The 207,265-nt window shown below is 72.3% G+C and carries 156 protein-coding genes and 10 pseudogenes; 96 read left to right on the top strand and 70 right to left on the bottom strand.

Annotated features, from left to right (window positions below; all coding sequences use genetic code 11):
* Positions 1-24 precede the first annotated feature (24 nt).
* Both ACH4EB_RS23635 and ACH4EB_RS23630 read left to right on the top strand, forming a co-directional pair.
* The gene (locus ACH4EB_RS23635) at positions 25-4,902 is read left to right on the top strand and encodes an amino acid adenylation domain-containing protein (protein WP_398349541.1); all 4,878 of its coding nucleotides are present in this window, start codon (positions 25-27) and stop codon (positions 4,900-4,902) included.
* Positions 4,899-5,129 (top strand): MbtH family protein, encoded by a 231-nt coding sequence (locus ACH4EB_RS23630; protein ID WP_398349540.1) that lies wholly within the window; start codon positions 4,899-4,901, stop codon positions 5,127-5,129. The genes ACH4EB_RS23635 and ACH4EB_RS23630 overlap by 4 nt, the downstream gene beginning before the upstream one ends.
* A gap of 23 nt (positions 5,130-5,152) precedes the next feature.
* Here ACH4EB_RS23630 and ACH4EB_RS23625 read toward each other — a convergent pair whose 3' ends face one another.
* Positions 5,153-5,341, bottom strand: a complete 189-nt coding sequence (locus ACH4EB_RS23625) for a hypothetical protein (protein ID WP_398349539.1) — start codon at positions 5,339-5,341, stop codon at positions 5,153-5,155.
* 194 nt (positions 5,342-5,535) lie between these two features.
* On the opposite strand from ACH4EB_RS23625, the gene ACH4EB_RS23620 reads away from it, so the two are divergent.
* On the top strand, positions 5,536-5,850 hold the full coding sequence (locus tag ACH4EB_RS23620) for a hypothetical protein (RefSeq protein WP_398349538.1): 315 nt from the start codon (positions 5,536-5,538) through the stop codon (positions 5,848-5,850).
* A 24-nt stretch (positions 5,851-5,874) separates the two neighbouring features.
* Here the strand turns inward: ACH4EB_RS23620 and ACH4EB_RS23615 are convergent, their stop codons facing one another.
* A complete protein-coding gene (locus ACH4EB_RS23615) occupies positions 5,875-6,075 on the bottom strand; it encodes a hypothetical protein (RefSeq protein WP_398349537.1) in 201 nt (66 codons plus the stop codon).
* Positions 6,076-6,427: 352 nt separating this feature from the next.
* Here ACH4EB_RS23615 and ACH4EB_RS23610 point away from each other — a divergent pair, with 352 nt between their 5' ends.
* The 3 genes from ACH4EB_RS23610 to ACH4EB_RS23600 all read left to right on the top strand — a co-directional run bounded on the left by ACH4EB_RS23610 (position 6,428) and on the right by ACH4EB_RS23600 (position 9,239).
* Positions 6,428-7,645 carry a serine hydrolase domain-containing protein gene (locus ACH4EB_RS23610; RefSeq protein ID WP_398349536.1) on the top strand — a complete coding sequence of 406 codons (1,218 nt, stop codon included), beginning with the start codon at positions 6,428-6,430 and terminating at the stop codon, positions 7,643-7,645.
* A gap of 105 nt (positions 7,646-7,750) precedes the next feature.
* On the top strand, positions 7,751-8,746 hold the full coding sequence (locus ACH4EB_RS23605; protein ID WP_398349535.1) for an SGNH/GDSL hydrolase family protein: 996 nt from the start codon (positions 7,751-7,753) through the stop codon (positions 8,744-8,746).
* A gap of 79 nt (positions 8,747-8,825) precedes the next feature.
* Positions 8,826-9,239 (top strand): YchJ family protein, encoded by a 414-nt coding sequence (locus ACH4EB_RS23600; RefSeq protein ID WP_398349534.1) that lies wholly within the window; start codon positions 8,826-8,828, stop codon positions 9,237-9,239.
* 74 nt (positions 9,240-9,313) lie between these two features.
* Here the strand turns inward: ACH4EB_RS23600 and ACH4EB_RS23595 are convergent, their stop codons facing one another.
* The gene (locus tag ACH4EB_RS23595) at positions 9,314-9,691 is read right to left on the bottom strand and encodes an RNA-binding S4 domain-containing protein (RefSeq protein WP_398349533.1); all 378 of its coding nucleotides are present in this window, start codon (positions 9,689-9,691) and stop codon (positions 9,314-9,316) included.
* A 57-nt stretch (positions 9,692-9,748) separates the two neighbouring features.
* Positions 9,749-10,849 carry a Ku protein gene (locus ACH4EB_RS23590; protein ID WP_398349532.1) on the bottom strand — a complete coding sequence of 367 codons (1,101 nt, stop codon included), beginning with the start codon at positions 10,847-10,849 and terminating at the stop codon, positions 9,749-9,751.
* A 41-nt stretch (positions 10,850-10,890) separates the two neighbouring features.
* Here ACH4EB_RS23590 and ligD point away from each other — a divergent pair, with 41 nt between their 5' ends.
* The 6 genes from ligD to ACH4EB_RS23560 all read left to right on the top strand — a co-directional run bounded on the left by ligD (position 10,891) and on the right by ACH4EB_RS23560 (position 17,831).
* The gene (ligD, locus tag ACH4EB_RS23585) at positions 10,891-11,778 is read left to right on the top strand and encodes a non-homologous end-joining DNA ligase (RefSeq protein ID WP_398349531.1); all 888 of its coding nucleotides are present in this window, start codon (positions 10,891-10,893) and stop codon (positions 11,776-11,778) included.
* Between the two features lie 286 nt (positions 11,779-12,064).
* Positions 12,065-12,730, top strand: a complete 666-nt coding sequence (gene snpA / locus ACH4EB_RS23580; RefSeq protein WP_398349530.1) for a snapalysin — start codon at positions 12,065-12,067, stop codon at positions 12,728-12,730.
* A gap of 299 nt (positions 12,731-13,029) precedes the next feature.
* Complete coding sequence (locus ACH4EB_RS23575) at positions 13,030-13,455, top strand: YjdF family protein (protein WP_398349529.1); 426 nt, start codon at positions 13,030-13,032, stop codon at positions 13,453-13,455.
* A 426-nt stretch (positions 13,456-13,881) separates the two neighbouring features.
* A complete protein-coding gene (locus tag ACH4EB_RS23570) occupies positions 13,882-15,162 on the top strand; it encodes a lycopene cyclase family protein (protein ID WP_398349528.1) in 1,281 nt (426 codons plus the stop codon).
* On the top strand, positions 15,143-16,759 hold the full coding sequence (locus tag ACH4EB_RS23565; protein ID WP_398349527.1) for an FAD-dependent oxidoreductase: 1,617 nt from the start codon (positions 15,143-15,145) through the stop codon (positions 16,757-16,759). Before ACH4EB_RS23570 ends, ACH4EB_RS23565 begins: the two co-directional genes overlap by 20 nt.
* Before the next feature lie 43 nt (positions 16,760-16,802).
* Complete coding sequence (locus ACH4EB_RS23560) at positions 16,803-17,831, top strand: S66 peptidase family protein (protein WP_398349526.1); 1,029 nt, start codon at positions 16,803-16,805, stop codon at positions 17,829-17,831.
* A gap of 192 nt (positions 17,832-18,023) precedes the next feature.
* Here ACH4EB_RS23560 and ACH4EB_RS23555 read toward each other — a convergent pair whose 3' ends face one another.
* The 5 genes and pseudogenes from ACH4EB_RS23555 to ACH4EB_RS23535 form a co-directional block, all read right to left on the bottom strand.
* Positions 18,024-19,031, bottom strand: a complete 1,008-nt coding sequence (locus ACH4EB_RS23555) for a DUF5914 domain-containing protein (protein ID WP_398349548.1) — start codon at positions 19,029-19,031, stop codon at positions 18,024-18,026.
* A gap of 39 nt (positions 19,032-19,070) precedes the next feature.
* Positions 19,071-20,075, bottom strand: a pseudogene (locus ACH4EB_RS23550) (phytoene/squalene synthase family protein); the annotation flags it as partial.
* Positions 20,072-21,622 (bottom strand): phytoene desaturase family protein, encoded by a 1,551-nt coding sequence (gene crtI / locus ACH4EB_RS23545; protein ID WP_398349525.1) that lies wholly within the window; start codon positions 21,620-21,622, stop codon positions 20,072-20,074. The pseudogene ACH4EB_RS23550 and the gene crtI, both read right to left, overlap by 4 nt.
* Positions 21,619-22,938, bottom strand: a complete 1,320-nt coding sequence (locus ACH4EB_RS23540; protein ID WP_398349524.1) for a polyprenyl synthetase family protein — start codon at positions 22,936-22,938, stop codon at positions 21,619-21,621. The genes crtI and ACH4EB_RS23540 overlap by 4 nt, the downstream gene beginning before the upstream one ends.
* Positions 22,939-23,453: 515 nt before the next feature.
* On the bottom strand, positions 23,454-23,675 hold the full coding sequence (locus ACH4EB_RS23535; RefSeq protein WP_398349523.1) for a helix-turn-helix transcriptional regulator: 222 nt from the start codon (positions 23,673-23,675) through the stop codon (positions 23,454-23,456).
* Positions 23,676-24,128: 453 nt separating this feature from the next.
* On the opposite strand from ACH4EB_RS23535, the gene ACH4EB_RS23530 reads away from it, so the two are divergent.
* The 4 genes from ACH4EB_RS23530 to ACH4EB_RS23515 all read left to right on the top strand — a co-directional run bounded on the left by ACH4EB_RS23530 (position 24,129) and on the right by ACH4EB_RS23515 (position 37,639).
* The gene (locus ACH4EB_RS23530; RefSeq protein ID WP_398349522.1) at positions 24,129-25,409 is read left to right on the top strand and encodes an MFS transporter; all 1,281 of its coding nucleotides are present in this window, start codon (positions 24,129-24,131) and stop codon (positions 25,407-25,409) included.
* Positions 25,406-28,816 (top strand): type I polyketide synthase, encoded by a 3,411-nt coding sequence (locus ACH4EB_RS23525; RefSeq protein WP_398349521.1) that lies wholly within the window; start codon positions 25,406-25,408, stop codon positions 28,814-28,816. Before ACH4EB_RS23530 ends, ACH4EB_RS23525 begins: the two co-directional genes overlap by 4 nt.
* Positions 28,813-36,852 (top strand): MupA/Atu3671 family FMN-dependent luciferase-like monooxygenase, encoded by an 8,040-nt coding sequence (locus ACH4EB_RS23520; RefSeq protein ID WP_398349520.1) that lies wholly within the window; start codon positions 28,813-28,815, stop codon positions 36,850-36,852. The genes ACH4EB_RS23525 and ACH4EB_RS23520 overlap by 4 nt, the downstream gene beginning before the upstream one ends.
* Before the next feature lie 361 nt (positions 36,853-37,213).
* Positions 37,214-37,639, top strand: coding sequence for a cold-shock protein (locus ACH4EB_RS23515; RefSeq protein ID WP_398349519.1), 426 nt, complete (start codon positions 37,214-37,216; stop codon positions 37,637-37,639).
* A gap of 383 nt (positions 37,640-38,022) precedes the next feature.
* Here the strand turns inward: ACH4EB_RS23515 and ACH4EB_RS23510 are convergent, their stop codons facing one another.
* Positions 38,023-38,994 (bottom strand): NADP-dependent oxidoreductase, encoded by a 972-nt coding sequence (locus ACH4EB_RS23510; protein WP_398349518.1) that lies wholly within the window; start codon positions 38,992-38,994, stop codon positions 38,023-38,025.
* Positions 38,995-39,448: 454 nt separating this feature from the next.
* Between ACH4EB_RS23510 and ACH4EB_RS23505 the strand changes: the two genes are divergently transcribed.
* The 5 genes and pseudogenes from ACH4EB_RS23505 (at position 39,449) to ACH4EB_RS23485 (ending at position 42,895) form a co-directional block, all read left to right on the top strand.
* Entirely contained in the window at positions 39,449-40,918 is a 1,470-nt protein-coding gene (locus tag ACH4EB_RS23505) for a PLP-dependent aminotransferase family protein (RefSeq protein WP_398349517.1), read from the top strand.
* A 171-nt stretch (positions 40,919-41,089) separates the two neighbouring features.
* Positions 41,090-41,487, top strand: a pseudogene (locus ACH4EB_RS23500) (RidA family protein).
* Between the two features lie 137 nt (positions 41,488-41,624).
* Positions 41,625-41,828 (top strand): annotated as a pseudogene (locus ACH4EB_RS23495) (ABC transporter ATP-binding protein); the annotation flags it as partial.
* Positions 41,825-42,328 (top strand): hypothetical protein, encoded by a 504-nt coding sequence (locus ACH4EB_RS23490; protein WP_398349516.1) that lies wholly within the window; start codon positions 41,825-41,827, stop codon positions 42,326-42,328. The pseudogene ACH4EB_RS23495 and the gene ACH4EB_RS23490, both read left to right, overlap by 4 nt.
* A 117-nt stretch (positions 42,329-42,445) precedes the next feature.
* Positions 42,446-42,895 carry a nitroreductase family deazaflavin-dependent oxidoreductase gene (locus ACH4EB_RS23485; protein WP_398349515.1) on the top strand — a complete coding sequence of 150 codons (450 nt, stop codon included), beginning with the start codon at positions 42,446-42,448 and terminating at the stop codon, positions 42,893-42,895.
* Positions 42,896-43,342: 447 nt separating this feature from the next.
* Here ACH4EB_RS23485 and ACH4EB_RS23480 read toward each other — a convergent pair whose 3' ends face one another.
* Complete coding sequence (locus tag ACH4EB_RS23480) at positions 43,343-43,612, bottom strand: hypothetical protein (RefSeq protein ID WP_398349514.1); 270 nt, start codon at positions 43,610-43,612, stop codon at positions 43,343-43,345.
* A 574-nt stretch (positions 43,613-44,186) separates the two neighbouring features.
* Between ACH4EB_RS23480 and hemC the strand changes: the two genes are divergently transcribed.
* Entirely contained in the window at positions 44,187-45,122 is a 936-nt protein-coding gene (gene hemC / locus ACH4EB_RS23475) for a hydroxymethylbilane synthase (RefSeq protein ID WP_398349513.1), read from the top strand.
* A 129-nt stretch (positions 45,123-45,251) separates the two neighbouring features.
* The gene (locus tag ACH4EB_RS23470) at positions 45,252-45,857 is read left to right on the top strand and encodes a hypothetical protein (protein WP_398349512.1); all 606 of its coding nucleotides are present in this window, start codon (positions 45,252-45,254) and stop codon (positions 45,855-45,857) included.
* A 79-nt stretch (positions 45,858-45,936) separates the two neighbouring features.
* Here ACH4EB_RS23470 and ACH4EB_RS23465 read toward each other — a convergent pair whose 3' ends face one another.
* The 8 genes from ACH4EB_RS23465 to ACH4EB_RS23430 form a co-directional block, all read right to left on the bottom strand.
* Positions 45,937-47,121 (bottom strand): acyl-CoA dehydrogenase family protein, encoded by a 1,185-nt coding sequence (locus ACH4EB_RS23465; RefSeq protein ID WP_398349511.1) that lies wholly within the window; start codon positions 47,119-47,121, stop codon positions 45,937-45,939.
* Positions 47,122-47,186: 65 nt separating this feature from the next.
* The gene (locus ACH4EB_RS23460) at positions 47,187-48,155 is read right to left on the bottom strand and encodes a 3-hydroxyacyl-CoA dehydrogenase family protein (RefSeq protein WP_398349510.1); all 969 of its coding nucleotides are present in this window, start codon (positions 48,153-48,155) and stop codon (positions 47,187-47,189) included.
* A gap of 11 nt (positions 48,156-48,166) precedes the next feature.
* Entirely contained in the window at positions 48,167-48,904 is a 738-nt protein-coding gene (locus tag ACH4EB_RS23455) for an acetoacetate decarboxylase (RefSeq protein ID WP_398349509.1), read from the bottom strand.
* Complete coding sequence (locus tag ACH4EB_RS23450) at positions 48,901-49,737, bottom strand: crotonase/enoyl-CoA hydratase family protein (protein WP_398349508.1); 837 nt, start codon at positions 49,735-49,737, stop codon at positions 48,901-48,903. The genes ACH4EB_RS23455 and ACH4EB_RS23450 overlap by 4 nt, the downstream gene beginning before the upstream one ends.
* On the bottom strand, positions 49,734-51,023 hold the full coding sequence (locus tag ACH4EB_RS23445; RefSeq protein WP_398349507.1) for a CaiB/BaiF CoA transferase family protein: 1,290 nt from the start codon (positions 51,021-51,023) through the stop codon (positions 49,734-49,736). Before ACH4EB_RS23445 ends, ACH4EB_RS23450 begins: the two co-directional genes overlap by 4 nt.
* Positions 51,024-51,271: 248 nt before the next feature.
* Entirely contained in the window at positions 51,272-52,186 is a 915-nt protein-coding gene (locus ACH4EB_RS23440; RefSeq protein WP_398349506.1) for a LysR family transcriptional regulator, read from the bottom strand.
* 92 nt (positions 52,187-52,278) lie between these two features.
* Positions 52,279-53,214 carry a type II CAAX prenyl endopeptidase Rce1 family protein gene (locus ACH4EB_RS23435; protein WP_398349505.1) on the bottom strand — a complete coding sequence of 312 codons (936 nt, stop codon included), beginning with the start codon at positions 53,212-53,214 and terminating at the stop codon, positions 52,279-52,281.
* Positions 53,215-53,379: 165 nt separating this feature from the next.
* Positions 53,380-54,318: a D-alanyl-D-alanine carboxypeptidase family protein gene (locus ACH4EB_RS23430; protein ID WP_398349504.1), complete on the bottom strand. Its 939-nt coding sequence runs from the start codon at positions 54,316-54,318 to the stop codon at positions 53,380-53,382.
* A gap of 349 nt (positions 54,319-54,667) precedes the next feature.
* Here ACH4EB_RS23430 and ACH4EB_RS23425 point away from each other — a divergent pair, with 349 nt between their 5' ends.
* The 8 genes from ACH4EB_RS23425 to ACH4EB_RS23390 all read left to right on the top strand — a co-directional run bounded on the left by ACH4EB_RS23425 (position 54,668) and on the right by ACH4EB_RS23390 (position 63,631).
* Positions 54,668-56,320 carry a sigma-70 family RNA polymerase sigma factor gene (locus ACH4EB_RS23425; protein WP_398349503.1) on the top strand — a complete coding sequence of 551 codons (1,653 nt, stop codon included), beginning with the start codon at positions 54,668-54,670 and terminating at the stop codon, positions 56,318-56,320.
* A gap of 667 nt (positions 56,321-56,987) precedes the next feature.
* A complete protein-coding gene (locus ACH4EB_RS23420; RefSeq protein ID WP_398349502.1) occupies positions 56,988-57,992 on the top strand; it encodes a ParB N-terminal domain-containing protein in 1,005 nt (334 codons plus the stop codon).
* A gap of 56 nt (positions 57,993-58,048) precedes the next feature.
* The gene (locus tag ACH4EB_RS23415) at positions 58,049-58,804 is read left to right on the top strand and encodes a TetR/AcrR family transcriptional regulator (protein ID WP_398349501.1); all 756 of its coding nucleotides are present in this window, start codon (positions 58,049-58,051) and stop codon (positions 58,802-58,804) included.
* Positions 58,805-58,836: 32 nt separating this feature from the next.
* Positions 58,837-59,241, top strand: coding sequence for an ester cyclase (locus ACH4EB_RS23410; RefSeq protein ID WP_398349500.1), 405 nt, complete (start codon positions 58,837-58,839; stop codon positions 59,239-59,241).
* Positions 59,242-59,394: 153 nt separating this feature from the next.
* Positions 59,395-60,297 carry an SGNH/GDSL hydrolase family protein gene (locus ACH4EB_RS23405; protein WP_398349499.1) on the top strand — a complete coding sequence of 301 codons (903 nt, stop codon included), beginning with the start codon at positions 59,395-59,397 and terminating at the stop codon, positions 60,295-60,297.
* 446 nt (positions 60,298-60,743) lie between these two features.
* The gene (locus ACH4EB_RS23400; RefSeq protein WP_398349498.1) at positions 60,744-62,006 is read left to right on the top strand and encodes an acyltransferase family protein; all 1,263 of its coding nucleotides are present in this window, start codon (positions 60,744-60,746) and stop codon (positions 62,004-62,006) included.
* 218 nt (positions 62,007-62,224) lie between these two features.
* Positions 62,225-62,809, top strand: a complete 585-nt coding sequence (locus ACH4EB_RS23395; protein ID WP_398349497.1) for a TetR/AcrR family transcriptional regulator — start codon at positions 62,225-62,227, stop codon at positions 62,807-62,809.
* Between the two features lie 129 nt (positions 62,810-62,938).
* Positions 62,939-63,631 (top strand): nitroreductase, encoded by a 693-nt coding sequence (locus tag ACH4EB_RS23390; RefSeq protein WP_398349496.1) that lies wholly within the window; start codon positions 62,939-62,941, stop codon positions 63,629-63,631.
* Between the two features lie 121 nt (positions 63,632-63,752).
* On the opposite strand, the gene ACH4EB_RS23385 is transcribed toward ACH4EB_RS23390, so the two are convergent.
* The gene (locus tag ACH4EB_RS23385; protein WP_398349495.1) at positions 63,753-64,295 is read right to left on the bottom strand and encodes a nitroreductase/quinone reductase family protein; all 543 of its coding nucleotides are present in this window, start codon (positions 64,293-64,295) and stop codon (positions 63,753-63,755) included.
* 88 nt (positions 64,296-64,383) lie between these two features.
* Here ACH4EB_RS23385 and ACH4EB_RS23380 point away from each other — a divergent pair, with 88 nt between their 5' ends.
* Positions 64,384-65,067, top strand: coding sequence for a TetR/AcrR family transcriptional regulator (locus tag ACH4EB_RS23380; RefSeq protein ID WP_398349494.1), 684 nt, complete (start codon positions 64,384-64,386; stop codon positions 65,065-65,067).
* 235 nt (positions 65,068-65,302) lie between these two features.
* Here the strand turns inward: ACH4EB_RS23380 and ACH4EB_RS23375 are convergent, their stop codons facing one another.
* Both ACH4EB_RS23375 and ACH4EB_RS23370 read right to left on the bottom strand, forming a co-directional pair.
* Positions 65,303-65,998 (bottom strand): DUF1345 domain-containing protein, encoded by a 696-nt coding sequence (locus ACH4EB_RS23375; protein ID WP_398349493.1) that lies wholly within the window; start codon positions 65,996-65,998, stop codon positions 65,303-65,305.
* Positions 65,999-66,258: 260 nt separating this feature from the next.
* On the bottom strand, positions 66,259-66,894 hold the full coding sequence (locus ACH4EB_RS23370; RefSeq protein WP_398349492.1) for a MerR family transcriptional regulator: 636 nt from the start codon (positions 66,892-66,894) through the stop codon (positions 66,259-66,261).
* 79 nt (positions 66,895-66,973) lie between these two features.
* On the opposite strand from ACH4EB_RS23370, the gene ACH4EB_RS23365 reads away from it, so the two are divergent.
* The gene (locus ACH4EB_RS23365) at positions 66,974-67,468 is read left to right on the top strand and encodes a DUF4188 domain-containing protein (RefSeq protein ID WP_398349491.1); all 495 of its coding nucleotides are present in this window, start codon (positions 66,974-66,976) and stop codon (positions 67,466-67,468) included.
* A 435-nt stretch (positions 67,469-67,903) separates the two neighbouring features.
* Here the strand turns inward: ACH4EB_RS23365 and ACH4EB_RS23360 are convergent, their stop codons facing one another.
* The gene (locus tag ACH4EB_RS23360; RefSeq protein WP_398349490.1) at positions 67,904-68,662 is read right to left on the bottom strand and encodes a hypothetical protein; all 759 of its coding nucleotides are present in this window, start codon (positions 68,660-68,662) and stop codon (positions 67,904-67,906) included.
* Positions 68,663-69,046: 384 nt separating this feature from the next.
* On the opposite strand from ACH4EB_RS23360, the gene ACH4EB_RS23355 reads away from it, so the two are divergent.
* From ACH4EB_RS23355 to ACH4EB_RS23335, 5 genes are all read left to right on the top strand, one after another.
* Positions 69,047-69,997, top strand: a complete 951-nt coding sequence (locus tag ACH4EB_RS23355; RefSeq protein WP_398349489.1) for a GNAT family N-acetyltransferase — start codon at positions 69,047-69,049, stop codon at positions 69,995-69,997.
* Positions 69,998-70,375: 378 nt separating this feature from the next.
* A complete protein-coding gene (locus ACH4EB_RS23350) occupies positions 70,376-71,392 on the top strand; it encodes a DUF4073 domain-containing protein (RefSeq protein ID WP_398349488.1) in 1,017 nt (338 codons plus the stop codon).
* Positions 71,393-71,588: 196 nt separating this feature from the next.
* Positions 71,589-72,359, top strand: coding sequence for a DJ-1/PfpI family protein (locus ACH4EB_RS23345; RefSeq protein WP_398349487.1), 771 nt, complete (start codon positions 71,589-71,591; stop codon positions 72,357-72,359).
* Positions 72,360-72,623: 264 nt separating this feature from the next.
* Positions 72,624-73,097: a MarR family winged helix-turn-helix transcriptional regulator gene (locus ACH4EB_RS23340; RefSeq protein WP_398349486.1), complete on the top strand. Its 474-nt coding sequence runs from the start codon at positions 72,624-72,626 to the stop codon at positions 73,095-73,097.
* Between the two features lie 93 nt (positions 73,098-73,190).
* On the top strand, positions 73,191-74,933 hold the full coding sequence (locus tag ACH4EB_RS23335; protein ID WP_398349547.1) for an MFS transporter: 1,743 nt from the start codon (positions 73,191-73,193) through the stop codon (positions 74,931-74,933).
* A 211-nt stretch (positions 74,934-75,144) separates the two neighbouring features.
* Here ACH4EB_RS23335 and ACH4EB_RS23330 read toward each other — a convergent pair whose 3' ends face one another.
* The gene (locus tag ACH4EB_RS23330) at positions 75,145-76,347 is read right to left on the bottom strand and encodes an erythromycin esterase family protein (RefSeq protein WP_398349485.1); all 1,203 of its coding nucleotides are present in this window, start codon (positions 76,345-76,347) and stop codon (positions 75,145-75,147) included.
* 68 nt (positions 76,348-76,415) lie between these two features.
* Here ACH4EB_RS23330 and ACH4EB_RS23325 point away from each other — a divergent pair, with 68 nt between their 5' ends.
* Both ACH4EB_RS23325 and ACH4EB_RS23320 read left to right on the top strand, forming a co-directional pair.
* Entirely contained in the window at positions 76,416-77,165 is a 750-nt protein-coding gene (locus ACH4EB_RS23325; protein WP_398349484.1) for a TioE family transcriptional regulator, read from the top strand.
* 200 nt (positions 77,166-77,365) lie between these two features.
* Positions 77,366-77,908, top strand: a complete 543-nt coding sequence (locus tag ACH4EB_RS23320; RefSeq protein WP_398349483.1) for a hypothetical protein — start codon at positions 77,366-77,368, stop codon at positions 77,906-77,908.
* Between the two features lie 24 nt (positions 77,909-77,932).
* On the opposite strand, the gene ACH4EB_RS23315 is transcribed toward ACH4EB_RS23320, so the two are convergent.
* Positions 77,933-79,141 carry an FAD-dependent oxidoreductase gene (locus ACH4EB_RS23315; RefSeq protein ID WP_398349482.1) on the bottom strand — a complete coding sequence of 403 codons (1,209 nt, stop codon included), beginning with the start codon at positions 79,139-79,141 and terminating at the stop codon, positions 77,933-77,935.
* Positions 79,142-79,377: 236 nt separating this feature from the next.
* The gene (locus ACH4EB_RS23310) at positions 79,378-80,307 is read right to left on the bottom strand and encodes an LPXTG cell wall anchor domain-containing protein (RefSeq protein WP_398349481.1); all 930 of its coding nucleotides are present in this window, start codon (positions 80,305-80,307) and stop codon (positions 79,378-79,380) included.
* A gap of 320 nt (positions 80,308-80,627) precedes the next feature.
* Here ACH4EB_RS23310 and ACH4EB_RS23305 point away from each other — a divergent pair, with 320 nt between their 5' ends.
* Genes ACH4EB_RS23305 through ACH4EB_RS23295 form a run of 3 tightly spaced genes read left to right on the top strand, consistent with a single transcriptional unit; the run spans position 80,628 to position 82,554 of the window.
* Positions 80,628-80,942 carry a DUF2563 family protein gene (locus ACH4EB_RS23305; RefSeq protein ID WP_398349480.1) on the top strand — a complete coding sequence of 105 codons (315 nt, stop codon included), beginning with the start codon at positions 80,628-80,630 and terminating at the stop codon, positions 80,940-80,942.
* The gene (locus ACH4EB_RS23300; protein WP_398349479.1) at positions 80,939-81,955 is read left to right on the top strand and encodes a WXG100 family type VII secretion target; all 1,017 of its coding nucleotides are present in this window, start codon (positions 80,939-80,941) and stop codon (positions 81,953-81,955) included. Before ACH4EB_RS23305 ends, ACH4EB_RS23300 begins: the two co-directional genes overlap by 4 nt.
* Positions 81,952-82,554, top strand: a complete 603-nt coding sequence (locus ACH4EB_RS23295; RefSeq protein WP_398349478.1) for a hypothetical protein — start codon at positions 81,952-81,954, stop codon at positions 82,552-82,554. The genes ACH4EB_RS23300 and ACH4EB_RS23295 overlap by 4 nt, the downstream gene beginning before the upstream one ends.
* A 212-nt stretch (positions 82,555-82,766) precedes the next feature.
* On the opposite strand, the gene ACH4EB_RS23290 is transcribed toward ACH4EB_RS23295, so the two are convergent.
* The 3 genes from ACH4EB_RS23290 to ACH4EB_RS23280 form a co-directional block, all read right to left on the bottom strand.
* Positions 82,767-84,383, bottom strand: a complete 1,617-nt coding sequence (locus tag ACH4EB_RS23290) for a GMC family oxidoreductase (protein ID WP_398349477.1) — start codon at positions 84,381-84,383, stop codon at positions 82,767-82,769.
* A gap of 88 nt (positions 84,384-84,471) precedes the next feature.
* Positions 84,472-84,630, bottom strand: coding sequence for a hypothetical protein (locus tag ACH4EB_RS23285; RefSeq protein WP_398349476.1), 159 nt, complete (start codon positions 84,628-84,630; stop codon positions 84,472-84,474).
* 246 nt (positions 84,631-84,876) lie between these two features.
* Positions 84,877-85,815, bottom strand: coding sequence for an RNA polymerase sigma-70 factor (locus ACH4EB_RS23280; protein ID WP_398349475.1), 939 nt, complete (start codon positions 85,813-85,815; stop codon positions 84,877-84,879).
* Positions 85,816-85,987: 172 nt separating this feature from the next.
* On the opposite strand from ACH4EB_RS23280, the gene ACH4EB_RS23275 reads away from it, so the two are divergent.
* Positions 85,988-86,473, top strand: coding sequence for a carboxymuconolactone decarboxylase family protein (locus ACH4EB_RS23275; protein ID WP_398349474.1), 486 nt, complete (start codon positions 85,988-85,990; stop codon positions 86,471-86,473).
* Positions 86,474-86,752: 279 nt separating this feature from the next.
* Here the strand turns inward: ACH4EB_RS23275 and ACH4EB_RS23270 are convergent, their stop codons facing one another.
* Both ACH4EB_RS23270 and ACH4EB_RS23265 read right to left on the bottom strand, forming a co-directional pair.
* Positions 86,753-87,352, bottom strand: coding sequence for an STAS domain-containing protein (locus tag ACH4EB_RS23270; RefSeq protein ID WP_398349473.1), 600 nt, complete (start codon positions 87,350-87,352; stop codon positions 86,753-86,755).
* Between the two features lie 282 nt (positions 87,353-87,634).
* Positions 87,635-88,366, bottom strand: a complete 732-nt coding sequence (locus tag ACH4EB_RS23265; protein ID WP_398349472.1) for an SDR family oxidoreductase — start codon at positions 88,364-88,366, stop codon at positions 87,635-87,637.
* 71 nt (positions 88,367-88,437) lie between these two features.
* Here ACH4EB_RS23265 and ACH4EB_RS23260 point away from each other — a divergent pair, with 71 nt between their 5' ends.
* Complete coding sequence (locus tag ACH4EB_RS23260; protein WP_398349471.1) at positions 88,438-89,364, top strand: LysR family transcriptional regulator; 927 nt, start codon at positions 88,438-88,440, stop codon at positions 89,362-89,364.
* 331 nt (positions 89,365-89,695) lie between these two features.
* Here ACH4EB_RS23260 and ACH4EB_RS23255 read toward each other — a convergent pair whose 3' ends face one another.
* The 4 genes and pseudogenes from ACH4EB_RS23255 to ACH4EB_RS23240 form a co-directional block, all read right to left on the bottom strand.
* The gene (locus ACH4EB_RS23255; protein ID WP_398349470.1) at positions 89,696-89,968 is read right to left on the bottom strand and encodes a hypothetical protein; all 273 of its coding nucleotides are present in this window, start codon (positions 89,966-89,968) and stop codon (positions 89,696-89,698) included.
* Complete coding sequence (locus ACH4EB_RS23250) at positions 89,890-90,141, bottom strand: hypothetical protein (protein WP_398349469.1); 252 nt, start codon at positions 90,139-90,141, stop codon at positions 89,890-89,892. Before ACH4EB_RS23250 ends, ACH4EB_RS23255 begins: the two co-directional genes overlap by 79 nt.
* Positions 90,142-90,209: 68 nt before the next feature.
* Positions 90,210-90,879 (bottom strand): annotated as a pseudogene (locus ACH4EB_RS23245) (hypothetical protein); the annotation flags it as partial.
* A gap of 11 nt (positions 90,880-90,890) precedes the next feature.
* Positions 90,891-91,691 carry an ANTAR domain-containing protein gene (locus ACH4EB_RS23240; RefSeq protein WP_398349468.1) on the bottom strand — a complete coding sequence of 267 codons (801 nt, stop codon included), beginning with the start codon at positions 91,689-91,691 and terminating at the stop codon, positions 90,891-90,893.
* A 388-nt stretch (positions 91,692-92,079) separates the two neighbouring features.
* On the opposite strand from ACH4EB_RS23240, the gene ACH4EB_RS23235 reads away from it, so the two are divergent.
* Both ACH4EB_RS23235 and ACH4EB_RS23230 read left to right on the top strand, forming a co-directional pair.
* A complete protein-coding gene (locus ACH4EB_RS23235; protein WP_398349467.1) occupies positions 92,080-92,274 on the top strand; it encodes a hypothetical protein in 195 nt (64 codons plus the stop codon).
* A 77-nt stretch (positions 92,275-92,351) separates the two neighbouring features.
* The gene (locus ACH4EB_RS23230; protein ID WP_398349466.1) at positions 92,352-93,875 is read left to right on the top strand and encodes a carboxylesterase/lipase family protein; all 1,524 of its coding nucleotides are present in this window, start codon (positions 92,352-92,354) and stop codon (positions 93,873-93,875) included.
* A gap of 96 nt (positions 93,876-93,971) precedes the next feature.
* Here ACH4EB_RS23230 and ACH4EB_RS23225 read toward each other — a convergent pair whose 3' ends face one another.
* The 4 genes from ACH4EB_RS23225 to ACH4EB_RS23210 form a co-directional block, all read right to left on the bottom strand.
* Complete coding sequence (locus ACH4EB_RS23225) at positions 93,972-95,231, bottom strand: mannosyltransferase family protein (RefSeq protein WP_398349465.1); 1,260 nt, start codon at positions 95,229-95,231, stop codon at positions 93,972-93,974.
* Between the two features lie 97 nt (positions 95,232-95,328).
* The gene (locus ACH4EB_RS23220; protein WP_398349464.1) at positions 95,329-95,733 is read right to left on the bottom strand and encodes a hypothetical protein; all 405 of its coding nucleotides are present in this window, start codon (positions 95,731-95,733) and stop codon (positions 95,329-95,331) included.
* Entirely contained in the window at positions 95,726-96,223 is a 498-nt protein-coding gene (locus ACH4EB_RS23215; RefSeq protein WP_398349546.1) for a SigE family RNA polymerase sigma factor, read from the bottom strand. The genes ACH4EB_RS23220 and ACH4EB_RS23215 overlap by 8 nt, the downstream gene beginning before the upstream one ends.
* A gap of 343 nt (positions 96,224-96,566) precedes the next feature.
* Positions 96,567-96,932, bottom strand: a complete 366-nt coding sequence (locus tag ACH4EB_RS23210; RefSeq protein WP_398349463.1) for a hypothetical protein — start codon at positions 96,930-96,932, stop codon at positions 96,567-96,569.
* A gap of 233 nt (positions 96,933-97,165) precedes the next feature.
* On the opposite strand from ACH4EB_RS23210, the gene ACH4EB_RS23205 reads away from it, so the two are divergent.
* From ACH4EB_RS23205 to ACH4EB_RS23195, 3 genes are all read left to right on the top strand, one after another.
* Entirely contained in the window at positions 97,166-97,291 is a 126-nt protein-coding gene (locus ACH4EB_RS23205) for a hypothetical protein (protein ID WP_398349462.1), read from the top strand.
* Positions 97,269-98,171, top strand: a complete 903-nt coding sequence (locus ACH4EB_RS23200) for a methyltransferase domain-containing protein (RefSeq protein ID WP_398349461.1) — start codon at positions 97,269-97,271, stop codon at positions 98,169-98,171. The genes ACH4EB_RS23205 and ACH4EB_RS23200 overlap by 23 nt, the downstream gene beginning before the upstream one ends.
* 494 nt (positions 98,172-98,665) lie before the next feature.
* Positions 98,666-99,892: a cytochrome P450 gene (locus tag ACH4EB_RS23195; protein ID WP_398349545.1), complete on the top strand. Its 1,227-nt coding sequence runs from the start codon at positions 98,666-98,668 to the stop codon at positions 99,890-99,892.
* A 198-nt stretch (positions 99,893-100,090) separates the two neighbouring features.
* Here ACH4EB_RS23195 and ACH4EB_RS23190 read toward each other — a convergent pair whose 3' ends face one another.
* Positions 100,091-100,495, bottom strand: a complete 405-nt coding sequence (locus ACH4EB_RS23190) for a MerR family transcriptional regulator (protein ID WP_398349460.1) — start codon at positions 100,493-100,495, stop codon at positions 100,091-100,093.
* Positions 100,496-100,922: 427 nt separating this feature from the next.
* Between ACH4EB_RS23190 and ACH4EB_RS23185 the strand changes: the two genes are divergently transcribed.
* The 8 genes and pseudogenes from ACH4EB_RS23185 to ACH4EB_RS23150 all read left to right on the top strand — a co-directional run.
* Entirely contained in the window at positions 100,923-102,431 is a 1,509-nt protein-coding gene (locus ACH4EB_RS23185) for a SulP family inorganic anion transporter (protein WP_398349544.1), read from the top strand.
* A gap of 349 nt (positions 102,432-102,780) precedes the next feature.
* On the top strand, positions 102,781-103,788 hold the full coding sequence (locus ACH4EB_RS23180; protein ID WP_398349459.1) for an acyl-CoA dehydrogenase: 1,008 nt from the start codon (positions 102,781-102,783) through the stop codon (positions 103,786-103,788).
* Complete coding sequence (locus ACH4EB_RS23175) at positions 103,785-104,735, top strand: PIG-L deacetylase family protein (RefSeq protein WP_398349458.1); 951 nt, start codon at positions 103,785-103,787, stop codon at positions 104,733-104,735. Before ACH4EB_RS23180 ends, ACH4EB_RS23175 begins: the two co-directional genes overlap by 4 nt.
* Positions 104,732-105,361 (top strand): class I SAM-dependent methyltransferase, encoded by a 630-nt coding sequence (locus tag ACH4EB_RS23170; protein ID WP_398349457.1) that lies wholly within the window; start codon positions 104,732-104,734, stop codon positions 105,359-105,361. The genes ACH4EB_RS23175 and ACH4EB_RS23170 overlap by 4 nt, the downstream gene beginning before the upstream one ends.
* Positions 105,358-106,116 carry a glycosyltransferase gene (locus ACH4EB_RS23165; RefSeq protein WP_398349456.1) on the top strand — a complete coding sequence of 253 codons (759 nt, stop codon included), beginning with the start codon at positions 105,358-105,360 and terminating at the stop codon, positions 106,114-106,116. The genes ACH4EB_RS23170 and ACH4EB_RS23165 overlap by 4 nt, the downstream gene beginning before the upstream one ends.
* Before the next feature lie 33 nt (positions 106,117-106,149).
* Positions 106,150-106,656, top strand: a complete 507-nt coding sequence (locus tag ACH4EB_RS23160; protein WP_398349455.1) for a hypothetical protein — start codon at positions 106,150-106,152, stop codon at positions 106,654-106,656.
* A gap of 275 nt (positions 106,657-106,931) precedes the next feature.
* Positions 106,932-107,573 carry a TetR family transcriptional regulator gene (locus ACH4EB_RS23155; RefSeq protein WP_398349454.1) on the top strand — a complete coding sequence of 214 codons (642 nt, stop codon included), beginning with the start codon at positions 106,932-106,934 and terminating at the stop codon, positions 107,571-107,573.
* A 78-nt stretch (positions 107,574-107,651) separates the two neighbouring features.
* A pseudogene (locus ACH4EB_RS23150) lies at positions 107,652-107,870 on the top strand (hypothetical protein); the annotation flags it as partial.
* Between the two features lie 129 nt (positions 107,871-107,999).
* On the opposite strand, the gene ACH4EB_RS23145 reads toward ACH4EB_RS23150, so the two are convergent.
* Both ACH4EB_RS23145 and ACH4EB_RS23140 read right to left on the bottom strand, forming a co-directional pair.
* Positions 108,000-108,419 carry a nuclear transport factor 2 family protein gene (locus ACH4EB_RS23145; RefSeq protein WP_398349453.1) on the bottom strand — a complete coding sequence of 140 codons (420 nt, stop codon included), beginning with the start codon at positions 108,417-108,419 and terminating at the stop codon, positions 108,000-108,002.
* 686 nt (positions 108,420-109,105) lie between these two features.
* The gene (locus ACH4EB_RS23140; protein WP_398349452.1) at positions 109,106-110,743 is read right to left on the bottom strand and encodes a DUF2079 domain-containing protein; all 1,638 of its coding nucleotides are present in this window, start codon (positions 110,741-110,743) and stop codon (positions 109,106-109,108) included.
* Positions 110,744-110,942: 199 nt separating this feature from the next.
* On the opposite strand from ACH4EB_RS23140, the gene ACH4EB_RS23135 reads away from it, so the two are divergent.
* From ACH4EB_RS23135 to ACH4EB_RS23125, 3 genes are all read left to right on the top strand, one after another.
* Positions 110,943-111,239: a hypothetical protein gene (locus ACH4EB_RS23135; RefSeq protein ID WP_398349451.1), complete on the top strand. Its 297-nt coding sequence runs from the start codon at positions 110,943-110,945 to the stop codon at positions 111,237-111,239.
* 474 nt (positions 111,240-111,713) lie between these two features.
* Positions 111,714-112,169: a hypothetical protein gene (locus tag ACH4EB_RS23130; RefSeq protein ID WP_398349450.1), complete on the top strand. Its 456-nt coding sequence runs from the start codon at positions 111,714-111,716 to the stop codon at positions 112,167-112,169.
* A gap of 352 nt (positions 112,170-112,521) precedes the next feature.
* A complete protein-coding gene (locus ACH4EB_RS23125) occupies positions 112,522-113,109 on the top strand; it encodes a pyridoxamine 5'-phosphate oxidase family protein (protein ID WP_398349449.1) in 588 nt (195 codons plus the stop codon).
* A 45-nt stretch (positions 113,110-113,154) separates the two neighbouring features.
* Here ACH4EB_RS23125 and ACH4EB_RS23120 read toward each other — a convergent pair whose 3' ends face one another.
* Positions 113,155-114,372 carry an epoxide hydrolase family protein gene (locus tag ACH4EB_RS23120; RefSeq protein ID WP_398349448.1) on the bottom strand — a complete coding sequence of 406 codons (1,218 nt, stop codon included), beginning with the start codon at positions 114,370-114,372 and terminating at the stop codon, positions 113,155-113,157.
* Positions 114,373-114,433: 61 nt separating this feature from the next.
* A complete protein-coding gene (locus tag ACH4EB_RS23115; RefSeq protein WP_398349447.1) occupies positions 114,434-115,324 on the bottom strand; it encodes a helix-turn-helix domain-containing protein in 891 nt (296 codons plus the stop codon).
* 158 nt (positions 115,325-115,482) lie between these two features.
* Between ACH4EB_RS23115 and ACH4EB_RS23110 the strand changes: the two genes are divergently transcribed.
* Positions 115,483-115,896, top strand: coding sequence for a DUF6415 family natural product biosynthesis protein (locus ACH4EB_RS23110; RefSeq protein WP_398349446.1), 414 nt, complete (start codon positions 115,483-115,485; stop codon positions 115,894-115,896).
* Positions 115,897-116,024: 128 nt separating this feature from the next.
* Positions 116,025-116,588, top strand: a complete 564-nt coding sequence (locus tag ACH4EB_RS23105; RefSeq protein ID WP_398349543.1) for a GNAT family N-acetyltransferase — start codon at positions 116,025-116,027, stop codon at positions 116,586-116,588.
* Between the two features lie 218 nt (positions 116,589-116,806).
* Here ACH4EB_RS23105 and ACH4EB_RS23100 read toward each other — a convergent pair whose 3' ends face one another.
* Complete coding sequence (locus ACH4EB_RS23100; protein WP_398349445.1) at positions 116,807-117,391, bottom strand: helix-turn-helix domain-containing protein; 585 nt, start codon at positions 117,389-117,391, stop codon at positions 116,807-116,809.
* Positions 117,392-117,512: 121 nt separating this feature from the next.
* Here ACH4EB_RS23100 and ACH4EB_RS23095 point away from each other — a divergent pair, with 121 nt between their 5' ends.
* The 5 genes and pseudogenes from ACH4EB_RS23095 (at position 117,513) to ACH4EB_RS23075 (ending at position 120,645) form a co-directional block, all read left to right on the top strand.
* Positions 117,513-118,349 carry an EamA family transporter gene (locus tag ACH4EB_RS23095; RefSeq protein ID WP_398349444.1) on the top strand — a complete coding sequence of 279 codons (837 nt, stop codon included), beginning with the start codon at positions 117,513-117,515 and terminating at the stop codon, positions 118,347-118,349.
* 311 nt (positions 118,350-118,660) lie between these two features.
* Positions 118,661-119,368, top strand: a complete 708-nt coding sequence (locus ACH4EB_RS23090) for a B3/4 domain-containing protein (RefSeq protein ID WP_398349443.1) — start codon at positions 118,661-118,663, stop codon at positions 119,366-119,368.
* Positions 119,365-119,607 (top strand): annotated as a pseudogene (locus ACH4EB_RS23085) (hypothetical protein); the annotation flags it as partial. The gene ACH4EB_RS23090 and the pseudogene ACH4EB_RS23085, both read left to right, overlap by 4 nt.
* A gap of 102 nt (positions 119,608-119,709) precedes the next feature.
* Positions 119,710-119,982, top strand: coding sequence for a Tn3 family transposase (locus ACH4EB_RS23080; RefSeq protein ID WP_398349442.1), 273 nt, complete (start codon positions 119,710-119,712; stop codon positions 119,980-119,982).
* 198 nt (positions 119,983-120,180) lie between these two features.
* Entirely contained in the window at positions 120,181-120,645 is a 465-nt protein-coding gene (locus tag ACH4EB_RS23075) for a nitroreductase family deazaflavin-dependent oxidoreductase (RefSeq protein ID WP_398349441.1), read from the top strand.
* A gap of 175 nt (positions 120,646-120,820) precedes the next feature.
* On the opposite strand, the gene ACH4EB_RS23070 is transcribed toward ACH4EB_RS23075, so the two are convergent.
* The 4 genes from ACH4EB_RS23070 to ACH4EB_RS23055 form a co-directional block, all read right to left on the bottom strand.
* Complete coding sequence (locus ACH4EB_RS23070; RefSeq protein WP_398349440.1) at positions 120,821-121,174, bottom strand: hypothetical protein; 354 nt, start codon at positions 121,172-121,174, stop codon at positions 120,821-120,823.
* A gap of 226 nt (positions 121,175-121,400) precedes the next feature.
* Entirely contained in the window at positions 121,401-121,910 is a 510-nt protein-coding gene (locus ACH4EB_RS23065; RefSeq protein ID WP_398349439.1) for a DUF4232 domain-containing protein, read from the bottom strand.
* Between the two features lie 191 nt (positions 121,911-122,101).
* On the bottom strand, positions 122,102-122,716 hold the full coding sequence (locus tag ACH4EB_RS23060) for a TetR/AcrR family transcriptional regulator (protein ID WP_398349438.1): 615 nt from the start codon (positions 122,714-122,716) through the stop codon (positions 122,102-122,104).
* An 83-nt stretch (positions 122,717-122,799) separates the two neighbouring features.
* The gene (locus tag ACH4EB_RS23055; RefSeq protein ID WP_398349437.1) at positions 122,800-123,672 is read right to left on the bottom strand and encodes a 3-hydroxyacyl-CoA dehydrogenase family protein; all 873 of its coding nucleotides are present in this window, start codon (positions 123,670-123,672) and stop codon (positions 122,800-122,802) included.
* A gap of 151 nt (positions 123,673-123,823) precedes the next feature.
* Between ACH4EB_RS23055 and ACH4EB_RS23050 the strand changes: the two genes are divergently transcribed.
* Positions 123,824-124,588, top strand: coding sequence for an acetoacetate decarboxylase (locus ACH4EB_RS23050; RefSeq protein WP_398349436.1), 765 nt, complete (start codon positions 123,824-123,826; stop codon positions 124,586-124,588).
* On the opposite strand, the gene ACH4EB_RS23045 is transcribed toward ACH4EB_RS23050, so the two are convergent.
* The 3 genes and pseudogenes from ACH4EB_RS23045 to ACH4EB_RS23035 all read right to left on the bottom strand — a co-directional run.
* Positions 124,582-125,031, bottom strand: a complete 450-nt coding sequence (locus tag ACH4EB_RS23045) for an SRPBCC family protein (protein ID WP_398349435.1) — start codon at positions 125,029-125,031, stop codon at positions 124,582-124,584. The genes ACH4EB_RS23050 and ACH4EB_RS23045 overlap by 7 nt on opposite strands.
* A gap of 143 nt (positions 125,032-125,174) precedes the next feature.
* On the bottom strand, positions 125,175-125,510 hold the full coding sequence (locus tag ACH4EB_RS23040) for a hypothetical protein (RefSeq protein ID WP_398349434.1): 336 nt from the start codon (positions 125,508-125,510) through the stop codon (positions 125,175-125,177).
* A 56-nt stretch (positions 125,511-125,566) separates the two neighbouring features.
* Positions 125,567-125,949: pseudogene (locus tag ACH4EB_RS23035) on the bottom strand (DinB family protein); the annotation flags it as partial.
* Here ACH4EB_RS23035 and ACH4EB_RS23030 point away from each other — a divergent pair.
* Positions 125,948-126,163, top strand: a pseudogene (locus ACH4EB_RS23030) (XRE family transcriptional regulator); the annotation flags it as partial. The pseudogenes ACH4EB_RS23035 and ACH4EB_RS23030 overlap by 2 nt on opposite strands.
* A gap of 42 nt (positions 126,164-126,205) precedes the next feature.
* Here ACH4EB_RS23030 and ACH4EB_RS23025 read toward each other — a convergent pair.
* Positions 126,206-126,781, bottom strand: a complete 576-nt coding sequence (locus ACH4EB_RS23025; protein WP_398349433.1) for a hypothetical protein — start codon at positions 126,779-126,781, stop codon at positions 126,206-126,208.
* A gap of 819 nt (positions 126,782-127,600) precedes the next feature.
* Between ACH4EB_RS23025 and ACH4EB_RS23020 the strand changes: the two genes are divergently transcribed.
* Positions 127,601-127,804, top strand: a complete 204-nt coding sequence (locus ACH4EB_RS23020; RefSeq protein ID WP_398349432.1) for a cold-shock protein — start codon at positions 127,601-127,603, stop codon at positions 127,802-127,804.
* A 294-nt stretch (positions 127,805-128,098) separates the two neighbouring features.
* On the opposite strand, the gene ACH4EB_RS23015 is transcribed toward ACH4EB_RS23020, so the two are convergent.
* Positions 128,099-128,428 (bottom strand): hypothetical protein, encoded by a 330-nt coding sequence (locus ACH4EB_RS23015; RefSeq protein WP_398349431.1) that lies wholly within the window; start codon positions 128,426-128,428, stop codon positions 128,099-128,101.
* A gap of 713 nt (positions 128,429-129,141) precedes the next feature.
* On the opposite strand from ACH4EB_RS23015, the gene ACH4EB_RS23010 reads away from it, so the two are divergent.
* The 7 genes from ACH4EB_RS23010 to ACH4EB_RS22980 all read left to right on the top strand — a co-directional run bounded on the left by ACH4EB_RS23010 (position 129,142) and on the right by ACH4EB_RS22980 (position 134,485).
* Positions 129,142-129,873: a hypothetical protein gene (locus ACH4EB_RS23010; protein ID WP_398349430.1), complete on the top strand. Its 732-nt coding sequence runs from the start codon at positions 129,142-129,144 to the stop codon at positions 129,871-129,873.
* 443 nt (positions 129,874-130,316) lie between these two features.
* Positions 130,317-130,556: a serine hydrolase gene (locus tag ACH4EB_RS23005; RefSeq protein WP_398349542.1), complete on the top strand. Its 240-nt coding sequence runs from the start codon at positions 130,317-130,319 to the stop codon at positions 130,554-130,556.
* A complete protein-coding gene (locus ACH4EB_RS23000) occupies positions 130,469-130,954 on the top strand; it encodes a serine hydrolase (protein WP_398349429.1) in 486 nt (161 codons plus the stop codon). Before ACH4EB_RS23005 ends, ACH4EB_RS23000 begins: the two co-directional genes overlap by 88 nt.
* Positions 130,872-131,051, top strand: a complete 180-nt coding sequence (locus ACH4EB_RS22995; protein WP_398349549.1) for a hypothetical protein — start codon at positions 130,872-130,874, stop codon at positions 131,049-131,051. Before ACH4EB_RS23000 ends, ACH4EB_RS22995 begins: the two co-directional genes overlap by 83 nt.
* A gap of 306 nt (positions 131,052-131,357) precedes the next feature.
* Entirely contained in the window at positions 131,358-132,347 is a 990-nt protein-coding gene (locus ACH4EB_RS22990) for a phospholipase (protein WP_398349428.1), read from the top strand.
* A gap of 502 nt (positions 132,348-132,849) precedes the next feature.
* Positions 132,850-133,725, top strand: coding sequence for a phenylalanine 4-monooxygenase (locus ACH4EB_RS22985; protein WP_398349427.1), 876 nt, complete (start codon positions 132,850-132,852; stop codon positions 133,723-133,725).
* Between the two features lie 274 nt (positions 133,726-133,999).
* Complete coding sequence (locus ACH4EB_RS22980; protein WP_398349426.1) at positions 134,000-134,485, top strand: hypothetical protein; 486 nt, start codon at positions 134,000-134,002, stop codon at positions 134,483-134,485.
* A 129-nt stretch (positions 134,486-134,614) separates the two neighbouring features.
* On the opposite strand, the gene ACH4EB_RS22975 is transcribed toward ACH4EB_RS22980, so the two are convergent.
* The 3 genes from ACH4EB_RS22975 to ACH4EB_RS22965 form a co-directional block, all read right to left on the bottom strand.
* Positions 134,615-135,487 (bottom strand): poly-gamma-glutamate hydrolase family protein, encoded by an 873-nt coding sequence (locus tag ACH4EB_RS22975; protein WP_398349425.1) that lies wholly within the window; start codon positions 135,485-135,487, stop codon positions 134,615-134,617.
* A gap of 319 nt (positions 135,488-135,806) precedes the next feature.
* The gene (locus tag ACH4EB_RS22970) at positions 135,807-136,352 is read right to left on the bottom strand and encodes a DUF1707 domain-containing protein (protein ID WP_398349424.1); all 546 of its coding nucleotides are present in this window, start codon (positions 136,350-136,352) and stop codon (positions 135,807-135,809) included.
* 170 nt (positions 136,353-136,522) lie between these two features.
* Entirely contained in the window at positions 136,523-137,611 is a 1,089-nt protein-coding gene (locus ACH4EB_RS22965) for a DUF4157 domain-containing protein (RefSeq protein ID WP_398349423.1), read from the bottom strand.
* A 1,036-nt stretch (positions 137,612-138,647) separates the two neighbouring features.
* Here ACH4EB_RS22965 and ACH4EB_RS22960 point away from each other — a divergent pair.
* Positions 138,648-139,328, top strand: coding sequence for a hypothetical protein (locus tag ACH4EB_RS22960; RefSeq protein ID WP_398349422.1), 681 nt, complete (start codon positions 138,648-138,650; stop codon positions 139,326-139,328).
* Between the two features lie 368 nt (positions 139,329-139,696).
* Here ACH4EB_RS22960 and ACH4EB_RS22955 read toward each other — a convergent pair whose 3' ends face one another.
* Both ACH4EB_RS22955 and ACH4EB_RS22950 read right to left on the bottom strand, forming a co-directional pair.
* On the bottom strand, positions 139,697-140,047 hold the full coding sequence (locus tag ACH4EB_RS22955; RefSeq protein ID WP_398349421.1) for a hypothetical protein: 351 nt from the start codon (positions 140,045-140,047) through the stop codon (positions 139,697-139,699).
* A gap of 457 nt (positions 140,048-140,504) precedes the next feature.
* Positions 140,505-141,470 carry an NAD(P)-dependent alcohol dehydrogenase gene (locus ACH4EB_RS22950; protein ID WP_398349420.1) on the bottom strand — a complete coding sequence of 322 codons (966 nt, stop codon included), beginning with the start codon at positions 141,468-141,470 and terminating at the stop codon, positions 140,505-140,507.
* Between the two features lie 100 nt (positions 141,471-141,570).
* On the opposite strand from ACH4EB_RS22950, the gene ACH4EB_RS22945 reads away from it, so the two are divergent.
* From ACH4EB_RS22945 to ACH4EB_RS22925, 5 genes are all read left to right on the top strand, one after another.
* Entirely contained in the window at positions 141,571-142,254 is a 684-nt protein-coding gene (locus ACH4EB_RS22945; protein WP_398349419.1) for a TetR/AcrR family transcriptional regulator, read from the top strand.
* A 307-nt stretch (positions 142,255-142,561) separates the two neighbouring features.
* Positions 142,562-143,242: an alpha/beta fold hydrolase gene (locus tag ACH4EB_RS22940; RefSeq protein WP_398349418.1), complete on the top strand. Its 681-nt coding sequence runs from the start codon at positions 142,562-142,564 to the stop codon at positions 143,240-143,242.
* On the top strand, positions 143,239-143,742 hold the full coding sequence (locus tag ACH4EB_RS22935) for a hypothetical protein (RefSeq protein WP_398349417.1): 504 nt from the start codon (positions 143,239-143,241) through the stop codon (positions 143,740-143,742). Before ACH4EB_RS22940 ends, ACH4EB_RS22935 begins: the two co-directional genes overlap by 4 nt.
* A 531-nt stretch (positions 143,743-144,273) precedes the next feature.
* A complete protein-coding gene (locus tag ACH4EB_RS22930) occupies positions 144,274-144,708 on the top strand; it encodes a hypothetical protein (protein ID WP_398349416.1) in 435 nt (144 codons plus the stop codon).
* A gap of 1,382 nt (positions 144,709-146,090) precedes the next feature.
* The gene (locus tag ACH4EB_RS22925; protein WP_398349415.1) at positions 146,091-146,561 is read left to right on the top strand and encodes an ArsI/CadI family heavy metal resistance metalloenzyme; all 471 of its coding nucleotides are present in this window, start codon (positions 146,091-146,093) and stop codon (positions 146,559-146,561) included.
* A gap of 195 nt (positions 146,562-146,756) precedes the next feature.
* On the opposite strand, the gene ACH4EB_RS22920 is transcribed toward ACH4EB_RS22925, so the two are convergent.
* From ACH4EB_RS22920 to ACH4EB_RS22885, 8 genes are all read right to left on the bottom strand, one after another.
* Entirely contained in the window at positions 146,757-147,272 is a 516-nt protein-coding gene (locus ACH4EB_RS22920) for a 2,4'-dihydroxyacetophenone dioxygenase family protein (protein ID WP_398349414.1), read from the bottom strand.
* A gap of 278 nt (positions 147,273-147,550) precedes the next feature.
* Positions 147,551-148,204: a fumarylacetoacetate hydrolase family protein gene (locus ACH4EB_RS22915; RefSeq protein WP_398349413.1), complete on the bottom strand. Its 654-nt coding sequence runs from the start codon at positions 148,202-148,204 to the stop codon at positions 147,551-147,553.
* 242 nt (positions 148,205-148,446) lie between these two features.
* Positions 148,447-149,640 carry an enolase C-terminal domain-like protein gene (locus tag ACH4EB_RS22910; RefSeq protein ID WP_398349412.1) on the bottom strand — a complete coding sequence of 398 codons (1,194 nt, stop codon included), beginning with the start codon at positions 149,638-149,640 and terminating at the stop codon, positions 148,447-148,449.
* A complete protein-coding gene (locus ACH4EB_RS22905; protein ID WP_398349411.1) occupies positions 149,637-150,584 on the bottom strand; it encodes an alpha/beta hydrolase in 948 nt (315 codons plus the stop codon). The genes ACH4EB_RS22910 and ACH4EB_RS22905 overlap by 4 nt, the downstream gene beginning before the upstream one ends.
* 37 nt (positions 150,585-150,621) lie before the next feature.
* A complete protein-coding gene (locus ACH4EB_RS22900; protein ID WP_398349410.1) occupies positions 150,622-152,322 on the bottom strand; it encodes a GH3 auxin-responsive promoter family protein in 1,701 nt (566 codons plus the stop codon).
* Positions 152,323-152,532: 210 nt separating this feature from the next.
* The gene (locus ACH4EB_RS22895; protein ID WP_398349409.1) at positions 152,533-153,477 is read right to left on the bottom strand and encodes an NAD(P)-dependent oxidoreductase; all 945 of its coding nucleotides are present in this window, start codon (positions 153,475-153,477) and stop codon (positions 152,533-152,535) included.
* A gap of 42 nt (positions 153,478-153,519) precedes the next feature.
* Positions 153,520-154,287 (bottom strand): class I SAM-dependent methyltransferase, encoded by a 768-nt coding sequence (locus tag ACH4EB_RS22890; RefSeq protein ID WP_398349408.1) that lies wholly within the window; start codon positions 154,285-154,287, stop codon positions 153,520-153,522.
* Between the two features lie 330 nt (positions 154,288-154,617).
* Positions 154,618-155,454, bottom strand: coding sequence for a helix-turn-helix transcriptional regulator (locus tag ACH4EB_RS22885; protein ID WP_398349407.1), 837 nt, complete (start codon positions 155,452-155,454; stop codon positions 154,618-154,620).
* A gap of 212 nt (positions 155,455-155,666) precedes the next feature.
* On the opposite strand from ACH4EB_RS22885, the gene ACH4EB_RS22880 reads away from it, so the two are divergent.
* Entirely contained in the window at positions 155,667-157,115 is a 1,449-nt protein-coding gene (locus ACH4EB_RS22880) for an MFS transporter (RefSeq protein WP_398349406.1), read from the top strand.
* 298 nt (positions 157,116-157,413) lie between these two features.
* Positions 157,414-158,178, top strand: a pseudogene (locus ACH4EB_RS22875) (catalase-related domain-containing protein); the annotation flags it as partial.
* A 130-nt stretch (positions 158,179-158,308) separates the two neighbouring features.
* Here the strand turns inward: ACH4EB_RS22875 and ACH4EB_RS22870 are convergent.
* Positions 158,309-159,049: a class I SAM-dependent methyltransferase gene (locus ACH4EB_RS22870; RefSeq protein ID WP_398349405.1), complete on the bottom strand. Its 741-nt coding sequence runs from the start codon at positions 159,047-159,049 to the stop codon at positions 158,309-158,311.
* A 421-nt stretch (positions 159,050-159,470) separates the two neighbouring features.
* Here ACH4EB_RS22870 and ACH4EB_RS22865 point away from each other — a divergent pair, with 421 nt between their 5' ends.
* Both ACH4EB_RS22865 and ACH4EB_RS22860 read left to right on the top strand, forming a co-directional pair.
* A complete protein-coding gene (locus ACH4EB_RS22865; RefSeq protein WP_398349404.1) occupies positions 159,471-160,262 on the top strand; it encodes an MBL fold metallo-hydrolase in 792 nt (263 codons plus the stop codon).
* 44 nt (positions 160,263-160,306) lie between these two features.
* On the top strand, positions 160,307-160,903 hold the full coding sequence (locus ACH4EB_RS22860; RefSeq protein WP_398349403.1) for a TetR/AcrR family transcriptional regulator: 597 nt from the start codon (positions 160,307-160,309) through the stop codon (positions 160,901-160,903).
* Positions 160,904-160,980: 77 nt separating this feature from the next.
* Here the strand turns inward: ACH4EB_RS22860 and ACH4EB_RS22855 are convergent, their stop codons facing one another.
* Entirely contained in the window at positions 160,981-162,831 is a 1,851-nt protein-coding gene (locus tag ACH4EB_RS22855) for an ABC transporter ATP-binding protein (RefSeq protein WP_398349402.1), read from the bottom strand.
* Positions 162,809-164,617, bottom strand: a complete 1,809-nt coding sequence (locus ACH4EB_RS22850; RefSeq protein ID WP_398349401.1) for an ABC transporter ATP-binding protein — start codon at positions 164,615-164,617, stop codon at positions 162,809-162,811. Before ACH4EB_RS22850 ends, ACH4EB_RS22855 begins: the two co-directional genes overlap by 23 nt.
* Before the next feature lie 393 nt (positions 164,618-165,010).
* On the opposite strand from ACH4EB_RS22850, the gene ACH4EB_RS22845 reads away from it, so the two are divergent.
* The 8 genes and pseudogenes from ACH4EB_RS22845 to ACH4EB_RS22810 all read left to right on the top strand — a co-directional run.
* Positions 165,011-166,042, top strand: a complete 1,032-nt coding sequence (locus tag ACH4EB_RS22845) for a GDP-mannose 4,6-dehydratase (protein WP_398349400.1) — start codon at positions 165,011-165,013, stop codon at positions 166,040-166,042.
* Positions 166,043-166,242: 200 nt separating this feature from the next.
* Entirely contained in the window at positions 166,243-167,010 is a 768-nt protein-coding gene (locus tag ACH4EB_RS22840; RefSeq protein WP_398349399.1) for a thioesterase II family protein, read from the top strand.
* Positions 167,011-167,147: 137 nt separating this feature from the next.
* A complete protein-coding gene (locus ACH4EB_RS22835) occupies positions 167,148-169,991 on the top strand; it encodes an AAA family ATPase (protein ID WP_398349398.1) in 2,844 nt (947 codons plus the stop codon).
* Positions 169,992-170,010: 19 nt separating this feature from the next.
* Positions 170,011-172,803: an AAA family ATPase gene (locus ACH4EB_RS22830; protein ID WP_398349397.1), complete on the top strand. Its 2,793-nt coding sequence runs from the start codon at positions 170,011-170,013 to the stop codon at positions 172,801-172,803.
* The gene (locus ACH4EB_RS22825) at positions 172,793-175,534 is read left to right on the top strand and encodes an ATP-binding protein (protein ID WP_398349396.1); all 2,742 of its coding nucleotides are present in this window, start codon (positions 172,793-172,795) and stop codon (positions 175,532-175,534) included. Before ACH4EB_RS22830 ends, ACH4EB_RS22825 begins: the two co-directional genes overlap by 11 nt.
* A 308-nt stretch (positions 175,535-175,842) precedes the next feature.
* Positions 175,843-176,601: a LuxR C-terminal-related transcriptional regulator gene (locus ACH4EB_RS22820; RefSeq protein WP_398349395.1), complete on the top strand. Its 759-nt coding sequence runs from the start codon at positions 175,843-175,845 to the stop codon at positions 176,599-176,601.
* Positions 176,602-176,985: 384 nt separating this feature from the next.
* On the top strand, positions 176,986-205,506 hold the full coding sequence (locus tag ACH4EB_RS22815; protein ID WP_398349394.1) for a type I polyketide synthase: 28,521 nt from the start codon (positions 176,986-176,988) through the stop codon (positions 205,504-205,506).
* Positions 205,507-205,547: 41 nt separating this feature from the next.
* Positions 205,548-207,265: pseudogene (locus tag ACH4EB_RS22810) on the top strand (type I polyketide synthase); the annotation flags it as partial.

Below are 207,265 nucleotides of genomic sequence, written 5' to 3'. Positions count from 1 at the left end.
CGGATGTACCGGACGGGTGATCTGGTGCGGTGGCGGGTTGACGGGCGGTTGGAGTTCGTCGGGCGGGCCGACGACCAGGTGAAGGTGCGCGGCTTCCGTATCGAGCCGGGCGAAGTGGAGGCGGCTCTCGTCGCCCACCCCCGGGTCGCCCGCGCGGCCGTCGCCGTTCGTACGGACGCGTCGGGCACCGCGCGCCTGGTCGGCTACGTGGTCGCCGCACCGGAGGAGCCGGCCCTCGGCCCGGGTGCGGGCTGTCCGGCTCTCGACCCGGGTGCGGTACGGGAGTTCTTGCGTGCCCGGTTGCCCGAGTACCTGGTTCCGGCCGCTGTCGTCGTGCTGGACGCGTTTCCGTTGACGGTGGGCGGCAAGCTCGACCGGCAGGCTCTGCCCGATCCCGGCTTCGGCCCGGCGCCGGCCGGTCGTGCACCGCGTACGCCGGAGGAAGAGGTGCTGTGCGGCCTGTTCGCCGAGGTGCTGCGGCTGCCCTCGGTCGGGCTCGACGACAACTTCTTCGACCTCGGCGGCGACTCCCTGCTCGCCACCCGGCTCGCCGGACGCGTCCGTTCCGTCCTCGGCACCGAACTGGACCTCCGGACCCTCTTCGCCGCCCCGACCGTCGCCGGAACGGCCGGACGGCTGCGTACCACCCGGCGGCCACGGCCCGCGCCGCGCCCCGTGGCCCGGCCGGACGTGGTGCCGCTGTCCCCCGCGCAGCGCCGCCTGTGGTTCCTGCACCGCATGGAGGGGCCGAGCGCCACGTACAACATTCCGCTGGCCATGCGGCTCACCGGCGCCTTGGACGCCGCCGCGCTGCGCACGGCACTGGTGGACGTGATGGCACGGCACGAGGTGCTGCGTACGGTACTGCCCGAGACCGACGGCGTGCCCCGGCAGACGGTGCTCGGCCGGGACGCCGCGTCCGGCGTCGTGACCGTCACGGACGCGACCGGCTGGGACGGGACCGAGGTGACCGGGCGGATCCGCGCGGCGGCCCGCCGCCCCGTCGACCTGACCCGCGAACTCCCGCTCCGCGCCGAACTGCTCGTTCTCGGCCCCGAAGAGCACGTCCTGGTCCTCGTCGTGCACCACATCGCGGCCGACGGCTGGTCCCTCGGCCCCCTGTGGCGCGACCTGGCCCACGCCTACGCCGCCCGCCGCGACGGCCGTCCGCCGGACCTGCCGTCACCACCCGTCCAGTACGCCGACTACACCCTCTGGCAGCACGACCTCCTCGGCGACCCCGACGACCCGGACAGCCTGCTCGCCGAACAGCTCGGGTACTGGACCGGGCACCTGCGCGACCTGCCCGGTGAACTGCCGCTGCCCACCGACCGGCCGCGCCCGGACGTGCCCGCGGGCCGTGGCGAAGTCCTCGCCTTCTCCTGGGACGCGGCCGCGCACCAGCGGCTCGCCGGGCTCGCCCGGGACTGCGGGGCAAGCGTGTTCATGGTCGTGCAGGCCGCGCTCGCCGCGCTGCTGACCCGGCTGGGCGCCGGTACCGACATTCCCGTCGGCACCCCGGCCGCCGGACGGACCGACGCGGCGCTCGACGACGTCGTGGGCTGCTTCGTCAACACCCTCGTGCTGCGCACCGACACCTCCGGCGACCCCACGTTCCGTGAACTGATCGCCCGGGTACGGGAGGTGAACCTCGCCGCGTACGCCCATCAGGACGTCCCCTTCGAACGTCTCGTGGAGGCCCTCAACCCGCCCCGCACGGCTGCCCGTCACCCGCTCTTCCAGACGCTGCTGACCTGGCAGTCCGCTGCCGGACGGGACCTGGAGCTGCCCGGTGTCACCAGTACACCGCTGCCCGCCGAGACCGGCACCGCCCGGCTCGACATGGAGATCAACGCCACCGAACACCGCACGGCGGACGGCACCCCCGCCGGGATCGAGGCGATGGTCGAATTCAGCACCGACCTCTTCGACCGTTGCACCGTCGAGGCCTTCGTGGGCAGGCTGCGCCGGATCACCGACGCCGCGACGGACGACCCCGGCCGGCGCATCAGCCGGGCCTGCCTCCTCACCGCCCGCGAACAGCACACCCTGCGCGACCTGAACGACACCGCGCACGGCGTCCCCGACCTGGTCCTGCCGCGCCTCTTCGAGGACCAGGTGGCCACCACGCCCGACGCGACCGCCCTGATCTTCGACGGCCGCACCCTCACCTACGCGGAACTCAACGCCTCGGCGAACCGCCTGGCCCGCCGGCTCGTCGACCGCGGAGCCGGACCCGAGAACGTCGTCGCCCTGGCGCTGCCCCGCACCCCCGCCATGGTCACCGCCGTCCTCGCCGTCCTCAAGGCGGGCGCCGCGTACCTGTTCCTGGACCCCGAATATCCCGCCGAACGCCTCGCCTTCATGCTCGGTGACACCCGGCCCGTCCTGCTGGTCACGGACCGTGCCACGGCGCCGACACTCCCGGCCGCGGATCTCCCGTGCTTCGTCCTGGACGAGACGGATGAGAGGGACGATACGGGTGTAGCGAGGGAGGCGAATGGTGCGAGCGCGGCGGATGAGAGGGACGATACGGACGCTGCGGGCACGTCGGATGAGAAGAGCGACACGGACGAGGCGACCGCGACGAGCAGCGACCGCGCCGGCGGACCGGCCGAGGACCGCGACCTCACCGACACCGACCGGCGCGCCCCCCTCACCCCGTCGCACCCCGCGTACGTCATCTACACCTCCGGCTCCACCGGCACCCCCAAGGGCGTCGTCGGCCCGCACCGGGGATGCGTCAACCGCCTGCTGTGGTGCGCCCGCACCTATCCCTGGCACGCCGGACAGCCGGTGCTCGCCAAGACCACCCTGAGCTTCATCGACGGCACCACCGAACTGCTCGGCGCCCTGCTGCACGGCGCGCCGGTCGTCCTCGCGGACTCCCTCACCGCCCGCAGCCCGGCGGAACTGGCCGCCCTCGTCGCCCGGCACCGGGCCACCCGCATCACCGTCGTCCCCAGCCTGCTGGCCGCCCTCCTGGACGGCGACACCGGGCTGCTGGCGACCTGCCGCCTGTGGGTGACCAGCGGTGAGGCCCTGCCGCCCGCCCTCTCGCAGCGGTTCGCCGAAGCCCTTCCGCACGCCCGCCTGGTCAACTTCTACGGCGCGTCCGAAGCCGGCGGCGACAGTCTGCACGCCGTCGCCGACGGCCCCGACGTGGCCGCCGGACGGCCCGTCTGGAACACCCACGTCCACATCCTGGACGCCACCCTGCGCCCGGTGCCGCCGGGCGTGCCGGGCGAGATCCACCTGACCGGCACCGGCCTGGCCCGCGGCTACCTGCACCGTCCCGCGCTCACCGCCGAACGCTTCGTCGCCGACCCTTACGGCGCCCCCGGCGAACGCATGTACCGCACCGGCGACCTGGGGCGGCACCGTCCCGACGGCGTCGTGGAGTACCTCGGCCGGGTGGACGACCAGGTGAAGATCAACGGCGTACGGATCGAACTGGGCGAGGTGCAGGCCGCGGTGCTCGCCCACCCGGACGTCGACCGGGCCGCCGTGGCGGTCCGCGAGGACACCCCCGGCCGCAGACAGCTCATCGCCTACGCCGTGCCCGTTCCCGGCACGGAGCCGGACCCCGGGCAGGTACGGCGGTTCCTGCGGGAACGGCTGCCCCGGTTCATGGTCCCGGCCGCCGTCGTCCTCCTGGACGTACTGCCGCTGACCGCCAACGGCAAGCTGGACCGGAGCGCCCTGCCCGCTCCTGTCTTCACCGCGCCGGAGGGCGGCCGGGCACCGGGCACCCCGCCCGAGGAGATGATGAGCGCGCTCTTCGCCGAAGTGCTCGGCCTGCCGTCCGTCGGACCCGACGACGGATTCTTCGACCTCGGCGGCGACTCGCTGCTGGCGGCCCGCCTCACCAGCCGCGTCCGCACGGTCTTCGGCGCCGACCCGGGCCTCCGCGCCCTGTTCGAGGCCCAGTCGCCCGCCGGACTGGTACGGGCCCTGGACACCGTGGCCGACGAGGCCACCGCGACCGCCGACGCCCTGCGCGTCCTGCTGCCGCTGCGCCCGCGCGGCAGCCGCCCGCCGCTGTTCTGCGTCCACCCCGCCTCGGGCATCTGCTGGCCCTACGCCGGGCTCATGCGCCACCTGGACGACCGCCCCGTGTACGGACTCCAGGCCCGTGGCCTGACCGAGCCCGGCGCGCGCCCGGCGACCATCGCGGACATGGCAGCCGACTACCTGGAGCAGCTCCGCACCGTCCAGCCCGGCGGTCCCTACCACCTGCTCGGCTGGTCCTTCGGCGGCGCCGTCGCCCACGCGATGGCGACGCGCCTCCAGGAGCAGGGCGAAGACGTCGCCTTTCTGGCCCTGCTGGACTCCGCGCCCCTCCAGATCGACCCGGACCGCGTGCTTCCCCAGCACACCGTGCGGGACGTGGCCGAACTGTTCGTCGACTCGATCGGCCACCCTGGCCCCACCTCCGGCCCCGCTTCCGGTCTCGACCCCGCCCGAGCGGCGGAGATCCTGCGCGACCAGGGCAGCGCGCTGGCCGCCCTGCTCGAAGAACCCCTCGTGACGGCCCTGGCCGAGACCCTGACCGACAACACCCGTCTGCGCTGGTACACCTTCCGGCCCGCCGTCTTCGAGGGCGACCTGCTGCTGTTCAAGGCGGAGCCCGAACGCGGCGAACCGCACTGGCCCGCGCGGGCGTGGCAGCCGTACGTCTCCGGCGCCGTGCTCACCCACGACGCGCGCTGCGAGCACGGCCACATGATGCGGCCGCACGCCCTCGACCGGATCGGACCCGTGATCGCCACCGCACTGGACGGGGCAGCCCGGCCGGACGGCCCGGACGGGACCGGCACCCCGGCCTCCGACGGGCCCGGCACACCGAAGAACCACGCATCCCGTACCCCGACGACCCCCACAAGGAGCCGAACGCCATGACCAACCCGTTCGAGAACCCGGACGCCGCCTACCTCGTCCTCGTCAACGACGAGAACCAGTTCTCCCTCTGGCCCGCCGCGGCCGAACTGCCCGGCGGCTGGACCGTCGTGCACGGCGAGGACACGCGGCAGGGCTGCCTGGACCATGTGACGGAACACTGGACGGACATGCGCCCGAAATCCCTCGCCGACGCGATGGACGCGCCCACCCCGGACCGAACAGCCTGATCACCGGTCCGCCGGGCCGCGGCTCACTCCCGCCGCTCCGACGGATCGTGGTCCTCCCGGGGGTCGAGCCCCAGGGCGTCGATCAGCATCGCCAGGTCCTCCGCGCTCTCGGCGCGCCCGGCGAGCACCAGGCGTGCCCGCCGGCGCTCCCGGTCGTGGGTGTGCCGTGCCGCGTCCGGGGCCGGCCCGGTGGTGTGGGTGTCCTCGTTCACGTGGGCCATGATCGGTGATCCGGCCCGTTCGGCGCGTGTCGGACGGGTCACTTTGGCCAGGTCTCTTCTGCGGCCCATGTCCGTCGGCCACCTCTCCTTCCACGGTCCTCGCCCCGCATTCCCCCCGGCCACTGTGAGACACGACTCGGCGCGTCCGCTGGCCCGCACCCGCACCCGGTTGTTAGGGAGGGAACATGAGTACGGAGAACGAGAACGCGACGGGAACCGACACACCGACGACCACCGACGTACCGCCCACCCTGACCGTGACGGCCGTGAGCACCATCGAGCCGACCGCCCCCGACGACCGTGGCTCCGACGCCTGGATGGTCATCGAGACCGCCGAACAGGGGCAGCTCCTCCTCAACCTGCCCGGTCCGCTGTCCCAGGCCGTCAAGCAGGCCACCTACCTTCCGTCGCACCTCGCGGGCGACGGGCGGCTGCCGCTGAGCCGGCAGGACAGCGCCGCGTACCGCGAGCGTGTCGCCGCCCTGGTGTCCTCGAACTGAGCGGTGACCCCGTGGGCGACGCCGCTACGGCAGATACCGTTCGATCGCCGCGGCCCCCTTCTCCTCGATGAGCCTGCGGGCCTCCTCGACCCGCTCCGGCGTCGGTTCCAGGCCCCTGGCCATGACCAGGTCCTCCGGATCGAACGGGCGCTCACCGCCCGTGTAGAGCTCCTGCAGCCGCGCGGCGCGGGCCTCGTCGGAACCCGGAGTGTTGTCCTTGCCCATGGCGCCTCCCGAAAGATCGCTCGGGTCCGGAGAGTCCCGCCGGGCCGGCAGTGCCTCCGCTGCTTCCATCATGGGGCCGGTCCGGCACCGCCGCACGGCGTGCGGGCGCCGGCCGGCCGGGGAGCGCCCACGCATGCCGGGCCCCGGTCGGCCGGGAACGGTCACCAGTGCGGGTCACGGCAGCCGCCCGGGGGCGCATATCGGCCGCTTCGGGCTTCTCCGGGACAGAGACCGCATGTTTCCGGACAAGCCGCCGGCCGCCGCTCCGGACGGTCAACCTCCGGTCTCCTCCCCGGCGTCCCAGACGCCACAGGGGACGAGCAGCCCCTCACCGGCTCCCGGAGGCTGACCGATGACACAGCGGACCGTACGTACCGTCCTGACCACCCTCGCCACCACCGTCGCGGTGGGGGCCGCGACGGTGGCGCCCGCGTACGCGGCGGTGCCCGACACGCCGGGGCGGGGGCACGCGGCGACCCAGGAGGCGCTGCGCCGACTGGTGGAGGTGGCCGGGCTGCCCGGGGTCGCGGCCGAGGTCCGCGAGGGCGGGAAGAGATGGTTCGGCACGGCGGGCGTCGCGGACACCGGCACGGGGCGCGCCCGCTCGGCCGACGACCACTTCCGTGCGGCGAGCATCACCAAACCGTTCATCGCCACCGTGCTGCTCCAACTGGAGGCGGAGCGGCGACTGAGCCTGGACGACACCGTGGAACGGTGGCTGCCGGGCCTGGTGCGGGGCCACGGGAACGACGGCCGCGCGATCACCCTGCGCCAGTTGCTGCACCACACCAGCGGCCTGCCCAACTACACCGAGGACCCGGACTTCCGGGCCAACTCCTCCGGTAGCCGCTTCCCCGAGCACCGCTACGACAACCACACGCCCCTGGAGCTGGTGTCCATAGCGATGAAGTATCCGCCGACGTCCGCGCCGGGGACGCAGGCCCGGTACTCCAACACCAACTTCGTTCTCGCGGGGCTGGTCATCGAGAAGGTGACGGGCCGCTCGTACGCCCGGGAGGTGACGCGCCGCGTCATCGAGCCGCTGAAGCTGGGCGAGACGTCGTTCCCCGGGAGCCGCGCGACCCTGCCGGACCCGCACCCCGTCGGGTACTCCCGGCTGCACGACCCGGCCCCCGACGCCCCGGTCCACGACGCCACGGAACAGAACATGACCTGGCTGGGCGCGGCGGGGGACATGATCTCCACCCTGGGCGACCTCAACCGTTTCCACCGGGCCCTGCTGCGTGGCGCACTGCTGCCCCGGGCGCAGATGGAGGAGCTGCTCACCGAGGTGCCGCTGGGGGAGGGGGTCGGGTTCGGGCTCGGCGTGGAGACCGCCGTCCTGTCCTGCGGGGTGCGGGTGGTCGGCAAGACCGGGCGGACCAACGGCTCGATGTCCGCCTCGTTCGGCACGAGGGACGGCGGCCATCAGCTCACGTTCAACATCAACGGCGACTGGCTGACGGACCAGGCGCTGTACGTGAACGTGATCGAGGCGGAGTTCTGCGGCAAGGCCGCGGCGCCGGCCGGACGGCCGAACCTGCGGCTGCCGGCCGAACCCGTCGGGTAGCGGTCTGGTCCCGCGGCCCGCGATGTGCTTGGCTGGGCCGCCCGTGCCGGTGTGAAGTGCACCTGACATGAGTCACCGGCCGTACGCGCGACCAGGGACGGCCCGATGACCCAGCGCTGGGTGGCACCCCTGCTCGGCGTGGTGGCCCTGGCCCTGGTCGGCGCCCTCGGCTGGAGCGTCGTCTTCGCCTCCGACCCCACGGACACGCCCGCCGGCCCACGCCCGGTCGCGACCGCTCCGGCATCCGGCGGCAGTGCCTCCGGCCCGGCGTCCGGCGGCAGAGCCTCCACCCCGCCGCCGGACACACCGGCGCACCCTGCGACGCCCGGGCCGCCCGCCCGTACCGTTCCCGCCCTCTACCTCGGCGACTCACTGGCCACGGAGAGCCGCACCGCGCTCGCCGAACGGCTCGCCGCGACCGGGCGGGTCGAGCTGCACAGCGCGCCGCACTCCGGCACGACCCTGTGCGACTACCTGGCGGCCTGGCGGGGAAAGTCGCTGGTCCCCGCCCGGGACAAGGCCGCCGCGCTGGTACGCACGGTGCGGCCGCGCGTCGTGATCCTCCAGTTCTGGGGGAACGCCTGGGGCTACACGCCGTGCATGGCGGGCGCCACGTACGGCACGGCGGGCTACTACGACCGGTACGCCGCCGACGCGCGGGCGCTGACCGAGGAGATCGCCGCGGCGGCACGGACCGCCGGCCTCGCCCGGCCGAAGATCGTCTGGGCCTCCCAGGCGCCCGACGCGTTCCACCCGGACCGGGTCCGCCGGGTGAACGCCATCTACGCGGCCCGGGCCGCCGCCTCAGGCGACCTGTACGCGGACGCCGGCCGGACACTCGGCCCCGTCGGCGACCGCTACCGGTGGACCCGCCAACTGCCCTGCGACGCCTACGAACGCGCGCACCCCGCGTACTGCACCCACCCGGCCCCCGGTGGCGGCACCACCGACCTGCACCGCACCGACGACGCCCTGCACTTCTGCCTGGCCCCGACGACCACCACGCCCCGCCCGTGCCCCGTACGGTCGCCGGGCATCCACCGCTTCGCCCGTGCCGTGACGGCGACGGTCGACGGCTGGCTGCGGAGCGCCACCGGCTGACGGGGAGATTCGGGCACGGCCCTTCCGGCGGCAGGGGGGCACCGGCCGTACGGCCTCCCGTAACGGTCACAATCTAGGGGTGTCCAGATTCCACGCACGCCGGCGAACGGCGATCGAACCCTCCGCCCCCTGCCCCTGCGGACTACAGGCGTCCTACGAAGAGTGCTGTGCCCGCTTCCACCTGGGGCAGGCGGCGGCACCCACGGCCGAGCGGCTGATGCGCTCGCGCTACAGCGCCTTCGCGGCCGGCGACGCACCGTACCTGCTGCGCACCTGGCACCCCGCGACCCGCCCGGCGAGCCTGGACTTCGAGCCGGAGCAGCGGTGGACGCGCCTGGAGATCGTCACGACGACGGGCGGCAGCGCCTTCCACAGTGAGGGCACCGTCCGGTTCCGGGCGCACTACACGCTGGACGGCGAGCCCGGTGTGCAGGAGGAGAACAGCCGCTTCGTGCGGGACGAGGGCGCCTGGGTGTACCTGAGCGAGCTGTGAGCGCGCCGGGCGGCGCTACGGGGAGCCGTCCGGCCCTCCCGTACCGCCGCCGGGCAGCACGCGTCCCGGCCGGCTCAGCGGACGCCGCGCAGGTGCTCCAGCTCGCGCCGGTCGCGCTTGGTGGGCCGCCCGGCGCCGCGGTCACGCTGCGCGACCGCGACGATCTCCTCGCGGGGCGGCGGCGGGGGACTGTTGTCGACGAAGCACTCCGCGGCGGCCGTCGCGCTCACCCGCTTGCGCACGAGACGCGAGACCACCACGACGCGCTCGCGCCCGGCGTGCCGCAGCCGGACCTCGTCGCCCGGGCGTACCCCGTGGGCGGCCTTGACCCGCTCTCCGTTGACCCGTACATGTCCGCCGCGGCAGGCCGTGGCGGCGATCGAACGCGTCTTGGTCAGCCGGACGGACCAGATCCAACTGTCGACACGCACGGTTCCCTCGTCTGAAGCCATGCACCGACTCTACGGCCGCCGGAGCCCGCCCGGGCCCGCCCGCGCGTCGTGGCGCTCTCAGGCCGACGCCTTCTTGCCGCTCTTCTTCGCGGTGGACTTGGCCGCCGGCTTCGCCGCCGATTTCTTCGCCGCGGCCTTCTTGCCGCCCGAGCCCCCGCCGGCCGCCGTCTTCTTCGCGCCGGATCCGCCCGACGCCTTACCGGATGCCGTCTTCTTGGCGGCGGACCCGGAGGTCTTGCGGGCCGCCGTCTTCTTGGTGCCGCCGCCGGACGCGGATTTCGCCGCGGTCTTCTTCGCCGCCTTGCGGCCCCTGATCGGGGTGACCGACGCCGACTCCTCGTCCTGCTCCGCCTCGGCCCCGTCCCCGCCGCCCGCACCGCGCGACTCGCGAGCCGCGCGGACGCTGCTTTCCAGCGCGGCCATGAGGTCGATGACCTTGCCGCCGGCGCCCGGCGCGGCCCGGGGCGCGGCCGGCTCGCCGCCCTCCAGCTTCGCGGCGACCAGCTCCTCGACGGCCTCCCGGTAGTCGTCGTGCAGCTCGGCCTCGTCCAGGTCGCCGAGCGAGTCCATCAGGGTCTCGGCGAGGGTCAGCTCGTTCTCCCGGATCTCGACGTCGTCGCTCGGGGCGACGGTGCGCGCCGAGCGGACCTGGTCCGGCCACAGCAGGGTGTGCATGGCGATCGCCCCGTCGTGCGACCGGAGCATGGCCAGCGTCTCCCGCCCGTGCATGGCCACCTTGCCGATCGCGACCTTCTCCTGATGCTCCAGGGCGTCCCGCAGCAGCGCGTACGGCTTGGCGGCGGCGACGCCGTTGGGCCCCAGGAAGTAGGACTTGTCGAGCTGGAGCGGGTCGATCTCGTCCGCGCCGACGAAGGCCAGGATGGTCAGGGTCTTGGTGGTCGGCAGCGGCAGCTTGGCCAGGTCCTCGTCGGTGATCGGCACGATCGTGTCGTCCGCGGCCTGGTAGCCCTTGCCGACCTCCTCGTTGGAGACCTCCTCGCCGTCCAGCTCGCAGACCTTGCGGTAGTGGATCCGGCCGCCGTCCTTCTCGTGGATGCGGACGAACGAGACCGAGGCGGTGCGCTCGGTCGCGCTGTAGGTCTTCACGGGGATGCTGACCAGCCCGAAGGAGATAGACCCGTTCCAAACAGATCGCATGTCTCATCCCTGGTGTGGCTTTTTTGTGGGATTGTCATCGTATGTCGCCAATCACCGTCGTGGAGGGGCGGCGGCTGTCGCTCACCAACCTGGACAAGGTCCTGTATCCGAGGACCGGCACCACCAAGGGCGAGCTGCTGCACTACTACGCCACCACCGCGGGCGCCCTCCTCGCCCACGTCCACGACCGGCCCGTCTCCTTCCTGCGCTATCCCGACGGGCCCGACGGCCAGCAGTTCTTCACCAAGAATGTGCCGCCCGGGACGCCCGCATGGGTGAAGACCACCGAGGTCCCCGGCAGCACGGCGAAGTCCCGGCAGCAGGTGCTGGTCCGCGACGTACCGACCCTGATGTGGGCCGCGAACCTCGTCGTCGAGCTGCACACCCCGCAGTGGACCGCCGCCACGCCACGCGTCGCCGACCGCCTCGTCTTCGACCTCGACCCGGGGGAGCCGGCCACCATCGTGGAGTGCTGCGGCGTGGCCCGGTGGCTGCGCGAGCGCCTGCTGGCCGACGGCCTCAACGTGTACGCGAAGACCAGCGGCTCGAAGGGCCTGCACATCCTCGTACCGATCGAACCGGCGCCCTCGGACGACGTCACGGCCTACGCCAAGGCCGTCGCCGTCGAGGCGGAGCGGTCGCTGCCCGGGCACGTCGTACACCGGATGACCAAGGCCCTGCGGCCGGGGAAGGTCTTCATCGACTTCTCGCAGAACTCGGCCTCGAAGACCACCGCCGCGCCCTATACGGTGCGCGCCCGCGAGCTGCCCACCGTCTCCGCCCCCGTGACCTGGGACGAGATCGAGGGCTGTACGGAACCGGAGCAGCTCACGTTCCTCTTCGACGCCGTCGCCGAGCGCCGTGCGCGCCACGGCGATCTGCTCGCGCCCCTGCTCAACCTCAACCGGGCACGCCCGCTGCCCGGCTGACGACCGGGCGCGTCCGCCGCCCGTACCCGCGTCGGTCGCGGACGGAATACGTCATTCGACGGAGACGGTGATGACGCGGGCAGGTGCCACGTTCCCGTGCCAACGGTGTGAACGGTACCTTCCACGCTCCATGAACCTTTGGTGACACGGGGGTTGCGGCTGCCCGGGGAGCCGGGCGGGCGGGGCGATGTCACGGCCCTATCGCCAAAAGCTGTCATCCGCCGGGGACCTTGATTCCTTCACAATCCCGGTACCGAATCCCTCCCACGGATGACGAGGTTCCCCCATGAGACCCACCCGTACGGTCCTCACCGCCGTGCTCGGCCTCGGTCTGGCCGCCTCCCTCGGTACCGTCCCCGCCACCGCCGCCTCCGCGCCGGCCGGCCCCGCCGCCGCGAGCACCTCCACCCCGGCCTCCATGGCCCGGTACACCGGCTCGGCCGAGGAGGCCGCGGCCAACAAGGCGTTCTTCCAGGCCGTCATGAAGTCGGCCGCCGCCAAGCGCGCCGCCACGCCCGGCGTCCAGGCGGTCACCGTCACGTACAACGCGAGCAGCGCGCCCACCTTCCGCAGCCAGATAGCGCGCAGCACGCAGATCTGGAACAGCTCCGTCACCAACGTGAAGCTCCAGGAAGGCTCCAGCGCCGACTTCCGGTACTACGAGGGCAACGACGCCCGCGGCTCCTACGCGAGCACCGACGGCCACGGGCGGGGCTACATCTTTCTCGACTACCGGCAGAACCAGCAGTACAACTCCACCCGCGTGACGGCCCACGAGACGGGCCACGTCCTCGGCCTGCCCGACCACTACTCGGGTCCGTGCAGCGAGCTGATGTCGGGTGGCGGCCCCGGCCCCTCCTGCCAGAACGCCAACCCGAACGCGCAGGAGCGCGCCCGGGTGGACGCCCTGTGGCGCAACGGCCTGGTGGCACAGCTCGCCCCGGTCTCCTGATCTTCCCCGCTCTTGCGACGACTGCCGCGCGGCGGGCCCGGAGCCCGTCCGCGCGGCAGTCGCGCGCCCATGGGTGACCGCGTCGCACACCTCACCCGCCCGCTCGCGTACAAAGCGATTGCGCGGCGCGCGGTGTCCGCCCCACCATGATCGGGTCAGATGTTCAGCCGTATCAGGACGGACGAAAACACGGCCCGGTAGGTAGTCCGGGCGCCCGGCCCTCTCCAAGGGGGCGCGGGTCAGTAACCTCCCTCCCAGGGTGTCCGGTTCGTCCTCTCGCACCACCATGGGAGGACTTCATGCCGAGCACGTTCACCGTGTTCTTCGAGGGCCCGTACTGGGTCGGCGTTCTGGAGATCGCCGGACCGGACGGCGTACGCGCCGCCCGGCACGTCTTCGGCGCCGAACCGACCGGCCCCGAACTGCTGGCCTTCGCGCTCCGCCGCTCGGACGGCCTGATCGCGCGAGCGCTCGCCGCGCCCGCCGTGGAAGCGGCGGCCGTGCCGCGCCCCTGCCGCGTGAACCCGAAGCGGCTGGCGCGCGCCGCCGCGCGGGAGCAGGCGGCCCGGCCGGTGAGCACCGCCGCGCAGGAGGCGCTCGCCCGCGGCTTCGCGCAGGCGAAGACGGAGAGCCGGGCCGCGGCCAAGCGCCGGCGGGCGGCGGAGGACGAGCGGCGCAGGTCGCGGGCGCGTGACAAGGCGAAGGCCCGCCACCGGGGCCGCTGACGCGCACGGGCCGGGGTCGACATGGGCCGACGGGAGTGGCGGATGGGAGTGGCGGATGGGAGCGATATGCGTCACATCGATCCGGTTTGGCAGATGGGGCCTCGGTGATTTATCGTTCAATCGATCACGGGTTGTGTGGACCCTCATCGGTAGATGACCGGCGTCCCCCCCCCGTTTCCGGACCGCCCCGGCCAGCTCCCCCCGTCTGGCCGGGGCATTCTCCGTTCCGGCCCGGACCGGCCGGTCACCCCTCCCCGTTCGTGACGCGTGTCACCCGCCGATCGCCGGGGGGCGGCGCTGTAATGACCGTGGCGAAGATCCCGGTACGGAGACGCCGGCCCCGAAGCCGGTGGAACCCGGCCGGGCGGGCACCCGCAGACGTGGCGGACCCGCCGGCGGTGTCCGGCGGTACGGGAGGGAGACGGCGTGTACGACACGGAAGTGGCCGTCGTGGGCGGCGGCGCCGCGGGACTCTCCCTCGCCCACCGGCTCTGCGCCCCGCCGCCCGGCGCCCGCTGCCCCGAAGTGACCGTCGTCGACGCCCCGCCGGGACCGCTGCGGCCCCCCGAACGCACCTGGTGCTACTGGGAGGGACCGGACGGCGAGTACGACGGCGTGCTGGCCGCCTCCTGGGACCGGCTGCGCGTCCACGGGGCCGACGGGTCCGCGCTGACCGGGCGCCCGGCGCCGCTGCGGTACAAGATGCTGCGCTCCGGCACGTTCGAGGCCCTGGTCGGTGCGCGGCTCGCGGCCACGCCGTCCGCGCGCCGCGTGACCGCCGCCGTCGACGACGTGCGCGCGCTGCCGGACGGCGCCGAGATCCGCGGAGTGACGGCGGAAGGCGACCCCGTACGGCTGCGGGCCCGCTGGGTCTTCGACTCCCGGCCGCTGCCCGCCCTGCCGCCCGCGCGCACCACCCTGCTCCAGCACTTCCACGGCTGGTTCGTGCGGACCGAGCGGCCCGAGTTCGACTCCGGGACCGCCGACCTGATGGACTTCCGCACCCCGCAGCCGGACCACGGCCTCTCCTTCGGCTACGTCCTCCCGCTCGGCCCGCACGAAGCGCTGGTCGAATACACCGAGTTCGCCGCGGCCCCGCTCGACGAGGCCGCCTACCACCGCGCGCTGCGCCACTACCTCACGGAGATCCGCCCGCTGGGCCCGTACCGGGTCACCGCCTCCGAGCAGGGCGTCATCCCGATGACCGACGCGCGTTTCCCCCGCGCCACCGGGCCCGGCGTCTTTCGCATCGGCGCGGCGGGCGGCGCCACCCGGCCCTCGACCGGCTACACCTTCGCCACCGTCCAGCGCCAGACCCGGGCCATCGCCGCCGCCTTCCACCAGGGCCGCACCCCGGCCCCGCCGCCCCCGCACTCCGCGCGCTCCCGGCTGATGGACGCCGTCCTGCTGCGCGCCCTGGACAGCGGACGCGTCGACGGTGCCGACTTCTTCACCGGGCTGTTCCGCGGCGTACCGATGGAACGGCTGCTGCGCTTCCTGGACGGCGGCACCCGACTGCGCGAGGACCTGTCGATCGGCCTGCACACCCCCGTACTGCCCATGCTGCGCACCGTGGCCGAACTGCCGAGGCTGCGCCGCCGGCCGGCCGTACCTCCGACGCGTCCGGCGCGTACGGGCAGCGCCGCGCCGACCGCCGCCCCGGCCCCGAACAGGAAGACACCGTCCGATGACGACCTCCCCGCGTGACGCCGCACCCCAGGCAGCCGGACCCGCCACCCGCTCCGCCCGCACCACCGCACCGCGCCGGGGCCGGGACCGGCGCGCCCGCTTCGTGCCACCACCGCCCGGGCGGGCGAGGATCACCGGTGCGGCACCGCACGTCGCGGTGATCGGCGGCGGCATCGCCGGGCTGGCCGCGGCCACCGGGCTCGCAGAACGGGGCGCGAAGGTCACGCTGTACGAGCGCGAGCCGGGGCTCGGCGGCCGGCTCGCCGGACGGCCGATCCAGCTCTCCGACGGCTCCCGGGCCACCATGACCCGCGGTTTCCACGCCTTCTTCCGCCAGTACTACAACCTGCGCGGACTGCTGCGGCGGGCCGACCCGGCACTGGCCGCGCTCACCGGGCTGCCCGACTACCCGCTGCGCCACAGCAACGGCCTCCAGGACAGCTTCGCCCACGTCCCGCGCACACCGCCGTGGAGCGCCCTCGGCTTCGCCCTGCTCAGCCCGACCTTCACCCTGCGTGAAATGGCCCGGATGAACCCGCGTGCCGCGCTGCCGCTGCTCGACGTACGGACACCGGACGTGTACGAACGCCTGGACGGCATCAGCGCGCGCCGGTTGCTGGACCGCATCCGCTTTCCCGAGGCCGCGCACCACCTGGCGTTCGAGGTGTTCTCCCGGAGCTTCTTCGCCGACCCGGAGGAACTGTCGGCCGCCGAAATGGCGTTGATGTTCCACATCTACTTCCTCGGGTCCAGCGAAGGGCTGCTGTTCGACGTCCCCGGCGAGCCGTTCCCGCAGGCCCTGTGGGAGCCGCTGGGCCGCTACCTGACCGGTCACGGCGTCACCCTGCGCACCGGCTGCGCGGTGGAGAGCGTGGCGTCCGCACCGGCCGGCGCGGGCGTGACCGTCCACAGCGGTGCCGGCAGGGCACGCCACGACGCGGTGGTGCTCGCCCTCGACGTGGCCGGACTGCGTCACCTCGTCGCCGCCTCACCCGGGCTGGGCGACCAGAACTGGCGCGAGCGGATGCTGCGACTGCGCACCGCACCGCCGTTCCTCGTCTCCCGACTGTGGCTCGACCGGCCGGTGAACCCGGACCGGCCCGGCTTCCTCGGCACCAGCGGCTACGGCCCGCTCGACAACGTCAGCGTGCTGGAGCGCTGGGAGGGGGAGGCGGCCCGGTGGGTGTCCCGCAACGGGGGCTCCGTGGTCGAACTGCACGCCTACGCGCTCGGCACGGACACCGCCCGGCAGGTACAACAGGACCGGCTGATCGACCAGTTGTCACGCGTCTACCCCGAGACGCGCGAGGCCAAAGTGGTCGACGCCCAGCACGAGTGGCGTGCGGACTGCCCCCTGTTCCCGGTGGGCGGCCACCACGACCGCCCCACCGTCCGGACCCCCGACCCCGCCGTGACGGTCGCCGGCGACCTCGTACGCACCGACCTGCCGGTGGCTCTGATGGAACGCGCGGCCACCACCGGTTTCCTCGCCGCGAACACCCTCCTGGAGAGGTGGGGCGTCCGCGGCCAGCCCCTGTGGACAGTCCCGGCCCGCGGCCGGTCGGCACCCTTGCGCGGGCTGGCACGACTGCTGGGTGTCCGAGGTGGTCGCTGAATCCGGTGTCGCCCGCGCCCGGCGCCGTGCCAGAATCCCACGCGTGTCCATACGATTCCCCCGCCCCCTGCGCCCCGGCGACCGTGTCGGTGTCACCTCCCCGTCCAGTGGAGTACCGAAGGCGCTGCGCGCGCGGCTCGACGTCGCCGTGGGCGACGTGCGGGACCGTGGGTACGAGGTCGTCGTCGGCCGGTGCATGGACGGCTCCGCACACATCAGCGCTCCGGCCGCCGAGCGCGCGGACGAGCTGATGTCGATGCTGACCGACCCCACCGTCAGGGCCGTCGTGCCCCCATGGGGCGGCGAGACCGCGATCGACCTGATACCGCTGCTGGACTGGGACCGGCTGCGGGAGGCGGAGCCGACCTGGCTCGTCGGATTCTCCGACCTCTCGACCCTGATGACACCGCTCACCCTGCTCACCGGCACGGCGACCGTCCACGGCAACAACCTCATGGACACCCCCTACCGCGTCCCCGAAGGACTGCTGACCTGGCTCGACATCGTCGCCGCGCCCTCGGGACACCGCTTCACCCAGATCCCGCCCGGCCGCCACCGGACAACCGGTTACCACGACTTCGCCGCATGCCCCGCGATACGCGACTACCCCCTGAACGCCACCGGCACCTGGACCCGGCTCGACGCGGACGGCGACGTGACCGCCGAGGGCAGACTGATCGGCGGCTGCGTCGATACGCTGGCCGTCCTCGCGGGGACGCGCTACCTGGACACGTCGGCCTTCGCCCGCGACGAGGCCCCCGACGGCCTTCTCGTCTACGTGGAGGTGGCCGACGACAGCGCCTTCACCGTGTGCCGGAACCTGCACGGCATGCGGCTCGCCGGATGCTTCGACCACGCGAACGCGGTGCTCGTCGGCCGGACCGGCGCCCCGAACGCCGGGACGCTGAGCCAGCACGAGGCGGTGCTCGACGCACTCGGCTCCCTCGGCGTCCCCATCATCGCCGACGTCGAGTGCGGCCACGTCCCGCCCTACATGCCGATCGTCAACGGAGCATTCGGCCGCATCGTCCACACCGGGGAGCACAGCGAGCTGACGCAGACCTTGGGCTGATGTCCGGCGCGGTGGGTGGCGGGCTCCGGGTGCGGTCGCAGGACGGAGCCGTCGGCGGCGGTGAGTTCGGGGACGGTGAGTCCGGGGAACGGTGAAAGAGCGCGGCATCCGCTCGGCCTGCTGTGAGCCGGTGCCGGCCGCGCTCGGGTTTCGTGTGGGGTCCGTCCACCCCGTATGCCACGGGCCGGTGTCTCAGCCGGGGAAGCGCCCCGTACTGCGCAGTTCCCACCGCCGCTCCGCGTACGCCATGTCGTCGCGCCACAGCCGTCCCGCCGTCGCCCGCATCAGGGGGCGCAGGAAGGGAGCGGCCGCGCGGGCCACCGCGAACCCGGGGCGGGCGGAGGCGGCGACGACCGCCTCCACGACGGCGGTGCGCGGGCGGCCGGAGGCGTCGGTGCCCAGTGGGGTGGCGTGGGTCTCCACCACGGATCCCACGCCCTCGCCCCCGGTGATGCGCATGACCACGGTGCGCGGACCCGGCGCGGTGAACTCCGCGCGGACCGGGACGACCAGACGCCCGGCGACCTTGAAGGAGACGTCCACCGTCAGCGCGTCCTCCGGGCCCGCCGGGCCGTGCGGCACGGTCAGGTCGACGAAGGAGTACGGGTGGAACCAGGCGCCGTGCCACGGGTCGAGCCGGTTGGCGACCACGTCGTCCGGCTCGCAGCGCCCGACGCCGGTGTACACGGCCGCGACGGCGACGGCCGCCTCCGGACGTTCGGGGACGCGGGGCCGGGCCAGCGGCTCCTCGCCGCCCGTCCGGTCCAGGCGTACCCAGACCAGCACTCCGTCGTCGTACGCCGGATAGGGCTCCCACCCGGCGAAGGGGCCGCCGTCCAGGGCGAGCCCGTGCCAGTGGCAGACCAGGGTGCCGCACCGCACGGGGCTGTCCTTCAGGGGCGCGCCCAGATGCGGGCAGGCTCCCGGCCCGCCGTGCAGTCGCCCGTCGGCGGCGCGCCACAGCACCACCTCCGTCCCGGCGACGGTCCGGCCCAGGGGCCGGTCCCGGCCGACGTCCCGCGAGGCGCCCACGGCGTACCAGTTGCCGGACGGCCGGGCCTTGGCGCGTTCCAGCGCCGCCGCGATCACGCCGGGCGCGGCGTCCCGCCAGGTGGGCCGCTGACGTTCCCACGCGACGGGCCGCCGGCGCAGGCGCAGCGGGTACCGGCCGCGTCCGTCGGGGCGGCATGGAGCGTCCACGGTGCTTCCTCCTGGGCCGTCCGCGGTGCGGTCCGCGGGGGGTTCTGTGGCGCGTACGGCCGCGGCGCGGCGTGCGGGTGCGGGCGCCGCCGGGACGCCTGCGCGGCTCGGTCCGGGTCGGGTGCGGGCCGCGGTGACCCGGACCAGTCCGTCCAGGGCCACGGTCGCGCGGACCGGGCGCGACACGACGGCCCGGCGGTGCAGGACCGCGTAGCCGTCGGCTTCCACGGCGTCCAGGATGCCGCGGTAGAGGATGAAGGCGGTACGGACGCACGGCCGGGACGCCGGGTCGAGCATGGCGACGCCGGGCGCGGCCCGCCGGTAGACGCCGCGGGTCAGGTCGGCGGCGGCCCGCAGCGCCGCGGTGATCCGGGCGTCCTGGCTGCCCGTCAGCCGGCTCCACCGCAGCAGGTCCCGATCCACGCCGTGCGCGGCCAGCAGATCGGCGGGCAGGTAGATCCGGCCCCGGTCCAGGTCCTCGCCCACGTCCCGCAGGAAGTTGGTGAGCTGGAAGGCGGCTCCGAGCGCGGCGGCGTGCGGCGCGGCCTCCTCGCGCGGTGTGACCGTGCCGAGGATCGGCAGCATCTGAAGGCCGATCACCTCGGCCGAGCCGTACATGTAGCGGCACAGGTCGTCGTAGGTCGGATAGTCGGTCACCTCCAGGTCGGCGCGCATGGAGGCCATGAAGGCGCTGAAGTACGCCGGGTCGATGCCGTAGACGGCGGTGGTGTGCGCCAGCGCCCGTACCACCGGCTCGTCGCCGCCGCCCCGGGCGAGGCCGGCGTGAAGCTGCGTCTCCAAGGTGCGCAGAGCCGTCGCCCGCTCCTGGGGCGTGGCGTCGTCGTCCAGGCTGTCGACGATGTCGTCCGCCCAGCGGGCGAACCCGTACAGGGCGTGCACGGCGGGCCGGCGGGCGACCGGCAGCAGCCGGGTGGCCAGGAAGTACGTCTTTCCGTGCCGGGCGTTGAGCCGGCGGCAGTGGCGGTAGGCGGCGCGCAGCGCGGGCTCGGTGATGCCCGCGGCGTCGAGTTCCCGGGCGGTCACGCGCTGCCCTCCCGACGGCGGGCGGGGCGGCGCGCGCCGAGGTCGGTGACCCCGGCGGACCTCGCGGGGCCGCCGCCCGTCACCCGTGCGGCGGCCAGCTTCCCCGAGACCAGTACGGTCGGCACCCCGACGCCCGGGGTGGTGCCGCACCCGGCCAGTACGGCGTTCTCGACACCCCGTACGAGGTTGCGCGGCCGGAACGGCCCGGTCTGCGCGAAGGTGTGCGCGGCGGAGAAAGGAGTCCCGGCGCCGTGCCCCTGACGGCTCCAGTCCGCCGGGGTGACCAGGCACTCCTCCTCGGCCGCCGTGGCCAGGCCGGTGAATCCGCGCCGTTCGAGTTCGGCGAGCAGCGCGGTGCGGTAGCGGGGGCCGAGGTCGCGCCAGGCGTGCACGCCGGGGCCGATGTCGGTGTTGGGGCAGGGCGCCAGGACGTAGTGCAGGTGGCGGCCCGGCGGCGCCAGCGACGGGTCGGTGGCGGTCGGCCGGGTGATCAGCAGCGAGGGGTCGCTCATCAGGCTGCCGGTACGGGTGAGTTCGTCGAACGTGCGGTGCCAGGCGGCGCCGAACGAGAGGGTGTGGTGGCCCGGTTCCGGCCAGGTCGCGGGCGTGCCCGCGTGCAGGACGACGGCCGAAGGGGAGCGGCGCAGCGGCAGCGGGCGGCGCGGGCCGCGGCCGAGCAGGCGGTACGCCTCGGGCAGGTCGGCGGTGAGCACCACCGCGTCGCACGGCAGGCGTCCGGCGTCGGTGACGACGGCGGTGACCCGGCCACCGGAACGTTCCAGCGTGCGTACCCCGTGTCCGTACCGGAACTCCGCGCCCGCCTCGGCCGCTGCCTCGGCCATGGCGCGGGGCAGCGCGTGCATCCCGCCGCGCGGGAAGTACACCCCGGCCACCGTGTCCATGTAGGCGATGACGGCGTACGCGGCGAGCGCGCGGGCCGGTGGCACGCCCGCGTACAGGGACTGGAACGAGAAGACCCGGCGCACCCGCTCGTCGGCCAGGAAGCGGCCGATGCGGGCGTCGAGCCGGCCGAAGCCGCCCAGTACCGCGAGACGCGCCAGGTCGGGGTGGAGCAGTTGGAGCGGGGAGTCGAAGTTGGCGTCGATGAAGCGCCGCATCTGGACCGCGTACAGGCGGCCCAGCCAGCAGCGCAGCCGCCGGTAGCCCGCGGCCTCCCGGGGGCCGGCGAACCGTTCGATCTCCGCCTCCATGGCCTCCGCCCCGGTGTGCACGTCGAGCGTGCTGCCGTCGGCGAACCGGGCGCGGTAGGCGGGGTGCAGGGGGACGAGGTCCAGCCGCCCGGCCATCGAGGCGCCGACCGCGGCGAACGCCTCCTCGGCGAGGTCCGGCATGGTCAGTACGGTCGGGCCGGTGTCGATCAGATAGCCGTTGCGTTCGAGACGGCCGCAGCGGCCACCGGGCCGGCGATCGCGCTCGACCACGGTCACCCGCCGCCCGGCACCGAGCAGGTGCAGCGCGGCGGACAGCCCGGACAGGCCGGCGCCGATGACGACGACGTGGTCGGTGCGGCCGGGTACGGACTTCACCGCTCACCCCCGCGCGCCGCCGCGGGAGGGCCGCCCGGCGGAGAGCACGGGCGGGCGCCGGCCGTCGCGCGCAGCAGTGCGCGCAGGTGGCGCAGGGCGGCCGGATCGGCGGTGCGCACATCGGCCAGGTGCGCCACGCTCCGGTCGGCGAGACTCTCGACCTTGTCCTCCAGCGCGGCGCGGGCCCCGGTCGACTCGAACACTTCCCGTACGCGGTCCACCGCGGCGGCGGAGAGGTACGGGTCGCCCAGCGCCGCGTCGAGGACGCCGAGGGCCCCGTCGTCGCCGGCGGCTCGCGCGCGGGCGCGGGCCACGGCCGTGAGGTAGGTCACCTTGCCCTCGCGGATGTCGTCACCGGACGGTTTGCCGGTCTCCTCCGGGTCACCGAACACCCCCAGCAGATCGTCGTGGAGCTGGAAGGCGAGCCCGGCGCAGCGGCCCGCCGAGCGCAGCGCGCCGGCCGCCCGGTCGTCGGCGCCGGCCAGCGCGGCGCCCAGCAGCAGCGGCCGTTCGACCGAATAGCGGGCGCTCTTGAGGCGGGCGGTGCGCACCGCGCGGGCGGGGGAGTGGGAAGCGGTGACCTGGCCGTGCAGGTCCAGGTACTGCCCGGCCACCATCTCGGTCCGCATGGTCCGCCACAGCGCGTGCACCGCGGACCGCGCGCGGTCGGGGAAGCGGGTGTCCAGGACGGTGTCGTCGGCCCAGGCGAGCGCGAGGTCGCCGGCCAGGATCGCCGCGGACCGGCCGAACGTTTCCGCCGAGCGGGCGGACCGGCCGGCCCCGGTGCGGTGGCCGTACTGCCCCCGCACCTCGGCGTGCAGGGCGGGCCTGCCCCGGCGCAGCTCGGCGCCGTCCATCACGTCGTCGTGCACCAGCGCACAGGTCTGGACGAGTTCGAGCGCGGCGGCCAGCCGCAGCGCGGCACCCGCCGCCTCACCGTCACCGCCGCAGACCCGCAGCCCCCACCACACGAATCGGCCGCGCAGCCGCTTGCCGCCGCCCAGCGTGAAGCGGGCGACGCGTTCGGCGATGTCGCGCGTGAACAGGGCGTCGGCCGCCGCGGCCGCGGCGAGCCGCGCGCCGAGCACCTCGTCCAGCACCCGCCCGATGGCACCCGCGACATCCGCGTCCACCGTCCGGATCCCGGCCGCGTCCCGGTCGTCCGCTGTCCGGGTCCCGGCTGCCTCCCGGTCATCCGCCGCCCGGGACCCGTAGGCAGTACGGCCGTTCGCCGCCCGGGACCCGTAGGCAGTACGGTCGTCCTCCACCCGGGCCCTGGCCGCGGCACGGTCGTCCTCCGTCCGGGTACGGCGCATCGCACGTCCTTCCCTCGAACCGGCCGGTGGGCGCTGACTCACGTGGAGCGCGGCCGCCCCTCGGACGCGCCGCCGGACGGGCCGGGCGCGTGTCCCGTGCCGCCGGCGCCCGCGTGCGCAGTTCACCACGGGACCCGTGTGTCGTCGGGACGCCACGTCCGGGCCTGGTCCCTTCGGGGGACGAGGGCGCCCGCCATGGAGCACGGCGGCGCGCGGCGGCAATCCGCGATCGCCGGCGCGTCCGCTCTCACCGCTCCGGCGGGCGGTGCCGATGCTGACGCTGGTGCCGGGCACCACATGGCAAACGGGCCCCTCGGGTCGGCTTCGACGTCCGGCAGCGGGTACCCATCGCCGTCCCGGGAAACCCGGTGGCGTCGATCGTTCGCACACCGGACCGCTCGACCGGCGGACGCCGAGGCAGGGGGCGCGAACCCGTGATGTTGTCCGGATACCGGCCATTGACGGGGCGGAAACCGGCCAACATGGGGGCGCCACCGCGGACGCGCCCCGGGCCGTCAGCCGCTGTTCTGCGCCAACTGGAGCCGTACGAGATGAGCGAGGGTGGGAGCCGGGTGCTTGGCCCTTATACGGCGCAGGTAGGTGCTGACCGTATGGACGCTGATGCCCAGCCGCCTGGCCGTCTGGTCGTACGTCAGGCCGTCGGCGATGTGCGACAGTACCTCCCGCTCCCGCGGGGACAGCATCGGCGCCATGGTGGACGCGCTGTGGTCCGACATCTCTTCTCCAAGGGGGTGACGAAGGAGCAGGGAAGATCCGGCGGCCCGCGGCGTCAGGACGGTCGGTCCGGCGGCGCGGGCGGAGCGGGGCGAAGCCCTTGTACGGCCGCCACGCTGCGAAGTGCTCGCGGGTTCATCGGCTCATCGCCGGGAAGACGGCCCGTGCGGGACCGGACATGGTGCGCCCTCCCGCGGGTACGGAGCGGAACTGCCGACGGTGTCGCGGGGGCAGCACATCCCCCGTGACATGCGGCTTGATCTAACCACGGACACGGCAAAACGCAAGGAGGCCGTGGCCGTCGCCGCCATGCCTCTACACGCGTGGCGAAGCGCGGGTCAAGTCACCGGATGATGCGTCTCCAGACGCCCCGCGAACCGGGTGACCGTAAGTACGTCCTCCGCCGTCCGCGTGGTGGACCAGGCCGGCACGGGGCGCTAAGGGGGAACAAGAGGGTGGGGCACTTCCGGCTGCTGGTGGTCGGCAACGCCGTTTCCGCGTACGGCAGTTACCTGAACATGGTGGCGCTGAACGTCTTCGTCTACCAGGTGACGGGCAGCGCGCTGACCGCGGGCCTGTTCATGGCCGTACGTCTGATCACCAGCGTACTGTCCGGCTTCGTCAGCGGCCGCCTGGTCTCGCGGCACGACCGCAAACGGCTGATGGTGTGCGCGGACCTGACCCAGGCGACCGCCCTGGTGGTGCTGCTCCTCGCACCCGACGGCGCCCGCGTCGCCCTGCTCTTCGCGCTCGCCGTGGGGACCGGCGCCTGCTCGACGCTCTCCCAGGTGGCGCTGCGCAGCAGCGTCCCGGAGATCGTCGGCGCCGACCTGCGCACCAAGGCCAACAGCCTGCTGGTCACCGGCCGTTCCCTCGCCATGATCGCCGGGTTCGCCTCGGCGGGCGTGATCGTCGCGCAGTTCGGCTACACTGCCGCCTTCGCGCTGGACGCCGCCACCTTCGTGATCTCCGCGACGGTCCTGTTCCTGCTGCCCATCCGCACCCGGGCCGCCGGGAAGAGCACGGCCGACGGCGCGCCGTCGGCCGCCACGGGCACCGGCCGCTGGGCCTCCCTCGCGCTCCTGAAGGCGGCGCCGCTGCTGGCGGTCATGGTCGCGGTCCGGGCGGCCGACGGCCTCGGCTCCTCGTCGCACAACGTCGCGCTGCCCATCTACTCCAGCGCCCTGGACCCGTCCCACCCGGCCACCTTCGTCAGCCAGTTCTGGGCGACCTGGGCGATCGGCAACATCGTGGCGCAGCAGGTCTGCTCCCGCCGTACCAGCAAGACCGGGTGGTCACCGGGGGAGCGCGCCTTCGCGATCGGCTCCTGCGTGATGTCGGCGGCGTTCATCGTGGTCTTCAGCGGCCTGCCGGCCGTTCCCGCCGCCGTCGCCGCGCTCGTCGCCGGCATGGCCGACGGGTTCACGGAGATCGCCTACGTCTCCCGGCTCCAGGCCGCCCCCGACGAGCAGCGCGGACGCCTCTTCGGCCTCTCCGCCTCGGCCGAGAACAGCGGCTTCGGCCTCGGGATGATCGTCAGCGCGGCGCTGCTGGAGCGCTTCTCGCCCCTCCAGGTGGTCGGCGCGTTCCAGGGGCTGGCCATCCTCCTGTGCGTGGCCCTGCTCGTCGTGCTGGCCAGGGGGCGCTCCCTGTTCCCGCCCGCACCACCGGTCCGGGAGAGCGGCGGCCCGGCGCCCGGCCGGGAGGTCTCCGCCGCGGAGGGCGGCACCTCATGAACCCACCGGCCGACTCGCGCGTCGCGGTCATCGGCATGGCCTTCCGCTTCCCCGGGGCGGACACCCCCGAGGAGTTCTGGCGGGTCATCCGGGACGGCCGGGACTGCGTACGGCGCTTCACCGACGAGGAACTGGCCGCGGCCGGGGTGCCCGCCGAGAAGTACCGGGCGGACGACTTCGTCGGCGCCAGCGGCATCCTGTCCGGCATCGACGGGTTCGACGCCGGGTTCTTCGGCATGAGCGTCCGGGAGGCACGGCTCACCGACCCGCAGCACCGGATGTTCCTGGAGTGCGCCTACCACGCCCTGGAGGACGCCGGCCACCCGCGGGAACGGGACGGACAGCGCACCGGCGTCTTCGCCAGCACCGGCTACCACCTGTACACCATGGAGAACTACCTGCTGAACAACGTCCTGAAGGGCCCCGTCGGCGACGACTGGCTCTCCAGGATGCAGGTCATGGTCGGCAACTACACCGACTTCACCGCCACCCGCGCGTCCTTCCGCCTCAACCTGACCGGCCCGGCCGTCGGCATCCAGACCGCCTGCTCCAGTTCCCTGGTCGCCCTGCAACTCGCCGCGCAGTCGGTACTGACCGGCGACAGCGACATCGCCCTGGCCGGCGCCACGGCCGTCCACGTGCCGCAGGTGCTGGGCTACCAGTACGTCAAGGGCTCCATCCTCTCCAAGAGCGGCTACCTGCGCGCCTTCGACGCCGGCGCGGACGGCACGGTGGGCGGCACCGGCGTCGCCGCCGTCGTCCTCAAGCGCCTGGACCGGGCCCTCGCCGACGGCGACACCGTCCACGGCGTCATACGGGGCTGGGGTGTCAACAACGACGGCGCGGACAAGCAGACGTACACCGCGCCGAGCGCGGCCGGCCAACGCGGCGCCATCCGCCGCGCGCTGGACCACGCGGGCATCGGCGCGGACACCGTCGGCTACCTGGAGACCCACGGCACGGGCACGCTGAAGGGCGACCCGATCGAGTTCGACGGCGCCGTCTCCGCGTACCGTGCCGACACCGACCGGACCGGCTACTGCGCCCTCGGCGCGACCAAGGCCAACATCGGCCACCTCGACGTGTGCTCGGGCCTGGCCGGCTTCATCAAGGCGCTGCTGGTGCTGAAACACGGCGTCATCCCGCCGATGGCCAACTTCCGCGAGCCGAACCCCGCCCTCGACCTCGACCGCAGCCCCTTCTACATCCCCGAGACCGCACGCCCGTGGCCGCCGGGGGACACACCGCGCCGCGCCGGCGTCTCGTCGCTGGGCGTCGGCGGCACCAACGCCCACATCATCGTGGAGCAGGCCCCCGAACCCGCTCCCCGCGCCGCCACCGTCGCCCCGCCGGACGTCCTGGTCCTGTCCGGCCGGTCCGAAGCCGCCCTCGCCGCCAACGCCCGCGCCGTACGCGACCACCTGACCCGCCACCCCGGGGCGGATCCCGCCGACCTGGTGACCACCGCGGCGGGCCGGGCCCACCACCGGCACCGCCTGGCGGCCCGCGGCACCAGCCCGGCGGACCTCGCCGCGGCCCTGGACGGCTGGCTCGGGGGAGCCGACGGCCCCGCAGCGGCCGCCACCGTGACGACCGGCGAGGCACCCCGCGAGGGACGCCCGCGCGTCGCCTTCCAGTTCACGGGGCAGGGCAGCCCGTACCCCGGCATGGCGCTGCCCCTGTACGAGCGCTTCCCCGTCGTACGCGACCTGCTGCACACCTGTGACCGCCACCACCGAAAGCTCTACGGCAGCTCCCTGCTCGACGCGCTGCTCGACCCCGGCGCGGACCGCGCCACCACGGAGAACACCCGAACCGCCCAACCGGCCCTCTTCGCCCTGCAATACGCCCTCACCGGGCTGTGGCGGCACGCCGGCATCACACCGGACATCGTCTCCGGGCACAGCGTCGGCGAGTACGCCGCCCTGTGCGCGGCGGGCGCGCTGTCGGTCGAGGACGGCCTGCGCGTCACCGCGGAGCGCGGCCGCCTGATGCGGGACCACTGCGCCCGGGGAGCCATGGCCGCCGTCTCGGCGGACCTGGACACCGTCCGCGACCTGACCGCCGAGATCACCGGCCTCGAACTCGCCGTCGTCAACGGAGCGCGGCGGCACGTCCTCGCCGGACCCGTCACCGCCGTGGACCGGCTGCTGACCGTCCTGGAGGAGCGCGGCATCCCCGCGGAACGGCTGCCGGTGACGCGCGCCTTCCACACCGTGCTGATGGACCCGGTCCTGGACAAGTTCCGGGAACTGCTCGACGGCGTCACCTTCCGCCCGGCCACGACCGCCTTCGTGAGCTGCCTCGACGGCCGGCTGCACGAGCCGGGCCGGGTGCCGGACGCCGACTACTTCGTACGGCAGACACGTGAGCCGGTCCGCTACGACGCCGTGCTGCGCACGCTCGGCGGGACGGACACCGCCGCGCTGGTCGAGATCGGCCCGCACACCACGCTCAGCGGACTCGCCCGCGCCGCCGTCCCCGGCGTACGGGCGGTACCGACGCTGCGCCGCGGCGCCGGGCCCGCCCCGTTCTGGGGCGCGGTGGCGCAGCTCCACTGCGCGGGCGCGGACCTCGACTGGCCGGCGCTGACGGCCGGCAGCGGAGGCCGCAGGATTTGGCTGCCCGGCTACCGCTTCCAGCACAAGACCTTCTGGACGGGGCCGGAGCCGACCGCCGTCCGGCCCGTCCGGACGGGCGAACCAGCGAGAGAAGAGGAAGACGTGGCACAGGACGAGGCAGTGTTCGAGAGGGTGCTCGGGCACGTCATCGAGTTGGTCGCCAAGCACCTCGGACACGACGCGGATGCGATCACCGGCGACACATCCTTCTTCGATCTCGGTGCGGACTCCCTCCAGATGATCAGCGTGCTGCGCGAGCTGGAACAGGACCACCAGGTCAAGGTGGCGATGCGCGAGCTGTTCGAGGAGGCGAGCACCTCACGGCAGCTCACGGAGCTGATCGTGGGGCGGATGGCGGGCACTTCAGGGGGCCCGGGGTCTTCGGAGGGCTCGGGGTCTTCGGGGGACTCGGCCACTCCGGGGGACTCGGTTGTACCGGGCGGCTCCGGCAGGCCGGGCGCCGCCGGCGGTGACACCGTACGGTACGAGCCGGTCGCCGAGGAGCCCCTACGGGACGAGCCGACCGCAGGCACCGCCCCCGCCGAGCCCGTCCGCGTCCCGGAGCCCGTCCGTGCCCCGGAGCCCGCGTCGGCCGAGCCGTCCGGCCCGTCGCACCCCGTGACACGCGCCGAACTGGCCGACCTCGTCCGCCAGGTGCAGCAGCTTTCGCAGATCCAGCTCCAGATGATGTCCCAGATACACCAGCTCTCCCAGCTTCTGACCGCGCAGGCGACGGCCGCCCTGTCCGGCGGCGCGGTGGCCAACGGGAAGGCGGGCGGGGAATGACCGGGCTGAGCGCCGCCGCCGCTGCGGTGGACCAGGACCTGGCCGCCATGGCCGACCTCTCCCGGCGCATCGCGCAGCGGATCGAGGATGCGGCCGGGCCCGGGACCGCGGCCGGAACCGGGGCTGCGGCCGGTTTTGCCGGGCAGCCCGCGGCGACCGAGGAGCCGGCCGCCGAACGGCGGCAGCGCGTGCACGGCCCCCGGGTGACCGTCTCGCGCGCCTCCGGCATGGTCGGCGGGTCCGCCTCGGCCGCCCAGCAGGCCCACCTCGACGACCTGGTGCGCCGTTACACGGCCAGGACCGCCACCTCGAAGGAGATCGCCCAGCGCTACCGCCGCGTGCTGGCCGACAGCCGGGCCGTCGTCGGGTTCCGGAGCAAGACGAAGGAGATGCTGTACCCGATCGCCGGGCGCCGGGCGCGCGGCTCCCGGCTGGAGGACATCGACGGCAACCGCTATGTCGACATCACCATGGGCTTCGGCGTGCTCCTCTTCGGTCACGAACCGGACTTCGTGAGCGAGGCCGTCCGCGAGCACCTCTCCCGGGGCATCCAGCTCGGCCCGCGCAACGTCGAGACCGGTGAGGCCGCCGAGCTGCTGGCGGAACTGACGGGCATGGAACGCGTGGCGTTCGCCAACTCCGGTACGGAGGCGAACTCCGCCGCGATCCGCCTCGCCCGCGCCGCCACCGGCCGCCGCCGCATCGTCACCTTCCACGGCGCCTACCACGGCCACGCCGACAACGTCCTGGGCCGCTCCACCGGCACCGGCACCGAGCGGGTCACCGTCCCCGTCTCCTCCGGCATCCCGTCCAGCAGCGTCGCCGACCTGCTCGTCCTCGACTACGGCAGCGACGCGAGCCTGGCGGCCATCGCCGAGCACGCGGACGACATCGCCGCGGTCATCATCGAGCCCGTGCAGAGCCGCCATCCGTCGCTGCGGCCCGTCGGCTTCGTCCGGCAGTTGCGCGAGCTGACCCGCCGCCACGGCATCGTGCTGATGTTCGACGAGATGCTGACGGGCTTCCGTCCGGCGCCGCGCGGCGCCCAGGAGCTGTACGGCGTCAGTCCCGACCTCGCGACGTACGGGAAGCTGCTCGGCGGCGGGTTCCCGATCGGCGCCATCGCGGGCCGCGCGGACATCATGGACGGGGTGGACGGCGGCTTCTGGCAGTACGGGGACGCCAGCTATCCGCCCGCCGACACCACCTTCTTCGGCGGTACGTACATCCAGCACCCGGTCTCGATGGTCGCCGCCCGTGCCGTCCTGACGCATCTGAAGGAGCACAGCCCGTGGCTCCAGGAGCGGCTGAACGCCCGTACCGGTGAACTGGCGGACTCGCTGAACCGTTTCCTGGAGGACGAGGAATTCCCGCTGCGGGTGAGCCACTTCGGCTCCCAGTTCCGCTTCGAGCACCGCGCCGACATGGAATTGCTGTACCACCACCTCATGCTGCGCGGGGTGCACGTCTGGGAATGGCGCAACTTCTTCCTGTCGACCGCCCACTCGGACGGGGACGTCGAGTTCATCGCCGACGCGGTCCGCGGGTCGATGCGGGAGCTGCGCGGGGCGGGGTTCTTCCCCGGCGGCCTGAAGCCGCTGCCGACGGCGGCGCCGACCCCGGCACAGGCCCCGGCCCGCACACCGTCCCCGGCCGTCGCACAGGCCTCGGCAGCCGCCCCAACTCCGCTCACCGCACAGGCTCCGGCCCCCTCGCAGGCTCCGGCCCGCACGGCCGCCGCGCCGGTGACCGCGAGCGCCGCGCCGAAGCCCGCCGCCCCGCCGCGTACGGCTTCCGCCTCCGCCGCCGTGCCAGCGCGCCGCGCCCCCGACTTCAGCATCTACTTCTTCGGCGACTACCCCCAGGACGAAGCCGGCGCCGGCTCCCCGGCCTCCGCAGCGGGCAAGTACGACCACATCCTGGAGACCGCCCGCTTCGCCGACCGGCACGGTTTTCACGCGCTCTGGATGCCCGAACGGCACTTCCACTCCTTCGGCGGGCTCTTTCCCAACCCCGTCGTGCTCGCCGCCGCCCTCGCCCGTGAGACCCGGCACGTCCGCCTCAACGCGGGCTCCGTCGTCCTTCCCCTGCACGACCCGGTCCGGGTCGCGGAGGAGTGGTCGATGGCCGACAACCTCTCCGGCGGCCGGGTCGGCATCGGCTGCGCCAGCGGCTGGCACGCCAACGACTTCGTCTTCTTCCCCGACCGCTTCGGCCGCCACAAGGAGATGATGTACGAGCAGGTGGAGCAGGTCCGCCGGCTCTGGCGCGGCGAGTCCGTACGGCGCGCCGGCGGTGACGGCGAGACCGAGGTCCGCCTCTTCCCGCGCCCCGTCCAGGACACGCCGCCCATGTACACCGCGGTGGTCGGCAACCCCGCCTCGTACGCGGCCGCCGCCCGGCACGACGTCGGCGTGGTCACCAACCTGATGACCCAGAGCGTCGAGCAGCTCGCCGAGAACGTCGCGCTGTACCGCCGCACCCGCGCCGAGCACGGCCTCGACCCGGCCGCCGGACGCGTGGCCGTACTGCTGCACACCTACCTCGCGGCCGACCACCGCACCGCACGCACCGAGGCGTACGAGCCCCTGGCGCGCTACATGCGCGCCTCTCTCTCCCTGTTCGGCAACGTCGCCAACAGCCTCGGCCACAACGTCGACCTGTCCACGCTCAGCGAGGACGACCTCGACGTGCTCTTCCGCCGCGCCTACGACCGTTACTGCGACCAGCGGGCGCTCATCGGCACGCCCGACACCGTCGCCTCCGTGGTGGACGCGGTGAGCGCGGCGGGCGCCGACGAGATCGTCTCGCTCGTCGACTTCGGCGTCGAGCCGGACGCGCTGCGCACCGGCCTCACGCACATCGACACGCTGCGCCGCCGCCACCAGGAGCCGCGCGCGGCCGCGCGGGTGCCCGCCTCGTCCGCCCCCGACCCGGCGGACCCCCTGGAGGCCGCACACGGGAGCACCGCTCCGCTGTCACCGGGACAGCAGCGCATCTGGTTCCTCGAACGCATGCTGCCGGGCCGCACCGCCTACAACGAGACCAAGGCGATCCGCCTCGACGGCCCGCTCGACGTACCCGCGCTGCGCACGGCGCTGCGTGAGCTGGTGGCACGGCACGAGGGGCTGCGGACCGTCTTCCGCGAAGTGGACGACGAACCCTGCCAGCTCGTCCGGCCCCCGTCCGCCCCGGACTTCGCGCTCCTCGACCGTACGGGCGCGGGCGCGGACGGCGAGGACGCCGCAATCCGCGCCGTCCTGGCGGAGGAGAGCGCGCGGCGCTTCGACCTCGTCAACGGGCCGCTGTTCGTCACCCGGCTGGTCAAACTGGGGGAGGAGCGCCACGTCCTGGTCTTCTCCCTGCACCACATCGTCGTGGACGCCGCCTCCGCCACCGTCCTGGCCCGCGACCTGTCCGCCCTCTACCGGGCCGCGCACGACGGCTCCGACCCGGGCCTTCCCGCTCTGACCAGCACATACGCCGATCACGCCCGTGTCCAGCTCGGTAGGCTGGACGACCCCGAGAGCGCCGCGGACCTGACGTACTGGCTCGACACGCTCGGCGGCGCACTCCCCGTACTGGAACTGCCCTGCGACCGACCCCGCCCCGCAACCATGACCTCCAACGGACGGGCCGTCTTCCACCGGCTCGACCCCGAACTGTCCGCCCAACTGCGTCACCTGAGCAGGCAGCGGCGCGGCACCCTCTTCATGACGCTGCTCGCCGGCTTCACCGCGATGCTCCACCGGGTCACGGGTCAGCGGGACATCGTCGTCGGCACCCCGATGTCGGACCGCCCCCAGGGCACCGAGGACCTGCTCGGCTTCTTCGTCAACACCCTCGCGCTCCGCTTCGATCTGTCCGGTGACCCGGAGTTCGCCGTGTTGCTCGACCGCGTACGGGGCGTCGCCCTGGACGCGTACGACCACGCGCATGTTCCCTTCGAGGCCGTGGTGCGGGAGCTGTCCCCGGCGCGCACGACCGACCGCACGCCGGTCTTCCAGGTGCTCGCGGAGTTCGAGAGCAGCGACCCGTTCGCCTTCGAGCTGCCCGGAGTCCGGGCCACCGTGATCGACGCGGGTCCCGACAAGGCCCTCACGGACCTCGCCGTGTACTTCACCGACCAGCCCGAAGGCATCCGCTGCCACCTGGAGTACAACACCGACCTGTTCGACGCGGGCACCGTGGACGGCTTCTTCCGTACCTTCCGGGACCTGCTCGAAGCAGCCGTACGGGAACCGGAGACACCGCTGTCCCGCCTCGGTACCGTGGCGGGGGCGCGGCAGGAGGCGGACCACGCCGGGCCGCCCGCACCCGGGCGGACCCCCGCGACGCGCCGGACGGCGCCCGCGACGAGGCGGCCGGGCATGGTCGCCGTCGCGCCGGTGGAGCCGGCCGCGGAGCCGGTGCCCGCCGCATGGCAGCAGGGCCCGGTCCGCCCGGTGGCGCGCACCACCGTCCACGAACTCGTCGCCCGGCGCGCGGCCGATGCCCCGTACCGTACCGCCGTCCACCACGGTGCCGACCGCCTCGGCTACCGCGAACTGGACGCCCGCGCCGACCGGCTGGCCGCCGTCATCCGCGAGCGGTCCGGGACCGCGACGGCAGCGGCCGCGGACGGCCCGGACGCCGTGGTGGCCCTGTGGCTGCCCCGCTCCACCGACCTCGTCGTCGCCATGCTCGCGGTCCTCAAGTCCGGCCGGGCGTACGTCCCGCTGGACCCGTCGCTGGGGCGGGCCCGGGCCGCCACGGTGATCGCGGAATGCGGCGCCCGCCTCCTGCTGAGCACCGGCTCCCGGGCAGCGGCGCTCGACCTGCCCGACGGCTTGGCCGTCATCGATGTCACCGCCGGTGAGAATCCCGTGGCCACCGAGAACGCCGGGCGCACGAAGAAGACGCCGTCGGACACCGCCGGGCCCGAGTCCCTGTGCTACGTCGTCTACACCTCCGGCAGCACGGGCGCACCCAAGGGCGTCGCGGTGCCCCACCGCGCGGTCGTCGACCTCTGCCAGTGGCACCACAAACGCTTCGCTTTCACCTCGGCCGACCGCAGCGCGCTGGTGTGCAGCCAGAGCTTCGACGCCTCGGTCCTGGAGATCTGGCCCGCGCTGACCGCGGGGGCAGCCGTCGTGATCGCCGACGACCCGGTCCGCGCGGACCCCACGGCACTGGCCCGTTGGTACGCGCAGCAGCACGTGACCTTCTCGATCCTGCCCACCGCCCTCGGCGAAGCGCTGCTCACCCTGCCGCCCGCCGAACAGCCGCCGCTGCGCCACCTGCTGCTGGGCGGTGACGTGATGCGTACGCGGCCGCACCCGGAGGTCTCGTACGAGACGGTCAACGTGTACGGGCCGACCGAGACGACCGTGCTGTGCACCACCGAGACCGTCGGCCCCCGCACACCCGGGACCGGCTCGGGACCGATCCCCATCGGCCGCCCCGCCGACAACGTCTGCCTGCGGGTCCTCGACGCGTCCGGCGCGCCGGTGCCGCTCGGCGCGGTGGGAGAGCTGTACGTCGGCGGACCGGGCGTGGCCCGGGGCTACCTGGGCGCACCCGCCTCGTCCGGGGAACGGTTCGGGCCGGACCCGCTCGATTCCGTGCCCGGTACGGGTACGGGCGCGGCTGAGGCGGCCGGGGCTTCCGGCGAGGGGGCGCGATCGGCCGGGCCCGACTTCTACCGCACCGGGGACCTGGTGCGGTGGACCGAGGGCGGCGCCCTGGAGTTCCGCGGGCGCGTCGACGACCAGGTCAAGGTGCGCGGTTACCGCGTCGAGCCGGAGGAGACCGCCCAGGCGCTCACCAGCCTGGACGGCGTGCGCGAGGGCGCCGTGGTGGCCCGTCGCGACAGCCGCGGCGAGGCCTACCTCGCCGCCTACGCCGTACCGGCGGACCAGGACGCGGACCTCACCACGACCGCGGCGGGCCGCAAGGCGTACGCCGAACGGCTCGCCCGCGAACTCGCGTCCCGGCTGCCGGAGTACCTCGTACCGCGGTCCTGGGCGGTCCTCGCCACACTGCCGCTCGCGGGCAACGGGAAACTGGACCGTGCCGCGCTGCCGGATCCGGAGATCGTCACGGCCGCGCCGGTGGCACCCGCTGCCGCCGCCGCTGCCGTGCCCGCTTCCGTGCCCGCTCCGGCTTCCGCTCCTGAGAAGCCGGGGCGGGGTGTCCGGCAGGCGGCACCCGGCTCCACTTCGGCGGACGAGCCCGGGCCCGGGCTCCGGAACCCCGGCCTTCGGGACCAGCTCGAACACCGCCTCCGGGCCCTCTGGGCCGACGCCTTCGACCTGACGGCTGACGCCATCGGCCCCGACACCTCCTTCTTCGACCTCGGCGGCCACTCGATCGCCGCGATCCGGCTGGTCAACCGCGCCCGGGAGGTGTTCGGTCAGGAGTACCCGATGGTGCGCTTCTACCAGGCGCCGACGGTACGGGCCATGGCGGCCTACCTCGCGGGCGACACCGGAGCCGCTGAGCACCGCGAGGCCGCTGAGCACCGCGAAGGCGTCGGGCACCGCGAAACCGCCGGGCGTTCCGTGGAGGCCGGGCATTCCGAGGGAGCTGGGCGGACCGCGGAGGCCGGTGCCGGGAGTGGGGGAGGTGCCGGGGCGGGTGCGGACGCGGCGGCGGACGCCGTCACGGACGTGGTCGACCGTGCCCCCGCCACCCGCCAGCAGCAGAACTTCATCGCCTGGCACCACCGCCACGCCCTGCCGCAGGTCTTCAACGTCGCCCTGCGCATCACGCTCACCGGCGACCTGGACCTGCCGGCGCTGCGCACCGCGCTGACCCAGCTCGCCGCCCGCCACGAGTCGCTGCGTACCCGGTTCGTCAAGGAGGGCGAGCAGTGGTGGCAGGAAATCCTCCGGCCGCGACCGGTCGACCTCCAGGTCGAGGACCTGATCTCCCGGAAGGACACCGCGGCCGGCCCCGCCGGAACGGCAGACACCCTCGGGGACGCGGACCACGCCGCGTCCGACGCCGCGATCGACAACGAGAACGCCGACGCGGTCACCGACGAGATCGAGCGGATCAGCGCACAGGTCGCCGCCACCCGGTTCGACCTGGCCGAAGGCGTGGCACCGAAACTCCGTCTGGTGCGCACCGGCCCGTCGGCCTGGGTGCTCTTCCTCCTGCTGCACCACTCCACCTGTGACGGCTGGGCGGTCAGCATCCTGCTGAGCGACTTCGCCGCCCTCTATGGCGCCGCGGTGACCGGGACGCCCCACACTCTGGACCACACGGTGCCGCAGCCGACCGAGTACGCGCGCTGGCAGCGGGAGACCGCCACGGGCCGGACCGATCAGCGCATCCTGAAGTACTGGGCCAGGGAACTGGAAGGGGCGCCCTTCCAGCACGCGCTGCCCCTGGACCGGCCGCGCCCGGAAACCCCGAGCGGACAGGGCCGCGTCGTGCTCTTCTCCGTGGACGCCGACCTGCGCGCCGACGTGGAACGGCTGGCCAGGAAGTGCGGCACGACGCCGTACGCGGTCACCGCCGCCGCACTGGGCCGACTGGCCGGCCGGCTCTCCGGGCGGACGGAAGTCGTCGTCAACGTCTCCTACGCCAATCGCGAGCGCCGTACCTTCGAGTCCCTGGTGGCCTGCACGGCCGTGGGCCTCCCGCTGCGCATCCGGCTCGACGGGGCGAGGAGCTTCGGCGATCTCGTCCGCCAGGTCGCGCACACCTCGACCGAGGGCATCGACCACATCATGCCGCTGCGCAGGCTCGTCGAACCGCTGCGTGAGGAGATGGGGATCGAGGTACCGGACCACGTGCCGTTCGGGTTCCAGTACCAGAACTCGTTGCGGACGGACATCGAGCTGCCCGGCGTGCACGCCGAGGTCGACGACCTGGCCGTGCCGGCTTCCCGTACGGATTTCAACTTCGGGCTGGTCCCGGCGGGCGACACGCTGACCGGCTATGTCGAGTACTCGACCGACCTGTGGGAACACACCACGATCGAGGGCTGGGCCGACGACTACGTGAAGCTGCTCGCGGAGGAGGTGCGGGCCGCGCTGGCCGACTGATCCGCTGCGTCGGCACGGCACCGTTGCGTCGGTACGGCCTCGTTCCGTCGTGGCGGTGTCGTACCGACGAGCCGGTGCTGTATCGACGAGCCAGTGCCGTACCGACGGGCCGGCACTGCGCCGACGGGGCGTTACCGTCCCGGCGGCCGCCCGCGTACGCCGGTGCCGCGCGGGGGCGGGCGCCGGGCTGGACGTTCCGCCGCCGCTCGGCAATAGTATGGGCGGGACATCCACCGAATCGTCTCCGCCTTCGGCGATAACCTCTGCCGGCGCAGCCGGTGGGAACGGCACGCCGCCGGGATGACGGCGACGGGGTGCGGAATTTGTGGGCAGTTGTGGAATTGGGGTCTGGGGCACAGTGATGGTTTCGGGCAAGGTCATTCGGTTCGACGAGGTACGGGGCTACGGATTCGTCGTCCCGGACGACGGCGGAGAAGACGTCTTCGTGCATGTGAACGACCTGGAATTCGACAAGGGGCTGATGGCCCCCGGCGTCAAGGTCGAATTCCTGGTGGAAGAGGGCGACCGCGGTCCCAAGGCGTCCGAAGTGCGTTTCCTGGAAGGCGCCCCCGGGCGTTCCGGCGGCTCGCACCGCGCCCAGAGCGCGGCGCACGACGGCAATTTCGAGGACGGTGTCCTGTGCGACACGCTCTCCGCCCAGGAGTTCCTCGACGAGGTGACGGAACTGCTGGTGACCGGCGTGCCGAGCATGACCGGCGAGCAGATCCTCCAGGCCCGCCAGCGTCTTCTGAAGCAGGCCCAGTCCCACGAATGGGTCGACGCGTAAGACTTTCCCGGCGCCGGGGCCGCACCGTCGAACTCCGCCTGCCGCAAGCCGTCGGCTCCATGCCTTCAGCCGCTCCACTCACCCGGCAGACTGCAAAGAGCCGATGCGGCGGGCGCCGCCGATCCGCCCTGCCTGGTGCGTCTGCCCAAGGCGGCGGGCGCCCACTCGGCCGGACGGGAATCGCTGAATCCGGTCGTCAGTACGCCTGCCGTCCGGCGAATGACCCGCCGCCCCCGGCGCCCCGACGCCCGCACCAACGATGAGGCGCGCTTCTCCGCTCCTCCAGCCGCCGTAATCTTTCGCACGGCCCCCGGAAGACTTTCCGGTCCCTACCTCTCTCGGAATTCCGGTCACCCGTCCGGAGGCCGCGGTATCGAGCGATCTCAGGGCGCCACGCGCAGCACCAGTTTTCCGCGCGTGCGGCCCTCCTCGCCCCGGCGGTGCGCCTCGGCGGCCTCGGCCAGCGGCAGTACGTCCTCGACCTCCACCGACACCACCCCCGCGTCGATGAGACCGCCGATCCGGGTGAGCGCCGCGCCGTCGGGCTCCACCAGGAAGCCACTGGCCCGCACCCCCTGGGCGCGGGCAGCCTCCGTCAGGTCGGGTGCGGCCCCGGAGGGAACGGCGAGGAGCGTGCCGCCGGACCGCAGCGTACGCAGCGAACGGGTGCTGGTCGCGTCGTGTCCGTCCCCCACGAGGTCGATGACGACGTCCACGTCGCGTACCACCTCCTCGAAGCGCTCCTGGGTGTAGTCGACCAGTTCGTCCGCCCCGAGCGAGCGCAGCCAGTCGTGCTTGGCCGCCCGGGCCGTACCGATGACGTGCGCGCCCAGGTGCTTGGCGAACTGCACCGCGAAGTGGCCGACGCCGCCCGCCGCCGCGTGGATCAGCACCCGGCTGCCCGCCTCGACGTGAGCCGCGTCCACCAGGCACTGCCACGCGGTGAGCGCGGCCAGCGGCACGGCGGCCGCGTGGTCGTGATCGAGCGTGGCCGGCTTGCGGGCGAAGTGCCGCGAGGGCGCGGTCACGTACTCGCCGTACGCGCCGGCCTGCCGCGGGAACCACGGCATCCCGTACACCTCGTCGCCCACCTGAAGCGTGTGCACGCCGAAGCCGACCTCCTCCACGACACCGCTGACGTCCCAGCCCACCGAGAACGGCGGGTCCCCGAGGACCCCGGCCATGCCGCCGCCCTGACGGGTCTTCCAGTCGATCGGGTTCACCCCGGCGGAGTGCACCCGTACGAGCACCTCCGTGGGCAGCGGCGCCGGCCGGGGCGCCTGGGTCAGGTGGAGCACCTCGGGGCCGCCGGTGGAGTCCTGAGTGATCGTGCGCATGGTCGGTTCGCTGCTCATGACGTGTCTCCTGAAGGGGCCGGGCCGCGCGGGCACGGCCGGGTCGGATGATCATTGCCGTACGGAACGTACCCGAGGGGCCGGTGCCCGGCCGTTCCCACACCTCCGCGGCCGTCGGCCGACCCGTCCGCCGCACTCCTGTAGGCGAACCGGGGCCGATCCGCGCGGTGAGCCCCGGGCCGCCCCCACCCTTCCTCGTGCGCTGTATCCGTGCCGTTCACGGCCAACGTTGAGCCCATGGCCGGCGGGTGTTCGCGGCTGGTGGCGCCCACGGCCACAGGGTGCCCACGGCCACTGGGGCGGTTCTGGCTCTGTACAGTGATTGGCTGATACACGTGATCAATGTCGGCAGATGGGTACGGCTGAGAAGCAGCCACGGCGGGGCCGTCGCGGGGCTGAGGGTCGCGGTGCAGCGAGGGGGAGCGGCATGGCGGACGCGAGGCCCTCCCCACCCGTGAACGGGACAGGGCGCACGGAACGTACGGACCGTACGCTGGGAAGCCGCCGGCTGGCCGCGCTGCTGCCCGACCCCTCGGCGTCCAGACCCGCCTACCGCCATCTGGCGCGGGCGATCAGCGAACTGATCCTGGACGGGCGCATCGCGCTGCATGTCAGACTCCCCGCTGAGCGCGAACTCGCCACGGCTCTCGACATCAGCCGGGCCACCGTCACCGCCGTCTACGACCTGCTGCGCGAGAGCGGTTACGCACACAGCCGCCAGGGCGCCGGCACCTGGACGGCCCTGCCCGAAGGCCGTACTCCTCGCGGCCTCACACGCCTCCTCGGCCCCAGGGACACCGCGATCGACCTGGCCAGGGCCGCCCCCACCCTGCCGCACGGGACGCTCGCCGACGCCCTCGCCAGGGTGTCACCGCACCTGGCCGAGCACGTCGGCACGCCCGGCTACCACCCGTACGGCCTGCCGGAACTGCGCGCCGCCATCGCCGAACGCTTCACGCGGCGGGGCCTGGCCACCGTGCCCGACCAGATCCTGGTCACCTCCGGAGCCCAGCACGCGCTCACGCTCGTCCTCGGCCTGCTCTGCCGCCCCGGCGACCGGGTCCTGGTCGAGAACCCGTCCTACCCGAACGCCCTGGAAGCGCTGCGGCGTGCCCGGCTGCGTACCGTGCCGGTCCCGGTGACCGACGGCGGCTGGGACACCGGGATCGTCGAATCGTCCCTGCGCCGGTCCGTGCCGCAACTGGCTTACCTGGTACCCGACTTCCACAACCCGACCGGCTGCCTCATGCCCGCGGAGCAGCGCGCCCGCACGCTGCGCGCCGCGCAGCGCTCCGGGACCTGGCTGGTCGTCGACGAGACCCTGACCGACCTCGCCCTGGACGTCCCCGCCCCGCCGCCCTTCGCCTCCCACGCCGCACCGGGTGGGACCGGCCAGGTCATCACCACCGGCTCGATGAGCAAGACCCACTGGGCGGGCCTGCGCATCGGCTGGCTGCGCGCGCCCGCCCGGCTCGTCACCGAACTCGCCGGCCAACGGGTCGCCACCGATATGGGCGGCTCGGTTGTGGACCAACTCCTGGCCCTGGACCTGCTGGACAGATCCGAAGACCTGCTGCCGACGCGCCTGGAACAGCTACGCGCGCAGCGCGCCGCCCTCACCGCCTCCTTGGCCGAGTGCCTTCCGCACTGGACCTGGCACCTGCCGCCCGGCGGCTTGTCCCTGTGGGCCGATCTGGGGGAGCCACTCGCGGTGGCGCTGGCCGAACGGGCACTGGACCACGGGGTACGGATCGAAGGCGGCCCCTACTTCGCCACCGACCCGGGCGTCTTCGAACACCGCCTCCGCATCCCCTACACCGCGCCTCCCGACACCCTCCGCGAGGCCGTGCACCGCCTGGCCACCGCCCTCGCGGACAGCCGTACTCCCTCACCCGCCACGCGCCGACCGCACTGGATCGCCTGAGCCGTTCTGCTGGGTCACCATCAGGTTCCTCCGTCACCGAAAAGTGCGTTCTTCCACGTCGGCGGAGACTCTCTTACGGTTCCTGAGCAACCACAAGAGGCCGGGGGCTCCTGGCCCGGTGGCAGTGAGGGCAGCGAGCCCACGGGCTCTCCTGCAGCGGAGGCAAGCAGCATGGCCATCACCCTGGTGAACCCCGACGGACTGCCGAAGGCCGACGTCTATCGGCAGATGTCGGTAGCGACCGGATCGAAGCCGGTCTTCGTCGCCGGCAGGTCGCCCGGGACGCGGAGGACACGACCGTCGGCGAAGGTGACCTCGCCGCCCAGGTCGAACAGTGCTACATCAACGTCGCCACCGCTCTCGCAGAGGCGGGAGGCACCTTCGACGACGTGGCGAAACTGACCGTCCACGTCGTCGACTGGCCCCCCGTCACGATGTCCCTGCTCGTGGAAGGGATCGCGCGGGCAGCCGAGAAGTCGGGGACCACCCCGGCCGCGCTGCCGGGTGTCGCGGCACTGGCCGAGCCCGAGTTCTTGGTCGAGGGTGAGGCCACCGCGGTCCTCGACTGACGGGACCCGTTCCCGTTCCGCACGGGGCCGGGCGCGGTGGACCTGGAAGTACGCCCGGCGCGTCTCGACTTCGGACCGCGGGGGCCCGAGAGGGCGCGAATGCTTCGCTGTCCGCGCCCTGTTGAGCGGGTGCGCCCTGGACGGACCAGGACGGGACCGCGCGCAAGGAACGGACCGAAGACCCCTCCCAGATGGTGTGGGAACTCCACTGCGACACCGGGGGACCGATAGCCGACCTGGAGGTGCGCCGCCCGACGCTGGAGGACACCTACCTGCACATGGAGAACACCCGGAACCGACACCCGGCCGACTCCGGGGGCCGAGAGGACAGTGCCGCATGAGGGGGACGGGACCGCAGCGCATCCTGCGGGCGGGGATCCGGCGCGGAGGCATCGAGCTGCGCCAGCTCCTGCGCACCAAGAAGGAGCTGGGCGGCCACCCGGCGAACGTCGTGGTGGCCGTCGCGCTCGTCGTGACCATCAGCGATTCCGTACCCGGCACGGAGCTGCCGATGGGCCATCTGATGATGGCCGGGTTCTCCGCCTACCTGCTCTTTCAGCTCGGCGTGAGGAGCCACCGGCGACGGCATGACCGGGCACGCGGCAGCCGCGATCGCTTGCCCGCCCCCGTCCCGGAGGCCCATTGTTCGACCCGCACACCCACCACCCGGTCCGTACACCCACCACCCGGTCCGTACACCCACCACCCGGCCCCTACGCCCGCCGCACTCTGCCCGTACCCCCGCCACCCGACCCGGCCCGTGCGCTCGCCGCGCTCTGTCCGTACACCCATCAGCGGCTACGACACCCAGCGGGAAGATTGCGCAGAGCCCCTGTGTTGAGGAAAGGTCAGGTCGGTTGCGGGCGGTCGGTGGGCCGCGGGCGGGGCCGTGCGACATGACGCCATACGACACGACGCCCGCATGGGCGAACGACGATGCGACGATGGGACGGATGCCATGCCACTTGAGGGCGAGTACGAGCCGAGCCCGGAGAAGTGGGTACGCGACCAGGTCGAGCTGTACGAGAGCAGCGGCGGCACCAAGGGGACGACGATCCGGGGCCTGCCCGTCGTCGTCCTGACGACCCGGGGTGCCAAGTCGGGCAAGATCCGCAAGTCCCCGCTGATGCGAGTGGAGCACGAGGGCACCTACGCCATCGTGGCCTCGCTGGGCGGTGCTCCCAAGCATCCGGTCTGGTACCACAACGTGGTGGCCGACCCCCGGGTGGAGCTGCAGGACGGGCCCGTACGCATGGACCTGGTAGCCCGTGAGGTGACGGGCGAGGAGAAGGCACTGTGGTGGGGGCGCGCGGTCGAGGCGTATCCCGACTACGCCGACTACCAGCAGAAGACGGACCGGGAGATTCCCTTGCTGGTCCTGGAGACCCCGGACCAGAGCCACGGCTGACGTCACGACGGCCGACGCACGGCATGAGCCCGGGCCTGCACCCGGCCCCGGCCGGAACCCTGGCCCGAGCCCGAGCAGGTGCCCGAGCCCCGACCGGCTCTCATGCCCCAGCCGGCGCCCAAGCCCGGAACCGTACGGCTGACTGACCCCGGTCCCGGCACCGGCGCACAGCAGACGCACCGTGGCCCCCGGCCGGAAGCTTCCGGCCGGGGGCCACGGTGTCTGCGTTCCGTCATCCGCCACGGCATGTCGGCGCCGTGGGGCAGGCTTGGTACGTGGCAGCGACCGTCGTCGTGCTGCCCGGTGACGGGCAGGCGAACGCGTGCGTGAAGGGGAGATGACGGCCGGTGCCACGGGGCTGTCGGCGTACGCCCGGACGGTTCCTACGCGCCCGCGCCGTGGAACGGACGCGGGGCGCGGCCGTAGGCGTGCCGACGCGAGTCCGGGTCAGCGCCAGACGGCCTTGAAGTAGCGGCCGTAGTCGAACTCGCCGCTCGCCTTGCTGTGGGCATAGGCGGCACCGGTGGAGGTGACGCCCGTCGGGCCGCCGACGTTGTAGTGGCGGTACCCGCCGAGCGTGTTCTCCGACGAGTAGCCGCCGGAGCCGTACGCGCCGCCCGCGACGGCGCCGCCGCCCGTGTCGGCGGCAGCGGGCCCGGCGGCCAGGAAACCGGCCGCCGTGACACCGGCGAGGGTGATCGCGACGTTACGAAGCATGTGATTCTCCTGAGGGTGAGGTGGGTGGACCTGACGAGATGACCTTGACCCAGCCTCCGCCGGTCCGCACGCCGGGATGGGCGAACGGGGTGACGACGCCCCCGCAGGCCCCTCGCCGCGGCCCTTTCTCATCGCCCGTCAGACGCCTCACCGGCCATCAGACGACTCAACAGCTATCAGGCATCTCACCGGCTGCCGCACGCCTCACCAACCGTCAGATGCCCGATAAGCCACCAGAACCATCCCCGCCGCCGGAAGCCCCCCCGGCCACCCAAAGCCCCCCGCCACCAGAAGCCCCGAGCCGTCAGATGCCGCCCCCGGCCCAAAACGCGACCGCGCACGGCCCCGTAACCATACGAATCAGCGCCGCATCCGCATGCGTCCCCACCGAAACTCCTGACGACTCACCAGCCGCACCAGCCCCCTACCCCCGCCCCACCTGCCCCAGCCCCGCCCCCGTCCGCATGCCCCGTTCCCCGCCCCCTGTCCCCGCGCCTCCTCCCCGCGCCCCACGCCCCCGTGTCCAAGTCCCCACAGACCCGGAGTCGAGGCCCGAAGCCCTATGGTGTACGCCATGTCCGCCCCTGAACTGATCCGTATCGTCTCGCGTTCCTCTCCCATGGCGCTCGCCCAGGTGGAACGCGTGCGCGCCGAGCTGGCCGCCCTGCATCCCGGGATCCGTACGGAGGTCGTGCCCGTCACGACATCCGGTGACCGCTGGATGGGCGACCTGTCCGCACTCGGCGGCAAGGGCGCCTTCACCAAGGAGGTGGACGCCACGCTGCTCGCGGGGGAGGCGGACCTCGCCGTGCACTGTGTCAAGGACATCCCGGCCGACCGCCCGCTGCCCGCCGGCACGACCTTCGCGGCCTTTCTCGAACGCGACGACATCCGTGACGCCCTCATCCACCCCGGTGGGCTCACCCTCGACGAGCTGCCCGACGGCACGCGCGTCGGCACGTCCTCCGTACGCCGTGTCGCTCAGCTCGCCGCCTCGTATCCGCACCTGGAATGCGTACCGATGCGCGGCAACGCCAATCGCCGGCTGGAGAAGCTCCACGCGGGGGACGCCGATGTGCTGCTGCTGGCCGTGTCCGGACTGGACCGCATCGGCCGCCGCGATGTCATCACCGAGATCCTGCCGGTCGAGACGATGTGCCCGCCCATCGGCGCCGGGATCCTGGCCCTCCAGTGCCGCGAGGACGACACCGCCACCATTGACGCGGTCAGCGCGCTCGGCGACCGCGACGCCTTCCGGGAGGCGACCGCCGAACGGATGTTCCTGCACGTCCTCCAGGGGCACTGCAACTCGCCGATCGCCGGGTACGCGAGGACCGAGCGCAACGGCGAACTGTCCCTGCGCGCCTGCGTCTTCACCCCGGACGGCAAGACCGTGCTGAACGCCCACGAGTGGGCCGGACCGCTCGACCCGGCCACCCTGGGCACGTCCGTCGCCGTCGCGCTGCTGCGCCAGGGGGCGCGGGACCTCATCGACTCCATCGCGCACTGACGGGCCGTCGCCGCACCGGAGGCGAGCCCGTCCGTAACTCCAATGGGTCTGCTTTTGGCGGATCGGGTCATGTATGGGACCGGCCGATCCTACGGTGCCGTTGTACGCACACGGCACGGGAGGATTGCCATGAACCACTCCATCGACCTGGAAGAGCTGGCCTTCGTCGCGACCGTCATGGAACGGGCGCACCGGCTGCTCGACGCCGAGGAGAAAAAGCTCCCGCCGCGCACGGCGGACGGGCTGGAAGGGCCCGGCAGTCCCCACCAGACCCTCCTCGGGGCCGGCGAGCTGACGCGCGGGGTCGACGACGCGGTGCGGCGGATCGCCCTGGCGATCGGTTACGCCTGTGCCGGTCTGCACAGCCACGCGCTGCGGGCGGCGCGCCACGCGCGGGCCGCCCCACGCAGCGTGCCGGGCGGTACGGACCGGATGGCCCGGCCCCTCAGCTCGGGCACCATCGAGGCACTGAAGCTCGTACGGCAGGTGTCCGACTTCTTCGGGGAGGGGCTGCGGGAGCACATCGACCGGTCGCTCGCGGCCCCCGAGGCGACCTGGCCGCCCGCCGACTGGAAGCAGTACGACGAGGAACGCATGAAATCCGCCGCTTCCGTCGCGTCCGGCAGGGCCACCGTCACCCACTCCGTGTCCTCCCTCTCGCCCCCGGTCACCGTCCCCCTCCCGCCCGCCGCCGACAGGCGGACCGTCTCCGGCTCGGCCGCCATCGAACAGTGACGGCCGCCGCCCCGACTTGGTGTCCGGGGCGGCGGCCGGCAGCGCTCCCGCACAGCGGGAGCGCTGCGGAGCCCGGCGTCTACGCGAAGGCGCTGTGGCCGGTGATGGACTTGCCGACGATGAGGGTGTTCATCTCCCGGGAGCCCTCGAAGGAGTAGACCGCCTCCGCGTCGGCGAAGAACTTCGCGATCTCGTAGTCGAGGACGATGCCGTTGCCGCCGAAGAGCTCGCGCGCCCAGGCGACGCACTCGCGCATCCGGGTCGTGGTGAACGCCTTGGCCAGCGCCGCCTGTTCCGCGCCGGCCCGCCCGGCGGCGGTGAGCTGGTTGAGGCGTACGACCATGCCGAACATGGCGGTGACATTGCCGAGTATCTTGACCAGCAGGTCCTGGATCATCTGGAAGGCACCGATGGGCTTGCCGAACTGCACGCGGTCGACGGCGTACTGGCGGGCGAGTTCGTAGGCGCGGACGGCCACGCCCAGTGCCTGCCAGGCCACGCCGCCGCGGGTGCGCGCCAGGACGGCGGCGGTGTCGCGGAAGCTGTTGATCCGCTGGAGGCGGTCGGCCTCGGGCACCCGTACCTCGTCGAGGGTGATGTCGGCGTTCTGCACGGTACGCAGCGCGATCTTGCCCTCGATCTTCGTGGCGGTGAAGCCGGGGGTGCCCTTGTGCACCACGAAGCCCTTGACGTTGCCGTCGGCGATGTCGCGCGCCCAGACGACGATCACATCGGCGAAAGTGCCGTTGCCGATCCACCGCTTGGCGCCGTTGAGGACCCAGGTGTCGCCGTCGCGCCGGGCCGTGGTGCGCATCCCGCCGGCGACGTCCGAGCCGCCTTCCGGCTCGGTCAGGGCGAAGGCGCCGATGGTCCGCATCGCGGCCATGTCCGGCAGCCAGCGGTCGCGCTGCCGCTGGTCGCCACCGCCGTGGATGCTGCCCATCGCCAGGCCGTTGTGCACACCGGCGAACACCGCCAGGGAGGGGTCGACGCGGTTGAGTTCCAGGTTGAGGAAGCCGGCGAACAGCTCGCTGCGCGGCCGGCCGTCACCGTATTCGGGGTAGTGGTAGCCGGCCAGCCCCAACTTGGCGATCTTGTCGACCGCCTCGAAGGGGAACTCGGCCCGGTCCCAGGCGTCGTTGGCCAGCGGCTTGATCTCGGCCTCCAGGTAGTCGCGTACGGCGGCGAGTTCGGCGCGCTCACCGTCGTCGAGGAGGTCGGCGAAGCCGAAGAAGTCGGGGGTGGGATTTGCGGGCTTGGGCATGACATGCTCCTGGTTGTGCTGGTTCTCGCTGTGGTTCGTGAGGGCCCGGGGCCGGGCCACGGGATTCAGTTCCGGTCGGCCCGGCGCAGTGCGTCGTTGAGGGCGAGCTGCTTGCGGTCGCGCAGCGCGGCGCGTTCGCGGTAGGCGCCGGGACCGTGCCCGTACGCGGCTTCGGTCTGGGAGACGACCGTGGCGGTGGCGGCGGAGTCCAGCTCCGGGTGGCCGAGGCGCTGCCATCCCTCGACGAGGCCCGGGCCGAGGTGGTCCATCATGTGCCGGATGCCGCCGGGGCCGCCGCCGAGGTGGAAGCTCTCGAACGGGCCGACGGTGGCGTACCGGCCGCCCAGCGACGCCTTCATCACGGTGTCCACCTCGCCGGCGTCGAGCACGCCGCTGAGCACGAGATGCATCGCCTCCTGAAGGACGGCGCCCTGCAGACGGTTGGCCGCGAACCCGGGCAGCTCCTTGCGCAGCCGTACCGGAGTCTTGCCGAGCGTCCGGTGGAAGGCGGTGACGCTCGCGACGGCCTCCTCGGAGGTGCGCTCACCGGGCACGATCTCCACCAGCGGGACGAGGTGCGGCGGGTTGAACGGGTGTGCGACCAGCAGGCGTGCGGCGGTCTCGTCCGGCAGCGGCGCGGCGATCGCGGTCGCCACGATGCCGGAGCTGGACGTGGCCAGCACGGCCCCGGCGGGGGCGTGCCCTGCGATGTCGGCGAACAGCCGCTGCTTGAACGCCAGGTCCTCCGGGCCGTTCTCCTGCACGAGATCCGCGTCGGCGACGGCTCCGGCCAGGTCGTGCGTGGTTCGGATCCGGCCGCGCAGCTTCTCGGCGTCGGTGCCGGGCAGCCCGTCGGCGAGCATCGGCAGCGCCTCGGCGACGGCCTCGTCCAGGTCCTCGCGCGGGTCGGTGACGGTCACACGCAGGCCGTGCGCGGCGAACAGGGCGGCCCAGGACAGTCCGATGGTGCCAGCTCCGACGACTGCCACGGTGGTGAAAGGGAGGGTGGGGCTGTGGTGGTGCGTGGGTGACATGTCGGTCCTCCTCAGTGGGCCAGGTAGTCGTGGACGGGTACGGCGCCGGCCAGCGTGAGGTCGGTGACGATGTGGCTGGCCGAGACGACCTCCCGTACCGGCAGGTCGGCGAGCGGGGCCAGCACGTGCTCGAAGAGCTGTAGCCGGGCGGGGCCGGTGTACGCCTCCTTGACCACCAGGTCGGTGATCTCGGTCCGTACCAGTTCGCAGACGCGCGGAGCACCGTCGTAGCCCGGCACGATCTTGAGCATGTAGGTGGGGACGGCGATCTGCTCGCGGGCCGCTTCGAGGGCCAGCGGGCGGTGCTTGTAGCCCATCGTCGCGGTGGCCACCCGTACGCTCCCGTGATCCAGCGTCCCCACCAGTGCCGCGTGGTCGGCGTACAGCGCGGGCGAGCCCATCACCTTCGGGTAGGCGCTCACCTCGCGGCCCGCCGCGGTGGCGGGAAAACTGTCGAGGTACATCGCGTGGAGGTATTCGCCGCGCTTGTCCCCGTACCGGACGGAAATGGCCTGACCTGCCTCGACGTACGGGCCGTAGGCGGTCACGTCACCCATCTTCATCACCTCGAACCGCACCAGCGGCTCGTCGACGCACAGCGGCTCCGGCACCACCGCGCGCAGCGCCTCGGCGTCGGTGCGGTAGACGATGTTGAGGTACTCGCGGTCGGTGAACCGGGCCGCGGCGGGCGCGTAGGCCGGGGCGGTGAGCGGCGTGTCCAGGCTGCCGAGGATCTGTTCGCGGTTCATCGCGCGCTCCAGCGGGGCGCCCGCTTCTCGCCGAAGGCCCGTGCCCCTTCGGCGAAGTCCGCCGAACGGACCAGCCTGCCGACCGCCTCGGCCTGTGCGGCGAAGGCGTCGGACTCCGGTACGCCGTCCGCCTGACGGACGACCTCCTTCACGGCGGCCAGCGCCAGCGGCGCGTTCCGTGCGATGTCCGCGGCGAGTTCCAGCGCGGTGGCGAGGGCGTGGCCGTCGTCGGTGACCTGGTTGACGACACCGAGCGCGTGGGCACGTTCGGCGGTGACGGTCCGGCCGGTCAGCAGCAGCTCCATCGCCAGGTGGTACGGGATGCGCCGGGGCAGTCGCAGGACGCCGCCGCCTCCGGCGATCAGGCCGCGCTTGACCTCGGGGAGCGCGAAACGCGCGCCGTCCGCCGCGACCACCAGGTCACAAGCGAGGGCCAGTTCGAAGCCGCCGCCCATGGCGAAGCCCTCGACCGCCGCGATCAGCGGCTTGGCGGTACGGGCCTCGGTGAGGCCGGCGAACCCCTTGCCGGGTACGTTCACGCGCTCACCGCGAGCCGCCGCCTTGAGGTCCATCCCGGCGCTGAACGTGCCGCCCGCACCGGTGAGGACGCCCACCCGCAGGGCGGGGTCGGACTCCAGCGTGTCCACGGCGGCGGCGATGCCCTCGGCGACCGCCGCGTCCACGGCGTTGCGGGCCCGGGGCCGGTTGATCGTGATCACCAGGGCGTGGCCGGCGCTCTCCTCGTCCGTCTTCTCGCCCGTGCCGAGCGGCTCGTACCGGACCTGCACCGGCCCGTCGTCTGCCGCGGCTTCCGGGGAAACCGGGGTGCTCATCGCTGCTCCTCCTTCTCGGCGTCGTCGGACCGCGCGGTCCGGGCCGCCGTCGTGGCGGTGGGGTCCGTGGTGCGGGAGGCCAGTTCGGCGAGGACCTCGTCGGTGTGCTGGCCGGGCAGCGGCGCGTGCCTGCGTACCGACGCGGGCGTGGCGGAGAAGACCAGGGGCACGCCGACCACGCGATAGGCGCCCTCGCTGGGGTGCTCGGCCACATCCAGCAGGTGGCCCTCGCGGACGTACGGGTCCTCGGGCGCCTCGTCGAGCCGCAGTACCGGCCCGACGGGGATGCTGTGCTTGGTGCACACCTCCATCCACTCGGCCGTGGTGAGCTGCGGCGTCACGGTCTCCAGCAGTTCGGCCAGCGCCTCCCCGTCGCGTACCGAGTCGATGAACTCGCCGTTGACGCGCGGGTCCTCGGCCAGGTCGGCCCGGCCGGCGGCCGCGAACAGGTCGCGGAAGTTCTGCGGACCGTACGGAATGATCATCGCCAGGCCATCCTTGGTGGGCCGCGCCCGGTGCCCCTTGTTCATGGACAGCGGGAAGCCGGTCGGCCCCATCGGCGGTTCGTAGATACGCCCTTGCAGGTGCTCGACCAGGTTGAACGCCAGCAGCGTGTCCACCATCGGCACCTCGACGTGCTGCCCCTGGCCGGTCGCCCGCTGGTGGACGAGGGCGGCCAGCGTCGCGTACACGATCGACAGCGCGGCGACCTTGTCGGCGAAGATGCTGGGCAGCACCACCGGCGCGCCCACGTCACCCGAGCGCTGCGCCAGGTCCAGCAGCCCGGAGGCCGCCTGGACCGTCTCGTCGTACGCGGCCAACTGCGCCCGGTCGGAGTCGGGCCGGAAGCCCTGGGCGTGGGCGTAGACCAGGTGGGGATGGGCGGCGGCGAGGCTGTCGTAGTCCATGCCCAGCCGGCGCAGCGCGCCGATGCGCATGTTGGTGATGAGGATGTCGGCCGTGCCGATCAGTTCCAGGGCGCGGTCCCGGTCGGTGCCGTCCTTGAGGTTGAGCGTGATGCTGCGCTTGTTGCGGTTGACGTTGAGGTTGAGCGGCGTCATACCGGGCGTGCGGTGCAGGGCCCCGACGCGCACGGTGTCGTTCGGGGACTCGATCTTGATGACGTCGGCGCCGAGGTCGCCGAGGATCTGGGCGGCGTACGGGCCCATCACGACCGTGGCCATGTCGATGACGCGGACCCCCGCGAGCGGACCGGACCGGCCGCCGCCGTCCTCACTCGCGTCGGGGCGCGCCGTGGTTTCTTCCGTGGGTGTTACGGGTGCCATCACCACTCCAGGTCGGAAAAGCTCCGGGTTCGGAAATACCTCGGGACGGGAAACGGGAAGAACGTGCGGTTGCGTTCCGCGTTCCTTCGCCCACCGGAAACGCTAGACCTGTACGGAGGGGGCATTCAATCCATGGGTGACACCAATACGCGAAGAACGGCGTGACCACAGTGGTCACGCCGTTCTTCGCGGCATTTCTTCAGGAGTGTCGAGCGCCCTTCAGCGGTGGTTCCGCCGCGGTCGCCCGGTCAGTCCGTACCGGCCGGCTCCGGCAGCGCACACTGCGCCTCCCGTACCAGGACGTGCAGGTCACCGTCCGGCTCGCCGCGGTCGCGGCGCCAGACCAGCCCGGTCGCCAGCGACGGGGAGAAATCCGCGAACGGCAACACCACATTCGCGTCGTTGCCGTAGGTATTCGCGTTGTTCTCCCGCTCCAGCAGGGTGATGCCGAACGTCGATCCGTTCGCCACCATTTCCGCGACGCTCGCATAGTCGCCGATATTCAGGGTGATTTCCTTGTGAATACCGGCGGCTTTCAGGCGTACCTTGAGCTGCTCGAAATAGGTTGGCAGGGTCCCGGGCGCGGAACACACATAGGTGTAGTCGGTGAGTTCGCTCAGGGACACCGAGGTACGCCCGCGGAAGTCGGCGGCCGGCAGTACCGCGCCCAGCGGCTCGTGCAGCAGCTCCACCACCTCGATGCCCTCGGCGTGTACGGGCAGGTGGACCAGGGCCATGGCCAGGTCGCCGCGCTGGACCGCGTTCAGGAGATTGCCGCTCTTGCCGGGCCAGCGCTTGACGTCGAACTCCTCGGCGCAGCGCTCCTCCAGCCGCGTCAGGCGCTCCCGTATCCGCGGGTGCAGCGCGGGCGGCACGCCCACGTAGACGGCACGCCGCTCGGGCCCTATCTCCCGGCGCAGCCGCCAGGGGATGTCGTCGAACCGGCCCAGCACGTCCTTCGCGATGGGCAGCAGCGTCCGGCCGGCGGGGGTGAGCGCCACGTGGTGGGAGTCCCGGTCGAAGAGTCTCTGGCCGAGTTCGCGTTCGAGATCCCGCACCCGCTGACTCAGGGGCGAGGTCGCCATATGGAGCCGGCGGGCGGCCTGGGAGAAGCTCAGGTGCTCGGCGACCGCCACGAAGTAGCGCAGGTGGAAGATCTCCATCACACGGAGCCTACTCGCCCGGGCGCGGCGGCCCCGGCACCCGGGCAGGGGCGGTGCCGCGGCGGCCGCCGGGCCCCGTCATGCCTGGCCTCCTAGCCTTCCCCGGGCCCCGCCTTCCGGTCGTACGTGGACGGACGGAGCCGCCCGGTCAGCGCGAGGAAGGCGACGAACGCGCCCGTGACGATCCAGCCGGGCCAGCCGGTCAGCCCCATGTGCAGGGGGTCCAGGGGAGCGTCCGGTGTGGCGAACACCTTGACCATGCCCACGCTCGCCGTGCTCACGAAGGTGTGGCCGAGCACCGCGGGCACCACCGATCCGGAGCGCAGCCGCAGCCAGGTGAAGACCGGCAGGATGAGCGTGCAACTGATCACCATGGCGGGTACGGACACGTACCAGGGCCGGCCGGGATACTGCCCGCCCATCAGCAGCGTGGGCAGATGCCACAGCGCGAAGGCGGCGCCGGTGCCCACGTACGCCCACACCAGGCGCGCGCCCTTGCCGTCCCCCGCCAGGCGCGGGAAGAGATAGCCCTGCCAGCCCAGTTCCTCGCCGAAGAACAGCGGCAGCGAGACCAGCATCTGGAGCAGCATGGCGGTCGCCCAGGGAGCGAGCCCGTCCCACCGCGCGCCGAGGGGGTAGTGGCCGGCCGCCGCGCCGGCGCCGAGCGCGAGGGCGGTCAGCGCCGCCGGGACCGCGAGGGCGAGCAGGCAGGAGCGTGCGGTGCGGCCGTGGGGCCGCGGCCGGCGCAGGGCGAGGACGTCCCGTATCCGCCCGGTGCGTTCCACGTACCGGACGACGATGAGCGCGGCGAGCGCCGGCGCGAACATCGCGGCCGAGATGCACACTTCTTCCAGCGCGCCCGTGCCCGACCGGGCGCTCTCCCGCTGGAAGCCCGTGACCAGAAGGGGTGTCATCGCCGCCCACATGCCCAGGTAGGCCACGGCGAGGAACACCGGCAGTCCGCGGCGGGGCGCGGTTGGAGGCGGCAGCGGCAAGGTCCGCGGGGAGTCGGTCAGCAAGTGAGTCATGGCGAGGACGCTAGAAGTGCCGTCCCGTACGGAGAATGCGGCCGTCCCCCGTCCGCGGCCTGGGGGCAGCCCCACCACGGGGCCTCGGACGCGGCCCGCCCGGCGGACGGCACGGGAAAGGGCCTGCCCCCGGCCGGGATGCCGCGGGCAGGCCCTCTCCGTGCGTCACACCTTGAAGCCGTGGTCCAGCAGCTTCTTCGCGTCGGCGGTGCGGTTGGCCACCGAGGAGGAGGCGAGGACCGTACCGATGACCGTCTTGCCCTTGCGGGTGGCGGCGAAGACCAGGCAGTACTTGGCCTCCGGGCCCGAGCCCGTCTTGACGCCGATGGTGCCGGCGTAGCTGCCGAGCAGGTTGTTGGTGTTGGTCCACGACATGTAGCGGTAGCCGCCGTTCTTCGTCGTGACCTTCTGCTTGGTGGACTTCGTGCCCACGACACTGCGGAACGTGGCGTTCTTCATCGCGCTGGAGGCCAGCTTCGTCAGATCACGCGGCGTCGAGTAGTTCGCACCGTTGCCGATGCCGTCGAACGAGTCGAAGTGCGTGTTCTTCAGACCGAGGTTCTTGGCCGCGGTGTTCATCTGGCCGATGAACGACTTCACCCGCGCCGCCCGCGTGGAGCCGCTGCCGAACTTGTCGGCCAGCGCGTACGCCGCGTCGCAGCCGGACGGGAGCATCAGCCCGTACAGGAGCTGGCGGACGGTGACCTTGTCCCCGACGATGAGCCGGGCCGACGAAGCGGTCTTGGCGACGATGTAGTCGCTGTACGCCTTGTCGACCGTGACCTTGGTGTCCAGGTTGAGCTTCTTCTGGGACAGCACCACCTGCGCCGTCATGATCTTGGTGGTGGAGCCCATGGAACGGCGGGTGTCCGCCGCCTTGCTGAAGGCGGCCTTGCCGGTGCCGTTGTTCATCGCGAAACCGCCTGCCGCGGTGATCGCGGGTGCCTTGGGCGCCGCGGCCTTCACTGCCGCGGCCTTCGCCGGGGCGGCCTGGGGCGCCGCGGCCTGGGCCGAGGCGGCGAACGTCCCGGTCAGCAGTACGGCCCCCGCGGCGGTGACGGCCGTCGCGGACAGGCGACGTACGCCCTTGATGCCAGTTTTCAACGTGTTTTCTCCAAATGCCGCTGTAGTACGGCCACATGAAAGGGTGGCTTTCTCGTGAGACGCACGAGTCACGCCGAAGGATGCACCCGTCGGGGAATTTCCGCCGATATTTCGGCCCCGCACGGGTGAGACCCTCCCGGGAGCCGTGCCTCCGCCCAGGCCATCGGCCCTCCGCGCGCACCGCCCGGCACCCCGCGCAGCCCGTACGGCATCACCGTCACCCACGCCGTATCGCCTCCCCGTCCGAATCCCGCGGACGATTGCTCGATTTCTGTTATCGGGCCCGCGCCCGCAGCATCTCCTGAGTGTGGGACGGAACAAGCCCGAGCCGAAAGAAAGTGGACAGAGCGTGAGCAGCGAACTCGACCCTGCGGTGATTGCGGCCGCGCAGGCGGGGGACGGGCAGGCCAGGGACCAGCTCGTCACCGCGTCCATGCCCCTGGTGTACAACATCGTGGGACGCGCGCTGCACGGCCACGCGGACGTGGACGACGTGGCGCAGGAGACGATGCTCCGGGCCCTCGGCAGCCTCGGCGACCTCCGCGACCCCGGCAGCTTCCGGTCCTGGCTGGTGGCCATCACGATGAACCAGATACGGGCGCACTGGCGGCAGGACCAGGCCGCGCCCGTCGACGGCGGCCTGGACGCCGCCTACGACGTCCCCGACCCCCGCGCCGACTTCGTCGGACTGACCATCGTCCGCCTCGGCCTGTCCGGACAGCGCCGGGAGGTCGCCGAAGCCACCCGCTGGCTCGACGAGGGCGACCGCGCCCTGCTGTCCCTGTGGTGGCTGGAGGCCGCCGGCGAGCTGACCCGGGCGGAGGTCGCCGCCGCGATGGAGCTGACGCCCCAGCACACGGCCGTACGGGTCCAGCGGATGAAGACCCAGCTCGAAGCCTCCCGCGTGGTCGTACGCGCCCTGTCCGCCACACCACGGTGCGTCCTGCTGGACACCGTGACCGAGCAGTGGGACGGGGAACCCTCCGCGCTGTGGCGCAAGCGCATCGCGCGGCACGCCCGTGAGTGCACCGTCTGCTCCTCCTTCTCGTCCGGGCTGGTGCCCGCCGACCGGCTGCTCGTCGGCCTGGCCCTGGTGCCGCCGGCCGCCGCGCTCGCGCCGGATGCCATGCGGACCCCGGCCCTCGCGGCCACCACCACCCAGCAGCCCGCCGGGCATACGGCGGTGGGCGGAGCGACAGCGCCCCCGGCCGCCGGCCCGGCCACGGGAGGCGGGCGCGCCCAGCTCCGCGACGCGCTGCGCGAGAACCGTCGCGTCCGCCGCCGTCGCGCCGTCACCGCGGCCGCCGTGGCCGCCGCCGCCCTCGCCACGGTGGGCGGCGCGCTCCCGCTGATCACCAGCGGGCCGGACGACGACCCCGGCGCCTCACGGGCCGCCACGGAACCCGAGTCGGCGCCCCTGGCCAGGCCCTCGGCGGCGCCTCCCACCCCTTCGCCGTCCAGGACGACCCGCAGCGCGAGCCCCACCCCGCCCTCCCCGCCCCCCTCCAAGGAGCCGCACACCCCGAGGAAGAAGCGGGCCCCCTCCGAACCGGCCGCGCCCGCGCCGCGCCCGACCTCCGCGGCCCCGGCTCCGGCCGCCGGTTCCGGAAGCGGCGGATCGGGCCTCGCCCGGCAAGTCACCGCACTGGTCAACACCGAACGCGCCAAACAGGGCTGCTCACCCGTCAGCGCCAATGACCAGCTCGTCACCGCGGCCCGGCGGCATTCCCAGGACATGGACGCCCGGAACTATTTCGACCACACCAGTCCGGACGGCACGGACCCGGGGGCTCGTATCGCGGCCGCCGGATACCGATGGAGCACCTACGGCGAGAACATCGCCAGGGGACAGCGGTCGGCCACCGAGGTGATGAAGAGCTGGATGAACAGCCCCGGCCACCGGGCGAACATCCTCAACTGCGACTTCAAGGAAATGGGCATAGGCACCCACGAAACGTCCGGCGGACCGACGTGGACGCAGGTGTTCGGCGCGCGCAACTGACCGGCCGACGCATCCGTACGGGTGAGGGGCCGACCGGCCGCCCCGCGCCCGTACGCCCGTCCCGTTCCGTCGACGTGTATGCGCCACGCGTACGGTGACTTCGCCCCGCCGCCCAGGGCGCGGACGGCCTCGGCGGAAGTCAACGGAATTCCCTTCGGACAAGCCCTGCGGAATTGTCCGGATGCGGCGCTGCCCCGCACGCTGAGCAGGCCGGACAAGTGCTGGACAAGTCCTGGTCAAAAGCCCCCTTCCGTGCCTCGGCGCACCGGCTCAGCATCAGCAGCACAACGGCACCTTCGAGCCATCGGCGTCCGGCGCGGGAAGCCGGGCGGTTCCGGCCGGAGACGCCGTACGACCACGGCCACCTGCAACGGCCCGGCTGTGGCGGCGCGGCGGCGGGACATCGGTTCGGGGACGGGCCGCCGGATTCCGGCCCGCCGCGCCGAACGGAGCCGGAGTGCGGGAGCGCATACGACGCGGACAGGCTCCGCCGCCCGGAACAGCTCTCGCTCTCCGGCTTTCCGTTTCCCGCGGCCGAAAGGCAGAAACGGTACGGCACTTACCGGTCGCACCGCCCCGCATTCCGGGGCGGGACCGGCCCACCCGTGAACCGTCCGGCGCTCCGGAATCGGAGAGCGAACGGGAAACGCGGACCGAGGAGGGGCAAGTGGAACCCGGGCAGTCGCAGGTCGACCCGCACACGGTCGTCGATGTCGAGATCAGTGCCTTGTCGGTGAGCGATTCGCCGAGGATTTCAGGGGAGGATCAGGAACACATCGAATTGCTGGCGGTCGCCGACGCGCCCCTTCCCCCCATCATCGTCCACCGCGGCACACTGCGGGTCATCGACGGCGCGCACCGGTTGCGCGCGGCCGAGCGGCGCGGCCGGACCACGATCCCCGTACGGTTCTTCGACGGCGACGACGCGGACGCCTTCGTCCTGGCCGTCGAGACCAACACCGTCCACGGACTGCCCCTGACCAAGGCGGACCGGAAGCGTGCGGCCGAGCGCATCATCGCCTCGCATCCCATCTGGTCGAACCGGATGATCGCCTCGATCGCCGGTGTGGCCCCGGCGACGGTGGCCAAGGTCCGCCGCCGGATGTCGGGCGGCGCGTCGGCCGAGCGCGGACGCGTCGGACAGGACGGCCGCTTCCGCCCGCTCGACGGCGCCGAAGGCCGCAGGCTGGCCGGCGAACTCATCGCCGAGAACCCGGACCTCTCGCTCCGGCAGATCGCGCAGCGGACCGGAATATCCCCGGAAACCGCGCGTGATGTACGCAACCGGATCCGCCGCGGCGAAGAGCCCCTGCTCACAGCGCGCGGCAAGCGTGGCGAGCAGCAGACACAAGGCCCCGGCAGGCATTCCGTACCCCGCCGGGCAGCCGGCGGTACGGTGCCCGGTATCCGGATGCCCGCGGCGGACCGGCGCCGCGTCGTGAACCGTCTCAAGGGCGATCCGGCCCTGCGCTACAGCGACACCGGCCGCACCCTGCTGCGCCTGCTCGGCATCCACACCGTCAGCCCGGAGGAGTGGGAGAAGATCACGTCCGACCTGCCCCGGGACCACCGCCGGACCATTGCCCGACTGGCTCGCGCGTACGCGGACAACTGGTCGGAGCTGGCGCAGCGCGCGGCTGAGCGCGATGCTGCCGAGTCAGTCAAGGTGTGAGGGGCCACGCCCTCCGCTCTCCGGCCCCGCTTTTCCCGCGATGCCAGACTGCTCCCGTGAGCGAGCACAGCACAGCAGGCGAGCGCCGCGGAGCAGGTACGGGACCGGGCGCGGACGGGGCGCGGGAAGCCGCTACCGGGCGGGGTACGGCGCGCCGCGGACGGCCGCCCCGGCTCTCCCGCGACCGCGTCATCGAGGCGGCCCTGGACATCGTCACCAGGGAAGGCAGCCGGGCGCTGACCATGCGCCGGGTCGCCGAGGCGTTGGGCAGCGCCCCGATGAGCATCTACCGGCACGTGCGGGACAAGGACGAACTCCTGGTCCTCCTCCTGGACCGCATCGTGACCGACCTGCCCCGGCCCGCGCTGCCCGACGAGCCCCGCGCCCGCCTTGTGGCCCTGCTGGCCTGGCAGCGCGACGAGCTGGCGGCCCGGCCCTGGATCGTGGACGTGCTGGGCCGGGGCGACCTGATGGCGCCCTCGGTCCTGTGGCTCCTGGAGGAGATCTACGCCTCATGGGCAGCCTGCGGTCTGATGCTGGCGGAGGCGGCCGTCGCCAACCGGATCGTCTGGAACTTCCTCCTCGGCGACCTCACCCAGCACGCCGACCGCCCCGGGGGCCGTTCCCCGTACCAGGTGAGCGTGCCCGCCGAGGCCGACCCCGCCCAGTACCCCACGGTGGCCGCGCTGCGCCCGTACTGGCTGTCCGCGGACCGCCGCGACCGCTTCGCCGACGACCTCGCCACGCTCGTGACCTCCCTGATCACGGCGGCGGCCGCCGGGCGGCGCCCGCAGCCGCGCGCCGGTGATTGACCCGCTGGCGTACGCGTACGCAAAATAGCTGCATGGACGCCACCGCTACGCTCTACCACCGCTGGCTCTTCGACCTGTGGCACGGCGACTTCTCCGTGGCCGAGGAGATCTTCGCCCCGGACGTCGTCGGCCACTGGCCCACGTTCGACGTCCACGGGCCGCAAGAGGTGGCCGGCCAGGTACGCCAGTCGCACGCCCACTTCAGCGACATCGAGAACACCCTGGACGTCGGCCCGATCGTCGGCGACGGCCTGGTGGCGGCGCACTGGACCTTCCACGGCACCTACCGCGGCGGCATCCCCGGCACCACCGCCCCGCCCGGCACCCGGATCTCCTTCGCCGGACAGGACATCTTCCGCGTCGCCGACGGCCGCTTCACCGAGTACTGGGTCGTCTCGGACGGCCTCGGCATGATGACGGCACTCGGCGCTCTCTGACGCCCCTCCGACAGCGGCCCCTCGTACGCCGGACACGTGCCGCGGCCCGGATTTCGGCCAGTACGTGAGAGCCGTGTGACGGGGACCCCCGCGCTCTGTGAGCGGACGATGACAGGCGCCGTCACCGCCCGGGCGCCGTGGTTGCCTCGAAGCATGCACAGCAAGCACATCGACCAGACCCCGTCCCCCGCGCGGCAGCAGACCGCCGCATCCGCCGTGTCCGCCGCCCCGGCGCGCCGCTCCAGGGGGCTCAAGAACCCGGCCGTGTCCGCCGGGGCCCTCCTCGTCGTGGGCGCGTCCCTTCTCGCCCTCACCGGCTGCGGCAACTCGGCGTCCGGCAGTGACAGCGACGACGGAGCGTCCGCCGCCGCGCCGCCCGCGGGAAACAAGGGCGGCAAGCACCTTTCGAAGCTGCTCTGGATGGGCGACTCGATCGCCGAGGCGGAGGCCCCCGCGCTCGGCGCCGCCATGAAGGCCGGCGGTGTGGAGTTCAAGTCCATCGCCTCCGCGGGCGGCGGCACGGTCGTCAAGGGAGAGGGCCCCACCGCCACCTTCGCCGACGACACCTTCAAGAGCCTCGCCAAGGCGGTCGGCTCCTTCCACCCGGACGTCATCGCCTACCAGGTCACCACCTACGACTGGGGAACGCCCGCCCAGCAGAGCAGTTCGTACGAGCACCTCGCGAAGGTCGCGAAGGACGCGGGCGCCGAACTCGTCCTCGTCTCCGCCCCGCCGTTCAAGATCGACGAGTTCTACAAGGACCACGAGTCCGCCATCAAGTCGGCGCCGAAGGCGGCCGAGGAGACGGCCGAGAAGAACGCGGATCAGGCCCGGTTCCTCGACGCCTCCGCACTGTGGGGCACCGACAGCGCCGCGGCCAAGGCACAGCGCAGCAAGGACGGCATCCACTCCTGCCAGCAGGGCTCGGCGGCGTTCGCCAACTGGCTCGGCCAGGAGCTGAGCAAGAACTACTCCTTCACACCCGCTGCTGCGGACCAGTGGGCTAAGGGTTCGTGGACCGGGGACAAGGTTTACGGGCAGCTCAAGTGCGGGTGAGTTGGTAGGTCTTCGGTTAGGGGCTCCGTCTCGGGGTGGTGGGGGCTGGGGCTGGGTGGCGTCGTGTGCGCGGTGGGTGAGGCTGTGCGGCCTCGTGTGCGTGGCTGCTGAGGCGCGTATGGGCTGTACGAGCCGTGCGGCGTCGCTCGCGTGACTGTTTTTGCTCGCGCTGTCGGCCGTACGGGGGGCTTGCGCGCGAGGCAGATGCGGACGCGGACGCGGACGCAGACGTTGGCGCCGGTGTGCCCCTGGTCCTTCGACGCCGTGCCGCCTGGCGTCGCCTCGGGCGGCAGCCCTGCGGCCACCACACCGCGCCCGGAAGGTAGCTGTTCCGTCGGCCAGCTTCCCCGCCCCGGAGCAGCCCCCAGCCGCCTCCCATTCCGGGGCGGCGCCTGCCTGCCCCTCACCCCCGCCCATCTCCCCGCTCCACCAACAAGGACCCCTACATGACGACGCCCGCGCCCGTGCCGCCCTCCCAAGTAGCCACCCGCCCCCACCGCCACCAACGCCCCCGCTCGCGCGCGACCGGCCGGCACATCGCGCCCCTGGACGGGCTGCGCGGTCTCGCGGTCCTGGGGGTGCTGCTCTTCCACGCAGGGCACTTCGGCGGCGGCTTCCTCGGTGTGGACCTCTTCTTCGTCCTGTCCGGCTTCCTCATCACCGGCCTGCTGCTCAAGGAAGCCACGCACCGGCACGGTCCGATCGACCTCGCCGCCTTCTGGGAACGCCGGGCGCGCCGCCTGCTGCCCGCGCTGACCGTGCTGATCGTCGTGGTGCTGCTCCTCGTCTGCGCGGCCGGTCCGCCGTACCTGCTGGGCTTCGCCCTGGAGGACGGGCCCTGGGCCGCTCTTCAGGCCACGAACTGGCACTACATCAGCGAGCAGGTCGGCTACTGGAACGACGGTGACACCCACGTCTTCAGCCACCTGTGGAGCATCGGGGTCGAGTGGCAGTTCTACGTTGTCTGGCCGGTGGCGGTCGCCGTCCTCGCCCGGAGACGCGCCACGCGCCGTCTCGTGCCGGTGATCGCCGCTGTCGGAGCCGTCGTCTCCGTCGTGGTCATGATCACCCTCGTGCACGGCCCCGACACCACGCGCGTGTACGAGGGCACCGACACCCGCGCCTTCTCGCTGCTGCTGGGTGCCCTGATGGCGACCGATCCGGCCCGCCGACTGCTGTCGAGGACGCCCGGCCGCCTGGCCAACCGGCTCTGCGCTGCCCTGGTATGCGGCCTTGGCGCGTACTGGTTCCTCACCGACGGGCCGAGCGCCCCCTTCCTCTTCCACGGTGGTCTCTTCCTCCACGCCCTGGCCGCGGCCCTGCTCATCGCCCTGCTCGCGCACGCCCCGGCCGGCCCCGTGGGCCGCCTCCTGGGGAGCAGGCCCCTGCGGTCGCTGGGCGCCGTCTCCTACAGCCTCTACCTCTGGCACTGGCCGCTCTACCTGCTCCTTTCCGAGGAAGTCCTCGGGTTCGGCGGCTGGGCCCGTACGGCGGTCCTCCTCGCGGCTTCGCTCGCCGCCGGGTGCCTGTCCAAGGTGCTGGTGGAGGACCCCGTACGGTTCAAGGCCCGCTGGGCCAGGGGCCGTAAGGGGGCGGCCTGCCTGGCCGCCGCGCTCGCAGCCGTAGCCGCTGTCTGCCTCCTCGTCCCCGCCCCGAACGTGGGCGCCGACGCGGTGGACCTCACCCAACTCACCACCGGCTCCAACTGACCGCAACACCGGCCGCGGCACCCACCCGCCCCTTCTCCCTTTCCGCCTGCCGGCCGCCCGCCACCGCGGCCCTCGAACCGTTCATCCGCTCAAGTCGCCCGGACGCCTCCGCATTTCGGTTTCTCATTCCCCGATTGACGTCCTGCGTACCGATCGGTACTGTCACCCAACGTACCGATCGGTACGCCTGGTGTCGTCCACCGTGAACCGGAGCCCCGATGGCAGATGAACAGCAACGTTGCTCGCCGGCCGGTCAGCGCGTATGGGAGACCGCGTGCGACCTCTTCTATCGGGAAGGAATCCGTTCGGCGGGGGTGGCCGAGATCGCGGAGCGATCGGGCGTCGGAAAACCCAGCATCTACCGCAACTTCGAGTCCAAGGACGGCCTCGCGCTGGCTTACGTGAAAGCGAAGGCCGTCCCCCCGCGCGTCTGGCTGGAATCGGCCCGCGCCGCCTGTCCGGACGACCCGCTGGCACAACTCCGGCACGTCATCGCCGACATCGCCGACCAGATCCGCGAGCCCGGCTATCGAGGCTGTGCCCTGGTGAACGCGTCCGTCGAATTCCCCGACCGCAGCCATCCGGTACGGAGCGCCGTCGACGAGCTGAAAGCCGAATACCTCGAACTGCTGACGGACCTCGTCTCACAGTTGCCCGTGCGTGACCACCGGACGCTGGGATACATGCTCCAGATGCTGGTGGAAGGCGCCAGCGTCACCACCCAGATCTACGCGGCCGAGAAATCCGCCACCGCGCTGAAAGAAGCGGCCGACCGCCTCATCGACTCCTTCCTGGAGCAGTAGTCGCCAACGGCTGCCTTTTCACGCCACCACCTGCCTACTTGCCGGCCTACCGGCCTACCGGCCGCGGACACCCACATACCCCACGCCCCCAGACACACTCGCACTCGCCCCCTTGCGAAACGAGAACTCATGACTACCCCCACCCTCCTGCCCGACCACGCCGAGAAACTGATACGCGCTCGCCGTGCGACCCGTGCGTTCACGCCTGACGCCGTACCCGAAGACACCATGCGTGCCGTCTTCACCCTGGCCGGCGCGGCTCCGTCCAACTCCAACACGCAGCCCTGGAACGTCGAAGTGGTCAGCGGTGCGGCCAGGGACCGGCTGAGCGCGGACCTGATCGCCGCGCACGGCGAGAAGCGCATGTCACTGGATTTCCCTTACCGCGACGACCTGTACACCGGCGCGTACGCGCAGCGGCGCCACGAAGCGGGCGCCGCGATGTACGGCGCCCTGGGCATCGGCCGCGACGACCACGAAGAGCGCGAGGCGTTCACCGCCGAGAGCCTTGATTTCTACGGCGCTCCGCATGTCGCGCTGCTGTTCCTGCCGCCCAACGCCGAAGAACGCATGGCCGCCGATCTCGGCATGTACGGGCAGACGCTGCTACTGGCCATGACGGCGTACGGTATCGCTAGCTGCCCGCAGGGCCTCCTGAGCTTCTACGCCGACACCATCCGCGATTCCTTGGGTATTCATCGGATCAGCAACAACAAGCTACTGTTCGGCATCTCCTTCGGTTACGCGGACACCTCCGCGCCGATCAACAACATCACCGTCCCCCGCGCCGCTCTGCACCAGACCACCCGCTTCCACTCCTGAAGCTTCCGCTCCTAAGGCAGTCCCGTTACGGCTGACCTTGTTGTCGTGATTCAGCCGTGCCTGGTCTGACGGAAGGAGGAGTGCGACACCTTCCGCCGTAAGTTCGCGGCCCGCATTGAGGTCATTTCTCGGGGAGGGGCGAGATGACGGTCCGTGCCTGGACACGTTCCAACACGACGACGGGGATCTGCCTGCCTGCGGCTGCCTCGAACTCGGCGAACTTCGGGACGAGCGCCACCTCTTTCGCCCAGAGCCGCGCACGCTCCGCGCCCTCAGCGAGCCGAGCCACGACCGCCACTCTCTCCGTACCCGCTTCGACTGTGGCCTGCGGATTGGCCATGAGATTCCGGTACCAGACCGGATGACGCGGGCTGCCGCCGTGGGTTCCGAAGACGGCCCAGGCATCGCCAACCGGCTGGTAGAACAACGGGTTGATCCGCTCGCGCCCGGACTCGGCCCCGATGTGGTGCACCAAGATCAGCGGCATGCCTCGCTCGTCGAACCCGGGGATCCGTGGCGGAACGGGGCGCCCCGCAGCGAACTCTTCTTCGCTGCTCCACGCCACGTACCCGGCGTTCGCCCGGAACTCGGCGATGATCCGGGCGTTCCAGTCGACGGCAGGGGTCCTGGCCCCGGTTGTGGTGATCATGGGCGGGTCGGGCATGGCATCTCCTCCACTGTCCGGAGCACTTGCTCCTGAAAGTAGCACGGAGCGGAGCGGGTGCTCCGTATAAGGCGTTAGGCTCGAACGCATGGCAGTGGAGGAACCGGAAGGCAGCGCCCGACGCCGCGCTCCGCGCGTGGACGCGATCCGCAACCGAGAAGCGATCGTCGAAGCCGCCTCGGCAGTGCTGGCCGAACAGGGCACCGCGGTGGACGTACGCGAGATCGCCCGCCGCAGTGGGGTGGGCATGGGCACCCTCTACCGGCACTTCCCGAAGAAGGAAGACCTCGTCCACACGGTCCTGCGCAAGGACTTCTCGCAATGGGCGGTGTCCGCGCGTCAGGCGGCCATCGATGCCGGGGACCCCTGGGCGGCACTGACCGGCTTCTACCAGCAGGCCCTGACCGGCTACGCACGCCACCGCGCGATCATGGAGAACTTCGCGCTGACCTGGACGGCCCCCGATCTGGAGGGCCTCCAGCAACTGCGCCTGGTCATCGAGCAACTGTGCGCCGGCGCCACGGGCCTGCTGCGCCCCGACGTGACCACCGACGACCTGCTGCTCCTGCTGGTCTCGCTGGGCCACGCCGTCCAGCTCACCGACAACTGCCGTCCGGAGATGTGGCACAGACTCCTGCGCATCTCCTTCGACGGCCTCCGCGCCGACCACCACGAACCCCTCCCCGCCGACACCGCGTCCATCACCCACCCGCCGGGCCCGGACCGGGAACTCCGATCAAGCAAGCCTTCTCAGCCTGCGGCGAGTTCCTGACACGTACACAGTCCGGATCGCGAAGACGCTGTGTTGTGCGGCCCTGTCTCTTCCCGGCACTCGCACACCGTGCACTCCCAGGGAGTTTCGTCCCGTAGTACTCGACGTACTCAGCCGCGTCCCGCCTCCAGAAGGAGCTGCCGTCACTGCGCATCGCGGGTCCCGCCGGGCCGGCGCATTGCCTCTCGGGAACGTCCGGTCGGGGGTCGACTGCCTCGCGGCTCGTACCAGGGTGCTATCTGCCGCTCAGCGCGGATACCAGGCTTGCCACCGTGACGGTGTTGAAGACGAAGGCGATGACGGTATTCGCCGCCACCGTCCGGCGCATTTCCCGTGAGGTCACGTTGACGTCGGTGGTGCCGAAGGTTGTCATCGCCGACAAGGCGAAGTAGACGTAATCGGCCCAGGCCGGGGGCTGTCCTCCGGGTCCGGGGAAGTCGAGAGCCTGCTCGTTTTCCACGAGGTTGTCGGCTTGGAAGGTGACGGCAAAGGCCACGACCACGCAGATCCAGGCGATGACGACGAGGGTGAGAGCCATCAGCGTGCGCGGCAGTGCGGAGAACGAGGTGCTGATGTGGCCGGGAAGCCATACCACCGCCACCACCAGCGCGGCCGCCGCGATGAAAAGCGACACGCCTGGTCCGGGGGCGGTCCCGAGAATGTAGCGCTGCATGAACGTGCCGCGGGCCTCGCGATGCGCCCAGGAGCGAATCCGTTCCGGAGGGGTGACCATGAAAGCGGTCAAGGTGATCGCGAGGTAGGGGAGCAGGTAGGCGAAAAGTACGAGCACGCCGACATCCATCGCCGAGATCCGCACCACGCTGTCGTGGGGAAGGATCACTGCCGCGCACACCGCGATGGCCAGGCCCACCGCCGTTCGGCGCCCTTCGGAAAGCCAACGATGCACAGACGGGCCTCTCTGGACGGTCATCGTGTGACGGGGCGGCGCTGAATGGAAAGGTCCCGACTGATGGTAGGAGGGCTTTGGTTCTTGGGAGGCGGCTTTCGGGGCGTGTCTACGGTTGTGTCGGAGTTGTTTTCGGGCCCGGGTGCCACCGGTCTGGTAAAGGCTTGAAGCGGCTGGTGTGCGGCCACCGATCACAGTGACATCAGATGAGTTGGTGAGATGCGGAACCGGCGAACAAGCGGCAAGGGGACGCCGGCGCGTTCTTCTCCTGGGGCGGAGATGTCTCAGAACCGCCGGGCCGATTCCTCCGCGTGGGCCATGCGCCGCAGGCTCAGTAGTACCGGTTCGTAGAGCACCGTGAGTGCGACGGCCGCCTCGATCTGCCCGGTCGGGGTCGGCTGTTCCTCGACCATGTCCAGGTCGGTGACTGCCAGTTGCGCTGCGAGCTGCCCGTACGGCAGCAATTGCTCGGTGTCGCAGGGGTAGCCGAGCCGGGCCAGCGCGGCGACCGAGTCGATGAGCCGCCGGTGGGCGGGGTTGAGCATGTCCAGGCCGGTGCTGGAGGACCAGCCCAGCCGTTCCAGCAGTGCCTCCACCGAGCTGCGGGCGGTCTCCACCGCCGGGTCGTCCTTGGCCGGCACCTCGGTGCAGGGCAGCGCCCGGGTCGCCGCGCCCAGCCGCAGGTGATGGTCCATCGACTCGTCCTCCGCGGCGGCGATCACCTCGCGCGCGGCGGCCACCGGAACCCCGCCGATCTGGATCAGCGCCCGCACCAGGCGCAGTCGCCGGAGGTGGTCCTCGCCGTACTCGGCCTGGGTGGCGGAGATCCGGCGTCCGGGCTGGAGGAGTCCTTCGCGCAGGTAGTACTTGATCGTGGCGGTGGACACACCACTGCGCTCGCTCAGTTCCGCCAGCCGCATGCTCTTGCACCTTCTTCTTGGATAGTGCCACCATGCAAGCATGGATAGCGCCGCTATCCAATAGGAGATGGGGAATCTCATGGGCTTTGCATCGATATCCCAACGACGGGTCACGGCCGCGGCGGAGGGCGACGTGGTCGTCTTCCTCATCGGCATGCGGATCAACCGTTGGCGGGCCGTACGCCACTGGCTGCCGGCCTTGGTCGCGATGCCGCGCATGCTCAAGGAACTCTCGCGGGACGGCGACAGCGGGCTGCTGGGGCACCGGGGGCTGGGCGGCGGTCCCCGCGTGTTCACCGTCGCGCAGTACTGGGAGTCGAGCGAGAAGCTGCTCGCCTACGCCTCCGACCGGGCCGGACAGCATCGGCCCGCGTGGGCGGCGTTCAACCGGCGGGTGCGGGGCAGCAAGGGCGGCGTGGGGATCTGGCACGAGACGTACATCGTCCCGGCGGGTTCGTACGAGTCGGTCTACATCGACATGCCGCCGACCGGCCTGGCTGCGGCATGGGGAGTCGAGCCCGTGGGCCGGCGCGGGGAGCGGGCGGCGCAGCGGCTGGCGAGCGGGACTGTTTAGGGGGCGGTGGGCGCAGGCGGGGTGACGAAGGTATGTGCGTCAGCCCCAGGAGGTGGCGGACACGGTGCGGCGGCTTCGGCGAGGTGCCGGAAGTGGTTGGGCTGCGACTTCCCGAGCAGGGCCGGGCCGGGGCTGGCCGCGGAGTGCGGGGTGGTCGGCGACGAGGTGACCGCTGTGAGCGGCGGACCGGGCTGGTGCCATCACCGGCACCCGTCCGTCGCCAGCCCGGACCAGCCGGACTCGTTCATCTTCCTCAAGGAACGAGCCCGGCCGATCCTGCCCCGCTGCCCCGCCGTCCAGGACGCCATGCGCGGTACCGCCTGCGCTCGGCCGGGTTGGCTCACCGCAGTCGTCGCCGGTCGTGGGCGTTGACCGCGGGCCACGGCCCGGGAACCGGAACTCGGGTCGAATGGTCCAGACGGAAGGCGAAACCGCTCAGGCCAGCGGGAAACTCTTGACGCTGGACAGCAGCGGGACGAGCACGTAGTCCCCGTTGCCGGAGCCGCACACCGGCCTGGTGTCGGCGGTGTTGGAGACCTTCGTCCCGGTCGTGTACCTGTTGTCGGGGGCCGGTACGACTGACGTCAGGTGGCTGGCGAGCCGTTGCGAGTAGTACACGCACTGGTGCACGTTCAGGTAGCGGCCCGCGCTCAGGTCCAGCGCCTTGACGCCCGAGAGCCCCGGATTGGGCACGTGGTTGCCGTTGCCGGGACCGCACGTCACGTTGGTGGCAGGGGTGTTGGAGACGTTCGTCCCTGTCGCGTACCGGCCGTCGCCGCTCGGCGTGACGAAGCTCGTGAAACGGTCGGTGCTCGCGCTGCGGTAGTAGTCGCACTGGTGCAGGTTGAGATAGCGGCCCGCGCTCAGATTCAGTGCCGTGGCGCCCGCCAGCAGCGGGATGGGTACGTGGTTGCCGTTTCCGGGGCCGCACCTGGGCTGGGTGTCCGGGGTGCTGGAGAGTTGGGTGCCGGTGGAGTACCGGCCGTCGCCGCTCGGCGTGAGCACCGTCGTGAAGTGGTCGTCGAGCGAACTCGCGTAGTACGCGCACTGCTGCAAGTTCAGATAGCCGGAGGCTGCCACCTCGGCCACCCGGTCCTGCGCCGGAGCCGGCGCGGCCGTGGCCGTTGCGGTCCACGCACCGGCGGCCATGGCGAGCACCAGCCGCCAGGGGCGACTGATCGTCCTTCGCGTCATCTCGAATGCCATCCATCCTGTGGAAGTCTTTGTTCCAGGCATGTCCCGCGGTCCGCCACGACGTTCCCAGAGTGATCTACACACTGGTATCCCTCGAATCAGCGATTGCGGACGCCCAGCGGACACGGCTACGGCGTCGGGGCCATCACACGCCCTCCAGCAGCCACGCGCCCCATCACAGCCACGCGCCCTGCTACACACGCCTCCCTCCAGCACCCACACGCCCCCCTCCAGCACCCACACGCCCCCCTCCAGCACCCACGCGCCTATCCGGCAGCCATGCGCCCTCCGGCGCGCTCACCCCCTCCGGCGCCCCCTCCGAACAGATCGGGCGCCGAAGAAAAGCCCGTGGCGGTCGCCTCCCCTTCGTCGGAGAATCGACGGATGACCTCGCCTCTCACCCCACCGCCCGGCCTGACCGTGCGCCCGGCCACGTTCGCCGACGCGGCGGCGGTGTGCGCGCTGCTCAATGAGATCGACGTGCTGGAGGTCGGCCGTGCCGACACCGACCTGAGCGAGGTACAGGCGGACCTCAAGCACCCCGAGGCGGACCTGGAACGCGACTCCTGGCTGATGTACGACGCCGGGCGGTTGATCGCGTACGGCCTGCTCTGGGACGAGTCCGGCGGCGAGCGCATCGACATGGACCACTACGTCCTGCCCGGCAGACTGCCGGGTGCCCTGCATCTGTACGACCTGATGGAGGCGCGGGCCGTGGAACGGGCAGCCGCCAACGGAGCGGCGCGAGCGGTGATCCATCTGCACCTCAACACCGCGCCCACCATGGACCTCGACGCGCTCCGGGGACGGGGCTGGCGCACGGTGCGTCGCCACAACGTACTGAAGCGGGCCCTTTCCGCCGCCGACCGGCTGCCGGTCCCGCCGCCCGGGGTGACTCTGCGGTCCTGCCGTACCGAGGCCGACCGCCGGTGCGCCCACGCGCTGCTCCAGGAGACGTTCGCCGGTCACTTCGACTTCCAGCCCCGGACGTACGGACAGTGGCTGGACGACATCGACGCCGAGCGCGCGGACTGGTCACTGATATGGATCGCGCAGGTGGACGGCATCGGCGACGCCGCCGTGCTGCGCACGCACGACGCCCGCGCCTCCATGGCCTGGATCGCCCACCTCGGTGTCCTGGCCGGGGCCCGCGGCCGTGGTCTCGGCAGCTACCTCCTGCGCCACGCCTTCGGCCACTACGCGGCGCGGGGCCGCGACCTCATAGGCCTCGGCGTCGACACCGACAACAGCAGCGGTGCGCTCGCTCTTTACGAGCGGCACGGCATGGCCTTGGATTTCGCCGTCGACACCTGGGAGCTGATCCGTCCCGTCTGAGCGGCCCCGTCCCGACGGGCGGCTGGGCCGCGACGCGCGCCAGGAACCGAGAGCAACCGTGCGGCGCCGCCCCCATCATGCGAAGACGTGTGGACGCGGCCGGCGCCGGTTGTCTGGTGGCCTTCGTGGCGGCCGGTGTGGGATGTGGGATTCGGGGGGTTGCACGACGCCCGCGCCGGCCTCGGGGCGGGCAGCACGTCGGTCTGATCAAGGCCGTGGCTCAGGGCGGGGGTGGCTCAGGGCGGGCGTGCCTCGCGCATGTTCACGCCCCGCACACGTACGCGCCCCCTCTCCGTAGGCCGGAGTGCACCGCGCACCGTGATCTTCACCAACAGTAGGAGGGCCCCCTCCGTACAGCGCACGTACCCGGAGCCGCACATGGACCGCAGATCCCTTCTCGCCGCGGGCGGAGGCGCCCTGGCAGCCGCCGTGAGCGCCCCGCAGGCCCACGCCGCCACGGCCGAAACCCCCGGCCGGGGGCGTGGCCGGGGCACCGTACGGTTCAACGTCATCAGCGACATCCAAGGGGACCTGCGCGACTTCGGCCGGGCCCTGGACGACATGGCGGCCGTCAACCCGCACAGCGCCGGCCTGGCCATCGCGGGCGACATCACGCCGCGCGGCTACGACGCCGAGTACGCGCAGGTCAGTGCCGAACTGACCCGCCACTCCCACCCGCGCGACGTGGCCTGGGCGATCGGCAACCACGAGTTCTACGTACCGAAGTGGCGCGACCCCGGCACTCTGTCCCAGGACACTTGGCCCAACCACACATCAGAGGACTCCCTCTTCCACAGCTTCTACCGCTTCGCCCGGCGCGGCACGGTCCACGCGGAGACCTCCTTCGCAGGCATCCCCGTCCTGACCCTCGGCACCGAACGGTACGCGCACTACCACGACCCCGAACTCTGGGACGAGGTCTGGCTCAGCGACGCGCAGTTCGCGTGGCTGGAAGACCGTCTGTGGTACTGGTCGCGCCACCGCGAGCCCGTCATGGTGATCACACATCACCCGCTGCCCAACACGGTCTCCGGCACCCGCAACAAGCTCTACGCGAGCGACTATCTCCAGGCCGACCGGCTCCTGGGCCTGCTCGGCCGGCACCCGGACGTCTTCCTCTTCAGCGGCCACACCCACTGGGACCTGGAGCTGCCCGACTGGGTGGTACGTCGTGTCGTGCCCGGCACCGCGAATCCGAGCGGCTTCACGGTGGTCAACACCGGCGCCATCCAGACGGGGTACCGGGATGACGGCAAGGGTGGCGAAGTCTCCGTCGGCGGAACCTTCAACCAGGGCCTCCAGGTCGAGGTACGCCGGGAAGCGGTCGTCATCAGGGCCCGCGACTTCGCCCGCCGGGCTTGGCTGAAGGAGATCACCGTACCGCTGGCGCGCTGAGGCCCCGTCAGGCCCGGCTCCGCGCCCTACACCCGGTGCCCGCCACGCTGCGGCGGGGGCAGCCGGGTAGCCGGACAGCCGGGCTGCCGGAGTGTCCGGACACACCTATGCGAGTGGCTGATTCCGCTCTCGCCTCACGCAAAGCTTACAGCCAGGCTGTTAGCCTGCCTGTAAGTTTCGTCGAGGAGGGTCAGCCGTGACATCGCAACGCCCGACACCTGAACGACCGACACGGGAACACCCGGCATCCGGGCACCCCGCATCCGAACGCCGCGAACTCGACATCGCCATCCTGGTGTGCCCCGGCTACATGCCGGTCGACATCATCGGCTTCCACACCGCCTTCGGCCTGCAACCGGGTGTGAACCTGCACCTCGTCTGGAAGAACCGCGACGAGATCGTCGGCATGCCGCACTTCCCCACCCGTGCGACGACCACCTTCGAGGACTGCCCCGCCGACCTCGACGTCCTGTACGCCGGGGCCGTGCCGGCGGAGATCCTTGAGGACGAGGAGGTGCTCGCCTTCCTCGCCGACCGGGGGAGCCGGGCGACCTGGGTGGCCGGAGTGTGTGCGGGGTCGCTGCTGCTGGGCGCGGCGGGCCTCCTGCTCGGATACCGCGCGACGACCAACTTCCAGCTCCACGGGCACCTCGCGCACTACGGGGCCGTACCGGCGCGAGGCAACGTGGTGGAGGACCGCAACCGGATCACCGCCGGCCCGGCGACCGGCAGTTTCGAGATCGCGCTACGGCTCCTCCAGGCGTTCTTCGGTGATGACGTCGCGCGGGATTCCGAACTCATGATGGAGTACGCGCCCCGGCCCCTGTTCGGCGTGGGCACCCCGGAACTCGCCGGCCCCGAACGCACCGAAAAGCTCCTCGCCACGACCGCCGGCATGAGCGCCGCCTTCGAACGGGTCGCGAAACGGGCGGCCGAGCGGCTCGGCGTCCGCGCCGAATCGGCCTGACCGTATGTGAGGGGGCGCGCCCTGTGATGCCGGGGAAGGGTGCGCCCTGCGGAGCCGGACGGAAGGCGCGCCCCGCGGAGCCGGGCCCGGAGGGCGAGGGCGTGCCCCTGCGAAGCCGGACGGAGGGCGCGCCCCGTTGCGGACGTGCGGAACCTGACCTCGTCGTGGGGGCGACCGGTCGCGGAGCGGCGGAAGGAACGCTCCCTCGGCCCCGTCCCGGGCACGTTTTGACATAGGTATGCCCTCATACCTAAACTCTCTCGTATGTCCGCCTCCCGTGCGTCCGACCAGGACACCCGCCGCATCGCCTCCGGGCTCGCGGCCGTCCTGCCCGCACTGCACCGGGCGCTGGACCGGCGGATCATCCAGGACCTCCCGTTCCCGCGGCTGCCCGAGAGCCAGCTCGCGCTGTTGCGGCACGTCGCCGAACACGACGGCGTCACCGTGCGCGCGGCAGCCGACGCGCTGCTCATCAAGCCCAACAACGTGAGCGCCCTGGTCACCCAGTTGGCCGCCCAAGGGCTCCTGGAGCGCAAGCAGGACGCGGCCGACAAGCGCGTGGCGCACCTGCACCTGACGGCGAAGGCCCGGCGCCAGGTCGCCGAGGTCGGCCATCTCGTGGACGGCTACCTCGTCGAGGCGCTGCACGCCCTCACCGACGGGGATCTCGACGCCATCGGGTCCGCTCTCGGCGCCCTCCAGGGACTGGCGCAGCGGATCCACGCCGCGACGGACTGAGGTCCGGCCGACGGCGGGCAGCAACGCCGTATGTCCAGCCGTACTCCCATCGGCACTCCGTACGTCCCACCCTCGAAGAAGCAAGGCATCTCCATGTCCTCCTCCGTCATGGGTCACTCACCCATGCCCACGCACGCTCCACCCGCGCCGGAACCGGCCCGTGGCCGGCGCGGCCACCCCTGGCTGACGCTCATCGCGGTCGCCTTCGGGCTGTTCATGGTCGGCCTGGACGGCTCGGTCGTCTCGATCGCGAACCCGGAGATCGGCCGGGACCTGAACGCCTCCACCGCCGACCTGCAGTGGGTCACCAACTCCTACCTGCTGGCCCTGGCCGCCACGCTGATCCTCGGCGGCAAGCTCGGTGACCGGTTCGGCCGGCGCACCTACTACCTGATCGGCGTCGCCGGCTTCGCGCTCGCCTCCGTCGCCATCGGTCTGTCCAGCTCGATCGAGGGCGTCATCGCCTTCCGCGCGGTGCAGGGCTTCTTCGGCGCGCTGCTCATGCCCAACACCCTGGGCCTGCTGCGCGCGGCGTTCCCGCCGAAGAAGTTCGGTATGGCGGTGGGCATCTGGGCGATGGTGTCGTCCGTGTCCACGGCGCTCGGGCCGATCGTCGGCGGCCTGCTGGTCGAGCACGTCACCTGGGAGTCCGTCTTCTACATCAACGCTCCCATCGGCGTCGTGGCCCTGGCGTTCAGCGCGTTCGTCCTGCCGCAGAGCAAGAGCCCGGCAGGCCGGCACCGCTTCGACATACCGGGCGTGATTCTCCTCGCACTCGGCCTGCTCCTCATCGTCTTCGGCGTCGTCAAGGGAGAGGCATGGGGGTGGAGTTCGGGTTCGACTCTCGGCGTGCTCGCGGCGGGCATCGTTGTTCTGCTGGGGTTCGGCTGGTACGAGGCGCGCCTGGAACGCCCTTCCCCGAAATCCACGAACTCCCCGGCCCTCCCGAACTCCCCAACCCCCTCGGACCTGCCGAACTCCCCGGACTCCCCGAACTCCCCGGACTCCTCGGGCGTTGCGAACTCCCGGGACGGCTCGGGCGCGGAGCACCGGGGGTACCCCATCCTGCCGATGCGGTTGTTCCGCAACCCCGCGCTGACCATCGGCACGGTCATCACCGCCGTCAACTTCTTCGTCCTGCTCGGCGTGATCTTCTTCGTCATGCTCTACCTGCAGAACGTCCGCGGCTTCACGCCCGTGGAGGCCGGTGTACGCACCCTGCCGCTGAGCCTGGCCTCCGTCGTCGCCTCGCCGCTGGGGGCGAAGCTCACCGAGCGGTTCGGTGCCCGGCTGACCATGCCGTTGGGCATGGCGCTACAGGCAGGAGCCTCCTTCGGCATGCTCGGCTGGGGTGTGCACTCCTCGTACGCCGCGATGTGGCCGCCGTTCATCGCGCTCGGCCTCGGTGTGGGCATGGTGATGGCCGCCTCCTCCGACGCGATCGTCGGCAACGCGCCGGTCAGCGACGCGGGGGTGGCCGGTGGTCTTCAGGCCACGGCGCTGCAGGTCGGTGGCGCGCTGGGCACCTCCGTCCTGATGTCCCTGATCAGCGGCAGGGTCGGCTCCACCCTGACGAACGAGCTGACCTCGACCGGGGTTCCCGCTCCCATGGCCGCGCGCCTGCACGAAGCCAAGGACGCGGTCGCCATGGGTGTGTCGCCGGTCGGTGACGGCATGCCGTACCAGCTCAAGTCCGCGGTCGTCGAGGGCAGCGGTCAGGCGTTCATCAACGGGGTGCATGCCGCGGCCCTCGTCACCGGGGTCCTGTGCGTGCTCGGCGCGGTGCTCGCCGCGACCGGTGTCCGACGCAACCCGCAGGCTTCCGCCGAACACTGAGAACGGAGGACCGGCCCGGCCGGGGCGCCCGTGCAGGACGGGCGCCCCGGCCGGGCCGTCGCAGCGCTGAGGGGCGGTTGCCCTGGCCGGGCCGTTGTGGCTCCGAGGGATGGCGGGGGCCGCGGTGGTGCGATGCCGGCGCCACCGCGCACGAAGCACGAAGGCGGACACCGGGGGACCGGCCCTGTCGACCGCAGGTTCGCTCGGCCGCCTAGCTCGGCGGAAGGTCCTTCACGAATACGATCCCGTCGCTCCCGGCCAGGTGCTCCGGATCGAGGGGGAAGTACCCGAAGTAGGGGGACACCCGGGGGGTGGGCCGCGTGTCGCCGAGGGCGGTGGCCAGCCGAGGAGCGCCGATGATGTGGTGGGCCTCCGGCAGCGTGTACAGGAGCCCCTCGATGGTTTCCGCCGGCGGAGTGTCCACGCCGTGGTGCCGGATCGTGCCGAGGGCCGTGGCCAGGAACGCGTACTTCTCACCAAGCCGCGCGCTGACGATCGCGCCCGCTCCCCACCACTCCAACACCTGGTCACCCATCGGCATCCGGCTCTTCTGCCGCTGGAGGTGGAGGTTGTGCGCGTAGGCCAGTGCCGGGCCGCGTTCGGTGACGGCGAGGAGGTTGTCGGCCATCATCTGATCCCGTATGCCCACCAGGTGCGTCATACGGGCCGGTGAGGGGTCGGCCATCCAGAAGTGGTACCGCAGCAGCCCGGTGGCGGTGCGCCCGTACAGGCACGCGCGGTCCCAGTCCTCCCGCGAGGTGGCCGCGATCAGGTGCGGCGTCTGTGCGTTCAGCAGCGCCACCAGATCGTCGGCGAGCAGCCGCAGCTCCTTGGCTTCGGCCGACCGCCCCACGGACCGGGACGGATCCATCATCACGGCGGTGTCGGTCCACCGGTCGTCGGTGCCGAGCAGGCGGTCGAGTGTTTCCGCGGTGCAGGGGAGCAGGCCCGCGTCCACCCGGGCCGCCAGGTAGTCGTGGAGCGCGGTGAGGGCCTGCCGGGGGCTCGCGGCAGCGGTGATCTCCAGCGGGCCGTCGAAACCGGCGAAGCGCAGGCGTTCGGAGGCCGGCCGGCCATCGTTGTACGCCCGCATCCACCGTACGAGTTCACGGTTGGCGGCGGACGCGCCGAATCCGTGGCTGAAGCCGCGCTCCATGACCTCGTCGAGCGTGCCCTGGCCCGAGGTGACGTAGTCGTCCACGACCAGGCCCATCATGCAGTCGCTCTCGATGGCGATCGTCCGGTAGCCCTCCTGCTCGAAGAGTTCCTGGAAGAGCTTGTTGCGCAGGTCGAGCGGAGTGTCCTCCCCGTGCGTGGGCTCGCCGAGAGCGAGCAGCCGCGGCCGCGTCGGGAGCAGCTCCATGACGGCGGCGGCCTCGACGGAATGAGCGAAGTTCCTGATGTCGGTTGCCATGGCTTCAACGGTATCGTTGAACCTTCGGTTGAAACTTTCCTGAGAGCCACCCCGATATCGTCGGAGTCATGGGACAAAACCTTCAAAGCGAGGAGCGACTCAGGCCGATCGACCTGGCGCGCGAACACGGTCTGTCCACGCAGGCCGTCAGGAACTACGAGGAGGCCGGCGTCCTTCCCGCCGCCGGTCGCACCCCCCACGGCTACCGCACCTACACCCCGTCGCACGCGCGAGCCCTGCGCGCGTTCCTCGCCCTGCTGCCCGGCCATGGCCACCGGACAGCGGCATCCATCCTGCGGGCGGTCAACCAGGGTGAGGCCGACGAAGCGTTCCGCCTCATCGACGAGAGCCACGCCCAGCTCCGCGAAGACCGCCGTACCCTCCAGGCCGTCGAAAGCGCCTTTCGCGATCTGGCGCTCACCGCGGCGTCCGAGGCTGACGCCGCGGCCGAACCCGATGTGACGTCGGCGGTCGGGGGCATGTTCATCGGGCCGCTGGCGGCGGCGCTGGGCATCCGGCCCGCAACGCTCCGCAAATGGGAGCACGCCGGACTGGTACGCCCGCGCCGCGACCAACTGACCGGATACCGCGTCTACGACGAGACCGACGTACGCGACGCCCGCCTGGTCCACCAGCTCAGACGGGGCGGCTACCTGCTGGACCAGATCGCTCCGCTGATCGCCCAGGTGCGGGCGGCAGGCGGGCTGGAACCACTCGAAGCCGCCCTGCGCGACTGGCGCGGCCGCCTGTCCGCCCGGGGACGCGCGATGCTGACCGGGGCCGCCGAGCTGGAGGCGTACCTCCGCGAGCGCGGGTGAGTCCCGGCATCGACCCCGTCCGCACCCGGCAGCGCGCACCAACACCGGGGCTCACGCAACCGGGCGGGGGCCGACGACCGTGCTGCGTGGTGACAGCCCGGACCGCTGATCTTGGCGGCAAGAAAGGCAAATAGTATGAGCTGATGGAAACAGAGCACCCCGCAACGAAGCGGACGAGCAGGCCCTCTTGGTACGTCCTCATGGCCGTCGGCTGTGCGGTGCTCGCCGCCGTGGCGAGTTGGAGCGATTTCCTGCTGGTCGTCGCACATCATGTGATCCCCGGTTGGCTGGTGGGCGCTGCGTTCCTCGCGATCTCCTCGGCTCTCGTCCTGATTCGGACCGTGCGACGCCGCTCAGCGCCTGACCGGGCAAGGGAGAAAGGCACCGTAACGGGGCGCTGGATCCTGGCGTTCTCGGTCGTCGCGGCCGGACTGGGAAGCGCACTCGGCGCGGTGGGTGACCTGGGCGCGGAATACCGAATGCTCGAACCGCGAGGTCCGGGCGGCTGCCAGGCCGTCACGCGGGAAACGGCGTTCCTGTACGCGGGCAGCGGCGACGTCTACTCGGTGGGAGCCGGCGGCATCGGCCGGCCCACGGGCCACTGGACCGCCGACGACGGCCTTCGCCCCATCGCCGCCGGATCGTACGGTCTGAGCTGGGGCGACGACAGCGGCTCCCTGATGATCCACGGCACCGCGACCGACCCGGTCCGGCCCGCGCTGCATGACGTCGACTGCGGGTGACCTGGCGCGCCCGTGAGCCGCGCCTCAGGGTTTGGCGTCGGGTGTGCCTTCCGGTGCCCCCGGGCCATCGGTACCGAGAACAGTGCGCAGGTCGATGCCCCATTCCAGTTGGGGAATCAGGGTGTCTTCGCCGGGGCGCTGCGGTGCCGGTGCCGTACCGGTGCGCGAGGGGGTGTGGGTGCCGCGTGAGATGCGCCCGCTGACGGTGATGTTGTGCTCCACGCGGGGGCGGCGGCACGCCTCGTAGAGGGACAGCGCGCTTTCCGTGTCGGGCGCGTCCCGTAGGGATTTGGCGAGGATGACGGCGTCTTCCAAGGCCATGGAAGCCCCCTGGCCGGTCGCTGGTGACGCGGCGTGCGCGGCATCGCCGATGAGCAGTGTCCGCCCCGAGCGCCAGGGGGCACCGGGCGGGATTTCGGTGGCGTTCGTGGCCATGATTTCGTCCGTGGAGGCCGCGACAATGCCCGCGGCGGGCGTGGCGTCCTCGCGCAGCAATTCGACGAGTTGCTCGCGCCGACGGAGGGCCTGAGGGGCTGTGATTTCCTCGGCGGGGATGGCTTCAGTGGTGACGCGGGCGAACCAGTACGTTTCCCCGCCGGGCGAAACCGCGTAGCCGAAGGAGGAGTTGCTGCCTCGCACCATGGTGATGTGGCCGGTGCCATCCGTGACCGGCGCGCTGGAGGCGTAACCGTAGAAGACGCGCTGACCCGCGTAAAGAGGCTCCACGCCAGGGGCGATCGACCGCCGAATGGTCGAATTCAGGCCGTCCGCGCCGATGAGCAGATCACCGGTGGCGACGCTGCCGTCCGTAAAACGCGCGATCACCTCGTTCGGGCCGTCCTCGAAGGACCGCAGGCGCTTTCCGTGCGAAATCCTGATGCCTCGACGGGTGGCCTCGGCCTGTAGCACGGCATTCAACTCGCCGCGGCGCAGGCACCGGTACCGCAGCAGCGCGTTGTCGGCCTCTCCCATCGGCGCGTGGGCCACCTCGGTGCCCTGGGCGTCGAGAAGACGCAGCGAGCGCAGTGGAAAGCCGATCGCGGTGACCGCGTCCGAAGCGTCGAGCTGCGCCAAGGCGCGCATACCGTTGCCGGCCAGGGTCAGGAAGGCCCCGATGTCCTCGGCCGTGTCGGTATGCGCCTCGTGCACGGTGACGTCGAACCCCGCCTTGTGCAGCGCCAGCGCGGTTGCCGTACCGGCGATCCCGCCACCGATGACCAGTATGCGTTTCACGTTCCACTCCGCTCTTCTGTGCGGGTTCCATTCTGCGCCCAGGCGATCCGGGTGATCCAGGCGATCCGGTTGGTCCAATTGGCCCGGTTGGCCCGGTCAAGGTGGCCCCTGGCTCCTGGTCGGTCAGCCTGCCGAGAACTCCCGGTCGAGGAAGTGGACCGCGGCGCGGCAGGGCGGCAGGGGCGGTCCACTACTGCTCCTGCCACCCGGACGGCGCGTCCCCGGGCTGTTGCCCGTCAGTTGGTGCGGCGTCGGCGCGCGATCAGTACGGCCGCGCCGCCTGTGACGACCGCCGCTCCGCCGATCAGGGCCACGGTGGGCAGGGCGTCGGAGGAACCGGTCTGCGCGAGATTGCCGCTCGCGCGGGAGGTGGTCTGGTCCGACACCCCTACGACGTTCGACGACGCGCCGGTACGAGGCGTGGACGGCGCGACCGGCGGGGTCGGGGAACCGGTGGGCCGGGGAGGGGTAGGCGCGGGACTCGTGGGGCCGGGCCTGGGCGTGGTGGCCCCGCCCGGAGTCGTCCCGGGCTTGGTCGCACCGGGGGTGGGCTTGGCCGCCGGGTCCACGATCGTGATCCCGTTCTGTCCCGTCGGGCCGGCCGTGCAGGGCACCACCCTGCCGTCGGGGAAGCGGTAGTGGTCCACGAAGGTCGTTTGGACGCTGACATCACCCCAGGTCATGTGCTTGGGCGTGTTCGCGGGGGCGCGCAGGCGCAGCTCGTAGGTCACCGACTTCCCGGCCTTCAGGACGCCGTTGGTCACGAAGCGTCCGGATGCGCCGCTGTCCACCGGAGTCCACTTGCCGGTCTGTCCGGCCTTGTACTGGAACTCGATGAATCGCCCCAGTACCGGGTCCTCGTCCTCCACCTGCCGCCAGGCGTAGACGGAGACGCTGAGAGGCGACACATCCTTGCTGCTGATGTTGGTCACTGTCGCGCGGAACGACCGCCAGCCGCCGCCTCGCACGACCGGGCCGTCGGTGTCGGTCTGCGTGAGCTTGATGGACTTCTGCTCGTAATCGCCGTATGCGGTGGAGACGTCGTAGCAGCTATACAGCTTCTCCCCGGCCCCTTCGGTGGCGTAGGCGGCGGGAGCGGCCAGCAGGGCGGCCGGCGCTACGGCGGCCACGGCGACGGCCGTGGCCGCGGTGCGGCGAAGCTTCATCAGGTTCCTCTTCCGTAAAGGCGTGCGATGCCGCCAATTGACGTTCATAGGACCCCTGAGCTGGGCAAAGGGTTGTGCTCGGGCCGACGGCCGGAGGGAAGGCGAGGCGGCCGGCGCCGGAGCGCCGCCGCCCGCCCCGCATTCCGCGTGTCGGCATACCTGTGCGACAGCGTTCAACGGCTGTGACTACAGTGCACCCGTGCGATCAACCACCCCTTTTCCGTAAAGACTTGGCATGGGGATGGGCAGAAAGCCGTATATGGAGCGTCAAGCAGTCGCAGCGCGCCCCTATACGGACAACGGGGTCACGGGAGGGCCAAATGGGTAACGGCTACGACGTGGAGAGCACCGCTCTGCGCCGATACGCGAACGCGGCGGACGAGGCGGCGGACCGGGTCGAGAGGATCCGTAATCGGACCCGCGGTCTGGAACTGTCCAGCGGGGTGTTCGGGATGCTCGCGGAGTCCGACAGCCTCAAGGCGGACTACGACAGACAGTCCGAGGAAGCCGTCAGCGATCTCCACGACGTCAAGGAGTCCCTGGGGGCCATCGCCGACGGGATGCGGCTGGCGGCCGACGGTTACGACACCAACGAGGACGACCAGGTCCGGCTCATGGGCGGTGGTCAGACGTGAGCCAGGCACTGGAACGCATCGGCTTCGACGTCGACTGGAGCAACCCGCTGGCGGGCGCGCTCGACTCCGTCATCCGTGGTGCCGTCAAGAGCCTCGGGCTCGACGAGTACCTGGAGAAGGTCAGCGGCGACAACGAGAAACTGATGGCCACCGCGCGCGAGTGGCGGACCGCCGCATCCGAGATGCGGGGTGTCGTCGACGATCTCCAGGCCGAGCGCCGGACTCTGCAGGCATCCTGGACCGGCGAGGCGTCCACCGCCTTCGGCACGACCATGACCGAGTTCGAGAAGGCCCTGCAGGGCGAGGCCGAGGACATGATCACGGTCGCCGAACTCTTGGAGATGGCCGCGGAGTCCTGCACCGAGGCCGAGGAGACGATGATCGAACTGATCACCGAGATCGTCGAGGCGCTGCTGGTGGCCGCCGCGACGGCGGCGATCGTCGCCATCCTCACGGCCGGTGTCGGCGCGGCCATCGGCCCGCTCATCGGGGCCGCCGGGGCCACGCACCGGGCCATGAAGGCCGTACGCATCACCGCCAAGCTGGCGGACAAGCTCAAGGATCTCGCCGACCGGATGCGCGCGCTCCAGAAGCTGCGACGGGCGCGCATCAAGGCCAAGGCGCTGTGGCGGAACAAGAACGCCCGCAAGAAGATCAACATGGGGGTCAAGCAGGTCCTCAAGAAGGCCGTGGGCGCCCAGGCCGTGGGTGCCGTCGTCGACGCGGCGCCGCTCGCCAACAGTGTCATCGAGCACCACACCGGCGTGGACGTCGGCGAGAAGGCCGGCCGGTGGGCCGACAAGGGGGAGGCCGCCCTGCACGACGCCACCGGCCTCAAGGAGGTCTACGTCGGCGACAAACGGTGGGACGTGGAGCACCAGGACTCCGGCAACCCGCCGCCCACGGAACAGCAGAAGCAGTACGCCGACCGGCCCGACCCCAAGAGCTTCGACGAACGGCTCGCCGAGGCGGCCCCGCGGGCGGCCAAACCCGTACGAGAGGTGTTCGGATGAGTCTGCGTGTCGCGCTGGGCAGGGTCCCGTACAAGGAAGCCAGGGAGCGGGCCGGCGAAGCACTGCCGCGTGACGAGCGGCTCGTACAGAACGAAGTGGCCTTCCCCGGCCACCGGCTGCCCAGGCCGCGCCGGTGGAACCGGCCCCGCGTCCTGGCGGGCCGCCGGTTCCCGGGCGACCGCTGGGAGGGCGCCAAGCGCGTCTTCTGGCTGGTCGACGCCATCGTCCAGCCGATTCCCCGTCTCTTCGGCGCCCGGCGCAAGAAGGGCAAGCCCCTGAAGGGCGGATGGGGAAGCCTGGCGGGCCAACTGGCCACCGCCCTGTGGCCCCGCGTGCCGACGACCGACGCCCTGCCGGTACTCCAGCTCACCGACCGCCGCCTGCACGTCACTTACGTGCAGCGAGGCCGCCGCCGGGGCGAACTCGGCGCGGTCGAGGCGGGCTGGAGCACGCCCGCGACGCAGGTGGCGTGGATCCGGCACTGTACGGACATCGACGCCGACACCTACGAGATCGGCTTCACGGACGACTCCTGGGCCCGGGTGGAGCTGCGCAGCCAGCACGCCGCGTATTTCGCGGAGTGCTTTCCGCGGGGGTGAGCGTCGGGGCTGGACGCCCGGTGCTGTGCCGGTCACCGGGCCCCGGCTCTCTGTCCCGTCCCCGGATCCCGGCCCCCGACGCCGTCCGGGCGGGCCAAGCGCAGGTCACGGGCGTTGTCAGTGGCGGGTGCGACCATCTCCGTATGACAGCCCGGCCCCGGAACTTCCGGGGCCGGGCGCTCGACGGCAGTGACCGGGTGTCGCGAGTGCGGTCAGTGCTCGGCCAGGAGCATTTCCGCTGCCCGTTCGCCGATCACCATGGAGGGGGCCATGGTGTTGGCGACCGTCACATGAGGCAGTACGGAGGCGTCGGCGACGCGAAGTCCGTCGATGCCGTGCACCTTGAGCCGGGCATCCACGACCGCCTGCTCGTCCCGCCCCATCCGGGCCGTGCCGCTCTGGTGCCAGTAGGTCTCGACGGCGTTCCGCAGGAACGCCTCGACCGTGTCCGTCGCGGCGGACGCGGGGGACACCTCCCGCTTGGCGAACGGGCGCAGCGCGGCGGAGTTGCCCACCTCGCGGGCCATGGCGACGGCGGACAAGGCCGAGCGGACGTCGTCGGGATCCGCGAGGAAGTTCGTCTCGACGCGCGGTCCGGCCAGCGGGTCGGTGCTCGCCAGGCGGATCCGGCCGCGGCTGCCGCTGCGCAGGCGCATGGCGGGCATCAGGGTGAAACACCGCTCCGGCGGCGGGTACTGGGCGGCGCTCTCCGGGGAGACGGAAGGGGCGGGGGAGAGGTACATGACGAACTCCGGCGCACCCGGCCGCGTGCCGTCGGACCAGAAGCAGACGGCCTGGCTGCGCGTGGGCACCGGCATCGGCACGTCCGCGGCCTCCCACACGCAGGGCAGACGTATGTGATCGTCGAGGTTGCGGCCGACGCCGGGCAGGTGCTGCGCCACCGGGACGCCGGCGGAGCGCAGTTCGGCCTCGTCGCCGATTCCGGACCGCATGAGGACGGCGGGGGTGCCGATGGCGCCCAGCGACAGCACCACCTCCCGGGACGCGTGAGCGCGAAGCAGCTTGCCGTCGCGCACGATCTCGACGCCTGCGGCCCGGCCGGCGCTGAGCAGGACGCGGCCGACCGTGGTGTGCGGCAGGACCGTGAGATTCGGCTGCCCCATGCGGTCGGCGACATAGCGGCGGAAGGGCGTCTGCCGCACTCCCGCGTGGGCGTTCTCGTCCCGCACGGCGCAGCCGGCGTCCTTCTCCATCAGGGCGCCGTTGGGGCTGTCGAACCGCGCGATGCCCGTGGCCTCGGCGCCGTCGAGGAAGGCCGTGAACAGCGGGTGCACGTCCTGCGCCGGCTGGATCCGCATCGGCCCCGTGGTCCCTCGGCGTTCGGGGTCGGGGGCGCCCTGCCAGTTCTCGATTCTCCGGTAGAGCTCCAGCACGTGTGCGTAGCCCCACGCGGGGTCGCCCGCTTGCTCGGCGTAGGAGTCCCAGTCGCTCCGGTGGCCGCGGGCCCACACGCCGGCGTTGATGGAGCCGCCCCCGCCCAGGCCACGGCCCGTCGCGTAAGCGAGCCGGCGTCCGTTCAGCCGCGGGTTCGGCTCCGTGACGTGGTCCCAGGTCCGCTCGCTGCCGAGGTTGGCCGGCCACAGGTCGGGATTGCGCACCCGCTCGTCATCGTCGTCGCCGCCGCTCTCGACGAGCAGCACCGTGACGTCCGGGTCGGCCGCGAGCCTGCCGGCGAGAACGGAACCGGCCGAACCGGCGCCGCACACGATGTAGTCGAAGGCCGCGCCGTCGTCGATGCTGTCGGCGAGGCCGGGCCGATGGGGGGACGCGGTGGTCGCGCCGTCATCCTGCCGGGGGGCGGTGCTCATGCTGCTCAACTCCTTGGACGTCCTGGTGCTGATGACGACGATCCTGCCGCACGCGTTCCGCGGCCGACGCGTCGGTGGGCACCGGGAGTTATCCGGACACCGCGAAGAAGCCGATGAAGAAGACGAAGTAGAACAGCACGGCCGCGCCCACCACGGCCGCCACGAGGAGAACCGCCTTCAGCAGCCTCTCTGCCGCCTGACGGTCATGATGAGCGGTGGCCTCGGGGCATTTCCTGTACTGGGTCACGGGCCCATCCTGCTGATCACCGTGCCGACGGACCATCCGTACTCGTACTCATACGGGCGGCAGGGCGATGCCCCGGGGTGGCTCAGGTCCGAGGGCCTCGGTCGAACCCTCGCGCCGCCACAGTGCGTACGTGCTGCCCAGGCCCCGCGCCGGTATGGCCGGTACGAGGCCGAGCCCAGCGGACCGGCCTCGACCGCCTGTTCGCGCTCCGTGTCGGGTACCCGTGGGCGTTCACGTCCGACAGGATCAGCGGCGCAAGGCGACCTCCCGCCCCATGTGGGACAGCTTCTCGGGGTTGCGTACGGCGTAGAGCCCGGTGATGAGCCCGTTGTCGACGCGCGCCGTCACGACGGTGTCGATCTCGCCGGACAGCCGGATGATGAGCGCCGGGCAGGCATTGACCTGGGCCGGCCGCAGCGTCGCCGTCGCCTGCCTGCCCAGCCCGCCGGCCAGCAGGCGGGCCACCTTGTCGGCCCCGACGACGGGCCGCAGAACAGCCTGCTTGACTCCGCCGCCGTCTCCCAGCAGGACGACATCCGGTGCGAGAATGTCGAGCAGACTCTGTACATCGCCGGTTTCGACCGCCCGCCGGAACGCGTCGAGCGCGTCGCGGGTCTCGGCCGGGGAAACGATCCCGCGCGGCCGGCGTGCCGCGACGTGCGTCCGTGCCCGGTGCGCGATCTGGCGGACCGAGGCCGGGCTCTTGTCGACGGCTTCGGCGATCTCCTCGTACCCGAAGTCGAAGACCTCGCGCAGCACGAACACCGCCCGCTCGGTCGGTGTGAGCGTCTCCAGCACGAGCAGCATCGCCGTGGAGACGCTGTCGGCCAGTTCGACGTCCTCGGCCACGTCGGGCGAGGTGAGCAGCGGTTCCGGCAGCCAGGAGCCGACGTAGGACTCCTTACGGCGGCCCAGCGTACGCAGCCGGCTCAGCGCCTGGCGCGTGGTGATCCGCACCAGGTACGCGCGCTGTTCCCGCACCGTGCCGAGATCGACGCCCACCCACCGCAGCCAGGCCTCCTGCAGGACGTCCTCCGCGTCGGCGGCCGAGCCGAGCATCTCGTACGCGACGGTGAACAGCAGATTGCGATGGGCGACGAACACCTCGGTGGCGGCATCCGTGCGTCCGCCACCGGCGAGCTGTCCTGTCGTGTCCGCTGTGCGCTCGCTGTGCTCGCTCTTCACCGGGTGCTCCTGCCTCTTCGCTTTCGACGGCGCTACGCGCACAAGACGCCGGTCCCCGCCGCTCTGTGACAGCCCCGCGCGGTGTCGTACGTCACACAGTCGCCCTGTCACAGGGCGCGGGTCGCAGGCGTCTCGTGTTCGTTCACCACACACCACGAGTGAGGACGACGTCATGGACGCCCGATTCAACCTGTTCGAGAACGAGCTCGGTGCCAAGTTCGCCAAGCGTTTCGCCAACGCCGGCCTGATCGTTCAGCAGTCGTCGCTGCCGAAGTCGACGCAGGAGCTGATGGCACTGCGCGCCAGCCAGATCAACGGCTGCGGTTGGTGCATCGACATGCACACCAAGGAGGCCGCGGCCGCCGGTGAGACCGCGGTCCGGCTCAACCTGGTCGTCGCATGGCGGGAGTCGACCGTGTTCACCGAGGCCGAGCGGGCCGCGCTGGCCCTCGCCGAGGAAGGCACTCGGCTCGCCGACGCCTGCCAGGGCGTTTCCGACGAGACCTGGGCCGAGGTGCGCAAGCACTACGACGACGACCAGACGGCCGCGTTGATCGCCGTGGTCGCGCTGATCAACGCGGCCAACCGGCTCGCCGTGATCACCCACCAGCAGGGTGGTTCGTACGAGCCAGGCATGCTCGCGGCCGCGGTCAACTGATCGGTGCACCGTGCCGGCCCGGCTCGGCCCGGACCCACCCGGGCCGAGCCGGGCCGACCGTCACGGACCACGGCTCGTGCTCCACTCGCGCTCCGGCCGGCTCCCTCGACCCGCCGGCGGAGAGCCCCCGGCGGGCGGCGCTCCGGCGGACAGACCCCAGCGGACAGACTTCCGGGTCACGGCGAACAGGGCCCTGCGGGTCGGCGTCCGCACCGCGATGATCGCCGCGGTACGTCCGGATACGCGGCATCCACCACCTCGACGGCCGCGCATCCGGGATCAAGATACCGACGGGTCGTCTTCTCCGGGCTCCGTCGGTTCCCGGCACAACAGGTCACCGCACGAGCCCCGCCAGAACGCCCGGTGAGGGGGCGGTCCGGCAGGAAACGGGCGTTGATTCCCGGAGGAATGATTCCCCGATGCGTGGTGCCCCGAGGTGCTGTGCCCAGAGGCGTGGTGCCCCGTAGCCTGGTGCTCCGTCATGCGGGAGCACGGTGACGTGCCGGGATAGGGCACCAGCCGCGGCCCCACGCCGGTACGGACCAGGGCGCGCTCGACCGTTTCGCTGGTCACCGTCAGCTCCAGGCTGCCCTGCGCGGCATGCACGGCGCCCCGTACGCCCAGGAGGGTGTAGAGGCTGGCGTTGTCGCACCAGGTGATGCCGGACAGGTCGAGCCGTAGCTGCCGCCGGCCGGACCTCAGGTGGGCGACGGCGGCGTCGCACAGCAGGCGCACCGTACGCACGTCGAGTTCGCCGACGAGCCCCAGTTCCGTGGCGCCGCCGGCATCGCGGCGGGCACGGACGGTCAGCCGGGGGTCGGGCGGCTCGGTCAGCGGGAGCCGGAGAGGAGGGGCCAGGAGGGGCGGGCGGTCGCGCATCGGGCCCTCCAGGTGCGCCGTCGGGTGGGCCCATGGCCCATTGAACGCCGACCAGACTTCCCGGCACACCCTGCGCCCCGGACGCATTGACGTCACCGTAACGGTCACACCCCCGGCGCGGAAGCTGAGCCGCCGAAAGGGCCCCGGGAGATGCCGCGGCCGGACTTCAGTGCCAACTACAGGTGTCCGAGACGGTCCCAGGCAGGGCGCCGGTGGCCGGCGACGCGGCCGCGACGTGGGCTTTGACGGTGCGCTCGGCGCCGCCGCGGTCCACGGCGGAACCTATGCGGCCTGCGCCGTGGCCGCCAGGACGATCTCGCGCAGGTTGACGCGTTGCGGCTGCTGGTAGGCGTAGGTGATCGCGGCGGCCACGTCCTGCGGGGTCAGGACGCCGACCGCGTCCTTGAACGCCTGGTAGTCGGCCTTGGCCGTCTCATCGGTGGTGTGCGAGAGCAACTCCGTCTCGACGGCGCCGGGCGCGATCGTGATGACGCGCACCCCGTGCGGCGCCACTTCCTCGCGCAGGCTCTCGGACAGGCCGTGCACCGCGAACTTCGTGCCGCTGTAAACGGTGTGGTTCGGGTAGCTCTTGCGGCCCGCGACCGAGCTGACGTTGACGACCGTACCGCGGCCGCGGCCGACCATGCCCGGCAGTACGGCCCGTACGCCGTTCAGCAGACCGGTCACGTTCACGTCGAGCATGCGCTGCCACTCGTCGGCCGGCTGCTTCGCGACCTCTCCGAGCAGCATCACGCCGGCGTTGTTGACGATCAGGTCGGTCGGCCCGTACCGCGCCTCGGCCTCCCGCACGGCGGCGGACACGGCCTCGGCGTCGGTGACGTCGACGGCCCGGGCAAGGGTGTCCGGAAGGCCGAGCGCTTCGAGTCTGGTGACCCGGCGGGCCAGGAGGAGAAGGGGGTGGCCCAGGTCGGACAGGGCGCGCGCGGTGGCCGCGCCGATGCCCGAACTGGCTCCGGTGACGACGGCGAGGGGCTTGGTGATCTCTGCGTTCATGCCTCCCAGCTTCGCCGGGCGACAGACCCGGAACAACGACGGACCGTGAAACGATCGATAAGGTGCGGGTTATGGAACGCCGCGACCTTGAGATCTTCCTGACCCTCGCCGACGAACTGCACTTCGGCCGTACCGCGGAGCGGCTGCACGTCTCCCAGGCCCGGGTCAGCCAGAGCGTCAAGCAACTGGAGCGGCGCATCGGCACGGCGCTCTTCGCCCGGACCAGTCGGCGCGTGGAACTGACGCCGGTCGGGCGGCAGTTCCTCGCGGACGTACGGCCCGGCTACGACCTGATCAAGGCGGGCCTCGCGCGGGCGGCCGCCGCCGGCCGCGGTCTGGCCGAGCCTCTGCGGGTCGGCTTCAGCAGCCCGCTGGCGGGCGAACTGGTGCTGGCCGCCGCCACCACGTACCGGCAGCGGAACCCGGGAGCCGGTGAAGTCCTCCTCCACGAGACGCCGCTCGGCGATCCGTACGCGCTCCTGCGCTCCGGCGAACTGGACCTGCTGCTCGCCCAGTACCCCGTGGCCGAGCCGGACCTGTCCACCGGACCCGTCCTGATCTCCGACTCGCGCGTCCTGGCCGTGGCCCGTCGGCACCGCTTCGCGCGCCGGACCGCCGTACGCCTCGACGACCTCGCCACGGAAGAACTGCTGAGCCTCTCCGGGCCCGTACCCGACTACTGGCTCGACCACCTGCTGCCCCGCGTCACCCCCGGTGGCCAGGCCATCGCACGCGGCGCGGCGGCCGCGACCCGCCAGGAACTCCTCGCCCTCGTCGGAGCGGGCCGGGGCGTCCACCCGACCGCCGCCCACGAGACCCGCTACTACGCCCGCCCCAACGTCAGCTACGTACCGATCGCCGACGCGCCACCGCTCGAATACGGCCTGACCTGGCGTACGGCGACCGAGACCAGCCGGACCCGCGCGTTCGGCGAGGCCGCCACGGAGGTCGTACGACGCCACGACGGCCCCGATCGGGTGTGCGCGGAGTGCCGGTGAAGGAGAGCGGCCCGCCGCCGGCCCCGTTCGTGCCGTGGCACGTCCCAGGGCGGGTTCCGGCGGACGTTTCCCGCCCGCGCACGCCGCGTTCACCGACGCCGGTGGCCTGTCGCGTTCGTCGTGCGCGCCCACATGATCACCATCCACCTGCGCGGGGGCAGCTCGGAGCGCTCTCCGACCTAGGCTTCGTCGGTCCGGGCCGCGCCCCTGACGGCTGACGGCCCGGCGGCCACCGGCGGTTGGCCGGGCGCCGGGCGCCGGGCGTGAGCAGCGTGAGCAACGTTGTGTCGGTGCTCCGCGTCGACGGGTGTGCGCGCCCCGGCGCACAGGCTCACGCGCACCAGGAGTCCTGGTCTTTGCCCAGGGCCTTGCGGACGGCGTCGCGGGTGGGGTCGGCGACGGCGGCCATCGGGCCCGGGACGGCGTTCTTGGTGGCGGACTCCATGCCGGGGTGGGGGTGGGCGGGTGCGGCGGATTCGGCGGCCTTGACGGCCTTGGCCATCGAGGTGATCCGGTCCGGGACGGTCAGGCGGCGCAGCAGGGAGAACTCGTAGCGCTCCTCCGCGCGGGCGTGCGCCGGCACGTCCGCGCGCAGGGCGAGCAACCGGGGCAGGAACGTTGCGTCCTCCGGGCCCAGACCTTCCGGACGGAGAGGGCCTGCTTGGCTGTCTTCTCCTCGCCGAGCCGATCGGTGACGAGTTCGTCACCGCCGTCCGCCACCCGCTTCATGTACGGGTGCACGACCATCTCCTCGGCCGTCCCGTGCACCGCCAGCATCCGCACCAGTTGCCGGAACGCCCTCCGGCGGGCGCCGCCCTGGCTCCGTTCGACCTGGTCGAAGAGGTGACCAGTTGTTCCCACCGCGTCTCACCCGGGTCGACCAGCGATTCGTAGTGGGTGACGTGCTCCTCCTCGATCGGCCCGACCTCCTGGTAGAGCCGGCGGGCGATCGGCTCCCTGTACGTGGGGCCGGTGTTCATGTAGAAGTTCATCGTCTGCTGCTCGGCCGACGCGACCGTCAGCGCGTGCAGCTTCGACAGCGGGTCGGTCTTGGCCTTGTCGTACGGCTCGCGCACGTTGTCCACCGGGTGGCGGTGGTGCAGCGGGGTGGGCCGGCCCGGCATCACCTCGGTCAGCCCGTCGACGACCGACTCCGCTTTACGGCGCTCGATCACCTCGTACAGGTTCGCGTACCGGTACAGATGATCGAAGTCCTCCAGGGCACCGAACTGGTACGCCTGTCGCAGATAGGGGTCCGGCTCCATCCGTGCCACCCACGGCCACCTGCTCGTAGGCGATCGTCGTCTCCAGCACCGACGAGACCCCCGGCAGCAGCCAGTTGACCGCCTTCTGCTGCTGCGCCTCGATGTAACGGGTGCGTGCCAGTTGCTGCTTGACGGCCATGTCCGGGCAGTGACCGGCGAGTTGGTGACCGAAGAGAATCGCCTCCACCTCGATCCCGTTCATCGTGATGATCCGGCACCGCGTGTACGGGTCGCAGTGATCCGGATCGATTCGTGACGCCGCTATGCGTCCGGCGGGGCGCAGCGCTGTCCGGGTACGGTGCCGCGCCGCCGTCGCGGCGGTGTTCCCGGTTCGGTCGGCGGGGCGGTGTCGACCGAGGTGACCGCGGTCAGCAGCTCGTTCTGTGTCGCCTCGGGAAGCGCTGTCCCCTGGAGGCTGTCGACCAGGCTCTGGGCGAGGCGGTGCAGTTTGGTGTTGGTGTTCTGGGACGCGGCGACCAGGACGTTCCAGGCTGCCTCGGGGCTCAGGTTGAAGGTGGACATGAGGATGCCGCGGGCCAGGTCGATGACCGGGCGGGTCTGCATGGCGCGGCGCAGTTGGGCCACTTCGGTGCGCAGATCCTGGTCGTCCTCTTCGTGCGTCCCGGCAGGGAAGGGTGCTGCCGGGCGGTCGTTCGGGGCGGGGCCGTCGAACAGGCCCCGGGTGCCGGTCAGGTCCAGGAGCCGGTCGATGGCGTGGTTGCTGGTGCGGATGGTGACGGTCTTGTTCTGCTTCAGCGCCCGGGTGCGCAGGCGCAGCAGCGCGCCCAGTCCGGCGCAGTCGCAGAAGCGCACGGCACCGAGATGCAGGTCGAGGCCGTGGAAGGAGGCGCCGAGGGCCGCGTGCAGGCCCGGCTCGATGTGCCGGCCGGTTTCCAGGTCGAGTTCTCCCAGCACCGTGACGCGCGTACGCTCGCCGTCCGCGGTCACTTCGAGGGCCAGCAGGCAGGGTTCGGGTGCCGGCGACACCGCGGTGATGCGGTCTGTGGCGCGTTCGGCGTCCAGCTCGGTGAAGGGGGGTGTGCGGCGCGCAGGCTCCGGCATGGCCTTCCTCTTCCTTGTCGGCTCACCAGCCTCCGCTCCAGGCTCGCCCTTCGGCTCATACACGTCAACCGATACATGAAGAATGGTACGTGCTTCTGCGTGCGTGAATTCTCGGTCGGTAGAATCCGCGCACGAGCGGCATGCCCGGGTCGCGCGGTGGACGGACGTTCGCGACCACCCACGTACGGGTGTCGGCCGCCATCGCCGAAGAGCGCCGTGCCCGCATCCGTGAGACCGCCGCCCGCTGTCGGCCCCGCAACGTGCCGACAGGTGGCGCGTCCGCGAGGTTCCCACGGGATCCGCACCCCCGCGGCCCTGGCCATGCCCCGGCCACTGCCCGGTCCGCCGTTGTTCATCCACCACGGCGCAGAAGGGGCCCGCGTCCCCCATGTTCCACGGCGACGACGGTGACGACCGCCTCGACGGTGGCGGTGGGCCGTTCGGCTTCGGCTCCTACGGCGGCCCCGGCCGCAACGAGCTGCATCAGGACCGAGCGCAGGCGGCTGAGCGCAGCCGTTCGCGAGCCGGCTCGTTCTCCCTGGCGCGTGGCCGCTCGGTGCCGTCTGCCGAGTTTTTTTGGTGACGTTCGCCGAACGCGCCGTGTGTGCCCGGTGGTTACGGATGCCGGTCAAGCGCGAAGATGCCCCTCAAGGAGGCCACATGACCCACTCCACCCGAGCGCCCGAGGTCCGCACCGTCTCCGGCGCCGTCCGGGGCCGGTGGCAGGACGGGGTGGCCGTCTTCCGGGGCATCCCGTACGCCCGACCGCCCGTCGGTGACCTGCACCTGGCGGCGCCGGTGCCCGCGGTGCCCTGGGATGGTGTGCGCGAGGCCGACGCTTTCGGGCCCGCGCCACCGCAGTCCCGCACGCTCGGCTACGGCCTCGGGCGGCAGAGCGTGCGGGGCGAAGACGACTGGCTGACCGTCAACGTCTTCAGCCCCGATCCCGGCGCGGCGGGGCTGGTGGTCATGGTCTGGCTCCACGGCGGCATGTACATGGTCGGATCGGTCGATGGGCCCGGTTACGACGGTACGGCCCTGGCGCGACGGGACACCGTCGTCGTGACGTTCAACCACCGTGTGGGCGCGGAAGGCTACGGGCAGTTCGCGGGCGCGCCGCCCAACCGGGCCCTGCTGGACCAGATCGCCGCGCTGGAGTGGGTACGGGAGAACATCGCGGCCTTCGGCGGCGATCCGGACCAGGTGACCGTCTTCGGCGAGTCCGCGGGCGCCGGAGCGGTGGCCGCGCTGATGACGATGCCCCGCGCGGCCGGCCTCTTCCAGCGGGCCGTGGCCCAGAGCATGCCGGGCCCCTTCTTCAGCATGCCGCTGGCCACCGACATCGGTACGGCCGTCGCCGCCGAACTGGGAGCGGCCCCGACGCGCGCCGGTCTCGCACCGGTGACGCCCGACGCCCTGCGGGACGCGGCGGACTCCGTGATGAACACGATGGCGGACCACGGCAGGCGGTGGGGCCGGGCGGCCCGGGCCCGGATGCCGTTCGCGCCCGTGGTCGACGGCGACGTACTGCCGCGCACTCCCTGGGAGGCGCTGCGCGCCGGACAGGGCGCGGGCATCGATCTCGTCGTGGGGCACACCCGGGACGAGTGCCGCGTGTTCACCGCGCTCTCCGGACGGCGCGGAAAGGTCACCGAGGGCGAAGCCGCCGCCACCCTCCGGTGGTGCGCGCCCGATACCGCCGGAGCGCGCGCCTACCGAGCGGGCCATCCGGCCGTGGATCCCACCGGGCTACAGGACCTGGTGCTGTCCGACTGGCTGTTCCGTATGCCCAGCCACCACCTGGCCGAGGCCCACGCCGTCGGCGGCGGCACCGCGTATCTGTACGAACTGGCCTGGGAAAGCCCGGTGATGGGCGGCGCGCTCGGTGCCTGCCACGGGCTCGACGTCCCGCTGGTCTTCGGCGCCTTCGGCGGGCATATCGCGGAACTGCTCCTGGGCAAGGAGCCTCCCGCCGAGGCCAGGGTCCTCTCGGAGACGATGATGGCGTCCTGGACGGCCTTCGCCGCGACGGGCTCTCCCGGCTGGGCCCCGTACCGGCCCGAGACCCGGCTGACCCGCGTATTGACCGCGGACTCCGTCACGGTGCCGTACCCGGAGGAGACCTCACGACGGATCTGGGCGGACTGGGCGTTCACCGCACTGGAGCCGACGGACGGCGCGTGAGGGCGGCGGTGAGCCCGGCCTGTCGGATGTCGGCCGAACGGCCGGTTCTTGTCGCCTGCCAGGGCGGCAAGGAAGCGGCCGGCGAAGGGGTTGCGGTCACCCCGCCCAGCGTCCCGTGAGGAAGGTCAGCGCGAACACCGTGCTCAGGGGGGCGGTCAGACAGAGGTACGCGGTCTTGAACCGGGGGCTGCGCAGGCTCCAGGCGGCCAGGGCGATCCACAGGGGCCACCACAGGAGGGCGGCGCGGGGGATGGAGACGTACCAGTACGAGGTGCCCAGGGCACACAGGCTGAGGGCGACGTAGACGGACTCGGGCCAACGGCGTTTGCGCGCCAGGACGACGAGCAGTGCCACGCCGATGAGCATGGTCGCGAGCTCGGCCTGGAACATGAACGCGTAGTTGGTGCTCTGGGCCTGGTCGAACGCGTTGTTCCAGGTGTGGATCCAGGCTTCCCAGGGCGTGTGGAAGGTGCGGTACCAGCCGCGTTCCTGGGCGTGTTTCCACGCCATCCAGTCGCCGGTGTGGGCCTGGAGATACCAGCCGTAGAGGACGGGGGGCAGCGCGGGCAGCGCCAGCCAGGGCAGCGGGCGCAGGTCGCGGGTGCCGCGCAGGGTGAGCAGGAAGTGGACGGCAAGGGCCGCGGCGAGGAAGAGGCCGCTGATCCGTACGGCGGTGGCCGCGGCGGTCAGCGTCATGGCCGGCGGCCAGTTGTGGCGCTGGGCCGCGAGCCAGGCGGGCAGCGCCAGGGCCAGGAAGAGAGCCTCGGTGTAGCCGACGGCCAGGAAGACGGCGCACGGGGAGAGCAGGAAGAACAGGACGGTGCGCCGCCCCGCCTCCGCGTCGTACAGGTAGTGCCGGGTGATGCGGGCCAGCGCCAGCACGGCGACGGCTCCGGAGACCAGGGAGATCGACAGCCCGGCCAGCGCCCAGTCCGGTACGAGGAAGTGGACCGCGCGCAGCACGAGGGGAAAGCCGGGGAAGAAGGCTTCCCGGTTGTCCCAGCCGGGCTGCCACGGCCCGGCCCGACCGGGGAAGTAACCCTGCTGGGCGATGTGCAGGAAGTGGTCCCAGTCCCAGCGCTGGAACGGTGCGAGAGGCGAGCCCGGGTCATGGGTGGCGGGATCGGCGGGGAACAGCCACCGGGCGCAGTAGGCCGTGAGCCAGATGCCGGTGCGTGTCGACAGATACAGCCACAGGACGTCCCGGTCCACCGGGCTGAGGCGCCGGAGCGCCCGGCCGCGTATGCCCCAGCGCGCACGGCTGTTCCGCTCGGCGGGCCCCGGGAGGCGCGGAACGCGCCGGGACGTCACCGGAAGGTCGGAGTGCTCGCACGTATCAACGGATGAAGGGGGCATCTCGGGCTCCATGGAGTATGGACAGGCAGGCAGGCCGGACCGCCCGGTCGCGGTCCGCCGGGGTGCGGAGGTGAGCTGGGCTACGGAGCGGGTCGGGTCACGGGGGCGAGCCCGTCGAGGACGGCGGTTCGGTGGCCGTTCCCTGCGAGGCGTCCGAGGGCGGGGGAGAGGTGTCGACCGTGGACTCCGGCGTGGCGGGCGGGGTGGAGCGGGAAGCGGTGGGTACGGGGGACGGCAACCGGTCCGGGGCGGGCCGCCGGTCGGGCGGGGGCGTGCCGGCCGGGCCCACGGAGGCCGGCGTACGGGAGAGCAGCGTGGCCGTGGCGGCGGCGCCACCACCGAGGGCCAGGCACGCCACCGTCACCAGCGCGGTGACGCGTCGCCGGCGCGCCCGCCGCCCCCGCGCGGTGATCTCGGCGGCCGGTGCGTTCACGACGCCGTCCCGTCCGGCGTCGGCCGCTCGCTGGAACAGGGACCGCAGCGGGTCCTGGGGCTCAGACACCGGGCGCCTCCTCGATACGCGGGTCGTGCAGACGGTCAGCGAGCGCCTTGCGGCCACGGCTCAGATGGGTCTTGACAGTGCTCGCCGACAGCCCCGTCTCGCCTGTGATCTGTTCGACGGACAGGTCGCACAGGTAGTGCAGGGTGAGGGTGCGGCGCTGTTGGGCAGGCAGTTCACGCAGCGCCCCGACCAGCGCGACCTGCGCCGGCCCAGGCCCCTCGACATGGGGTGGGGCGCCGCTGCGCTGCCATGCGTCGGCGCTGCGGCGCCGCCACCGCCACCGGCTGACCGCCAGCCGCCAGGCGACCGTGCGGATCCACGCCTCCGGCTGCCCGCTTCGATCGAGCTGCCGACGCCGGCTCCAGCCCCTGACGAACGCCTCCTGCACCACGTCCTGCGCCTCGTGCAGGTCGCCGAGCATCACGTAAAGCTGTCCCGTGAGCCGCGTGACCGTCTGGGCGTAGAACTCTTCGAACTCCTCGACGGTCAACAGCCACTCCCGGATCTTTTCTCGCTTCACCTGGCATACGCCCCGCAGGCGGTGTTCGGTCGACACGGATGACGAGGAATCATCGTGACGCTCGTCACGGAACCGAATCGGCGTGGCGCGCATCGCCGCTGGTCGGACCGGGTCCGGTACCTGCCCGTGGGGAGTGGTCAAGCATCCCCGATACGGATGACTGCGCCGATGGCGCCCTCCTGGGGCCGGTACGGCGCGGCTGTCCGGGGACTGGCTGGCGCGCGGTCCGCGGATCCGGCGGCGCCGCGGACCGAGGGGCGGCCGAGTGGACCGAGGGGCCTGGCCGATTTACCCGTACGGAGGCGCCGCGTGCTCAGTGGCGTACCGAGTCCCCGGCGAGGTGCTTGATCTTCTCGAAGGGGTACCCCGCGATGCAGCCGACCAGCAACGCGTACACGGCCAGGGCCAGCAGCCCCGGGGTGGAGAGCCCGTCGGCGGCGGGGTTCCGGATCTCCCGGAAGAGGGGGTGGAGCGGCGCGAGGCTCATGATCGCGGCCCCGGCGCACCAGAACGCGACCAGGCCGTTGGCCTTCGAGCGCAGCGCCGGGTCGGCACTGACGTCGGCGGGGACGGGGTAACCGCGCCGGCGGTCGCAGACCCGACCCCGGTAGCCGGTGACCGCGGCCAGGGCGAGAACGAGGGAGGCGACGGCGAAGAGGCCGAAAGCCGCAATGGTCACCTGATCCCCCGTCTCTTCGTCCCCATCCTGCAACGGGCCCGGCAGGCCATTCAACTCGAACGGTTGCGCGCGCTGCTCCAGAACACCGGAGACGAGCACCCGGCCCGCTCGGTCACCTGGGAAGACTGCGCAACCGCCGGGAAACGCCTCTCACTTCCGTACGCGGGCCCCGGTTCCCGAAGAGCGTTTGCGGGGAAACTGGGGACCGACCCTCCCCGTATGAAAGAGGTGCCATGGAACACCGTCAGGAAAGTGACGGCCAGGTCGGCGGTCCGTTCTCCAGCCCCGGCGATCCGGGCAACCCCGTGCCGCAGGACGACAACGAAAGCGGCGACGATGACGACGCAGACCAGCGCTGAACCCGAAACCCCACCACGGCGGCCGGACGCGGCCGAGCTGCGTCGGCAGTGCGCGGCGACGATCGACACCTACGGGCCGGGCTACTTCCACGGCCGTCCGTGGCTGAGGCAGGCCTTTCTCGACGTCCCGCGCGAGCACTTCGTCCCCGATCGCTACTGGTCCACCGCGCGGCGGGACGGCCGCTTCCCCGTGCTGGACCGCACCGAGCGGCCCACCGCGTGGCTCAAGCGGATCTACCGGCCGCTGTCCCCGCTCATCACCCAGATCGCCTTCGGGGCGATCCGGCCCGAGGACGGACCGACCGACTGCGGCGACTTCACCAGTTCGCTCTCCTGCCCCGCCGCCGTGGTCAGCATGTTGCACCACCTCGACCCCCGGCCGCAGGACAGGATCCTGGAGATCGGAACGGGCAGCGGTTACAACGCCGCGCTGCTCGCCCACCGCATCGGCGCGGCGAACCTCGTCACGGCCGAGATCGACCCGGTCCTCGCCGAGCGGGCCGAGAGAAAGCTGGCCCAACTCGGGCTCACACCGACCGTCGTCCTCACGGACGGAGAGCGAGGCCATGAGCCCGAGGCGCCCTACGACGGCATCCTGTCCACCGCCGCCGTCCGCGAGATCCCCCAGGCCTGGCTGCGCCAGGTCCGCCCGGGAGGCGTGATCGTCACGCCGGTGGACACCCCGTTCCACTGCGACGGCCTGTGCCGGCTCGTGTGTGACGGGCAGGGGCGGGCGACAGGCGGGATGGTGGGGGGCCTGGACTTCATGAAGGTGCGCGGCCAGCGTGAGCCCCGGCCCTACAGCGAACTGGGCTGGCCCCTGTGGAACGACTACCAGGTCACCGCCGGACCGGACGGCCAACGCATCCGCACGCCCTGACGCGCGGGCCCGCCCTCCCTGGGGGCGGGCCTTGCCCACGCGGCCGCGCTCTGCCGCCGCGAGCACTTCGGGCGCAACAGGGCCGGATCCGGGGTCGGCAACAGGGCCCGGGGCAGGGGCCGTTGGCGGATTCCAGCCGCCTGCGCCATCACCCAGCCGGATCAGGTCGGCGTCAACGCGATCGTGGTCCGGCCCACCGCGCAGCGGTGACGGCGGCAGGACCCGGTACGGCTCAGGGGCTGGCCGGAACCGGAGCCGAGTCCGGCGAACCCGGGCCGCCATGGTGCACCCAGCCCACTGCAAACTGACGGAATGCTCGCGCTCGGACCGTTTGTGCAACTGCGTGTGGATTGCCGTGGCAAAGGGGACATGTCCATCAAGGGCGGGCGTTGCGCGGAGGTGCGGTCACGGCTCGGGGGACCGGTCCGGGGCTCGGGGCGACGGCCCGGGTGACGTCACGGGGAAGTCCGGGAGAGGTGGGGTCTGGTGTGAACATGCCGCAACCGTCCGAGGACCCGGCCTCGCTGCCGCCTCAAGAGGCGCCACCGCCGATCGAACTGCCCCTGCCGCCGCCGGGGACCATGGGACCGCCCACGGAGTACGTCCGGCTGCGCCGGGAATGTCCTGTGGCGCGACTTCGGGACGAGGCCGCGCCCAGTTGGTTCGTGACCCGCTACGACGACGTGCGGGCGGTGATCGGGGATGCGCGGCTGACCAGGCCGAGCGTCGACGGCTGGTCCTTCCGGCCCGAACAGGAAAGGCCGGACGGCCCGGAACTGATCACCATGATGGAGATGGAAGGCCCCCGGCACACGGCGCTGCGCAGGGCCCTGTCCGAAGCGTTCAACGCCCGCTCCGTACGCCGTCGCCGCCCACGGATCCGCAGAAGTGCCGAACGGCTGCTGGACGCGTTCGCCGACGGCGACCGGCCGGGCGACCTCATCGCCGGGTACACCGAACCGTTTCCGCTCCTGGTGGTGTGCGAATCGGTGGGCATCCCGTACGAGGACCGCGAGTACTACCTGCCCCTGGCGGACGCGGCCTTGGGAGCGCTGCTCACCGTGGAGGAGGCGCGGCGGGTCACGCCGCTGCTGCGGGACTACGTACGGTCGCTGATCGCCCGCAAGCGGCGGTTGCCCGCCGCCGACATCCTCAGTGACCTGGTCCGCAGGTGTGATCGGGGGGAGCTGGACGAAGAGAGCGTACTGAGCTTCGGCCTGTCGATGCTCGTAGCCGGTTACCGGACGACGACCATGTTCCTGTCCGACGCCATCGTGGCGCTGCTGACCGAGCCGGGCCGGTACGCCCGGCTGCGTGACGACCGGAGTCTGCTGCCCGGAGCGGTGGAGGAGTTCCTGCGCTACGTACCGGTGATGAACGGAGTCGTGGTACTACAGGCCACCGAGGACATCGAACTGGGCGGGCAGATGATCCGGGCGGGGGACGCGGTCCTGCCGGCACTGGCCTCCGCCAACCGCGACGAGACCGTGTTCGACGCGCCCGAACAACTCGACCTGTGCCGGCGGCCGAACCCGCACATCGTGTTCGGCCGGGGCGCGCACAACTGCATCGGCGCCCACCTGGCGCGGGCGGAGCTGACCGTGGGCCTGGAGGCGCTGCTGGACCGCTTCCCGCACCTGCGCCTGGCCGAAGGGCACAGCCCCACCTGGGACGACGACTCCCCGGCGAAGTCGCCGCTCACCCTTCCGGTCTGCTGGTGAGCCGTACGTCTGCGGGGGCGGCCGCCGAGAGCGTACGGACGTCGGCTCGTACCGGTCGGCGACCGGCGACCGGCGGGTGATGGTGCGGCCGCGACCGTCAGCGGCGGGCCGTAGCGGGGCACGGCGGGGGCGGCGGTGCGGTCGGCTTGGCGGATGGCGCTCAGCCGACAGGCATCCCGCGCATGGGCCGCGCGGCCGTCACGGGCTGGGGGCAGGGGAGAGGCGCTCGCGAAGCGTGGCGGCGAATTCCTCGGCTCGCGCCAGTTGGGCGCGGAGCTTCTCCACCTGCTCGGCCGCCTCCTGCTCGTATCCGCGGATCCGTTCCGTCAAGGCTTCCCGTTCGGAGGCCGTCAGTACCTCGCCGGCGTCGAGGCGGTCGGTGGCCTCCAGGAGGTCCCGCATCTGGTCCAGTGTGAAGCCGAGCGGTTTCATCCGGCGGATGACCGTCAGCCGGGCGACATCGCCCTCGGTGTACAGGCGAAAGCCACCCTGGGACCGGGCCGAGGGGGTGACCAGGCCTGCCTGGTCGTAGTGCCGGATGGTGCGCAGGGACAGCCCGGTCCGCGCGGCGACCTCGCCGATCTGCATGTGCTCGCTGCTCACGCGGGCGCCCGTCCTCTCTGCGTCGTCGAACCCCTCAGCGGCCGACGCCGATCTCTACCCTAACGTCAGGGTAGAGTAGGGGGATATCGGCATCGGCTTCCCGCCGTCCCGCCCGCTCCGTGGTGCGGTACGGATCTTCCGTGACCGTCAGCCGTGTCGGGACCGACCACGCCCCCGGCGAGGACCGTAGCCTGCCCAGGAGAGCGAGCGTGCGCATGCCAGTGATGCCCCGCGCTGCCGCCTGCCCGCCGTGACGCTTCACCCCGGGGCCCGGGCCGGCACTGCGTAGCGGTCCCGGCTCCGCCCCTGCCCGAACTTCCGGCCCCCGTATACAGGGCCGCCCGCGGGGTGCCGACCGGCCCCCGTGTCCTCCCGCACGCCCGGCCTGCCCCGCAGGGCGTGCCCGAGCACGACAGGTTCCTTGCCCTTGTCCTCCGCCGCCTCCACCCCCTCCCCGGCCACGCGCCTGCGCGGCCTGAAGCCCGACTGGCTGTCCGACCCGAAGGTCTGGCGCACCGAGATCCTGGGCGGCCTGGTCGTGGCCCTGGCCCTGATCCCCGAGGCGCTCTCGTTCTCGATCATCGCCGGGGTCGACCCGGCGATCGGCCTGTTCGCCTCCTTCACCATGGCCGTGACCATCTCGGTCGTCGGCGGGCGCCGGGCGATGATCTCTGCGGCGACCGGTGCCGTCGCCCTCGTGATCGCACCGCTCAACCGCGAACACGGCCTGGGTTACCTGGTCGCCGCGGTGATCCTGGCCGGTGTCTTCCAGGTGATCCTGGGCGCGCTCGGGGTGGCCAAGCTGATGCGGTTCGTCCCGCGCTCGGTGATGGTCGGCTTCGTCAACGCCCTGGCCATCCTGATCTTCACGACGCAGATTTCCGAGATGCACGACGTGCCCTGGGCCGTCTACCCGCTGATCATCGGCGGGCTCGCGCTCCTGGTGTTCTTCCCCAAGGCCACCAAGATGATCCCGGCCCCGCTGGTGTCCATCGTCGTCCTCACCGCCATCACCGTGGCCGCCGGGATCGCGGTGCCGACCGTCGGCGACAAGGGCGATCTGCCGTCCTCCCTGCCGGTGCCCGGCCTGCCCGACGTACCCTTCACGACGGACACCCTGGCCACCATCGCCCCGTACGCCCTGGCCATGGCGCTGGTCGGCCTGATGGAGTCGCTGATGACCGCGAAACTCGTCGACGACATCACCGACACCCGCTCCTCCAAGACCCGTGAATCGATCGGCCAGGGCATCGCCAACATCGTCACCGGCTTCTTCGGCGGCATGGGCGGCTGCGCCATGATCGGTCAAACGATGATCAACGTGAAGGTCTCCGGCGCCCGCACCCGCCTGTCCACGTTCCTGGCCGGATCGTTCCTGATGGTGCTGTGCATCGTCTTCGGCCCGATCGTCTCCGACATCCCCATGGCCGCCCTGGTCGCCGTCATGGTGATGGTGTCGTTCGCGACGTTCGACTGGCACTCCATCGCGCCCAAGACCCTCAAGCGGATGCCCGCCGGCGAGATCGCCGTCATGCTCATCACCGTCGCGGCCGTGGTCGCCACCCACAACCTCGCCATCGGCGTCGTCGTCGGCTCCCTCACCGCCATGGTCATCTTCGCCAAGCGCGTCGCCCACCTGGCCGAAGTCACCCCCACCCCCGGCCCCGACGACAGCACGGTCGTCTACACGGTCACCGGGGAACTCTTCTTCGCCTCCTCCAACGACCTCGTCGGCCAGTTCCACTACGCCACCGACCCCGACCGCGTCGTCATCGACCTGTCCGCGGCCCACATCTGGGACGCGTCCTCGGTCGCCGCCCTCGACGCCATCGAAACCAAGTACCAAAAGCGCGGCAAGACCGTCGAGATCACCGGCCTGAACGACCCGAGCGCCCACCTCCACGGCAAACTCAGCGGCGAACTCTCCAGCCACTGAATTCACCGGCCACTGATCCCACCGGCCACTGATCCCACCAGCCGCTGACCGCCCACCCGAAGGCCGCCACGCAGAACGGAGCTCTGCGTGGGGGCCTTCTGCGTGTCTGCTTCCCGGGGCCTGGCGTGTGGGGGGCGGTCGGCCCGCCGGCCCCCGGAAGAGCGTCCCCGATGCCCTCAGCGCCCCCGGCGTCCCCTGATGCGGAAGGGGCCCGAGCGGCCGCACCGTATAAGAGACCCTTCGCGGGGTATTCGGGATCGAGCCGGACCGACCACACGGTGCGAATCCGCACCCCTCCCCGGGAGGCGACAGCCGGGCCGGCACCGCCGCGCGAAAGGTAAGACCAGAAGTGACTGTAGGAACCGCAGGAGAGGCAACCAGACTCGTCCCGGACGCCGAAGAGGTGCGAAGGGTGGTGGCGAACCGGTTCCGCACCTGGGTCGACACCGAAGCCCACGACCTGCCCCTGCCGGGAGCGGGACGTACCCAAGAGCGCTTCGCCGCCCTGTACGCGCTCGGCCGCACCGACCTGTCCCTGGCCCGCCTGGCGGAAGGGCACGCCGACGCCACGGCCATCCTGCGGGAACTCGGCGCGCCCGCACCCGGCCCGGGCGAGTACTGGGGCGTATGGGCCGCGCAGCCGCCAGGCACCGGCCTCCAGGCACGTCAGGAGGGCGACCAGTGGCTGCTGGACGGGCACAAGGCGTACTGCTCCGGCGCACACTCGTGCACCCACGGCCTGGTCACCGCCGACACGTCCCACGGGCGCCGGCTGTTCGCCGTACGCACCGACCACCCCGGTTACGCACCGATGGAGGGAACCTGGCAGGCCATCGGCATGGCCGGCAGCGACACCCCCGACGTGCGCTTCACGGCGGTGCCGGCCCGGCCCGTCGGCGCCGTCGGGGCCTACCTGGACCGGCCGGGTTTCCAACACGGCGGCATCGGCGTCGCCGCTTGCTGGCTCGGCGGGGCCCGGGCCGTCGCCGACACCCTCCAGAACGCCGCCCACACCCCGGACCCGCTGACCGCCGCACACCTGGGTGCGGTGGACGTGGCGCTGTACGCGGCGCACAGTGTCCTGCAACAGGCGGCCCAAGCCATCGACGCCGATCCGCTGGACACCTCGGGGACCGCCCGGCTGCGCAGCCTGCGCGTCCGGGCGATCGCCGAGCGCGCCTGCCACGACGTCCTGGACCGGGTCGGGCGGGCGACCGGCGCGGGGCCCCTGTGCCACGACCCGCGCCATGCCCGTAACGCCGCCGACCTGACGGTCTACATCCGCCAGCACCACGCCGACCGCAACCTCGCCGAACTCGGGTCCCTGGTGGCGCAGGAAGCCGGGCCGCAGCGATGACCGAGATTTTCGACCGCGAGACGGCCGCCGCCGCCATCGACGCGCCAGGCACCCCGGAAGAGCACTGGGCCGCCTGGGAAGAGCTGGCCCAACTGCCCGTCGTACGGCCGCCGTCCGGGCCCGTCGTGGTGGTCGCCGCCCACCCCGACGACGAGGTCCTCGGCTTCGGTGGCACGATGGCGCAGCTCACCGGCGCGATCCACCTCGTGACCATCACCGATGGGGAGGGCTCGCACCCGCACCTGCCCGCGGACCGGATCGCCGCCATGCGCGCAGCCGAACTCGAACGCGCCCTCGGTGTCCTCGCCCCACGCGAGCACCATACGTACCGGCTGCACATCCCCGACACGGACGTCGGTGCCTACGAGAGGCAGCTCGTACGGCAACTCGGCACGCTGCTGAGGCAGACCGGCGCCCGCCTGTGCGTCGCACCGTTCACGGGCGACCTGCACGCGGACCACGAGGCAGCCGGCCGGGCCGCGGCGGCCGCGGCCCGGCAGACCGGCACCCCCTGCTGGCACTACCCGGTATGGATGTGGCATTGGGCCGCACCCGGCGACCCCCGGGTGCCGTGGTCCATGGCCCGCCGCCTGCCCCTGCCCGCCTGGGCACAGGCCCGCAAGCAGGCAGCGATCCGTCGGTTCCGCAGTCAGATATCTCCGCTCGGGGGTGGGACCGGGCCTGGGGGCGGGCCCGGGACTGGTTCGGGTCCTGGTCCGGATCTTGGGCCTGGTCCCGGTCCTGGCTCCGGTCCCGGACGATCCGGTCTCAACCCTCGCTCCGGTCGGGCCCCTGGCCCCGGTCGAGACCCCGGTCCTGACACGGGCCCCGCCCCCGACACGGGCCCCGCCCCTACCCCCACCCCTGTCACCGACTCCAACACCGTGATCCTGCCGCCCGCCGAACTCGCCCACCACACGCGCCCCTTCGAGACGGTCTTCACATGAGCACCAGCCAGGCCACACCCCCGTCCTACTTCGCCACCATGTACGCCCACGCCGCCGACCCCTGGCACCTGGCCAACCGGTGGTACGAGCAGCGCAAGTACGCCCTGACCGTCGCCGCGCTGCCCCGCCGCCGCTACCGCCGGGCCTTCGAACCGGGCTGCTCCGTCGGCGTCCTGACCCGGCTCCTGGCCGAACGGTGCGACGAGGTCCTGGCCACCGACCGGGTACCGGAAGCCGTCCGCGCGGCCGCTGCCCGCAACCACGACCAACCGCACGTCCAGGTGCGCCCCATGGCGATTCCGGACCAGTGGCCCGAGGGCACCTTCGACCTCATCGTCCTGTCGGAACTGCTGTACTACTTCGACGACGCCACCCTGCACACAGTCCTCCAACGCACCGTCGACAGCCTCCAACCCGGCGCAACCCTGGTCACCGTGCACTGGAACCACCCCGTCGAAGACCATCTGCGTACGGGAGCCCAGCTCGCCCCCCTGCTCGGCGCCGTACCCGAACTCGCCCCCGGAGCCCGGCTCGACGACGCCGACTTCGTCCTGCAGACCTTCACCCGACGCCTGCCCGACGGCACCACCACCCCCACCCCCGCAGCAGCCGAGGGGCTGGTGTGAACCACCCGCCCCTGCTTCCCACCGCCATCGTTGTCGCCGTCCCCGCCCACAACGAAGCAGCCACCCTGCCCTCAACCCTCCGCGCCCTGCACACAGCCACCCACCACCACCGACTGCTCGCACAGAACCTGCCGGTGGTCACCGTGGTCGCCGCCGACGCCTGCTTCGACGACACCGCAACCCTCGCCCGCCGGTACGGCGCCCACGTCGTCCAGCTCGCACGGCGCAACGTCGGCGCCGCCCGGGCCGCCGCCGTCGCACACGGCCTCGATCTCCTGGGACCCGCCGCCGACCGGGCCTGGATAGCCACGACCGACGCCGACACCCTCGTCCCCGCCACCTGGCTGACCCATCAGATTGAACAGGCCACCGCCGGCTGGGACTGCGTACTGGGCACCATACGGGTCGCCCCGCACTCCACCCTCAGTACCACCGCCGCCCAGCACCACCACACCCGCTACTTCGCCGGACGCCCCGAACGCGACCACACCTGGGCCCACCCGCACGTACACGGTGCCAACCTGGGCGTTGCAGCCCGCGCCTACCACCGAGCCCACGGCTTCCCGCCGCTCACCCACAGCGAGGACCACGCCCTGGCCACCGCACTGCAACGCACCGGCGCCCGCATCCTCAGAACTGACCACTGCCCGGTCCTCACCTCCGGCCGTACCACCCCCCGAGCCCCCCACGGCTTCGGCACCTACCTACAAACCCTGACCCCAGCCCCAGCCCCAACCTCCGCCTCAGCCCCCTGATCTCTGACCTCACCGCCATTCATGATCTTGGCCGTGGAGCGAATACCGGAAGTGGTGCTGCGGGGACGAGGCGTCGTCTTCCGGCTGGAGGCGTACGTGGTGCGAGTGGTGCGTGGCCGCACCTCCTGGACGGTGCCGTTGGCGGCCATCAGCCGCGTCGAGTACGGGGGAGGGCGCGTCCGGCTGGAGTTGTCCGGCGATGCCGCTCAGGGGGACGCCTTCACGCTCGCGACCCGTAATGCCACCGCAGCCGACGCTTTCGTCCAGCGGCTGCGTACGGCGTTGACGCGGCTGCCGTCCCCGGGGCAGGGGCCGACGCAGGTGGTGAGGGAGGACGCGGGGCGCCGCCTGCCGAGAGTCCCCGCGGGCGCGAAGATCGGCCTGGCGATCGTGCCGTACCTCGCGTTCTTCTCGGTGTCCGTGGGCCGGGGTGCCGAGGCCGGGGTCGGGACACTCATGGCCGTGATCTTGCTCTACTGGCCCGTGGGTGGACGTGACCTACGACCCCCTGTCAGCCACCCGGGCCAGAAAGGATCGTGACAGGCGGCTCGCCGTGCGCGGTATCGTGCTGACGTTCCTCGGAGTGCTCTCGGTCGTCCTGATGCTCCTCCCTTTGGGGCTGGTTGTCTCTTCGCCGCTCGTCTGACTTGCTGAACTCGCGCTGATGGCAACGGTTGTGCCTGTCAGGCTCCTTGTTCCGTTTCCCCCTGCGCAGACGTCATGCCGCCTCGGAGAGAGTCGTACGCGTCGGCGGTCCACGACCGGAGTATGTTCCTGTTGCAACTAAGGTGGGCGCCTGACACCAAGGGGGCATCGTGCAGGACCGGGCAGTCATCACACGGCACAGCATCCTCACCGCGGCCGCCGAGCTGATCAACGAGCGTGGGTACGGCGGGGCGTCGATCTCGCAGATCACCGCCCGGGCCGGCGTGGCGGCAGGGGCGGTGTACTTCCACTTCCGCAGCAAGGAGGGCATCGCCCGCAGCCTGCTCGACCTCGACCTCCTGGAAGGCATGTCCCCGAGTCCCGGGCCGGCTCTTCAGCAGTGGAGCGATCTCGCCCTGCTGCTGGCCCGTCGCATCGACACCGACCCGAAGGCGCGGGCGGCTCTGTACGTGGCCGCGCTGGCCGAGGGGCAGGACGGCTGGACATCGCCCTGGCCGACGTGGCGGGCGACGGTGGCCCGCCCGCTGCGCGTCGCCGAGCGACAGGGCGAGCTCCAGGCGCACGTGCAGCCCGATTCCGTCGCCGAGCTGACGGTGAGCGCGTGGGCCGGAATGGCCGGCCACCGTACGCCCGGTACGGCGGAGCAGCAGATGCGCACGTTTCTGACGTTCTGCCTGCCCGGCATCGCCACACCGGCGGTGGCGGCCCGGCTGGATCTGACGCCGCGACTCGCGCCGCGACCGGACCCCGGTGCGACGGAAACGGCAGCCGCCCCGGGGGCCACTGCCTGACCGTCGTCGCTCCACGGGAAGACCTTCTTCGGATTCGCCAAGCCTCACCTCATCGGCCGCGATGTGGGTGCGGCGCTCATGATGATCGACTCACGGCTCAAAGGCATCTACGCCGGCAGGACCGAGACCGATCCGGAAGAACAGGCGCTGACCGACCAGTTCACCGCGTCCCTGGGCCCCAAGGGAGCCAAGGAGCTGTTGGACGGCGCGTGCACGCTCATCCTCATGTTCATGAATTGGCTGCGGTTGGCCTATGAAGACCACGACAAGGACGTCATCGAATACGTGGTGCCCTCTCGCCACCGGGTCAGCCGGCTCCACGGCCCATGGGCGCGGCGCGGTCATAACCATGACCGCGCCGTCAGCGCCTGACGCTGCCGCAGGCAGGCAGCGAAGCGCCTCCGGCACCCCGGCCCGCCACAAGCCCTACTGCGGAACATCGCCGAAGACCATGCGGTGCCCACGGGCCGTGTCCGTGTACTCGCGGACCCGGTGTATCAGCCCGCCTTGGAGTTCCAAGACGAAGCAGAAGTCGTTGACGTAGTGATTGCCGTTGGCGAGTGTTGCCGCGACGGTCGCCTCCACGACGCCCCACTCGCTGTCGGCGTGGAGGTGGCGGGGGGTGACAACGAGGTCACGCGCGAAGAGGCGGGGAAAGTCCTCGGCGAAGAAGCGTACGATCGCCGCCCTGCCCACCATGGGGCCTGGGGGCGTCTGGAGAGCGACGGCGGTGGCGTTCCCCGGAGGCGACAGCCATTCCGCGTCCTCGGTGAGCACCGAGGAGATCTGGTCAGGATCGCCGCTGGCGAGTGCCTGAAAGGCGTTCTGGATGGCGGTGTCAGTCATGCGTCCACTGTCACCGTTAATGCTTGCGGCGTCTTGGACGATTGTTCCTATGGAGTCCGAGGCCGAGGCCGAGTCCGGGTCCGGGGCTGAGTCCGGGGGCCGAATCCGGGGCCGTCCCGTCGTGGGCAGATGATCCGTCGTGCGCGAGCGTGGGGGACTCTCCACCAGGGTCCCGGCCGGAGCGATGGCGGCGAGCAGCCCGGGAAGGCGCCAGGCCCGTCATCCGATCCGGACTTCCGGGTTGGTCCGGCATGGCTGCGGGCCGACGGCGCGATGCGTCCGGATGCTGTGAGCCGGAGCCGGAGCCGGAGCCGGAGCCGGCGAAGCCGAACCAGGCAGGAGAGACCGTGGACGACCCCAGCCGCCAAGGAGCCCGAAGCTCGGCGTTCACCAGCTCTGGCCATGCCGCTTCCGGTGGGGCCGAGGCTCGTCGATCGAGTCCGGCCGAGGAACGAGGAGGGCATGGCCGGCGGGAGTTCTCGTCGGCATGGCTGAGCAGACCTGCCTGACGGGGACTGCCGCGCTGCGTACTCACGCATCGGCAGTGTTCGTGGCGCCGTCGCGGCGAGGACGGTGACTCCATCGCGGTAACTGGTGCCGTGACCGGACCTCTCGTAGGGGAGAGCGCGATCGATCGGTGACGCGTGGGGCCGAAGGGCGGATACGGGTCAGATCTCGGACGCTGGTCATCCGGTGAACAGGTTTCTGCCGAGGCCCGCGTCCGGAACGTCTTTCACGGGGGTGCTGTCCGGGCCGGGAATGCGGGTGCCGGGAACGATCGCCTTTCCACTCGTCCGCCGCAACAGCACCGTTTCGCCGTGGGCCCAGATGCAACGGTACCCGTGGGCGAGCAGCACACTGCGGCGTTGCTCCAGTTGCGCGGTCGTGGTGAACGGGAAGGTGGCCTTCGCGGTTTGCAGGACAACGTAGTCGGCGCCGCGTGGAAAAGCGTCGAGAATCACGGTACGGGTGCGTGCCGTCAGTCGTACGGCCACATTGTTGTCCGCCTCCACCGTCGCACCGTCCGGGACGCGTTCGGCCGCCTCGATGAGATTCCGGGCGTCCGCGGAGGGCTTCCAATGGTCCGGGCTGAATAGGGTGATGAGGCCGAAGAAGCTAGCGCTCGCCAGACCAATCCCGACAACGAGGACTCCTCCCACGGCAGCGCTTCGCCGCGGCCCGGCGCCTTTTCGCTGCGCTGCCCGGTGAAGACGCGCGGCGGTTTCCACCGCTGCGGTCAGCAGGATCGGCCAGGTGAACGCGTCATAGTGGTGGATCAGCGACCAGTGGTTGGGGTTGTCGGACAGAATGCGTTCGGCGACCAGCGGGACGGCGCACAGCGTGGTGGCCGCGCCGAGCGGAAGCAGTAGCAGCGACGACAGGAGCCACAGGACCAGCCCGGCTTTCACCGGTGTGCCGAAGGCGACGGTGAAATACGCGCTCGGGTCGGTCACCGCCCGCCGCATCAATGCGCCGAAGGAATCGCCGAGTGCGCCGTAACTCCAGTAGTAATGCCGCAGCCCTCCCATGGCCGGTATCAGTACGCCGATCGTGACCGCTGTCATGGCTGGTCCGAGCACCAGGAGCGCCGCGCCCGTCAGCCGGGCGCGGCTGCGGCCACCACGTCGGCTGCGCCAGAGCAGTACGGCGCCATAGGCGCCCACAACGACACCGAGGTCTTCCTTCGTCAGACACAAAAGGACAGCACAGGCAGCCACCGCGCCGTAACGTCGGGCAAGACCGCGCTCCAGCAGGAAAAGCGTGAGCGGCACCGCGAAGGCGACCTCGTGAAATCCGTTGCGGGCCGCCACCAGCAGCGGCCAGCCCACCGCGTACGAAAGCGTGGTCACCAGAGCGGCCCGGGCGCGCACCGCCGGTCTGGCGTGGGCGAAACAGCGCAGGGAGATCCGCCGGACGACAGGAACCCCGGTCGCGAACAGTGCGGCCTGAGCCACCATCAGCACCCGGGGGTCATCCCACACCCAGTACAGGGGAGCCAGCAGAGCGAGAATCGGTGAGAAATGGTCCCCCAGGAGGGAAAAGGTAGGCGGGAACTCGTGGTGGACATTCTTGATGGCGGAGTGCGGCAGTTCGAAGTGGGCGTACGAGCGGATTCCCTGGTCGAAGATCCCGAGGTCGAAACCGCCCAGGCTGGCGGTGTGCCATAGCTGGAAACCCACGCCGCAGGTCACCACGGAGCACAGCAGCGTCGGCCAGCACGCGGCCGAGTGGCGTGCGCCGAGTCTTCGGTGGGCACTGGAACGGCCGAAGGAGGCATTCCGGCGGCCGCTGCTTTCCGAAAGGACGATTGGATCGGTGATCACCAGCGCACTGTAATGACCCGACCCGCCGAACCGTCGTGACCCGTGCGTCATTTCCGTCTGGTGTTGCGGCCCTGCACCCCGGCTCGCCGTTCAGCCCATACGTTACGGCGCACACCCGGAAAAGGATTTGAGACGGGGACGCGTGCCTGCCCGCGAGGCGGCCCGGCAGACCGTATCGACGAGATTTCACCCCGTCGACATGGCGGAGGGCGGAGGGCGGAGGGCAGAGGGCGGGGAGACCGGCGTCCTCGACGAGCAGGGCGAGGTTGCCTGTGTGGTCGCTGTACTGGACGAGTACGTTGACGTGCGCGTCCCCCAGAAGCCTGGCCAGCGCCCCGAGCCGGTCCGCCGGCACCACCTCCGAGTCCTGCACGCCGGTACTCAAGACGTCACCACCGTCGTGACGACCTCTACGGGGGTGAACAGGCTGTTGTCGATAGATCAGCCGCGTGGGTCGGTGCCACACATCATCGCCGGCGGCGCGACCGCGGGTTGACTGGGTCGAGTCCCAGCGATTCCCGTACGGATCCGGGCGGCCGAGGTCGTGTTCGAGGAGGCCCCGCCGGCCACCTGCCCGGGCCACCCCACCCCGGTGAAACTGCCCAGCCGCGGCACGACTGAGCGACAAGGCCGTGCCGCTACGCAGCCCTGACGCCGATACAACCAGCAACGACCTGCACCCGCGCTCGGACTGCTGTTCGGCCACGTTCCCCCCGCTCGCGTCGCGCAGACGGCCACATCCATGGAGAGTGTCAAGGAGTACGCGTACCGCACCGGTGGCCCCGCGGGAGCAGTGGTCGTGCCGACTTGGCTGGATTCGGCTGGGGCCCATTGCCGTGCCCCGCGAGCGGCCAACATGATCAAACCGTCGCAGCAGCAGCCACTCGCGCGGACTCGTCTTCCGCGTACTGTCAGAACCGGAGATTGAAGCTTGTCGCCTCGAACCGCCTTCCGCTCCGTAGCAGTGACCATGACGACCGCGGCCCTGGGCCTGGCGCTCGCGTCCGGCGCCCAGGCAGTCACACCCCCGAGCGCCGACGCACCGGTACAGGCGCGCGGAGCCACCACGGCCACCGCCCCGGCCGACAACCCCTTCGAGGGGATCGAGCTGAGCGGCCTGCACGCCGAACAGCGCACGATGTGGCCTGCCGGCACCCCCGTGCACTATTGGGCGCTGGTTCTCGACGACGATCTGGCCGGGCAGGAGTACTCCGGCGGGGCGTTCTTCCTCTACGCGCCGGCCGCCGGCGAATTCGGGTGGTTCCTCGACACCGACATCCCGCAGCGCACCGTCGACGGCCCGTCCCAGGTCGTCATTGCCGATCCAGAGTTCCTGAGGACCCACCCCCGCGCCGAGGTCCGGTACGGCGACCCGGACCGCCCCGAGCGGGCCCGTACCGTGGCCACCGCCATCGTTCGGAGGTAGCCGACAGCCGCTCAGGGCATGGAGCGAGTGGTCAGCCGATCGGGTCGACGCGGGCGGCGGCGGGTGAGCTGTCCGCCTGCTTGCCCGCGTCGCCCGCCGGTGGCCACTACCGCGGTCGCGCGCCCGTCGCCGGTGGGGGTTGAGGGGGCTCAGGAGCGGCTCCGCGACACCACAGGAGGCCGACTGGGGCATCTCCGTGCGGAGCTGATGGGCCGTCACGGCCTGGCAGCTCACATACCCGTGCCTGTGCCCTTTCCCGTGCCCGTTCCGGTATCCCCGACCGCGCCCAAGATCACCGATCGCGGGGCAGTCCGTTAGACAGGCGAAAGGTAATCGTCCATAATCGTTAGTCATGGGAAAGACTTATGAGCGCATAGACGGCCGCCTGCGCAGCTTCATCGAACAGCAGCCCATGTTCTTCACCGCCACGGCACCGCTGTCCGGTGACGGGACGATCAACCTCTCCCCCAAGGGCCTCAAAGGCTCCTTCGTCGTCCTCGACGAACTCACCGTGGCGTACCTGGACTTCGCGGGGAGTAATGCGGAGACCATCGCCCACCTGCGCGAGAACGGCCGGATCACCCTCATGTGGTGCGCCTTCCAGGGGCCGCCGACCATCGTCCGGGTGCACGGCCGGGGCGAACCCGTCTTCCGCGACGACCCCCGCTTCGCCGAACTCCTGGCCCGCTTCCCCGACATCGACGTCACCTCGCATGGGCTGCGCGCCATCGTCGTCGTGACGGCTGAACTCGTCCGCGACACCTGTGGTTTCGCGGTGCCGTTCATGACGTACGAGGAGGACCGGGAGCTGCACGGGCAGTACTTCGCGCGCAAGGACGACGACGCGCTCAGCGAGTACTTCACGCGCAAGTCCGACATAGCAACCAGCATCGACGGCCTCCCCGGCCTGCCGCTCCCGCTTCCGCCCCGGAGTGTCTGAGCGGCCGTCCCCTTTCCCGCGCGGCGCCCCACGAACAAGAAGCCGTCACCCCGCGACATCGCCCGTCCGGCGACGCGCATGCCGGAATGCGGCCCGGATTTCGGTGACCAGCAGATCCGGCTGTTCCAGGCCGGGGAAGTGGCCGCCACGGTCCATCTCCTGCCACCGGCGCAGGTCGTGGTAGCGGCGCTCGGCCCAGCGCCGGGCGGTCGGCCAGGGCTCGGCCGGGAACAGTGAGCAGGCGGTGGGCGTCGTCACCGGTTGGGCGTTCTCCTCTTCGGCGCTGCGGGGCACCCACCGCATGGCCTCCCAGTACCAGCGGGCGCTGGAGGCACCGGTCCCGGTCAGCCAGTACAAGGCGATATTTTCCACCTGCTGCGTCAGGCTCACCCCGCCACCGGCCTCCGGCCGGGTGTCGGAATAGGCGGTGAACTTCTCCCCGAGCCACGCCGCCAGGCCGGCGGGGGAGTCGAGCAGGGAGTAGCCGAGTGTCTGCGGTCGCGTCGCCATGATCAGCCCGAAGCCGTAGCCGTCCGCGAGATGGGTGTCGCGTCGCTCCAGCATGCGGTGTTCCGCCGGGTCCGGCGCGTTCCGGTCCTCCGGCAGGGGAGAGGCGAGCGGCATCGTCAGGTGCAGGCCGGCGACGCGCTCGGGTGCCTGGCGCGCCAGTTCGGTGCTGACGTACGCGCCCCAGTCCCCGCCGTGCGCGCCGAACCGCTCGTAGCCCAGCGCGGTCATCAACGCGGCCCACGCCCGCGCCGTACGGGCAGGCTGCCAGCCGCGCTCGCGCGGACGCCCGCTGAACCCGAACCCCGGCAGCGCCGGTACGACCACGTGGAAGGCGTCGGACGCGGAACCGCCATGGGCGACGGGGTCGGTCAGCGGCCCGAGGACGCTCTCGAATTCGAGCACGGAGCCCGGCCAGCCGTGGGTCAGTACCAGGGGGAGGGCCGTGGGCTCGGGCGAGCGCATGTGCCAGAACGCGATGTTCAGACCGTCGATCCGGGTGCGGTAGTGAGGAATGGCGTTCCAGCGGTCCTCCGTGGCCCGCCAGTCGTGCTGGCGCCAGGCACCCAACAACGCTTTCAGTCGGCCGAGTTCGATGCCTTGCGTCGCGTCCGGCACCGTCTCGGGCTCGGGGAGCCGGACCTCGTCGAGACGAGACCGCAGGAGCGTCAGCTCGCGGTCAGGAATGTGGATGGGGTAGGGCTCGATCTGCTCGACCTGCTCGTTCTCGGGCACTGTCGCCGTGTTTTCAGACATGGGCGAAACCCTAGGTACGGTCACCCGCCCGGGCCCATGCCTGAGATTGCCGTGGCAGTGGTCAGGAATTGCGGTACGCCGAGGGGCGGGCGCCGGTGTGGCGCAGGAACGCCGTCGACAGGGCGCTGGGATCGGCGAATCCGCACAGCGGCGCGATCTGGGCGAGCGTGAGGCCGGTGTCCCGCAGCAGGCGTTTCGCCTCTTCGATGCGGAGGTGGATGAGGTAGCGGTGGGGCGTTTCTCCCGTTGCCCGGCGGAACACGCGGACGAGGTGGAAGACGCTCAGATGCACCTCGTCCGCGATGTCGGCCAGGGTGAGCGGTTCGGCCAGCCGTTCCCGCATGAGCGCGATCGCCGCGCGGACGCGCGCGTCCTCCCGCGTGAGGGCGGGCCGGCCCGGGGCCCGGGAGTGACGGGTGAGCAGGTGGACGGCCAGGAAGGCGGCCGCGGACTCGGCGTACAGGTCCCCGGTCTCCTCCACCGAGCCGACGGCGCGGACCGCCTCCACGAGCAGCGGGTCCCCGGCGGCCACGGAGGCCGCCATGCCTTCGTAGTCCACTGCGCGGCCGCCCAATCGCACCGTGGTTCTTTCGACGGTGCTGCGCGGGATATGGACCTGCACGCTGCGCAACGGCCCGTCCCCGCGATAGCGGCGGAGGACGGGCCGGTCGGGAACGGCCAGTTCGAGCCGGCCCGGCGTCCAGGTGTGCCGGTGCCACCGGCCACCGGTCCGCGTCTCCATCACGGCCCGGCCTCCCACGGGCAGGACCAGGTGCAGGTCCGCCGCGGCCGGCAACTCCATGTTCTCGACGGCCGGGACGTGGTGGAACCGTTGGACGAGTAACGACTGCCAGGCGGCGTCCTCGAAGCTGCAATACGTCCGCCGGACGTAAGAATCCATGTCAAAACCGGCGTAAGGCTGGAGGTCGAGATGAGCGGAATCGAACACCATGCGCCGAGAGTAAGGGAGGGGCAGGGTTCGCTGGGCGGACGGCAGAAGGTGGCAGGGCGGCAAGGGGGAGGGCAAACACCTGCACGGTCATACCAACTGATCGGTATTTTTCTGGTGTTCGTCGGGTGGCAGTGCGGTGCGGGAGGCAGGGTAGGGCTGTGCAGCTTGTGAAGATCCCTTCGCTGTCCGGCGCGGCCGCCCTGGCTGCCGGAGGCCAGGCCGAACCTTTCGCCGGGGACGAGCCGCTTCTGCGGGCGCTCGCCCGCGCGCGGTATGTGATCGGTGATGCCGTCGCCCCACCGGAAGAACGGATGGCGGTGGAGGCCGCCCTATGCGGTCATATCGCCGTACTGGCGCCCCGCGTACGGACGCAGGCCGACGCGCTGTGGCACGGCGGTACCGAATGGGACCGGCTGGCCGCCCGCCTGGACGACATCGCCCACCTCACCTGCAGGCCGCTTCGCGAGTCCCAGCCGGCCGCCCGGGCCCACCTCGCCGAGCTGGCCCGCGCCTGCCAGTGGCTGTTCGACCGGGTCACCGCACACCGTCGAACGCCCGGAGCGAACGGTTGAACCCGGTGGGCGGCTCTGCGGCACGCCGGGGCGCTTCGGCCCCTGGCGGCGACTTCACGTCCACAGCGGTCGCAGTAACCGGGCCCGGCCATCAGCGGCTGGATAAGCTTCCGATCATGAACACGGCCATGACGAGCAACGGAGCCGCCGAGCCGGTCATCCTGGAGGCGGGGGAGCTGTCGTCCGACCCAGTCCTCCAAGCCCGGTTCGCGGAGTCGGCCCACCGGGTCCTGGCGGACCTGGTCCGCGGAGGCGCCGCGCTCGGCTGGGTCGAACCGCCCTCACGTCATGAGGTGGCGGAACTCCTCGGCCACGTCATCAGTGCGGTGCGGGCCGGAGACGGAGCCCTGCGTGCCGCATACCTCGACCGTCGGCTGGTCGGGCTGGGGTACTGGCTGCGCTACGCCCGGCCGACCCATCGGCCGCACGCCGACCTGGAGAAGGTCGCGGTCGATGCCGCTGCCCACGGACGAGGCATCGGTCGGGCGCTGACCGCTGCCTTGATCGCTGACGCCCGACGGGCGGGTATCGAGGTCCTCACCCTGGACGTCCGCGGCGACAACAGCAGCGCCCTGCACCTGTACCAGTCGCTGGGTTTCACCGAATACGGCCGACTGCCCGACTTCGTCGCCGTCGGCGAACACCGCTTCGACAAGGTCTTCTGCATGGTGGACTTCCGCCGGCAGGACTGACGCCGGCCGGTAGCCGATGGCGGCGGCCTTGCCCCAGGCGATCGGCCCGGCGGCGGAGATTTCGCCGTACGTGGCCGGAGTCGCCGTCGCCCTGCCAGGCGGCGACCACGCGGCAGAGACGCTGACAGCAGGACAGGAAAGGACAGGAAAGGACAGGGCAGGACAGGGCAAGGGCGGGCAGCGCGAATGCCCCACTCCCCGTACACCCTCTACGCAGGTCAGACGGCGGGAGCAGGGCCGGGCGGCAGGTGGACGGTCATGATCAGGTGGCAGGTCTCGGCACCGGCGCCCCGGTAGACGTGGGGGGCGTCGCCGCTGAAGGTGGCGGTCTGGCCGGTCTCGACGGGGTACTCGGTGCCGTCGACGATCAGGAGCATGCGTCCCGAGGTGACGCTGACGGTTTCGACGACTCCGGCCTGATGGGGGTGGCTGGGGTACTCCTCGTCGGGCTGCAGTCGCCAACGCCACACTTCGACCGGGGCGCGGCCCGAGGTCGTCAGCATGAGCCGGGCCTCGCTGCCCCGCTCGCCGGTCCACAGCGGCATCACGGCGTCGGCGGACACCACCCGGACACGGCCTTCGGCAGGCCCCTCCATCAGGGCGGACACCGAGACGCCGAGGGTGTCGGCGAGGCGGACCAGGGTGGCGAAATTCGGGTTGCCCTGGGCTTTCTCCAGTCCGACCAGGGCGCCCTTGCTGACCTTGGCGCGCCGGCCGAGTTCGTCCAGGGACAGGCCGGCCCGAGTGCGGGCCGTCCTGACGTTGTGCGCGAGCGTCCGCAGGGCTTCCTCCGCCTCGGCCATCCGCTTCACCATCCTTGCCAGTAGGTCACTTCGATGCACCGGTCGGTCATTTGGTTGACAACTCCCAGTCGTTTCACTGTACGTTTTAGTCGTTCCGCTGATAGTAAGGGATGTACGTACTGTGATCGCTCTGCTGCTGGCCCTGGGCAGCTCCCTCGCCTACGGTTGCGCCGACTTCCTCGGCGGCCTCGGCGCCCGAAAGGCCCACGTACTGCGTACCGTGATGATCGCGGCCCCGGCCTCACTCGCGGTCGAATTACTGCTCTGGCCCGTACTCGGCGCTTCCTTCAGTGCCGGTGCGCTCGGCTGGGGCGCTGCTTCCGGCGTCGCCTCGGCCGCCGCCTTCGCCCTGCTCTACCGCACTCTGGCGCTCGGCCCGATGAACGTCCTCTCACCCATCACCGCGCTGGTGTCCGCCGTGCTCCCGGTCGGTGTCGGCCTGCTCCAGGGGGAGCGCCTCGGCCTCGCCGGCCTCCTGGGCCTGCCACTCGCGCTGGGTGCCGTGGTGCTGGTCAGCGCTGGACACGGTGCCGGGGCGGCCCGCCCGTCCCGTACGGCGCTGCTGCTGGCCTTCGGCGCGGGCGCTGCCATCGCCCTTCAGTTGATCTTCCTGCACGAGGCTCCCCCGGGCAGCGGCGTCGCCCCGCTGATCATCGGCCGTACGGTCTCCTCCTCCGTCACCCTGGCCGCGGCCGGCCTGCTGCACCGCAGGCTCGGGACGGGGAAGCCCGCGTACGCGATGTCGGCCGCCGCGGGCGTGCTGGACTCGGTGGCGAACCTGCTGTTCCTGCTCGCCGTCCGCAGCGGAGATCTCGCCGTCGTCGCCGTGGTCACCGCTCTCTACCCGGCCGGTACCGTCCTGCTCGCCCGCAGCGTCCTCGCCGAACGCATCCACCGCGGCCAACTCGTCGGCCTGGGCGCAGCCGCCGTAGCCGTCAGCCTCCTCGCCCTCACCTGACCCGCGCCGCGCCCATGCCCGCACCGCACCGCGATCGCAAGGAGCCACCGCGTGTTCATCCCACCCTGAGGCGTGAGCCTGGGCGAATCCCGGTGGCAGCCCTGGATCGCCGATGGCCCCGACTTCGGCATCCTCAGCGCCAACGCCTGCCAGGCCGGCCGTACGCAGCGGTCTCCGCCCACTTCCCCAGCAACCCGGCCACCTCCCGGTGACCCCACCTGCCCCGTCCTCCCCAGCGCCATCGTCTGAACCACCTCGGCCCCTGAAACCCCAGCACGCCCACTCCGTACGCACAAAGGAACGGATCGCCCATGACCGCCTTCCGCCTCGCCCCCGCCGTCGCAGACACCTTCCCCGAGACCCTCATCGCCGTGGTCACCGCCACCGGCCTCAGTGGCCACGAACCCTGGCCCAACACCGCCGCCGCCCTGGCGGAGCTGGAACAGCAGCTCGCCGACGGCACCTGGCAGCCCGCCGCCGAGTCCGACCCGCGCATCGAGGCGTGGCACACCGCCTATCGTTCCTTCGGCACCAACCCCCGCCGCATCCGCCCCAGCGTCGACGCGCTCGGCCGCAGGGTGGCCAAGAAGGGCAGCCTGCCGCGCATCAACCCGGCCGTCGACTCCTACAACGTCGTCTCCGTCCGCCACGGCCTGCCCGCCGGCGCCTTCGACCTCGACCATGTCATCGGCGACGTCGAGATCCGCCATGCGGACGGCACGGAGGAGTTCACCCCACTCGGTGAACCCGGTTCCATCGAACATCCCAGGCCCGGTGAGATCATCTACTCCGACACCACCAGCGTCCTCACCCGTCACTGGAACCACCGCGACGCCCACGGCTCCCGCGTCACCGAAGACGCCACCCATGTCGCCTTCATCCTCGAAACCCTCCACGCCACCCGCGACGGGGACCTCCTCAAGACCGCCGCGAACGAGCTGCAGGACCTCCTCACACCGCACGCCGACCGGGTCACCGTGCACTACCTCACCCCGGCACAGCCGCGGGCCACTGTCTGAACGCCCACCATCCGACGCCCGTCGAGCCACCATCCCGAGGTGCCCAAGCTTCGGAGCGGACACCTCTCCTCCGCCAGCATGGGAACAGCCTGCCGAACCTTGCGGATGGCCGCGCTCGGCAGGCCGGGGCCGGCACCCGCAATTTTTCCACGTGGCACGGCACCACCCTGGACGTCGAAACCCACTACACCGACTCGCACGGCCGATCAGATATCGGGTTCGGCATCACCCGGCTGCTGAATTTCGACCTGCTACGCCCCGGCGATCCGGACGAGGACCGCGTCCACCGAGGCGATCCTGCGCCGCTTCACCCGCAACGCCTCCCGCCCCGTCTACGCGCGATGCTGGAGGGCGGGCAGGCGCAGAGGACCATTTTCGTCGCCCGCCACCTGCGGCTGCGGGATCTTCAGCGGGAGATCGAGCAGCCCCTGAACGTCATGGCGTCTCTCAACGGCGCCAACACCGTGATCGCCTACGGCAAGGGCGGGGAGATCGCCTCGAACCGGCGCGACGAGCAGGAGAGGTTCGTCCTGAGCCTGCGATCTGCAGTCAGCCATGGCCTTCGTGAACACCCTGATGTTCCAGGTACCAGGACTCCCTGGGGGCCGGAGTAGGCTGGCCTCCACACACCCGCCGACCGGCGCGGCCTGACCCCGCTGTTCCGGCCGCATGTCTGTTCGCACGGAGAGGTCAACCTCGACAAAGGACACCCGCCTCAACCTCGCTGTGGCGACGGGCGGCGGGCTCGTCTCCGCGCGAGGCTTGTGTTGAACTGCGCAACACAATCTGCGAGCGACGATGGGGTGACCGCTATGCCTCTTGAGGGCGAGTACGGGCCGAGCCCGGCGCAGTGGGTGCGCGAACAAGTCGAGTTGTATGAGAGCTCGGGCGGCACGCAGGGGACGACGCGCTGGGACACGGGTCTGCCCGTCGTCATTCTCACGACCCGCGGCGCGAAGAGCGGCAAGATCCGCAAGGTTCCTCTGATGCGCGTGGAGCACGAGGGGCGGTATGCGGCCGTGGCCTCGAAGGGCGGTTTCCCGCGTCACCCGGTCTGGTACTTCAACGTCAAGGCCGATCCGCACGTGGAGCTCCAGGACGGCTCCGTACGCCAGGACATGACGGCCCGTGAGGTAGGCGGGGACGAGAAGGCCACGTGGTGGGAGCGTGCGGTCGCCGCCTATCCGCCGTACGCCGAGTATCAAGAGGCGACTGACCGCGTGATCCCCGTCTTCGTGCTGGAACCCGCGTACGAGCCCGGGCCGACGGACACCTGACCTTGCCCCCGGTATGACAACCGGGGGCAAGGTCAGGTGAAAGGTGGGGCAGCCGTCGGGCAGCCCCACCTCCCCGCCCGCCTCGATGAGTGCAGCGTGCAGCCCTATCGCAGGGCGTCGGCACGGGCCGAATGCGCCGAACGGCCCCGGTGCCTTCTCGGTACTGTGCTGCCGCTCACACCCACCTGTAGCCGTAGGTGCTGACAGAGGACCCAACGCTGCTGCAGTACGCATAGGACCACTTGCGATTCTTCTTCCTCGCGCCGTACACGGTGGAGCCGTTCCTGCACTTGGCCCACGCGTAATACTTCCGTGAGGTGTTGCACGAGACCCCGGCGGTGACGCCGTCCGACCAGGTCTGACATGTGGCCTTGGCCTGGGTGGAGGCTGCCGGGGCCGCGGGCGCGGCGGAAGCCGGAGTCACGGTGAGGCCGCCGGCGGTGAGTGCGGCAGTCGCCGCGATGACAGGCATGGCAATCTTCAGTCGCATGTGTCCCCCTGCTGTGATCAGCGGACTGGTGTCCGGCATGGAGGCATTCAACCCGCGCCGAGGAGGCGGGCGCGTCACCCAGGGGGTGGAAACCGCCCGTCAACCACGGCAGCAGGGTCGGCGGACGGCCAAACTCCCGCGGTACGGCCATGCCGCACAGGCCCCGTACCGTGCACGCACGGGCACCCGCACCGCGCGACGGTCGTCAAGGGAGGCGGCCGCCGCCCGTACCGCGCAGGCTGCACGCATGACGCCTGCCAGGAGGTCAGGCATCATCCCTGACCGGCCCGATGAGAGTGCCGGTGGCCACCTTGAGCGTGCCCTGGGCGACGGAGGTGCCGGGGATCTCGCCGTCGGGGGCCTGGAGCGTGAACGTCACCTCGTCGGCGGGGGTGCCACGGCCGTTGTTGGGAACCTGGATGTCGAAGTGCACCGGGTGTCCGGGACCGAACGTCACCGCGGTTCCCTGGTTGCCGTAGCGACCGGGGGTGATCCCGAGCTGCGAGTCGTGGTTCGAGAACCGCACGTTGGTGGGCGAACCGGCCAGTTGGCACGGCTCGTATCCGCGCGGTGCGGTCAGGGTCACCCGGTAGTGACGGTGCCCGGAGCTGCTGGGCGCGTTGGTGATCTTCGCGGTGTGGTTGGCCGGGCGGCAGGCGGAAGGAGCGACGCTGCCTGCCGTCGTCGGCGAAGCCTGCGCGACTCCCGCACCGGCGGCGCCCGCCAGCACAGTGGCAGCGAGGGAGATGACCATCACCCGGTTGGTACGCATCATGAACGCTCCTTGCTCGGTTTCACACAAGCCACCTGGACAACACGTACCCTGCCCGTCACTTCCGCGAAGAATGTCGGTTCCTTCGACGACGGCTGGATCTGGCGCATGGCCACCCTCGTCCCGCCCTGGTATGCCGCTCGTTCCTCCCGGCGAAGGAGCGGGGAGCCGCGGACGCCCGGGGTACAGCCCCCTCAGTCCTGCGGTGTGCTGAGGGCGCGGACGAGGTGGGGAAGGGCGCGGCGGGCCAGTGGGGCGGGGTCGGTGTCCTGCGTGGTGTGGGTGACGCGCATGGCGGTGAGGCCCTCGTAGAGGGCCACGACCAGGCGGGCGAGGGCGGTGGGGGAGACGTCGGGGGTGTGCCCGGCGGACCGGAGGCAGTGGCCGAGGAGTTCGGCCAGGCCGGTGTTGAGGCGTTCCTCGTGTACGGCCAGGGCTCGCGCGATCTCCGGGTGCCGTGCCGCGTGGAGGGTGAATTCCATGGAGACCAGGAACCAGGAGCGTTCCTGCGCGTCGTGGGTGGCCAGCAGATCGAACAGGCGGGCCACCGGGTCGGTGTCGTCCGTGCGGGACTCGACCTGTTGCCGCACTTCCGCCAGGAGCCGGTCGGTGTGCGCGTCGTACAGGGCGAGGAACAGCTCTTCCTTGTCCCGGAAGTTGGAGTAGAAGGCGCCTCGGGTCAGCCCTGCCCGCTGGACGATGTCACTGATCGACGTGGCGTGGAAGCCGCGTTCGGCGAAGAGTGTGAGCGCGCTCTCGGTGAGCGCGGCGACCGTGGCCGGCCGGCGCTTGGTGGGTGACTTGGGCACGTACCGCTCCCTGCGAGTAATGGTTCCCTCGAAGGGTACGTGCCCGCCCGTACCGTACCTGCCCGCCCGTACGGGACCTGCCCTCAGTCCTGCCGCTGGTAGTCGTCGTAGAAGCCGGAGCCGGTCTTCACGCCGAGCCGTCCCGCCGTCACGTACTCCCGCAGCAGCTCACGGGGCCCCTCGGGGAGGGCCGGGCGCTCGGCGGCGTAGTGGTCCTCGATGTCGAGGACGACGTCGAGGCCGACGGCGTCCATCAGGCGGAACGGGCCGGCCGGGGCTCCGGTGTTCACCTGCCACATGCGGTCGATGTCGGCCGGTGTGGAGACGCCTTCGGCGACCACGGCGAGGCTTTCGCGCTTGATGGCGGCCCAGACGCGGTTGAAGATGAATCCGGTGCTCTCCCGGTGGGCTTCGAACGGGTGGATGCCGTAGTCGGGCAGCACCTTGAGCAGCAGCTCGATGACGGCAGGGTCGGTGTGGCCGCAGGACATCACATCGGCGGCGTTCTGCCGGGGCGGCATGTAGAAGTGCAGGTTCAGCAGTCGCTCGGGGGAGCGCACGCTGTCGACGAGGTTGCTCGTCGCATAGGACGACGAGTTGCTGGCCAGGATGGCGTCCGGCTCGGCGAGCCGGTCCAGGTCCGCGAAGATGCGCTTCTTCAGGTCCAGGCGCTCGGGTACGGCCTCGATGACCAGCCAGGCGTCCGCGAGGCCGGCCGCCAGATCGGTTACGGCCTCGACGGTGCCCGGGCGGCCGCCATCGGTCGCCCGCACCACGGCGGGCAGTTCTCGCGCCACGTAGGCGCAGGCCGCTTCGCCCGTTTCCGCCGAAGGGTCGTGGACACGGACCAGGCCACCGCGGGTGGCGAACATCAAGGCGATACGACGGCCGAGCGTGCCCGCGCCGATGACGGCGACCGGCCGGTCCTGGTGGCTGGAGGGAAGGGTGAAGCTCACGGCTACTCCTGATTCGTGGCCGCGCCGCCAGTCGGAGGCGGGGCCGGAACGTGGGGTGGATGTACCACCCAACTTCTGGATACAGTGTGTATCCGATACACATTGTATGCAAGTGAGGGCGGTATCCCGCCGCCCTTCAGAGGAGCACCCCATGCACGCTGACCAGGTGGTTTCCGCAGTGACCACTCCACTGACCGTCCCCCTCTACCCGCCCCGCCCCACCCGCTTCACCGACCGCGAGTACTTCAACGTCGTGTACCGGACCGACCCGGACGCCCTCCGCGCGGTGGTGCCCGAACCGCTGGAGATCGCCGAACCGCTCGTGCGGTTCGAGGTCATGAAGATGGGCGAGGTCGACGGCTACGGCCCGTACACGGAGTGCGGCCAGGTCATTCCGGTGCGCCTGGGGGACGAGTACGGCGAGTATCTGCACGTGATGTACCTGGACTCCTTCGGCGCCACCGCGGCCGGCCGCGAACTGAGCGCCTACCCGAAGGTCGCCGGCGAGCCCGCGCTGCGCCACGAGCGCGGCGCCCTGATCGGCACCCTCGACTACGGCAGCGAGCGCGTGGCCACCGCCACGATGGCCTACAAGTGGCAGCCGCTCGACCTGGAGGAGGCCCGCGCCCAGATCACCGTGCCCACCTTCGCCGTCAAGACGGTCCACGGCTACGACTTCCGGCCGCGCGTCTGCGACCTGGTCCGTACGCGGATCACCGACATCACCGTGAAGGAGGCGTGGCGCGGCCCGGCGCGCCTCCAGCTTTTCGAGCACGTCATGGCACCGCTGGCCGACCTGCCCGTACGGGAGGTCGTGGACGCCGGCCACATCGTGACGGACCTGACCCTCGCCCCCGCCGAGCCTGTCCACGACTACCTCGCCGAGGGGCGCGCCCCGGAGCCGGCGCCTCACTGAGCCGCCTCGCTCTCCTCGGCGTAGCGGGCCGGCCCTTCGGCCATGCCCTGCATGAATTTCTGGAGGTAGCGCGGCATGACCCAGCGCAACAGCCGGCTCGTCTCGTACTCGCCGTACCAGTGGATGACCGTGCCCGAGCCGGAGGCCGGCGCCGGCTCGATGCGCGCGTGATAGTTGCGCATCGCGGAATTGAACGCGTCTTCGTAGGCCAGGAGGCGTCGCTTTGCCTTCCCGGTCAGCCGCTCCCCGGAGACGGTGCGACCCGTCCGGAACGCCCGGACGGCACCGACGCCGTCGTCGCCGCCGGGGTCGGGGCCGGTCGACCGCGTCGTGTCCAGACTGTCGACCTTGGACCACAGCGGCCAGCTCGCGGCGTCGACCAGCAGCTTCCAGACGATGTCCGGTGAGGCGCTGGTGGTCACGGTGACGTCGTCTGTGTGCATGGTGGAAGGCTCCTTCGAGTGGGGGCGGGCGGCGCCCCCGGCACGGAAGACGCGGGCGACGCGGTGGCGGTAGGCCAGGCACTTGTCGGCCCGGTGGAGCGAGAACACGGTCGGTGTACCGGGGTGACGCCTTGGTGGTGCGGTCATCCGCCGAGAAAAGCCAGCGGCTCGGCGGTGCCGAACCGGGGGTTCTCCTCGACGCGCCAGTGCCCTGCTCTTGGTACGTCCACCGCCCGCACACTGCTGGTCATGCGCGGGCCCACTGCGGTCCGGAGCGCGTCGAGCTGCCCCTGGGCGGTCATGACCAGGGCCGGGACACGTACCGGTGTTGCTGTCACGGCGTCCCGGACGTCCTTGTCGAGGACGCGGCAGAGCTCGAAACCGCCCGACAGAGCCGTGGGCCGGCGGCAGGTCCGTGCGTACTCCTCGACCTGGTTGCCGGTGAGGGGGGAGCGGCAGGAGGCGCCGCCGAACGCCACGCCACCGAACGAGACGTGGGGGCAGAAGTGCCAGGTACTCGGGCTCTGGGCCTCAGTCAGCGGCCGGTCGAGCCGTCGATCGGTTCGCGGAGGATGTCCGCGTGTCCCGCGTGCCGGCCGGTCTCCTCGATCATGTGGGTCAGCGCCCAGCGGACGCTGGGAGCGGGGCGCCCAGGCCGCGGTCGAGGGAGAGGTGCGCCGAGATCGGTGCGCCCGTCGAGAACGCCGTTCGCACGCTCGACCGTGTACTGGTAGCGGGCCACGACCTCGGCCGCGCTGTCCGCCGGTGCGGCCTGGAACGTCGCCTGCCAGTCGGCGACATCGTCCCCCGGGAACAGCGAGCGCTGACGAACGTCAGATGGTTGAGCAGGCCGAGCAGATTCGTCCCGGATGGCACCGCGGCGGTACGCACCTGCGGTTCGCGCGCGCCGTCGACCTTCACTTGGCTCTACGTGCTCAACGGCCGCCTGCGGCTCGTACTCGGCGAGCGCGACCTGACGTTGCCACCCGGTGGGGCAGCCGAGTTCGACACGTCCTCGCCCCACTGGCTGGGCGGCGCCGATGGCGGCGCGGTCGAACTTCTTATCCTGTTCGGCCTGCACGGGGTACGTGCGCACGTACGCGGTGACCGTCCTCGGCCGTCTCAGCGGTGACCCGTGACCAGGCCCCCGTGGCTCGTCGCCCGGCGTGGCGCATCAGTTGGTGTTGCCGTCCTTGCCGCCGCTGCCGGAGTCGAGATCGGTGTCGGTGGGGTCCTTGCGCGGGGGCCCGGTGGGCGGGAGTACGAAGTCGTGGGAGCAGTTGAGGTTGGAGTCGCCGCCCCAGTTGGGGGCGCCGCGGTCACAACCGGGCTGGGGGTGGTTGCCCATCGGCTGGATGCAGTGGTCGGGGTACTTGACCGGTACGAGGGAGTAGCCGCCGCAGCACATGGGCAGCACGAAGAACCGCTGCCTGTCGGCGATGGGATTGTTCTTGGCCCCGGGGTCCTGGGCCTCGGTGTAGCTCATCTCGCCACGGGGGTCGGTCGGGTGGACCGACAGGCGCAGGCCGCTGCTCTTGTTCTCGAAGGTGTAGACGAGGTTGTTCTTGATGTAGCCGTCCTGGTGGACGACCCACAGGTGCTTCTTGTCGGTGATGTTCTTGACCGGATCGGTTGCGATCTGCAGGTCACCGGCCTGGGTCAGGTATCCGCCGGTGACCCGGTGGATGATCATGATCTCCTTTCCGTGGACCGCGGACCTGACGAAGCTGTCCAGCGCGTTCGCGTACACGAGGGTCTCCTCCGTGGTGAGGGCATGGCTCCGCCGGCTCTGCAACGGCGGAGAGGGGTACGGCGGGAATCGTCCGGCGCCGGGGCGCCCCAACCGGGTGCGGATCGCTGTCGCAAAGCGTCGGCGGGTGGGGGAGCGCGGCTCTGGGACGCGGTATTGCCGTTGTCGGCAATCCGCCTTCGCAAGGGAAATTCCCCGACAGGCGCAGAGGCCAACCGCACTGGGCCTTGGCATATGCAGCGGGCCGGCGCAAACAGAGGCGAAGAACGATAAGCGGACTGAGCTCTCGTGTGAGCGGCGCATGAGCGGGCGTGCGTACCCATATGCCTGCGCCACTGCGGATTCCCGAGCCGGCGGCGTGTGCCGCATCGAGCCGGAGCCGCTTTCGTCGACGAGTGCGCTGAGCGGGGCCGTACCGAGCGGATGATGGCGGCCGAGCGTGGCGGCCGGACATGTCGGCCGAGCCTGCGGGCTGTCCGGCCGGACGGGGTCTGTGGGACGCGTGCCGCGTGTCACCCGCGCCCTGACGGGGGGAGTGAGTGGTGAGGGAGGGCCGGGGGAGCGGTACGAGGGAGACCGAGAAGCACCCGGCCGCCTTCGGGGCCCTGTGCATGACCCGGAGTTGCCAAACTGTCGACGCCCGGCTGAGGAATGCTTCCGTGTCGCACGGTGTCTGTGTACGGTCACTGTCAGCAGCGGTCGTGGCGGCGATCCGGGCGTCCGTGGGTATGAACCCGCAGGTGTCCGGTCGGCGTGGCCCGGCGGCTGCTTCGGGTCGCCCGTAGGGTACGGGGGCCTGTGTGACATCTCGGAGGCAGCATGGCCAGCGGTACCGTCAAGTGGTTCAACTCGGAAAAGGGCTTCGGCTTCATTGCTCAGGACGGCGGCGGACCGGACGTCTTCGCCCACTACTCGGCCATCAACGCCACCGGCTACCGCGAGCTGGTCGAGGGCCAGGCCGTCACCTTCGACATCACCCAGGGCGCCAAGGGCCCGCAGGCCGAGAACATCACCACCGCCTGAATCCCCCTGCCCGCACGGCAGCGGCGCCGCAGCGTGTCTGCGGCGCCGGGTCGTGCGTGGTCGTTCCGGCTCTCCGTACGCCGCTGCCGTACGGAGGGCCGGATCGCGGCCTTTGGGGGAGAGGCTTGACCGTGCTCACTACGGCTACTCGTCATCTCGGCTGTATCGGTGACTGTACGGCCCTGATGCCGCATCAGGTAGCGCGCGGTGAGACAGACACCGGGAACGGCCCCGGCGAGGGCCGCGAAGGTCACCGCGTTGAGCCGGCCCGGTACGAGTTCGAGGTGGGCGCCGTCACTCCAGCGGCACTCGCGTGAGAACGGGAACATCCACTCCACGACGCGTAGCCCGCCGCCCGGCGCCGCGTCCCGCAGGGGGGCCGAGGCCCCGTAGACACAGTGCGGTGGCACCCTCCATGGCGAACCCGAGCCACAGCCCCGGCACATATGCGCACAAGCCTGCACTCGCCGAGAGCATCGACAACTCCATGCCGGGCCACGGGCCGTGCCGCGAGATCCAGACGCGTCGCGCGGCCAGCAGGTGCACCGCCTTCACTGTCAGCAGGAGAGCGGCGGGCACGATGGCGATGTTCGCAACGATGACGGGGCCGTCGGTGCCGATCACTTGACGTCTTCCTGATGGGTTACGTGACGGCTTGCTCCGCAACCAGTGCGGCGTGCCACCGTCGCCTCTCAGCACGAAGGCGGTTCCGGCCCCGGCAAAGGGGGGGCGTGAGAGCCGATGTTCGATGTTCGCACAACAGGAACACGGCCGGGCCCTCACTCACTCAGCGCGGGCCCATGGCATCAGAGCTTGGCGATGGTGAGCGTCCACGAACCGCCCGCGTGCGGGCCGACGCCCAGCGGGCCGACGCCCAGCGGGCGCGCAGTGCGGGGCCGCGCAGCCCGTGCCCGTCGAGGCCGACCGCGACCGCCCGCAACCCGCGGGCGGCCAGGCGCTCGACCACCGGGCTCCAACATCAGCTTCCATGCCAGAAATCATGCATCAGGATGACAGGTAGGGAGGTGTTCATACCCTTCCTTCCGCATCGGAGGTGTCTGAGCTTCACCGCAAACGGAGGTCTTCGTGTCCCGCCGTCAGCCCGGCTGACCGTCCCCGGCCGCCGCGAGCGCCCGTACTCCGCGGCTGTCTGGCCGTCGCTCCGCCAAACCGGCGCGATGGACAACCTCTCGTTCAGCGGAGGCCCGTAACCCCACCTGTGGGGCGCTCGTTCTTGTCTGGCGGGGTGTGGTGATGTGGATGTGTGGGGGTTCCAATGTTCCGCAGGGCGCGTACGGTGGCTGGATCACTGTCAGGCATCGACCGAAGGACATCAAGTGACTTCTGCCGTCGAAACGTCCGCCCTGCAGCAGGCCATCTGCGACCTGGAGCGGCAACTGCCGGAACTGACCGCACGGGAAGAGAGGTTGCGTAGTGAGCTTCGCGAGGTCGAGCAGCGCCTGTCGTCGGCGCGGCAGGCCCTTGCGCACTTGCGTGTGCTGACCAGCACCGTCTCGCCTGAACCCGCCGGGGCGTCGGCGCAGGAAGAACCGTCGCAGCCGGCCGACCAAGGTTCCGGCGAATCGCAGGCACCGGAGGCATCTGAGGCACCAGAGACGGCACAGGCAACGCGAGCAGCGAAGGCAGAGCGCGAGGCGCCTGCGCCGGCCGCCGAGGCCGCCGGGGTGCCCAAGCCTCGTACAGCCGCCAAGGCCGCCGGAAGGACTCGCCGGGCCGCCCCGGCCGCCAAGAAGCCGGCGCCAGGCCAGGGCAAGGCGACGTCGAAGAAGCCGAAGACGTCTCAGACGGCGGCCAAGAAGAAGGCGGTTGCTGGTTCGCGCGCGGCCGCTCCGGCCGCTGGTGAGGGCACGAAGGTGGCGTCGCCGCTGTTGGGTTCGGCCCTGGCCATCCTGCAGGAGCGCGGGGCCGCGATGCGTCCGGCCGAGATCAACATCGCGTTGGGCCGAGAGGACACCGCCGGACAGCGCGAGTCGCTGCGCAACACATTGGAGCGCGCCGTCAAGGCGGGGCTGCTGAAGCGTCCGGAGCGCGGCCAGTACGCGGTCTGAGCAGCCGCGGCTGCATCCCGCGGCCACCTGCCTCCCCACCCACCTGACGCTCCTGCGAGACGCAGGCGCACCGCAGTCCCGACGCCTACGAACCGACCCCATGGCCTGTTCTGTCCGCGCCTTGCGGGGCAGGTCCTGGGGCCGGGCGATGACCGGCGCGAGGGCTGAGCGTTGGCACTGTGGCGCCGTGCGGTACGGCATGGCTCCGGGCCACGGGTGGCGGGAAGGCCGCCCCGAGTGATGCCGCCGTCAGGTAGACGCGATGGGCGGCGGTAGGCGCGCAGCACTCGCAACGTCATCGAGCGCCGTCTTCCAGCACCCAGTGCGCGGAGCGCTGGCCGTGGCGTTGACAACCGCAATGAGCGGGGCGCTCTCGCACAGAAGGCGGCGGGCAAGGCTTCTTGGGAGGGATCGTCCGGGTCGACCGCGGCAACGGGGCGCCCGTGGAAATCGTGCGGCAGGCCGCCTGGACGAAAGACGACCACCGCCTCGCCGCCGGCGATCAGTTCGGGTCCAACACCAAGACGGTCACCACGACCCTCGTCCTGCGACTGGTCGCCGAGGACGAGAACGGTCTGGCCGACCCGGTGGAGAAGTGGCTGCCCGAGCTGGTCAAGGGCGGCGAGCACATCACCGTCCGGATGACGCTAACCACACCAGTGATCTGGGTGGCTCCTTGCTGACACCGGAATTCCTGCCCTCCCTCACGGGCCGCAAGCAGCGCACCTGGCGGCCGCAAGGCCTCTTCGCCATCACTCCCGAGCAACACCCGTCGGCCAAGCCCGGCCGGACGTACTCCTACAGCGACGCCAACTACGCGGCTCTCGGACTGATCCTGGAGATGGCCACCGGAAGCCGTCTGGCCGAGCTGATCGAGCAGGAGAACACCAAGCCGTTGGGGATGAAGAACCCGTACCTGGCCACGAACGCCGACTGGCGCGCCGGGAAGCAGCACGTGACCGGCTATGGAGCCGGACGCCGGGCGTCTGAAGAAGGTTTTGTCCGCGACCGTGGACCTGCCCGAAGGTGTCGGGTTCGCCGGCCTCGAACGGCCCAAGAGCCATGTCGACACCGCCGGTGAGGAGAAGGCCGCCGCGACCGCGAACAACGCCCTCGTCGAAGGGGCGGCCTGCCGCATGCTGGGCAAGCCGCGGCCCTCGGTCAGTTCCGGCGAGTGACCGGCACCGGCGGGAGCCGACCACCCTGTTCCGGCCGAACATCAACTCGTACGGCCCCTTCCGTCTTGACATGGACATACGATACGAACCGTCGCTGTCCGTGCCGGTGACCGCGACGGTGCCCGCCTCGCGCCGGGCGCCTGAACCCGCAGGGCAGGCAAGGGTCCGGCGTCGAGAGCCCTGTGGACGACAATCAGGGCAAAGTTTGGAGTGACCGGATTTCGCTTACCCCTCTACCACATCGCGACATGCAGTTGGTGAGATCGGCTGTCCGCTTCAGGACATCGACAAGAAGGGGTGTCTCTCTTGACCACTCACCTCAGACATGGCGCCGGCCTCAGGAAGGTCCTGGCGCTGATGGTGGCGCTGTGCGGATTCATCGGTGTGACCGCGTTCGGTGCGACCCCGGCGGCGGCAGCCGACCAGCGTCAGGCGATCTACGCCATCGCACACCGGGTCGACACCCTGGACGGCGTGGACGCCGCGCTCAAGCATGGCGCCAACGCCATCGAGATCGACGTCTGCGCCTGGTGGAATCCGAACGAATGGCGCGCTTGGCACGACTGTTCCTCGGCCGGTGACACCCGGCACGGCCCCAGCTTCGACAGCATGATCGACCGCATTGTCGCCAACGCCAACGCGGGCCGCCGGCTGGCGCTGGTCTGGCTGGACATCAAGGATCCGAACTACTGCGGAGAAGCACCGAACCGCGGGTGCAGCGTCGCCGGGCTGCGCGACAAGGCGCAGCGGCTGACGGCTGCCGGGATCCAGGTGCTCTACGGCTTCTTCGAGTACCACGGCGGCAACGACCCGGACGTCGGCGGCAGGGGCTGGAAGAGCCTGGCAGGCAAGCTCGGCAGCCTGGAGGGCATCACGACGACCGGGAGCCGCGACACGGTTCAGAGTGCCTACAGCCGGTTCGGTTCCGGGTTCCCGAACGGTCACCGGGTGATGGACTACGGCGACACCAACATCGCCAACGGATTCGGCAACTGCACGGAAGCCACCTACAACACCTGCGCGGAGCTGAAGAAGGGGGCCGGGGACCGTGCCGCCGGACGCCTCGGGGCCACACTGTCCTGGACGACCACCTACAACGATCCGTGGTACGTCGACAAACTGCTGGGCGATGCGCGGGTGGACGGCATCATCGCGGGCTACGGCAACTTCACCGGCGAGCACGAGTACGACAGCGGCTGGCAGTGCGCCAACGCCATCAACCTCATCCGCGACTGGGTGAACCGCCACGGCGCCACCCACCGCATGGCCAACAGCGGCGACCGCCTGTTCAAGTAACGGACAGCCTCGGGCCGGGGCCCTACCTCCCTACCCCCACGGGCCCCTCAGACCGTCGGCCGGGATCTCGGCCGACGGTCGTTTTCGGGAGGGAACGGCAATATGTCTCAGTCGAGGTGTGCTGTGCGGACTCCGAGGCTGGCCCCGACTACATCACTCGGTTCCTGTGCCCTGCGCGAGCGTGAACCGCTGACAACCCGGCTCGTCGCGTCGGCCTCGTCGGTGCGAGCCAGTTGGGCGGCGGTGGGGTCGACCTCCAGGGCGCCGGATCGTCCATCAACTGCGCGGGGGTGCGCGCCGACGATGGGTACCGTCACGTCCGGGTTCTGTGGCGACGCATGGACGAATGTCTGTGTCCACCCCGCACCGGGGGCACCGAAGGGGTTCACCATACGATTCGGTGTCGTCTGCGCCAATCCGGGGTCGCGGTGTTCCGACCCTGTTCCGTCGCGACGGGGCAAATGCGCGATGCCGTCACGTGCCGGTGGTAAGCAATCGGATCATGAACGACATTCAGGCACGCACACCCGTCGCGGCCGACGGCCGTCTCGGCACGGCCGCTGAACACCCCGGGTTCAGCGATCCCCGCTATCTGCGACGTCGCCAAGCCATCGCCGCGCGTGCCGGCGGCCACCAGGTCGGTGACCCGTCCGTGGCGGTGGACTACACCGATGACGAACAGCGGACCTGGCGAACCGTCCACCGGGTGCTGTGGGCCGCTCAGGCCCAGCACGCCTGCCGCGCCGTGCTCGACGCCAGAGCGCAGGCCCCTGTACCCGCGGATCGCATCCCACAACACGCCGAAGTCGGTTCCCGGCTACGCCACCTGACGGGCTTCGACTTCACTCTCGCGGGAGGTGTGGTGGAGAACAAGCGGTTCCTGGGGGCAATGGCCGAAGGCTACTTCCACGCCGTGCAGTACGTCCGCCACCCGGCCGTGCCACTGTTCACCCCCGAGCCCGACGTCATCCACGACGTCTTCGGTCACGGGATCCACCTGGCCTCACCGGCCTTCGCCGACATCTACCGCCTGATCGGTCAGGCAGCCATGCGCATCGAGAACGCGGACGTCCTGCAGATGATCAGCGACGTGTACTGGTTCACCCTGGAGTACGGGGTCCTTGCCGAGGGCGGGATGCCCAAGGCCTACGGAGCTGCCCTGCTCTCCTCCTACGGCGAAATCTGCCGACTGTCCCAGTCATGCATCCGTCCGCTGGACATCGAAGCCATGCTCGCGACCGCGTACGACATCGCCGGCTACCAGCCCGTACTCTTCAGCGCCTCCAGCCTGGAAGAAGTCACCGACACCCTGGGCCGCTTCCTGCATCAGCTCGACGACGAGAGCGCGCCTCGCTTCGGGCGCTCCCCGGCCGCCTGACCGAACTGCTCGTCCGCAAGCCGCACCACGAGTGCTGTGCCGCAGCGGAGACGTCGCTGAGCCCCACGGCTACGAGCGTCGAAGGCCCACAACGCCAGCCTGTTCCACCACCGCACCTCACGGCATGCGGACCACAAACCTGCCGTCGGGCCTTGGCCGCAACCCTGCTCAGGCAGAGCTTGCCCCTGCACGGTGATCAGGCTTTGACCGATGTCCATACCCTGCCCGGGTCCGAGTGGAGCTGAGCCGCTGCGCGTCACCCCGGACAGGATCGGTGTCCGTCGCGAGGTGGTCCGCGGAAGAGGGCGGATGCCAGCACCAGCAGAGCACCCGCCCCCTCGCACTGAGGTTCGGACTGGCCGACTCGCCGACCGGGCTGCTTGTCTGGATCGTCGAGAAGTGCCGCGCGCGGAGTGACTGCGGGGGCGAACTGTCGTCCCGGTTCAGCAGCGACTTCCCTGACACAGGTATCGCTCCACTGGTTCACCCACGGCATTTCGACATCCTTCCGGCCTACTACGAGTACGCCCAGCAGTTCACGAGAAGGGACGAGCGAGTCGAGGTGCCGACGGCACTCGCCCTGGTCCCGGCCGGCCTCTCCCAGCCACCCCGCAGTCGGGCGGAGCGCACGTACAACATCACCAGGTACACCCACATGCTCCGCGGCGGACACCTCGCCGCCCACGAAGAGCCCGAACCCCTTGCCCACGGCCTCACCGAATTCTTCGGCGCACACCGGTGGGCACGCCAAAACCTGTGACAGTTCTCAGTGGGTGTCCTGCGAGCGTTCGGTGGAGCCGTAGGGCGTGAGGGCGGGCGGGTTGACCGTCAACTCAGCCTAAAACCCGGCCAGTCAACTTGCCCGGTGAACCGTCAGCAGAGCGTCTGCTCAGAGGATGACCTGGTCGGACCCGGCCTCCAGACGGGCGATCGCCTTGCGGCACGCGCCGACGAACTTCTTGAACTCCCCGTTGGTACTGCCGGGGCGTCCGGCCAGCGTGTCCGTGTCGAAGAAGGACGCGCGCAATTCGGTGCTGAGTTCCAGTTGGCCGCCCTTGCCGAGCATGGTGCGGTTACAGGGGTTGCTGGGGTTGACGCCGGCCAGGTCCGGGAAATCGTCGCCGTCCACCGTTTTGTAGTGCGCGCCCAGCTCCTGGTGCAGCAGCTTCTTGAAGGCGGGGTTCAGCCCGCCGACCACGACCACTTTGGGGTCCTGGCCGCTGCGTACACCGGCCTGTTCGGCGGTGCAGCCGTGCAGGCTCAGGAGGTTGAGGCTGGAGGCGGCCATGGAGATCGCGACATGGTCGTCGCAGTGCTTCGCGGTGACGTGCAGTTCGCGGTTGGAACCCACCCCCATGCCGGGCAGCCGCAGCCCCTCGAACATCCAGTAGTCGTACACCGGCTCGCCCGGGAAGAGGGCCTCCAGGGTGTCGGGCTTGTAGCCGGCGATGCCCAGGCACAGCTCGGAGGTGCCCTTTTCGATGCCACCGCCGTGCATCGCCATGATCGTCGTGCGGTGGTACGGGAATCTCTCGCTCCGCTCGTTGTCGAACAGCTCGTGTCGTTTGTACCGGCGTGCGTACTGGATGCCCTCCTGACCGGAAAGCGCCTTGTACAAGTTCGTGTTGGAGGCGTACAGGTCCCCCTCGGACGTGGCGTGGGCCGTGGTGGCCCCCATGCCCGTCACCAGGGGGGTGCTGCTGACAGCCACCGCGCCGAGCGCGGCGGTGAGGACAGTGCGGCGGTTGATAACAGGTGACATGTCGCACATCCTTACCCACCCCGTCCTCGGTGCGAACACCGGGGTGGGCCTCCGCGAGCCCGGACGGAGCTGGGGTGCGTGTCAGACAACGCGTAGCGGCGCCCCGCGCCCGAGGGGCCCGAGAGAAGGGCAGCGGGGCAGGCGTACACGTACAGGGAGGGGGTGACGAAGCGCATCACGTTTACCGTGGTGACCGGCCCGGGCCAGGCCAGCCCAGTCCGCCGCCCGGACGAGAGTGAGCGGGGGCACCGCCTGGTGCCGCACGGCAGTCGGCGGGAAGGAAGAAGGAAGTGCCGGTGGTTGGTGCTCGAAGGGCTTCTTAACGCCGGGCGTGTCGAATCTTCAGCCGTCCGAATCCCATGGCCCCGGAGAGCCGGATCTTCGGTCCGCCGGGGTGGGAACGCTGTCGGGGCTTGTAGCGCAGGTCCTTCCACCCGGTGTGCAGACCTTCGACGTCGACGATGGCGTCCCGGGGCACGATGATGGTGGCGCCACCGGTGCCGAGTTGCAGTTCGATGTCGATGTCCGGGTGCTCGATGACCGCCCGGGACAGATTCAGGTGCACCCGTGCGTACGCGGACTCGACCTTGAGGGTCCGAGGTACCCGCCATGCGCCACGCCGTTGGATCCGCCCGCCGGCCGCGGCGATCGTTGACGGCGTGTCCGGAACCTCCTCCGGGAGCGAGTTCAGAGCCGACGCAAGCTCGCTGTGCGTCCTGGCGGTGAGCAACTGGTCGAGAAGCTTGTCCATCTCCTCGTGCGAGATGCGCTCCTCGGCGTATGCCTCCCGCAGACGCTGCACGGCCTTCTCGCGGTCGTCCTCGCTGAGCAGGGACGACGGATCTTTCTGCGGTGAGGTCACCATGTCACTCTAGTGCCGTGTCGATGATCTGAATATGCCGAGGCCCGGAGCAGGCAGAGCCACCGATGCTGACTGACAGGGTGGCGCCGTCGGCCGACCCCGGTCCGGCCGACGGTTACCAGGCGGTGGGGGCAGCGTGAGGCCACGAACACCACTTGCCTCCGGGTACGGACTCACCTGATGACGTCACCGTCCGGGACGTCCCGGACGGTGACCTTCTTCCGCTGCCGGCCCAGGACCCGAGCCACGACGTCACCGATCCCCTTCGCGTCAAACGTCGGTTCGGGGGGCATGCCGTCGGTGTACCGCTCAATAGCCTTCTCCAGGTACTTCGGATTCCAGGTCCCGATGGAGCCGCTGACGTCGACGCTCTCCACCGACCGACTGCCGACGGCCGCCTTGAGAGCCGGCAGAACCTGGTCCGACGCGCGCTTACCCGGCACCTGGAAGAGGCTGGCGTGGGCGCCGACCTTGCCGCCGTCCCGCAGATGGACGGTGATGGTCAGGCAACTGGTCACGGACGGGTAGATGATCGTCCCGTTGGGGCCCACTTCGTCGACCTCACCCTCAGCGATCGAGACGGAGGCCGCGGCCGGGGCGGACGCGCCGGACGCCGGGGCGCGCTGAATGGGTACGGTCTGTATGAGCCCTTGGCCATGTCCACATCCCGATCCGTGCTGATGAGGACCACCACTGTCCGCCATCCGCTGGACGGTCGTGGGGGCGGACATGGCCCAGTCGGCGAATGCGTCCGCGAATTGCTCGCGACTGTCCTTGGGGTCCGAGATGCTCAGACCGGCGCCGTTGTCCGTTCCTTGCGGGACCTCCCGGTCCACCAGGTGTCCCACCTCATGCCGCCAGTCTCTGGCGGTCATATTGCCACCGTCGACTATGTGCTGTCCGGTGGTGAACGCTTTGGCATTGACCAGAGCGGCAGCAGTGCGAGCCTCGGGTCCGTCGTGCACCCGAACAGCGCTGAAGTCCGTACCGTCGACGCGCGCCTCCATTTCCTGCCGCAGGGAGGGATCGAGGGGATGTGAGGCTGATTTCAGAGCCTGGTCGACAGCGGCTCGCTGTATCTGCGCGTGGTCTTCGGTCTCGTCCTTCGTGCGGTCTGCCGAGCCGGATTCCCCACTGCCGGACGCGACGCGTTGCAGATGCTGCAGCCAGTGGGTGTTGAGTCCGGGGGGCTTCTGGCTCAGGCGGGAGGAACCCGGCTCGGAGCTTCGACCAGATTTGTGCTCCTGCCCATGCGAATGCACACTTCCTCCTCCGCGACGCCAAGATGCTTGCGCCCTTCCTACATCGCCGCTTGAGCGTGCGGAACCGTCGTCGGGGCAGGCCCGCGCGCTCATGGAGGGGGACTTTCGGGCAGGTGCACTGCCCCGGCCGAAACATCGGCCATGTCAACGGCTGTTCACGGTGCGGGGCGGGTGAGGTGCGGTACGGAGCGGTGCGGTCAGGAAGGCCCCGTCGTCCCCCGGCCTTTCGATCGCAAGAACCTCGCCACATTGGCATTACCCGCTGACTGCTGGAGCAGTAAGAGCTGGCCCAGAGTGCTTTGTTCAGGCATCGTCCGCGCGATCTTCCCCATCACGTCCGCGAAATCGGCAACATCCTCCGTCCCTGCGCGCACGTCCCGTTCTTGCCCGGATCGGCGTCCCCGGTGCTCGCCAGTCATTTCGGTTTCCTCTCGGGTTCTTCTCCGGTGGCCCGAGACGAGTGTCATGGTCGCGCTGCGCGATCGCAACGTTCCCTTCCAGCCTGTGCGCAGCAAGGCGGAGCGGAACTTCGGGCTGTTTCTCGATCACGGTGACTTGTGCGCCGATCTCCGCTGGAGGTCCAACTCGATGTCGAGCTGTACTGCCAGGTCAACGGTCAACGGGCTTGGCCTCTTCGAACCAGTAATCCCCTCCGACCGGTGCCGCTACCCGGGCGTGTTGCCGTCGCGTTGCTCGTCGCGAGAACGGGCAGAGGCCGCCTTCTTTGATGCGTCTGTCAGTTCCGGGCACGCGAGGCCACGCCCTTGCCGGAGTACGGAAAGGGAAAGCCGCCCGCCCTTGCCCGTTGTCTGCATTGTCTGCCGACGTCCGGCCAGGAGAGGCTGTGGGGCGCCGGGCCCAGAGTGCTGCTATCGAGAGGCCGGCGTTGTGGACCGGCAAGGAGAGACGGCACATCATGACGGTGACGAGAGCAGGCACGGCCCACGGGGCGGACGGGTCGTCGCTGCCTCCGCAGGGAGGCGGCCGGGCTTCTCGCCGGTCTGCGGGTCGGACGAGGCTCGGCGGCGCCTCATTGATGGTGCTGGCTCTCGCTTCGGCGCTGGCCTGCTCCTTGGTGTTCGCCACGTGGCTGCCCAGGGACATCAAGGACTACCGGGACTATACGACGGCCGCGCCGTGCCCCGCCCACACGCGGGCGAAGGCGGTGGAGCACTGCCTGCGCACGGTGTCCTTCACGGTCGAGAACACGGAGGTCAGGGGCGGAAGGAACGGCAGCTACAAGGCGACCCTGTCCGGCGCGCCAGTCGGTAACGGCGTCGCGGTGTTCGGTGATTCCGAACCGGTGCTGGAGACGCTCAGGCCGGGGGACCGGATCACCGGTACGGTCTGGCGCGGCCTCGTCATGACGATCAGCAAGGCGGGAGCTCGGCAGAGCACCTCCTACGCACCGCGCGACGAACCTCAGATGACAGCCGCCCTCGGCACGTTCCTGGGCCTCCTGGCCGTGATGGGGCTCGTATTCGGCGCGGTACGGCTGGCCGGCCCCCGCAACCCCCAGCCCTTCACCTGGCGCCCGTACGGCATGCCCGTGTTCATCGCCACGGCGGTCACCTGCATCGCCGTCGGGTTCCCGGCCCTGTTGCTCGGCCTCCCGTGGTGGCTGGTGCCGGCCCTGTCCGTACCGGCCGTGGCGTACACGGCCTGGGCGTTCTGCCGGTACCGGCGGCAGAAGACGATCGTGGACTGTGGCGGGTGACGGCACCGCGACTCGGCGAGGTTGCACAAGGCCGCCGCGCGAGGCACGACTGCCGCTCTGACGGCGCTCCGGCGGCGCTCCGGCGGCGGGAAGAAGCCGAACCGAGCGGGACTTCGGCTCGTGGAGTTCCGGTCGGGCTGCATGGCGGGGTGGCTGAGCGCGGCGGCGACGATGAGGCGGCCAGCGACCAGCGGCCTGCGGTCCCTGCCCTTGCCAGGCGAGTACGAGTCGACTGGGCGGCGATCGGCCCGCAGGGTGAACCGCCGCATGCGTCGGGCTTCGGGCCTTCACGGTTCGCCCCGCCGCTCACGCCGCGGTGGCGTGAGCGGCGGGGCGAACCCGGCCGAAGATCGTGGCCTCGGTAACGGTTATGGCACGAGTACGACGGAGTTGATCGGCGTCATGTTGTACGGCGCGGATTCGCCCACACCGCGCATCACGTCGGAGCAGCCACCACCGCCGTTGTAGCCGTAGCAGAACCGGAATCCGGCTCCGCCCGTCTGATTGTTGACGATCACCCGGTTGCCGGTGACGTTCGACAGGTTGTGGGCGCCGTAGCTGTAGAAGATGTTCTTGCTCAGGATGCTGCCGTTCGTCTCGCGGATGCAGACCGCTCCGGACGGACAGGGCGTCGCCGCAGCGGCGCTGGGAGCCGTACTGAGCCCGAGAACCCCCAAGGCGAGAGACAGGCCTGCGACGGATACACCGAACTTGCGCAATTTTCCCCCTATGACGTGATGTCCCGGGGCGGGGCATCTCGTGTCCGAAAGTATCCCGTGTCAACGAGGGGCACCAGAGCGTCTGTACAAGTTGTCGGTGTTCTGTCTGTGCTCTGGAAGCTGGCGAGGTTCAAGGGGCGGACGCGTTTTCAGGAATGAGAAGAGAGTGCGGGGCTGGCCGGCGGAGGGCCGCCGACGGGCGGGGAGGCGCCCTGGGGCGCGGCCCCGAAGCGCTACTTTGCCGTCGGGAAGGATGTTCGGCCACTTCGAGCAGGGTGTTCAGCGGTGACCGTACGGGCCTCCCGCGCCAGTCTCCGGTACAGGCCGCCGGGGCCACCGGCCGTCGGGCCTGCCGACCACCGGGCCTACCGGACCATCGCGCCGAAACGGCCGCGCGGTGATCTTTCGCAGTCAGCGGGTGGCTACCCGTGGCGCAGGCCCTGCTGTCGGAGCAGCCTCAGTCGACCCGGACCACGTACTTGCCCCGCACGCCGCCCGCCTCCAGCGCCCGGTGTGCCGCTGCTGTTTCCTCCAGGGGGAAGACCGTGTCCACCGCCGGCCGCAATGTGCCCTCCGTCGCGTGGCGGGCGAGGTCGTCGAAGAGCGCTCGTTGGGGATCGCCGCTGAAGAAGCGCACCCGGCCGCGACCGTGTACGGCGCTGGCCGCGATGTAGCCCAGCGAAGCAGCGGGCCGCGTCAGGTCGAAGGCGATGGTGACCATGCGTCCGCCGGGCTTCAGCAGCCGCCGGAAGGTGCGCAGGCCGGTGCCTGCCGTGTCGAGGACGACATCGAACCGGCCCAGTTCCGCCGGGGGAACGGTCCGGTGGTCGACGGCGTGGTGGGCGCCGAGCGTGCGGACGAAGTCGAGGTTGGCGGCGCGTGCCAGGGCTGTGACCTCGGCGCCGTACGCCTGCCCGAGCTGCACGGCGGCATTGCCGACGCCTCCTGCTGCGCCCCGTACGAGCAACCGGTCACCGGGGCGCAGCGCGGCCTTGTCGCGGAGGGCCGTGATAGCCGTGGTGGCCACCGGCAGCGCGGCGGCGGCCACGAGGTTCAGTCCGTCCGGGACCCGGCCGAGCCGCTCGGGTCGTACCGTCACGTACTCGGCGGCGCTGCCGAAACCGGAGACGCGGCCCACGATGCCCCACACCCGGTCGCCGACCGCCACGCCGGTCGCGCCGGTGCCGACTGCGGCGACCTCGCCGGTGAAATCCAGCCCGATGCGCTGCGGGAACCTCCGGCCGGTGAGGAGGCGGACCTGACCGGAACGGGCGGCCAGTTCGCCGCCGTTCACGCTGAACGCACGTACGCGCACGAGGACCTCGCCCGGTGCCGGCCCGGGGCGCGGCACCCGGCCCACGTACAGCACGTCGGGGCCGCCGAAGCGGTCGAACAGAACGGCTTTCATCGTACGGTCGTCCATCGTTCTCGCCTTCGCTGCCAGCGGTTGTGCGGGGGCCTGGGCGCCGAGCGTAGGCTGCCAAGTGGACGAGGGCGTCCACTTGAGCCGGAGGTGAGAGACAGTGGCGGGGGAATCCTCTCGGATCGCGGGTCCGGACGGGCTGCGGGCGGACGCCCGGCGCAACCGGCGACGCATCCTCAAGGCTGCCCGCGAGGTCTTCGCCGAGCACGGCATCGACGCGCCCATGGCGACCGTGGCCCGCCGGGCGGGGGTCGGCGTGGCGACGCTGTACCGGCGCTTCCCGACCAGGGAAGCCCTGGTGCGGGCCGCGTTCGCGCAACAGATGGACACCTGTGCCCAGGCGCTCAGCGAGGCGCTGGCCGATCCCGACCCGTGGCGGGGATTCCGACGCCTGGTTGAAACGGTCTGCGCACTGCAACGGGAAGAACGGGGCTTCCCGGCCGCGTTCGTCGCGGCTTTCCCGGACAGCACGGGAGAACACGCGCGGGTACGGGAACGGGCCGAGCGGGACTTCATGACCCTGGTCCGCAGAGCGCAGGCGGCGGGCGCACTGCGAGCCGACTTCCACCCCTCCGACCTCGCCGTGGCGCTGTTGGCCCACTGCGGACTGGTCACCGCGCTGCCGGACGACCGCGCGGCGTCCCGGCGCCTGGTGGCGTACCTGCTCCAGTCATTCCGCGCCGAGGCGGCCCACGAGGCGCTGCCGGCGCCCAGCGCACTGTCGCTCCGCAGGCTTCCACTCGCGGCCGACGGCTCCCAGGGGCAGCGGCCCTCCGGGGCCTGATGCAAATCCGCCAGGGTGACCGGGACTCATGCTGCTGCCGTCAAGCTGCTTCTGGCTGCCCCGGTTCGGTACGGCGCTCTTTCAGGTGGTCCGGATACGGCTGGGCGACCAGGTGGGGGGTGAACGACGATGCCGTGGTTCCCGGGGCCGGAGTAGCGGCCGGTCGACAAAACCGCAGACCACCCAGCCTGTGCGTCGAGTGGAGCCGGGTTGTGCGGGAGGCGATGCTGGGCACGTGGATCACATGACTGACACCGGTTTCTTCACCCGCAGATACGGGCCTCCGCCACACGAGGACCGCCCAGCCATGATGCTCGTACACGGTCTCGGGCTCTCGGGACGTTACTTCGTGCCGCTCGCGCGTCGGCTGGCCGCGAGTGGGGCGAGCGTGGTGGTGCCGGACCTGCCGGGCAACGCGCGTTCGCGGGCCGCCGCGCACCGCGCACCCGATGTCGGACAGCTCGCCGATGCCCTGGCCTGCCTGCACCAGCGACTGTCCTTGGGCCCGAGTGTGATGGTGGCCAACTCGGTCGGCTGCCAGGTGGCCGCTTCCCTGGCCGCCCGCCACCCCCATCTGGTGAGCCACCTGGTGCTGGTCGGCCCGGCGCTCGAACCGGGGATCTCCGGTTGGCGCCAGTTCGTACGGCTCGTCGCGGACGCCCCCGGAGAGCCCCTCAGCCTGCTTCCTCTGGCCGCGTTCGACTACCTGGTGACCGGCCCCCTGCGCTGCGCCGCCTCCTTTCAGCACTCGCTGCGGGACGCGGCCGAGTCATTCGAGGCCAACCTGTCCCAGGTCCGCGCGCCCACGCTCGTCGTACGGGGAGCGGGTGACACCATCGCTTCCGGCACATGGATTCGGCGCGTGGCAGCCCTGGTCGCCGCTGGGCGCGCGCAGGACATCCCGGGCGCGGCCCACGCGGCCCACTACAGCGCGCCGGACGCCATGGCCGCACTGATCGAGAAGTTCACGGTGGGAGAGTCCGGATGAAGTCTTCGAAGACGTCCGGCCACGCACCGCTCGGGCACGCCAAGCGTCCCTCGCTCTGGCTGCGCCTGCTGCCAGGCATCTCACCGAAGCGCCGGGGCTTCGTCCTGGCTTGGTGGGGGTTCGCCCTCACCTTCGGCGGGATGCGCCTGCTCACCTGGCTCATCCACATCGACGTGGCGGGGGTCGGCGACGTGCAGGCCGGCGGGGTGCACATTCATCACTACGTGTGGGGGATCCTGTTGCTCGCGGTGGTGGGTGCGGCGAGCCTGGCCGAACGCTCGGCGCGGGCACGCGCCTGGATAGGGCTGTCCTACGGGGTGGGCCTGGCTCTCGTCGTCGACGAGGCGGCGCTGCTGATCAGCCTGGAAGACGTGTACTGGGATACGGAAGGCGGAGTCAGCATCGCCCTGGCCATCGCCGTGATCGCCATCGTCGGCAGCGTCCTCGCGGTCACGCGCGGGCGGCGTGCCTCCAGAGAGGATCCGGACGACGATGGCTGAGGCCCGCGAGAAATGACACGGACAGCCGCACCGGGCCCGGTACGACTGTCCGGTACTCGGTGGGCCGACGGTCTCGGGCTCTGGCGGATCGCGCCGCTCACCGCCTATCGGAGCGGCCGCCAGCGGTCCGCGGGCTTGGCCCTGGCCCATGGGGGCGTCGAGGCTCGCAGAAGCCCGCGCAGTCGGTCCACCAGGTGGGCGTACGTGGTGAACACGGCCGCCGGCGCGGACTTCGCCCATGGGGCGGACTGGATCAGGTGGGTGGTGCGCGCTCCCAGCCCGTTCGGTATCGGGGTGGCGTGGTGACAGCCGGACAGAGGCATCGGTGGAGGCCGTGCGATCCCGTAAAGCCCCTGTAGGCGGGGATTACGTAACGCGCTACGTAGACCGCGTCCGAACGGCGTGGGGAAGCCGTACTCGCGCGTAGCGTCGAAGACGTCCGCCGAGAACACCTCTGAGCGGGACCAGCTCAGAATTCGAAGGCGCCGACATGCGGTGGACGCCACAGGGAAAGCCATGGAAAGGAAGCCCATGACCAGGACGATGAAGACCGAGACGAGGATGCTGAGCCGGCGGCGCGTGGCCGTGACCGGTGCGTTGGGGCTGACCTCACTGGCGCTTGCCGCCGTGCCCGCACACGCCAAGGGCACCGTGGACCTGTCGGCGCCGCGAACTGCGGCTGTCGGCAAGACTTTCGCAGTATCCGCGCACGGGAACGACGATGCCGCCTCCTACCTGCGGATATGCCTGGAAGACCGCAGCGGCGGGCAGGCGTGGCACCAGGTGGCCTGCGGCGCCACGGTCTCCAGGGAGGACGGCACGGACGCGCAGGCCGCGACCCGTGTGAAGGGCGCACAGCGCGGCCCGCTGCGATTCCGAGCGGTGGCGTACGGGCTGACCAGCCCGCTCGACCAGCACCCCGTACGGTGGCGGACATCGGACGTGGCGACAGTACAGATTCGCTGATAACGGCCACCGTTCCAGGCCGCGTTGAATGCACTCAACCAGACCGTCCCGGTTGGCGAGAACGCCTTCGAGGGGTGCCTTTCGGCGCCGGCCGGGACCAATCCGTGTACGGGAGCCGAAAGGTTTCAGGGGGCTGGCCGGGGGCCGGTCTCCGGGCCCACCAACCCCGGCCGGACTGGTGCGGCTGGGGATTGGCTGCCCCGAACACCGCGCAGACAACCCGGCCTTGACACTGACGCAGCGGCAACTTGAACGATCACGCCGTACAGGAACACAGCGATCGCTTCAGGAGGAATCCAACATGCTGCGTGGTAAGGGCATCCACTACGACACGGCGCCTCTCCCAACGGCGACACCTCGCGCCCCGTCTTCGATCCTCATGACGTAGTACGCCTCCTGCCCCCTCGACGGCGTGGACTGGACCCCGTTTGATGTCGTGGGTCTGGACGCCTTCCGCAGCGCGCGCAACGCCGCCACCTACTGCGCCGACCCGCGCAGGGAACGCGCCCACGGCAAGCCTGTCGCCATCATGGAGGCAGGCTGTTGCACCTATCCGGGGGGGGCGGGTGACCACGGTGGCGTCGGCTGGTACGTGGCCAAGGGGGCGATGGTACAGGACCGACTGACCGGCTCGGAGTCCCGGTCGCCGGTGACGGCGTCGGCGTCGGAGGCCGGGGGTGAGCCGAGGCGTAGGACCGTACGCCGATGGACGGCCTCGGGCGCAGCGGTGAACGTGGTCCCGCGCAGCCCCTGGGGTCGGCCGCGGCCCCATTGGCCCGCCGCTGTTCGACGGTCCCGGGGCGGAAGTGCAGGTTGCCGACCCCTCCGGAGCCGTGCCGGCCCAACGGCTTGGTGAAGTCGGGCTTCATCTTGGTCATGCGTCCCTCAAGAACTGGTGCATGTACCCCGGATCGTTCTTGGCGTGAGCCAGCCAGATGTTCACCGGCCAGGGGGCCATAGCCGAACGACGCCTCCGCTTCATGCAGGGTGCCGTGCCCGGCATGCTGAGGCGACACCCAGCGTTCCTGGACGCCGTTCCCGGCACGCTGGACAGTCACCTGCGGCATGACGTGAGGCGCCGGGGCCTGGTTGCCGGCCAACATCGAGGACACGGCCGCATTCCCCGCCATACGTCGGAGTTCGACCACCGTCGCGGCACCGGGACTGGCGAGCGTTCTCCCGACTTCCGTCCGGAGTGCACCCCGAACTCGGTCGCCTGGCCTTCAGCCAGCGGGACGGTCATAAGCCCCGGGCGGCAGGCTTCGGTCCGCCCGAGCACTTCCCACCCTGTTTCGACATCCTTCTATGTTGACGAACGTCAATCCAGGGCGCAAGATGGCTGTATCGAAGCATGTCGATGCAACGGGATCAGGGAGGACGTCATGTCCCGTGTCCAGCTCGCCCTCAACGTCGCCGACCTGGAAGCGTCGGTGGTGTTCTACTCCAAGCTCTTCGGAGTCGAACCGGCCAAGCGCCGCCCGGGCTACGCCAACTTCGCCATCGCCGAGCCCCCACTGAAGCTCGTCCTCATCGAGGGGGAGGCAGGCCAGGAGACCCGGCTGGACCACCTCGGCGTCGAGGTCGCCTCCACCGACCAGGTCGCTGCGGCCGCCGACCGCCTCAAGAACGCGGGACTGGCGACCTTCGAGGAGAACGACACCTCCTGCTGCTACGCCCTGCAGGACAAGGTCTGGGTGACCGGTCCCGGCAAGGAGCCCTGGGAGGTCTACGTCGTCAAGGCTGACGCCGACCAGGCGGGCAGGAGCCCCGTCCTGGACGGTGACGCCTGCTGCATCAGCGACCCCGCGGCCGCCGAGCCTGCCCAGGCTGCTGCTGGTTGTGCCTGCGAGTAGGAGGGCGAGAGGGCCTGGCCGTCATGGCCGCATCCGCCCCATGCCCGCCCCGCGCCCGAGCGCCCCCCGAGTTCACGCCCACTGAGTTCCGGAGTGTCGGACTCTTCAAGCCCAAGCCCAAGCCCAAGCCCAGCCCAGGTCGAAGGCGCGGTCGCGGTCGCGGTCGGAACGGGCGCCCTGCCTCCAGGGCTGGGCTCACAGATAGAGCGCCCGGTTGATCGGGATCCCCTGCTCCTGGCAGCCCCGCTCGTAGTGGTCGATGAACCAGAAGACGTCAATCACCTCGGTCACCCTGTCCTGCTCGTCGAGGAACTCCACCGGCCCGTTCAGCCAGAAGACGGTCTTCATGCCCTCGTCGGAGGTCAGGGTGTGGGTGCGGCCCGGGCTTTCCCGGATGAAGTCACCCACTCGGCCGACCCAGTCGTACTCCAGGTAGCGCCAACTGCCGTCGAGTACATAGCCGGAGACCGGGCCGCGGTGGCGGTGGCGGCCCAGGGTCCCGCCGGCCTGCACCCACAGGACGTTCGCGGCCGAGCTGCCGCGGACGTCGAACGTCAGATGCTTGATCATCACCTGTGGGGCGAAGGGGAGCCATGGTGAGGCCGCCTCTGCGACATGGCCTTCGGGGAGGGCGTACTGGTCCCGGCGCCGGTCGATCCGCGCTTCGATCGCGGCCAGGCTGTCCGTACTCGGATTCGAGCTGATCGTCATGGCTGAAGGTCCTTCCTGCCTGCGCGCCGGGGCGTACTTCCACGCCTCCCCATGCTCGACTCCTCACCGCCGGCGCAACAGTGACTTCCAGGACTGCCCGCAGCCGAGGGCGAACGCGGCGACCCGCACCGGCCGGCCTCCGACTGCCACCACCTCGACCTCGACCCCGCCGCCTACGACTTCTACGCGGCCGGGGCGGGTGGACGGGACCAGCCTCGCCGAGGCGCCCGGAGTCTGGCGCACCTGACGCCTGTTGCCCCACTCGGGGCGCTGCCCCGTCAGGGGCACCCTTGCGTGCGCGGGCCGGTGGCGGCGACAACGGGGTTGTGGAGGGTGCCGATACCGTCGATGTCGATGGCGACGGAATCCCCGGCGGCGAGTGCGCCGCTGCCCGCGGGGGTGCCGGTCAGGAGGACATCGCCGGGGAGCAGGGTCATCAGCCGGCTCACCTCGGCGACGAGTGTGGCCGTGCCGCGGGTCAGGTGGGCGGTGCTTCCCTTCTGGCGTACCTCACCGTTGACGCGGGTGGTGATGCCGGCTGCCGTCGGGTCGAGGTCCGTGCTGATCCAGGGGCCGAGCGGGCAGAACGTGTCCATGCCCTTGGCCTTCGTCCACTGGCCGCCGTCGGTTCCGATGTCCCAGGCCGTCACATCGTTGGCGCAGGTGTGGCCGAGGACGTGGTCGGCCGCGTTCGCGGTCTCCACCGACCGGCAGGTACGGCCGATGACGACGGCCAGCTCTCCTTCGTAACGCACGTCGTCGGAGAGTGTGGGGAGCACGATCGGATCGTTCGGGCCGATGACCGACGTGGGGGGCTTGAGGTGGATCAGCAGGTTTCCGGGGGCCTCCGCCCGGCCGCCGTAGTTGCGGCCGATGACGACGATCTTGCCGGGGTTCACCGGTGGCAGGAGCCTGGCTTCCGTGAGGGGCACGCTCTCCTCCACGGGCGTCAGTGGCAGGCCGGGGAAGACGGCATCGCCTACCCCGCCCGCCGGCCTCGAACCCGATTCCGGTTCCGGCCCCTTCAGGCCCGCCGGTCCCGCCGGACCTGCCAGGTCTGCCAGAGCTTCCACGCCCGCCGAACCCTCCGGGCCCCTGAGGAGCCTGACCACGCCTAGCCGCCGATCCACCACCCCGTATCGCGGCCCCTGCGCCGTCATCAGTCGTGCGAGGTTCATCGGACTCCTTGGGGTTCTGGTCGGCTGTCGCTGACATGGGCGGCCAGGGCCTCGGCGGGGCGCAGCCCGTGGCCGGGGCCCGGTGGCGGGGGAGCGCTGTGCCGCTCCCGGTCGACCGTGTACGGCGGATCGGTGAGCGGGGTGGGGAACCACTCGTCCTGGCGGCCGCATTCGACGGCCACGACATCGGCAAGCCGTGCCGCCAGCGTTCGGCCCACCGACCACAGCGGCCCGATCTCACCGACCTGGACGCCGAGTTGGACGCGCAGGCCGAGTTCACGGGCGCGTACGGCCATCCGCAGGGCGGGCAGCAGACCACCGCACTTCGAGATGCGGATGTTGACCAGCGAGGCGGCGGCGGTGGCGGCCGCCCACTCCACGTCGGTGGTGTCCATCGCCGACTCGTCGAGCATCACCGGCATCCCGCCGTCCTGGATGCGGCGCAGGGCGGCCCAGTGCCGCGGGGCGGTGGGTTCCTCGATCCAGTCGGCCCCGGCACGCTCGCGCAGCAGCCGCGCGCCCCGCTCGGCGGTGCCGGGGTCCCAGCCCCCGTTGACGTCCACGGACAGCCGCACCGCGGAGCCCAGCAGGCCACGCACCTGGAGTGCTCGCTCGGCGGTTTCCTCGGGGCTGTCCAGCGCCTTGAGCTTCACATGGGCGAGGCGTCCGCGGATGGCCGGCGGCAGTGCCTCCAACTGCTCGGCGGGGGTACGGCTGAGGTCCACCACCTCGCTCACCGTACGGGGGCGGTCGGTGGACGTGAGCACGCCTTCCGCCCAGGGACAGGCATCCAGGACGGCCGACATCGGCTGCCCGTGCCGTCGGCAGAGCGCGTCGAGGAGTGCGGTCTCCAGCGCGGCTGCGGCGGCCGGCATCGGCCGCGGGCCGCCCAGCAGCCGGGGGAGGTCGAGCGAGGCCAGCACGGCCACGGCACGGCTGAAGTCCTCCACCGCCAGGAGCGGGCCGAGCACGTCCGGATCGAGGGCGCGCAGGGCCTGGACCGCGCTGTCGGTCGTCTCCCCGGTCACGTAGGGGCGGGGAGCACCCTCCCCCCAGCCCGAGACCCCGTCCAGGCGCAGGGTGAGCAGCACCGACCGGCTACGGGTGTGGGCGTGCCGGGCGTGGGCGAAGGGCCGGTGCAGGGGGACCTGTGCGGACCGGGCGCCGACGATGTCGAGCGGATGGCTCACCGTGAGCCCCCTGGGCGGGTGGTGGCCGGTGTGCCGGAGCAGGCCGGGGCCGTGGCGTCCATGGCTGCGCCGGCTCCCGTATCCGTGGCCACAGCGGCGAGCCAGTTCCAGAACAGGTCCCGTACCGGGGAGAACTCCAGGTAATGGCGGTCGGTGTCGAAGTGGGTGTCGACGGCGTGCGGACACACGCGGGCGAGCACCGACCGCGCGGTGTCCAGGTCGATGATGGCGTCCCGCGCCGGCCGGACGAAGTGCGCCGGGGCCGGCGGCGTGCCGTATTCCTCGGGGGCGCCCTCGGTGTACAGGAGTTCCAGCTCGGCCATGACGGCGCGGCAGCCGTCCGTGACCTGGCGCAGCATGCCGTGGTCGTTCGCCATGAAGGCGAGGTAGCGCTGTTCGCCGGTGTAGTCCTCGTCCTTCAGGGCGATCGGGGAACGGTGGTGGCCGTGCAGCGCGCGGAGGCGCTGTACCCCGTCGTGTCCATGGCGGGCCCGCTGCTGGCCGAGCGCCGGGGCGCAGAAGACCACGCCGTCCGGGCGGATCCGGCCGGTGGTGAGCAGGGCGGCCAGCAGGCTGCCGCCGAAGCTCTGGCCGACCGCGGTGACCGGGAAGCCACCGGGGTGCCGGGTCCGGACGGTCCGGAAGTGCGCGGCGTAGTCGTCCAGCACCGCGCCGGCGGAGGGCAGATGGCCGCGGGGCCCGCCGCTGGCCCCGGAACCGCGCCGGTCCGGGGCGTACACGGCGATCTGCCGGCGGGCCAGTTCGGGCCCGGTCTCGAAGAGCCAGCCGGCGTGGCTCTGCAGACCGTGTACGTAGAAGACGGCCGCCTTGGGGGCCTCGGGTATCCACTGGTGCAGGGCGAGCGGGGTGCCGTCCGCCGCGGTGACCGTCTCGACGCGGTGTACCGCTGCCGGGTGTTCTTCGCTGATCACGGTGGCTGTCATCTTTCCGCAGGGGGGAGGGGGGTCCGCAGGGGGAGGGTCAGGCGTACAGCGGCAGTCCGAGGTCGTCGATCACGGTCAGCAGGGTGTCGTCCCGCTGGATCCAGTGATGCTTGATCTGCATGGCCGCCGCGCCCTGTCGGCGCTGTGCCTCGGCGATGGCGAGAAAGCTCTTCGGCGCCAGCGGGAGCAGCCGCAGCGGGCGCAGGCGGTCGCTGCGCCGCTTCTCGGCGTATTCCGGGTTGCATCTCTGGAGCGCGGCCTCGGCCGCGGCGGTGAAGTCGGCGCGCTCGGCCGCGCTCCGCCGTGGGTCCCACTCCATGGCCAGGACGTATCCGGGCGGGGTGCCCCAGGAGGGCACGCAGGTGAACAGGGGAAGGCTCCCCGGAAAGCGGGCGCAGGCGGCCCGTACGGCCTCGTAGACGTGGGACTCGGTGAGCTTCTCGCCGGTGAAGGAGCTGCCGAAGCCGGCCCGCCCGGTGAACTCCAGGCGCGGCAGGGCGCCGACCCGGCCGAGGACGGTGTAGACGTCTCCGACGTCGTAGCGGTAGAGCCCGTTGGCCTGGCTCATGACGAGCCGGTACGAGTGGCCGGTCTCCAGCTCCCGCGGGTCCAGGGTCTCGGCGGCGGGGTCCAGCGGCCCGCCGTCGTCGTCCTCGCGGCACGGTACGAACTCGAAGATCCCTTGGTCGGCGGCGAGCGGACCGGCTGAGGGGTGGTCGTCCACCGGAATGGTGACGATGCCCTCGGTGCCGGTCGTGCTGAACGGCAGTTTGCGGATGCCGGGTGTGACGTCGTCCAGCCAGTCGCGGTACAGGCCGGCGGAGGCGGAGTTCCAGCAGACGACGACGGACAGCCGGGGCCACAGGTCGGTCAGGCGCAGCCCGCCGGGGCGGCGTGAGAGCGTCCGTTCGAGCTGCCGGGCGAGTGCGGGGTCGGCGGTGACGCCGCCGGCCGGGCGGCCGCAGACGGTGCCGCGGCCCACCTCGTCCAGCAGCTCGGGGCCGCGCAGCGCGAGCTGTTCGGCGAGGCCCACGATCTTCGAGGGGTTGAGGGTGACGGCCAGGCGGATGTCGGCCCCGGCGAGCAGGCGCAGTTTGCGGTACAGGCTGTCGGCGTACTCCTCCTCGTCGTCCCCGCGCAGCCAGGGCGCGTCGTACCAGGGCGGTACCCAGTCCTCCGGGCCGACCGCGGCCGGGCGGCGGGAGATGCTGTAGACGGGGAAGCCGTGCAGGCTACGGGAGGCGGGGGTGCGTTCCCAGGAGAGGTCGAGGATGTGCTCGGCGGTCAGGTACCCGGCGCCGATCTGCTCGAAGTACAGGCCCCACTGGGCGTACAGACCGCGGCCCCGGTAGCGCTCCCGCCAGTGCCGGGTGGTGGGCACGTACTTGGGGCGCCCGCTGGAGCCGGAGGTCTTCAGGAACGCGTACGGCGCGCTGCGCGTGAGGACCTGGGCCTCGCCCGCCAGTTGCCGCTCGACGTACGGGCGGAAGCCCTCGTACGCGCGGATCGGGAGGGCCTGCTTCCACTCGGCGAGGGTGGCGACGGAGCCCAGGCCGTGCTCGCGCCCGAACGAGGTGCTGCGGGCCTGGTCGAAGAGGTCCTGGAGCACCAGCTCGCTCGTCGGGGCGGGGGAGCGGCACAGCTCCCGCTGACGGTGCAGGGCGCGCAGGGTGCGGGCGGTGAAGTCCTCGGTGCGGGCGTTCTGCGGTGACGTGGGCGAAGTAGTGGGAATGAGCATCCGGAAAACCCCCTTTTTCTCCGGTGCGGCCGGCCGTTCGGCCGTGGGCCGCAGCGCAGTGACGGACGTGCGGTTGAGGTGTCGACGGGTGGGTGCTGGGTGGCTGGGGTGCCGTGCGATTCGGGTGCCGGCGAAGCGCCGTACGGTTGCGGCGCTCGGCGTGACGTGACACGTGCCCGACGGCCCGCGTGCGGGCGCGCGAGCCGGGTGTCAGACGATCCGCCGGACCTGCCCGCCACCGGTGTCTCCCGACGTGGCGAAGGCGATGGCGGCGGCCAGGAAGCGCTGGACGGCGTCATCGGTCATCCACGCCATGTGCGGTGTCGCCAGGGAGTTCGGGTGGTGGCGCAGGAGGTCCGCGGCAGGAAGCGGTTCGAGGTCGAAGACGTCCAGCGCCACCCCGCCCAGCAGCCCGGCGGCAAGGCGCCGGCGCAGCTCGGTCATGTCGATCAGCGCGGCGCGGGCGGTGTTGACCAGCAGGGTCCGGGGGCCGAGCAGGGCGAGCCGGCGCCCGTCGAGGATCTCCCGGTTCCCCGGCGCGGCCCGCAGGTGCAGACTCACCGCGTCCACCCTGGCCAGCAGGGTGTCGAGAGGCATGAGGGTGACGCCGGCCGCGCGGGCGGTGTCCTCGTCCAGGGACGGTGACCAGGCCGCGACCCGCATGCCGATGCCCTGTGCCAGGCGGGCCACCCGGGAGCCGATCCGCCCCCAGCCGACGATGCCCAGCAGTCGGCCGGACAGCTCACGGCCGGCGGTCGGCTGCCAGCCGGACGCGGTGCCGACGGCCGTCGGCACCCGGTGGGCCAGCATCAGCAGCAGGGTCAGCGTGAACTCCGCCACGGAGTCGGCGGCCAGTCCGGGCGTGTCGTGGACCGCGATGCCGGCGGACCGGGCGGCGTCCGTGTCGACCGCCCCGGCGGCCGGGCCCGCCACCACGACCTGCTGCGGCCGTTCCGCCAGCAGGGCGCCGGTGTCCAGCGGCCGGCCGTGGAAGAAGTGGAGCACGGTACGGGCCCCACGGATCCGCTCGGCGAACCGGGACGGTGTGGTGTACGGATCGGTGAAGATCTCGATCGCGTCACCGCCAGGGCAGCGCCGGACGAGTTCGGCCAACTGCGGATATCCCTGGCAGGTGGGCAGGACGAGGCGTCCCACGGTTGTTTCCTCCCCCGTAATGAGCCGGTGTGGCGAGTCCGGTCAGCGCGTGGCGAGACGGACCCGGCAGGTCCACCACCACGTCGACCCGTCGGTCATCCGGCGCTCCGCGACCTCCCGCAGCCGGGTGAGGCCGAGCGTGTCCTCGCTGACGCCTTCCTCCAGCAGCGCGATCACACCGCCCTGGCTCGCCGCGAAGTCGACGAAGCGGGCGGCGCCGCCGGTCTCCTTCATGTGCAGGCACACCTCGTTGACGTGCCGGAACAGACCGCTCTCCCGCAGGCGTGCCACATGCTCGCTCTTGGGGGCGAAACCGGGGCGCAGCCCGCGCTCGGCCTCCAGCGCGGTGTGCACCGCCTCGAACTCCCGGTATGCCGCGTCGACCGCCGGGTCGACCGCGGGCGGCCAGTCGAAGTCGAAGGCGGCCAGCACGGCGCCGGGCCGCATGATGCGGGCGATCTCGGGGAAGGCCAGGGCGGCGTCGAACCAGTGCAGGGCGTGGCTCACCGTCACGATGTCCGCGCAGCCGTCCGGCAGCCCGGTCTCCTCGGCGGTGCCGTCGACGACGTGGATGCCGCGACGGGCCGCGACGGCCCGCATCTCGGCGGAGGGTTCCACCCCGGTCACCTCGGGCCAGATGGTGGCGGAGAGGCCGGTGCCGCAGCCGATGTCGACCACGGCCGGATCCGTGACCCCGGACCACTGGCGGAGCAGGTCCGCGAGTTCCTCGGGGGGCCGGGGGCGGACGCGGTCGTAGAATTCCGCGAACTTGCTGAAACGGGCCGCAGATTCAGGAATGGAATTCGCCATGGCCATGACGCTAACACAGGCGCCGGATGGCGCCCGAGTGACAAACGGCATAGTTAAAACTTCGTCAACTCGCGGCTTTGTCGGGCGCGTCGGCAGGGGTGTTCGTTTCCGCTTCAATCTCCATTGTGGCAGGTCAGAGCGGTCTCAGGGGTGATGGATGGGCGGCTGTGGCGAAATGCTCAGCGGGATTCACGCGGCGACCCTGGGGCATTCGGGCGGAATGGGCGCAGGGCGAACGGGCGCCGTAACGTGGGGCGCTGAAATTGTTGGCAGGAAGGTGGCCAACCGGTGATTTGACGATTTCTTTGTCGTCTTCTTTGTCGTCGTCGATCAGGCCGACAGGCGGAGCAATGCCTCGTAATCCGGAGTTTCCGGCGGAGCCTGATAGACCACCAGCCGCTGACCTTCGCTGCGGGCCACGTCGAAGGCCTCGTACGTCAGTGTCATCCGGCCCGCGTCCGGGTGGCGGTACACCTTGCGCCCGTTGGTACGTGCTCGGACGTCGTAGCGCTGCCACAGGGCGGCGAACTCGTCGCTGCACCGGGTGAGCTCGTCGACGATGCCGCAGATGTCCGGCGCGCCCGGATGCACCACCACCGCGGCGCGCAGGTGGGCGACCACCCCGTGGGCCACGTCGTCCCAATCGGCGTACAGCTCCCGGGCGAAGGGGTGCACAAAGGCGTAGCGCGCGGTGTTGCGCTCCCGCTCGGGCCAGTCCTCGATGCCGGGGAAGAGGCGCAGCGCGCCCCGGTTGGCCGCCAGCAGGTCGCTGGACCGGCTCAGTACGCAGGCCGGGTGGGGGTGCGCGATGTCGAGCATGCGCAGGACCTCCTGCCGCACGGTGCGCGACGCCCCGCCCGGCCGCGCCCCGGCGGACGGCGCCGCCGCCCGGCCCCGTCCCAGCTCCGCGAGATGGCGGCGCTCGTCGTCGGTCAGCTTGAGTACCCGCCCGATCGCCTCCAGGACCGCGGGACTCGGCCGCTGCTGCTTGCCCTGCTCCAGGCGCCGGTAGTACTCGATGCTGACGCCGGCGAGGATCGCGACCTCCTCGCGCCGCAGGCCGGCCGTGCGCCGGCGCCCCGCCGACGGCGGCAGTCCCGCCTCCTGCGGCGCGACGCGGCTCCGTCGGCTCCGCAGGAAGTCGCCCAGCTCCGTTCTGTTCCCCACCGCATCGTTCCCTGTCGGCACGTTCCTCACAGATGCAGTATGCATTCACCGGGTCGGGCAAGGGGGGCCCTGCCAGGGCCCCCCTGACAGGGCCTCCCTGCCGCGGGGATCCACGGGCAGGCTGAGCACACCGCAGCGATCTGCGCGCCGCGGACTCGGAACATGACAGGGGCGGCGCGGAGGCCCACGAAGAAAGGACGGTGGGCCCGGCTGTGTCCATCCGGAACGAACTCACCCGCCGGGACCGGACTCTTGTCCTGGCGGTCTGTTGCACGAGCGTGTTCCTCGGCAACCTCAACAACACGGTGCTCAATGTGGCGCTGCCCGCCATGCAGCGCGACCTGCACAGTCCGCTCTCGGGTCTCCAGTGGACCACCGACGCCTACCTGATCGTGCTGGCCGCCTTGCTGATGCTCGCCGGTTCCGCGGGGGACCGGCTCGGCCGTCGGCGGGTCTTCCAGGCCGGCCTGGCCCTGTTCACCCTCGGGTCGCTGCTGTGCGGCCTGGCGCCCGGCCTGGGCTGGCTCGTCGCCTTCCGCGTCGTCCAGGCGATCGGCGCCTCGATGCTCAACCCGGTGGCCATGTCCATCATCACCAACACCTTCGCCGAACCGCGCGAACGCGCCCGGGCGATCGGCGTGTGGGGCGCCGTGATGGGCGTGGCGATGGCCGTGGGCCCGATGGTGGGCGGAGTGCTCGTCCAGGGCATCGGCTGGCGGTCCATCTTCTGGCTCAACCTGCCGATCGGACTGGCGGCCCTCGTCTGCGCCGCACGCTTCGTACCGGAGTCCCGCGCCCCCCGGCCCCGCCGCGTCGACCCCGTCGGACAGGTCCTGGTCACCGTGCTGCTGGGCTGCCTGACCTACGCCATCATCGAGGGCCCCAGTACCGGATGGACCGCCCCGCGCACCCTCGGCTGCGCACTGGCCGCGCCGGTCGCGCTCCTCGCCCTGATCCACTACGAACGCCGCCGCTCCGAACCGCTGGTGGATCTGCGGGTCTTCCGCAGCGCCGCGTTCAGCGGGGCGAGCGTCATGGCGGTGTGCTCCTTCTTCGTGCTCGGCGGCTTCCTCTTCCTCAACACGCTCTACCTGCAGAACGTGCGCGGACTCTCGGCCCTGGCCGCGGGCCTGTACCTCCTGCCCATGGCCGTCATGAACATCGTCACCTCACCGCTCTCCGGGCGGCTGACCGCCACCCGCGGCCCCCGGCTGCCGCTGCTGCTGGCCGGCGCCGCCACCACCGCCGGCGGCGGCCTGCTCGCCGTCGGCGGCGCGTTCACGACGGACGCGCTGCTCTTCACCGCGTACGTCCTGATCGGCATCGGCGTGGGCCTGGCCAACACGCCCGTCACCAACGCCGCCATGTCCGGCATGCCGAAGGAGCAGGCGGGGGTGGCCGCGGCGATCGTCTCCACCAGCCGCCAGTTCGGGCAGGCCCTGGGCGTCGCCGTGCTCGGCGCGGTCCTCACCGCCGGCCTGCACCACTCCGGTACGGCGTTCACCGAGGCGGTACGCCCGGGCTACTGGATCGTCACCGCCTGCGGCGTGGCCATCGTCGCCCTCACCCTGATCACCACACGTCGCGTCGCACCACCCTCCGGGACTCCCGTTCCCCCGCGGCAGCCGTCGACGCCCGAGGTGGCCGGACCGCGACGCTGAGGCGCTCGGGCCGGCCGACGACGCGCTCGATGGCCGGACGGGATGACGGCGCGCGGCGGCGTTGCGAGGTGGCGGTGTGGCGGCCGGTGCGAGCGGTTCGTGTCGCACGACTGGCCGTACGTAGGGGCATACCGCGCGCACGAGCGGAACGTATGGTGCGCTTTGTGGCAAAGGTTCACTTTTCCCTGGTGCGCTCAGTTTGGTCCGCTGATGACCTGTTTCGCTCCCTGTCACCGCGCGTCCCGGGCGGCCGGGTCGGGCACACCACCGGTCGGACCCGCCATCTCATGGGCCGCGCGCCCAGGCGCGCCGGTTCTGGCTCAGCATGACGCCGGTGGAGCGTGCGCACATCATCGGCGCGTACACCTTCGAGCTGGGCAAGTGCTACGAGCAGGCCGTCAAGGAACGGGGCCTGAAGGTCCTGGCGAACATCGACGCCGAACTGTGCGCACAGGTCGCGGCGGGCCTGGGGTTGCCGGCTCCCGAACCGACCGTGACGCCGGCTCCGGTGGCGCCCAGCCCGGCGCTGTCGCAGGTCGGCGCCGCCTGGCCGGTGGACGGCCGGATCGTCGGCATCGTCACCGACGCGGCCGACGACCTCGACGGCGTACGCGCGGTACGGCAGGCCGTGCTCGACGCGGGCATGGTTCCGCTCGTCATCGCCCCGTCCGGCGGCCGGCTCGGCTGCGGCGGCGGCGCCGTCACCGTGCAGCGGACGTACGTCACCGCCCGCTCCGTGGAGTTCGACGCCGTCCTGGTCGCCGGAGCACCCGGTGTCGGCAAGGACGCCCTCGGCGCCCGCGCTGCCAGGGCGGCCGCCGGGCCCGCCGGCGAGCAGGCCGCTGCCACCGCCCCGCGGGTCGGCCTCCTGGTGTCCGAAGCCTTCCGGCACGGCAAGGCCATCGGCGGCTGGGCAGGTGCCGACGCCGTCTTCGCGTCGGCCGGTGTCCCGGCCGACGCACCCGGCGTCGTGATCGGCGGCAGCGGCCCCGCCACCCTGGAGCGCGTCACGCAGCTCCTGGGCAGCCACCGGGTGTGGGAACGCTTCGACTCCGCGGTGTGAGGCTCCAGACCGACGGGTGACCGGAGCGGCTCCGGCCGGTCCCGGTCGCCGCGTGGGTTCGGGGGAACGGCGCGCCCGAGGGACGGTGAGCCGCGCCGCCGGGTCGGCCGCCGCGACGCCGGGGTGGGCGTCAGGCGCGGCAGCGCAGCATCTCCAGTGGGGGATTGGCGAGGAAGTCCGTCCAGAAGTCCGCACCGAACTCCCGCATGCCGGCGTCGGACACCTCCAACGGGACCCAGGTCACCGCGTGGAAGCCGGCCGCCCGCAGGCACTCCTCGTAGACCGCGCGGCGCGGGCAGGTGGCGACGAACGAGATCGGCGGGTCGAGCAGCGCGGTGATCCGCACGCGCGGCCCGGTCTCGGTCTCCTCGCCGGTCAGCTCGCTGAGGAAGCCGTACCTGCGCGGGGTCGGTCCGTCGAAGCGGTAGTCGGGTGTCTGCATGAGCAGGAAGAACTCGGCGCCGGGTGCCAGGTTCCGGTGTACGGTGCGGCACATCCGCTCCATGGCGGCGATGTCCTCCGCGTAGCCGAGGAGCTGGACGGCGGTGGCGACGTCGAAGCGCCGCCCCAGGGGGCGCAGTTCGGCCACATCGCCCACCTCGTAGCGCACGCCGAGGGGATCGCGTGCCTCCAACTTCCGGGCCGCGGCGACCATCTCGCCGGAGATGTCGATTCCGAGCACCTCCGTGGCGCCGCGCCGCTTGAACTCCCTGCTGTAGAAGCCGGTGCCGGAGGCCAGGTCGAGGACCGACTTGCCGCGCACGTCCCCGACCATGGCCAGGAAGCCGGGCACCTCGGCGTAGTGCGCCAGCGGAAGGGACTTGAAGCCCTCGAACGCCTCGCCGATCTCGTCATACTGCTGCACGCTCACGGTGCTGTTCCTTCCCGAGATTCGTCATGCCGGTGGGCCCGGCCCCCGCTCCGGAGCGCGTCGCGGCCCGTGGCGGGCAGTCTCCCCGCACTCCGGCAGACGGCCGTACTGGCAGAAGCCACGAAGATGCGGGGTTCGTCCTGGGGTCGCGTACAGGCGGGCGTACGGGTCGGCGTGGGCGACGGGCCGCCTCGGCGCGGCCTTGGGTGCGCTCTCCCGCCCGCCCCGCGTGCTCGGCCCGCTCGTCCGGCGGCGTACGGAAAAGCGCTTCTGTCGTCGGCCGGGTTGTGGCGAACTGGCCGCCCCCGGCCCCTAGAACGGCCATTCTGCTACGGTGAGAACAGCCGTTCTAAGAACGATGGTTCCAGCCCTCCGCCCGGCATGTCCGGGCCGGGCCGAACCGCGAGGCAAGGGAGACGCTGTGCGACTGCGACGTTTGGGATGGGCGGGCGCGGAACTCGAACACGACGGCCGGACGCTGGTCATCGACCTCATCGAGGACGCCTCGCCGCTGTACTCCGACCAGAAGTTCCCCGCCGCCTCCCGCCCCGGGGAGACCCTGGCGGCGCTGGTGACGCACCTGCATTCCGATCATGCCGACCCGGCGGCGATCCGCAGGGCGCTCGCCGCCGGCGCGCCCGTGTACCGGCCCGAGCCGGTCACCGGACCGGACGACGACCGCAAATGGACCTGTGGGGTGGAGGCCTCGTTCCGCGAGCACGGCGTCGCGAGCGAGGTCCTGCGGCCGTGGGAGGAGCGCGGCGCCGGCCCGTTCCGTATCGGGGCGGGGCCCTCGCTCGACGGTCTGGGGGATCCGCAGCTCTGCTGGGTCGTCGAGTGCGACGGGCTGCGCGTTTTCCACGGAGGGGACACCATCTTCCATGGCCACTGGTGGTCGATCGCGCGCCGGTTCGGGCCGGTGGACATCGCCTTCGTCCCCATCAATGGTGCGATAATCGAACTTTCCCACCTACAGCCGCCGAGCCCCTTCAACGCCGTCATGCTGCCGGAGGAGGCCGCGGTCGCGGCCCACATCCTGGGGGCCCGCATCGCGGTGCCCATTCATTACGGCACGCTGAACAAGCCGCCCCTCTACATCGAGGCCCCGCAGGCGGTCGAGCGTTTCGAGAGGCGCGCCAAGGAGCTGGGCATCACGCCTCTGGTCGTGCCGCACGGTGAGTGGTTCATCCCGGAGGCCGTGCCCGTACACTAGAACCAGCGTTCTAGTGGGGAAGGGGAGGTCCGGAGTTGACGGCGGTGGACTGTGACGAGGGGCGATCGCGCGTGCTGGCGGCCGCCGAAGAGCTGTACAGCCAATACGGCATCCACGCGGTGCGGATGACCCAGGTCCGGGACCGGGCGGAGGTCTCGCTCGCGCGGCTGTACAAGCTCTACCCCTCCAAGCACCACCTCGTGGCCGCCTATCTGCGGGCGCACGGGCAGCGCCGTCGTACGGAGCTGGCCGGGGCCGTCGAGCGGGCGGCCCCGGTGCCGGCCGGCTCGCGGGCACGCCTGCTCGCGGCGTTCGACCATATGCTGGAAACCCCCACCGAGCCCGGGTTCCGGGGGTGCCCCTTCGTCAACGCCTGGGCCGAACTGGGCGGTGATGACCACGAACGGCACCCGCTTGTGACCGAGGCGGTGCAGGAACACAAGACCCTGCTCCGCGACCACCTGACGGAGCTGGCCGCGGACTACGCCGACGCGCGTGGCGTCGGCGAACAGATCCACCTGCTGATCGAAGGGGCCATGGTGGCCTCCTCCATCCTGGGCGCGGACGCCGCCCGCCCGGCCCGCGACGGCGCCCGCGCGGTGCTCGCCGCGGCCGCGGCCGGCCCCGCGCGGGAGAAGTGAGCCGCGGCTTCCCGCCCGGCACCCGGGGAACACCGCCTGCCTGCCCCGGACACCGCCCGCTCAGGCCCGGCCCCCGCTCAGCGAGGCGCCGCCTCCTCCAGTTCCGCGTCCTCCAGTTCCGCGTCCCCCGGCTCCGCCTCCTCCGGCCCGGCCCCGCCCACCGCCGAGTGCAGCCGGGCGTAGGCCCCGTCGGCGGCCAGGAGCTGGTCGTGGGTGCCGCGTTCGACGATGCGGCCGTCTTCCATGACGAGGATGAGGTCCGCGTCGCGGATGGTGGAGAGCCGGTGGGCGATGACGAAGCTGGTGCGGCCCGCGCGCAGGGAGTGCATCGCCCGCTGGATGAGGGCCTCCGTACGGGTGTCGACGGAGCTGGTCGCCTCGTCCAGCAGCAGGATCGAGGGCCGGGCCAGGAAGGCGCGGGCGATGGTGAGGAGCTGCTTCTCGCCCGCGCTGACGTTGGCCGACTCCTCGTCCAGGACCGTGTCGTAGCCGTCGGGCAGGGTGCGGATGAAGCGGTCGGCGCAGGTGGCGCGGGCGGCGGCCTCGATGTCCGCCCGCGTGGCGTCGGGACGCCCGTAAGCGATGTTGTCGGCGATGGTGCCGGAGAAGAGCCACGCGTCCTGGAGCACCAGGCCGATCTGGGAGCGCAGCTCTTCGCGGGTCAGGGTGGTGATGTCGGTACCGTCCAGGAGGATGCGTCCCGCGTCGGTCTCGTAGAACCGCATGAGGAGGTTGCCCAGGGTGGTCTTGCCCGCGCCGGTGGGTCCGACGACCGCCACGGTCCGACCTGGTTCGACGGTGAGGGAGAGATCCTCGATGAGCGGGGTGCCGGGGGAGTAGCGGAAGTGCACCCGCTCGAACCGGACGTGTCCGCGGGCCCGGTGCGGCCGCGCGGGGCGCTCGGGGTCGGGCCGTTGCTCGTCGGCGTCCAGGAGGTCGTGGATCCGTTCCGCGGAGGCGAGGGCGGACAGCAGGCGGGCGGCGATGCCGGCGACCTCGACGATCGGCTGGCTGAACTGCCGCGAGTAGAGGATGAACGCCTGGACGTCGCCGATGGTCAGGGCTCCGGCGACCACGCGCAGCGCGCCGACGACCGCCACGACGACATAGCCGAGGTTGGAGACGAACGTCATCGACGGCTCGATGGTGCCGGAGACGAACTGTGCCCGCGCGCCGGCGCGGTACACCGCCTCGTTGTGCGCGTCGAAGGCCCGCTCGGCCTGCTCGCGCCGCCCGAAGCCCTTGACCAGCGCGTGTCCGGTGTAGATCTCCTCGACATGGGCGCTCAGTGCTCCGGTGGCGGTCCACTGCTGGGTGAACCGCGGCTGGGCGCGCTTGCTGATCCGGGCGGCGAGCACGGCCGACACCGGGACGCAGACGAGCATGAGCAGGGCCAGCAGCGGAGAGATGACGAACATCAGCACCAGCATGGTCAGGACGGAGAACACCGCCGTGATCAGTTGGCTGAGGGTCTGCTGGAGGGTCTGCTGGACGTTGTCGACGTCGTTGGTCACCCGGCTGAGCACCTCACCCGCCGGGTGGCGGTCGAAGTACCCCATCGGCAGGCGGGCGATCTTGGTCTCGACGGACCGGCGCAGCGTGAACACCACACGCTGGACGACGGCCGCGACCAGTCGCCCCTGGAGGAGGGTGAGGAGGGCGGCGGCGCCGAAGAGCGCGAGGGCGAGCAGCAGCACCCGGGCGATCCCGGCGAAGTCGGTGCCCCCGGAGCCGGGGGGCTGCCGGAGGCCGTCGAAGACCAGGTCGGTGGCCCTGCCCAGGAGCATCGGGCCCGACGCGTTGAGCGCGACGCCGCCGAGTCCGAGGCCGACCGCCACGGCCACCTGGGCACGGTGCGGGCGCAGCAGCGCCAGCGTACGGCGGGCGGTGCCGGACCGCCCGGGGCTAGCGCTGTCCGCCGGTTCCATGGCCAGCCTCCTGGAGTGTCGTCGCGGTGCCGGCGTCCGGGCCGGGGCCGTCGGGCCGGGCGGTGGCCGCGGTGAGTTGGGACCGGGCGATTTCCTGGTACGTCGTACTGGTGCGCAGCAGCTCCGCGTGCGTCCCGGTGGCGGCCACCCGCCCCGCTTCCAGGACCACGATGCGCCGGGCGTGCCGGACGGTGCTGACGCGCTGGGCGACGGTGAGCACCGTCGCCCGGGACAGCTCGGGCTCCAGGGCGGCCCGCAGCGCGGCGTCCGTGGCGTGGTCCAGCGCGGAGAAGCAGTCGTCGAAGAGGTAGATGTCCGGCTTGCGCAGCAGGGTGCGGGCGATCGCCAGGCGCTGCCGCTGCCCGCCGGACACATTGCCGCCGCCCTGGCTGATCGGCGAGTCCAGTCCCTGGGGCAGGCGCTGTACGAAGTCGCGGGCCTGGGCGATCTCCAGCACGCGCCAGAGGTCGTCGTCGGTGGCGCCCGGTTCGCCGAAGCGCAGGTTCTCGGCGACGGTGCCGGAGAAGAGGTACGGCCGCTGCGGTACGAAGCCGACGGTGCGGCGCAGCACCTCCGCGTCCAGTGCGCGGACGTCGACGCCGCCCACGCGCACGGAGCCGCCGGTGGCGTCGAAGTGCCGCAGCACGAGGTTGAGCAGGGTGGTCTTGCCGCTGCCCGTGCTGCCGAGGATCGCCACCGTCTCACCGGGCCCGGCGCGCAGGTCGATCCCGCTCAGCACCGGTTCCTCCGCTCCCGGGTAGCGGAATTCGGCGTCAAGCAGCGCCAGTTCCCCGGCGGCCGGCAGGGCGCGGACGGGCTCGGGCGGAGCCGCCACGCTCGGCTCGGTCGTGAGCACCTGCTGGATGCGTTCGGCCGAGACCCTCGCCCGTGGCATCGACAGACACACGAAGGTCACCATCACCACCGACATCAGGAGCAGCGTCAGGTAATTCAGAAACGCGCTGAGCGCGCCGAACGGCATCGCCCCGGCCTCGACACGGTGGGACCCCAACCACAGCACGGCCACCATGAAAACGTTCAGGGCCAGCAGTACGACGGGGGTGACGGCCGCCAGCAGCCGGCCGACGCGCAGCGAGATGTCGTGCAACGCGGAATTGGTGCGGTCGAATCTCGCGCTTTCGTGGCCGTCGCGTACAAATGCCCGTACGACACGGACACCGACGATGCGTTCTCGCAGCAGAGCGTTGACGCGGTCCAGGTATTTCTGCATACGGGCGTAGAACGGACCGGTGCGGCCGAGAAGGATTCCGAAGGCCATTCCGAGCACCACCACCAGCGCCACCAGGAGCAGGGAGAGCTGAATGTCCTGCTGGAGCGCGAGTGCGATGCTGCCCAGACACATCAGGGGGGCGGACACGACGACGCCGAACACGGACAGCGCCAGCAACTGGACCTGGTGCACGTCGTTGACGGTCCGCGTCATGAGTGACGAGGTGCCGAACTGCCCGACCTCGCGCGCCGAGAAGTCCAGCACCCGGCGGAAGACCGCCGAGCGCAGGTCGCGGCCCATCGCCATGGCCGTACGGGCCCCCAGGGACACCGCGCCCACGGACGCCGTGACCTGGAGGGCCGCCAGGACCAGCATGAACAGGCCGATCCGGGTGATGGAGCCGCTGTCGGAGGCGACCACGCCGTTGTCGATGACCGCGGCGCCCAGCGTCGGCAGGGCCAGCGTGGCCAGGACCTGCACCAGTTGCAGCAGCCCCAGCAGTGCGACGGAGCGCCGGTGGGTCCGCAGGTGGGTTCGCAGGAGTCTGAGCAGCACCGGGTAACGCTCCAGGGGACGGGCAGACCCGGTCGGCAGCGGGACGGGAGCGGCGGCCGGGCCTGGCGGGGCACACCCGGACAGTGCAGCGCACCGTGCGCCGGGAAATCCCTAGTTCCCCGTCGGCGGGGTGCGGCGGGTCCGCGTCGAGGCCCGGGGCGCCGATGAGAAAGGACCCGAAACGCACGGTGGCCGACACTCAGGAATTCCCTAGTGTGCCCCGAATTCCTTGACACCGTGACCGGCCGCTTGGAAGCGTTCGAGCACCCAGCGTCCGGACCGTGGCTTTTTCGGTGTCATCCGATGCCATACGAGTTCGCGTAGCCAAGAGGTCAAGCAGTGAACCCGGCTCTGCGTTTGGGCGGTGTGTTCCATGCGGAGGAGAGGAATGGTATGTCCAAGCGTGCGCTGATCACCGGAATCACCGGGCAGGACGGCTCCTATCTGGCCGAGCATCTGCTCGCCCAGGGTTACCAGGTGTGGGGGCTGATGCGCGGGCAGGCCAATCCGCGCAAGTCGCGGGTCAGCAGGCTCGTCTCCGACCTGAACTTCGTCGACGGTGACCTGATGGACCAGGCCAGCCTGGTCTCCGCCGTCGACAAGGTGCAGCCCGACGAGATCTACAACCTCGGTGCGATCTCCTTCGTACCGATGTCCTGGCAGCAGGCCGAACTCGTCACCGAGATCAACGGCATGGGCGTGCTGCGCATGCTCGAAGCGATCCGCATGGTCAGCGGCCTGAACGGGGCCGGCAGCGGCGGCCGTGGCCGGATCCGTTTCTACCAGGCGTCCTCGTCGGAGATGTTCGGCAAGGTCGCCGAGACACCGCAGTGCGAGACGACCATCTTCCGGCCGCGCAGCCCGTACGGCGTGGCGAAGACCTACGGGCACTTCATCACCCGCAACTACCGTGAGTCCTTCGGCATGTACGCGGTCTCCGGCATGCTGTTCAACCACGAATCGCCGCGCCGTGGCGCGGAGTTCGTGACCCGCAAGATCTCGCTCGCGGTGGCCCGCATCAAGCTCGGCTACCAGGACAAGCTGTCCCTGGGCAACCTCGACGCCGTACGTGACTGGGGCTTCGCGGGGGACTACGTCCGTGCCATGCACCTGATGCTCCAGCAGGACGAGCCGGGCGACTACGTGATCGGGACCGGCCAGATGCACTCGGTCCGCGACGCCGTCCGTATCGCCTTCGAGCACGTGGGCCTGAACTGGGAGGACTACGTCAGCATCGACCCCTCGCTGGTGCGCCCGGCCGAGGTGGAGATCCTGTGCGCGGACGCCGAGCGCGCCCGCGCCCAGCTCGGCTGGGAGCCCACCGTCGACTTCCCCGAGCTGATGCGCATGATGGTCGACTCCGATCTGCGCCAGGCCTCCCGCGAGCGGGAATTCGGGGACCTGCTGCTGGCCGGTAGCTGGTAGTCGGGTCCACGGGACGCCCCGAGGCGGTGGGTGTCCCGTACGGCTCCGGCCGCGGCGGTACCCGCCGTCCCGCGGAGCACGGACACCAGGTGAGGTCCCGCGTCCGCCTGGTGGAGCGCGAGTGTGAACCACAAGGGCCGGTCGCCGGCCGCCGCATACCGGGGGCCGGTCCGGTGCCCTGGCGAGGAGGAACCAGCACCATGACGACGACCACGGCGGAAGGGCTCTGGGCCCGGTGCTACCACCCGGCCCCGGACCGTCCGCGCCAACTGGTCTGCTTCCCGCACGCGGGCGGTTCGGCCCCCTTCTACCACCCCATGTCGGCACAGCTCTCGCCCGTGGCGGAAGTGCTGTCGGTGCAGTATCCCGGCCGCCAGGACCGGCGGACCGAGACCAGCCCCAGTGACATCGCGGCCATGGCCGACCTGGTGTACGCGGCCCTGCGGGACCGGCTCGGTGCGCGGCCGACGGCGTTCTTCGGGCACAGCATGGGCGCGATGGTCGCGTTCGAGGTGGCCCGGCGGCTGGAGGCCGACGGCGGCGAACTGACGCACCTCTTCGCCTCGGCGCGGCGCGCGCCCTCGCGCTACCGCGCGGAGAGCGTGCACCGGCGCGACGACGACGGGATCGTCGCCGAGCTGAAGCGGCTCTCCGGTACGAACACCGCGCTGCTGGGTGACGAGGAACTGCTGCGCATGGTCCTCCCGGCGGTCCGCAGCGACTACACCGCGGTGGAGACCTACCGCTGCGACCCCGGGGCGTCGATCAAGGCGCCGATCACCGCGTTGACCGGCGACAACGACCCGCTGACCACGCGGGAGGAGGCCGCGGACTGGCGCCTGCACACCACGGGCGCGTTCGACGTCCGGGTGTTCCCGGGCGGTCACTTCTACCTCGCCTCCCAGGCCCCCGCCGTACTGGCGCTGCTGCGGGAACACCTCGCCGACGGAGGGGAGTTGGCGCGCTGAGGTGGGTCCTGGTCACGGAGTCTGATGATCATGTACTGTGGCGCACGTCGGACAGACATCACTCTTTCGGGTGATTTACAACAAGGTGTGGTGGTGCTTCGTCGCATCTGTTGTCTCTCTGAGGTGCGAGGAGCTCAATGGTGCGAGACCGGAGCGTCAACTCCCGTCTGAACAGCACCTTGGCCGGCCGGGCCGACGACATCGAGGTACTCGGCCGGCTCGCCCGCGCGGCGCGCCGGGGCAGCGCGGGTTCCGCGGTCGTGACCGGCTCGACCGGAATCGGCAAGACCACCTTGCTGCGCGCCTTCCTCGACGGGGACGCCTGCCGGCCCGCGACGGTCCGGCACGGCCGCTGCGAGGAGAACACCTCGGCGGACTCCTTCAGCGGCGTGCGCGCCCTCTTCGGTCCGGCCGTACCGGACGGCGGCCCGCCGGCCGGCGCGCCGCCGCACGCCCCCGCCGTCCAGCGCGCGTTCCACGACCTGTACCGTCTCGCGGCGAACGAGCTGCGCCGCCCGCTCGTCCTGGCCCTGGACGACGCCCACCACTGCGACGAACTCTCCCTGCGCTGGCTGGACTTCCTGCTGCGCCGGGCCGACGGCCTCCCCCTGCTCGTCGTCCTCACCCAGCAGGCCGAGGCCACCTCCCTCGCCCGCGGCACCCCGGCCCACCGCGCCCTGGCGGACCTCACCGCCCACCGCCGCACCACGACGCTGCGCCTGCGGCCGCTGACCGAGCCGGAGGTCGCCGAGGCCGTACGGCGGTTCTTCCCGGCGCCCGCCGCTCCCGCCTTCGTCGCCCGCGCCTGGGCCACGACCGGCGGCAACCCCCGCCTCCTGGACCGCCTGCTGGGCGAACTGCAGACCGAAGGCGTCGGCTCCGGCCTGGTCGGCGCCGACCGGATCGCCGAGACCGGCGCCCGCGTCCTGGCGGACTGGGTACGCGAATTCCTGGACCGCCGGCCGCCCTGGGTCGGCGAGGTCGCGCGGGCGGTGGCAATCCTCGGCGAGTCGGACACCGGCCACGTCGGCCCGCTGGCCGCGGTCCCCGCCGACGTCGTCGAGGACGCCCGCACGGTGCTGCGGGAAGCCGGGCTGCTGACGTCCGGCGGCAGACGGCCGGCGGACGGCGCGGTGCGCGCGGCGGTGCTGGCACCGCTGACCCCTCACACCCTGGCGTGCCTGCGCACGCGGGCCGCCCTGCTCCTGAGCGACGCGGGACGGCCCGCCGAAGAGGTCGCCGCACACCTCCTGCCGCTGCCGTCGATCACGGAACCCTGGATGCCGGACATCCTGCTGGAAGCCGCCGCCCGGGCCCAGACGCGCGGCGCCCCGGAGGCCGCGGCCCGCTACCTGTACCGGGTGCTGGAAGTGGACCCCGACAGCGTGGAGGTCCGCGTCCGGCTGGCCGGGGCACTGGCCGAGACCGACCCGCCCGCGGCCCTCGGCCTGCTCCGCGGTGCGCTGGCGCCCAGCGTCGACATCCGCACCCGGGCGCGCATCGCCGCGCAGTTCGGCACGACCTGCCTGGCCGCCCGGGAAAGCCCCGCCGCGCTGGACCTGCTCGAAGAGGTGCTGGACGACCTCGACGCCGAACTCGGCCCCGTCCTTCTGCCCGCCGACCGGGAACTGCGCACGCTCGTCGAGTCGGTACTGCTGATCGCCGGCACACAGAGCCGCAGCACCTTCGCCGCGGCCCGGAAGAGGGCCGCGGCGATGACCGTGCCGGAGGGCGACACCCCCGCCCAGCGCCAGAAACTGGCGGCGATGGCCGTACTCATGGCCCTGGGTGACCAGGCGCCCCCCGAACCGGCGGTGCGGTACGCCCTGCGCGCGGCCCACGCGCCCCAGCTCCCGCTGAAGAGCTGGTCGCTGATCAACTCGGGCTTCGTCCTGTCCCTCGCCGACCGTACCGAGGACGCGCTGCACGCGCTGGACCGCCTCCTGCGCCACGGCCGGGAGAACTCCGCCGTATGGACCTACTCCCTGGCCCTGTCGATCCGGTCCCTGCTCCTGCACGGCCTGGGAGCGCTCCCAGACGCGCTCGCGGACGCCAGGAGGGCGGTGCAGATCAGCGACGCGGAACGGTGGGGCGAGATGGTGGTCCTGCCGCACCTGGCCCTGGCGGGTGTGCTGGTGGACCGGGGCGAGGCGGCGCACGCCGAGAAGCTGCTGACCGGCATCGCCCCCGCCTGGCGCGACCAGTACGTGTGGACCCACTACCGCTACCTCCTGGCCCGTGGCCGGGCCCGTCGCGCCCTGGGGGACGCGGAAGGCGCGCTGGCGCTGTTCCGCGAGTGCGGCCGGTCGCTGGAGGAGGCCGGGATGCGCCACGCGGTCCACCTGCCCTGGTGGGCGGAGGCGGCCTGCGTGCTCGCCGACCTGGGCCGCGCCGAGGAGGCGCAGGAACCCGCGGCTGCCGGCGTTCGGCTCGCCCGGCACTGGGGCACCCCGCGCGTCCTCGGGCTGGCCGCCCTGGCCCGCGGCGTGGCCACCCCCGGTGAGAAGGGCGTGGAACTGCTGGGCGAGGCGGTGCGGCAACTGTCCGACTCGCCGGCCCGCGTCGAACACGCCCGCGCCGAACTCGTCCTGGGGCAGGCCCTGCTGGCGGCGGACGACCGGCGCGCCGCGCGCGAGCACCTGCGCACCGCGGCCGACCTCGCCCAGCGCTGCGGCGCCCTCCTGCTGGGCCAGCAGGCCCGCGGCGCCCTGCTGGCGGCGGGCGGCCGCATGCGGAAGCTGACCGGATCACCCCTGGACCTGCTCACCAGCATGGAACGCAAGGTCGCCGGCCTGGCCGCCGGCGGCGCCAGGAACCGCTCGATCGCCCAGTCGCTGCACGTCACCGTACGTACCGTGGAGACGCACCTGACCAACGTGTACCGCAAGTTGGGCATCGCCGAGCGTGCCCAGCTCGCCGCGGTCCTGCGCTCCCCGGGCGTCCGCGGGGCACCGGCGTCCCGGTCGCGCGGGCAGCGCTGAAGACGGCCGGGTGACGACGGTGGCAGGGCCGAAGGAAGAGCATCTGTACGCGGGGTTCATACGGGCGGGACGGCGGCGCGCCGACCCGCCCCTGCTCGAACGTGAGGCGGAACAAGAGCAGTTGCGGCAGGTGGTGGCCGGCCTCGGCGAAGGCCGGCCCGCCGTCGTCTCCGTGGCCGGACGCCCCGGCTTCGGCCACAACGCCCTGCTGCGCTGGACGGCCCGCCTCGCCGCGGAGCGCGCGGTCCGCGTCCTGCCCGTCAGTGCCTCCCTCGCCGAACGCGACCTGCGCCACGGAGCCGTGACCCAACTCCTCGGCGCGCTGGGGGAGGTGGCCGAACCCGCCCTGCGGGACCTGCGCGGGCCCTACGAGCCGGACGGCCTGCCGGGCCTGCCCGAACTCCTGCACGCCGCCCGCCACACCCCCACGCTCGTGACGGTGGAGGACGCCCAGTGGCTGGACGCGGCCTCCCTGCACTGGCTCCAGGCCCTGGTGCGCCGCCTGGCCACCGGCGTCCCCCTCGCCCTGCTCACCGCACGCACCGGACTGGAGGACAGCCCCGACCGGCTGGCCGACGCCGCCCCCTCCACGCGGCTGCCCCGCCGTCTCACCGTCCGGCCGCTGAGCCCTCGCGCGGTCGCCGCCCTCACCGAGCAGATCTGCGGCGCCCCCTGCGACGAGACGTTCGCCGCCGCGGCCGCCCAGGCGGCGCACGGCAGCCCCGCCGTACTGCACGCGGCACTGCACTGCTTCGCCGACGCCGGCCACCGGCCCGACGCCGACCGGCTCCCACGGCTGCGCGCCCTGATCACCGGCATCATCGGCGACCGCGCGGGACGCGCCCTGCGGGGACTGACCGACGAGGCCACCGCCGTACTGCGCGCGCTGGCCGTCGGCGGTGACCTGCTGGACTTCCCGCTGATCTGTGCCCTGGCCGGGCTGAGCACCGTACCCGAGACCAGGCTGCGCGCGGCGCTGGAGACGGCCGGCTTCACCGTTCCCGACGGCTCCCACGAACGCCTCCGCATGCCCGTCGTCCAGGCCCGCATCCTGGAGGACACGCCCGCCGCCGAACGCGCCGCCCTGCACGCCCGCGCCGCCCGCCTCGCCTACCAGGTCGTGGCCGACGACGAGGACATCGCCCGCCTCCTCCTCCAGGCGCCCCCCATCGGCGAGCCCTGGGCGGTGCACACCCTGCGCGGCGGCTTCGGCGCCGCCCTGCGCCGCGACGACTTCGCCCGTGCCGCCACCTACCTCCGCCGCGCCCTCGACGAGCCCCAGGACCCCCTGCACCGCGCACGGGTCAGCCTCGATCTGGCCGCCGCCGAGGCCGTGGCCGCCCCCGAAGCCGCTGACCGCAGGCTCGGCACCCTCGTCCACGCGCCGGGCGACGGCGAGCCCTGGAGCCGGCTCCGTATACGGGCACTGGACATGGGCCTGGCCCGCGGCGACGACGCCTGGGGCCGCCGCGCCGCCGTCCAGGCCCTCGCCACCGCCCACGGCAGCGAGCGCGACGACCTGATCGCGCTGTACTGGTACGCCGCCGAGACCGTGCCCGAGGCCGCCGACGAACCCGCCTCCGGCGTCCCCGCCCTGCCCGAGCACCCGCTCGCCCCCGCCCAGGCCGGCGTCCGCGCCTGGCAGCTCGCCGCCCGCGGCCGGCACCGCGCCAGGGCCGCGGAGCTGGCCCGCCGTGCCCTGGACGCGGGCCACGCCGCTCCCGCCCTGCCCCGCCTGGCCGCCGCCCGGGCCCTGTGGCTCACCGACGCGGCCACCGAGGCCGAGGACCGGCTCGCCGCCGTCATCGCCGAACTGCGCCGCCGTCACTGCCACCCCACCCTGGCCCGCGCCCTCGCCCTGGGCGCCGAACTGCATCTGCGCGGTGGCCGCCTGGACGCCGCCGACCGCGCCGCGCACGCCGCCGAACGGGCGCTGCCCGCCGCGGCCTGGCACCCCTTGGCCGCACCACACCTCATCGCCGTACGCAGCGTCATCGCCGTGGAAGCCGGGCGCTGCGCCGAGGCCCGCGCGCTGAGCCGGGCCCCCGTGCCGCCCGGATCCGAATACGGCGTCCACTGGCCCCTGCTGCTGTACGCCCGCGCCCGCACGGCCATCGACGAAGGGCACTGGGCCGAGGCCGCGGAACTGTTCAAGGAAAGCGGACGGTGGCTGATGTACCGGCAGTGGGCCAACCCCGTCGTGCTGCCCTGGCGCACGATGGCCGCCCGGGCCTGCCTGACCCTCGGCGACCGGGAACAGGCCGGGCACCTGATCCGCGAGGAACTCACCCTCGCCCGCCGGTGGGGCGCCCCCAGCGCACTGGGCCTGGCCCAGTTGGGCGCCCGGAGCTTCGAACACCGGGAACCGGACGCCGGCGCCCCGCGCGAACTGCCCACCCGGCTCGCCTACGCCTGGGTCCTGGCGGACCTCGCCACCGAGGAAGCCACCAAGGGCAACGGCACCACCGCGGCCCGCCTGCTGGCCGAGCTGTCCCGCCTCACCGTCACCCGCGCCTCCAGCCGGCTGGCCGAACGCGTACGGTGGCTGACCGACCGGCTGGCCCGGCCCGCCGCTCCCGGCGACGACGCCCTCCCCGAGGGGTGGGCCGCCCTGTCGTCCGCCGAGCGGCAGACCGCCGAGCTGGCCCGCCGCGGACTGGGCAACCGCGAGATCGCCGAACAGCTCGGGGTGAGCCGGCGCACCGTCGAGCACCGGCTGAGCAGTACCTACAGGAAATTGCGTATCACCTCACGCGAGGAACTCCGCGCGCGGAGCCGGCCGACGGAAAGAGACACGAACGATGCTGTATGAGCGGGAGTCCGAACTGACCCGCATCGACACCGCGGTACGCCGGGCACGGGCGGGCCGTTCCTCCACACTGATACTGGCCGGCCCGGTGGGGATCGGCCGCTCCACACTCCTCCAGGAGGCCGGTGCCCGGTCCCCGGACGACTTACAGGTCCTGCGGGCGAACGCCGCACCCATGGAACAGGACTTCGCCTTCGGCATCGTCCACCAGCTCCTGGTGCCCGCCCTGGCCGAGGACCCCACCGCCTCCGGCGACCAGGACGCGGGCGGCGGCCTCCCCGCTCCCGGTGACTGGGACACCCCCTCGTCCGAAGCCGTCCTGCACGGCCTGCGCGCGCTGCTGGCCGACGCCTGCGCCGCCACTCCCGTCCTCCTCCTCGTCGACGACCTGCAATGGGCCGACCTCCCCTCGCTGCGCTGGCTCGCCTACCTGATCCGGCGCCCGCACGGGCTGCGCGTCGTCCTCGTGTGCACCCTGCGCGACGGCGACCCCCGCGCCCAGCACCCGCTCATCCGCGACATCGCGGACGCCGCCGAGGTGCTGCGCCCCGCTCCGCTCCCGCTCGACGGCACCCGGGCCCTGATCCACCACCACCTGGGCGAACCCGCCGACGACGCCTACGCCCGCGCCTGCCACGAGACCTGCGCCGGCAACCCCCTCTTCCTCGGCTCCGTCCTGCGCGACCTGGCCCTGCTCGGCCACCGCCCCACCGCCGAATACGCCGATCAGGTCCGCGTGCAGGGCCCCGCCCAGTTCCGCGACCGCCTGGCCGGCTGCCTGAGCACCCAGCCCCGCCCCGTACGCGACCTCGCCGCGGCCATCGCCGCCTTCGGCGACCACGGCGAGGCCCGCCTCCTGCGGCGCCACGCGCGTCTGGACGCCACCGGCTTCCAGCAGGCCCTGCGCGCGCTGCACCACCTCGGGCTGCTCGCCCCGCACGACACCCCCCGCTTCATCCACACCGTGGTCCGCGACGCCGTCGACTCCTCCCTCACCGTCGCCGAACGCGAACGCTCCAGGGACGCCGCGGCCGACCTCCTCCACGAGGCCGGCCGGCCCGCCGAACACGTCGCGGACCTGCTGATGGCCGTCACCGCCACGCACCGCCCGTGGGCCGTGGGGGTACTGCGGGCCGCCGCACAGGCCGCGGCGCGCCGCGGCGCGCCGGACACCGCCGCCCGCTACCTGCAACGCGCCCTGCTGGGGAGCACCGGCGACTTCGAGCGCGCGCGCCTGCTGATCGAGCTGGCCGGCGCCGAACGCGGCACCGACCCCGCCGCCTGTGAACGCCACATCGGCCAAGCCGTCCGCCTGCTGCCGTCGGCCACCGACCGGGCCGCCGCCACCTTGCTCATCCCGCCCAACTTCCTGGGCGAGGCATCGGCCTCGACGGTGGACCTGCTGCGCCGCGCATCCGAAGACCTCGACCCCACGGCCGCGCACCGGGGTACCGCTCGCGAGATCGCCCTGCGCCTGGAGGCGCGGTTGTGGCACGCCGGGCACGAGAACCCGACGGAACTGACCGGCGCGGTGGAACGCCTGCGGTCCCTGGGCACCCCGCCGCCCCTGGACACCGGCGGCGACCGCGAGTTGGCAGCCGTGCTGACCAACGCGGCGGTGCTCTCCAGCGCCGTGCCGGCGCCCGAGATCGCGGCCCTGGCCGGACGCATCCTGGAACGCGAGCCGGTGACCGCCGCCCGTGCCTGCATCGCCCTCCCGCTGGTCGCGGTGGCCCTGTACGCCGCCGACTCCGTGGCGGGCCTCAACACCCGGCTGGCCGGCGAGCAGCACGCCGACCGTCCGGACGCGGCGGTGTACGCCGAGAACGCCCTGGTCCACCTCGCCTGCGGCCGCCTGGCCCGGGCCCGGGAGCAGGCCGACCGGGCCGCCGGATCGGCGACCGCGGACTGGCGCGAACCCACCACCGCCGTGCGGGCCGCGGTGGCCATGGAGACCGGCGACATCCAGTTGATCGAACTCCTTCTCCGGGACGCCGGGCGGCGAGGGACGGGCGGCCTCGCCCTGACGGCCATGCTGCAACTCCTCAAAGCGTCGCTCGACGCCCGCCGCGGCCGTGCCGCCCACGCCCTGGACTCCCTTCTGGCCTGCGGCCGCCAACTCGAAGCGGCCGGCTGGCGCAACTCCGCCCTGTACCCCTGGCGGCCCCGCGCCATCGTCCTCCATCACCGCCTGGGCGAGCCCGGTGCGGCCCTGGCGCTCGCGGAGGAGGAGCTGGCCTGGGCGCGGCAGTGGGCGGCCCCGGCCCCGCTCGGCCGCGTCCTGCGGCTGAAGGCTTCGCTGCCCGGGGGAGGGGGCCTTCCCGTCCTGCGCGAGTCCGCCGAGGTCCTGCGCGCGTCCGCCAACACGCTCGAACGGGCCCGTACGCTCCTCCAGCTCGGCCGGGCCGTGGAGAGCGGCAAGGAGTCCAAGGCGCTCCTGCGCGAGGCCGCCGACCTGGCCACCGCCTGCGGCGCCACCTGGCTGGCCGAACGCGCCCACGCGGCCCTGGGGACCGCCGTACCGAGCGCGGAGGCATCGCTCACCCACAGCGAGCGCAAGGTCGTCTCCCTGGTCGGCAAGGGGCTGACCAACCAGGAGATCGCCGATGAACTCCAGGTGAGCACCCGTGCCGTGGAGAAGCATCTGACGTCGTGCTACCGGAAGTTGGGCGTCACGGGGCGGCGCGAACTGCTGCGCGGGCCCGGGGCGGGCGGGGCGGTCGCCGCGCACTGAGCCCCCGGGCCGGCGCGTGCGGCTTACCGGCGGTAAACGGTACGGGGTGTTCGGGGGGACCGACAGGGCGGTTCGGGACCGTACCCCGGGGGAGTGCGACCACAGGTTTAGCCGTGCGGCACCGGGTGAGCGTTGACGTTTGTCTGGACCTCTCCCTAGTGTCGAATGCATCGGGGCGGTCGGAATTTCTTCCCGACCGCCGCCGGGCCTTCGGTCGGCCCGGCTCGTTTCATTCTCCGGTTTCTTCCTCACTCGGTTTCTTTGGCAATTCTGGTGCGCAGACGGGGGTTGGAAAGGATGTCGGTCCCTTGAACGTTTCTGCTCTGGTGGACTCCCCGCAGATCTCGGCAGACCACAGTGCGGCCGGTGCGGTCGGTACGCTCGGCACTTCGCGGCGCCGGGAAGAGCGGCCGCCGTCCGGCAGGCCGGGCACGTGCATGGCCGTACTGGACCCGGCACTGACGGTCCGTCAGGCCACCCCGGAATTCTTCCGGCACTTCGCCACCCCCGACGACGCGGGTGCCGACGTACTCGCCGCCGCCCCCTCCGATTCCTCGACCACCGCTCCCGACGTCTGCGGACGCGACTTCCGCGACCTGGTGCACCCCAGCGTGCGGCAGCCGCTCATGCGGCAGTTCGAGCGGCTGCTCGGCGGCCGCTGCGACCGGTTCTCCGCGCACGTGGTGGCACTGCGGTCGGCGGGCGACGCGCTGACCGGCAGCCTCACGGCCACCGCGGTGAGCGGCTACGCCCCCGGCCCGTCCGCGGTCCTCGTCCTGCTGCGGCCGGGGCAGGAAACGGAGGGCGACGCGGTGGTGGCGCCGCGGAAGAAATTACTCAGCGAGATCGACGCGAGAATCCTGGAGGGAATCGCGGCGGGCCTGTCCACGATTCCGCTGGCGTCCCGGCTGTATCTCAGCCGGCAGGGAGTGGAATACCACGTCACCGGACTGCTGCGGAAACTGAAGGTCCCCAACCGCGCGGCCCTGGTCTCCCGCGCGTACGCGATGGGGGTGCTGACGGTGGGCACCTGGCCGCCCCGAGTCGTGGACGGCTTCATCAAGTAGCAACATTCCCGTGAACGGCTTCACCCGACGGCAACATTCGCATTCCCCGGGGTTCGCCGTGCGCGGACCCGGGGCTCGCCCCGAGCCCCGGGTCCGGTCCGAAAGCGAGCCGAGGGGACACAAGGCGCCGGGGGCGCCGCGGAGCATCCGCGGCGCCCCCGGCGCCTTGGCGCATGACCGGCCGTGGAGTCGTCGGATTCTAGGGAATTCCATGGCCGCCGCTGCCGAGACTGGGCGTGTGGCGTGCGAGAAGTCGAGCTGCCTCGTGCAGGGCACGCAGAAAACTCAGTCGCTGTGGAACACCCGTCATCGGTGTCGGCTGTCCACAGCGAAATCCTCTGCTGTCCGCCGGTCTTGAGATGGGTTGGGTTGAACGTGGCGAAGATGGACCAGGAACAGAAGCTCCGCGACTACCTGAAGCGGGCCGGTGCCGATCTGCGGCGCTCCCGGCAGCGGGTGGGCGAGCTGGAGGCGGCGGCCCGCGAGCCGATCGCGATCGTGGGCATGAGCTGCCGCTTCCCGGGCGGTGTGCGCAGCCCCGAGGATCTCTGGGCCCTGCTCGCCGCCGACGGGGACGGCATCACCCGGGCCCCCGCCGACCGCGGCTGGGAGCAGTCGGCCGAGGACGCGGGCGAGTTCTCCGGCGGCTTCCTGCACGACGCGGCCGATTTCGACGCCTCCTTCTTCGGGATCTCCCCTCGTGAGGCACTCGCCATGGACCCGCAGCAGCGTCTGCTGCTGGAGTCCTCCTGGGAGGCCTTCGAGCGGGCCGGCATCGACCCGGCGGCCGTCCGGGGCTCCCGTACGGGCATGTTCGTCGGGGCGATGCCCCAGGAGTACCGGGTGGGCCCGGACGACGACGTCCAGGGCTTCGCGCTGACGGGCACCACCACCAGCGTCATCTCGGGCCGGCTCGCGTACTTCTTCGGGGCCGTGGGACCGGCGGTCACCGTCGACACCGCCTGCTCGTCCTCCCTCGTGGCACTGCACCTGGCCGCCCACTCGCTGCGCCAGGGCGAGTGCTCCCTGGCGCTGGCCGCCGGTGTCACCGTGATGTCCAGCCCCACCACCTTCGTGGAGTTCAGCCGCCAGGGCGGGCTCGCCGCCGACGGGCGCTGCCGCTCCTTCGCCGACTCCGCGAGCGGCACCGGCTGGGCCGAGGGCGTCGGCGTCCTGGTCCTCGAACGCCTCTCGGAGGCCCGCCGCAACGGGCACGAGATCCTGGCCGTCGTCCGCGGCTCCGCCGTCAACCAGGACGGCGCCTCCAACGGACTGACCGCCCCCAACGGCCCCTCCCAGCAGCGCGTCATCGAGCAGGCGCTGGTCAGCGCTCGGCTGTCGGCCGACGAGGTCGACGTCGTCGAGGCGCACGGCACCGGCACGACCCTGGGCGACCCGGTCGAGGCACAGGCGCTGCTGGCGACCTACGGTCAGGGCCGCGACACCGGCCACCCGCTGCTGCTGGGCTCCGTCAAATCGAACCTCGGCCACACCCAGGCGGCGGCCGGTGTCGCCGGCGTCATCAAGATGGTGCTGGCCATGCGGCACGGGCTGCTCCCGCGCACGCTCCATGTGGACGCGCCGTCCTCGCACGTCGACTGGTCGCAGGGGGACGTCCGCCTGCTCACCGAGCAGGTCCCCTGGCCGCAGGGCGAACGGCCGCGCCGGGCCGGTGTCTCCTCGTTCGGCCTCAGCGGCACCAACGCGCACACGATCCTGGAGGAGGCCCCGGCCGCCCCCGAGGAGGACCCGGAGCCGGGCGTGGCCGTACCCGTGGCCGCGGGCGCCGTCCCCTGGCTCGTCTCCGGCCGGACCCGCGAGGCGCTGCGCGCCCAGGCGGCGCGGCTGCTCGAACACCTCGCGTCCCACCCCGGTCTCGTGCCCACGGACGTGGCCTACTCCCTGGCCACGGCCCGCTCCGGCCTGGAGCACCGCGCCGCGTTCACCGCGGCCGACCTGGACCGGGCCCGCACCGCCCTCACCGCGCTCGCCGACGGCGCGCCGGCCCCCGGCCTGGTGCAGGACACCGCACGGACGCGGTCCAAGCTCGCCTTCCTCTTCGCGGGGCAGGGCTCCCAGCGGCCGGGCATGGGCCGGGAACTGGCCGGCCGGTTCCCCGTCTTCGCCACCGCCCTCGACGAGGCCCTCACCCACCTCGACCAGGGCCTCGACCGGCCCTTGAAGGACGTGCTGTACGCCGCCGAGGGCACGCCCGAGGCCGCCCTGCTCGACCGGACCGGATACGCCCAGCCCGCCCTGTTCGCCATCGAGGTCGCGCTGTACCGGCTCGCCGAGTCCTTCGGCGTCAAGCCGGACTTCCTCGCCGGGCACTCCATCGGCGAGATCGCCGCGGCACACGTGGCCGGGGCCTTCTCCCTGGCCGACGCCGCGGCCCTGGTGCTCGCCCGCGGCCGCCTGATGCAGGCGCTGCCCGAAGGCGGCGCCATGGTCTCCCTCGAAGCCACCGAGGAAGAGATCCTGCCCCTCCTGGAGGGCCGGCGGGACCGCGTCTCCATCGCCGCGGTCAACGGGCCCGCCGCCGTCGTGGTCGCCGGCGAGACCGGCGAGGTCACCGCCGTCGCCGAGCATGTCGCCGCGCTGGGACGCAGGACCAAGCGGCTGCGCGTCTCGCACGCGTTCCACTCGCCGCTGATGGAACCCATGCTGGACGAGTTCCGCGCGGCCGTCTCCCGGCTCACCCCGCAGGCACCCGTCATCCCGGTCGTCTCCGGCCTGACCGGCACCCTCGCCACGGTGGAGCAGCTCACCTCCCCCGACTACTGGGTGGACCACGCCCGGCACGCCGTACGCTTCGCCGACACCCTCGCCTGGCTCGACGGCCACGGTGCCGCCACCTACCTGGAACTGGGCCCCGACGGCGTCCTGTCCGCCATGGCCCAGACCTGCCTGGCCACGGCCGATGGCGAAACCGGCCCCGCCGACGGCGTCCCCGCGACGCTCGCCGTACTGCGGCCGGGCCGCCCCGAGGCCGAGACCCTCACCGCCGCGCTGGCGGGCCTGCACACCCGCGGCGTGGCCGTCCGGTGGGAGCCCTACTTCGAGGGCACCGGCGCCCGCCGCGCCGACCTGCCCACCTACGCCTTCCAGCGCCGCCGCCACTGGCCCAAGAGCCTGCCCGCGACGGGCGGCGACGTGCGCGCCGCGGGCCTGGGCGCGGCCCACCACCCGCTGCTGGCGGCGGCCGTGTCGGTCGCCAACTCCGACGGTCTGCTGCTGACCGGCCGGCTGTCGCGGCGCACCCACCCCTGGCTCGCCGGCCACGCCGTGCGCGGCACGGTGCTGCTGCCGGGCACCGCCTTCCTGGAGCTGGCCGTACGCGCCGGGGACGAGGCCGGCTGCGGCCGCGTGGAGGAACTCACCCTGGCCGCACCGCTGGTGCTGCCCGAGGACGGCGGCGTCCAGGTGCAGGTGTGGGCGGGCAGCCCGGACGGGACCGGCCGCCGTACCGTGAGCGTGCACTCCCGCCCCGACGGGCCGGAGGAACTCCCCTGGACCCAGCACGCCGCCGGCACCCTCGTCGCCGGCGAGCACCGCGCCGACTTCGACGCCACCGTCTGGCCTCCCGCCGACGCGCGTCCGCTGGACCTCGACGGCTTCTACGACCGCATGGCCGACACCGGCTTCGCGTACGGCCCCCTGTTCCGGGGCCTGCGTGCCGCATGGCGCGCCGGCGACGACGTCTACGCCGAGGTGACCCTGCCGGAGACCGACGACACCGACGCCGCGTCCGCCACGGCGTTCGGGATCCACCCGGCCCTGCTGGACGCCGCCCTGCACGCCGCGGCCTTCGCCGACCTGGGCGAGCACACCCGCGGCGGCCTGCCCTTCGCGTGGCAGGACGTGACCCTGCACGCGAGCGGGGCGAGCACGGTCCGCGTGAAGCTGACCCCGGCCGGCGACGACGCGGTGGCGGTCGCCGTCGCCGACACCACCGGCGCCCCCGTCGCCTCCATCGGCTCGCTGGTCCTGCGCACCCTGCCCGACGAACAGCTCGGCGCCGCCGACTCCCTCGTCCGGGACGCCCTGTTCGAACTGCGCTGGACCGAAGCCCACCAGGCCGCCCAGGCGGCGCCCACCGCGGTCGCCGTCCTCGGTACGGACCCCTTCGGCCTGGAGCGGGCCCTGACCTCGCCGGACCGCACGGTCACCACGCTGCCCGGCCCGGACGCCGCCACCCACGCCCCGGACGTGGTCCTCGCCCCCGTCGCGGGCGCGGACGGTGCCACCGGCGACGAGGTCGTCACCGCCGTACACGCCCGTACCGCCCAGGCCCTGGAGACCCTGCGGACCTGGCTGGCGGACGCGCGGTACGCCGCGTCCCGACTGGTCTTCGTCACCCGTGGCGCGGTCGCCACCGACGGCCGGCAGGCGCCGGACCCGGTGGCCGCCGCAGTCCGGGGCCTGGTGCGGGCCGCGCAGAGCGAACACCCCGGCCGCTTCGGGCTGCTCGACCTCGACCCCGCCGCCGAGCCCGCCGCGGAACCACTGGCGCGAGCCCTGGCCCTGGCCCCGGACGAGCCGGAGACCGCCGTCCGCGGCACCGCCGTGCTCACCGCGCGGCTGGCCCGCGCCCGGACGCCGCGCACCGCCGCGGCGTGGAACCCCGACGGCACCGTGGTGCTCACCGGGGCCACCGGCGGCCTCGGCCGCGTACTGGCCCGGCACCTGGTCGCCGAGCGCGGCGTACGGCACCTGCTGCTCGTGAGCCGGCGCGGCCCGGACGCCGACGGCGCCCGGGAACTCGTCGCCGAACTGGCCGAGCACGGGGCCCAGGTGGCCATCACGGCATGCGACCTGGCCGACGGTGCCGCCGTGCGGCGGCTGCTGGCCGCGGTGCCCGCCGAGCACCCCGTCACCGCCGTCGTGCACAGCGCCGGCACCCTCGACGACGGCGTGCTCGAATCGCTCACCCCCGAACGGATCAGCGCGGTGCTGCGGCCCAAGGCCGACGCCGTCTGGCACCTCCACGAGGCCACCCAGGGCCTGGACCTGGCCGCCTTCGTCGTCTTCTCCTCCCTGTCCGGCACCGTGGGCGCGGCGGGCCAGGGCAACTACGCCGCCGCCAACGCCTTCCTCGACGCGCTCGCCCAACTGCGCCGCGCCCAGGGCCTGCCGGGGCTCTCCCTGGCCTGGGGCCCGTGGGCCCCCACCGCCGGCATGACCGGCGGATTGACGGACGAGGACCTCGACCGGCTGGCCCGGATGGGCACCCCCGCGCTCACCGAGGAACAGGGCGTCGCCCTCTTCGACGCGGCCACCGCCACGGACGCCGCCGTCCTGCTGCCCACCCGGCTCGACCTGTCCGTCCTGCGGCTCCAGGACGAGGTGGCGCCGCTGTGGCGCGGCCTGATCCGCACCCCGGCCCGCCGGGCGGTGGTCTCGGGCTCGGAGGCCGCCGTCACCCTCGTACAGAAGCTGTCCCGGCTGGCGGAGACCGACCGCCACGAGGTCGTGCTCGACCTCGTGGCCGGCCAGGTGGCCGCCGTGCTCGGCCACGCCGGCACCGCCGACATCGACGCGCGGCGCCCGCTGCGGGAGCTGGGCTTCGACTCGCTGACCGCGGTGGAACTGCGCAACCGGCTCAGCGCGGCCACCGGCCTGCGCACCGCCACGACGGTCATCTTCGACCACCCGACCGTCGAGGCGCTCGCCGCGCACCTCCTCGCCGGCCTCATGGGCTCCGAGGCCGCCGCCGCGGCCGACGCCCCCCGCGCCGCCGCCGACGAGGACCCCATCGTCATCGTCGGCATGAGCTGCCGCTACCCGGGCGGCGTCGCCTCCCCCGAGGACCTGTGGCGGCTGGTCAGCGAGGGCACCGACGCCATCTCGGGCCTGCCCACGGACCGGGGCTGGGACCTGGACGCGCTCTACGATCCGGACCCGGACCGCACCGGCACCTCCTACTCCCGCTTCGGCGGCTTCCTGCACACCGCCGCCGACTTCGACCCCGCCTTCTTCGGGATGAGCCCCCGCGAGGCCCTGGCCACCGACTCCCAGCAGCGGCTGCTCCTCGAAGCGTCCTGGGAGGCCGTCGAGCGGGCGGGCATCGACCCGGTGACCCTGCGCGGCAGCCGGACCGGCGTGTTCGCGGGCGTGATGTACAACGACTACGCCACGGTGCTCTCCGGCGGGCAGTTCGAGGGCCACCAGGGCAGCGGCACCGCCCCGAGCGTCGTCTCCGGACGGGTCTCGTACACCCTCGGCCTCGAAGGCCCCGCCGTCACCGTCGACACCGCGTGCTCGTCCTCGCTGGTCGCCATGCACTGGGCGATGCAGGCGCTGCGCGCGGGCGAGTGCTCGCTGGCGCTGGCCGGCGGCGTCACGGTCATGTCGACGCCGGGCGCCCTGATCGAGTTCTCCCGGCAGCGCGGCCTGTCCCCGGACGGCCGCTGCAAGGCGTTCTCCGACCGCGCCGACGGCGTCGGCTGGTCCGAGGGCGTGGGCGTACTCGTCCTGGAACGGCTCTCCGACGCCCGCCGCAACGGACACCGGATCCTGGCCGTCGTCCGCGGCTCCGCCGTCAACCAGGACGGCGCCTCCAACGGGCTGACCGCCCCCAACGGCCCCGCCCAGCAGCGGGTGATCCGGCAGGCGCTGTCCGTCGCCGGCCTGTCCGCCGCGGATGTCGACGCCGTGGAGGGCCACGGCACCGGCACCACCCTGGGCGACCCCATCGAGGCGCAGGCCCTGCTCGCCGCCTACGGCCAGGACCGCGACCCGCTGAGCCCGCTGCTGCTGGGCTCCGTGAAGTCCAACATCGGCCACACCCAGGCCGCGGCCGGTGTCGCCGGTGTCATCAAGATGGTCATGGCCATGCGCCACGGCGTGCTGCCCCGCACCCTGCACGCCGACGAGCCGTCCTCGCACGTGGAGTGGGACTCCGCAGCGGTGCGCCTGCTCACCGAGGAGACGGCCTGGCCGCAGGCCGGCCGGCCGCGCCGCGCCGCCATCTCCTCGTTCGGGTTCAGCGGCACCAACGCCCACCTCATCGTCGAGGAGCCGTCGGCCGCCCCCGAGCCGCGCGAACAGCCGGCGCTCACCCCGGCCGTGCTGCCCTGGACGCTGTCGGGCAAGAGCCGGGCCGCCCTGCGCGACCAGGCCGCCCGCCTGCGCTCCCACCTCGACGAGCGCCCCGCCCTCGACCCGGCCGACATCGCGCTCTCCCTCGCCACCACCCGCTCGGCCTTCGACCAGCGCGCCGTGGTCGTCGGCGACCGCGACGAACTGCTGCGCGCCCTCGCCGACCTGGCCGCCGACCGGCCGGGCTCCGCGCTCACCGAGGGCGAGGTCGGCGGCGCGGGCAAGCTGGCCGTGGTGTTCTCCGGACAGGGCAGCCAGCGCCCCGGCGCCGGCCGGGAACTCGCCGCCCGCTTCCCCGCGTTCGGCCGGGCCCTCGACGAGGTGGCCGCCGCCCTCGACCCGCACCTGGACCGCCCCCTCAAGGACGTCCTGTTCGCCCCTGAGGGCAGCCCCGAGGCGGCGCTGCTGGACCGCACCGAATGGACCCAGCCCGCGCTGTTCGCCATCGGGGTCGCGCTGTACCGGCTGCTGCGCACCTGGGGCATCCGCCCCGACGTGCTGTTGGGCCACTCCATCGGCGAGATCACCGCCGCGCATGTCGCGGGCGTCCTCTCGCTGTCCGACGCGGCCCGCCTGGTGATCGCGCGCGGACGGCTGATGCAGGCGCTGCCCGCCGGCGGCGCGATGATCTCCCTCCAGGCCACCGAGGACGAGACCGCGCCGCTGCTCGCCGGGCGCGAGCACGAGGTGTCCATCGCCGCCGTCAACGGCCCCCGGAGCGTCGTGGTCGCCGGAGAACTGGCCGCCGCCGAGGAGATCGCCGCCCACTTCGCGGAGCGGGGCCGCAAGACCAAGCGCCTGACGGTCAGCCACGCCTTCCACTCGCCGCTCATGGAGCCCGCGCTCGACGGGCTGCGCGAGGTCGCCGCCGGGCTCACCTACCACGCGCCGGACACGACCGTCGTCTCCGGCCTGACCGGACGGCCCGCCACCGGGGAGGAACTGCGCTGCGCCGACTACTGGGTCGCGCACGCCCGCGGTGCCGTCCGCTTCGCCGACACCCTGCACGCCGCACACGACTGCGGCGCCGGCACCTTCCTCGAACTCGGCCCCGACAGCGTCCTGTCGGCCGCCGCCCAGGACGCCCTCGGCGACACGGCGGACGCGCACATCGTCCCGCTGCTGCGCGCCGGACGCGGTGAGGAACGCTGCGCGGCCACCGCGCTGGCCCGCCTGCACGTACACGGTACGGCCGTCGACTGGCCCGCGTACCTCGCCGGCACCGGAGCCCGCACCGTCGACCTGCCCACGTACGCCTTCCAGCACGAGCGCTACTGGCCCGAACCGGACCCGGCCCGCCGCACCCAGGGCGCACCCGACCCCGCGGACGCCGAGCTGTGGGGCTCCGTGGAACGCGGCGACGCCGCGGAACTCGCCGCGCTCCTCGGGCTGCGCGACGAACAGCACGCCTCCCTGTACGCGCTGCTGCCCGCGCTGTCGTCCTGGCGCCAGCAGCGGCACGAGAAGGCGCTGCTGGACACCGCCCGCTACCGCGTCACCTGGCGGCCCGTACGGGCGGCCGCCGCGCCCGTGCTCGAAGGCACCTGGCTGCTCGTCACCACCGACGGCATCGACAGCGACGAGATCCGGCACGCGCTGCGTGGCCACGGCGCCCAGTTCGAGACCCTCGTCCTGGACGCCACCTGCCGCGACCGCGCCACGCTCGCCGCCCGGCTCGACGCCGTACGCGCACAGGGACACACCTTCTCCGGCCTGCTGTCCCTGCTCCCGCTCGCCGACGGGCCCGGGCACCGGCCCGGCGCCGAACCGCCGGCCGGGCTCGCGCTCACCCTCGTGCTGGCCCAGGCGCTCACCGACGCCCCCCTCGACGCCCCCCTGTGGACCCTGACCCGCGGCGCGGTCACCACCGGCCCGGCCGACCCGCTCACCAGCCCCCTCCAGGCAGCGGTCTGGGGGCTGGGCCGGGTCGCCGCCCTGGAGCACCCGCAACTGTGGGGCGGCCTGATCGACCTGCCGGCCGCCCTCGACGCCCCCGCGACCCAGCACCTCGTCAGCGCGCTGGCCGCCCAGGGCGGCGAGGACCAGCTCGCGATCCGCGCCACCGGAGCGCTCGGCCGGCGCCTGGCGCGCCACCCGCGGGCCGAACTGCCCCCGGCCGGCGCGTTCACCGCGCGCGGCACCGTGCTCGTCACCGGCGGCACCGGAGCGCTCGGCGCCGACACCGCGCGCTGGCTCGCCCGCAGCGGCGCCGGCCACCTCCTGCTCACCAGCCGCCGCGGCCCCGACGCCCCCGGCGCCGACGAGCTGACGGCGGAGCTGGAGGGCCTGGGAGCCGCGGTCACCATCGCGGCCTGCGACACCGCCGACCGCGACGCGCTCGCCGCCGTCCTGGCGTCCGTACCCCCGGAGCACCCGCTGACCGGCGTCGTGCACGCGGCGGGCGTCGGCCAGAACGCCGCCCTCGCCGACACCCCGCTGGCGGACGCCACGCAGGCGATGGCCGCCAAGATGCTCGGCGCGGCCCACCTCGACAGCCTCCTGGACGGCCACGAGCTGGACTTCTTCGTCCTCGTCTCCTCGATCGCCGGCGTGTGGGGGAGCGCCGGGCAGAGCGCGTACAGCGCCGCCAACGCCTACCTCGACGCCCTCGCCGAGCACCGCGCGGCCCGCGGTCTGCCCGCCACGTCCGTCTCCTGGGGGCCCTGGGCCGAGGCCGGAATGGCCACCCACGAGGCCGTCACCGAAGAGCTGCGCAAGCGCGGGCTGCGCTTCCTCGCGCCCGCGTCCGCCCTCACCGAGCTGCGGCGCGCGGTCGTCCACCAGGACGTGACCGTCACGGTCGCCGACCTCGACTGGGAGCGCTACCACCCCGTCTTCACGTCCACCCGCCGCAGCGCCTTCTTCGACGAACTGGGCGAGGTCCAGGCCCTCGTACGCGCCGAGAGCGCCACCGAGAGCGCCGCGCCGGAGTTCGCCGCGCGCCTCGGCGGCCTGGACCAGGACGAGCAGGTGCGGCTGCTGGCCGACCTCATCCGCACCGAGGCGGCCATCGCGCTCGGCCACGACTCCGCGGACGCCATCGCGGAACGGCGCGCCTTCCGCGACGCCGGCTTCGACTCGCTGACCGCCGTGGAACTGCGCAAGCGGCTGGCCACCCGCACCGGCCTGAACCTGCCTGCCACCCTCGTCTTCGACTACCCGAACCCCACCGTCCTCGCCCGCCACCTGCGCGAGGAGATCCTGGGCACCGGCGGTGCCCAGACCGCGGCCGTGGCCGCCGGCGGCCACGACGAGCCCGTCGCCATCGTCGGCATGAGCTGCCGCTTCCCCGGCGGCGTCCGCTCCCCGCGGCAGTTCTGGGAGCTCGTCAGCGAAGGCGTCGACGCGATCACCGACTTCCCCGTCAACCGTGGCTGGGACACCGGCCTGCACCACCCCGACCCGGACCACCCCGGCACCACGTACTCCAGCCAGGGCGGCTTCCTGCACGACGCGGGCGAGTTCGACGCCGCCTTCTTCGGCATCTCGCCGCGCGAGGCGCTGTCCATGGACCCCCAGCAGCGGCTGCTGCTGGAGACCACCTGGGAGGCGTTCGAGCACGCCGGCATCGACCCCACCACCGTCCACGGCAGCGCGACCGGTACGTTCATCGGCTCCACCTACCAGGAGTACGGACTCGGCGTCGAGGACGGCTCCGCCGGCCACCTGGTGACCGGCACCAGCCCCAGCGTGCTCTCCGGGCGCCTGGCCTACCTCTTCGGCCTCGAAGGCCCGGCGGTCACCGTCGACACCGCCTGCTCCTCCTCCCTGGTCGCCCTGCACCTCGCCTGCCAGTCGCTGCGCAACGGCGAAAGCTCCCTGGCGCTGGCCGGCGGCGCGACCGTGATGACCAACCCCAACCCCTTCGTCGCCTTCAGCCGGCAGCGGGCCCTGGCCGGTGACGGCCGCTGCAAGGCGTTCGCCGACGGCGCCGACGGCATGACCCTCGCCGAAGGCGTCGGCGTCCTCGTCCTGGAGCGGCTCTCCGACGCCCGGCGCAACGGGCACGACATCCTCGCCGTCGTCCGCGGCTCGGCCATCAACCAGGACGGTGCCTCCAACGGCCTGTCCGCCCCCAACGGCCCCGCCCAGCAGCGCGTCATCCGCCAGGCACTGGCCAACTCCGGGCTGGCCCCGGCGGACATCGACGCCGTCGAGGCCCACGGCACCGGCACCGCCCTCGGCGACCCCATCGAGGCGCAGGCCCTGCTCGCCACGTACGGCCGGGACCGCGACCCGCAGCACCCGCTGCTGCTCGGCTCCGTGAAGACCAACATCGGCCACACCCAGTCGGCGGCCGGCGTCGCCGGCGTCATCAAGATGGTCATGGCCCTGCGCCAGGGGGAGCTGCCCCGCACCCTGCACGCGGACACCCCGTCCAGCCACATCGACTGGACACCCGGCACCCTCGCCCTGCTGAACGAGCCCGCCGACTGGACCGAGGGCGAGCGCCCGCGCCGCTGCGCGGTCTCCTCCTTCGGCATCAGCGGGACCAACGCCCACACCATCCTCGAAGAGGCCCCCCGCCCGCAGGAAACGGCCCCCGCCCGGCCGGTGCCCCCGGCCGGCGGCGCCGTCCCGTGGGTGCTGTCCGCGCGGACCCCGGGCGCGCTGCGCGCCCAGGCGGCCCACCTCGCCGCCCACCTCGACGGCGAGCAGCCGCCCGGCGCGTGGGACGTCGCCCACAGCCTGGTGGCCTCGCGCACGCTCTTCGATCACCGCGCCGTCGTCGTCGGCACCGACGACGAGACCCGGCGTACGGCCCTCGACGCGCTGGCCGCCGGCGGCTCCGCGCCCGGCGTCGTCCAGGGCACCGCCGACACCGACGGCAAGACCGTCTTCGTCTTCCCCGGCCAGGGCTCCCAGTGGGCCGGCATGGGGGCCCGGCTTCTCGACGAGTCCCCGGTCTTCGCCGAACGTCTGACGGAATGCGCCACCGCCCTCTCGGAGTTCGTCGACTGGTCCCTGCTCGACGTGCTGCGCCGGACCGAAGGCGCGCCGACCCTGGACCGCGTCGACGTCGTCCAGCCCGCCTCCTTCGCCGTCATGGTCTCCCTGGCCGCGCTGTGGGCCTCCCACGGCATCACCCCGGACGCCGTGGTCGGCCACTCGCAGGGCGAGATCGCCGCGGCCGCCGTCGCCGGGGCGCTCTCCCTGAAGGACGCGGCCCGGGTCGTCGCGCTGCGCAGCCAGGCCATCGCCCGCGGGCTGGCCGGGACCGGCGGCATGCTGTCGGTGCCGCTGCCCGCCGCCGACGTCGAACAGCGCCTCATTGGGGCCACCGGGTACGACGCCCTGTCGGTCGCCGCCGTCAACGGCCCCCGCTCCACCGTCGTCTCCGGCGCCACCGCGCCGCTGGACGCCCTCCAGGCCGAACTGGTCGCCGAGGGCGTCCGCGCCAAGCGCGTCGCCGTGGACTACGCCTCGCACTCCACGCAGGTCGAGCGGGTGCGGGACGAACTGCGCACCGTCCTCGCGCCGGTGCGCCCGCGCCCCGCGCAGGTGCCCTTCTTCTCCACCGTCACCGGCGACTGGCTGGACACCACCGGCATGGACGGTGAGTACTGGTACACCAACCTGCGGCAGACCGTCCGTTTCCGGCCCGCCATCGGCGAACTCCTCGCCCGGGGCCACCACTTCTTCATCGAGGTCAGCTCCCACCCCGTCCTCACCATGGGCATCCAGGAGACCGCCGAGGAAGCCGGCGCCGCGGCCGCGGTGCTCGGCACGCTCCGGCGCGACACGGGCGGCACCGACCGCTTCCTGACCTCACTCGCCGAAGCCTTCGTACGGGGCGCGGACGCCGACTGGGCCGGCCTCCTCACCGGCACCGGCGCCCGCCGCGTGCCGCTGCCCACGTACGCCTTCCAGCGCGAACACCTGTGGGCGATCCCCGACCGGTCCCGGGGCAAGGCCGCGGCGGACCCCGCCGACGCGGAGTTCTGGACGGCGGTCGAGGAGGAGGACGTCGACGCCCTCGCCTCCCGCCTGCGTCTGGACCACGCCGCCCTGGCGCCGGTCCTCCCGGCCCTCTCGCACTGGCGCAAGCACCGCCGCGACCTGTCCACCGTGGACTCCTGGCGCTACCGCGCCACCTGGAAGCCGCTGACCAGCCTGCCCACCGCGACCCTGACGGGCACCTGGCTCGTCGTCGCCCCCGAAGGGGCCGACACCGACACCGTCATCGGCGTCCTCGCCGCCCACGGAGCCGACCCGCGCACCCTCGTCCTGGACGACACCTGCGCCGACCGCACGGCCCTGGCCGCGCGCCTGACCGGCCTCGGCGACCTGCCGGACCTGACGGGCGTGGTGTCCCTGCTGGCCGAGGCCGAGGAGGAGAGCGCGACGCATCCGGCGCTCAGCCGCGGCCTCGCCCTGACCCTCTCGCTCGTCCAGGCCCTCGGCGACACCGGGACGGACGCACCCCTGTGGTGCCTGACCCGGGGCGCCGTCACCACGGGCCGCGCCGACCGGCTGACCCGCCCCGGCCAGGCCCGGATCCTCGGCCTCGGCTGGACCGCCGCCCTCGAACACCCGCAGCGCTGGGGCGGCCTGGTCGACCTGCCCGAGCAGCTCGACCAGCGGGCCGCCGAACGCCTGGCCGCCGTCCTGACCGGCCGTACCGGCGAGGACCAGCTCGCCCTGCGCGCCTCGGGCGTCCTCGCCCGCCGCGTCGTACGGGCCGCCCCCGCGGCCCCCGCCCCGGCCGGTCCCTGGACGCCGCGCGGCACCACCCTCGTCACCGGCGGCACCGGCACGCTCGCCCCGCACCTGGCCCGCTGGCTCGCCCGGCAGGGCGCCGAGCACGTCGTGCTCACCAGCCGCCGCGGCCCGCAAGCGCCCGGCATGGACGAACTCGTCCGGGAACTGGCCGAGTCGGGGTGCGCGGCCACGGTCGTCGCCTGCGACCTGACCGACCGCGAGGCGGTCGCCCGGATGCTCGCCGCGCTCGAAGCCGAAGGCCGCACCGTACGCACCGTCGTGCACACCGCCGTCACCATCGAGCTGGCGACGCTGGACGAGACGACCCACGACGCCTTCGCGAAGGTCCTGGACGCCAAGGTCACCGGCGCCCGGCACCTGGACGACCTGCTCGGCGACGACCTCGACGCCTTCGTCCTGTACTCCTCCACCGCCGGCCTGTGGGGCAGCGGCGCGCACGCCGCCTACGTCGCCGGCAACGCCTACCTGAACGCCCTGGCGGAGAACCGGCGCGCCCGCGGCGCCCGGGCCACCGCCGTCTCCTGGGGCATCTGGGCCGACGACCTCAAGCTCGGCCGCGTCGACCCCGGCCAGATCCGCCGCAGCGGGCTCGTCTTCATGGACCCGGACCTGGCCCTCACCGGCCTGCGCCAGGCCCTCGACGGGGACGAGACCGTGCTGGCCGTCGCGGACGTGGACTGGGAGCGCTACCACCCCGTCTTCACCGCCGCGCGGCCCACCCGGCTCTTCGAGGACGTGCCCGAGGTCCAGCGGCTCGCCGCGGACACCGCCCAGGCCGCCGACTCCGGCAGCGAGTTCGCCACCCGGCTCCGCGGGCTGGTCCCCGTCGAGCAGGACCGCCTCCTGCTGGACCTCGTCCGCACCGAGGCGGCCACCGCGCTCGGCCACGCCTCACCCGACGTGCTCTCCGAACGGCGCGCCTTCCGCGACGTCGGCTTCGACTCGCTGACCGCCGTCGACCTGCGCAACCGGATCGCCGCCGTGACCGGGCTCGCGCTGCCGAGCACCATGGTCTTCGACTACCCCGACCCGCTCGCCCTCGTCGCCTTCCTGCGCGCGTCCCTCGCCGGGCCCGCCGCCGGCGCCACCGCCACGGCCACGGGCACCGCCACCGCCGCCGACGACGAGCCCATCGCCATCATCGGCATGAGCTGCCGCTACCCCGGCGGCGTCGGCTCACCGGAGGACCTGTGGCGCCTGGTCACCGAGGGCGGGGACGCCACCGGCGAGTTCCCCGCCGACCGCGGCTGGGACGCCGAGGGCCTCTACGACCCCGACCCCGACCGGACCGGCCACACCTACTCGACCCGGGGCGGCTTCCTCCACGACGCCGCCGACTTCGACGCCTCCTTCTTCGGCATCTCGCCCCGCGAGGCCCTGGCCATGGACCCCCAGCAGCGGCTGCTGCTGGAGACCTCCTGGGAGGCGATGGAGCGCGCCGGGATCGACCCCGCCACCCTGCGCGGCAGCAGCACCGGCACCTTCATCGGCGCCAGTTATCAGGACTACGGCGCCTTCGGAGCGGGCCCGGAAGGTGCCGAGGGACACCTGATCACCGGCACCATCTCCAGCGTCCTGTCCGGCCGGCTCTCCTACACCTACGGCTTCGAGGGCCCGGCCGTCTCCCTCGACACCGCCTGCTCCTCCTCCCTGGTCGCCCTGCACCTGGCCTGCCAGTCGCTGCGCAACGGCGAAAGCTCGCTGGCCCTCGCGGGCGGCGTCAGCATCATGTCCACGCCCGGCGCGTTCGTCGGCTTCAGCCGGCAGCGCGCGATGGCCCCCGACGGCCGCTGCAAGGCGTACTCCGACCAGGCCGACGGGATGAGCCTGGCCGAAGGCGTCGGCCTGGTCCTCGTCGAGCGGCTCTCCGACGCCCGCCGCAACGGCCACCAGATCCTGGCCGTCATCCGGGGCTCCGCCGTCAACCAGGACGGCGCCTCCAACGGACTGACCGCGCCCAACGGCCCGTCCCAGCAGCGCGTCATCCGCCAGGCCCTGGCCAACGCCACGGTGGACCCCGACGGCGTCGACGTCATCGACGGCCACGGCACCGGCACCGCCCTCGGCGACCCCATCGAGGCGCAGGCCCTGCTCGCCACGTACGGCCGGGACCGCGACCCGCGGCACCCGCTGCTCCTGGGCTCCGTCAAGTCCAACATCGGGCACACCCAGATGGCGTCCGGCGTGGCCAGCGTCATCAAGATGGTCATGGCCCTGCGCCACGCCGCCGTACCGCGGAGCCTGCACATCGACCGGCCCTCCTCGCACGTCGACTGGAGCTCCGGCGCCATCCGCCTGCTCACCGAGCCCCTCGACTGGCCGAGCACCGGCCGCCCGCGCCGCGCGGGCGTCTCCTCCTTCGGGCTCAGCGGCACCAACGTCCACACCATCCTCGAACAGGCACCGGAGGAGGAACCCGAGGACGGCACCGGCACCGGCACCGGCGTCGCACCGGCCCGCCCGGCCGACCCCGCCCCCGTCCCCCTGGTCCTGTCCGGACGCACCGAGGAGGCCCTGCGCGCCCAGGCCGGGCGGCTGCTGACCCACCTCGCCGACCACCCCGGACTGCCGCTCACCGACCTCGCGTTCTCCCTCGCCACCTCCCGCGCCGCCCTGGAGCACCGCGCGGCCGTCGTCACCGACGACCCCGGCACCCTCGCCCGCGCCCTGACCGCGCTGCGCGACGCGGACCCCGACGGCGCGCTCCTCACCGGCCGCCCGGACCACGGCCGGCTGGCCTTCCTCTTCACCGGCCAGGGCAGCCAGCGCCCGGAGATGGGACGCGAACTCTACGACCGCCACCCCGTCTACGCCGAGGCCCTGGACGCCGTACTGGCCCGCTTCGACCTCGAACTCGACCGCCCGCTGCGGGAGATCCTGTTCGCCGGGCCGGGCACCCCCGAGGCCGCGCTGCTGGACGACACCGGCTACACCCAGCCCGCCCTCTTCGCCCTCGAAGTGGCCCTGTTCCGCCTCGTCGAGTCCTGGGGCCTGCGGCCCGACTACGTCGCGGGCCACTCCATCGGCGAGTTCGCCGCCGCGCACGCCGCCGGGGTCCTCTCCCTGGAGGACGCCTGCACCCTCGTCGCGGCCCGCGGCCGCCTGATGGCGGCCCTGCCTCCGGGCGGCGCCATGGCCTCCGTGGAGGCCACCGAGGACGAGGTGGCCGCCGTGCTCACCGCGTACGCGGGACGGGCCGCGGTCGCCGCCGTCAACACCCCGGCGTCCCTGACCGTCTCGGGCGACGAGGACGCGGTCCTCGCCGTGGCGGACCACTTCCGGGAACTCGGCCGGCGCACCAAGCGGCTGCGCGTCAGCCACGCCTTCCACTCGCCGCACATGGACCCGATGCTGGCGGACTTCGCCCGCGCCGTCGGCTCCGTCACCTGCCACGCGCCCACCGTGCCGCTGGTGTCCACCGTCACCGGCGCGCTCCTGACCCACGAGGAACTGGCCGCGCCGCAGTACTGGACCGGACAGGTCCGCGGCACCGTCCGCTTCGCCGACGCCGTACGGCACCTCACCGAGCACGGGGTGACGACCTTCTTCGAACTCGGCCCGGACGCCGTGCTCAGCGGCGCGGTACGCGAGGGCGCCGGCGAGCAGGACCGGGCCACCGCCGTCCCGGCCCTGCGCCGCGACCGGCCCGAGGCCCCGGCACTGACCACCGCGCTGGCCCGGCTCCACCTCCACGGCGTACGCGTCGACTGGAGCGCCGTGTTCGCGGGCAGCGGCGCCCGCCGGACCGACCTGCCCACCTACCCCTTCCAGCGCGAGCGCTACTGGCCCGAGGCGGACGCCGGCGCCACCGCGCCCGCACTCCCCGCCGACGCGGCGGACGCGGAGTTCTGGTCGGCGGTGGAGCGCGCGGACCTGGAGTCGCTGGGCTCCTCGCTGGACCTGGACGACGACACCCTGACCGCCGTGGTGCCCGCCCTCTCCTCCTGGCGGCGCACGAGCCGGGAGCGCTCCACCGTCGACGGCTGGCGCTACCGGGCCACCTGGAAGCCCCTGACCGGCCCGGCCGCCGCCGGACGCCCGTCCGGGACCTGGCTGGTGCTCGCACCGGCCGACGGCGAGGCGGCCTGGCTCGACCCGGTCGTGGCCGTGCTGGGCACCGGCGCCGTACGCGTCGACGTCTCCGGCCCTCAGCGCCGGGAGCTGGCCGAGCGGCTGAGCGCGGCGGCCGCCGAGCACGGTGCGTTCGCGGGCGTCCTGTCCCTGCTGGCGACGGCCGGCGACGGCACCGACGGCGCCGACAGCGCCGACAACACCGGCGATGCCACGGCCACGGGGCTGTTGCTCACCGCAACCGCCGTCCAGGCCCTGGGCGACGCGGGCATCGAGGCCCCCCTGTGGTGCGTGACCCGCACCGCCGTGGCCGTGGACCGTACCGAGCACCCGGCCCGGCCCGCCCAGGCCGCCGTCTGGGGCCTGGGCCGAGTCGCCGCGCTGGAGCACCCGCAGCGCTGGGGCGGTCTCGTCGACCTCCCCGACGCACTCGACGGCACCACCCTGCGCCGTCTGGCCACCGTCCTCACCGACAGCGGCGGCGAGGACCAGATCGCCGTACGCGCCACCGCGACCTTCGCGCGCCGGCTGGCGCACCACCGCGCCGCACCGGACTCCGGGGCGGAGCCGTTCCGCCCCACCGGCACCGTGCTCGTCACCGGTGGCACCGGCGCCCTCGGCGGCCACGTCGCCCGCTGGCTCGCCGCGGCGGGCGCCCAGCACCTGCTGCTGGTCAGCCGCCGCGGAGCCGACGCGCCCGGCGCCGCCGAACTCGCCGCACGGATCGAGGAAGCGGGCGCCCGGGTCACCGTCGCCGCGTGCGACACGGCCGACCGCGACGCGCTCGCCGCCGTACTGGCCGCGATCCCCGACGAGCACCCGCTCACCGCGGTGTTCCACACCGCCGGCACCGTCGACGACGGCACCCTGGACACGCTCACCCCCGAGCAGTTCGCCGCCGTACTGCGCGCCAAGGTCACCGCCACCCGCGCCCTGCACGAGACGACCCGCGACCGGGACCTGACCGCCTTCGTGCTCTTCTCCTCCGTCGCCGGCACCCTCGGCGCCCCCGGCCAGGGCAACTACGCCGCCGCCAACGCCTTCCTCGACGCCTTCGCCGAACACCGCCGCGCCCACGGGCTGCCCGCGACCTCGATCGCCTGGGGCCCCTGGGCCGAGACCGGCATGGCGGCCGACGGCACCGGCGTCCAGGAACGTGTGCGCCGCGGCGGCTACACCCCCATGGCACCGCGGCTCGCCCTCACCGCACTGCGGCGGGCGATCGAGCACGGCACCCCTGCGCTGACGCTCGCGGACATCGACTGGCAGCGCTATGCGCAGGTGTTCACCGCCATGCGCCCCAGCCCCCTCGTCGGCGACCTGCCCGAACTGCGCCGGGCCACCCCGGCCGCCGGGGCACCGGAAACCGCCCTGCGGGAACCGGCCCTGCGGCAGCGGCTCGCCGGCCTCTCCCCGGCCGCGCGCCCGCGCTTCGTCCTGGACCTGGTCCGCACCCAGGTGGCCGCGGTCCTCGGGCACACCGGCACCTCGGGCATCGGCGCCGACCGCGCCTTCAGCGACCTCGGCTTCGACTCGCTGACCACCGTCGAACTGCGCAACACCCTCACGGCCGCCACCGGCCTGAAACTGCCCGCGACCCTCGTCTACGACCACCCGACCCCGACCGCCCTCGCCGACTTCCTGCTCGCCGAACTCCAGGGCGACCTGCCCGAACCCGACCGGCTCGCCCCCGCCCCGGGCGGCCGGGCCGCCGATGACGACCCGATCGCCGTCGTCGGCATCAACTGCCGCTTCCCCGGCGGCATCCGCTCGCCCGAGGACCTCTGGACGCTGCTCAGCCAGGGCGAGGACGCCATCTCCGGCTTCCCCGCCGACCGCGGCTGGGACCTGGACGCCCTCGCCCAGGGCGCCTCCGCGACCCTCGAAGGCGGCTTCCTCGACGGTGTCGGCCTCTTCGACGCCGCCTTCTTCGGCATCTCGCCCCGCGAGGCCCTGGCCATGGACCCCCAGCAGCGCCTGCTGCTGGAGACCACCTGGGAGGTCTTCGAGCGCGCCGGCATCGACCCGGCCACCCTGCGCGGCAGCCGCACCGGCGTCTTCGTCGGCACCAACGGCCAGGACTACGCCACGCTCCTGCGCCGGAGCACCGGCACCGCCGACATCCGCGGCCACGTCGCCACCGGCAACACCGCCAGCGTCATGTCCGGCCGCCTCTCCTACGCCTTCGGCCTGGAGGGCCCGGCCGTCACCGTCGACACCGCCTGCTCCTCCGCGCTGGTCGCCCTGCACATGGCAGCGAACGCCCTGCGCAGCGGCGAGTGCACCCTCGCCCTGGCCGGCGGTGTCTCGGTCATGTCCAGCCCGGACTCCTTCACCGAGTTCACGGTCCAGGGCGGGCTGGCCCCCGACGGCCGCTGCAAGCCCTTCGCCGACGCGGCCGACGGCACGAGCTGGTCCGAGGGAGTGGGCGTCCTCGTCCTGGAACGGCTCTCCGACGCCCGCCGCAACGGCCACGACGTATGGGGCATCGTGCGCGGCACCGCCGTCAACCAGGACGGCGCCTCCAACGGGCTGACCGCGCCCAGCGGCCGGGCCCAGCAGCGCGCCATCCGCCAGGCCCTCGCCGACGCCGACCTCACCCCCGCCGACGTCGACGTCGTCGAGGCCCACGGCACCGGCACCACCCTCGGCGACCCCATCGAGGCGCACGCCCTGATCGCCGCCTACGGGCCGGACCGGGAGCGCCCGCTGCTGCTCGGCGCCGTCAAGTCCAACCTGGGCCACACCCAGGCCGCCGCCGGTGTCGCCGGCACCATCAAGGTGCTCCTGGCGATGCGCCACGGCGTCCTGCCCAAGACCCTGCACGTCAACGCCCCGTCCTCGCACGTCGACTGGACGGACGGCACGGTCTCGCTCGTCACCGAACAGCAGGACTGGCCCGAGACCGGGCACGCCCGGCGGGCCGGTGTCTCCGCCTTCGGCGTCAGCGGCACCAACGCGCACGTCATCATCGAGCAGGCGCCGGACACCGAAAAGACGCCGGACCCCGAGCAGGCCGTGCCGGACGGGCCCGCCGCCGTGCCGGGCCTGGTGCCGTGGCCGGTGTCGGCCCGCTCGGAGGCCGCGCTCGCCGTACAGGTCGAGCGGTTCTCCGCCCTGACCGGCCCGTCGCCCGCCGACGTGGGCCACTCCCTCGCCACCGGCCGGTCCGCGCTCGGCCACCGCGCCGTACTGGCACACGACGGAGAGCGGGTACGGGAACTCGCGCGCGGCGTCACCCAGGAGGTCACCGGCAAGCTCGCGGTGCTGTTCTCGGGCCAGGGTGCCCAACGGGCCGGCATGGGCCAGGAGCTGTACGCCCGGTTCCCGGTGTTCGCGGACGCCCTCGACGCCGTACTGGCGCACTTCGACGCCGAGCCGGAGCGCCCGCTGCGGGACGTGATCTTTGGCGCGGCACCCGGCCTGGACGAGACCGGGTTCACCCAGCCCGCGCTGTTCGCCGTGGAGGTGGCGCTGTTCCGGCTGGCCGAGTCCTGGGGCGTACGGCCGGACTTCGTGGCCGGCCACTCGATCGGCGAGATCGCGGCGGCCCATGTGGCCGGGGTGTTCTCGCTGGCGGACGCCTGCCGCCTGGTGGCCGCGCGGGCACGGCTGATGAACGCCCTCCCGGCCGGCGGTGCGATGGTCGCCGTCCAGGCCACGGCGGACGAGGCCGCCGCACGGCTGGTGGACGGTGTCTCGGTCGCGGCCGTCAACGGCCCGGAGGCGGTCGTGATCGCCGGCGCCGAAGACCGGGTCCACCGCCTGGCCGAGGAGTTCGCCGGACAGGGCCGCAAGACCCGGCGCCTGCCGGTGAGCCACGCCTTCCACTCGCCGCTGATGGACCCGATGCTGGAGGACTTCCGGCGCGTCGCCGAAGGACTGTCGTACGAGGCCCCGCGCATCCCGCTCGTCTCGAACGTGACCGGTGGGATCGCCACGGCGGAGCTGGTGTGCTCGGCCGCCTACTGGGTCCGGCACGTGCGCGAGACCGTCCGCTTCGCCGACGGAGTAGCCGCTCTCGCCGCCGAAGGCGCCGGAATGTTCCTGGAGCTGGGCCCCGACGGCGTACTGACCGCGATGGCCCAGCACACCCTGGACGACACGGCGATCGCCGTCCCCGCCCTCCGCAAGGACCGGCCCGAGGAGACGGCCCTGCTCACCGCCCTGGCGCAGCTCTACGTGGCCGGGGCCGGGGTCGACTGGGGCGCCTGGTTCGCCGGTACCGGGGCCCGGCGCGTGGACCTGCCCACCTACCCGTTCCAGTGGGAGCGGTTCTGGCCGGAGACCGCGCCCGCCGGGCACACCCCGGCCACGCAACAGGAGCCGGTGGACGCCGAGTTCTGGGAGGCGGTGGAACGCGAGGACCTGTCGTCGCTCTCCGCCGACCTCGACCTCGACGACGCCGCGCTGAGCGCCCTCGTACCCGCCCTGTCCGCCTGGCGCCGCAAGCGCGTCGAGCGCTCGACCGTCGACGGCTGGCGCTACGAGGTGACGTGGAAGCCGCTCACCGGCACCCCGGCGAGCACGCTTCCCGGGCCGTGGCTGGCACTCGTCCCGGCGGACGCCGCCGACGACGAGTGGGCCGCCGCCGTGGTCGCGGCCCTCGGCGCCGACACCGTCCGCGTCGAGACCGACCCGGCCGACGGTTCCGTACCGGCCGAGCGGTTGGCCGAACTCGCCGCACAAGGCGCCGAGTTCGCCGGAGTCGTCGCCCTGCTCACGGCCCGGACCGCCGAAGAGGCCGCTCCCGTGGCCGCGTTCCGGCCGGACGAGACCGTGCAGGCACTGGCCGGAGCCGGCATCGACGCCCGCCTCTGGTACGTCACCCGGGGCGCGGTGGCCGTGGGCCGCTCGGAGACGGACGTGAACGTCGCCCAGGCCGCGGTGTGGGGGCTGGGCCGGGTCGCGGCCGTGGAACACCCGGACCGCTGGGGCGGCCTCGTCGACATCGCCCAGGTACTCGACCGGCGTTCGGCGGACCGGTTCCGTGCCGTACTGTCCGGCGCGGGCGGCGAGGACCAGGTGGCGCTGCGGCCCTCGGGCGTCTTCGGGCGCCGGCTGACGCGCGCCGCGGCCGGCACCCCGTCGGCCCCGTGGCAGCCGTCCGGCACGGTCCTGGTCGTCGGCGACGCGGCCGGCGCCGGCGGGCACACCGCCCGCTGGCTCGCCGGACAGGGCGCCCGGCACATCCTGCTGGCCGGGCCCGCCGCGCCCGAAGGGGACCGGCTGCGTGCCGACCTCGACGCCCTGGGCACCGAGCTGACACAGCTCGCCGGCGCCCCGGCCGACAGCGAGGCACTGCTGACCGCCCTCGCCGCGCTCCCGCGGACGGCGCCGCTGACCGCCGTGATCCACACCGCCGCGGACGTACCCTCCGGCGACGGCGAGCCGGGCACCGCCCTGGCCGCGCTCTGCGCGGAGGTGGAGACCCTGGCCGCCGTGGCCGACGCGGCAGCCGGAGAACGCCCCTTGGACGCGTTCGTCCTCTACTCCACGATCGCCGCCACCTGGGGTGCCGGCGGCCGGGGAACGGAGGCGGCGGCCGGCGCCCTGCTGGACGCCCTGGCCCGGCGCCACCGCGCACGCGGACTGCCTGCCCTGGCCGTCGCCTGGGGCGGCTGGGCGGACACCACCGACGACAGCCTGGCCGCGCACCTGCGCGCCAATGGACTGCCCGCGATGGACACCGGACGAGCCCTGACCGCACTCGCCCGCTGCGTCGGCGCCGACGCGGCCTCCGTGACGGTCGCCGACGTACGGTGGGACCGGTTCGCGCCGGCCGTCACCCGCGGCCGCGGCGGCGCCCTGTTCACCGAACTGCCCGAAGCCCGCGCCGCCCTGGCGGAACCGGCCGGCGCCGAGCGGGACACCGCGACCGGGCTGAAGGCCCGGCTCGCCGGCCGGCCGGCCGCGGAGCGGACCGAGGCGCTGCTGGCCCTGGTCCGCGCCGAGGTGGCCACGGTGCTCGGCTTCGCCGACGCCGACGCCGTCCCGTCCGGCCCGGCCTTCAAGGACCTCGGCTTCGACTCGCTGACCGCCGTCGACCTGCGCAACCAGCTCGCCACCGCCACGGGTCTCGCACTGCCCGCCACCCTCGTCTTCGACCACCCGACGGCGGAGGCGCTCGCCGGCCACCTGCGGGCCGAACTCTTCGGCGAGGACGGCGACGCACCGTCCGCCGCCCCGGCGGTACGGGCGGGCGCGGCCGTGTCCGACGACCCGGTCGTCATCGTCGGCATGAGCTGCCGCTACCCGGGCGGGGTCCGCTCGCCCGAGGACCTGTGGGAGCTGATCATGGGCGAAACGGACGCCGTCGGAGGCTTCCCCACGGACCGCGGATGGGACCTGGACCGCCTCCTGCACGGCGACCGGGACGGCCACGGCCGGACCGTCACGGGCGAAGGCGGCTTCCTCTACGACGTGGCCGACTTCGACCCCGGGTTCTTCGGGATCTCGCCGCGCGAGGCGATGGTGATGGACCCGCAGCAGCGCATCCTCCTGGAAGCCACCTGGGAGGCCCTGGAGCGCACCGGCGTCGACCCGGCCGGGCTGCGCGGCGGTGACACCGGCGTGTTCATCGGCGGCGGCTCGGGCGACTACCGGCCCGAGGCGGGCCAGCTCGGCCACGCCCAGACCGCGCAGTCGGCGAGCCTGCTCTCCGGCCGGGTGGCCTACCACTTCGGCCTGGAAGGCCCCTCCGTCAGCGTCGACACGGCATGCTCGTCGTCCCTGGTGGCACTCCACCTGGCCGCCCAGGCCCTGCGCGGCGGCGAGTGCTCCCTCGCGGTGACCGGCGGTGTGACGGTGATGTCCAGCCCGGTGAACTTCGTCGAGTTCGGCGAGATGGGAGCCCTCGCGCCGGACGGCCGCTGCCGGCCCTTCGCGTCCGCCGCGGCGGGCACCGGCTGGTCCGAGGGCGTGGGCGTCCTCGTCCTGGAACGGCTCTCGGACGCCCGCCGCAACGGACACGAGATCCTCGCGGTCCTGCGCGGCTCCGCCGTCAACCAGGACGGCGCCAGCAACGGCATCACCGCGCCCAACGGCCCCTCGCAGCGCCGCGTCGTCCAGCGGGCGTTGGCCAACGCGGGGCTGGCACCGGCCGACGTGGACGCCGTGGAGGCGCACGGCACCGGCACCACCTTGGGTGACCCCATCGAGGCCCAGGCGCTGCTGGCCACCTACGGACAGGGCCGCGAGCCCGGGCGCCCGCTGCTGCTGGGCTCCGTCAAGTCCAACATCGGCCACACCCAGGCGGCCGCGGGCGTGGCCGGCGTCATCAAGATGGTGCTGGCGATGCGCCACGGCGTGCTGCCCAGGAGCCTGCACATCGACGAGCCGTCGGCCCACGTCGACTGGACCGCCGGAGCCGTCGAACTGCTGACGGACGCGGCCGACTGGCCCCGTACCGGCCGCCCGCGCCGGGCCGGCATCTCGGCCTTCGGCGCCAGCGGCACCAACTCCCACGTGATCATCGAGCAGCCCGCGGACACCGTGGCGGACACACCCGAGCGCCCCCAGGAGGCAGGAGGACCGCTGCCGGTGCCCGTGTCCGGCGCCGTGCCGGAAGCGCTGCGCGCCCAGGCCCGGCAACTGCACGCCTACGTGACCGCCCGGCCCGGCCTCACCGTCGCCGGACTCGCACTGTCCGCCGCCACCACCCGGCCGGCCTTCGCCCACCGGGCCGCCGTCCTCGCCGAAGACCGCGAAGAACTGCTCACGGGCCTGGCCGCGCTCGCCGACGGACGCGACACCCCCCAGGTCCTGCGGGGCCGGGCGGTGGAGCGCCGCGGCAAGCTCGCGGTGCTGTTCACCGGCCAGGGCTCCCAGCGCGTGGGCATGGGCCGGGAACTGTACGCGCGCTTCCCGGTGTTCGCCGAGGCCCTGGACGCGGTGGCGGCACGGATGGACGCGGAACTGGACCGCCCCCTGCGGGACGTCATGTTCGAGGACGCGGAGCGGCTGAACGAGACGGGCTACACCCAGCCCGCCCTGTTCGCCGTCGAGGTGGCGCTGTTCCGCCTGGTCGAGTCCTGGGGCATCCGCCCGGACTTCGCCGCCGGGCACTCCGTCGGCGAGCTGACGGCCGCGCACGTGGCCGGGGTCCTCTCCCTGGACGACGCGTGCCGGCTGGTGGCCGCCCGGGCCCGGCTGATGAACGCCCTGCCCGCGAGCGGCGCCATGGTCGCCGTACAGGCCACCGAGGAGGAGGCCCGGGCCCACCTGACCGGCGGCGTGTCCGTCGCGGCGGTCAACGGACCGCGGTCGGTCGTCCTGTCCGGCGACGAGACCGCCGTCCTCGACATCGCGGAGAAGTTCACCGCCGACGGGCGCAAGACTAGGCGTTTGCGGGTGAGCCATGCATTTCACTCACTGCACATGGACGCCATCCTTGAGGACTTCCGACGCGTCGCCCGCGGCGTCGCCTACGGCGCCCCGGCGATCCCGCTCGTGTCCAACGTGACCGGCGAGGCGGCGACCGAACAGCAGGTGTGCTCCCCGGACTACTGGGTGCGGCACGTTCGCGAGGCCGTCCGCTTCGGCGACGGCGTCCGCACCCTCGCCGAGCGCGGCGTGTCCGTCTTCCTGGAACTCGGCCCCGACGGCGCGCTGTGCGCCATGGCCCAGGAAACCCTCGACGCGGTGTCCTCGCCGGCACAGGCCGTACCGGTACTGCGCAAGGACCGTGGCGAACAGGAGTCCGCGGTCACCGCCCTCGCCCGGCTGTACGCCGACGGGGCCGCCCCGGACTGGACGGCCCTGCTCGCGGAGGCCGCGGCCGAACCCCGCCGCACCGACCTGCCGACCTACCCCTTCCAGCACCAGCGGTACTGGCCGGCCACCCAGCCGGCCGCCGAAACCACCGCGGCCGGCGGCGAGGACGACGGCTTCTGGTCGGCGGTGGGCGAGGCCGACTTCGCCTCGCTGGAGACGACACTGAACGTCGACGGCGACGCGCTGGCCAAGGTGCTCCCCGCGCTCGCGGACTGGCGCCGTCGGCGCGGCGAGGAGCACACCGTCGACGGCTGGCGACAGCAGATCACCTGGCAGCCCCTGATCCGCCAGCCCTCCCACGCTCCGGCGGGCACCTGGCTCGCCGTGCTCCCGGCCGGACACAGCGACGACCCCTGGGCCGCCGACGCCGTCGCGGCCCTGGGACCGGACACCGTACGGCTGGAAGCGCCCGGCCCCGACCGGGCGGCGCTGACCGCGCGACTGCGGGCACTGGCCGCCGACGGGCACGCGTTCACCGGAGTGGTGTCCCTGCTCGCCCTCGCCACCGCACCCGCACCCGGCGCGGACGCCCCCGAGGCACTGGCCCTGACCACCGCCCTGATCCAGGCGCTCGGCGACGCGGACCTCACCGCACCCCTGTGGTGCGTCACCCGCGGCGCCGTCGCCACCGCGCCCTCCGAGCCGGTACCCGGACCCGCCCAGGCCGCCGTCTGGGGCCTGGGACGCGTCGCCGCGCTGGAGCACCCGCGGCGCTGGGGCGGCCTGATCGACCTGCCCGCCACCCTCGACGAGCGGTCCACGGCCCACTTCGCCGCAACCCTCGCGGCCCCCGGCGGCGAGGACCAGATCGCGGTCCGGCCCGCCGCCGCCCTCGGCCGCCGGCTGGTGCCCGTACCGGGCGGACGCGGCACGGCGCAGTGGAACCCCACCGGCACCGTTCTGATCACCGGCGGCACCGGAGCCCTGGGCGCCCACGTGGCACGCCGGCTCGCCGCGGCGGGGGCCCGGCACCTGCTGCTCCTCAGCCGCCGGGGCCCGGACGCGCCCGGCACGGACGAGCTGCGCGCCGACCTCACCGCGCTCGGCGCGGACGTCACCCTCACCGCGTGCGACGCCGCCGACCGCGACGCGCTCGCGCAGGTGCTGGCCGGCATCCCCGAGGAAGCGCCCCTGACCGGCGTGATCCACACGGCGGGCGTCCTGGACGACGGCGTCCTGGACAGCCTCACCCCGGACCGCTACGAGGCCGTCTTCCGCGCCAAGGCCGCCTCGGCCCTGGTGCTGCACGACCTCACCCGGGACCTGGACCTGGAGGCGTTCGCCCTGTTCTCCTCGTCCTCCGGAGCGGTCGGCAACGCCGGCCAGGCCAACTACGCCGCCGCCAACGCCTTCCTGGACGCGCTCGCCGAACAGCGCCGGGCCCAGGGCCTGGCCGCGACCTCCCTCGCTTGGGGCGTGTGGGGCGGTGGTGGCATGGCCGCCGACGACCGGGCGGCCGACGTGGCCCGGCGCACCGGAATCCGCCCGCTGGACCCGGACCTCGCCGTCGTGGCGCTGCGCCGGGCCGTCATGGACGGGCGGCCCACCGAGGTCGTCGCCGACATCGAACGCGACCGTTTCGTCCGCTCCTTCACCGCCGTACGGCCCAGCCCGCTGCTCGGCGAGCCGGCCGGGGACACCGGACCCGAGGCGGCCGGGGACACCGGCGAGGGCACCACGGGCGACGCGCTGCGCGAGAAGCTGGCGGGCCTGCCGCCCGCCAAACGCCCCGGAGCCGTACGGGAGCTGGTCCGCGACCGGGCCGCGGCCGTACTGGGACACCCCACGGCCGACGCCGTGGCCGCCGACCGGGCCTTCCGCGACCTCGGCTTCGACTCCCTGAGCGCCGTCGAACTGCGCAACCGGCTCGGCGCCGCGACCGGACTGAACCTGAGCGCCACCCTCGTCTTCGACCACCCCAATCCCGCAGCCCTGGCGGACCACCTGCTGGGCCTGCTCGTCCCCGACGAGGGCCCGGGGGAGGGGGCCGCCGGCGACGGCGACCCGGACTCCTCCGGCATCAGGGCGCTGCTCGCCTCCGTCCCCGTGGCCCGGCTCCGCGAGATCGGCGTGCTCGAACCCCTGCTGAAGCTCGCCGCCGAGCAGACCGCGGGATCGGACGGCGACACCGCAGCGGCGCCGGCGGCGGACGCCTACGACGAGTCGATCGACGCCATGGACGTCGCCGACCTGGTACAGGCCGCACTCGACGGCAATTCCTCCCAAGAGCACTGAAAGAGCGGACCATGACCACATCCAGTGAAACCGTCGTCGCGGCCCTCCGTGCCTCGCTGAAGGAAGCCGAAAACCTGCGCCGGCAGAACCGCAAGCTCGCCGCCGCGGCCACCGAACCGATCGCGATCGTGGCGATGAGCTGCCGGTACCCCGGTGGCGTGAACTCGCCCGAGGACCTCTGGGACCTGCTGGCCGCCGGCGACGACGCGGTCGGCGCGTTCCCCACGGACCGCGGCTGGGACCTCGACGCCCTGCGCGGCGCCGGCGTCGACCGGCGCGGCAACGCCGTCAGCCAGGAAGGCGGCTTCCTCGACGGCGCGGGCGACTTCGACGCGGACTTCTTCGGCATCTCCCCGCGCGAATCCGTCACCATGGACCCGCAGCAGCGGCTGCTGCTGGAGACCTCCTGGGAAGCCGTCGAGCGCGCCGGCATCGACCCGGTCACCCTGCGCGGCAGCCGCACCGGCGTGTTCATCGGCACCAACGGCCAGGACTACGCCTATCTGCTCGTACGCTCCCTGGCCGACGCCACCGGCGACATCGGCACCGGTATCGCCGCCAGCGCCACCTCCGGCCGGCTGTCCTACACGCTGGGCCTGGAGGGCCCGGCTGTGACCGTCGACACGGCGTGCTCCTCCTCGCTCGTGGCCCTGCACACGGCCGCCCACGCGCTGCGGGCCGGTGAGTGCACGCTGGCCCTGGTCGGCGGGGTGAACGTCATGTCGTCCCCCGGCTCCCTGATGGAGTTCAGCCGGCAGGGCGGGCTGGCGGCGGACGGCCGGTGCAAGGCGTTCGCCGACGCGGCCGACGGCACCGGCTGGTCGGAAGGCGTGGGCGTCTTCGTCGTGGAGCGGCTGTCCGACGCCCGCCGCAACGGGCACCCCGTCCTGGCGGTCGTACGAGGCTCGGCCGTCAACCAGGACGGCGCCTCCAACGGCTTCACGGCGCCCAGCGGCCCGTCGCAGCAGCGGGTGATCCGGCAGGCGCTGGCGAGCGCGGGCCTGTCGGCGTCGGACGTGGACGTGGTCGAGGCGCACGGTACGGGTACCCCGCTCGGTGACCCGATCGAGGCGCAGGCGCTGCTGGCCACCTATGGGCGGAACCGTGACCCGGAACGGCCGCTGCTGCTCGGGTCGGTGAAGTCCAACCTGGGGCACACGCAGGCGGCGGCCGGTGCGGCGGGGCTCATCAAGGTGATACTGGCGATGCGGCACGGCGTCCTGCCGAAGACGCTGTACGCCGATGTCCCGTCATCGCACGTCGACTGGTCGTCCGGCGCGGTGGAGCTGCTGACGGAGCCCCGGGAGTGGCCCAAGGCCGACCGGCCGTGGCGGGCCGGTGTGTCCTCGTTCGGGATCAGCGGCACCAACGCCCATGTGATCGTGGAGCAGGCGGAACCGGCCGAAGAGCCGGAGACGGAACCGGGAGCGGGCCCGGCGCCCGCCGTGGTGCCGTGGCCGGTGTCGGGCCGGACCGAGGCGGCACTGGCGGCGCAGATCGAGCGGATCTCCGCGCGCAAGGGCACGGCCGCACCGCTGGACGTGGGATTCTCGCTCGCCACGGGCCGCTCGGCGTTCGAGCACCGCGCGGTGCTGTTGGCGCGGACCCCCGACGGCGAGCTGTCCGAGGCGGCCCGGGGCCGCGCGGAGACGGGCCGCTCACTTGCGGTGCTGTTTTCGGGGCAGGGTGCGCAGCGGGTGGGGATGGGCCGGGAGTTGTATGGCCGGTTTCCGGTGTTCGCGGGGGCGTTGGATGAGGT

The sequence above is a fragment of the Streptomyces sp. NPDC018045 genome (assembly GCF_044327445.1).
Lineage (GTDB): Bacteria > Actinomycetota > Actinomycetes > Streptomycetales > Streptomycetaceae > Streptomyces.
Note: the sequence above shows the minus strand (reverse complement) of the source record. Positions and strands in the feature narration are given on the sequence as shown.

Bases quoted from the DNA above. Each gene is read 5' to 3' on its own strand.
- ACH4EB_RS23070 (WP_398349440.1), bottom strand. From the start codon at position 121,174: ATGCCGGACACCAGTCCGCTGATCACAGCAGGGGGACACATGCGACTG.
- ACH4EB_RS22940 (WP_398349418.1), top strand. From the start codon at position 142,562: ATGATGCTCGTACACGGTCTCGGGCTCTCGGGACGTTACTTCGTGCCG.
- ACH4EB_RS23225 (WP_398349465.1), bottom strand. From the start codon at position 95,231: ATGCCCCCTTCATCCGTTGATACGTGCGAGCACTCCGACCTTCCGGTG.
- ACH4EB_RS23565 (WP_398349527.1), top strand. From the start codon at position 15,143: ATGACGACCTCCCCGCGTGACGCCGCACCCCAGGCAGCCGGACCCGCC.
- ACH4EB_RS22890 (WP_398349408.1), bottom strand. From the start codon at position 154,287: ATGGCGAATTCCATTCCTGAATCTGCGGCCCGTTTCAGCAAGTTCGCG.
- ACH4EB_RS23125 (WP_398349449.1), top strand. From the start codon at position 112,522: ATGGGAAAGACTTATGAGCGCATAGACGGCCGCCTGCGCAGCTTCATC.
- ACH4EB_RS22975 (WP_398349425.1), bottom strand. From the start codon at position 135,487: ATGTCACCTGTTATCAACCGCCGCACTGTCCTCACCGCCGCGCTCGGC.
- ACH4EB_RS22920 (WP_398349414.1), bottom strand. From the start codon at position 147,272: ATGACGATCAGCTCGAATCCGAGTACGGACAGCCTGGCCGCGATCGAA.
- ACH4EB_RS23445 (WP_398349507.1), bottom strand. From the start codon at position 51,023: ATGGCACCCGTAACACCCACGGAAGAAACCACGGCGCGCCCCGACGCG.
- ACH4EB_RS23525 (WP_398349521.1), top strand. From the start codon at position 25,406: ATGAACCCACCGGCCGACTCGCGCGTCGCGGTCATCGGCATGGCCTTC.
- ACH4EB_RS23115 (WP_398349447.1), bottom strand. From the start codon at position 115,324: ATGGTGTTCGATTCCGCTCATCTCGACCTCCAGCCTTACGCCGGTTTT.
- ACH4EB_RS23380 (WP_398349494.1), top strand. From the start codon at position 64,384: ATGGCAGTGGAGGAACCGGAAGGCAGCGCCCGACGCCGCGCTCCGCGC.
- ACH4EB_RS23340 (WP_398349486.1), top strand. From the start codon at position 72,624: ATGTCCGCCTCCCGTGCGTCCGACCAGGACACCCGCCGCATCGCCTCC.
- ACH4EB_RS23235 (WP_398349467.1), top strand. From the start codon at position 92,080: ATGTTCCACGGCGACGACGGTGACGACCGCCTCGACGGTGGCGGTGGG.
- ACH4EB_RS23410 (WP_398349500.1), top strand. From the start codon at position 58,837: ATGGACGCCACCGCTACGCTCTACCACCGCTGGCTCTTCGACCTGTGG.
- ACH4EB_RS22825 (WP_398349396.1), top strand. From the start codon at position 172,793: ATGCTGTATGAGCGGGAGTCCGAACTGACCCGCATCGACACCGCGGTA.
- ACH4EB_RS23595 (WP_398349533.1), bottom strand. From the start codon at position 9,691: ATGGCTTCAGACGAGGGAACCGTGCGTGTCGACAGTTGGATCTGGTCC.
- ACH4EB_RS23610 (WP_398349536.1), top strand. From the start codon at position 6,428: ATGACACAGCGGACCGTACGTACCGTCCTGACCACCCTCGCCACCACC.
- ACH4EB_RS23195 (WP_398349545.1), top strand. From the start codon at position 98,666: ATGCCGCAACCGTCCGAGGACCCGGCCTCGCTGCCGCCTCAAGAGGCG.
- ACH4EB_RS23605 (WP_398349535.1), top strand. From the start codon at position 7,751: ATGACCCAGCGCTGGGTGGCACCCCTGCTCGGCGTGGTGGCCCTGGCC.
- ACH4EB_RS23100 (WP_398349445.1), bottom strand. From the start codon at position 117,391: ATGGCCGAGGCGGAGGAAGCCCTGCGGACGCTCGCGCACAACGTCAGG.
- ACH4EB_RS22960 (WP_398349422.1), top strand. From the start codon at position 138,648: ATGGTGCTGGCTCTCGCTTCGGCGCTGGCCTGCTCCTTGGTGTTCGCC.
- ACH4EB_RS23090 (WP_398349443.1), top strand. From the start codon at position 118,661: ATGACCGCCTTCCGCCTCGCCCCCGCCGTCGCAGACACCTTCCCCGAG.
- ACH4EB_RS23320 (WP_398349483.1), top strand. From the start codon at position 77,366: ATGGCCGTCGGCTGTGCGGTGCTCGCCGCCGTGGCGAGTTGGAGCGAT.
- ACH4EB_RS22845 (WP_398349400.1), top strand. From the start codon at position 165,011: ATGTCCAAGCGTGCGCTGATCACCGGAATCACCGGGCAGGACGGCTCC.
- ACH4EB_RS22970 (WP_398349424.1), bottom strand. From the start codon at position 136,352: ATGGTGACCTCACCGCAGAAAGATCCGTCGTCCCTGCTCAGCGAGGAC.
- ACH4EB_RS23065 (WP_398349439.1), bottom strand. From the start codon at position 121,910: ATGATGCGTACCAACCGGGTGATGGTCATCTCCCTCGCTGCCACTGTG.
- ACH4EB_RS23080 (WP_398349442.1), top strand. From the start codon at position 119,710: ATGCTGGAGGGCGGGCAGGCGCAGAGGACCATTTTCGTCGCCCGCCAC.
- ACH4EB_RS23460 (WP_398349510.1), bottom strand. From the start codon at position 48,155: ATGTCACCCACGCACCACCACAGCCCCACCCTCCCTTTCACCACCGTG.
- ACH4EB_RS23470 (WP_398349512.1), top strand. From the start codon at position 45,252: ATGAACCACTCCATCGACCTGGAAGAGCTGGCCTTCGTCGCGACCGTC.
- ACH4EB_RS23405 (WP_398349499.1), top strand. From the start codon at position 59,395: ATGCACAGCAAGCACATCGACCAGACCCCGTCCCCCGCGCGGCAGCAG.
- ACH4EB_RS23515 (WP_398349519.1), top strand. From the start codon at position 37,214: ATGGTTTCGGGCAAGGTCATTCGGTTCGACGAGGTACGGGGCTACGGA.
- ACH4EB_RS23520 (WP_398349520.1), top strand. From the start codon at position 28,813: ATGACCGGGCTGAGCGCCGCCGCCGCTGCGGTGGACCAGGACCTGGCC.
- ACH4EB_RS23050 (WP_398349436.1), top strand. From the start codon at position 123,824: ATGCACGCTGACCAGGTGGTTTCCGCAGTGACCACTCCACTGACCGTC.
- ACH4EB_RS23135 (WP_398349451.1), top strand. From the start codon at position 110,943: ATGGCGGAGGGCGGAGGGCGGAGGGCAGAGGGCGGGGAGACCGGCGTC.
- ACH4EB_RS23390 (WP_398349496.1), top strand. From the start codon at position 62,939: ATGACTACCCCCACCCTCCTGCCCGACCACGCCGAGAAACTGATACGC.
- ACH4EB_RS23075 (WP_398349441.1), top strand. From the start codon at position 120,181: ATGCCTCTTGAGGGCGAGTACGGGCCGAGCCCGGCGCAGTGGGTGCGC.
- ACH4EB_RS23120 (WP_398349448.1), bottom strand. From the start codon at position 114,372: ATGTCTGAAAACACGGCGACAGTGCCCGAGAACGAGCAGGTCGAGCAG.
- ACH4EB_RS23365 (WP_398349491.1), top strand. From the start codon at position 66,974: ATGGGCTTTGCATCGATATCCCAACGACGGGTCACGGCCGCGGCGGAG.
- ACH4EB_RS23375 (WP_398349493.1), bottom strand. From the start codon at position 65,998: ATGACCGTCCAGAGAGGCCCGTCTGTGCATCGTTGGCTTTCCGAAGGG.
- ACH4EB_RS23330 (WP_398349485.1), bottom strand. From the start codon at position 76,347: ATGGCAACCGACATCAGGAACTTCGCTCATTCCGTCGAGGCCGCCGCC.
- ACH4EB_RS23615 (WP_398349537.1), bottom strand. From the start codon at position 6,075: ATGGGCAAGGACAACACTCCGGGTTCCGACGAGGCCCGCGCCGCGCGG.
- ACH4EB_RS23130 (WP_398349450.1), top strand. From the start codon at position 111,714: ATGACGACCGCGGCCCTGGGCCTGGCGCTCGCGTCCGGCGCCCAGGCA.
- ACH4EB_RS23290 (WP_398349477.1), bottom strand. From the start codon at position 84,383: ATGAGCACCGCCCCCCGGCAGGATGACGGCGCGACCACCGCGTCCCCC.
- ACH4EB_RS23230 (WP_398349466.1), top strand. From the start codon at position 92,352: ATGACCCACTCCACCCGAGCGCCCGAGGTCCGCACCGTCTCCGGCGCC.
- ACH4EB_RS23355 (WP_398349489.1), top strand. From the start codon at position 69,047: ATGACCTCGCCTCTCACCCCACCGCCCGGCCTGACCGTGCGCCCGGCC.
- ACH4EB_RS22905 (WP_398349411.1), bottom strand. From the start codon at position 150,584: ATGACAGCCACCGTGATCAGCGAAGAACACCCGGCAGCGGTACACCGC.
- ACH4EB_RS23200 (WP_398349461.1), top strand. From the start codon at position 97,269: ATGACGACGCAGACCAGCGCTGAACCCGAAACCCCACCACGGCGGCCG.
- ACH4EB_RS22840 (WP_398349399.1), top strand. From the start codon at position 166,243: ATGACGACGACCACGGCGGAAGGGCTCTGGGCCCGGTGCTACCACCCG.
- ACH4EB_RS22930 (WP_398349416.1), top strand. From the start codon at position 144,274: ATGACCAGGACGATGAAGACCGAGACGAGGATGCTGAGCCGGCGGCGC.
- ACH4EB_RS23510 (WP_398349518.1), bottom strand. From the start codon at position 38,994: ATGAGCAGCGAACCGACCATGCGCACGATCACTCAGGACTCCACCGGC.
- ACH4EB_RS23275 (WP_398349474.1), top strand. From the start codon at position 85,988: ATGGACGCCCGATTCAACCTGTTCGAGAACGAGCTCGGTGCCAAGTTC.
- ACH4EB_RS23045 (WP_398349435.1), bottom strand. From the start codon at position 125,031: ATGCACACAGACGACGTCACCGTGACCACCAGCGCCTCACCGGACATC.
- ACH4EB_RS23435 (WP_398349505.1), bottom strand. From the start codon at position 53,214: ATGACTCACTTGCTGACCGACTCCCCGCGGACCTTGCCGCTGCCGCCT.
- ACH4EB_RS23270 (WP_398349473.1), bottom strand. From the start codon at position 87,352: ATGCGCGACCGCCCGCCCCTCCTGGCCCCTCCTCTCCGGCTCCCGCTG.
- ACH4EB_RS23145 (WP_398349453.1), bottom strand. From the start codon at position 108,419: ATGACTGACACCGCCATCCAGAACGCCTTTCAGGCACTCGCCAGCGGC.
- ACH4EB_RS23450 (WP_398349508.1), bottom strand. From the start codon at position 49,737: ATGAGCACCCCGGTTTCCCCGGAAGCCGCGGCAGACGACGGGCCGGTG.
- ACH4EB_RS23370 (WP_398349492.1), bottom strand. From the start codon at position 66,894: ATGCGGCTGGCGGAACTGAGCGAGCGCAGTGGTGTGTCCACCGCCACG.
- ACH4EB_RS23240 (WP_398349468.1), bottom strand. From the start codon at position 91,691: ATGCCGGAGCCTGCGCGCCGCACACCCCCCTTCACCGAGCTGGACGCC.
- ACH4EB_RS23490 (WP_398349516.1), top strand. From the start codon at position 41,825: ATGAGGGGGACGGGACCGCAGCGCATCCTGCGGGCGGGGATCCGGCGC.
- ACH4EB_RS23465 (WP_398349511.1), bottom strand. From the start codon at position 47,121: ATGCCCAAGCCCGCAAATCCCACCCCCGACTTCTTCGGCTTCGCCGAC.
- ACH4EB_RS23395 (WP_398349497.1), top strand. From the start codon at position 62,225: ATGGCAGATGAACAGCAACGTTGCTCGCCGGCCGGTCAGCGCGTATGG.
- ACH4EB_RS23480 (WP_398349514.1), bottom strand. From the start codon at position 43,612: ATGCTTCGTAACGTCGCGATCACCCTCGCCGGTGTCACGGCGGCCGGT.
- ACH4EB_RS22935 (WP_398349417.1), top strand. From the start codon at position 143,239: ATGAAGTCTTCGAAGACGTCCGGCCACGCACCGCTCGGGCACGCCAAG.
- ACH4EB_RS23265 (WP_398349472.1), bottom strand. From the start codon at position 88,366: ATGAACGCAGAGATCACCAAGCCCCTCGCCGTCGTCACCGGAGCCAGT.
- ACH4EB_RS22900 (WP_398349410.1), bottom strand. From the start codon at position 152,322: ATGCTCATTCCCACTACTTCGCCCACGTCACCGCAGAACGCCCGCACC.
- ACH4EB_RS23630 (WP_398349540.1), top strand. From the start codon at position 4,899: ATGACCAACCCGTTCGAGAACCCGGACGCCGCCTACCTCGTCCTCGTC.
- ACH4EB_RS22925 (WP_398349415.1), top strand. From the start codon at position 146,091: ATGTCCCGTGTCCAGCTCGCCCTCAACGTCGCCGACCTGGAAGCGTCG.
- ACH4EB_RS23455 (WP_398349509.1), bottom strand. From the start codon at position 48,904: ATGAACCGCGAACAGATCCTCGGCAGCCTGGACACGCCGCTCACCGCC.
- ACH4EB_RS23540 (WP_398349524.1), bottom strand. From the start codon at position 22,938: ATGCGCCGTACCCGGACGGAGGACGACCGTGCCGCGGCCAGGGCCCGG.
- ACH4EB_RS23170 (WP_398349457.1), top strand. From the start codon at position 104,732: ATGAGCACCAGCCAGGCCACACCCCCGTCCTACTTCGCCACCATGTAC.
- ACH4EB_RS23305 (WP_398349480.1), top strand. From the start codon at position 80,628: ATGGGTAACGGCTACGACGTGGAGAGCACCGCTCTGCGCCGATACGCG.
- ACH4EB_RS23205 (WP_398349462.1), top strand. From the start codon at position 97,166: ATGGAACACCGTCAGGAAAGTGACGGCCAGGTCGGCGGTCCGTTCTCC.
- ACH4EB_RS22985 (WP_398349427.1), top strand. From the start codon at position 132,850: ATGAACGACATTCAGGCACGCACACCCGTCGCGGCCGACGGCCGTCTC.
- ACH4EB_RS23575 (WP_398349529.1), top strand. From the start codon at position 13,030: ATGCCGAGCACGTTCACCGTGTTCTTCGAGGGCCCGTACTGGGTCGGC.
- snpA (WP_398349530.1), top strand. From the start codon at position 12,065: ATGAGACCCACCCGTACGGTCCTCACCGCCGTGCTCGGCCTCGGTCTG.
- ACH4EB_RS22855 (WP_398349402.1), bottom strand. From the start codon at position 162,831: ATGGAACCGGCGGACAGCGCTAGCCCCGGGCGGTCCGGCACCGCCCGC.
- ACH4EB_RS22815 (WP_398349394.1), top strand. From the start codon at position 176,986: ATGGACCAGGAACAGAAGCTCCGCGACTACCTGAAGCGGGCCGGTGCC.
- ACH4EB_RS23020 (WP_398349432.1), top strand. From the start codon at position 127,601: ATGGCCAGCGGTACCGTCAAGTGGTTCAACTCGGAAAAGGGCTTCGGC.
- ACH4EB_RS22950 (WP_398349420.1), bottom strand. From the start codon at position 141,470: ATGGACGACCGTACGATGAAAGCCGTTCTGTTCGACCGCTTCGGCGGC.
- ACH4EB_RS23400 (WP_398349498.1), top strand. From the start codon at position 60,744: ATGACGACGCCCGCGCCCGTGCCGCCCTCCCAAGTAGCCACCCGCCCC.
- ACH4EB_RS23260 (WP_398349471.1), top strand. From the start codon at position 88,438: ATGGAACGCCGCGACCTTGAGATCTTCCTGACCCTCGCCGACGAACTG.
- ACH4EB_RS23440 (WP_398349506.1), bottom strand. From the start codon at position 52,186: ATGGAGATCTTCCACCTGCGCTACTTCGTGGCGGTCGCCGAGCACCTG.
- ACH4EB_RS23295 (WP_398349478.1), top strand. From the start codon at position 81,952: ATGAGTCTGCGTGTCGCGCTGGGCAGGGTCCCGTACAAGGAAGCCAGG.
- ACH4EB_RS23360 (WP_398349490.1), bottom strand. From the start codon at position 68,662: ATGACGCGAAGGACGATCAGTCGCCCCTGGCGGCTGGTGCTCGCCATG.
- hemC (WP_398349513.1), top strand. From the start codon at position 44,187: ATGTCCGCCCCTGAACTGATCCGTATCGTCTCGCGTTCCTCTCCCATG.
- ACH4EB_RS23620 (WP_398349538.1), top strand. From the start codon at position 5,536: ATGAGTACGGAGAACGAGAACGCGACGGGAACCGACACACCGACGACC.
- ACH4EB_RS23325 (WP_398349484.1), top strand. From the start codon at position 76,416: ATGGGACAAAACCTTCAAAGCGAGGAGCGACTCAGGCCGATCGACCTG.
- ligD (WP_398349531.1), top strand. From the start codon at position 10,891: ATGTCGCCAATCACCGTCGTGGAGGGGCGGCGGCTGTCGCTCACCAAC.
- ACH4EB_RS23175 (WP_398349458.1), top strand. From the start codon at position 103,785: ATGACCGAGATTTTCGACCGCGAGACGGCCGCCGCCGCCATCGACGCG.
- ACH4EB_RS23485 (WP_398349515.1), top strand. From the start codon at position 42,446: ATGCCACTTGAGGGCGAGTACGAGCCGAGCCCGGAGAAGTGGGTACGC.
- ACH4EB_RS23385 (WP_398349495.1), bottom strand. From the start codon at position 64,295: ATGCCCGACCCGCCCATGATCACCACAACCGGGGCCAGGACCCCTGCC.
- ACH4EB_RS22835 (WP_398349398.1), top strand. From the start codon at position 167,148: ATGGTGCGAGACCGGAGCGTCAACTCCCGTCTGAACAGCACCTTGGCC.
- ACH4EB_RS23310 (WP_398349481.1), bottom strand. From the start codon at position 80,307: ATGAAGCTTCGCCGCACCGCGGCCACGGCCGTCGCCGTGGCCGCCGTA.
- ACH4EB_RS23590 (WP_398349532.1), bottom strand. From the start codon at position 10,849: ATGCGATCTGTTTGGAACGGGTCTATCTCCTTCGGGCTGGTCAGCATC.
- ACH4EB_RS23105 (WP_398349543.1), top strand. From the start codon at position 116,025: ATGACGAGCAACGGAGCCGCCGAGCCGGTCATCCTGGAGGCGGGGGAG.
- ACH4EB_RS23350 (WP_398349488.1), top strand. From the start codon at position 70,376: ATGGACCGCAGATCCCTTCTCGCCGCGGGCGGAGGCGCCCTGGCAGCC.
- ACH4EB_RS23335 (WP_398349547.1), top strand. From the start codon at position 73,191: ATGTCCTCCTCCGTCATGGGTCACTCACCCATGCCCACGCACGCTCCA.
- ACH4EB_RS23535 (WP_398349523.1), bottom strand. From the start codon at position 23,675: ATGTCGGACCACAGCGCGTCCACCATGGCGCCGATGCTGTCCCCGCGG.
- ACH4EB_RS23250 (WP_398349469.1), bottom strand. From the start codon at position 90,141: ATGCTGGCGGTGCACGGGACGGCCGAGGAGATGGTCGTGCACCCGTAC.